The 199,024-nt window shown below is 36.8% G+C and carries 204 protein-coding genes, 3 pseudogenes, 1 riboswitch and 1 other annotated feature; of the genes and pseudogenes, 82 read left to right on the forward strand and 125 right to left on the reverse strand.

Annotated features, from left to right (window positions below):
• The 4 genes from CBM15_RS09030 to CBM15_RS09045 form a co-directional block, all read left to right on the forward strand.
• On the forward strand, positions 1 to 215 hold a 215-nt coding region (locus tag CBM15_RS09030; RefSeq protein ID WP_162287367.1), incomplete at its 5' end, for a GNAT family N-acetyltransferase.
• A gap of 968 nt (positions 216 to 1,183) precedes the next feature.
• Positions 1,184 to 2,491 (forward strand): sensor histidine kinase, encoded by a 1,308-nt coding sequence (locus CBM15_RS09035; RefSeq protein ID WP_087617216.1) that lies wholly within the window; start codon positions 1,184 to 1,186, stop codon positions 2,489 to 2,491.
• A 585-nt stretch (positions 2,492 to 3,076) separates the two neighbouring features.
• The gene (locus tag CBM15_RS09040) at positions 3,077 to 3,592 is read left to right on the forward strand and encodes a GNAT family N-acetyltransferase (protein WP_087617217.1); all 516 of its coding nucleotides are present in this window, start codon (positions 3,077 to 3,079) and stop codon (positions 3,590 to 3,592) included.
• Between the two features lie 614 nt (positions 3,593 to 4,206).
• Entirely contained in the window at positions 4,207 to 4,647 is a 441-nt protein-coding gene (locus CBM15_RS09045) for an NUDIX hydrolase (protein WP_087617218.1), read from the forward strand.
• Positions 4,648 to 4,829: 182 nt separating this feature from the next.
• Here the strand turns inward: CBM15_RS09045 and CBM15_RS09050 are convergent, their stop codons facing one another.
• Positions 4,830 to 5,633, reverse strand: a complete 804-nt coding sequence (locus CBM15_RS09050; protein ID WP_014823843.1) for an enoyl-CoA hydratase/isomerase family protein — start codon at positions 5,631 to 5,633, stop codon at positions 4,830 to 4,832.
• Positions 5,634 to 5,806: 173 nt separating this feature from the next.
• Between CBM15_RS09050 and CBM15_RS09055 the strand changes: the two genes are divergently transcribed.
• Together CBM15_RS09055 and CBM15_RS09060 are read left to right on the forward strand one after the other, a co-directional pair.
• A complete protein-coding gene (locus CBM15_RS09055) occupies positions 5,807 to 6,676 on the forward strand; it encodes a tyrosine-type recombinase/integrase (RefSeq protein WP_087617219.1) in 870 nt (289 codons plus the stop codon).
• A gap of 39 nt (positions 6,677 to 6,715) precedes the next feature.
• On the forward strand, positions 6,716 to 7,120 hold the full coding sequence (locus CBM15_RS09060; RefSeq protein ID WP_087617220.1) for a hypothetical protein: 405 nt from the start codon (positions 6,716 to 6,718) through the stop codon (positions 7,118 to 7,120).
• Between the two features lie 54 nt (positions 7,121 to 7,174).
• Here CBM15_RS09060 and CBM15_RS09065 read toward each other — a convergent pair whose 3' ends face one another.
• Entirely contained in the window at positions 7,175 to 8,596 is a 1,422-nt protein-coding gene (locus CBM15_RS09065; protein WP_087617221.1) for a magnesium transporter CorA family protein, read from the reverse strand.
• Between the two features lie 277 nt (positions 8,597 to 8,873).
• Between CBM15_RS09065 and CBM15_RS09070 the strand changes: the two genes are divergently transcribed.
• Positions 8,874 to 9,818: a tyrosine recombinase XerC gene (locus CBM15_RS09070; RefSeq protein ID WP_087617222.1), complete on the forward strand. Its 945-nt coding sequence runs from the start codon at positions 8,874 to 8,876 to the stop codon at positions 9,816 to 9,818.
• 126 nt (positions 9,819 to 9,944) lie between these two features.
• Here the strand turns inward: CBM15_RS09070 and CBM15_RS09075 are convergent, their stop codons facing one another.
• The gene (locus CBM15_RS09075) at positions 9,945 to 11,204 is read right to left on the reverse strand and encodes a mechanosensitive ion channel family protein (RefSeq protein WP_087617223.1); all 1,260 of its coding nucleotides are present in this window, start codon (positions 11,202 to 11,204) and stop codon (positions 9,945 to 9,947) included.
• 198 nt (positions 11,205 to 11,402) lie between these two features.
• Between CBM15_RS09075 and CBM15_RS09080 the strand changes: the two genes are divergently transcribed.
• Together CBM15_RS09080 and CBM15_RS19355 are read left to right on the forward strand one after the other, a co-directional pair.
• Positions 11,403 to 11,564 (forward strand): transcriptional regulator, encoded by a 162-nt coding sequence (locus CBM15_RS09080; RefSeq protein ID WP_087617224.1) that lies wholly within the window; start codon positions 11,403 to 11,405, stop codon positions 11,562 to 11,564.
• Positions 11,557 to 11,724, forward strand: coding sequence for a hypothetical protein (locus CBM15_RS19355; RefSeq protein WP_193433775.1), 168 nt, complete (start codon positions 11,557 to 11,559; stop codon positions 11,722 to 11,724). The genes CBM15_RS09080 and CBM15_RS19355 overlap by 8 nt, the downstream gene beginning before the upstream one ends.
• 99 nt (positions 11,725 to 11,823) lie before the next feature.
• Here the strand turns inward: CBM15_RS19355 and CBM15_RS09085 are convergent, their stop codons facing one another.
• Entirely contained in the window at positions 11,824 to 13,197 is a 1,374-nt protein-coding gene (locus tag CBM15_RS09085; RefSeq protein WP_087617225.1) for a nucleoside-diphosphate sugar epimerase, read from the reverse strand.
• 501 nt (positions 13,198 to 13,698) lie between these two features.
• Here CBM15_RS09085 and CBM15_RS09090 point away from each other — a divergent pair.
• From CBM15_RS09090 to CBM15_RS09105, 4 genes are all read left to right on the forward strand, one after another.
• Positions 13,699 to 14,073 (forward strand): rRNA methyltransferase, encoded by a 375-nt coding sequence (locus CBM15_RS09090; protein ID WP_087617226.1) that lies wholly within the window; start codon positions 13,699 to 13,701, stop codon positions 14,071 to 14,073.
• Between the two features lie 155 nt (positions 14,074 to 14,228).
• Positions 14,229 to 14,768, forward strand: a complete 540-nt coding sequence (locus tag CBM15_RS09095) for an ATP-dependent exonuclease (RefSeq protein WP_087617227.1) — start codon at positions 14,229 to 14,231, stop codon at positions 14,766 to 14,768.
• Positions 14,769 to 14,899: 131 nt separating this feature from the next.
• The gene (locus CBM15_RS09100) at positions 14,900 to 15,700 is read left to right on the forward strand and encodes a PP2C family serine/threonine-protein phosphatase (protein ID WP_087617228.1); all 801 of its coding nucleotides are present in this window, start codon (positions 14,900 to 14,902) and stop codon (positions 15,698 to 15,700) included.
• A gap of 21 nt (positions 15,701 to 15,721) precedes the next feature.
• Positions 15,722 to 16,366: an alpha/beta hydrolase gene (locus tag CBM15_RS09105; protein ID WP_087617229.1), complete on the forward strand. Its 645-nt coding sequence runs from the start codon at positions 15,722 to 15,724 to the stop codon at positions 16,364 to 16,366.
• A 40-nt stretch (positions 16,367 to 16,406) separates the two neighbouring features.
• Here CBM15_RS09105 and CBM15_RS09110 read toward each other — a convergent pair whose 3' ends face one another.
• Positions 16,407 to 16,916 carry an Ltp family lipoprotein gene (locus tag CBM15_RS09110; protein WP_087617230.1) on the reverse strand — a complete coding sequence of 170 codons (510 nt, stop codon included), beginning with the start codon at positions 16,914 to 16,916 and terminating at the stop codon, positions 16,407 to 16,409.
• A gap of 328 nt (positions 16,917 to 17,244) precedes the next feature.
• Between CBM15_RS09110 and CBM15_RS09115 the strand changes: the two genes are divergently transcribed.
• The 5 genes from CBM15_RS09115 to arsC all read left to right on the forward strand — a co-directional run bounded on the left by CBM15_RS09115 (position 17,245) and on the right by arsC (position 22,062).
• On the forward strand, positions 17,245 to 17,613 hold the full coding sequence (locus CBM15_RS09115) for an ArsR/SmtB family transcription factor (protein WP_087617231.1): 369 nt from the start codon (positions 17,245 to 17,247) through the stop codon (positions 17,611 to 17,613).
• Positions 17,606 to 19,777 (forward strand): heavy metal translocating P-type ATPase, encoded by a 2,172-nt coding sequence (locus CBM15_RS09120; protein ID WP_087617232.1) that lies wholly within the window; start codon positions 17,606 to 17,608, stop codon positions 19,775 to 19,777. Before CBM15_RS09115 ends, CBM15_RS09120 begins: the two co-directional genes overlap by 8 nt.
• Positions 19,778 to 20,006: 229 nt before the next feature.
• Entirely contained in the window at positions 20,007 to 20,321 is a 315-nt protein-coding gene (locus tag CBM15_RS09125) for an ArsR/SmtB family transcription factor (RefSeq protein ID WP_087617233.1), read from the forward strand.
• Between the two features lie 9 nt (positions 20,322 to 20,330).
• Complete coding sequence (locus tag CBM15_RS09130) at positions 20,331 to 21,620, forward strand: arsenic transporter (RefSeq protein ID WP_193433781.1); 1,290 nt, start codon at positions 20,331 to 20,333, stop codon at positions 21,618 to 21,620.
• A gap of 16 nt (positions 21,621 to 21,636) precedes the next feature.
• The gene (arsC, locus tag CBM15_RS09135; protein WP_087617235.1) at positions 21,637 to 22,062 is read left to right on the forward strand and encodes an arsenate reductase (thioredoxin); all 426 of its coding nucleotides are present in this window, start codon (positions 21,637 to 21,639) and stop codon (positions 22,060 to 22,062) included.
• Positions 22,063 to 22,113: 51 nt separating this feature from the next.
• Here the strand turns inward: arsC and CBM15_RS09140 are convergent, their stop codons facing one another.
• Both CBM15_RS09140 and CBM15_RS09145 read right to left on the reverse strand, forming a co-directional pair.
• Positions 22,114 to 23,511, reverse strand: a complete 1,398-nt coding sequence (locus tag CBM15_RS09140; RefSeq protein WP_087617236.1) for an NAD(P)-binding domain-containing protein — start codon at positions 23,509 to 23,511, stop codon at positions 22,114 to 22,116.
• A gap of 69 nt (positions 23,512 to 23,580) precedes the next feature.
• The gene (locus CBM15_RS09145; RefSeq protein WP_087617237.1) at positions 23,581 to 24,027 is read right to left on the reverse strand and encodes a MarR family winged helix-turn-helix transcriptional regulator; all 447 of its coding nucleotides are present in this window, start codon (positions 24,025 to 24,027) and stop codon (positions 23,581 to 23,583) included.
• 93 nt (positions 24,028 to 24,120) lie between these two features.
• Between CBM15_RS09145 and CBM15_RS09150 the strand changes: the two genes are divergently transcribed.
• The 3 genes from CBM15_RS09150 to CBM15_RS09160 all read left to right on the forward strand — a co-directional run bounded on the left by CBM15_RS09150 (position 24,121) and on the right by CBM15_RS09160 (position 27,086).
• On the forward strand, positions 24,121 to 24,609 hold the full coding sequence (locus CBM15_RS09150; RefSeq protein ID WP_087617238.1) for a GNAT family N-acetyltransferase: 489 nt from the start codon (positions 24,121 to 24,123) through the stop codon (positions 24,607 to 24,609).
• 312 nt (positions 24,610 to 24,921) lie between these two features.
• Entirely contained in the window at positions 24,922 to 25,512 is a 591-nt protein-coding gene (locus CBM15_RS09155) for a YitT family protein (RefSeq protein ID WP_087617239.1), read from the forward strand.
• A 275-nt stretch (positions 25,513 to 25,787) separates the two neighbouring features.
• Positions 25,788 to 27,086: an MFS transporter gene (locus CBM15_RS09160; protein WP_087617240.1), complete on the forward strand. Its 1,299-nt coding sequence runs from the start codon at positions 25,788 to 25,790 to the stop codon at positions 27,084 to 27,086.
• A 429-nt stretch (positions 27,087 to 27,515) separates the two neighbouring features.
• Here CBM15_RS09160 and CBM15_RS09165 read toward each other — a convergent pair whose 3' ends face one another.
• Together CBM15_RS09165 and CBM15_RS09170 are read right to left on the reverse strand one after the other, a co-directional pair.
• Positions 27,516 to 28,115, reverse strand: a complete 600-nt coding sequence (locus tag CBM15_RS09165) for a hypothetical protein (protein WP_087617241.1) — start codon at positions 28,113 to 28,115, stop codon at positions 27,516 to 27,518.
• Between the two features lie 74 nt (positions 28,116 to 28,189).
• On the reverse strand, positions 28,190 to 28,525 hold the full coding sequence (locus tag CBM15_RS09170; RefSeq protein WP_140405560.1) for a hypothetical protein: 336 nt from the start codon (positions 28,523 to 28,525) through the stop codon (positions 28,190 to 28,192).
• 450 nt (positions 28,526 to 28,975) lie between these two features.
• On the opposite strand from CBM15_RS09170, the gene CBM15_RS09175 reads away from it, so the two are divergent.
• From CBM15_RS09175 to spoIIP, 5 genes are all read left to right on the forward strand, one after another.
• Entirely contained in the window at positions 28,976 to 29,731 is a 756-nt protein-coding gene (locus CBM15_RS09175) for an SDR family oxidoreductase (protein ID WP_087617243.1), read from the forward strand.
• 159 nt (positions 29,732 to 29,890) lie between these two features.
• Positions 29,891 to 30,505 carry a kinase gene (locus CBM15_RS09180; protein WP_087617244.1) on the forward strand — a complete coding sequence of 205 codons (615 nt, stop codon included), beginning with the start codon at positions 29,891 to 29,893 and terminating at the stop codon, positions 30,503 to 30,505.
• 146 nt (positions 30,506 to 30,651) lie between these two features.
• Positions 30,652 to 30,927 (forward strand): hypothetical protein, encoded by a 276-nt coding sequence (locus CBM15_RS09185; RefSeq protein ID WP_193433776.1) that lies wholly within the window; start codon positions 30,652 to 30,654, stop codon positions 30,925 to 30,927.
• Positions 30,928 to 31,181: 254 nt separating this feature from the next.
• A complete protein-coding gene (locus CBM15_RS09190) occupies positions 31,182 to 31,721 on the forward strand; it encodes an RNA polymerase sigma factor (protein ID WP_087617245.1) in 540 nt (179 codons plus the stop codon).
• Positions 31,711 to 32,601: a stage II sporulation protein P gene (gene spoIIP / locus CBM15_RS09195; protein WP_087617246.1), complete on the forward strand. Its 891-nt coding sequence runs from the start codon at positions 31,711 to 31,713 to the stop codon at positions 32,599 to 32,601. Before CBM15_RS09190 ends, spoIIP begins: the two co-directional genes overlap by 11 nt.
• Before the next feature lie 421 nt (positions 32,602 to 33,022).
• Here the strand turns inward: spoIIP and CBM15_RS19530 are convergent, their stop codons facing one another.
• From CBM15_RS19530 to CBM15_RS09205, 3 genes are read right to left on the reverse strand one after another with little or no spacing between them, the layout of a single operon-like run.
• Positions 33,023 to 33,478 (reverse strand): hypothetical protein, encoded by a 456-nt coding sequence (locus tag CBM15_RS19530; RefSeq protein ID WP_239534663.1) that lies wholly within the window; start codon positions 33,476 to 33,478, stop codon positions 33,023 to 33,025.
• On the reverse strand, positions 33,466 to 34,452 hold the full coding sequence (locus CBM15_RS09200) for a transglutaminase domain-containing protein (RefSeq protein WP_239835830.1): 987 nt from the start codon (positions 34,450 to 34,452) through the stop codon (positions 33,466 to 33,468). The genes CBM15_RS19530 and CBM15_RS09200 overlap by 13 nt, the downstream gene beginning before the upstream one ends.
• An 18-nt stretch (positions 34,453 to 34,470) precedes the next feature.
• On the reverse strand, positions 34,471 to 35,010 hold the full coding sequence (locus CBM15_RS09205) for a GNAT family N-acetyltransferase (protein WP_087617247.1): 540 nt from the start codon (positions 35,008 to 35,010) through the stop codon (positions 34,471 to 34,473).
• A gap of 544 nt (positions 35,011 to 35,554) precedes the next feature.
• Between CBM15_RS09205 and CBM15_RS09210 the strand changes: the two genes are divergently transcribed.
• The 4 genes from CBM15_RS09210 (at position 35,555) to CBM15_RS09225 (ending at position 39,806) form a co-directional block, all read left to right on the forward strand.
• Positions 35,555 to 35,893 carry a DUF485 domain-containing protein gene (locus tag CBM15_RS09210; RefSeq protein WP_008408769.1) on the forward strand — a complete coding sequence of 113 codons (339 nt, stop codon included), beginning with the start codon at positions 35,555 to 35,557 and terminating at the stop codon, positions 35,891 to 35,893.
• A 2-nt stretch (positions 35,894 to 35,895) separates the two neighbouring features.
• A complete protein-coding gene (locus CBM15_RS09215) occupies positions 35,896 to 37,446 on the forward strand; it encodes a solute symporter family protein (RefSeq protein ID WP_087617248.1) in 1,551 nt (516 codons plus the stop codon).
• A gap of 492 nt (positions 37,447 to 37,938) precedes the next feature.
• A complete protein-coding gene (locus tag CBM15_RS09220; protein WP_087617249.1) occupies positions 37,939 to 38,265 on the forward strand; it encodes a DUF485 domain-containing protein in 327 nt (108 codons plus the stop codon).
• Positions 38,262 to 39,806: a solute symporter family protein gene (locus CBM15_RS09225; RefSeq protein WP_087617250.1), complete on the forward strand. Its 1,545-nt coding sequence runs from the start codon at positions 38,262 to 38,264 to the stop codon at positions 39,804 to 39,806. The genes CBM15_RS09220 and CBM15_RS09225 overlap by 4 nt, the downstream gene beginning before the upstream one ends.
• 104 nt (positions 39,807 to 39,910) lie before the next feature.
• Here CBM15_RS09225 and CBM15_RS09230 read toward each other — a convergent pair whose 3' ends face one another.
• The 3 genes from CBM15_RS09230 to CBM15_RS09240 form a co-directional block, all read right to left on the reverse strand.
• Positions 39,911 to 40,414, reverse strand: a complete 504-nt coding sequence (locus CBM15_RS09230) for a 4'-phosphopantetheinyl transferase family protein (protein ID WP_087617251.1) — start codon at positions 40,412 to 40,414, stop codon at positions 39,911 to 39,913.
• A gap of 182 nt (positions 40,415 to 40,596) precedes the next feature.
• Positions 40,597 to 43,548 carry an amino acid adenylation domain-containing protein gene (locus tag CBM15_RS09235; RefSeq protein WP_087617252.1) on the reverse strand — a complete coding sequence of 984 codons (2,952 nt, stop codon included), beginning with the start codon at positions 43,546 to 43,548 and terminating at the stop codon, positions 40,597 to 40,599.
• A 78-nt stretch (positions 43,549 to 43,626) separates the two neighbouring features.
• Positions 43,627 to 45,372 (reverse strand): methyl-accepting chemotaxis protein, encoded by a 1,746-nt coding sequence (locus CBM15_RS09240; protein WP_008408780.1) that lies wholly within the window; start codon positions 45,370 to 45,372, stop codon positions 43,627 to 43,629.
• Between the two features lie 737 nt (positions 45,373 to 46,109).
• Here CBM15_RS09240 and CBM15_RS19265 point away from each other — a divergent pair.
• Positions 46,110 to 46,271, forward strand: coding sequence for a hypothetical protein (locus tag CBM15_RS19265; protein WP_158100200.1), 162 nt, complete (start codon positions 46,110 to 46,112; stop codon positions 46,269 to 46,271).
• A gap of 201 nt (positions 46,272 to 46,472) precedes the next feature.
• Here CBM15_RS19265 and parC read toward each other — a convergent pair whose 3' ends face one another.
• Entirely contained in the window at positions 46,473 to 48,902 is a 2,430-nt protein-coding gene (gene parC / locus CBM15_RS09245; protein WP_087617253.1) for a DNA topoisomerase IV subunit A, read from the reverse strand.
• Positions 48,902 to 50,875: a DNA topoisomerase IV subunit B gene (gene parE, locus CBM15_RS09250; RefSeq protein WP_087617254.1), complete on the reverse strand. Its 1,974-nt coding sequence runs from the start codon at positions 50,873 to 50,875 to the stop codon at positions 48,902 to 48,904. The genes parC and parE overlap by 1 nt, the downstream gene beginning before the upstream one ends.
• 304 nt (positions 50,876 to 51,179) lie before the next feature.
• On the opposite strand from parE, the gene plsY reads away from it, so the two are divergent.
• The 4 genes from plsY (at position 51,180) to CBM15_RS09270 (ending at position 53,860) form a co-directional block, all read left to right on the forward strand.
• Positions 51,180 to 51,782: a glycerol-3-phosphate 1-O-acyltransferase PlsY gene (gene plsY / locus CBM15_RS09255; protein ID WP_087617255.1), complete on the forward strand. Its 603-nt coding sequence runs from the start codon at positions 51,180 to 51,182 to the stop codon at positions 51,780 to 51,782.
• A 121-nt stretch (positions 51,783 to 51,903) separates the two neighbouring features.
• The gene (locus CBM15_RS09260) at positions 51,904 to 52,194 is read left to right on the forward strand and encodes a HesB/YadR/YfhF family protein (protein WP_008408787.1); all 291 of its coding nucleotides are present in this window, start codon (positions 51,904 to 51,906) and stop codon (positions 52,192 to 52,194) included.
• 146 nt (positions 52,195 to 52,340) lie between these two features.
• A complete protein-coding gene (locus CBM15_RS09265; protein ID WP_193433782.1) occupies positions 52,341 to 52,967 on the forward strand; it encodes a DUF6198 family protein in 627 nt (208 codons plus the stop codon).
• 122 nt (positions 52,968 to 53,089) lie between these two features.
• Positions 53,090 to 53,860, forward strand: a complete 771-nt coding sequence (locus CBM15_RS09270) for an ABC transporter ATP-binding protein (RefSeq protein WP_087617257.1) — start codon at positions 53,090 to 53,092, stop codon at positions 53,858 to 53,860.
• 51 nt (positions 53,861 to 53,911) lie between these two features.
• On the opposite strand, the gene metA is transcribed toward CBM15_RS09270, so the two are convergent.
• The 4 genes from metA to CBM15_RS09290 all read right to left on the reverse strand — a co-directional run bounded on the left by metA (position 53,912) and on the right by CBM15_RS09290 (position 60,243).
• Entirely contained in the window at positions 53,912 to 54,853 is a 942-nt protein-coding gene (gene metA / locus CBM15_RS09275) for a homoserine O-acetyltransferase MetA (protein ID WP_087617258.1), read from the reverse strand.
• Between the two features lie 158 nt (positions 54,854 to 55,011).
• Positions 55,012 to 55,119: riboswitch (SAM riboswitch) on the reverse strand.
• Between the two features lie 72 nt (positions 55,120 to 55,191).
• Positions 55,192 to 55,935, reverse strand: coding sequence for a hypothetical protein (locus CBM15_RS09280; RefSeq protein ID WP_008407079.1), 744 nt, complete (start codon positions 55,933 to 55,935; stop codon positions 55,192 to 55,194).
• Between the two features lie 15 nt (positions 55,936 to 55,950).
• Positions 55,951 to 59,697 (reverse strand): AAA domain-containing protein, encoded by a 3,747-nt coding sequence (locus tag CBM15_RS09285; protein ID WP_087617259.1) that lies wholly within the window; start codon positions 59,695 to 59,697, stop codon positions 55,951 to 55,953.
• A 120-nt stretch (positions 59,698 to 59,817) separates the two neighbouring features.
• Positions 59,818 to 60,243: an acyl-CoA thioesterase gene (locus tag CBM15_RS09290; RefSeq protein ID WP_087617260.1), complete on the reverse strand. Its 426-nt coding sequence runs from the start codon at positions 60,241 to 60,243 to the stop codon at positions 59,818 to 59,820.
• A gap of 242 nt (positions 60,244 to 60,485) precedes the next feature.
• Between CBM15_RS09290 and CBM15_RS09295 the strand changes: the two genes are divergently transcribed.
• From CBM15_RS09295 to CBM15_RS09305, 4 genes are all read left to right on the forward strand, one after another.
• Positions 60,486 to 61,379 carry an AraC family transcriptional regulator gene (locus tag CBM15_RS09295; RefSeq protein WP_087617261.1) on the forward strand — a complete coding sequence of 298 codons (894 nt, stop codon included), beginning with the start codon at positions 60,486 to 60,488 and terminating at the stop codon, positions 61,377 to 61,379.
• 242 nt (positions 61,380 to 61,621) lie between these two features.
• On the forward strand, positions 61,622 to 61,957 hold the full coding sequence (locus tag CBM15_RS09300; RefSeq protein WP_087617262.1) for a L,D-transpeptidase: 336 nt from the start codon (positions 61,622 to 61,624) through the stop codon (positions 61,955 to 61,957).
• Between the two features lie 127 nt (positions 61,958 to 62,084).
• Positions 62,085 to 62,258 carry a hypothetical protein gene (locus CBM15_RS19360; RefSeq protein WP_008407084.1) on the forward strand — a complete coding sequence of 58 codons (174 nt, stop codon included), beginning with the start codon at positions 62,085 to 62,087 and terminating at the stop codon, positions 62,256 to 62,258.
• A 133-nt stretch (positions 62,259 to 62,391) separates the two neighbouring features.
• Entirely contained in the window at positions 62,392 to 62,547 is a 156-nt protein-coding gene (locus tag CBM15_RS09305; RefSeq protein WP_014823888.1) for a hypothetical protein, read from the forward strand.
• Between the two features lie 69 nt (positions 62,548 to 62,616).
• Here CBM15_RS09305 and CBM15_RS09310 read toward each other — a convergent pair whose 3' ends face one another.
• Positions 62,617 to 64,458, reverse strand: coding sequence for a DNA ligase D (locus tag CBM15_RS09310; RefSeq protein ID WP_087617263.1), 1,842 nt, complete (start codon positions 64,456 to 64,458; stop codon positions 62,617 to 62,619).
• 103 nt (positions 64,459 to 64,561) lie between these two features.
• Here CBM15_RS09310 and ku point away from each other — a divergent pair, with 103 nt between their 5' ends.
• Entirely contained in the window at positions 64,562 to 65,386 is an 825-nt protein-coding gene (gene ku / locus CBM15_RS09315; protein WP_008407087.1) for a non-homologous end joining protein Ku, read from the forward strand.
• 47 nt (positions 65,387 to 65,433) lie between these two features.
• On the opposite strand, the gene CBM15_RS09320 is transcribed toward ku, so the two are convergent.
• Complete coding sequence (locus tag CBM15_RS09320; protein WP_087617264.1) at positions 65,434 to 65,997, reverse strand: glutathione peroxidase; 564 nt, start codon at positions 65,995 to 65,997, stop codon at positions 65,434 to 65,436.
• 332 nt (positions 65,998 to 66,329) lie between these two features.
• On the opposite strand from CBM15_RS09320, the gene CBM15_RS09325 reads away from it, so the two are divergent.
• The gene (locus CBM15_RS09325) at positions 66,330 to 67,571 is read left to right on the forward strand and encodes an erythromycin esterase family protein (protein ID WP_087617265.1); all 1,242 of its coding nucleotides are present in this window, start codon (positions 66,330 to 66,332) and stop codon (positions 67,569 to 67,571) included.
• Between the two features lie 155 nt (positions 67,572 to 67,726).
• On the opposite strand, the gene CBM15_RS09330 is transcribed toward CBM15_RS09325, so the two are convergent.
• Complete coding sequence (locus CBM15_RS09330) at positions 67,727 to 68,098, reverse strand: VOC family protein (RefSeq protein ID WP_087617266.1); 372 nt, start codon at positions 68,096 to 68,098, stop codon at positions 67,727 to 67,729.
• Between the two features lie 195 nt (positions 68,099 to 68,293).
• On the opposite strand from CBM15_RS09330, the gene aac(6') reads away from it, so the two are divergent.
• Both aac(6') and CBM15_RS09340 read left to right on the forward strand, forming a co-directional pair.
• The gene (aac(6'), locus tag CBM15_RS09335) at positions 68,294 to 68,728 is read left to right on the forward strand and encodes an aminoglycoside 6'-N-acetyltransferase (protein WP_087617267.1); all 435 of its coding nucleotides are present in this window, start codon (positions 68,294 to 68,296) and stop codon (positions 68,726 to 68,728) included.
• A gap of 15 nt (positions 68,729 to 68,743) precedes the next feature.
• Positions 68,744 to 69,184 carry a GNAT family N-acetyltransferase gene (locus CBM15_RS09340; RefSeq protein WP_087617268.1) on the forward strand — a complete coding sequence of 147 codons (441 nt, stop codon included), beginning with the start codon at positions 68,744 to 68,746 and terminating at the stop codon, positions 69,182 to 69,184.
• A gap of 54 nt (positions 69,185 to 69,238) precedes the next feature.
• Here the strand turns inward: CBM15_RS09340 and CBM15_RS09345 are convergent, their stop codons facing one another.
• The 6 genes from CBM15_RS09345 to CBM15_RS09370 form a co-directional block, all read right to left on the reverse strand.
• Positions 69,239 to 69,748, reverse strand: a complete 510-nt coding sequence (locus tag CBM15_RS09345; protein WP_065215985.1) for a YfiT family bacillithiol transferase — start codon at positions 69,746 to 69,748, stop codon at positions 69,239 to 69,241.
• Positions 69,749 to 69,778: 30 nt separating this feature from the next.
• Positions 69,779 to 71,299: a succinate CoA transferase gene (locus CBM15_RS09350; protein ID WP_087617269.1), complete on the reverse strand. Its 1,521-nt coding sequence runs from the start codon at positions 71,297 to 71,299 to the stop codon at positions 69,779 to 69,781.
• 381 nt (positions 71,300 to 71,680) lie between these two features.
• On the reverse strand, positions 71,681 to 72,220 hold the full coding sequence (locus CBM15_RS09355; RefSeq protein WP_087617270.1) for an NADPH-dependent FMN reductase: 540 nt from the start codon (positions 72,218 to 72,220) through the stop codon (positions 71,681 to 71,683).
• 206 nt (positions 72,221 to 72,426) lie between these two features.
• Positions 72,427 to 72,738: an ArsR/SmtB family transcription factor gene (locus CBM15_RS09360; RefSeq protein WP_008407096.1), complete on the reverse strand. Its 312-nt coding sequence runs from the start codon at positions 72,736 to 72,738 to the stop codon at positions 72,427 to 72,429.
• A gap of 42 nt (positions 72,739 to 72,780) precedes the next feature.
• Positions 72,781 to 73,734, reverse strand: coding sequence for a cation diffusion facilitator family transporter (locus CBM15_RS09365; RefSeq protein ID WP_087617271.1), 954 nt, complete (start codon positions 73,732 to 73,734; stop codon positions 72,781 to 72,783).
• A 181-nt stretch (positions 73,735 to 73,915) separates the two neighbouring features.
• A complete protein-coding gene (locus tag CBM15_RS09370) occupies positions 73,916 to 74,452 on the reverse strand; it encodes a TetR/AcrR family transcriptional regulator (RefSeq protein WP_087617272.1) in 537 nt (178 codons plus the stop codon).
• A gap of 170 nt (positions 74,453 to 74,622) precedes the next feature.
• Here CBM15_RS09370 and CBM15_RS09375 point away from each other — a divergent pair, with 170 nt between their 5' ends.
• Positions 74,623 to 76,032 carry an MDR family MFS transporter gene (locus CBM15_RS09375; protein ID WP_087617273.1) on the forward strand — a complete coding sequence of 470 codons (1,410 nt, stop codon included), beginning with the start codon at positions 74,623 to 74,625 and terminating at the stop codon, positions 76,030 to 76,032.
• 39 nt (positions 76,033 to 76,071) lie between these two features.
• On the opposite strand, the gene CBM15_RS09380 is transcribed toward CBM15_RS09375, so the two are convergent.
• Positions 76,072 to 77,250: a M14 family zinc carboxypeptidase gene (locus CBM15_RS09380; RefSeq protein ID WP_087617274.1), complete on the reverse strand. Its 1,179-nt coding sequence runs from the start codon at positions 77,248 to 77,250 to the stop codon at positions 76,072 to 76,074.
• Between the two features lie 100 nt (positions 77,251 to 77,350).
• The gene (locus tag CBM15_RS09385; protein WP_087617275.1) at positions 77,351 to 80,437 is read right to left on the reverse strand and encodes an efflux RND transporter permease subunit; all 3,087 of its coding nucleotides are present in this window, start codon (positions 80,435 to 80,437) and stop codon (positions 77,351 to 77,353) included.
• Between the two features lie 93 nt (positions 80,438 to 80,530).
• On the opposite strand from CBM15_RS09385, the gene CBM15_RS09390 reads away from it, so the two are divergent.
• Positions 80,531 to 81,352 (forward strand): TetR/AcrR family transcriptional regulator, encoded by an 822-nt coding sequence (locus CBM15_RS09390; protein WP_087617276.1) that lies wholly within the window; start codon positions 80,531 to 80,533, stop codon positions 81,350 to 81,352.
• 41 nt (positions 81,353 to 81,393) lie between these two features.
• Here CBM15_RS09390 and CBM15_RS09395 read toward each other — a convergent pair whose 3' ends face one another.
• Positions 81,394 to 82,128: an alpha/beta fold hydrolase gene (locus tag CBM15_RS09395; RefSeq protein WP_014823907.1), complete on the reverse strand. Its 735-nt coding sequence runs from the start codon at positions 82,126 to 82,128 to the stop codon at positions 81,394 to 81,396.
• A 102-nt stretch (positions 82,129 to 82,230) separates the two neighbouring features.
• Positions 82,231 to 83,103 carry a DMT family transporter gene (locus tag CBM15_RS09400; RefSeq protein WP_087617277.1) on the reverse strand — a complete coding sequence of 291 codons (873 nt, stop codon included), beginning with the start codon at positions 83,101 to 83,103 and terminating at the stop codon, positions 82,231 to 82,233.
• Positions 83,104 to 83,558: 455 nt separating this feature from the next.
• On the opposite strand from CBM15_RS09400, the gene CBM15_RS09405 reads away from it, so the two are divergent.
• Entirely contained in the window at positions 83,559 to 83,939 is a 381-nt protein-coding gene (locus CBM15_RS09405; protein ID WP_008407105.1) for a nucleotide excision repair endonuclease, read from the forward strand.
• An 89-nt stretch (positions 83,940 to 84,028) separates the two neighbouring features.
• On the opposite strand, the gene CBM15_RS09410 is transcribed toward CBM15_RS09405, so the two are convergent.
• The 8 genes from CBM15_RS09410 to CBM15_RS09445 all read right to left on the reverse strand — a co-directional run bounded on the left by CBM15_RS09410 (position 84,029) and on the right by CBM15_RS09445 (position 91,318).
• Positions 84,029 to 84,622 carry a transcriptional regulator gene (locus CBM15_RS09410; protein ID WP_087617278.1) on the reverse strand — a complete coding sequence of 198 codons (594 nt, stop codon included), beginning with the start codon at positions 84,620 to 84,622 and terminating at the stop codon, positions 84,029 to 84,031.
• A 141-nt stretch (positions 84,623 to 84,763) separates the two neighbouring features.
• Positions 84,764 to 85,336, reverse strand: coding sequence for a 5' nucleotidase, NT5C type (locus CBM15_RS09415; protein WP_087617279.1), 573 nt, complete (start codon positions 85,334 to 85,336; stop codon positions 84,764 to 84,766).
• Positions 85,337 to 85,345: 9 nt separating this feature from the next.
• Entirely contained in the window at positions 85,346 to 86,422 is a 1,077-nt protein-coding gene (locus CBM15_RS09420; RefSeq protein ID WP_087617280.1) for an FAD-dependent monooxygenase, read from the reverse strand.
• Positions 86,415 to 87,530: a bifunctional diaminohydroxyphosphoribosylaminopyrimidine deaminase/5-amino-6-(5-phosphoribosylamino)uracil reductase RibD gene (ribD, locus tag CBM15_RS09425; RefSeq protein ID WP_087617281.1), complete on the reverse strand. Its 1,116-nt coding sequence runs from the start codon at positions 87,528 to 87,530 to the stop codon at positions 86,415 to 86,417. Before ribD ends, CBM15_RS09420 begins: the two co-directional genes overlap by 8 nt.
• A 12-nt stretch (positions 87,531 to 87,542) precedes the next feature.
• The gene (locus CBM15_RS09430) at positions 87,543 to 88,277 is read right to left on the reverse strand and encodes a GTP cyclohydrolase II (RefSeq protein WP_008407110.1); all 735 of its coding nucleotides are present in this window, start codon (positions 88,275 to 88,277) and stop codon (positions 87,543 to 87,545) included.
• A gap of 135 nt (positions 88,278 to 88,412) precedes the next feature.
• Positions 88,413 to 89,858 (reverse strand): sodium/pantothenate symporter, encoded by a 1,446-nt coding sequence (panF, locus tag CBM15_RS09435; RefSeq protein WP_193433783.1) that lies wholly within the window; start codon positions 89,856 to 89,858, stop codon positions 88,413 to 88,415.
• Positions 89,858 to 90,130: a YhdT family protein gene (locus CBM15_RS09440; RefSeq protein ID WP_193433777.1), complete on the reverse strand. Its 273-nt coding sequence runs from the start codon at positions 90,128 to 90,130 to the stop codon at positions 89,858 to 89,860. The genes panF and CBM15_RS09440 overlap by 1 nt, the downstream gene beginning before the upstream one ends.
• A 204-nt stretch (positions 90,131 to 90,334) precedes the next feature.
• Positions 90,335 to 91,318, reverse strand: coding sequence for a diaminopimelate dehydrogenase (locus tag CBM15_RS09445; protein WP_087617284.1), 984 nt, complete (start codon positions 91,316 to 91,318; stop codon positions 90,335 to 90,337).
• Positions 91,319 to 91,569: 251 nt separating this feature from the next.
• Between CBM15_RS09445 and CBM15_RS09450 the strand changes: the two genes are divergently transcribed.
• Together CBM15_RS09450 and CBM15_RS09455 are read left to right on the forward strand one after the other, a co-directional pair.
• Positions 91,570 to 92,028, forward strand: coding sequence for a hypothetical protein (locus CBM15_RS09450; protein WP_087617285.1), 459 nt, complete (start codon positions 91,570 to 91,572; stop codon positions 92,026 to 92,028).
• Complete coding sequence (locus CBM15_RS09455) at positions 92,016 to 92,309, forward strand: YxcD family protein (RefSeq protein ID WP_087617286.1); 294 nt, start codon at positions 92,016 to 92,018, stop codon at positions 92,307 to 92,309. Before CBM15_RS09450 ends, CBM15_RS09455 begins: the two co-directional genes overlap by 13 nt.
• Positions 92,310 to 92,361: 52 nt before the next feature.
• On the opposite strand, the gene CBM15_RS09460 is transcribed toward CBM15_RS09455, so the two are convergent.
• The 6 genes from CBM15_RS09460 to CBM15_RS09485 form a co-directional block, all read right to left on the reverse strand.
• On the reverse strand, positions 92,362 to 94,668 hold the full coding sequence (locus CBM15_RS09460) for a YhgE/Pip family protein (protein ID WP_087617287.1): 2,307 nt from the start codon (positions 94,666 to 94,668) through the stop codon (positions 92,362 to 92,364).
• Positions 94,669 to 95,006: 338 nt separating this feature from the next.
• The gene (locus tag CBM15_RS09465; protein WP_087617288.1) at positions 95,007 to 97,160 is read right to left on the reverse strand and encodes a 5'-nucleotidase C-terminal domain-containing protein; all 2,154 of its coding nucleotides are present in this window, start codon (positions 97,158 to 97,160) and stop codon (positions 95,007 to 95,009) included.
• A 174-nt stretch (positions 97,161 to 97,334) separates the two neighbouring features.
• Positions 97,335 to 100,031 carry an aconitate hydratase AcnA gene (acnA, locus tag CBM15_RS09470; RefSeq protein ID WP_087617289.1) on the reverse strand — a complete coding sequence of 899 codons (2,697 nt, stop codon included), beginning with the start codon at positions 100,029 to 100,031 and terminating at the stop codon, positions 97,335 to 97,337.
• A 310-nt stretch (positions 100,032 to 100,341) separates the two neighbouring features.
• The gene (locus CBM15_RS09475; RefSeq protein WP_239835832.1) at positions 100,342 to 101,172 is read right to left on the reverse strand and encodes a DUF2785 domain-containing protein; all 831 of its coding nucleotides are present in this window, start codon (positions 101,170 to 101,172) and stop codon (positions 100,342 to 100,344) included.
• A 114-nt stretch (positions 101,173 to 101,286) separates the two neighbouring features.
• Positions 101,287 to 102,669, reverse strand: coding sequence for a VWA domain-containing protein (locus CBM15_RS09480; protein ID WP_087617291.1), 1,383 nt, complete (start codon positions 102,667 to 102,669; stop codon positions 101,287 to 101,289).
• A 24-nt stretch (positions 102,670 to 102,693) separates the two neighbouring features.
• Positions 102,694 to 103,812: an AAA family ATPase gene (locus CBM15_RS09485; RefSeq protein WP_087617292.1), complete on the reverse strand. Its 1,119-nt coding sequence runs from the start codon at positions 103,810 to 103,812 to the stop codon at positions 102,694 to 102,696.
• A 280-nt stretch (positions 103,813 to 104,092) separates the two neighbouring features.
• On the opposite strand from CBM15_RS09485, the gene CBM15_RS09490 reads away from it, so the two are divergent.
• Positions 104,093 to 106,027 (forward strand): right-handed parallel beta-helix repeat-containing protein, encoded by a 1,935-nt coding sequence (locus CBM15_RS09490; RefSeq protein ID WP_087617293.1) that lies wholly within the window; start codon positions 104,093 to 104,095, stop codon positions 106,025 to 106,027.
• A 113-nt stretch (positions 106,028 to 106,140) separates the two neighbouring features.
• Here the strand turns inward: CBM15_RS09490 and yfkAB are convergent, their stop codons facing one another.
• On the reverse strand, positions 106,141 to 107,244 hold the full coding sequence (yfkAB, locus tag CBM15_RS09495; RefSeq protein ID WP_087617294.1) for a radical SAM/CxCxxxxC motif protein YfkAB: 1,104 nt from the start codon (positions 107,242 to 107,244) through the stop codon (positions 106,141 to 106,143).
• 137 nt (positions 107,245 to 107,381) lie between these two features.
• The gene (locus CBM15_RS09500) at positions 107,382 to 109,199 is read right to left on the reverse strand and encodes a dynamin family protein (protein WP_087617295.1); all 1,818 of its coding nucleotides are present in this window, start codon (positions 109,197 to 109,199) and stop codon (positions 107,382 to 107,384) included.
• Positions 109,200 to 109,438: 239 nt separating this feature from the next.
• Between CBM15_RS09500 and CBM15_RS09505 the strand changes: the two genes are divergently transcribed.
• The 4 genes from CBM15_RS09505 to CBM15_RS09520 all read left to right on the forward strand — a co-directional run bounded on the left by CBM15_RS09505 (position 109,439) and on the right by CBM15_RS09520 (position 112,110).
• On the forward strand, positions 109,439 to 110,872 hold the full coding sequence (locus CBM15_RS09505) for a SulP family inorganic anion transporter (protein ID WP_087617296.1): 1,434 nt from the start codon (positions 109,439 to 109,441) through the stop codon (positions 110,870 to 110,872).
• A gap of 10 nt (positions 110,873 to 110,882) precedes the next feature.
• The gene (locus tag CBM15_RS09510) at positions 110,883 to 111,302 is read left to right on the forward strand and encodes a universal stress protein (protein WP_087617297.1); all 420 of its coding nucleotides are present in this window, start codon (positions 110,883 to 110,885) and stop codon (positions 111,300 to 111,302) included.
• Positions 111,303 to 111,425: 123 nt separating this feature from the next.
• Complete coding sequence (locus tag CBM15_RS09515; protein WP_087617298.1) at positions 111,426 to 111,905, forward strand: hypothetical protein; 480 nt, start codon at positions 111,426 to 111,428, stop codon at positions 111,903 to 111,905.
• Between the two features lie 22 nt (positions 111,906 to 111,927).
• Positions 111,928 to 112,110: a hypothetical protein gene (locus CBM15_RS09520; protein WP_087617299.1), complete on the forward strand. Its 183-nt coding sequence runs from the start codon at positions 111,928 to 111,930 to the stop codon at positions 112,108 to 112,110.
• A gap of 594 nt (positions 112,111 to 112,704) precedes the next feature.
• Here the strand turns inward: CBM15_RS09520 and CBM15_RS09530 are convergent.
• Positions 112,705 to 113,262 (reverse strand): DNA-3-methyladenine glycosylase I, encoded by a 558-nt coding sequence (locus CBM15_RS09530; RefSeq protein WP_087617300.1) that lies wholly within the window; start codon positions 113,260 to 113,262, stop codon positions 112,705 to 112,707.
• A 95-nt stretch (positions 113,263 to 113,357) separates the two neighbouring features.
• Here CBM15_RS09530 and CBM15_RS09535 point away from each other — a divergent pair, with 95 nt between their 5' ends.
• From CBM15_RS09535 to CBM15_RS09560, 6 genes are all read left to right on the forward strand, one after another.
• The gene (locus CBM15_RS09535; RefSeq protein WP_087617301.1) at positions 113,358 to 113,918 is read left to right on the forward strand and encodes a TetR/AcrR family transcriptional regulator; all 561 of its coding nucleotides are present in this window, start codon (positions 113,358 to 113,360) and stop codon (positions 113,916 to 113,918) included.
• A 12-nt stretch (positions 113,919 to 113,930) separates the two neighbouring features.
• Complete coding sequence (locus CBM15_RS09540; protein ID WP_087617302.1) at positions 113,931 to 114,269, forward strand: DMT family transporter; 339 nt, start codon at positions 113,931 to 113,933, stop codon at positions 114,267 to 114,269.
• On the forward strand, positions 114,269 to 114,583 hold the full coding sequence (locus tag CBM15_RS09545; RefSeq protein WP_087617303.1) for a DMT family transporter: 315 nt from the start codon (positions 114,269 to 114,271) through the stop codon (positions 114,581 to 114,583). The genes CBM15_RS09540 and CBM15_RS09545 overlap by 1 nt, the downstream gene beginning before the upstream one ends.
• An 83-nt stretch (positions 114,584 to 114,666) precedes the next feature.
• The gene (locus CBM15_RS09550; protein ID WP_087617304.1) at positions 114,667 to 115,638 is read left to right on the forward strand and encodes a TDT family transporter; all 972 of its coding nucleotides are present in this window, start codon (positions 114,667 to 114,669) and stop codon (positions 115,636 to 115,638) included.
• Positions 115,639 to 115,702: 64 nt separating this feature from the next.
• A complete protein-coding gene (locus CBM15_RS09555) occupies positions 115,703 to 116,275 on the forward strand; it encodes a YdcF family protein (protein ID WP_087617305.1) in 573 nt (190 codons plus the stop codon).
• 61 nt (positions 116,276 to 116,336) lie between these two features.
• The gene (locus CBM15_RS09560) at positions 116,337 to 117,332 is read left to right on the forward strand and encodes an LLM class flavin-dependent oxidoreductase (protein ID WP_087617306.1); all 996 of its coding nucleotides are present in this window, start codon (positions 116,337 to 116,339) and stop codon (positions 117,330 to 117,332) included.
• Between the two features lie 180 nt (positions 117,333 to 117,512).
• On the opposite strand, the gene CBM15_RS09565 is transcribed toward CBM15_RS09560, so the two are convergent.
• Complete coding sequence (locus tag CBM15_RS09565; protein ID WP_087617307.1) at positions 117,513 to 119,102, reverse strand: 2-isopropylmalate synthase; 1,590 nt, start codon at positions 119,100 to 119,102, stop codon at positions 117,513 to 117,515.
• A gap of 78 nt (positions 119,103 to 119,180) precedes the next feature.
• Positions 119,181 to 119,414, reverse strand: a binding site (T-box leader).
• 145 nt (positions 119,415 to 119,559) lie between these two features.
• Entirely contained in the window at positions 119,560 to 120,540 is a 981-nt protein-coding gene (gene guaC, locus CBM15_RS09570) for a GMP reductase (protein WP_039967217.1), read from the reverse strand.
• A gap of 358 nt (positions 120,541 to 120,898) precedes the next feature.
• On the opposite strand from guaC, the gene CBM15_RS09575 reads away from it, so the two are divergent.
• Complete coding sequence (locus CBM15_RS09575) at positions 120,899 to 121,699, forward strand: class I SAM-dependent methyltransferase (RefSeq protein WP_087617308.1); 801 nt, start codon at positions 120,899 to 120,901, stop codon at positions 121,697 to 121,699.
• 101 nt (positions 121,700 to 121,800) lie between these two features.
• Here the strand turns inward: CBM15_RS09575 and CBM15_RS09580 are convergent, their stop codons facing one another.
• From CBM15_RS09580 to CBM15_RS09590, 3 genes and pseudogenes are all read right to left on the reverse strand, one after another.
• Positions 121,801 to 122,178: a peptidylprolyl isomerase gene (locus tag CBM15_RS09580; protein ID WP_087617309.1), complete on the reverse strand. Its 378-nt coding sequence runs from the start codon at positions 122,176 to 122,178 to the stop codon at positions 121,801 to 121,803.
• A 97-nt stretch (positions 122,179 to 122,275) separates the two neighbouring features.
• Positions 122,276 to 122,560 (reverse strand): annotated as a pseudogene (locus CBM15_RS09585) (hypothetical protein).
• Positions 122,561 to 122,611: 51 nt separating this feature from the next.
• On the reverse strand, positions 122,612 to 122,902 hold the full coding sequence (locus CBM15_RS09590; RefSeq protein WP_087617310.1) for a hypothetical protein: 291 nt from the start codon (positions 122,900 to 122,902) through the stop codon (positions 122,612 to 122,614).
• 159 nt (positions 122,903 to 123,061) lie between these two features.
• On the opposite strand from CBM15_RS09590, the gene sspO reads away from it, so the two are divergent.
• The 3 genes from sspO to CBM15_RS09610 all read left to right on the forward strand — a co-directional run bounded on the left by sspO (position 123,062) and on the right by CBM15_RS09610 (position 124,807).
• Positions 123,062 to 123,211: a small acid-soluble spore protein O gene (gene sspO, locus CBM15_RS09595; RefSeq protein WP_014823938.1), complete on the forward strand. Its 150-nt coding sequence runs from the start codon at positions 123,062 to 123,064 to the stop codon at positions 123,209 to 123,211.
• A 683-nt stretch (positions 123,212 to 123,894) separates the two neighbouring features.
• Positions 123,895 to 124,218: a PadR family transcriptional regulator gene (locus CBM15_RS09605; protein WP_087617312.1), complete on the forward strand. Its 324-nt coding sequence runs from the start codon at positions 123,895 to 123,897 to the stop codon at positions 124,216 to 124,218.
• Positions 124,205 to 124,807 (forward strand): DUF2812 domain-containing protein, encoded by a 603-nt coding sequence (locus CBM15_RS09610; protein ID WP_158100201.1) that lies wholly within the window; start codon positions 124,205 to 124,207, stop codon positions 124,805 to 124,807. The genes CBM15_RS09605 and CBM15_RS09610 overlap by 14 nt, the downstream gene beginning before the upstream one ends.
• A 114-nt stretch (positions 124,808 to 124,921) precedes the next feature.
• On the opposite strand, the pseudogene CBM15_RS09615 reads toward CBM15_RS09610, so the two are convergent.
• The 3 genes and pseudogenes from CBM15_RS09615 to CBM15_RS09625 all read right to left on the reverse strand — a co-directional run bounded on the left by CBM15_RS09615 (position 124,922) and on the right by CBM15_RS09625 (position 126,991).
• Positions 124,922 to 125,347: pseudogene (locus CBM15_RS09615) on the reverse strand (cytidine deaminase).
• A 277-nt stretch (positions 125,348 to 125,624) separates the two neighbouring features.
• Positions 125,625 to 126,401: a class I SAM-dependent methyltransferase gene (locus CBM15_RS09620; RefSeq protein WP_087617314.1), complete on the reverse strand. Its 777-nt coding sequence runs from the start codon at positions 126,399 to 126,401 to the stop codon at positions 125,625 to 125,627.
• 83 nt (positions 126,402 to 126,484) lie between these two features.
• Positions 126,485 to 126,991: a GNAT family N-acetyltransferase gene (locus tag CBM15_RS09625; protein ID WP_087617315.1), complete on the reverse strand. Its 507-nt coding sequence runs from the start codon at positions 126,989 to 126,991 to the stop codon at positions 126,485 to 126,487.
• Positions 126,992 to 127,190: 199 nt separating this feature from the next.
• On the opposite strand from CBM15_RS09625, the gene CBM15_RS09630 reads away from it, so the two are divergent.
• On the forward strand, positions 127,191 to 127,400 hold the full coding sequence (locus CBM15_RS09630) for a hypothetical protein (protein WP_065216023.1): 210 nt from the start codon (positions 127,191 to 127,193) through the stop codon (positions 127,398 to 127,400).
• An 85-nt stretch (positions 127,401 to 127,485) separates the two neighbouring features.
• Here CBM15_RS09630 and CBM15_RS09635 read toward each other — a convergent pair whose 3' ends face one another.
• The 5 genes from CBM15_RS09635 to CBM15_RS09655 all read right to left on the reverse strand — a co-directional run bounded on the left by CBM15_RS09635 (position 127,486) and on the right by CBM15_RS09655 (position 130,858).
• Complete coding sequence (locus tag CBM15_RS09635) at positions 127,486 to 127,767, reverse strand: hypothetical protein (RefSeq protein ID WP_087617316.1); 282 nt, start codon at positions 127,765 to 127,767, stop codon at positions 127,486 to 127,488.
• A gap of 433 nt (positions 127,768 to 128,200) precedes the next feature.
• Positions 128,201 to 128,995 carry a phosphotransferase family protein gene (locus CBM15_RS09640; protein WP_087617317.1) on the reverse strand — a complete coding sequence of 265 codons (795 nt, stop codon included), beginning with the start codon at positions 128,993 to 128,995 and terminating at the stop codon, positions 128,201 to 128,203.
• Positions 128,996 to 129,110: 115 nt separating this feature from the next.
• Positions 129,111 to 129,632: an AAA family ATPase gene (locus tag CBM15_RS09645; protein ID WP_239534697.1), complete on the reverse strand. Its 522-nt coding sequence runs from the start codon at positions 129,630 to 129,632 to the stop codon at positions 129,111 to 129,113.
• 33 nt (positions 129,633 to 129,665) lie between these two features.
• Entirely contained in the window at positions 129,666 to 130,106 is a 441-nt protein-coding gene (locus CBM15_RS09650) for a hypothetical protein (protein WP_087617319.1), read from the reverse strand.
• A gap of 53 nt (positions 130,107 to 130,159) precedes the next feature.
• Positions 130,160 to 130,858 (reverse strand): class I SAM-dependent methyltransferase, encoded by a 699-nt coding sequence (locus CBM15_RS09655; RefSeq protein ID WP_087617320.1) that lies wholly within the window; start codon positions 130,856 to 130,858, stop codon positions 130,160 to 130,162.
• A gap of 486 nt (positions 130,859 to 131,344) precedes the next feature.
• Here CBM15_RS09655 and CBM15_RS09660 point away from each other — a divergent pair, with 486 nt between their 5' ends.
• Together CBM15_RS09660 and CBM15_RS19690 are read left to right on the forward strand one after the other, a co-directional pair.
• The gene (locus CBM15_RS09660) at positions 131,345 to 131,530 is read left to right on the forward strand and encodes a DUF4017 family protein (RefSeq protein WP_087617321.1); all 186 of its coding nucleotides are present in this window, start codon (positions 131,345 to 131,347) and stop codon (positions 131,528 to 131,530) included.
• A 573-nt stretch (positions 131,531 to 132,103) separates the two neighbouring features.
• Positions 132,104 to 132,214 carry an EAL domain-containing protein gene (locus CBM15_RS19690; RefSeq protein ID WP_087617322.1) on the forward strand — a complete coding sequence of 37 codons (111 nt, stop codon included), beginning with the start codon at positions 132,104 to 132,106 and terminating at the stop codon, positions 132,212 to 132,214.
• 221 nt (positions 132,215 to 132,435) lie between these two features.
• On the opposite strand, the gene CBM15_RS09670 is transcribed toward CBM15_RS19690, so the two are convergent.
• The 5 genes from CBM15_RS09670 to CBM15_RS09690 all read right to left on the reverse strand — a co-directional run bounded on the left by CBM15_RS09670 (position 132,436) and on the right by CBM15_RS09690 (position 137,878).
• On the reverse strand, positions 132,436 to 133,533 hold the full coding sequence (locus tag CBM15_RS09670; RefSeq protein ID WP_087617323.1) for an L-dopachrome tautomerase-related protein: 1,098 nt from the start codon (positions 133,531 to 133,533) through the stop codon (positions 132,436 to 132,438).
• Between the two features lie 106 nt (positions 133,534 to 133,639).
• Complete coding sequence (locus CBM15_RS19715; RefSeq protein ID WP_087617324.1) at positions 133,640 to 133,864, reverse strand: YczF family membrane protein; 225 nt, start codon at positions 133,862 to 133,864, stop codon at positions 133,640 to 133,642.
• A 33-nt stretch (positions 133,865 to 133,897) separates the two neighbouring features.
• Positions 133,898 to 135,010, reverse strand: coding sequence for a GerAB/ArcD/ProY family transporter (locus CBM15_RS09680; RefSeq protein WP_158100202.1), 1,113 nt, complete (start codon positions 135,008 to 135,010; stop codon positions 133,898 to 133,900).
• A 23-nt stretch (positions 135,011 to 135,033) separates the two neighbouring features.
• Positions 135,034 to 136,251, reverse strand: a complete 1,218-nt coding sequence (locus CBM15_RS09685) for a Ger(x)C family spore germination protein (protein WP_087617326.1) — start codon at positions 136,249 to 136,251, stop codon at positions 135,034 to 135,036.
• Position 136,252: 1 nt separating this feature from the next.
• The gene (locus CBM15_RS09690; RefSeq protein WP_087617327.1) at positions 136,253 to 137,878 is read right to left on the reverse strand and encodes a spore germination protein; all 1,626 of its coding nucleotides are present in this window, start codon (positions 137,876 to 137,878) and stop codon (positions 136,253 to 136,255) included.
• A gap of 390 nt (positions 137,879 to 138,268) precedes the next feature.
• Here CBM15_RS09690 and CBM15_RS09695 point away from each other — a divergent pair, with 390 nt between their 5' ends.
• Genes CBM15_RS09695 through CBM15_RS09705 form a run of 3 tightly spaced genes read left to right on the forward strand, consistent with a single transcriptional unit; the run spans position 138,269 to position 140,012 of the window.
• Entirely contained in the window at positions 138,269 to 138,478 is a 210-nt protein-coding gene (locus CBM15_RS09695; protein WP_008407170.1) for a hypothetical protein, read from the forward strand.
• A 12-nt stretch (positions 138,479 to 138,490) separates the two neighbouring features.
• On the forward strand, positions 138,491 to 138,853 hold the full coding sequence (locus CBM15_RS09700) for a spore coat protein (protein ID WP_008407171.1): 363 nt from the start codon (positions 138,491 to 138,493) through the stop codon (positions 138,851 to 138,853).
• Between the two features lie 22 nt (positions 138,854 to 138,875).
• Complete coding sequence (locus CBM15_RS09705; protein ID WP_087617328.1) at positions 138,876 to 140,012, forward strand: zinc-dependent alcohol dehydrogenase; 1,137 nt, start codon at positions 138,876 to 138,878, stop codon at positions 140,010 to 140,012.
• 305 nt (positions 140,013 to 140,317) lie between these two features.
• Here CBM15_RS09705 and CBM15_RS09710 read toward each other — a convergent pair whose 3' ends face one another.
• From CBM15_RS09710 to CBM15_RS09720, 3 genes are all read right to left on the reverse strand, one after another.
• Positions 140,318 to 140,803: an NUDIX hydrolase gene (locus tag CBM15_RS09710; protein ID WP_087617329.1), complete on the reverse strand. Its 486-nt coding sequence runs from the start codon at positions 140,801 to 140,803 to the stop codon at positions 140,318 to 140,320.
• A gap of 226 nt (positions 140,804 to 141,029) precedes the next feature.
• Positions 141,030 to 141,482 carry a GNAT family N-acetyltransferase gene (locus CBM15_RS09715; RefSeq protein WP_087617330.1) on the reverse strand — a complete coding sequence of 151 codons (453 nt, stop codon included), beginning with the start codon at positions 141,480 to 141,482 and terminating at the stop codon, positions 141,030 to 141,032.
• A 183-nt stretch (positions 141,483 to 141,665) separates the two neighbouring features.
• Complete coding sequence (locus CBM15_RS09720; protein WP_087617331.1) at positions 141,666 to 142,649, reverse strand: ABC transporter substrate-binding protein; 984 nt, start codon at positions 142,647 to 142,649, stop codon at positions 141,666 to 141,668.
• A gap of 149 nt (positions 142,650 to 142,798) precedes the next feature.
• On the opposite strand from CBM15_RS09720, the gene CBM15_RS09725 reads away from it, so the two are divergent.
• The 3 genes from CBM15_RS09725 to CBM15_RS09735 are packed head-to-tail and all read left to right on the forward strand — an operon-like array spanning position 142,799 to position 145,636.
• The gene (locus CBM15_RS09725; protein WP_087617332.1) at positions 142,799 to 143,800 is read left to right on the forward strand and encodes a FecCD family ABC transporter permease; all 1,002 of its coding nucleotides are present in this window, start codon (positions 142,799 to 142,801) and stop codon (positions 143,798 to 143,800) included.
• The gene (locus tag CBM15_RS09730) at positions 143,797 to 144,846 is read left to right on the forward strand and encodes a FecCD family ABC transporter permease (RefSeq protein WP_239534661.1); all 1,050 of its coding nucleotides are present in this window, start codon (positions 143,797 to 143,799) and stop codon (positions 144,844 to 144,846) included. Before CBM15_RS09725 ends, CBM15_RS09730 begins: the two co-directional genes overlap by 4 nt.
• 10 nt (positions 144,847 to 144,856) lie before the next feature.
• Positions 144,857 to 145,636 carry an ABC transporter ATP-binding protein gene (locus CBM15_RS09735; RefSeq protein ID WP_087617333.1) on the forward strand — a complete coding sequence of 260 codons (780 nt, stop codon included), beginning with the start codon at positions 144,857 to 144,859 and terminating at the stop codon, positions 145,634 to 145,636.
• Positions 145,637 to 145,893: 257 nt separating this feature from the next.
• On the opposite strand, the gene CBM15_RS09740 is transcribed toward CBM15_RS09735, so the two are convergent.
• The 3 genes from CBM15_RS09740 to CBM15_RS09750 all read right to left on the reverse strand — a co-directional run bounded on the left by CBM15_RS09740 (position 145,894) and on the right by CBM15_RS09750 (position 147,282).
• Complete coding sequence (locus CBM15_RS09740) at positions 145,894 to 146,481, reverse strand: hypothetical protein (protein ID WP_087617334.1); 588 nt, start codon at positions 146,479 to 146,481, stop codon at positions 145,894 to 145,896.
• 85 nt (positions 146,482 to 146,566) lie between these two features.
• Positions 146,567 to 146,989 (reverse strand): RND transporter, encoded by a 423-nt coding sequence (locus CBM15_RS09745; RefSeq protein ID WP_087617391.1) that lies wholly within the window; start codon positions 146,987 to 146,989, stop codon positions 146,567 to 146,569.
• An 86-nt stretch (positions 146,990 to 147,075) separates the two neighbouring features.
• Positions 147,076 to 147,282, reverse strand: coding sequence for a hypothetical protein (locus tag CBM15_RS09750; protein WP_087617335.1), 207 nt, complete (start codon positions 147,280 to 147,282; stop codon positions 147,076 to 147,078).
• Between the two features lie 178 nt (positions 147,283 to 147,460).
• On the opposite strand from CBM15_RS09750, the gene CBM15_RS09755 reads away from it, so the two are divergent.
• Positions 147,461 to 147,949, forward strand: coding sequence for an NUDIX hydrolase (locus CBM15_RS09755; protein ID WP_087617336.1), 489 nt, complete (start codon positions 147,461 to 147,463; stop codon positions 147,947 to 147,949).
• 382 nt (positions 147,950 to 148,331) lie between these two features.
• On the opposite strand, the gene CBM15_RS09760 is transcribed toward CBM15_RS09755, so the two are convergent.
• The 17 genes and pseudogenes from CBM15_RS09760 to CBM15_RS09835 form a co-directional block, all read right to left on the reverse strand.
• On the reverse strand, positions 148,332 to 148,760 hold the full coding sequence (locus CBM15_RS09760; protein ID WP_087617337.1) for an NUDIX hydrolase: 429 nt from the start codon (positions 148,758 to 148,760) through the stop codon (positions 148,332 to 148,334).
• Between the two features lie 294 nt (positions 148,761 to 149,054).
• A complete protein-coding gene (locus CBM15_RS09765) occupies positions 149,055 to 149,600 on the reverse strand; it encodes a hypothetical protein (protein ID WP_087617338.1) in 546 nt (181 codons plus the stop codon).
• A gap of 249 nt (positions 149,601 to 149,849) precedes the next feature.
• Positions 149,850 to 151,034: an FtsW/RodA/SpoVE family cell cycle protein gene (locus CBM15_RS09770; RefSeq protein WP_087617339.1), complete on the reverse strand. Its 1,185-nt coding sequence runs from the start codon at positions 151,032 to 151,034 to the stop codon at positions 149,850 to 149,852.
• Between the two features lie 281 nt (positions 151,035 to 151,315).
• Positions 151,316 to 151,819, reverse strand: coding sequence for a GNAT family N-acetyltransferase (locus CBM15_RS09775; protein ID WP_087617340.1), 504 nt, complete (start codon positions 151,817 to 151,819; stop codon positions 151,316 to 151,318).
• Positions 151,820 to 151,937: 118 nt separating this feature from the next.
• Positions 151,938 to 152,240, reverse strand: a complete 303-nt coding sequence (locus tag CBM15_RS09780; RefSeq protein WP_087617341.1) for a hypothetical protein — start codon at positions 152,238 to 152,240, stop codon at positions 151,938 to 151,940.
• Between the two features lie 324 nt (positions 152,241 to 152,564).
• Positions 152,565 to 153,416, reverse strand: a complete 852-nt coding sequence (locus CBM15_RS09785; protein ID WP_087617342.1) for an alpha/beta fold hydrolase — start codon at positions 153,414 to 153,416, stop codon at positions 152,565 to 152,567.
• Positions 153,417 to 153,540: 124 nt separating this feature from the next.
• Positions 153,541 to 154,065, reverse strand: coding sequence for a GNAT family N-acetyltransferase (locus tag CBM15_RS09790; protein ID WP_420820148.1), 525 nt, complete (start codon positions 154,063 to 154,065; stop codon positions 153,541 to 153,543).
• A 68-nt stretch (positions 154,066 to 154,133) separates the two neighbouring features.
• A pseudogene (locus CBM15_RS19695) lies at positions 154,134 to 154,287 on the reverse strand (protein kinase); the annotation flags it as partial.
• 44 nt (positions 154,288 to 154,331) lie between these two features.
• A complete protein-coding gene (locus CBM15_RS09795) occupies positions 154,332 to 155,117 on the reverse strand; it encodes a GNAT family N-acetyltransferase (RefSeq protein WP_087617344.1) in 786 nt (261 codons plus the stop codon).
• Positions 155,118 to 155,312: 195 nt separating this feature from the next.
• Positions 155,313 to 155,522, reverse strand: a complete 210-nt coding sequence (locus CBM15_RS09800; protein ID WP_087617345.1) for a hypothetical protein — start codon at positions 155,520 to 155,522, stop codon at positions 155,313 to 155,315.
• A 13-nt stretch (positions 155,523 to 155,535) separates the two neighbouring features.
• Positions 155,536 to 156,015, reverse strand: a complete 480-nt coding sequence (locus CBM15_RS09805; protein ID WP_087617346.1) for a YjdJ family protein — start codon at positions 156,013 to 156,015, stop codon at positions 155,536 to 155,538.
• Between the two features lie 42 nt (positions 156,016 to 156,057).
• Positions 156,058 to 156,423: a topoisomerase gene (locus CBM15_RS09810; protein WP_087617347.1), complete on the reverse strand. Its 366-nt coding sequence runs from the start codon at positions 156,421 to 156,423 to the stop codon at positions 156,058 to 156,060.
• A 202-nt stretch (positions 156,424 to 156,625) separates the two neighbouring features.
• Positions 156,626 to 157,405: an alpha/beta fold hydrolase gene (locus CBM15_RS09815; RefSeq protein WP_087617348.1), complete on the reverse strand. Its 780-nt coding sequence runs from the start codon at positions 157,403 to 157,405 to the stop codon at positions 156,626 to 156,628.
• Positions 157,406 to 157,663: 258 nt separating this feature from the next.
• Positions 157,664 to 160,243 carry an AAA family ATPase gene (locus tag CBM15_RS09820; RefSeq protein WP_087617349.1) on the reverse strand — a complete coding sequence of 860 codons (2,580 nt, stop codon included), beginning with the start codon at positions 160,241 to 160,243 and terminating at the stop codon, positions 157,664 to 157,666.
• Positions 160,233 to 161,522: a methyltransferase domain-containing protein gene (locus tag CBM15_RS09825; RefSeq protein WP_087617350.1), complete on the reverse strand. Its 1,290-nt coding sequence runs from the start codon at positions 161,520 to 161,522 to the stop codon at positions 160,233 to 160,235. Before CBM15_RS09825 ends, CBM15_RS09820 begins: the two co-directional genes overlap by 11 nt.
• A 190-nt stretch (positions 161,523 to 161,712) precedes the next feature.
• On the reverse strand, positions 161,713 to 161,934 hold the full coding sequence (locus CBM15_RS09830; RefSeq protein WP_239835834.1) for a GNAT family N-acetyltransferase: 222 nt from the start codon (positions 161,932 to 161,934) through the stop codon (positions 161,713 to 161,715).
• A gap of 267 nt (positions 161,935 to 162,201) precedes the next feature.
• The gene (locus tag CBM15_RS09835; RefSeq protein WP_193433785.1) at positions 162,202 to 162,636 is read right to left on the reverse strand and encodes a GNAT family N-acetyltransferase; all 435 of its coding nucleotides are present in this window, start codon (positions 162,634 to 162,636) and stop codon (positions 162,202 to 162,204) included.
• 599 nt (positions 162,637 to 163,235) lie between these two features.
• On the opposite strand from CBM15_RS09835, the gene CBM15_RS09840 reads away from it, so the two are divergent.
• Both CBM15_RS09840 and CBM15_RS09845 read left to right on the forward strand, forming a co-directional pair.
• Positions 163,236 to 163,820: a Crp/Fnr family transcriptional regulator gene (locus CBM15_RS09840; RefSeq protein WP_087617352.1), complete on the forward strand. Its 585-nt coding sequence runs from the start codon at positions 163,236 to 163,238 to the stop codon at positions 163,818 to 163,820.
• 208 nt (positions 163,821 to 164,028) lie between these two features.
• Entirely contained in the window at positions 164,029 to 164,997 is a 969-nt protein-coding gene (locus tag CBM15_RS09845; protein WP_087617353.1) for an NAD(P)-dependent alcohol dehydrogenase, read from the forward strand.
• Positions 164,998 to 165,201: 204 nt separating this feature from the next.
• Here the strand turns inward: CBM15_RS09845 and CBM15_RS09850 are convergent, their stop codons facing one another.
• Positions 165,202 to 165,777 (reverse strand): hypothetical protein, encoded by a 576-nt coding sequence (locus tag CBM15_RS09850; protein WP_087617354.1) that lies wholly within the window; start codon positions 165,775 to 165,777, stop codon positions 165,202 to 165,204.
• A 306-nt stretch (positions 165,778 to 166,083) separates the two neighbouring features.
• Here CBM15_RS09850 and CBM15_RS09855 point away from each other — a divergent pair, with 306 nt between their 5' ends.
• Together CBM15_RS09855 and CBM15_RS09860 are read left to right on the forward strand one after the other, a co-directional pair.
• The gene (locus CBM15_RS09855) at positions 166,084 to 166,623 is read left to right on the forward strand and encodes a sigma-70 family RNA polymerase sigma factor (RefSeq protein ID WP_087617392.1); all 540 of its coding nucleotides are present in this window, start codon (positions 166,084 to 166,086) and stop codon (positions 166,621 to 166,623) included.
• Positions 166,616 to 168,172, forward strand: coding sequence for a hypothetical protein (locus tag CBM15_RS09860; protein WP_087617355.1), 1,557 nt, complete (start codon positions 166,616 to 166,618; stop codon positions 168,170 to 168,172). The genes CBM15_RS09855 and CBM15_RS09860 overlap by 8 nt, the downstream gene beginning before the upstream one ends.
• 78 nt (positions 168,173 to 168,250) lie before the next feature.
• On the opposite strand, the gene CBM15_RS09865 is transcribed toward CBM15_RS09860, so the two are convergent.
• The 5 genes from CBM15_RS09865 to CBM15_RS09880 all read right to left on the reverse strand — a co-directional run bounded on the left by CBM15_RS09865 (position 168,251) and on the right by CBM15_RS09880 (position 172,094).
• A complete protein-coding gene (locus CBM15_RS09865; RefSeq protein WP_087617356.1) occupies positions 168,251 to 168,673 on the reverse strand; it encodes a PhoU family transcriptional regulator in 423 nt (140 codons plus the stop codon).
• A gap of 239 nt (positions 168,674 to 168,912) precedes the next feature.
• Positions 168,913 to 170,562 carry a catalase gene (locus CBM15_RS09870; protein WP_087617357.1) on the reverse strand — a complete coding sequence of 550 codons (1,650 nt, stop codon included), beginning with the start codon at positions 170,560 to 170,562 and terminating at the stop codon, positions 168,913 to 168,915.
• A 395-nt stretch (positions 170,563 to 170,957) separates the two neighbouring features.
• Positions 170,958 to 171,284 (reverse strand): nucleoside triphosphate pyrophosphohydrolase, encoded by a 327-nt coding sequence (locus tag CBM15_RS09875; RefSeq protein WP_087617358.1) that lies wholly within the window; start codon positions 171,282 to 171,284, stop codon positions 170,958 to 170,960.
• Positions 171,285 to 171,461: 177 nt separating this feature from the next.
• Positions 171,462 to 171,632, reverse strand: coding sequence for a hypothetical protein (locus tag CBM15_RS19365; protein WP_193433779.1), 171 nt, complete (start codon positions 171,630 to 171,632; stop codon positions 171,462 to 171,464).
• Between the two features lie 195 nt (positions 171,633 to 171,827).
• The gene (locus CBM15_RS09880; protein ID WP_140405561.1) at positions 171,828 to 172,094 is read right to left on the reverse strand and encodes a hypothetical protein; all 267 of its coding nucleotides are present in this window, start codon (positions 172,092 to 172,094) and stop codon (positions 171,828 to 171,830) included.
• A 339-nt stretch (positions 172,095 to 172,433) separates the two neighbouring features.
• Here CBM15_RS09880 and CBM15_RS09885 point away from each other — a divergent pair, with 339 nt between their 5' ends.
• Entirely contained in the window at positions 172,434 to 173,288 is an 855-nt protein-coding gene (locus tag CBM15_RS09885; protein WP_087617360.1) for an effector binding domain-containing protein, read from the forward strand.
• Between the two features lie 285 nt (positions 173,289 to 173,573).
• Here CBM15_RS09885 and CBM15_RS09890 read toward each other — a convergent pair whose 3' ends face one another.
• The gene (locus CBM15_RS09890; RefSeq protein ID WP_087617361.1) at positions 173,574 to 174,137 is read right to left on the reverse strand and encodes a DUF6434 domain-containing protein; all 564 of its coding nucleotides are present in this window, start codon (positions 174,135 to 174,137) and stop codon (positions 173,574 to 173,576) included.
• 211 nt (positions 174,138 to 174,348) lie between these two features.
• Positions 174,349 to 174,552, reverse strand: a complete 204-nt coding sequence (locus CBM15_RS09895) for a hypothetical protein (RefSeq protein ID WP_087617362.1) — start codon at positions 174,550 to 174,552, stop codon at positions 174,349 to 174,351.
• Between the two features lie 350 nt (positions 174,553 to 174,902).
• Between CBM15_RS09895 and CBM15_RS09900 the strand changes: the two genes are divergently transcribed.
• Positions 174,903 to 175,085 carry a hypothetical protein gene (locus CBM15_RS09900; protein ID WP_087617363.1) on the forward strand — a complete coding sequence of 61 codons (183 nt, stop codon included), beginning with the start codon at positions 174,903 to 174,905 and terminating at the stop codon, positions 175,083 to 175,085.
• 215 nt (positions 175,086 to 175,300) lie between these two features.
• Here the strand turns inward: CBM15_RS09900 and CBM15_RS09905 are convergent, their stop codons facing one another.
• The 20 genes from CBM15_RS09905 to CBM15_RS10005 form a co-directional block, all read right to left on the reverse strand.
• Positions 175,301 to 175,705 (reverse strand): hypothetical protein, encoded by a 405-nt coding sequence (locus CBM15_RS09905; protein ID WP_239534658.1) that lies wholly within the window; start codon positions 175,703 to 175,705, stop codon positions 175,301 to 175,303.
• 1,095 nt (positions 175,706 to 176,800) lie between these two features.
• A complete protein-coding gene (locus CBM15_RS09920; protein ID WP_087617366.1) occupies positions 176,801 to 178,789 on the reverse strand; it encodes a methyl-accepting chemotaxis protein in 1,989 nt (662 codons plus the stop codon).
• Between the two features lie 792 nt (positions 178,790 to 179,581).
• Positions 179,582 to 179,851 carry a hypothetical protein gene (locus CBM15_RS09925; RefSeq protein ID WP_087617367.1) on the reverse strand — a complete coding sequence of 90 codons (270 nt, stop codon included), beginning with the start codon at positions 179,849 to 179,851 and terminating at the stop codon, positions 179,582 to 179,584.
• A 474-nt stretch (positions 179,852 to 180,325) separates the two neighbouring features.
• Complete coding sequence (locus CBM15_RS09930) at positions 180,326 to 181,036, reverse strand: hypothetical protein (protein ID WP_087617368.1); 711 nt, start codon at positions 181,034 to 181,036, stop codon at positions 180,326 to 180,328.
• A 277-nt stretch (positions 181,037 to 181,313) separates the two neighbouring features.
• Positions 181,314 to 181,889: a recombinase family protein gene (locus tag CBM15_RS09935; protein WP_087617369.1), complete on the reverse strand. Its 576-nt coding sequence runs from the start codon at positions 181,887 to 181,889 to the stop codon at positions 181,314 to 181,316.
• 655 nt (positions 181,890 to 182,544) lie between these two features.
• Positions 182,545 to 182,883, reverse strand: a complete 339-nt coding sequence (locus tag CBM15_RS09940; protein ID WP_087617370.1) for a DUF2577 family protein — start codon at positions 182,881 to 182,883, stop codon at positions 182,545 to 182,547.
• Complete coding sequence (locus CBM15_RS09945) at positions 182,873 to 184,951, reverse strand: phage tail protein (RefSeq protein WP_087617371.1); 2,079 nt, start codon at positions 184,949 to 184,951, stop codon at positions 182,873 to 182,875. The genes CBM15_RS09940 and CBM15_RS09945 overlap by 11 nt, the downstream gene beginning before the upstream one ends.
• Complete coding sequence (locus tag CBM15_RS09950) at positions 184,951 to 185,262, reverse strand: hypothetical protein (RefSeq protein ID WP_087617372.1); 312 nt, start codon at positions 185,260 to 185,262, stop codon at positions 184,951 to 184,953. Before CBM15_RS09950 ends, CBM15_RS09945 begins: the two co-directional genes overlap by 1 nt.
• A 221-nt stretch (positions 185,263 to 185,483) precedes the next feature.
• The gene (locus tag CBM15_RS19270; RefSeq protein ID WP_158100203.1) at positions 185,484 to 185,657 is read right to left on the reverse strand and encodes a hypothetical protein; all 174 of its coding nucleotides are present in this window, start codon (positions 185,655 to 185,657) and stop codon (positions 185,484 to 185,486) included.
• A 12-nt stretch (positions 185,658 to 185,669) separates the two neighbouring features.
• Positions 185,670 to 186,728 (reverse strand): hypothetical protein, encoded by a 1,059-nt coding sequence (locus tag CBM15_RS09955; RefSeq protein ID WP_087617373.1) that lies wholly within the window; start codon positions 186,726 to 186,728, stop codon positions 185,670 to 185,672.
• A 247-nt stretch (positions 186,729 to 186,975) separates the two neighbouring features.
• The gene (locus CBM15_RS09960; protein WP_087617374.1) at positions 186,976 to 187,248 is read right to left on the reverse strand and encodes a hypothetical protein; all 273 of its coding nucleotides are present in this window, start codon (positions 187,246 to 187,248) and stop codon (positions 186,976 to 186,978) included.
• Positions 187,249 to 187,319: 71 nt separating this feature from the next.
• Positions 187,320 to 188,066: a hypothetical protein gene (locus CBM15_RS09965; RefSeq protein WP_087617375.1), complete on the reverse strand. Its 747-nt coding sequence runs from the start codon at positions 188,064 to 188,066 to the stop codon at positions 187,320 to 187,322.
• Between the two features lie 20 nt (positions 188,067 to 188,086).
• Complete coding sequence (locus CBM15_RS09970; RefSeq protein ID WP_087617376.1) at positions 188,087 to 188,320, reverse strand: hypothetical protein; 234 nt, start codon at positions 188,318 to 188,320, stop codon at positions 188,087 to 188,089.
• A gap of 119 nt (positions 188,321 to 188,439) precedes the next feature.
• The gene (locus CBM15_RS09975) at positions 188,440 to 188,670 is read right to left on the reverse strand and encodes a hypothetical protein (protein ID WP_087617377.1); all 231 of its coding nucleotides are present in this window, start codon (positions 188,668 to 188,670) and stop codon (positions 188,440 to 188,442) included.
• A complete protein-coding gene (locus tag CBM15_RS09980; RefSeq protein ID WP_087617378.1) occupies positions 188,660 to 188,887 on the reverse strand; it encodes a helix-turn-helix domain-containing protein in 228 nt (75 codons plus the stop codon). The genes CBM15_RS09975 and CBM15_RS09980 overlap by 11 nt, the downstream gene beginning before the upstream one ends.
• A 100-nt stretch (positions 188,888 to 188,987) precedes the next feature.
• Positions 188,988 to 189,722: a hypothetical protein gene (locus tag CBM15_RS09985; RefSeq protein ID WP_087617379.1), complete on the reverse strand. Its 735-nt coding sequence runs from the start codon at positions 189,720 to 189,722 to the stop codon at positions 188,988 to 188,990.
• 269 nt (positions 189,723 to 189,991) lie between these two features.
• Entirely contained in the window at positions 189,992 to 190,447 is a 456-nt protein-coding gene (locus CBM15_RS09990; RefSeq protein WP_087617380.1) for a helix-turn-helix domain-containing protein, read from the reverse strand.
• Between the two features lie 47 nt (positions 190,448 to 190,494).
• Positions 190,495 to 190,680: a DUF5659 domain-containing protein gene (locus tag CBM15_RS09995; RefSeq protein WP_087617381.1), complete on the reverse strand. Its 186-nt coding sequence runs from the start codon at positions 190,678 to 190,680 to the stop codon at positions 190,495 to 190,497.
• A gap of 998 nt (positions 190,681 to 191,678) precedes the next feature.
• Positions 191,679 to 192,080 carry a hypothetical protein gene (locus tag CBM15_RS10000; RefSeq protein WP_087617382.1) on the reverse strand — a complete coding sequence of 134 codons (402 nt, stop codon included), beginning with the start codon at positions 192,078 to 192,080 and terminating at the stop codon, positions 191,679 to 191,681.
• Positions 192,081 to 192,165: 85 nt separating this feature from the next.
• Positions 192,166 to 192,357, reverse strand: a complete 192-nt coding sequence (locus CBM15_RS10005; protein ID WP_087617383.1) for a hypothetical protein — start codon at positions 192,355 to 192,357, stop codon at positions 192,166 to 192,168.
• 249 nt (positions 192,358 to 192,606) lie between these two features.
• Here CBM15_RS10005 and CBM15_RS10010 point away from each other — a divergent pair, with 249 nt between their 5' ends.
• Positions 192,607 to 192,936 (forward strand): helix-turn-helix domain-containing protein, encoded by a 330-nt coding sequence (locus tag CBM15_RS10010; RefSeq protein ID WP_193433780.1) that lies wholly within the window; start codon positions 192,607 to 192,609, stop codon positions 192,934 to 192,936.
• Positions 192,937 to 192,992: 56 nt separating this feature from the next.
• Here CBM15_RS10010 and CBM15_RS10015 read toward each other — a convergent pair whose 3' ends face one another.
• The 5 genes from CBM15_RS10015 to CBM15_RS10030 form a co-directional block, all read right to left on the reverse strand.
• Positions 192,993 to 193,427, reverse strand: a complete 435-nt coding sequence (locus CBM15_RS10015) for a hypothetical protein (protein WP_087617384.1) — start codon at positions 193,425 to 193,427, stop codon at positions 192,993 to 192,995.
• A gap of 418 nt (positions 193,428 to 193,845) precedes the next feature.
• A complete protein-coding gene (locus CBM15_RS10020; RefSeq protein ID WP_087617385.1) occupies positions 193,846 to 194,253 on the reverse strand; it encodes a hypothetical protein in 408 nt (135 codons plus the stop codon).
• A 108-nt stretch (positions 194,254 to 194,361) separates the two neighbouring features.
• Positions 194,362 to 194,883, reverse strand: a complete 522-nt coding sequence (locus CBM15_RS10025) for a hypothetical protein (RefSeq protein WP_087617386.1) — start codon at positions 194,881 to 194,883, stop codon at positions 194,362 to 194,364.
• A gap of 11 nt (positions 194,884 to 194,894) precedes the next feature.
• Positions 194,895 to 195,062, reverse strand: coding sequence for a hypothetical protein (locus CBM15_RS19275; RefSeq protein WP_158100204.1), 168 nt, complete (start codon positions 195,060 to 195,062; stop codon positions 194,895 to 194,897).
• A 633-nt stretch (positions 195,063 to 195,695) separates the two neighbouring features.
• Positions 195,696 to 196,688, reverse strand: a complete 993-nt coding sequence (locus tag CBM15_RS10030; protein WP_087617387.1) for a tyrosine-type recombinase/integrase — start codon at positions 196,686 to 196,688, stop codon at positions 195,696 to 195,698.
• A 475-nt stretch (positions 196,689 to 197,163) separates the two neighbouring features.
• On the opposite strand from CBM15_RS10030, the gene CBM15_RS10035 reads away from it, so the two are divergent.
• A complete protein-coding gene (locus CBM15_RS10035) occupies positions 197,164 to 197,673 on the forward strand; it encodes a sigma-70 family RNA polymerase sigma factor (RefSeq protein WP_158100205.1) in 510 nt (169 codons plus the stop codon).
• Positions 197,674 to 197,675: 2 nt separating this feature from the next.
• Positions 197,676 to 198,656, forward strand: coding sequence for a DUF5643 domain-containing protein (locus CBM15_RS10040; RefSeq protein ID WP_087617389.1), 981 nt, complete (start codon positions 197,676 to 197,678; stop codon positions 198,654 to 198,656).
• The last annotated feature ends 368 nt before the right edge of the window (positions 198,657 to 199,024 follow it).

Consider the following 199,024-nt stretch of genomic DNA (forward strand, 5'->3'; position numbering starts at 1 on the left):
GACAGACCTCAAAAGCAGACGAAGCAAGTGTATATACTAATGAAGATTATCGTGGAAGAGGTTATGGTGTAGATGTTACAACAGCTTGGGCTGCAGAGGTAAAAAAACAAGGGCGAATTGCACTTTATAGCACTTCATGGGATAATTTTGCATCCCAATCTTTGGCAAGGAATCTAAAATTGGTACAGTATGGAACAGATATTCTACTGAGCTGATGTAACCGTAAAAACAGGATTGCTTATTCCACTAACAGGGGCTTTATTTGAATAACGATCTTCAACAATCAGGCGCGATACTTCAATAAGAAAATCGCGTTTTTCCGTTATAGGGCCATATTGTTGAATAAAACATTTTATGCTGTAAGGTTTCCAAACGACGTTTTAGAATTATATTACTTATGTTATATTTTGATATAGATCATTCTAAGTTTGGTGTGAACTTGTTTTGAAAAGATCTTTTATTAACGTATTATTAATTGTGTTAATTGCAGCTATTGAATTTGGTAAAAGTATGGGAGCTATTGTTTTACCGATTTTGGCTAGTCCTAATTTTATTAACTTGGGGTATTTTTTTGGACAAATACATTTTGGACTTATGAAATGCTGTTAAACCAACAGTTCTTGGATTTTCCTTTAAATATTAATTCATAAAGCTTTTTATCGTTCCTATACTTCAATTACAATGGCTTTAGCTGAAAAACTTTATTGTACAATTGGGCGCTATTATTGTAGATTTTTATTTATGAAAGGTTACTAACCATGTTTGAGGATAAAAATAAGTGAATGCCAGGGGATTTTTCCTTGACTTTATCTATTGTCAAATTAAATAGATTAATTAGCAGTATTCTAAAGAAATTGGATTAACTTTGCGGAAAAAATAAATAATTACATTCTTTGATAATATAAAAGTTTTTTTGGACAAAAGGATTTAGAACATTTATACTGTTTTTTGTTCCTTTATATCGAATTAATATTAATTAGATTTTATAACAGATTACTAATTAAAAGGTAAGGACTTAATGGAATTAAAGTGTTTTTCATTGATACAATGAATAAAGAAATTAAATGAAATAGCCCTTATTTCATCAGTCGGTGGGATGGGCTATTTCATTTTTGGAAAAATAATTTAATTGTTTAATTTGCAGCAAAATTTTTATTTTATAGAAAGGAAGTATTGTTTTGATATGAAACGTTTTAAATTAAAGCTAATTATAGTGTTATCTATCGTATTAGTCACATTCTTTATTGGAATAAGTATCTATACTTCCTATACAAAGATTGAAGATACAGTGGAAGAGGCGATTGCTAACCAAAATCTTGAAGCTGCCAAATCCATCGCAAAGGCCATTGATCTGGAAACGTATGAGCGATTTTTAAAAGAACGGAATCGTGATGAAGATTATTGGACAATACGACATTATTTGAATGATGCCCGAGAAAAACTAGGTGTATTATACGTCTATACTATGGAAATAGACAATCCTACTACATCGAAGGTTTTAATTGTAGGTCATCCTGAAAACAAGGATAATCCAAATGATTTTCTAATAGGTGAAGCTTGTACAGTACCGGAAGCCCAAGTGAAATTAGCGTATGAGGAAGGAAAACAATTTGTAACAGAGATACTAGAAGATACGAAATATGCTCATCATTATATAACGGTTGGGACTCCTATTATGAATGAAAAAGGGGAAATCATTAGCTATCTTAGCATTGATATTAGTACGGATACACTTGACGGGATTAAAGAAACAGTTATTAATAGTAATATTGTTCTATTAGTACTCAGTGGACTTTTTGTTATTATTGTTATTATTTCTTTCTTCCTTTTACAAAAGTGGTATCAAAAAGAAGTTGGAACTACTGAGTCTACATATCAAAAGGAAATTAAAACGTTAATTGCTTCTGTCTCATCATTAAGGCACGATTATATTAATCATATCCAAGTTTTGCATGGATTTCTTCATTTAGGTGAAGTAGATCAAGCGACAAAGTATGTCGATTCTTTGTCTAAAGACATACAGGCAATTGAATCCATTAAATTGAATCTTGATCACCCGGGATTAGCAATACTACTGCAAACAAAAAAAGTAACATGTCAAAACAAACAAATTGATATACAGATAACCGTTGATGATAATCCATATGATAACATAAAAACGATTGATTTAATCAATATACTATCGAACATAATTGATAATGCGATAGAAGCGACAATGGAGTTGCCAGAGGAACAACGTAAAATTACAGTTAGCTGTAAAGCAGACGAGTTATATTATACGTTCTCGATTACGAACGCTGGGCGAAAGCTACCTGACATAAATCGAATTTTTAAACAAGGCTACTCAACGAAAAAAGTAGAGAAAGGAAGAGTTAGAGGACAAGGTTTGTTTATTGTTAAAGAAACAATTAATAAATACAATGGAACGATTACATTTGATACAATAAACGAAAAAGAGACAATAGCGATTGTGAAAATCCCTAATAAGTAAATAGTAAAAGGTTGTGGTACAAATTCAAATGACGTGCCATAGCCTTTTTTAGTGGAAAAGAAAGTATAAACTCTTTAAGCGGTGTCTAGAGCAAGTCGTCCATAAGCCCGAAATATAAAAATAGTGCACTGTTACGGTACGCACGACGAATAGCGTGCTAGCCGAAAATTTTCCGGCTAATTGTATTTTCAGCTGCTTTCGCAATGGTATTTTAACCGAAGGAAGGTGAACGATCAATCCAATCAAAAAATTCATCAATTATCGGTTTTGCCGCAGTCGTATATGTCTCCATTGAGAAGACAAAGTGATTTTATAGTTATTCCATTAAAGGCCACGATATTTCAAAAAGAAGATCGCGTATTTCCGTTATAGGGCCAGATTGTTGAATAATTGTGATTATATTTTTTAAAAATTTACAGGATAATTATGGAATGCTAAACTTAGTTAGCCCTTGATAAAAGAGTGCAACGTTATTGTCTCTTTTTTGAGGAGTATATAAATGGGGGTAGTTGCCATTAAGATATCCTATTTTTATTTTGTTTTAGCCAATTAAATGGCCTTCAAATTATGATAGGAGTGTTGTTTATGCTAGGCATAACCACTGATAGATTAAAGATGATTCCCCTGAAAGCAGAAAACTTGGGATTATTAATTAAAGATCAAAAACAACTGGAATCAAATTTATCATTAAATGAATCGAGTAGTATTCTTAGTCAAGAAATTAAGCAAGCTATGGAAGTTAGACTTTCAAAGGTTTTGACTGATGAGAAAAATTATTTTTGGTGTACCAATTGGATCATTGTTTCGAAAGATATAAACGAGATTATCGGAGGAATAATGATAAAGGGAATTCCTAATGATAATGGTGAAGTAGTGATTGGGTATTACACTCTCTTTGAACATCAAGGAAATGGTTTTATGACTGAAGCTGTTATTAAATTGAAAAATTGGTTGTTAAAACAGGCAAATGTTATTTATATCATTGCTGATACAGAAAAAGATAATATTGCATCGCACAGAGTATTAGAAAAAACCGGTGCCGAAATGTATAAAGAAACTGAAGAATTGTTCTTTTGGAGATTTTCTGCAAGTAAATCCTGATAGTCTCCAATTATAATTAAAGGTTTTTCAATTAAAGGGCGCGATTCTTCAATAAGTAGATCGCGTTTTTCCGTTAAAGGGACATATTGTGGAATAAATAATATTTAGAAAGATTTGTTGAGGAAAATAATCTTTAAAATTCCCCAAAACAACGCTTTGAGAATTTAACTATCTATTTACTATGTTCTTACAAATAGATACACTGATAACAATGGAATTATTTATCTTTTTATAGTGAGGTCTGTGAAATGATAAAACTAAAAAAACTCTTCTGATTATAGGTTTTTTGTTTATGTTGTTATATAGTATCTATGTTTCCGGATATTCAACATCTGCTATTTTTAAATATGCCTTACTTATAGGAGTGTTCTTTTGGTTAGTAGAATTACTCATTCAAATAGTAGAATACTCTGTTTCTTTTGTTAAGAAGATTCAAACGAAAAATAAAATGTAGTACTAAAAATGTAAATACAAAAAACATTCTTAAATGAAAGTTTAGAAACACAGTTAAACGGTTTTCAACAATCGGGCGCATATCTGCAGAAAAAAATACGTCTACGAAATGAAATCGACCAAGTCTTTAAGGATAAAGTATAAATTTTAGGGAGGATTTTATGTTTGTAGTAAATGTAGAAGGGGCAATTCGTCGCAATGAGAAATGGCTTTTAATCCGCAGAAGTGAAAAGGAGGAGCATGCTGGTGGAGGCCTCTCATTAGTAGGAGGAAAGTGTGAAATTGAAGGGGATTCGTCTGATATTCTAGAAAGAACATTAAAACGAGAAGTTTTTGAAGAAGTAGGTAGCGAAATTACAGGCATTAAATATGTAAACAGCTCCTCCTTCGTGACAGAATCAGGAATAAATGTAATTGATATCGTTTTCCTATGTCATCATAAATCTGGAGAACCTTACGCTAAAAGTACTGAAGAAGTGGATGGTGTTATTTGGATGACAACATCAGAGATTCTGGCACATACGGAACTACCTTTATTTCTAAAAGAAAACATTAAACTTGCAGAGAAAAAACTACAAGATAATATGCAGGTGAAATATTAATTTGGTCCCAATAGAATATTCGCATTTATAAAAATAATACTAGATAAATAAAGAACCAACTGTATTAATCTAACTTTGTTTCAAAACAGTTGGCTTCTGTAAAAAATAAGCGTTTACAACTTACTTTTAATCAATCTTTATTAAAAAGCTACAAACTGCCTCCACAAAATGGAGGCAGTTTTTTATTGTTTTGGAAGCTGTCTTGTGAAAACCGGCTGACGTTTTTCTACAAATGCCCGGACACCTTCTGAAAAGTCTGTTTCAGACACAAATGGTGTTGAACCTTCCCATAATACAGGGGCAGAATCGACGCATTCTTTTACGGAGCGTTTTACTGCTACTAACGAATCCGGAGACATGCCGGCAACAAGCTTACCCATACGGATTGCAAAACGGTTCAAATCTTTTTCAGCAACTAAATAATTAAGCATTCCGGCTTTAAACGCTTCTTCTGCTTTATACATGCGTCCTGTAAATACAAAGTCTTTCGTTGCGGATGGTCCGACCAGATCGACTAGACGCTTTGCAAATTTATTATTCAATGTTATGCCGAGCTTACCGACCGGAATCCCCATTTTCGCTTTGTCCGATCCGATACGTATATCACATGCGAGGGCAAGCTCCAGTCCTGCACCCATTGCCGGACCGTTAATAACACCGATTACTGGGATCGGTAAATTTTCTATCGTGGAAATGGTTCTTTCCATATGCACAAAAGCTTCTTCTGCTTTCTCCAACGAAATCGAATTAAATTCTTTAATATCCGAGCCTGCTGTAAAGTTCTCGCCGGAGCCGCGCAACAGCAACACTTTATTTTTTGGATTTTCCAATGTGCGCAATGCAATTTTTGCAAGCTGATCCCACATATTCGCCGTTAATGCATTTTTAAGTTGCGGGCGATGAATTGTAATAATGGCGAGCCCCGCAGTTTCCTGATAAATGATTTTTGCTTCTTCCGCTTCAAGTCTTGTCGTACGTACTTGCATTAAATAGACCCCCTTAACTATATATACCTAGTCATTATAGACGAAAAAATATACAATAACATGCAATCTGGACGGTTCCAGTAAATTTAACGAATTTTCAGCAATTTCCTGTATGAAATCCGTATAACTCTTACCTCTGTGCATGATACAATACAAAGAAAGGGGCGTAAAATATGGAAAAAATCCAACCGTATGTTAAAGCGTTTACTGCTTATTTAAAGTCTTTAAATAAATCTTTTCATACAACGAAACAATATACATTGGATGCAAAGCAATTCGCGGAAATTATCCAGCATGAAAGTAAAATCAATGAAGCATTGCAACTTTATTCAAAAATAATTCAGGAAAAATATCCTTCGTTCAATTCGGTCAACCGCAAATTCGCATCGATTCGCCATTTCCTTACTTTTCTGCAGCTGCGCGGTGTGATTTCTGTATATAATGAAGAAATCATCGCCCCATTGTCAAAACAGGAAACGGAACTGAATGTGCTGAAGGAAAAGCAGTTCAATCGGGCCTTAGCCTATTGGCCGAAGCAATATGAAATTGCCTTGAATGAGGAACATGAATGGCTCGCATTACGCAATACGGTCATCGTTTTTACAGTTGCTGAGCTTGGTATTAAGCCAGCCGAACTTGTGCGCATGGAATGGAAGCATATTAACACCGAAAAAAATGAAATTATTGTACTGGCATCGAAAAGTTACCGTGTTTTACAGTGTTCGAAAAAACTGCTGGAATTGCTCGAGGACTATAAACGCCATACTTTGGAATTCATGCCGCTAACCGAAAATTCCTCATATGTTTGGCTCGGTGTCGGCAATAAAATGGGGGAACCGGTCACCGTCAAAACGATTGAACGGATTTTTAAGGCGATGTCCGAGCAGCTCCAATTTAAAGTGACCGCCACAAATATGCGTTACCACGCCATTCAAAAACTGCTAACAAAAAATGAGGATCCAAAAGTTTTGTACGAGCAATTCGGCTACGCGAGAAAAGGTGTCTTGCTTGAGCGAGAACAGCGCTTCCCGAAAAATAGCTAGTAAATAATATAATTGATGAAAGATTGAGAGGGAGAAATAATGGCGATATCGATGATGGAAGCCTATACGATCGAATTACTGAAAAACCACCCTTATACATTTGAACAAATTAAATACTTTATTGAAAATGATGAACTTCATTTATTAACAAATTCCTATGATATCGATACAGATAGTTTGAGAATTTTATTAAAAGAAAATGCTCAAGAAATGGAACAGGCTTTTGCGGGGAACTATGAAGTGAAATTTGTAACGATGAACGGGTTGAAAAACTTGCTGCGCATGCGTTTTCAAATTTCCGATGACCAATATGAACTGCTGGCGGAGGGGAACGGTCTGCATTTTTTACAAGTCGATTCGATTACCGAGCAACAAATTCGGGGAATGCTTTCTTCAAACTGGAAAGTAGAGCGGAACGGCGAACAGATTACACTATATGTCTAAGGTTAATAAATATGGGGTTATGGGTGCAGTCAGTTGACTATCCCCATAACCCCATTATCTTTGACGTCGCCTATTCACTTTACCGTAGTAGCTAATTGAATATTTATAAACTTGATTCAAAATAAGCAGTGCCAGCGTCAGTAAGCCGAAGACCATCAGTATAAGTGCAATCCATTCGAAAAATGTAAAACTAAAAATTTCGGATATATTAAATGGCTCTGCCAGCATCTCAATGACCAAGTTCATTCCGTATATACCGGAAATCATACTGAAAATTGTCAAAATAAATATCAGTTTATTTAACCTGTCCGTTGAACGGTCTTCCTGTATCCGATATAGTTCTTCGAGCGTTTCCTTTGTCTCGCGGTACAGTCCATCAATACGAAACGCTTTCCGGAAATAGTGCGAAATTTCTTTACCCTCTGAACGTGCCGAAACCTCTGAAAAGTAATACCTGGATGCGAATTTCGTAATCTGTTCAATTAATTCCTCTACAATATCCTTATCTTTCGAAAACTTCAATTCACTATGTTCAAATACGAGTTTCAACAACATCAGCTTATAAAAATAGTGGATAAGCAATGTATAGTAAGAAACAGAATGAAAGCTGTTCAAATATTTCTTCATGCTTTCATCGTTTACGGACAAAAGGTGAATATGGCCTTGCAATGTAGTTATAATATGAAATTTCGGTGCCCATCTTTCGTAGCAATGCTCCTGCACAAAGCGTTCAATATACTCTTCATTTGAACTTGATATATAGGGATCCCCATTCTTGTCACGTCCGTTTAACTGTCCTGCTCGATACAGTAAATGTTCGTCGATTTCAGCGTCTTCTTCCAAATGAAAAAAAGCACTGACATACATCCGCTCATCTTCGAAAAACGGTATTTTACTTATATTTTTATGAATCGATGAATAGTCGACAAAAAACTGTTCTAAAAAAGGTGCAATTTTCTTTAATAATAATTCATCTGTATTATAAAAGACAAAATTGTCGTAAGTAATTTCTGTACCTAGCTCTTCATCAATTTTCGGCTGCAATACTCTAAAAAAATGACCGAATGATAACGCGGCATTTAAATCCACATCGTCTGCCAATTGTATCCTCACCGCTAAAATTCCGATCCCAAATGGACAAAGATTGATATCCGCGCTCAATAATGTAAATGGAATGTCATCAAATGCTGTCTTCATTTTTCCATCACAAAGAATTTTTTTGGAGTAGCGGTTAAAGTTTCGTACGGAAATCTCGTTATTCAATAATTTCTCTTCCATGAAAGGATAAAAGAATTGCTTTAACAATTGGTGGGAAACTTCGATATCCGGACCGTAAAGTGTTTCGTTGAATTCCTCTTCATCGATAGTAAAATGATAAAATTTGTTGCGTTTTAATATTTGCTGTAATTTTACAAAATCGTACTGTCGATAATTGAAAGGATAATAAAAAACATAGTGGGTTTTTAGCGAATTCATCCTTTCACCTCCTGGAACATCTATTCCCAAAATCCGATAAATTTAACCAAAAGCTGAGATGACAAAAAACGCGCTCAGACGATTCGACATGGAATACCATCCACGAATCGACATTTCACTTCGTCTGAGGGCGAAATCACGAAACGAGAACATTTGTTCCTTTATATTGTCGAAAAACCACTTAAATCTTCTAATTTAGCAAAAATGTTCCCAAATATAAATTTGGGAACATTTTTTATGCTATAATTAGAGCTAAATAGAGGGGGATTGGACGAAAATGCAGCTGCCGAAATTTTTACGTGATTTTTTAATATACTTAACAACGATTACGGGAAAGTCGCAAAGAACCCGAAAAGAATATGAATATGATCTTATTTTATTTATGCGTTTCCTTAAAGCGATTGAAGAAGATATTCCGTTAGACCGTTTACATACAATCGACATTTCGACTATTACAATTGACCAAATAAAAGAAGTGTCTCTGGAAGATTTATATTTATTTATGGAATATTGCGAAGTACAGCGAGGTAACTCCTCATCAGCCCGCGCACGCAAAGTCGCAACTTTAAAATCCTTTTTTAAATATTTAAAAGGGAAACGTCGTCTAATTGATGAAAACCCGGCTGAACATTTGGAAACACCAAAAATTGGCCAACGCCAGCCAGTTTACTTAAATTATAATGAGGCAAAGGATTTTATCGGCGCAGTACAGACACAGTCATATTGTGCACGCGATGAATGCATGATGGTTTTTTTCCTGAATCTTGGCATTCGTGTATCCGAGTTATGCTCACTCAATATCGATTCTATTAATGGCCGTATGCTGACGGTAATCGGGAAAGGGAATAAAGAACGTCATGTGTATTTAAATGATGCCTGTATGAATGCATTGGATAAGTATTTACAGGAGCGGCATGCGTATAAAGGGGACGGGAAAGAACCGCTGTTCATTTCCCAAAAAGGGACACGATTTGCGAGACAGTCGATTGCACGAATCGTGAAAGTCATCAATGCAAACAGTCATTCACCGAAAGAGAAGCTGACACCGCATAAACTTCGACATACATCCGCGACAATGATGTATAAATCCGGAGCGGACATTCGGACACTGCAGCATATTCTTGGTCACTCCAGTGTCGCGACAACACAAATCTATACACATATCGAAGACGAACAAATTCAAGAAGTACTTAAAAACAATCCGTTCAATAATTTATTATAATAATATTATGTAAACTAGATGAATATACGAGATATCTAACAGGAAGCGCGATAGGAGCCCGCATGTTTGAGTCAAAAAAATAGCCATTTCTTATGAAAAGAAAATGGCTATTTTTAAAGCGATCAATTAATTTGATTCACCTTCATGATTATTGAATTGTAGGGAACTCATCGCTTTAAAGTCATTGCCCGTCGGATTTTGGAATAGTCGAAGGTCAAATTCTGATGCAATGGCAAAGAGGTGGTCGAAAATATCAGATTGTATAGATTCATATACGGCCCAATTGATATCATTTGAAAAAGCATAAATTTCAATTGGTAAACCATATTCATTCGGAGCCAATTGTCTTACCATCGTTGTCATTTCTTTATGAATGCCTGGATGATTTTTTAAGTAATTACTAATATATGTTCGGAATAAACCGACATTAGTCAGTGCTCTGCCATTTACCTGATTGCTAGTATCGATCCGATGCTTGATATTATATTCAGTAATCTCACGCTGTCTCGTATCAATATAGTCCGTAAGATAATGGATGTTCCGTAACTTCTCGATCTGATCCCTCGAGCAGAACGCAATACTTGTTGTATCAATAAATAAGGAACGTTTGATCCTTCTCCCACCAGTTACTTGCATACCTCTCCAGTTTTTAAAAGAGTCCGAGATTAGTGCATAACTTGGAATCGTCGTAATCGTTTTATCAAAATTCTGTACTTTCACAGTGTTTAACGAAAGGTCAATGACATCCCCATCCGCACCGTATTTCGGCATTTCAATCCAATCACCTACACGCACCATATCGTTTGATGTTAATTGAATCCCTGCAACAAGCCCTAATAAGGAATCTTTAAAAACGAGCAGCAAGACAGCTGACAGTGCACCTAGCCCACTTAGAATAATGAGCGGATTTTTACCAATTAAGTTCGCGATGATCAATATAATCCCCAGGACATAGACAATAATTTTCGCTACTTGAATATAGCCTTTAATCGGCTGAACTTTTGAAATTTCATACGTCATATAAATTTCATGAAAAGCATTCAATAAACTGCCTATTAGACTTATTACGACGATTATGATATACGTAATGGCCCCTTTTTCGATGAGGTCCTGATACGTAAAAGCTTCAGCAAAATGATAAATAATAATCGCCGGAACGATATGAGATAACTTGTGGAATACTTTCTTTTCTAAAAGGATGTTATCCCACGTATATTTGTTATTATTCACAATATGTGTAATAAATCTGATGACAATCTTTTTAGTTATAAAGTTTGCCAATAAACAAAGGAGCACGATAAAAATAATCATGATTCCTACTGAGAGATACTCAGCAACTATTGGATTTACTCCAAAATCGATTAGTTTTTTATAAATAAGTTTCATTAAATTCCTCCCGCCTCCTATGGTAACAAAGATGTCGATGAGATGAAATTATTGTCTACTGCGGTTTCCCGAAAAGAACGGTCGTCGATAATGTTCAAAAGTAAAATAAAATTCAGATAATTCATTGACACTGTTTACAAACTGTTATATATTTAATTTACAAATAAAAACTGTTATATAACAAAGGAGAGAAGACCAATGAGTTATTTTGAAAAAGGGTATCAGATGTATGTAGAGAAATGTGAACAGTTCGGATTGCAGCCGGTTAATTTCCGATATTATGTGAATCAGCTTTCACATCAGCAATTACTTGCTTATAATGGCTATGCAATGGAACAGGAGATGAGACAACATGATTAGTCCTCAAACCGAAACAGTATATTATAAGGATGTAATGCTGATTCATTCGATTGAGCTTGTGAACATTCACTATATCCAGCCTGATCTGACGATGGAAATGTCTTATCTGTCTGCAAATTACGCCATGCTGCATCGAGGTGTTTATGAAATTACAACTTAATCGACTGTATTAAATCAATCTACAAATATATTGTAGGTTGATTTTTGTTTTTAAAACAAAAAAAGCTGCTTCGTAATGGTGATACAAAGCAGCCTTGTATTAATCAAGTAAATAATTTTCAATTCGCAAAAACTCTTCCTCATCAATATTGTCCATATATTTATACAGCAAATCGAGATCAACTTTAATTTCGTCTTTATGCGTTAAATAAAACTGCTCTGTTAAATGAGAAATTATTAACGGAACCGCTTTTTGATGGTTAAACCGGTGCAAATAAGTTGATAAAAAATCAGCGTTAACCGCGATATCCGTATTCTGGCCTAGCGCATTGAAATCGACATAATTAAGATGCGCTGTTAAAAACTGTTCCGTTAAATGCACATTATATTGGCAAATATATGACCAATCCAGCTCATTTCGGTATTTATTTAGCCAGTGCAGCTCCGCGATTGCTGAAAATAACTGCTTTTGTTCTTCATTGTAGGCCTTAAATTTTTTATCCATTTCGGCATTTGTTAAGCGTCTATCCCCATACCGATTATACTTCTGACTGACAAGGGAAGGGATTCCTTTAACTAAGTGCTCACTTCCAGCCCATTTATAAGATCCGCGGTCATATTCAAATAGCTGCAAATCCATATCCGGGATGTCATCGGCTTCCGGTAAATAGATTAGCTCAAAGGAGTTATAAAAGGCATTGCTTTCGATAAAATCATCCAGCTGATCGACAAAATCCGGATTCAGACGCTTTTTGTTGGCCATTAACGTTGTCACTAAATAACGTTTTAAGGACATCGACAACCGCGCAAGTACCGGCTTGTTATACTGGAGCGCTTCCAGATCCACTTCCGGCAAATAATCGATTAGAAACTGCTCTGATAAAAGCGGATTCGCGTAACAAACATACGTAAACGGCAAGTATTGAAAATAAGCTGTTAAGCGGGATGGATGCAACTGGACTGCTTGATTGCACCACTTCCTATAAGCTTCCAAAAATACACGGTCATATGGAAGTTGCTCATAAATGGTCTCATCATTGGTCTCAAGCTTTTTCACAACAGACAAATCGTTAAAATCATCTACTGAAAACTGTGTAGGGAACGGAATTTCCTGAAAAGCCTTATTTAAATGGAAGGCTTCTTTCGGCTTAGTCGAGACAAAACTGTATGTTCCGATGGCTCCGCGTTCTTCCAGTAAAATATAGGCAAGTTCCTGGCGTTCATCCCGTGTTAACTCACAGTCTTTCGGAAACTTTACAGCCGCAAAATACTGCGCTTTTGCCAAGTCATAGAAAAACTTGTAGTCGCCTTCTTTCGTATAAGGTTCCTTTGATTCATTTTGCTGCCAGTAGAGGAGGGCACCTTGTATCGGACTTCTATTTGAAAACGTAATATTGGCGATTGAAAAAATATTTTGCGCTATTGCGTCATCATACAGAACTTTTATAAACTCAATCTTTTTGATTTTTAGCATGTAAGACACCTCCGTTTCTACTATTATATACTTGAACGATAAAAATTCCGAAAAAAAAGTCTGCAAATAAGGTTTAAGGATGTTTTAACGTGGTATATTACTTGTAAGTAAAGTTGCGGTCACTGAAGAGTAGACAGTAAGTTAACCACTAGTTTAGATTGTTTATATGATGATTTCTATTAGCTTCGTTGTATGCGTTTATCAAGCAACATTTACAGTTTATTTTAGGCAATTAATGAACAAAATGCTTTAACGAAGATTTTCGAAAGATGCCAAGCAAAATTAGGCGAGCGAAATGCATACACGAATTGAGATATACCATTGAAAATTTCAGCTCAAACGTTTTATAAAAGTTAAACTAACGTACAAAACATTACAACTTAATATGCAATGCCGACCGCAACTTTACCCCTTTACACTCCTTATGCCATAAGGAGTGTTTTCATTTGCCCGATAATGGCTATATAATATACGTAATGAATTGGTGATAGGAGAATGACGATGTGGAAGATACATAACGGGAAACTGATCCAAACAACGGATGAATCAAGAATCCGGTATAAAACGCGAATGAGCGCGGCGATAATAAACAGCTTAAAACAGCTTGCCGAAAAATATGATACCCATATCGGCTATTTATTGGAAAATGGTTATAGTAATTTAATTGAATCCGGTACCATTGCTTATGATAAAAAAAACCGGCCAAAAGATCGCATCGAATTTCGGACAACATGCGATAAAGAATTACTGGATAGCCTGAAGGAATTTGCAAAACAGCATAACCTGAATTTAAACGATGTCATCGAAGCAAGCGTTGCGTATATCAATTATGAGGATGTAAAGCATACAAATTGGCGTTACCGTGTGGAAGTTTAATAAGACAAATGATAAAGGCAATTGGAAAATCCGATTGCTTTTTTATTATTTGTATAAAATTCATTTCCTTATTTTTTCCAAATTATTGAAAAATGGTCCATTATACATTAAATTTATAGTATAAAGATATTTTTTAAGAGGGGATGAGAACGGCCATGTTTAAAAACTATTCACCGAGACTGATTTTTGGTGTAATGGCGGTTACTTGTATCATTATTTCACCGCTGTTCGCCATATTCGTACCTATGACTGTTCCGGATTTATTTTTGACAGATCGCTCGTATTTTTATATTTATTCATTTAGAACCAATGTGAAAATTATAATCGCAGGATTTGTAATATTGGCCGCAGCTTTTGCATTGCTATGCTGGAAACGTCAAATTGCGACCTATGTGGTTAGTTTACTGCTCCTGATCGGAGGGTTGGTGACGTTGTATAGCTCAACAAGTACGTACACAGCGATTAATGAACAGGTAGTGTTTAAAAGCCAATTAATCGGCTCTCAGAAAATGCAATGGGATTCGATTGAGCGTGTTGCTTTAGAGTTTGTGCCGAATGCATTAGGCAATTATAAATTTATCGATAAATCGGGGAATGAATTAATAATTCAGGAAGATAAATCGATGGCAACGAGTTATATTTATCTAATGGCTAGTAAGAAAAACATAAAATTCGATGAGTATGAAAAGAAATAGTCATTTTCAGTCGAGAAAAAATGCTTAGCTCAATAAAGAGTTAAGCTTTTTCTTTATTTTACAAATTTTACCTTGAAGGTGATATACTATGAAAATCTATAAATTATGTGGCGTAAGGAGGTAGGTAAAAAGTGTTTAAATTCAGTTGGGTAGGGAGCGAAACGCATTTTGTTGATTTACCACATATTCAGCAATTCACCAATCTTGCAATTGGACGGTTTGGCGGTAATTCATCAGCAGGGCAATACAAAAACGAAGATGGTTGTATCGTTTGGTTGAATAAAGAGCAGGACTGGGAATTCGTTATGATTCTTGATGCTCATAACAGTTCGGAAAGTGCCGAACTAGTCGTGGAGACCTTTGTGAATGAAGAATATAACTTGATCACAATTTTAAACAAGTCACTCCCCGATGCTTTTAATGAATTGGATGATTATATCATTCAGATTTTTCAGGATCCGCATTTTTTAGCTCGTTGCCGTAAGGTGCAAGGGGAAACGGCTTGTCTTATCGTTTTTAGGAAAAACAAATATATTTGGTGGTTTTCAGTTGGTGACTGTATTCTTCATCTATTTCATCCTGAACTGGCTAATATGCATCAATATCAGCTAAATCAAAGGAATTTTTACGAGTGGATCGGGAATGTCAATACATTTGAAATGGAAGTACCATGTTACAGTACGGGGCGCAGGGAATTGCGAAAAGGGCTAAATCAGCTTTTTGTGACAACGGACGGGTTAACAGAATGCCCTCATACTTCATTTGATAACCCTCAGGAAATTATGAAGGTGTTTGACCATACCAAATCTCATTCCAATGCTGTGCGCCATCTATTAAAAGAAATTCAGGAAAACGGCGTACGGGACAGTACAACGATTGTTTCATGGAACGTGAATATCGATAAAAATGCGAGTGAACCGAGTAATAAATAAACTATTTAAGGAGGTATGTGTATGTTTAAAGTAAAAATAGGTACTATTACAGGTTATAGAGAAAAGGAAATTCCTTTTACAATATTAAGCACTGATGAGCATGCCTCAAAATTGGCGATTTTACTTCCTGGGGCCGGCTATACCGCTCAAGCACCTCTTCTTCATTATTCAACGAGTGTATTTTTACGGAAGTCTGTAGATGTGCTGCAGGTCAATTATACGTATAACGATAAGTTCTATGATCATTTCAGTATAGAAGAACTCGTTGAAGCGATTAAACATGATGTTGGTGCGGTCATAGATAACGTTTTAAAAGAAAATTCGTATGAGGACTATTATTTTGTCGGAAAATCTCTAGGTACAATTGCTATGGCATCTCTGTTGGAAAGAGAGATTTTTTATAATGCAAAAGCTGTGTGGTTAACACCGCTTCTTAATCGGGATGATGTTTTTGAATCGATGTTAAACAGTCATAACGAAAGTTTATGTTTAATTGGGGATGATGACACGCATTATAATGCGGAAAGATACAGTCAATTCGTCAATAATCCTAAGCTTGTGACAAGACTACTTGCAGGCGCGGATCATAGTTTGCAGTATAAGAGCGATCCTGTCAATTCCATTGATCTTTTAAAGACGGTAATAAAAATAATCGATGAATTTTAACGAAAAAAGCCTTCCACAAATTCGATGGAAGGCTTTCATTTTATTCTAAATTATCAATTGCGTACTGAGCTTCTTCAGGCGTAAATTTTTCACCGTATTCGGAAATCAATTGATCATAAATTGCAGAGTCAGACATTGCCATTGTTTCAGCGTATGATTTTGCTTTTTCTAATGCATTCGCTTTCCAGTCATGCTCCAGGTTATCGATTGCATATTGCGCAGCTTCTTTAGGGAAACCTTCTCCATATTCCGAAATTAACTGATCGTAAATACCTGCTTTAGACATTTGCATTGTTTCAGCATACATTTCCGCTTTTTTCAACGCAGATTTATATTCGCGCGGTACATTATCTTCTTTTGCTTCCTCTTTAGGCTCTTCTTTTACAGCTTCTTTTGGTTCTGCTGCGTTTTCTTTTGGTTCAGTTGTCGCTTCAACTTTTGTATCTGAATCCACTTCAGACGTTTCTCCGTCACTGAACACGGCAATGATTACTACAAGTATAATTAGGGCTAAGAACCCACCACAACCGAGTTTAAATACTTTTTTCAACGCGGTAAATCCTCCTTTTTGATTATAATTATATTTTACTAGTTATTTTAGTATAATAATACTGGTAATATTTATATATATAGCAAATGTTTATTATATTTCTAAATGTTTATTGTATTTCTATTATATAAGTAGAGGGAATTGAAGTTAGGGAAAGGTTTATAGAAAAAGGCACTTTTGCATTAACTTTTTCAAGAGGAAGGCTTTCTATTGGATTATTGTCGAATAAAATTAATACCTCATTCAAATATTCATTTGATTATTTGGGTAAAAAAGCATAATCTAATATATACAGTCAAACATATATTAGAATAAAGGGGTGAATAATTTGCATAAAGCAAATGATGTATGTGAAATCACATGTATAAATGAAGAAAATGTAAAATTGATTCAAAATAAATTATCTATGGAAAACCCAATAGAAGTAGCCAAAATTTTTAAAGCCTTATCAGATGATACAAGAATTAAAATTGCTTACGCCTTGTCACAAAATGAACTGTGTGTTTGTGACGTAGCCAATATTGTAGGAGCAACTACAGCTACAGCTTCACATCATTTACGATTACTTAAAAATCTCGGAATAGCAAAATACCGTAAAGAAGGGAAATTAGTTTATTATTCATTGGATGACGATCATGTAAAACAACTCATTGAAATAGCATTTGCCCATCAAAAGGAAGGTGATCGAGTTGAATAATTCAACTGAATCATTAAAGGATAAAAAAGTATTTAGAGTTGAGGGTTTTTCCTGTGCAAACTGTGCAGGGAAGTTTGAGCGCAATGTAAAAGAAATTACCGGGGTACAAGATGCAAAGGTGAATTTTGGCGCTTCAAAAATTAGCGTGTATGGTGATGCGACAATTGAGGAATTAGAAAAAGCAGGTGCTTTTGAGAATCTGAAAGTGATTCCTGATAAGCCTGTTCGCCATGAAGGAAATTTTAAGAATGAAAGTAATGAGCCTACTGAGGTAAAAGTACCCTTTTATAAAAAGCACAGCACTTTATTGTATGCCGGTCTATTTATTGTCTTTGGCTATCTTTCACAGTTTATAAACGGGGAAGCTAATCTCATCACTTCGTTATTGTTTATCACATCAATTGTTATTGGTGGATACTCTCTTTTTAAAGTCGGATTCCAAAACTTGCGTCGTCTAGATTTTGATATGAAAACTTTAATGACAGTTGCCGTTCTCGGTGCAGCGTTCATTGGTGAATGGGCAGAAGCATCGATTGTTGTGATTCTCTTTGCAATCAGCGAAGCACTTGAGCGTTATTCAATGGATAAAGCAAGACAATCAATTCGCTCATTAATGGATATCGCTCCAAAAGAGGCCCTCGTTAGAAGAAATGGTCAAGAATTAATGATTCATGTAGAAGAAATCACAGTCGGGGACATCATGATTGTAAAACCTGGTCAAAAAATTGCGATGGATGGTGTTGTCGTAAATGGTTATTCTTCTGTAAACCAGGCCGCTATTACGGGTGAATCAGTTCCTGTCGGTAAATCAGTAGATGATGAGGTATTTGCAGGTACATTAAATGAAGAAGGATTACTTGAAGTTAAAATTACAAAATTAGTTGAGGATACAACCATTTCAAAAATTATTGAATTAGTTGAGGAAGCACAAGATGAACGAGCACCATCACAGGCATTCGTAGATAAATTTGCAAAGTATTATACACCCATTATTATGGTGATCGCTGGATTAGTTGCAGTAGTGCCTCCTCTTTTCTTTGATGGTAGTTGGGAAACTTGGGTCTATCAAGGATTATCCGTTTTAGTAGTCGGTTGTCCATGTGCACTCGTAATTTCTACACCAATTTCAATTGTTTCGGCAATTGGAAATGCAGCTAAGAAGGGTGTTCTTATAAAAGGTGGCGTTTATTTAGAAGAAATGGGCACTTTAAAAGCAATCGCATTCGATAAGACAGGGACTTTAACAAAAGGTGCTCCCGTTGTAACAGATTATAAAATCTTTGAAAATAATGTCAATGAAGAAGATTTACTTGCTGTGATTACGGCGTTAGAAACACGTTCCCAACATCCACTTGCAACAGCAATTGTTAAAAAAGCAGAAAATGATTCAATTTCTTTTTCAGATGTCATAGTAGAAGACTTTACTTCAATTACAGGTAAAGGCGTTATGGGTACAATTAATGGAACAACTTATTATATTGGTAGTCCAAAATTATTTAAGGATATGGACTCGATAAATTTCAGTCACCATCTAGAACAGAATGTAACTGATCTTCAAAATCAAGGTAAAACAGTAATGGTAATTGGAACCATGCATTTAATATTAGCAATTATCGCTGTAGCAGATGAAGTCCGTGAATCGAGCAAAGAAGTAATTAATAAATTGCATCTACTTGGCGTTCAAAAAACAATCATGCTTACGGGTGATAATAAAAGAACTGCGAGGGCAATAGGTGACAATGTTGGGGTATCAGAAATACAAGCCGACTTAATGCCTGAAGATAAATTAAGTTTTATTAAAAAATTAAGATCTGAGTACGGAAATGTAGCGATGGTAGGAGACGGTGTCAATGATGCACCAGCGTTAGCAGCTTCTACAGTAGGTATTGCGATGGGTGGTGCCGGTACAGATACCGCTTTAGAAACAGCTGATGTTGCCTTAATGGGCGATGATTTAAAAAAACTTCCATTCACTGTAAAGTTAAGCCGTAAAGCATTAAATATAATTAAGGCTAACATTGCTTTTGCGATAGGTATTAAATTCCTTGCACTGCTTTTAGTAATACCAGGCTGGTTAACACTTTGGATTGCCATTCTTTCTGATATGGGGGCCACACTTTTGGTTTCATTAAATAGTTTACGGCTTATGAGAGTGAAAGAGTAATGATAAGGGCTTTCAAATTATGAAAGCCCTTTTTCATTGAAGAGGTTGAAAGGTGTCGTGTATAAGAAAGATTAATGAATGGCTTTGCTCAAACTTTATTTCAAAGTTACAGCAGTAAATAAAAAATTGAGGTTGCAAAAATAATGATCATAACATAATATAAGCATATTCTTATATATTTTTTTATGTTCTATATAAGTATATTATTATATACCTATGGAGGGTACAAATGGAGCTCGATTTAATGGAAAAACAGTTGAAGGCTGTTGCTGATGCCAATCGTTTACGTATTTTAGCGTGTCTGAAAATAGGGGAAGTATGCGTATGTGATTTTACAGACGTCCTTAATATTTCACAACCCGCTGTGAGCCAGCATTTACGTAAGCTCAAGGAGGCCGGTATTATTACAGAACGCAAAGTAGGTACGTGGAAGCATTATCGAATTCAAGAGAATCAAACTTCGTTAATGCGAAATATACTTGCTTCAATTAACGAAGATTCAACATGTGGATGTAAAATTAATAGTGAATGTGTGGAGGGCTAAAAATTGAATATGTTTGTCATTGCGTTACTCATTTTTATCGTAACGCTGGTTTTTGTAATCTGGCAGCCAAAGGGACTGAATATTGGCTGGTCGGCAATGGTTGGCGCAATCGTCGCATTACTTGTTGGTGTTGTTGATTTTAACGATGTCGGCACAGTCATTGATATTACGTGGAATGCCACATTATCGTTTATTGCGATTATATTAATTTCACTTATATTAGATGAAATTGGCTTGTTCGAATGGGCTGCACTACATATGGCGCGGGCCGCAAAAGGCAATGGTATCAAAATGTTTGTGTATGTTAGTTTGCTAGGAGCTGTCGTTGCTGCATTATTTGCGAATGACGGAGCTGCTTTGATTTTAACACCCATTGTGTTAGCAATGGTGCGTAATTTACAGTTTAGCGAAAAAATGATTTTCCCGTTTATTATGGCAAGTGGCTTTATTGCAGACACGACAAGTTTACCGTTTGTCGTAAGTAACTTAGTCAACATCGTTTCAGCAGATTTCTTCGATATTGGGTTTGTAGAGTATGCTTCGCGTATGATTATTCCGAACTTGTTCTCGCTAGCGGCAACGATTGTCGTGCTGCTGATTTACTTTAACAAGTCGATTCCACGCGAATACAATGAATCGATGTTAAAGGAACCAAACCTTGCGATTAAAGATATGAAAATGTTTAAACTTTCATGGGTTGTGCTAGCAATTTTAGTTGTTGGCTATTTCTCAAGTGAATTTATTGGCGTACCAGTTTCTCTTGTAGCAGGCGTTATTGCAGTTTTCTTCTTAGTCATGGCACGACAAAGTGCTGTCGTTGATACAAAAGCGGTTGTGAATGGTGCACCTTGGAATATCGTCTTCTTTTCAATCGGGATGTATGTTGTTGTTTACGGACTTGGCAATGCAGGTTTAACTCCTATGTTAGCTAGTGTAATTGAATGGACAGCAGAGCAAGGATTGTTCGCAGCTACTGTTGGAATGGGCTTTATCGCGGCTTTTCTATCATCTGTCATGAACAATATGCCAACTGTGATGGTCAATGCTTTAGCGATTGCTGAAACGACGACGAATGGTACGTTACGTGAAGCATTAATTTACGCAAACGTGATCGGGTCAGACTTAGGTCCAAAAATTACACCAATCGGATCACTGGCAACACTGGTTTGGTTATATGTACTATCTCAAAAAGGCGTAAAAATTTCTTGGGGTACGTACTTTAAAACGGGGATTGTGTTAACGGTGCCAATTCTTATCTTTACTTTAATTGGACTATATATTACATTACTAATCTTTTAATAAGGGCGGTTTTCAAATGACAAAAAACACACTATATTTCTTATGTACAGGGAATTCATGTCGTTCACAAATGGCAGATGGATGGGCACAAAAGCTATTACCGGAAGATTGGGAAGTGTATTCAGCTGGAATTGAAACGCATGGTGTCAATCCCAATGCGATTAAGGCAATGAATGAAGTAGGGATCGATATTTCTCACCATACTTCGGATTTAATTAACCAAGATATTTTAAACAAAGCAACATTAGTCGTAACACTTTGCGGAGATGCAGCCGATAAGTGTCCAATGACTCCACCAGGTGTACGCCGTGAGCATTGGGGATTCGAAGACCCGGCAAAAGCTACAGGTACAGAGGAAGAGCAATGGGCAGTGTTCCAGCAAGTACGTGATGCTATCGGTGCACGCATTGAGCAGTTCGTAAACGATGAGTTAAAAAAATAGTATACTGAGTATTAAGAAATCCCCTTGAAATGTTTTCAAGGGGATCCTTTTTTAACAGCAGTTAGATTTGTTATTACTATTTAAATCTAAACTGCAGACACCAGTTTCAGGAAGATCCAGCTCAACTTTACGAGCAGCTTCGAGATCACCTGTTAAGTAAGCGACAATTGATCGAACTTGCTCATAACCAGTTGCCATTAGGAATGTAGGGGCACGTCCATAACTTTTCATACCGACAATATAAAAGCCAGATTCAGGATGACGTAATTCTAACTCACCATGAGGACGGACCGTACCGCAGCTATGCTCATTTGGATCAATGAGTGGTGCTAATGCTTCAACACTTTCGACAGTAGAGTCAATCGATAATCGGATTTCTTTTAAAAATGAGAAGTCTGGTCGGCTTCCTGTATTCCCAATAATTTCATCAACTGCGGGAAGTTGTTGTTCGCCAGTTGGGCCATCACCTTTTATGATAATTCCATCAGATGTTTGTGTAAGCTCTTCGATATAAAATGGAGTAAAGACTTTTATTTTTTCTTCATTAACTAAAGTATGAATGCGACTTCCTAATTCACCTCTAGCAGCAAGCGCATCCTTTTCTTCACCGCCATAAGCTTCTTCTACACGCTTTTTACGTAAAACCCATATAATTTCAACATCTTCAAGTTTTTCTAATTCTAAAATCGTATTAATAGCTGAGTGTCCACCTCCAATAACAGCGACACGCTTGCCTTTATAGCGATCATTTAATGATTTAACATTCGGAATACCATAAAAAATCTTGTCAGCAAGCTTTTGCTCAGCTGAAGTCCAAACATTCGCTGCATGAACAGGATTCGGCGTTGCCCATGTACCCGTAGCATCAATAACAGCACTGGCAAAAATGCGCTCTGTCTTACCGTTTTGTTCTGTATAAAGTACAAATGGTGCAGAATCGCGACTGGCTGATTTCATTTTATCGTGATTCTTTTTACTAATGCCGACAACGGTTGTATTAAATGATATAAATGGTTTGATCTCAGGTAAATTTGCTAATGGCTGTAGATACATCGCGCGGATTTCTTGACCTGTTGGTAAGATGGATTCTTCAGGCATAGTCCAACCAGATTTAAGTAGCAATTGTTTAGCAGCTTTATCTACGTTGTATTGCCATGGTGAAAATAGACGAACATGTTGCCAGGATTTAATGTTTTCAGCAACCTCTGAGCCCTTTTCAAGTAGGATAAATGCTTCACCAGCTAAAGATAGATGGGCAGCAGCAGCTAAGCCAACTGGACCTGCTCCAATAATAGCGACAGGATATGGTTTATTTAGTTTAATAGGTGATTCTTTAGGGAGTGCCTCATTTTGTGTACCTTCCACAGGACCACAGCAAGAATTAGTTGACGCTGATACTGGTGCACAACAGCCTGAATTTTGATTTTTATTTGTTAACGGTATGTTCATTTATAACTTCCTCCTTAAATACTTGTATTTTGCAACTATATACTAAATAAAAAAGCAAGAAATCCTTGCTTAGTATATCGGGGTACAGCATACCGTCGATTTAGACATTGCTTCGTTTAGAAGCTGAATCGAACGAAGTACCGTTTCTTTTTCAAAGTCGTTCATATGCGAGAATACTTCTTCTAAATAGGCATTCATGGATTCATCTATTGTTGTTGCGACAAATTTCCCTTGTGTTGTTAATGATAAAATTGATACACGTTTATCTTGAAGAGAAGGCGTTTTTTTAACCAATTCCATTTTCACTAGTGTTTGAATTTGTCGGCTGAATGTCGTAATATCCATTGCAAGTGTTTCAGCAATTTGTTGCATAGAAGGTGTTTGCTGTTTATCAATTTCGTAAAGAATTTGACTTTGAATTGTAGATATTTCAAAGGATCCAACAGAACAGCAATTTTTGTTTAGTAACCCAAATCTTCGTGTTAGTATGTGAAAAATTTCACGTTTATTCTCCATTCAATCACCTCTAATTAAAGTAAAACAAAAACATTTGCAAAATGCAACTATTTGTTTTATTATTTTAATATTCAGTCACTTGGAGGTTGATATATGACTATTGAAATACGATTTGTTACAAGTGAAGATTGGTTAGACGTAAAGCGAATTTATGAAGCAGGGATCGATACTAAAATGGCTACATTCGAATCGAATGCACCCGATTCTTATAATGAGTGGTTTGGTGAAGCAAATCCAAATTGTTCATTTGTTGCTTTGGAGGAAAATCATATTTTAGGTTGGTGTAAATTAACACCTGTTTCAAAACGTAAGGTGTATAAAGGAGTAGGAGAAGTAAGCATTTATATTGCACCAGATGCGATAGGAAAGGGGATTGGACATTTGTTATTGAATCATATGATTACAGCATCTGAAAAGGAGGGATTTTGGACATTGGAATCCAAAATCTTTAAAGAAAATGTTGCTAGTCTTAATTTACATATTAAAAATGATTTTCGTGTGGTTGGTATCCGCGAAAAGATTGCTCAACTCAATGGAGAGTGGAAAGACAATATTTTAATGGAGAGAAGAAGGAGTATTTAGCCGATTATGTTGGATTCGGTGAATTCACGGTTAGAAGTTAGTGTCCATTTCAGGAAGTGGTTTAAATCCAGCGATTTATTTCAGTGGCAGCAGGAATGTACTGACTCGATTGTTAGTGTATTTGGTGAACAAACTGTTATGTATTGAAGGTTAACCTCATGTTTAGAAGGAATTTTAAAATAATAATATCAAATAGTAAAAATTTTTGGGAGTTCTTCTTTAAACTGAGTAATGAACATATATTTTTAAGTATTTCCTTTACTTGAATTGTACTAAAAGGTGTTCTGAAAAGTATAAATAAGAGGTGGTTCCCTGTACTTTTTTAAAAAAGGTTTGGCGCTAATTACCGGAAGCATTTTTATATCATTGGGTATAAATCTGTTTATAGTGCCACATGAAATATTAGATGGAGGAACAATAGGAATTGGATTAATAGCAAATTACTTATGGGGTTTTAATACAGGATTAATAGTTATAGTAGTTAGTATTCCTATTTTTATTTTTGCTTGGTTTTTTTATAGAAATTATTTCTATAACAGCTTACATGGTCTGATTCTGTATGCCTTTTTTATCGATTTTCTATCCCCACTAAATAATCTAATTGAATTAGAAGCTATATACAGTTCATTACTAGGTGGCATGCTTGTTGGAATTGGAAATGGATTGATGTTAAATTTTCAGACAAGTACGGGAGGCACGGATTTTATTGCTCAGTTTTTATGTGAGAAAACGGGGATAAATGTAGGGATTTATATTTTGTTTATTGATTCCATAATAATAATTATTGGTGGTTTATTATTATCTTCAGAGACGTTTTATCTCTCCGTTATTACTATACTTTCTATTGGTATCACCACAAGTATTATTACAAGTAGAAAAGGACATGCTGTCGCTTTTAAATGAGGTATAAAGCGAGGAAAAGAGCATGGATGTCAGGACAGGCTAAAGTAGTTGCTATCTATGATCGTCCCTTTTGGAGGGAACCAGGACTTTCTGGATACCTAAGGAGTGGGGTTGGTAGTTGGAAATAGTTGTCTGGAAAGGGCAGTAAGGACTTCTGTTTGCGCACCAAATACGTAATATTGTTTGCCATACAATTTTAATATTGTATGGCTTATTTGTGCGTGTTATGATATTCCAAATCTTGTTGGTAGTTTTTTAGAAAGGCAGGTAGGAATATGGTAAAAAAAACTCGTATAGAATCATCATCAGAAGTACAAACCGCTACACTGAAAAGCTACATTCTTTATCCGGAAAAACAAAAAGCGTTATATAAGCGTACATTATTCGTTGTAAGTGTCTCACAAATTTTTGGTGGGGCAGGATTAGCAGCAGGAGTTACGGTGGGGGCGCTTCTTGCACAGGAAATGCTTGGTACAGAAGCCTATGCCGGACTTCCTTCAGCGTTATTTACTTTAGGTTCAGCAGGAGCAGCTTTACTCGTTGGGAGACTTTCGCAAGCGTCTGGACGTCGTATAGGTCTGGCTACAGGTTTTATGATTGGTGGGCTTGGGGCAATCGGGGTCATTATTGCAGCTATTATAAATAGCGTTTTGCTGTTATTTCTATCTTTACTTGTTTATGGTTCAGGAACTGCAACTAATTTACAAGCTCGGTATGCAGGTACGGACTTAGCAAATAATAAACAGAGAGCGACTGCTATTAGTCTTACGATGGTTTTTACAACTTTTGGTGCAGTTGCTGGTCCGAATTTAGTAAATGTAATGGGTGATATTGCTCTTTCTATTGGCGTTCCAGCACTTGCTGGACCCTTCATTTTAGCAGCAGCTGCATATATCTTAGCAGGTATTGTGCTTTTCGTTATGCTTCGGCCAGATCCATTACTAATAGCAAGAACAATAGAAGCGTCCAACAAAGAAAAGCATGAGAAAACACATCCAGCTATTACTGAGCAAGTAGAAAACAGAAGAGGCATAATTGTAGGTGCGACAATTATGGTTCTCACTCAAATTGTAATGGTAGCTATTATGACAATGACACCTGTTCATATGCGGCATCATGGGCATAGCGTAGGGGAAGTTGGTCTTGTTATTGGTTTTCATATAGGTGCCATGTATCTACCTTCTCTGGTTACTGGTATCCTTGTTGACAAATTGGGACGTACTGCTATGGCGATTGCTTCTGGAATTACGTTGCTTCTGGCGGGTTTAACAGCAGCATTTGCACCAGTAGATTCCATGGTTTTCCTGGTGATTGCACTTTCTTTACTCGGATTAGGGTGGAATTTTGGGTTAATAAGCGGGACTGCACTTATTGTTGATTCAACTACAACCTCTACAAGGGCTAAAACACAAGGTACATTGGATGTTTTCGTGGCGTTGTCAGGAGCTGCTGGTGGAGCCTTGTCAGGAGTGATTATGGCAGGTTCAAGTTATCTAACTTTATCATTTATTGGGGGGATTCTCTCTTTATTATTAATTCCGGTTATGATATGGTCTCGTAGTGCCAAAAACTAGAAGGGTTAAATTACTAACACTTTATTTTGGAAATACCTTTGTGAAGTAGATTCCTTTAATTTCATAATTGAGGATTATAAATCATTATACATATTCAATAACATGGCGCTTCAATTGAATATTCCATCCCGAAATAATCTCACTTTTTTTATAAAAACCAGACTATAAATAATGAACCAACTGTTTGGATCAGACTTTATTTGATAGCAGTTGGTTTCGTTCTGTGTAAAATCAGTGATCTAACCAACTCACCAAATGTTCTATATTAAGCGTATAATCATTTTAGTAATAAACATTAAAATGTTCCAAGTCACTGCAAATAATATGGAACTGGTATGCTCCCTTAGCATTCAAATAAAAAAGACAGCAAATCGAAATTTCGACATTTCTACTGTCTGAGGGGACGAATAACTTTCGTCATCTTCGCTATCAACTGCTGGTTACAAACTTTTTGACTTCTGAAGCCTTATCGCCATTCAATATATTCGTTACACCATATACTTCACCCTTTCCCTCATGATTAATGGCAACGTCTAAATCATTCATAATTTGCTTCATGTACTCGAATGCTTTATGTGTGTTTTCATCAGTAGGTGCCCATTGTTCAACTAAATCTGTTGATTCTATCGCTTCACCATTAGGGCCTAAATGTACCGTGCGGGCAGCTTGTTTATTAGATATATAACTAGTTAAAAGGAACAAATTTATATAATCTTCTTTCAATTCTTCATATGCTCTAATTAAATGAACAGGGGATTCATCATTGACTACTTGTGACTTCAAGTAATACTCGAAACCTTCATCGTTACCCGCTTTTATCAATTTTGGGTCGTTCATCGGTTTGGAAAGTAATACGTTCATCTTTGAAACCCATTCTCCGATTTCAGCATGATAAATTTGTGGTTCAAATGCTACTACAAGGTTTTTATTAGTTGATTCATCTTCATCGTTTAAATATATAAAACCCCCACCGAGTGTGGCAATAATTATAACTACAATAGCAGAACCGAATAAAATTTTTGTTTTCATGCACAAACTCCTTTCCTTAATAAATTTAATATAACCAAGAAGGGGGAGATAAACTTTAATTCTTCTTACTTAGACTAATTGCTTTCTTCTGCATTTCTTATTTCTACATGATTATTATAATAGTCGAATTCCACAAACTGAACAGATTGTTCAAAAAATATGCCTATTGATACTTTGTTTTCTTCATCTTTCCAAGTGACATTATATCTTTCCTTAGTGTTAGGTTCCCAAAGAATATCAAGGTCAATTTTTTTAATCTTTCTAGTCTTTCCTTCTTGCTTAAAATAAACCTTTATTGTACCGGAATCTATTATCCAATTTCCCACTTCATTAATAGTTACTTCCTTATTTGCATAAGGGGACTTACTTTCAATTAATAAACTCTCTTCAAAATAGATCCACGAAACCAAAACCCAATACTTTAACGGTCTGTTTTTTTACAGCTCTAATTTCTTCAAAAATTGATTTCTCATTATTTAAGTTATTCATTTAGAACCCCCTTACTTATAAATTTTACCATAAAAATTAATTTGTTTTACAATTTATCCCTTTTTCAAGCACTACATTTAAAAATAATCTGCTACTAGTGAAGGGTACTTTAGTCAAAGTACAACTGTAATTCATAGGATGCCGAAATTATATTCAAGTTGATCAATAATCTGACGCTTTTCTTGAATAGAAAAAAGGGCATTATTTAATTAAAGGGCCATTTAAAGGAATCAAGTTTAAAATGAAATTGGATATTTATGTTAATGTTAAGGTGGGATTTTTTAATAAATGTACTTAAACTAACGGGCAGGTTTGTTTATCAAGAATCGAGAAATAATATTTAAAGTTTTGTTAAACAAGGGGGAGAAACCATGAAATTAGATGGCTCTATAGCAATAGTCACTGGTGCAAGCCATAACAAAGGAATTGGAACCGCTGTTTGTCGTAAGTTAGCAAAAGACGGTGCAGATATATTTTTTACACATTGGGGTTCAAATGTGGATTGGGCAGTAAATTTTCAAAACGAAATAATAGGAGAATACGGAGTTAGATGTGGCAACTTAGAAATAGACTTATCTGAACCAAACTCTCCATTTAAATTACTGGAAATGGTTGCTTACCAATTGGGCATACCGACAATATTAGTTAATAATGCCGCACACTCCACTAGAGATGGATATATGAAATTAGATGCAAAAACACTTGATGATCATTATGCGGTAAATATGAGAGCAACTTTTATACTGAGTGTTGAATTTGCTCGTCGCTTAATGCTACAAAATAAATTGAAAGGCAGAATTATCAATATGACTTCTGGACAAGCACTTGGACCGATGACTGGTGAATTAGCTTATGTTGCAACAAAAGGCGCTATATCAGCTTTCACACTTTCTTTATCGGCGGAATTGGCACCATTAGGCATTACGGTAAACGCAATAAATCCAGGTCCTACCGATACAGGCTGGATGACAGATGAGATAAAAACACATTTAACAAGTAAGTTCTTATCAGGGAGAGTCGGATTACCTGAAGATGCAGCCCGGTTAGTATCTTTCCTTGCCAGTGAAGAGGCACAATGGATTACAGGACAAATAATTAATTCAGAAGGAGGTTTTTTAAGAGCTTAGATTGGGGTAGCCAGTTGAATTAGCGTATTAAATCCAAAACATTGCTAACATCACTCTATTAATTTATCTTGTCTCAATGCAAAATACAAAGGGAATATAATTTTGAGTAAAAAACTTAAATAAAAGAACAAATAAAACAGCGAAGGAAATTTAATTTAAATGAATAAATATGATAACTTGATTCTTCAAATTAAAGAGGGGTACGAAAAACATAATAAAACAAGACCCTATATCATTGCTTTAGATGGCTTATCTGGTGCTGGCAAAACAACACTTGTAAGTCAGCTCAAAGGGATTCTAAAAAATTTGGTAATTATTCATATCGATGACTTTATTGTTGAAAGAGACAAGCGATATGATACAGGTCAGGAACAATGGTTTGAATACTATCAATTACAATGGGATACCGAATATTTAAAAGAACACCTCTATCAAAAAATACAACAAAACGTTTCGCCTTTTAAATTGCCTTTTTATCAAAAGCAAGAGGATACTCATGTCATCAAAACAATTAATTTATCAAGCAATAGCATTGTATTAATTGAAGGCATCTTTCTTTTACGAGACGAATGGAAAAATTTTTATGATTACATCGTTTTCTTAGATTGCCCTAAAGAAATAAGATACGAGCGTGTACTTCTACGTGATACATATATTGGAAATTTAGAAGCAAGGTTAAAGAAATATAACGAACGATATTGGGTAGCAGAAGAATACTATTTGATAAAGCAAAAACCTTTAGAACTAGCTGATTATATTCAAAAATTTATCTAAATTCCTATTCAAAGTTATTCAGCAATTTAGAAAAATAATGGCTGCACTACACGTAAACAAAGTGGCATCATAAAAAAGTAAAAATGAAATAAAATTGACTTTGATTGAAATACTTAGAATTAAAAAGAAATACGTGGTGATGAAACATGGATGTTGTATTAACAGAAGAAATGGTATTAAACAATCTTATAAATACGTGTAATCGTGATTTTGGATTTAAAATATTTGACGCTACACCAATAAAACGGGGTTGGTTAAACTTAAAGTGGAAAATAACAACAGATACTGGTGTCTATTTAATCAAGCAATACAACAAGGAACGATACAAAAAGTATAACCATGATGAATTATTAATAGCTTTCTCACAACAGATGCAATTACATAATAGTTATTGGTACGTATTGGATTGGGAAGGTAAATAGATGTTATCTATTATTGAATAACTTATGGAAAGGGAATCTGTTATTCAAATAACAAAGGCATAAATATAATATTGTCTTCCACAATCGTGCGCTATTCTAAAGAAGAATGGCGTTTTATTTTATATCTTTGCCAGAACTTAGGGAGTACCGTGTAATAACCCTCTTACTACTACTAAATTTTTAAAAATAAATAATTGTAACCTTTTTCCAAGATCAAACGAATAATTAGTGAATATACAATGAGGAGGAAAAGCTTGATTGATTTAAACGACTTAGAGTCCAGTATTGTTGAGGTCTACAATAATTATTATTTAGACGTATTCAGATTTCTAGTTTGCTTTACAGGAAATCAAAATGATGCAGAGGACTTAACACAAGAAGTTTTCATTAGATTATTAAAAAACCTAAATCATTTTAAAAGCGAGTACAATCTAAAAACATGGATATTTTCTATCGCCAAACATGTAGCAGTTGATCATTATCGAAAAAAGAGGTTTTTCTCCGTTTTTAAGGATGGATTCTTCACACAGTTGGAATCAAACGGTAAGAAGCCTGATGAAGAAGTGGAAATTAACGAAATGGAAAATTTTGTACATGAAGCCATTTCTAAGTTGAAACCAAATTTTAGGGCAGTTGTTATACTTCGTGGCATTAATGAATTTTCTGTAAAGGAGACCGCTGACATTTTACAATGTAGCGAATCGAAAGTGAAAGTGGATTACCACAGAGCCTTGAAAGACTTAAAAAGAAAAATGAATATTGGTATTGAGGAGGTATTGCCCAATGCAAAATGATAAAGAACTATTTAACATGATCAAAAAAGCTTATCCTCAAAATCCAAGTAAAGAGTTTATTACAGAAACTGAAAATAAACTTAGGAGGAAGGCTGAAAACATGAAAATAAAAGGGGCAGTGAGAAGAACTTCTGCTATATATAGCGGTGTTTTACTTTTCACATTAGCATTTTCATGGTTATTCTTATTCAGTGGAAAAGAAGTAATTACAAATGTTCTCAGTAATCACGGAGACAAATCTTTATCAACTATTGCTACAAATGAAAATAATCCATTAGTGTTTATTTATCAATCGCATAATCAAGAGGCATATAACGTAAAGGTTCCCAACGAGGCATTTCGTAAGACGGATAATGTTACTATGGTCGGAATGCAATTAAGTAAAGCGTTGGAAGAAAAAAATATTTTCGCTATCCATGATGATACTGATATTTTTGCAGTCTTAGAAGAACGTAACTTAACATTTAAAGATTCTTATAATGTTTCGCGGGAAAATTTGCAGGAAACATTAAAAAAACATACGAGCATAGAAATGGTTTTAGATATTCATAGAGACAGCCAAGAACGAAAGTTTACAACGGTAAATATTGATGGAAAAGACTATGCAAAAATTGGACTTGTTGTATCAAAAATTAGTGATAATTATAAAGAAAACAGAGAGTTTGCGAACCATCTACATCAAAAATTAGAAAAGCTATACCCAGGAATATCTAGAGGAGTAATTGAGAAAGGTGAAAATCCAAGGAACACATATAATCAAGAAATTCAAAAGCAGTCTGTATTATTAAATATTGGTGGAACTGAAAATACAATGGAAGAGGCTTTTAGAGCTACGGATGCTTTAGCTGAAGCTATAAAAGAAATTGTACAGGAGCCATAAAACAACAATCGGGTACGATGGTTGGGCAAAACAGTTAGAAAATGATCAAACTTTTTTTATAAAACGGAAACTTATATATGTAAGAGAAGAATCTATTTTGATCAAAGTTTCTTTCAAAATGCATTCTTCTTTTTTACCGTAAATTACGGATTTGTGAGGCATTTTTGATTAAACCTTAAAAGTCTCGTCCAATTTTTAATCAAACGGTATTACAAAGACAAGAAAGTCTTGTGCATGTACAATGATCGAGGGAAGTCTACAGTGATCCACTTATAGGAATATTAAATAGGGACACGGTCATAATATATATTATAGGAAGCTAAGTCTCGTTTCAAAAGTATACTTATAATAGTGAGACAAAATACGTTTTTTTAATGAAATGACCATAATATAACCGGATTCATATATTATGGTCATTTGCTTACTTTTTTTGTTGGATCGTTACGCTTTTAAACAGCTGTATATAAATAAAATTTTCATCTGCAAAATACTCCAACGCGTTTTGTTTACTTAACTGCTGCTCCAAACCTGGTATTAACGCGGTTGGCATTTTCAATTGTGCCGGCTGATGGAATTCCACATTTTTTCGGTTACTTGTTATTTGTATATGTAAACCTCTATTAATATATATATCTACCGTTAATTGTTTGCAACGATCTTCTACAATCAATTCGATTCCATCCGCGCTTTTAAACACCATTGGCTGACAATCCGCTTGTTGTTCAACTGAAGCTACCCAGCTGTCCCCAAATGTATTTAACGGGACTTCCAAGCGATTTTCATCCGTTTCAACTATTAGTGAATCTTCACTTTCTATATCCGTTGAAAACAACTTCTGAATACTATCTGTCGTTTCATCTGCATTCAAGACTTCCAATGTCGTTGAGAATCATTCCTGAAATATAACAATCCATTTATAGAGAAACAAAATTGAATGTTAACAGGAAGTTTCTGTTTAGCCTGTAATGGATAATTCGCCAAGTTCATTTCATACAAATGGCCATTTCCAGGATGCGGATAATATACACTAGTATTGACGACACAGCCATCATATAAACGATGAAATGCTTCAAATTTAGTACTCGTACAAATCGGATAATGATTTTCATTCCATTCATGATCAAGACGCATTTTCTCATCCGCAACTAAAAAATAGCGATAGCGAACTTCTCTACCTGGACTAGAACCGATATCATCCCAAGTCACGTCAACATGATACCAATGCCCATCAATTTGCACCATATTCCAAGCATGTCCCTCTGTTCCCTCACCCGCCGCTTTTCCGATCACATAATAACAAGGGATTTCCAAAGCTTCCATCATCTTTTCAAACAAAAGCGCATATGCCATACAAACACCGTGTTTTTCGTTCATAAACGTATACACAGCAAACGGCGAACCTTCTGTATGACGTTCATAGCTATACGTTCTGGCAATATAATCATGGACAATTAAAACCTTTTGCAATATCGACATGTCAGCATGAATTCGCTTCTTTAAAATGGCTTGAATTTCATCAACCATCCATTTTTCTTCCTGACGTGACATCCGGTAACGCATCGTAAACTCCACTTTAATCCGGTTTTTCGTTAATTGGCGATATTTATAGCTGCGCTTTTCACAATGCTGAGTATAAAATGGCTGTTCTAAATGACACTGGTCAAAGGCTTCCTTCATTAAAGCATCGATTGGCATAGGCAGCTGGCCGTTAATATGCAGCGTAAATTGCCTGTCCATACGCTCCATATGGGCAATAAGCGCCGGCAGCAATTGTTTCGCTGTAATGGTTGTTGTTTTGATTGAATTTCCTTGCCTTTTATATTGTTCATAGCTTTCAAAATATGTTTTCACAATATGTCGATACTCCTCTTATAACGCTTCCGTTGGGTCTTCTTCAAATGAATTGAGCTTAACATATATTTCAACCTTTTTCCCGTCCATTTCAATTAATTTCTCCAATTGCATTCCGTTTTTTAATGCAATCTTTTTAGATCCTTCATTGCCTACTTGAATCGCTGAAATATAACGGTGCAGCCACATTTCTTCATCTGCATATTTTGCCAATGCCTGAGCTGCTTCAAATCCATAGCCTTGTCCCCAGTAAGCGCGTTTAATCCAGTACCCAAGCTCAATTTCAAATGTATCATCAATAACTTGTGCAACAAGCCCCGCATGACCGATAAAATCTCCCGTTTGACGATGGATTAATTTATGTAACCCATAATCATCAAAATTACGGTACTGTTCCATCATCCGTTCGATTAAACGAATTGCATACTGTTCATCTTTTGTATGTCCATTTCCAATAAATTTCATCATAAATGGGTCCGAAACAAGGTCAATAACATGCGCAAGATCCTTATCTGAATACCGTTCAAAAGTTAATCGTTTCGAATTCAAATTCAACATACTGTCCCTCCATTTTAATATTTTTTTGATTCTTTATTTATAATATACCGGGTTTTTTCTAACACATAGTCAAAATATTAATATTTAACTTTCAATTTTTGTAAATTCCAATCAATTATTTCTACAAATTAAAATCAATAGGTTAAATAAAAATTTTCACATGTTAAGTATATCAAATTTTTATTATCACTTTTGTGTTATAGTACAATTTGCTGGATAGCTTATAAAAATCGAAAACTATAAATATTTTCAGTGACGAAATATAATATTGTGCTTCATGTAATTTAAATTCTATCTAAAATATGTTTTTCTTTACTTTCTTTTTCTTGAATAATAATCTACTGTAAATTTACAATACCACTCCTTCTATTTTATCTCCTTAAAACTTGATAATTCTACTTCATTCCCTTTTTAAACATTCCAAGTTTTCAGAAAAAATGTTATTGCATTATATTCTATCCCCTCTTACAATGAGTACTATTAACGGATCCAAAGCGTAATATGCCGTTTAAAACAGAATAATTTTTCATAAGGAGGAATTCCGTTGAGTCAATTAGATAACAAAATCTCAGCGAAATGCGATGGTATTAACTATGATAAAATCGATCGCATGGAAACATTTAATCAGTTTGTAAAGAAGAAAAACACATTTTTATTCGGAATAACTATAACATTTTTGACATTTTACCTCTTATTACCGATACTGGCATTCACTTCTGTGTTACAACAGAAGGCTGTCGGCAATATTACGTGGGTATGGGTTTACTCGCTTGCCTTATTCATTATGACCATTATTTTATGTACACTCTACGTAAAAATGGCATCAAAATTTGATAAAGCTGCAGCTGCTGTTTTACAAGAATATGAAAAGGCAGGTGCTTGACGATGAATCTTGTTTCAGCAGGTTTCTTTATTGGTATCGTCGGTTTAACCTTGATCGTTACATATATTGCGGCTAGGAGAACTTCTTCAGCAAGTGATTTCTATACAGCTGGCGGTGGTTTAAAAGGTTGGCAAAATGGATTTGCCATTGCCGGTGACTACTTATCGGCAGCTGCATTTCTAGGGGTTTCCGGAGCGATTGCATTAACAGGCTTTGACGGCTTCTTCTTTTCTGTCGGATATGTCGTTGCAAATTTAGTTCTACTATATATAATAGCAGAACCGATGCGTAATTTAGGGCGCTATACTTTGGCTGATATGCTGACAGCGCGTTTTAATGAAAAACGGATTCGCGGTGTAGCTGCTACAGGCACGATCATTATCGTAATTTTGTATATGATAGCCCAATTGGTTGGTGCGGGCGCGTTAATTAAGCTTTTATTCGGTATTGAGTATTGGATGGCTGTTTTAATTGTAGGGGTCATGATGACGACGTATGTACTGTTCGGCGGAATGACGGCAACGAGCTGGGTACAGATTATTAAAGCAGGTCTATTATTGTTCGGTACAACATTATTGGCGTTTTTAGTATTTTCGAAGTTTGATTTTAGTTTAGTGAAAATGTTTGATACGGTTAGCACAAATTACGGTGACGAGTATTTAGTACCTGGTATGAAGTATACATCTACAATCGATTCGGTTTCGATGATGCTTGCATTAGTGCTCGGTACATCAGGTTTACCACATATTTTAATGCGCTTCTTTACGGTAAAAGATGCGAAAACGGCGCGTGCATCGATTTCATGGACAACATGGATTACAGCGATTTTCTTCTCGCTGACAATCTTCTTAGGTTTTGGTGCAATGCACTTCGTAGGGTTTGATAAAATCATCGCAGAAAATGCTGCGGGTAACACGGCTGCCCCGTTGTTGGCAGAGTTTTTAGGCGGCAATATTTTATTATCATTTATTTGTGCGGTTGCGTTTGCTACTATATTAGCGGTTGTATCCGGGTTAGTATTAACAGGTGCATCAGCGATTTCGCATGACATTTACGGTGAGATTCTTAAAGACGGGAAATTAACAGAAAAGCAACAAGTATTAGCAGCTAGAATCGGTTCGATTTCCATTGCAATTGTTTCTATCATTTTGGCATTATTTGCGCAAAGCTTAAACGTTTCATTCCTTGTATCCTTTGCATTTTGTATCGGGGCATCGGCGAACTTACCAGTTATCCTTTACACAATCTATTGGAAGAAATTCAATGCAAACGGCGCGGTTGCAGCAATGGTTACCGGTTTAGTATCTTGTCTTGTATTAGGTGCGCTAGGCCCTAACATTTGGAGTCCTACAGGAAATGCGATTTTCGTAGGCGAACCACTCGTGAACTTAGCAGTACCTGCCATCATTACGATTCCTTTAAGTTTCTTTGCAGGTTATTTAGGTTCTATATTAACAGCACATAAAGTGGAACGTGCAGAGTCAGAACGTGTTTATAAAGAGATCCGCGTCAAGGCACATACAGGAATTTCTGTACAAGATGTTTCTCATTAATTATGATAAGAAAGTAAATTAGATGAATAGATTTGAATGATAGAAAACTGTCTCGAAAATATTTACTATTTTCGGGCAGTTTTTTGCTTTTTTATACCATTTTTTTCATGAATATAACTTTTTGAATATACTGAATTTGTATTTTTGTAAAATAAATTATTTTTTAAATATTACTTTTACTTATAGAAATGAATAATATTTTCTTATAATTAAATTTCTGATTCTTTGTAATATTTTAATATATAGACCTCTTCAAACCCATATAACATATACCTTTCCACCAATTACCCAAAATATAACAATTTAATATTCTCCCCTTAATGTATTATTTTTTCTCTATTAAACTTATTTTTGCAGTAAATTTTTCCACATAATTTATTTAAAAAGTGTTGCAATTTTGTTACAGCTAAAATAGAATGAAAATGTAAAATCCTAAAAGCAGAATTTTACGTACATTAAGCAGTAATAATTATCACAAATGGGGGAATGTTTATGGGGAATAATCAAAGGCCGATTATTGATTATGAGAGAATTGCATCGCAGCAATCTTTCAGGCAACTTGCAAGAAAAAAGAATTCATTTTTATGGTCGATTACCGCAATTTTTTTAGTACTTTATATGTTATTACCAATCTTAACTTCGTTTACAGAAATCTTACATCAAAAAGCGATTGGTGATATTACATGGGTTTGGCTCTATTCTGCAGGTTTATTCATAATGACTTGGGGATTAGCTCACTTCTATGTAGCACGTGCTAATAAATATGACGCAGAAGCGAAAGCAATTATTGCGGAATATGAAGGAGGTAAAAGCAAATGAGTTTTACAGCGATATTCTTCTTCGTAGCAATCGTAGGTTTAACTTTAGTCATTACTTGGTGGGCGTCTAAACGTACATCTAGTGCATCAGACTTCTACACAGCTGGCGGCGGTTTAACGGGCTGGCAAAATGGTCTGGCGATTGCTGGTGACTATCTATCAGCAGCATCATTCTTAGGTATCGCCGGTTCGATTGCATTATTCGGTTTTGATGGATTCTTCTTCTCGATCGGTTACCTTGTAGCCTATTTAGTAGTTTTATATATCGTTGCAGAGCCATTACGTAACTTAGGCCGTTTCACATTAGCGGACATGATTACAGCTCGTTTCGATAAAGCAAAAGTTCGTGGTACGGCAGCATTATCTACGATTACAATTGTATTGTTCTACATGATTGCCCAGCTTGTAGGTGCAGGTGCCCTTATTCAATTACTGTTAGGTATTGAATACTGGATGGCGGTACTTTTAGTTGGTGTCATGATGACAATTTACGTATTATTCGGTGGTATGACGGCAACATCTTGGGTACAGATCATTAAAGCATGTCTATTAATGTTAGGTACTGTTATTATTTCATTCTTAGTGTTAGCAAAATTCGACTTCTCTATCGCTACTATGTTTACTCAAATGACAACGGTAACTGAGCATGGTGAAGCTTACTTAAATCCAGGTTTACGTTATACAAATGGTATTGATACAATTTCAATGCTGTTGGCGTTAGTACTTGGTACAGCAGGTCTTCCACACATCCTAATGCGTTTCTTCACAGTAAAAGACGCACAAACAGCTCGTTCTTCAGTAATTTGGGCTACTTGGATTGTTGGTTTATTCTATGTATTAACGATTTTCCTAGGTTTCGGTGCAGCGGCATTCGTTGGTAAAGACGAAATCATAGCAGCGAACCCGGCAGGTAACATGGCTGCCCCACTTTTAGCACAAGCGCTTGGTGGCGACATTCTATTCTCATTCGTGTGTGCGGTAGCATTCGCGACAATCTTAGCGGTAGTAGCAGGCTTAGTGCTTTCGGGCGCATCTGCCCTATCACATGACATTTACGGTCAAATTATTAAAAAAGGTAAAGTTACTGAAAAAGAAGCGGTTAAAGCAGCTCGTATCGGTTCAATTATTATCTCCATTGTTTCGATACTATTAGCTTTAGGTGCTCAAACATTAAACGTAGCATTCTTAGTATCATTAGCATTCTGTATTGCGGCATCAGCAAACTTACCGGTAATTATCTACACAATCTACTGGAAACGTTTCAACACATCAGGTGCGGTTACAGCAATGTTAACAGGTTTAATTTCTGCATTAATTTTAGTTGCCGTATCTCCAAACGTATGGAATCCGGTGGAAGGTAAAGCAATCTTTGTTGGTGAACCGTTAATTATGTTAACGAACCCGGCATTAATTTCTGTACCTCTTGGCTTCTTAGGTGGATTTATCGGTACATTAATTTCTAAAGAAAGAAATGATCTAAAATACCGTGAAGTTGAAGTAAAAGCTCAAACAGGTATTTCTGTACAAGACATTTCTCACTAAAATAACCTTCCTTACTTTGACGAGTTGAGGATAAACGAATCAGCCTCTAACACTGTTAGAGGCTGATTTCTATATATCTACTATTTACTCCAAATGATTAAGGATTATTGAGCATTCGTATATAATTTCAAAACGTCTGAACAATCTTCATAACACACGCTTATCGAAAGGTTGTTATATGTAAATGAAGAAATATTGTAATCAAGAGCATAGCTATTTAATTCACACATATTTTCATGAATGCCCTCGCCTGTATATTTTAAAATCGCTTCTTTCCTCGTCCAAATCTCTGAAAACAGAGTGCCCGCGTTCAATTTGTTTTTTTCCTGTTCATGTAAAATCCAACCGTATAATGTTTCCTCATAAGGGATCATCAAATGTTCCGCATCGACCCCAATATTCCCGATTGTACTGATAGCAACTACTAAAAACCGTTCTGTATGGCTCCAGTTAATAAATTTTTCTTCACCGATTATATAAGGCTTGCCCCTTTCATCTTTTCTAATTCGAATATTAAATGTACTCTCGATAAGGTTTGACGCCCAATTGCCTTTAGGCTCATCAGTATTCACGTTACTTTTCCAATCTTCAATAATATAAATATTCAAGGATTCGCTTCACTCCAATAAAAAAGTAGGCAATGGCCCCTACAGTATTGTGTATATAAACACTTAAAAGAAATGTTCTCTATTTCAGAACAAAAAAAGCACCGATTTCATGTTAGAAAAGACATAAAAATCGGTGCTCCAATCATTTAGTTATAAGCAGTTGATAGCCCCCACGCCTACATTTAAGCCAGAACTGCTTCTTTAATAAATCCGACTGCAATAGCATGATTGATTAATTTACCGATGTACTCTTTATTCAACACAGGAATGTTTGTAAGCTCGAGTACCTGCATCGTGTTATTGCTGTCATAGACAGCGTTTGAATCATTTGCACCGTCACCGTCAAGTTGAGCAACCGCTAAGTTTTTAACTTCCTCGCTCATTTCGTCACTTAGAATATAGGCGTTGTATTCTTCTTGTTCAATCATTGTAATATCGAAGTCTAATTCATTTAATACCGCGATCAATTCTTCAAAGGTAATTGGGTTTGGATGGCTTACATGATACACACGCTGAGAATTATCCGTTTTAAGTACGGAATTTACGACTACTTCGCTTGCAAAGTCAATTGGTGTGAAATCCACTTTCCATAATACTTGCGGTGCTTTCTTGCCTAGAATCATTAGTTTTAACATACGGTAAAAGGCATTTGCGTCAATATTGCTTTGGAATTTCCCATCACTATAACGACCTACTAAATTTCCCATACGGTAAACAAAAACTTGTTTGTTTTCTTTAGCCTTGTCTAATATCCACTTTTCCGCAATCATCTTAGTATCCGTGTACACACTTTCTACGGATAAACCTTCTGGCATTTCAGTAGTCCCTTCCAATAAACCCCATTTACCTTCTGCCAGTAAATCTTCAACAACACCAACAGTCGAAATATGGTGGAATACGATTGCTGGGTTTACATTTACTAATTCAAAGATATTTTGCGTACCTTGTACATTGATTTTTTCGAAATGCTCTCGATCTCCAAAGTGACGTACATCAGCCGCACTATGAATAATAGCATCAATGCGTGTTGCTAAGTCCTTAAATTCTTCTTCTTTTAATCCTAAATACTTTTCAGTTAAATCACCTTTTAATACAAGGATATTAGAAGAAACTTCTTTGTTGAAGAAATATTTCACTGTATCGCTTACACGCTTAACTGCATCTTCTCCACGTACAAGCAAAATCACTCTTTTTCCTTCCTGTACAAGCTTGTCGGCAATGTGACTGCCAAGGAAGCCGGTAGCACCCGTTACAAGCACAGTTTCAACTTCAGGTAATCTTTCAGTAACTGCCATTTTCGGATATTCAGTAAGCTGTGTAAATTCCTTTTTAAACTCACGAGCACCTAACTTAGCATCGGCTTGCACCTTAGCCGCTAAATTTTCAACTGTTTTTAAATCGAAGAAATCTTTAATAGAAATTGTGCTATATTTTGCTTTTAATTTCGATAAAATCGCAATAATTTTTAAAGAGTGACCACCAATATCAAATAAATCGTCCGTTACACCGATGTTTTCTAATTCCAAAACGGCTTTCCATGCAGCTAAAATATCTGCTTCAATCTCATTTCGCGGTTCTACAATCTCACCTGTTTTAAGTAATACGACTGGATCTGCTTCAAGCTGCTCTAACTTTTTACGGTCTGCTTTACCAGTAGGCGCAAAAGGAATATCCTTGATTTGTTTAAGTTTCGATGGAATCATATAGCTTGGTAAAGTTACTTTTAAATTTTCAACAATAGAATTGAACGATAACTCTTCATCCGATGTGAAGAACCCTTTTAATGTTTTTTCGCCGTCTACAACTTCAACGACGACTACTGCATCATTAATTCCTTCAATTTCATTCATTCGTGTTTCAATTTCAGCGATTTCAATACGATGACCGCGTATTTTGACTTGCGTATCTTTTCGAGAAACAAATTCAATATTACCGTCAGCCAGGCGTTTTACTAAATCGCCTGATTTATATAGCATTCCGCCATAAATATTTTCGTCAAAAGGATTTTTAATAAATGCCTCTTCTGTTTTTTCCTTGTTATTTAAATAGCCTAAAGAAATCCCTTCCGATGCAATCCAAAGCTCTCCTACTTCATCTGTTTCACAGACTTTCCCTTCTTCACTGACTACATAAAGTTTTGTACCCGGTAAATCATCACCAATCGGCACACTAAATACAGACTCAGACAAGTTGTTTGGCACTTCATAACACGTTACAATCGCTGTAGTTTCTGTTGGTCCATATAAATTAAAGAAACGAATTTGTTCCCCGATGCTTGACTTGAACTTTCGAGCTAAATCACCAGTTAATAATTCACCTGCAACACCTACGATTTTTACACCTTTGAAAATGTCTAAATTTCGCTCGTTCACATAGTTTACAATGCGATTAAAGAATACGGTTGGAATCGCCGGGATAATAGAAATGTTCTCACGTTGGATCACTGATAAAAAACCTTCTTCTGACATACGCTCCGCATCGTCAATCAAGTATAATGTGGCACCACTATATAAAGAGGCAAACGTATCTAAAATGGAAGCATCGAAGCTGTATGTAGCAAACTGCATAATAATATCTTCATTTGTAATCGACCATTCTTTTAACATGAAGTCCATTAAATTAATTACACCGCGCTGACGGATTAAAGTTCCTTTCGGGTTGCCGGTCGTTCCGGAAGTATAAATAACGTATGCTAAATCGTCAATATCATCATCTGTGAACTCGATATTTACATTTTCTAAATTTTTAAGGTTCTCCATTAACAAGAAATTCGTATTTTCAGTTACCATCCCTTGGATACTATTTAAAAGATTTTCGCTTGTGATAATGTTCGATGATTTTGTATCGTTAATAATGTACTTGTTACGCTCTACCGGATGTGTAGGATCAAGTGGTACATATACACCGCCCGCTTTAATAATCCCTAAGATTGAGATGACTGTTTCCATACTCCGCTTCAAGTAAATGCTTACAAATTCCCCTTTCTGCAAACCGTTTTCTTTTAAATGATTGGCAATTTTATTTGATTCTTCGTTTAGTTCTTTATATGTAATTGTTTTTTGGCCTTCTTTAATAGCTGCTGAATCGCTGAATCGCGCAACTACACTCTTAAACTCTTTTAAAATGGTATTCATTATGTTTTTCTCTCCTTGACTGCTGTAAAAGTTATTTATTTAGAACAGGGGATTCTTTGAAGAATCCCCTGTTTGTTTTTACTTATTGTATTGGCTAACTATATCTTCCAAGTGCTCAGAGGTATTAATTAACTTCTCTGACATACCGCCGATTGTACCTAGAGCCGTTTGTTGATCTTCAATGTTTTCAACAATACCCTCGTAGCCTTCTAAAATTTCTTTGGCATTAGAAGAAAGAGTAACCATCATAGCGGTTGTTTCTTCTACACCTGCCGATATTTCTTCTGCCGACCCTGAAACCGATTGTAATTTAGCTGAAATATCATTGTTGAAATTAAGGATTTTATTAAACATTTCACTTGTTTCTACAGTTAATTCCTTACCTGCTGAAACTTCCTTTTGAATGCTAGACATAACCGTTTCAGTTTCTCGAACCGATGTGCGTACCCGATTCACTAATTCTCGAATGTCTTCTGTAGATTGCGCGGATTGTTCAGATAGCTGTTTAACTTCTTGAGCGACTACCGCAAACCCTTTACCATGTTCGCCAGCTCTTGCGGCTTCAATACTTGCGTTTAATGCAAGTAAATTTGTATTACTTGAAATTGAATTAATTACAGTTAAAATAGAGCCGATCTCGTCAGATAGTTGTACTAAAGTTTGAATCGTTCTATTCGATTCCTCAACATCCACATTAATGGATTCCATTTGATTTGAAACTTTATCTGTTAACTCCTTGCCGTTTTCAGTAAATGACATTACTTCCTCAGAATATCTATAAACATCAGACACGTTTGTTGCAATATCCTGTACTTGTTTAGACATATCCTCCATAGAAAAGGCTGCTTCTTCAATTGAGGTTTCTTGGCCTTTTAAAGTTACTTGCATGCTGTTTACTGAGTTCGTAATTTTTTCCGATGATTCGTACGTCGCTTTGAACGAACTTTCTAAGTCCATAGCACCTGCTTTCAGGCTGGATGCTGAATCACTTACCCCGCTTACCGTGTTATTCAGGGATCCGATCATGTTGTTGAAGCTCGCGTTGACTGTACCTAATTCATCTGTACCTTCTGGTAAATCTGATTTCAAGTCACCATTGCTTGCTTTATTAATACCAACCAATAGGAATTGCAGTGGCTTTAATTGCTTTTTGATAACAAAATACTGAGCTAAAATAAATAGAACAAGTAATACCGCTAAAACAAGAAGCGACATTTTTAATAAATCCATTTGGCCTTTATTAATACTAGATGCATCTACATCGATTGCATAATAAGCAAACAGCTCATTATTGCTATCAAAGATTGGATACATAAATGTTAACCATGTACCAAAATCATCGCTGTATACTTCAGTAAATTGCGGTTCATTGGATTCCTTTAACTTTTTAAGTCCCTCTACTACTAAGCCCGGTTGTTCATACATATCACCAACGACCATCCCCTCAGAAGAGAAGGCTTCCCATAATTCTGAATCAAAAGAAATTAATGATGTTTCATTACCATTCGCACCGCTTAATTCAGTACCAAAAATATAACCATGTGATACAGAAGGATTGTATTCGCTCATTTTATCGAACATATCTGTATATTCCACATGTGTTTTACTTGTGATATCCGGGTTTTTCGTTAAGTCTGCAATATCCGAGCCTTCCATTTGCTCATACCATGATTCTGAAATGGCTTTTGTTTGGCTTCTTAACTGATCTTTTAAAAGGCTACCTTGGATAAAATAACTGACTCCAATTAAAAAAATGCTAATCAGTATAATCCCTGAAACCGTTGATAGCATGCTCCGTTTAAAGAACGTCATATTTTTGAACATAATAAACTCCTCATTTTTTTATTTTGAGTTGCCTTTAATTTGATACATATGTAAGTTACTATATTAGTAACTTTCTTGCTGATTTCTCACCAAAAAATTAAATTCCCATTTGACCTATAATATCGACTTTAAAACACAACTCAAGATAGTATTTGCAACTTAAAAACTATATCATTAAACCTACTAAAATTCGAGTGTAATAAGTCATTTGAATCAATGTAAATTTATATTGTTTTTATAATCAATAGGTATAAATGCTCATTAAGTAGTCAACCGTTATTATATAGATATAACTTACCGAATATGGTTGCAGCGGTTCTTTTTAATATCGAATAGCACCAATTGACCATGGCTATGTTTTCTGAACAGATCGTAAAGATGTAAATGGAGCTAGCTGAATTGGTGATACATACGGGTTGACACTAGTGGGTGTTCTTAGCTTCCTAAAACGTCCAGCATGTCGTCCAGTTTACATGAAAGAATGTTTTACATTTATAGGTGGGTTTTACGGTCGGTGCGTTAAACCAAAAAAGTATCCTCTTACCAACTACAAAAGTGGACTTATGTAAAAACGCCCGTAATAAAAAAAGCGTTCAAATCCGCAGAATTGTTTGCCGGATTTGGACGCTTTTTTTATGCATTTTTCTATTAAAAACAGTAATATTCTCTTCAATATTTCATGGTACAATAGAAAAGCAGCATCCAGCTGACTCCTTTTGTAAAGGAGGTGTACTACTGTGTCTTATCCATCACGCAAAGAAAAGGCTAAGGCTGTTTCGGAAAAAAAGCGTAACGAAAAACTCGCCATTTTTCGCTATGTGACTGACATTTTTCGTCTAGTCGATACAATTTATCGTTTTTTCCGAATGATGCTGAAAAAATTTATTTTCACCACTTAGACTCGCCATCTAGGTGGTGTTTTTAATTTCAACTATCAAAAAGGGTAAATAAAAAAGCGATTGGGGGCCACCCAACCGCTCTGTACTACTGTAGATCCATCACGCATGAATCTTACTAACTTCATTGTATGAAAGTATGCCTTTCATGTCAATGAATTACTTTTATCTTATGTTTAGATTTCGGCTAATATACATGAATCCTTACTCTGTCTTCTCCACATAGGCGCGGCTAATTGCCCCATCGCCTTCTGTATCAATCCGCAGTGAACCGTTTGAATAACGATCCGCTCTCGTTAAGGATGTCACAGAGATCGTTTCCTGTATGCCTTTTTCTGTCTCAATAGTAAACGTATTTCTAAAGTTGACAACTAAAATTGTAAAAATTCGGTGCGGATTCGATTTTAACTCTTTTAAAATGACGACGCCGCGTTTTGCACGGTTGCCAAGTTCAAGTTCCGATAATAGCATTCGTTTGACGGCACCGCGCTGTGTTACGATAACGAGCTCTTGTTCCTGATCCGGTTTTAACAATGCAACAGCCGCAAGATACTCGCCCTCTTTAACAATAATTCCTTTAACTCCTGCCGTTTTTACCCCTGTTACCGGAAGATCTTCCATAGGGAAACGAATTGTATAGCTCGTGTTCGTAGAAAGCAATACTTCTTCCTGATCTGTAACAAGGCGGGCAAAAATCATCTCGTCCTCACCTTTTAAATTCATTGTCTTAATCGGTTTCGAATAACGAGTGACGATATAATCGGCGAGTGCCGAACGCTTAATTTGCCCCTCTTTTGTAGCGGTAAATACATACACATTCGGCTTATCGAACGTTTCAATACCGATGACTTCGATAATTTCTTCGTTAGAATCGATTGGCACAATACTTGAAATATGCTGTCCGAGATCTTTCCAGCGAATATCAGGCAGCTCATGGACCGGCTGGTAAATGTAGTGCCCTTTACTCGTAAACAGGAGTAAATGATGCTGCGTATTTAAGTTAGCTTCGTACAGCAAGTAATCGGAATCTTTCATCGCAAAATCTTTGCCGTTTGAAGCGCTGTGTGAACGAAGGCTTGTCCGTTTTACATAGCCGTCCTTTGTCACGGTTACGACAACTTCTTCACTCGGCACCAATACATCACGCGTTACTTTAATCTCTTCGATTTCTGCTTCGATTGTTGAAAGACGAGGTACTGTAAAGCGTTTTTTAATGTCGTTCAATTCAGATTTAATGACACGGATCAATTTCTTTTCATCCTCTAAAATGGCTTTCAGTTTCACAACAAGCTCATGTAACTCATCTTGTTCTTTTTGTAGTTGCGTAATATCGGTATTCGTTAACCGGTAAAGTTGAAGGCTGACAATTGCTTCTGCCTGTTCTTCCGAAAAGCCGAATTTCTCGATAATGTTATTTTTCGCATCACGTTTATCTTTTGAAGCACGGATTGTTTCAATCACTTCATCTAAAATAGATAAGGCCTTCATAAGACCTTCAACGATATGTAAGCGATCTTCTGCACGCGTCAAGTCATACTGGGATCTGCGGCGCATAATTTCCTTTTGGTGATCAATGTACGCATCCAACATGAGTGGCAGTGTCATCATCATCGGACGACGGTTATGAATCGCAATCATATTGAAGTTATACGAAACTTGCAAATCTGTTGATTTTAATAGAAAGTTTAAAATCCCTTGTGCAGGTACATCTTTTTTCAGCTCCACAACAATCCGTAAACCATTACGGTCGGATTCATCGCGAATTTCGGAAATACCGTCTAAACGGCGGTCATTTACACGCAACTCATCCATTTTACGAATCATGTTGGCCTTATTTACTTCAAATGGAATTTCTGTAATGATAATTTGCTCTTTATTGCCTTTTAGCTGTTCGATTTCTGTGCGTGAACGGACAATAATTTTCCCTTTTCCTGTTTCGTACGCTTTTTTAATGCCGTCAACACCCTGAATAATACCGCCTGTCGGAAAATCAGGGCCTTTAATAACGGTCATCAGTTCATCGACTGTACAGTTTTTGTTATCCAGACGCATTAAAACCGCATCAAGTGCTTCCTGCAGATTATGTGGCGGAATATCCGTCGCATAACCAGCCGAAATCCCTGTTGCGCCGTTAACTAAAAGATTCGGGAATCGTGATGGCAAGACAGTCGGTTCCATATCCTGATCATCAAAGTTCGGGACAAATTCTACTGTATTTTTGTTAATATCACGTAACAGTTCAGCGGCAATTGCCGATAGACGAGCTTCGGTATAACGCATTGCGGCTGGCGGGTCCCCATCGACAGAACCGTTGTTACCATGCATTTCGACCAGCATATGACGGCTTTTCCAGTCCTGACTCATACGGACCATTGCATCATATACCGAAGAATCTCCGTGCGGGTGATAGTTACCGATTACATTTCCGACTGTTTTAGCAGATTTACGGAACGGTTTGTCAAAAGTATTACCTTCATGGAACATCGCATACAATATACGACGCTGAACAGGTTTTAGCCCGTCTCGTGTATCCGGTAATGCACGGTCTTGAATAATATATTTGGAATAACGACCAAAACGGTCACCCATTACTTCTTCTAATGGCAAATCTTGAAATTTTTCTACAAAACTCATTATTCGTTAACCTCCTCATGCTGGATGAATTCATTTTCTAAAATGCTTGCATCCTCTTCCATGCCGAAGTTGACGTTTGATTCAATCCATTTACGGCGGGGCTCTACTTTATCGCCCATCAATGTCGTTATACGACGTTCTGCACGTGCACCATCTTCAATTTTAACGCGGATTAATGTACGTGTTTCGGGATTCATTGTTGTATCCCAAAGCTGGTCGGCATTCATCTCACCTAACCCTTTATAGCGCTGAATAATATAGCCTTTGCCGATTTTTTTCGTAGCTGCACTCAGCTCCTGTTCTGTCCAAGCATACATAAGCTCCTGCTTTTTGCCGGATCCTTTTGATACTTTATAAAGAGGCGGCAACGCGATATATACTTTTCCTGCTTCGATGAGCGGGCGCATATAACGGTAGAAGAATGTCAGCAATAATACTTGGATGTGGGCACCATCTGTATCGGCATCGGTCATGATGACAACTTTATCGTAAGCGGCATCTTCCACCGAAAAATCAGCTCCGACACCGGCACCGATCGTATGGATAATCGTTGCGATTTCTTCATTTTTCATTATGTCCTGCAGCTTTGCTTTTTCGGTATTGATAACTTTACCGCGCAATGGCAAAATCGCCTGGAACGTCCGATCACGACCTTGCTTAGCCGAACCACCAGCAGAATCACCCTCTACTAGGTATAATTCATTTCTTGAAGCATTTTTCGACTGTGCAGGTGTCAACTTACCAGACAGAAGAGTACTTGATTTTTTCTTTTTCCCATTACGGGCATCATCACGTGCTTTACGTGCTGCTTCACGCACTTGTTGGGCACGAATTGCTTTTCGCACTAAAGAAGCCGACAGCTCGGCATTTTCTTCAAGCACATACATTAATTGTTCTGAAACAACGGTATCAACGGCTGAACGTGCTTCAGATGTACCAAGCTTTCCTTTTGTCTGACCTTCAAATTGCAGCAGATTTTCAGGAATACGTACAGAAACAATTGCTGTCAGGCCTTCACGAATATCGGTACCTTCCAGATTTTTATCTTTTTCTTTCAGTAACCCGATTTTGCGAGCGTATTCATTAAATACACGTGTCAGAGCTGTTTTGGCACCTGTTTCATGTGTACCCCCATCACGAGTACGAACATTGTTGACGAACGATAAAATCGTTTCGGAATAGCCGTCGTTAAATTGCAGTGCGAACTCCACTTCAATTTCTTGAATTGTGCCTTCTACATATTTAACCGGATGTAATACGTCTTTTTCTTCGTTTAAGTATGTGACGAACGCTTCAATCCCGTTTTCATAATAGAAAATTTCATGCTGTCCTTCTCCACGGGCATCGATCAGTTCTATTTTTAATCCTTTTAATAAAAATGCAGATTCACGTAAGCGCTCTGCCAATGTATCATAATTATATTTAACGACAGAAAAAATCGATGGATCCGGCAGGAAATGTACGAGTGTTCCTGTTTCCTTCGTTTTCCCAATCATATCTAGCGATGTCGCCGGTTTCCCGCCTTGCTCAAAGCGCTGGCGATAAATTTGGTTATCACGGTAAATCGTTACTTCCAAAAATGATGATAAGGCGTTTACAACAGATGAACCAACACCATGTAAACCACCACTTGTTTTATAGCCGCCTTGTCCAAACTTTCCGCCTGCATGAAGGACGGTGAAAATAATTTCCGGGGTTGGTTTACCCATTTTATGCATACCTGTTGGCATACCACGACCATGGTCACGCACGCTAATACTGTTATCTTCATGAATCTTCACGATGATATGATTTCCATATCCAGCAAGCGCTTCATCCACTGCATTGTCTACAATTTCATACACTAAGTGGTGAAGACCTCGACTATCTGTAGAACCAATATACATCCCTGGTCTTTTGCGTACGGCTTCTAAACCTTCTAATACTTGAATGGCATCTTCATTATACGAAATACCGGTTTGGTTTTTTACCAAATGTAATCCCCTCCAAAAATACAAACAAACGTTCTATTTACTACCTAATCGTACGCTCAAATATGCATGATGTCAATGTTGAAAGGTACTAATTTAGGCTTTGCAAAGATTAATTGTATCATCAAAAACGAACGTTTAAAAGCATATCCTTTAGTAGCAAACAATAAAATGTAACTTTTTCCCTGTTTTTTTACGATGGACGAAAAAATAATACCTCTTTCCTTCTATTAAAAAACATTGTAAAATATTCGATACATACTATTAGTACCAAGTAGTAATTCTGAATTCGAAAGGAGCACAACACTTGATCAACGCGTTAATTATTATTTGTGCTTATTTAATCGGTTCCATTCCATCAGCTTTGTGGATTGGCAAGATTTTTTACAAAACGGACATTCGACAACAAGGCAGCGGCAATCTAGGAACGACCAATACATTTAGGGTATTAGGTAAAAAACCGGGTATTGCCGTACTGCTTATTGATATATTAAAAGGAACGGCTGCGGTATTGTTACCGTTATTGCCGTTTTTTGCAGACAGCACTGTCCACCCGCTATTCTTGGGTGTGATTGCAGCAGCAGGCCATATGTTTCCGATTTTCGCAAGCTTCCGTGGAGGGAAAGCGGTTGCTACAAGCGGCGGTGTTATTTTAGGCTATAATTTACCGTTATTTTTAATTTTAATCATCGTATTTGTCATCGCCTTAAAGTTAACTAAGATGGTGAGCTTGTCATCTATGATTGTATCCGCTGCGGCCGTTATTTATGTAATTGTTCATTGGATGCTGACAGGTGAATATGCATTACTCATTTTAGTTGTCGTTTTGGCAGGCTTTATTTTTTACCGTCACCGTGAAAATATTAAGCGGATTAAAGCCGGTACTGAACCGAAAATTAAAGGATTTTAAACTGTAGACTGAAGGGGTTTCCTTTCAGTCTTTTTTTGTCTGGACACATCTTTTGAAATTCAGAACGCGAGCTTTGTAAGTTTTTTTTATTTACTGCATAATGACAGTAGAGGTGAAATATATGGAAATCAAACTATCAGAAAAAGCACTCAATTGGTTTAAACAAGAGATGGAAGTAGAAAAAGGCGATTTTATTCGCTTTTATGCACGATATGGAGGTTCTTCACCTTTTCATGAAGGTTTTTCGTTAGGGATGACCCGGGAGCAGCCGCATGAAATAGGTGTTGAAACAGTTGTTGAAGGCATTCATTATTATATCGAAAAATCCGATGAATGGTTTTTTAATGAACATCATTTAGTTGTAGATGTCGACAATTCGTCCGATGAATTGCGCTATTCATATGAAAATTAAATGCCCATATTCCCTATTCTAATCGGGTCTATTTTCAGCTCAAAAAGTTCAAATGTTTCGAATTTATTGTAAATCCATTTTTGCCGATTCAATCGTTATAATGAGTAAGGATTATATCGAGGATTGATGAGGGATTACATGTGAAAGTGAAACAGGAATTTTATTGGCGCTGCGTATTTTTTATTGCAGGCATCATTGTTTTATCATTAGGCGTCGCATTGACGATCAAAGGACAAATACTAGGAGTTGGGTCATGGGATGTCCTTCATATCGGACTACAAAAAAACTTGGGCTTGACGGTCGGTATGTGGTCCATTATTTTAGGCTTGCTTATTCTGGCTGTTGATACGTTTTTCACAAAAAGATTGCCAAAAGCCGGGACTTATTTGGACATGTTCCTGACAGGGATTTTTATTGATATATTTTTAATCGTTTTACCGGATGCAAATACACTATTAGAACAAACATTGGCGTTTGTTGTTGGCGTTGTTCTGCTGGGCTTTGGCTGCGGGATGTATATGGTTGCAAATCTCGGTGTAGGGCCTCGTGATACGTTAATGCTGCTGTTGGTGCATCGCCTCGGCTGGAGTGTCAACCGCGCACGTACAACGATGGAAGTAACGGTTGCTGTATTAGGTTTTGTATTGGGCGGACCTGTTGGAATCGGTACCGTATTTATGGCATTCGGCTTAGGACCTGTCGTACAATGGGCATTAAAATGGAACGGAAAGCTGTTCCACCGCGCAGCAGGTGTCGAAAGTGTTGTTATATAAATAATAGGAGAGCAAGCATTCTACGTTTGCTTTCTTTTTTTCTCTCGAATTGTTACAATTTTCAAAAAATACTTCCGTTCAATTGGAAAAGAGTGCATAGTAGTAAGTGGAGGTGTTTTTAAATGATACATATTGAAAATATCCATTTATATCGCAATGATAAAAAGATTTTAAATGATTTAAGCTGGCATGTACAAAAGGGGCAGCATTGGGCGATTTTAGGGTTAAACGGATCCGGTAAAACAACCTTGCTAAAAGTAATTAACGGCTATATTTGGCCAAATGAAGGAAAAGTCCAGGTGCTTGGTGAAACCTACGGCAAGACGTATATACCGAAGCTTCGAAAGCGGATCGGCTGGGTGAGCAATGCGATGATCGATAACTTCAATTGGCAGGATAATGCGATTGAAATCGTGCTCAGCGGGAAGTTCGGTGCCCTTCGTCTATTCAACGATGTGACAGAAGAAGAAATTGATCATGCCGTTTCTATTATGAAACATTTTCACTGTGACCATTTAGCAAATAAATCATTTGAGCATTTGTCACAAGGTGAACGGCAGCGTGTTCAAATCGCAAGGGCCATTATGGCGGATCCAGAAATTTTAATTCTGGATGAGCCGTGCGGGGGCCTGGACCTGATTGAACGGGAAAACTTGCTGCAAACGATTGAGCAGATTGCAGAAGCGGAAAACGCCCCTACCCTCATTTATGTTACACACCATGTAGAAGAAATTCTCCCTTGTTTTAGCCATGTGCTTCTGATGAAAGACGGAAAAAATGTGGAAGCCAGTGCACGGGAAGTTGTTTTAACGGACGAATTGTTAAGCGATTTCTTCGGGCGGGAAATCAGTTTGCAGATCGAACGCGAACGTGCCTGGGTTGCAATTAAATAAAATTGAACCAGCAGGAGTCCACCTCCTGCTGGTTCAATTCATTTACACAAATTAAATATGATATTCAATATTTTCATCAACGTAATGCCATTCATACGGTGTTTCTTGGTATACGTAATAGTTCAGCCAGTTGTAGAACAACAGATGCGAATGGGCACGCCAAACATTTTTCGGTCTTTGTAGCGGGTCGTTATTCGGGAAATAGTTGACCGGCATTTCCGTATTGTCCGGGTCCTTTTCTCTATCGCGGAAGTACTCATCGGATAGTGTCGTTGCATCATATTCCAGATGCCCGGTAATCATAATATGTTTATTGTTTTTCGATTGAACAATAAACACCCCTGCGTCATCCGAATAGCTTAGTAGACGCAAGTCAGGATGTGCCCGCACTTCATCAATCGAAACCGACGTATGACGTGAATGCGGTGCCACATATTCATCGCTGAAGCCCCGCACTAAATCTACTGTTAAATCCGTAATCACATGGGAATAGACACCGGAGCATTTTTTCGGCAATTCGAACTTTCCAATACCAAAATGGTGGTACAGGGCAGCTTGGGCGCCCCAACATATATACATGATCGAAGTGACATGTTCATTTGCCCAATCCATAACATGCGTGATTTCATTCCAGTAGCCTACCTCTTCAAAATCCATTTTCTCTACTGGCGCACCGGTAATGATCAGTCCATCAAAACGACGGTGCTTTACTTGGTCGAATGTTCGGTAAAATGTATCTAAATGTGATTTGGAAACATTTTTTGATTCGTATGTAGCCGTGTTTAAAAATGTCACATCTACCTGTAACGGTGTATTCCCGAGTAAACGCAGCAATTGCAGCTCGGTTTTTTCTTTTTCAGGCATTAAATTAAACACTAAAATATTTAACGGTCGAATTTGTTGCGTTTTCGCACGGTCTTCCTCCATAACGAAAATCTTCTCTTTTCTAAGCAGCTCTCCCGCCGGTAAATGTTTCGGGATATTAATCGGCATTCCACTTTCCCCCTCATAAACTTTTTCAACAATCTTTTAATAATCTTGTGGTTTTCAGGCAATGCATTGTTTTACGATTGAAACAAACTGTTTCAGAACAATATAAAAAGCCCCTCTCATTCCAGCAAAAACAGAAATGAGAGGGGCCTTTTTACCCGTTCTTATCTGCCAAGGTTCACACCTTGCTGGAAGTAGCACCTTTCTAGTTGAACTAGAGGTTGCTGAAGCATCATAAGGCCAAGTCCCTCCGCTTCTCTTGATAAGACTATTAAATTGTCATTAGTGTATCATGTGCTTTATAATTTTGCAATAATTCTAAAAATATTATTTCACGCTTACTACAGCTGTTCTTTTTCTATATTGAATAACATTGTCTCCAGCTGTTCATCCCATACACGTGTTAATGTATTGTATACCCGCACAAAATGTCTGTTTTCCTTTTGATCGAAAAGCAAAAAACATAGGACCGGTATATCATTAATCTGGATCGATTCCGTCGAAACAACACTTGTAATATAATGCGGTACTTCATCTTCCGCAACCGGTTGTTCGGATAGTTGCTGCTGAATGAATTCAATCAGCACCGCTTCTTCAATTGCTTCGATTTCTTCCGTTTCGATTGTCGGGAAAGGCTCCGGAAACTCCTCCAAATCCGCAAATTCCTCCAGATCACCATCCAGTGGCTGCTCATGGATCGGGCTGTATTGAATAAAATAACTTGTTTCTTCAAGCTCCTCTTCAAAAATGCCCGATTCCAGCTGTGCCTTACCCTTAGCGGTAAGTGCAAATTCCTGTTCCTTCACAATCATACCCAGTCGTAACATTTTATTCGTCAAATCATGAATAAATAACGGTTCCACTAACAAAATTTCGGCTAATAACTCTACATTTTTCAGCTTTGCCTTCTCAAATGAAATGAGCATCATCTTCATTAAAATATCCATCGCATTGCGCATCACCGGATGATATTTTACTTCCAATGTGTGAATCGGAATGGCATATTGCATTTGCTTTTTTATTTCAATGGACGGGTTTTGGATGAGTTCTTTCTGCAGCTGTAAAACTGTATTTTGTAAATCCATTCAATCCCCCTGTTTCTACACAGCATAATAGCCGTCTTGCTCTTTTACTGTCGTTAATACATGGGCATACATATCCCGTGTTTTCGCGCTTTTAGGACGCTTTGTGAACATTTCAGTACTGCCGATCATGATCAGCAGTTCCCTTGCGCGGGATAATGCAACATTAAGGCGGCGGTAATCTTTCGCAAACCCGATTTCTCCGCGCTCATTGTCATGGTTCCGCACCATGCTGACGATAATCACATCCATCTCCATCCCTTGGAATTTATCGACTGATCCTGTACGGATGTGTAAATGCGGTACACTGATTTCCTGTTCGATCAAACGGTTGATGCGTTTTACTTGCTCAGCGTAGAAAGAAATAACGCCAACCGATTTTAATGCGTCCTGCGGAATCAATCCTTGTGCTTTCGCTTGTTCTGTCGCTGCATTCAATTCAAGCAGCTGCTGTTTAATTTGTTCCAGCTCAGCCAAATTGAATAGACTCGAACCTTCCTTCATACGCTCTTCAAAATACGGCTTATCATTCGGAATATCGAGCCATAGTAAATGGTGTTTCCGCGTAATTTTGGATGTTTCAAGGAAATGGTCACGTACAGCATCCGAATCCTCTAACCCGCATTGCAGCTGTTCGGATTCATTTTCGTAAAACGGCGTGATAGTTGACATAATATTTTTATGCATACGATATTGAAGTGCGAGCATTGTTTTGTTTTGTGACGGCAGATTGTTATAAAGACGCTCGAACAACGATTCTTCCAGTAACTTTTCAAGCTCCCGTTTTTCTTCAAATGTTGTACTTTCCTTCACAACTTGCTCCAATGTCTCTTCAAACGTCGCATCCCCGACAAGTGGCGGCAGCTGGTGATGATCCCCAACTAAAATGATTTTGGCACCTTTTAGCATCGGCAGTAACAGTTCAGGTGGTGTTGCTTTCGAAACTTCGTCAATAATGACAACATCAAATGTCGGGTAGTTGTCCATAAACTCTTTATTCGCTGAAGCAACACATGTTGTTCCGATGACATTCGCGTGTTTCACATACAGTTTGCGGATTTCCTCCAAGTCATGGGCATTGGCATTTTTCAATAAGCCGTGCCATTCGTTTTGAAGTTCCGCTGTTACCGGAAGCAAACTAATTTTCACTTCTAGCGTCTCAATCTTCTCTGTGAGCTGTTCGATCTTTTCGTTTACTTCGATGATCGCTAGCTCAGGGTTCTGCTTTGTCAGCTGCTCCAGTTCTGTCCGGCGTTTTTCAAGCTGGATGCCTTCACTGTTGATGCCTTTAAAGCGCACTGTTAACTGTTCGACAGTCTCCGTACCGTGGGCAATCTGTTCATTTAAAACTGCCAGCTCCTCCGCTTTTTTGTTCAGTTGAAGCTCCACTTTTTCCCGGTTTTGGCGCTGTGTTTCGGTTTTCATCTGCTCGAGTTCATTTGTTGCGAGCAGTTCTTCCAGCTCATCCGTTGTATGGGTTAGCGTTATCGATGGATCGATTTTTTCGTTGACCGCATCCATTTGGGATTTTACCGCTGTTGCCTCTTCTTCCAATTGCTGAAGATGCTGTGCCTTCACATCATTTTGCTCTTTAAACTGAAGAATGATTTCTTCTTTCAGCTTTTCGAAAATGAGCACCGTTTCACGGATTGCATCCATATATTTATTGTTCAGCTGCTCGATATATTGCATGCGTAAATGAATGCCCTGAATGGAGCGGGTTCCGTTTTGGGCATTTACTCGACGGTCCCGGAAAGCGATGCTAAGCTTCGTCAAAAACTCCTGAATCTCTTCAAGCGTATAGTGATGGCCCATATCCAGCCTGTCCGGTATTACATGGATGTCTAATGACGTTTCACTGTAATGCAACGCCTTTTCAAGACGTTCCTTCACATCTTTAATCGGCTTATACTGCTCCATTTGCGGCTGAATTCGTTCAAGCGCCGTGAGTAACCGGTCCATTGCATAGTTTCGGCGAATATTGTATTCATTCATGAAATCTTCAATTTCATATACCTTTTTCAGCGATGCGATTTTATCAACGAGCAAATCATACTGTGATGTTACATTCGCCTTTTCGATCTTTGCTTTAACGGCATCAAAGCGTTGCTGAAATTGTTCAAATTGCGCTTTATAGTGACTTTGCGTAAGTTGCTGCTGGAAGTTTTCTCTCGCTTCTTTTAACTGTTGCGCTTGTTCAGTCAGTTGTTCGACAGTCGAGCCGTCTTTTAACTGCTGTTCAAAATTCGCAACGGTTTCTGCTACTGTGCTCTGTGTTGCCTGCAGTTTTTCCAGTTTGCGTTCATTGTCTTCCAATTCTTTTTTGCATTCAGTCAGTTCTTTTTTCAATGCCAGGATCTTATCGGCCAAAACATGCAATTCGGCTTTTGCCGCTTCTTTTTGTTCAATTTGCAGTTCGAGCTCTTTTTGTTTTTGTTCAAGCGCTGCAATTTCATTTTGTGCTTGATTGATCTCATTATTTAAAAGCTGTTCTTTTCTTTCATGCAGCGAAATTTCATGGCCGATTGCTTCAAAAGTCTGCTCCTGCCAATAGGTCGCAACATTTTCTTCAATGAACTTTTTCCCTTCCTCTTCAATACTTTCTGTACGACCGTAGCGTAAAATCCGGATATCTTTGTTTGATAAAAGCCGGCTTAATGCATTGTCGACCGCTAAGTTTGATTGGGAAGCAACAAGTGTTTTCAGTCCTGCTTTTGCATTTTGATAGCAAATTTCCGAAATAACTGTCGTTTTACCAGTACCCGGCGGACCTTGAATGACATACAAATCTTCAGAACTCATCGCCCCTTCGACTGCCTGTTGCTGGTAAGGATTCAGCCGATTATGAAAATGTAGAGGAATCGTTTGTCTGCGTTCGGCAATGACTGGTTTATCTTCAAATAGAATCGTTTCGAGGTTCGCATTTGCGGCCAATCCTTCTTTTAAACGTTCAAACCCTTTTAAAAGGCGTTTTAGCTGTGATTTCGTTGCAGCATTGGAGAATTCGATGTCTTCTGATTGGAACTGAAGCTCATTTCTCCGCGCTAAATTACTGTAATACGGTTTTAACGCAATTTCGACGGTATTCTCGTTACGACGGAATTTGGCAACATCCCCGATTTCCTGGACATAGCCGCGTAAACGCGCACTTAGCCCCTCCAGCTGTTTCCACTGTTTTTTATCAAGGTTATTAATTCGGACGGTCATATGAGAAAAGTCGGCATCAAACGTCACACTTGAAAAACGGGCATGAATATCTTCAATGTCCGCATTTTTGTTCAACACTTTTAAATAGCCTTCCCAGCTGCTGATACGCTTATTGACATAATCAAAGCGTTCCTGTGCAATCGGCAATTCGTCAATTGCCTTTAGAAACGGCTCCTGGTATGTATGGCCGCTAATACGGGAGGCAACGAAGCGGATTTTCATCGTGGCGCGGCGATTTGTGACAACCGGTGTCCCTTTGCCGCGTGTTCGAAAACTTTTCGCCACAAGCCCGTTTTTCCGGTCGAAAACACAGTCCATGATGACGACGCGCTCTTCAAACTTGTTTTTAAGCTTTACATTTTTTTCATTGTCGAAAAAGATGGTCAAATGCGTTTGCTCTTCATCGACTGATACTTTCTCAATCGCGACAATGAAATATTGCTGTAAATTAAAAAAGGCGTGTTCATCTGGAACATGCTCCTTCATCGCTTCACGTGCCGTATTCGTCAATAAAATATGACAGCGGGTTTGAATATTCGCGATTGTTTTTGGTGCCATGAACACACCTCCCTCATAGTTTTTTATATACAGTTCCGTTAGGTCGTATATGATTATAACAATATTCGTCTGTTCGTTAAAGAAAAAATGCCCTGTTATCAATTTAACAGGACATGTCGATTAACTTTGAATTTTCGCAACTTCCGCATATTTGGCATCCCAAGCAGCATCAATCTTTTTCAATGCGACCGGACGGAAGTTTTCCTTTTTCACTAAAATATGTTGAGACTTCGCCGTTACGGCAACGGTGCCGTCTTCATGCAGAATTTCATAGCCATATGTAGTACGAAGCTTCGTATGTTCTTCAATCCATGTGCGAACTGTCGCCGTTTGTCCGTAGCGCATCGCCGCTTTATATTGAATCGAGAAATCCATAACAGGCGATAAAAACCCATCTTCTTCAAGCTTCGCATAATTAAATCCTAAATCCTTCACAATCTGTGTACGCCCGATTTCGCACCAAATGATGTAATTGGCATGATAAACGACACCCATCTGATCTGTCTCGGCATAGCGCACTTCTACTGTTGTTTCTGAAATATACATTCTCTTCACCTCTAGAGGTATTATAGCGCTAAAATGATTGAGTTGTAAGGATAAAGAATCGATATGCTATTTTAAATATGGTAATTGATGAAGTGTTTAAACTAAACCAGTAATCCAATATCATCACGCTTCTTTACTTTTTCTTTCAATTTTCAAATACAGCAATTTTGGAACAGTTTTCCTGCAGTGCTCTGGTATACTGATTTTACTGTACGAATGACTATACAGCTAGGGGGATATAAATGGACACAATAGAAACTTTACAGGGGATTTTAGAGTTTATCGATGAAAATATTACTGAAAATATCAGTCCGGATATTTTGGCTGCACAAGCGGGTTATTCAACTTGGCATTTCAGCCGGGTATTCCAATGGGGTACCGGATATTCGGTGATGACCTATGTCCGGAACCGACGACTTGCATTTGCTGCACATGAACTTTCTTCAGGCAAACGGATTCTCGATATTTCAGTGGAATATGGGTTTGAGACACACTCTGGATTCAGTAAGGCTTTTCGGCGTTATTACGGCTGTTCACCAGGAACTTACCGTTTGCATGCGCATTGTGGCCGTCCATTCCAGCCAAGCCTAACCTGTACGTACAAATACTTTATCGGAGGAATAGTTATGGAACCTAAATTTGTTACACTGCCTGCTATTAAACTTGCTGGATATGCCATTAAAACAACTTCAACTGGCGGAGAAAACTCTACAGCAATCCCAGCTTTTTGGGATGACTATATGAGCGGCGGAAAAATGGAAAAACTTCACTCGGAAAACTTTATTAAAAAGCACGATGAATATGGCGTATGCTTCCCGGAAGACCCGACAACTGGAGAGTTTGAATATGTAATCGGTGTCGAACCAAAAGCTGGGGCAAAAATTGCTGACGAATACCATGTTTGTGAAGTACCTCCCGCAACTTATGCCGTATTTTCTACACCCCCTTCTGATGCTAAAAACTTTGTAGCTGCCATTCAGGGAACATGGAATTATATTTTTAATGAATGGTTTCCTAAGTCGGGATTCGAGTATGCACCAGGTTGTAATGACTTTGAACTATACGATGACCGTTGCATGCTGGATGAAGGGAAAATTTGCGATATCTATATTCCGGTAGTGAAGTCACAAACATAAAATCCGAATAAGCTTCTTCAACGATTTCACCTCTAATCATTCCGAAAAAAATGAACTGGTCTGCGAGTAATTATTTGGGCTTTAGCAGCATATATTAGAATAAAGATTTATCGTTTTATAGACTTGAGTCGTTGCTCAGGTCTTTTTAAATTCGCCAAGAAATAAGATCGACAAAATTGGTTTCCTCGAATTAACTGATATCTATATTGCTTCATACTATTTTAAAATTGGAGTTGATCTTCATGACAATCTGGATCGACATATCCACTTTAAAACATCGATTAAAGCTAATGGATGACAATAAACTTATAAAAGCTTACCCGATTGCAGTTGGCAAAATATTAACCCCAACACCTTCTGGTACATACACGATCATCAATAAACAACTTAATCCTCCTGCACCATTCGGAGTGCTTTGGATGGGATTGTCTAAGCCTCATTATGGTATACACGGAACGAATAACCCGGCTTCAATCGGTAAGAATCGTTCACATGGATGTATTAGAATGTTTAATCACGATGTTCTAGAATTATCATCTAGAGCAACCATTGGTACGAAGGTTTTTATTCATAATTAAATTTGTAAAATCATTGACTTACCTTGAATTTCGAACCTTATTTCTAGCATAAATTTATCTAATATAGTTTAAAACTATTATTATTTTGGGAATAACAAAAATAGAAACTTGAAAAGGGGTAATTATCATGAACATTTCAAAATTATTAGGTGTGCCATATGCTAATTTAAAGACAGCTAAAGTATTTGTTAAACCAGGGCAAGTGGTCGTTACATATAATAAGAAAACATATTTTATTGTAAAAAAGGACGTATTTACAAATATTCTTCATCCATTAAACTATAATGCAATTAATTCTTGAGTCTTGAGAGATATTTTATCTCTCTTTTTTTCTGCCAAATTTACTGAATCGCTATTTTGTACTACATACAACACGGATAAATATAAATTTACTTTTCATACTACATCTATACTGTAATAAGGATGTGATTATTGTGGAAGAAACAAAATTTGCAGAACTGGATTTGAATAAACTCGAGGCAATTAAGCAACTGGAACAAAAATTAAATGTTACGCTGATTGCTTATGACTTATCCCCAAGTCATTCAAACCACCATGAGGATGCTCCTATAGTGATTAATCCTTCTTAATGTATAAAAGAAAAGCCTTCGCATAATTTGCGGAAGGCTTTTTTCTAAGTAGACTGCTGGTGCTACCAACTACACTTGTTTCCCAGTTATTTGATCTAGAGCAGCTCGGAATGGCTGCCGCTCACCCACTTCCCTGAAATTTTTGAAAGGATCCCCCATGCGTTCCAGACGTTTTATTATATTTGGAATCGTGAAAAGATCAGGCGTTAATCCTTCGTTTACTTCTTCCCATAATAATGGAGTGGCGATTAATCCTTTATTATTGCCGCGTGGTGAATATGGTGCCACAATCGTTTTGCCTTCCCGATGCTGGACATAATCCAAATACAGCCTTTTACCCCTGTTTTTCTTCATCCGCTCGATTGTAAACGAATCAGGAAATTGCTGTACGAGAAATCGGCATATAAACTCGGTAAATACACCCGTATCTTCATAAGAAAATGTGTGCAGTGGCAATGGGATATAGATTTGCATGCCCTTTCCGCCTGACGTTTTAATAAAGCTTGTCAGTTTAAAGTAATCCATTATCGTTTTAAACTTTATAGCAGCATCGACCGCCAATCCAAACTCATGAACGGACGGTGGATCCAAATCGAATACAATTTCTGTCGGCTGTTCTGAACTGACCGGCTGAAACGGAATATGAAATTCCAAAGCGAGCTGATTTCCCAACCACAGTAGGGATTCGAGATTATTGCACAAGATAAAATGGGTGTCGTCTACTAACTGAGTTGTGATAAATTCCGGCAAGTTTTCGATATAGTTTTTCTGGTAGAAGCTTTCACCGGGTACTCCGTGCGGATAACGGATGACCGTCAATAACCGGTCCTGCAGAAAAGGCATCATCATGGGCGCTACCGTCTGTAAATAATACAAATAGTCATCCTTTGTAATATGGCTAGCAGGAAAAACCGGTTTGTCCGGATGGGTGACGATGACACTTTCCGGAATCGGGTTTAATTGTCTCTGCATTTGCTGCCAGTTGCACTCGGTAACGTCCAGATGATGTTGGAACGAATGAAAGCGCGGCTCTCTCAATTTACTGCCATCGAAATCAATACAGGCAACGGTTACGCAAATTGAAGGGGGAATCTCGAATATACTTTTCTCCTTCACTGTCCCTTTCGATTTAAAAAAGGTGATCAATGTTTTGCTTTCTTCCTCGGACAAACCATGTTTAAACGAAACCACTTCCATAAGCATGTCTTCTTGATAGATTGCACCATTAAAAAAACCGTTTGATTGATCAAATTTCGTGAGGATGACATTTACATGTTTCCAGTTTTTTATTTTCAGCCAGCTTTTCGTTCTCGTATTTTCCAGCCATTTGCTGTTGCGCTTTTTCGCAATGATTCCTTCCCCATTATGGGACGTTACTTTTTGCCAAAGTAAATGCGGATCTTCAAATACATCTATCGCTTGAAGTCTCCTTGAATCATTATATTGCACAGTGCCAAGTAAATTGAGCCGTTCAAAAAGATCGGATAATAATTGTTTTCTTGTTGTTAACCGGCTATTTCCCTTATCTTTCCCTTTTAGTTTCAGTAAATCAAACACAATATAATGACATGGAAATGTCTTTGCATTCGATTCGATATTTTTTTGGTTCGTCATTTTTCCGCGCTTTTGCACAAACGAGAATTTACTTTGAAAATGATTGATTAAATAAACGATTTCTCCATCAAAAATCAGCGGTAAATATGGTTCGATTTCGGCATAAATACTCTTACAGAAACGAATGATTTCTGGAAATTTTTCATTTAATACATTACCATTTCGACTTTTCAGCTCAGGAATATTTTTGCCTTTTTCCCAAACTAAAATACAGCGATAACCGTCATACTTTGCCTCATACAACCAATCGTCACCTGATGGAATGTCCGGTACATCGGTTAATAGCATAGGTTTCACATATAGGCCAACTTTCGTTTTTATATTTATGCTTTGTTTTTTTTCGCAGACAATACATAAATTAAATTTTTAGTCCCATAGTAAGGAAAAATGAGGTGACAACATGCATACTGTCTGGAAAGGTAGTATTAGTTTTGGCTTAGTAAATATTCCCGTCAAGCTACATGCCGCAACTGAAAATAAAGACGTTAAACTTCGGCAGCTCCATAAGGAATGCCATACACCGATCAGCTACAAAAAGGTGTGTGAAGGATGTCAGGCAGAAGTAAAGGATGAAGATATCGTAAAGGCATACGAGTATACAAAGAACAAATTCGTCGTTTTAGATGAAGAGGATTTGGAAAACTTGCGTAAAGAAAATGAGGACAAATCCGTAGAGATTATAGATTTTGTTAAGCTGGAAGAAATTGATCCGATTTATTTTGAAAAAACATACTATTTATCACCTGATAATACTGGTGGAAAAGCTTATGTCCTATTACGAAAAACGTTGGAGGAATCAGGTAAAATCGGTGTCGCTAAAATTACGATCAGGTCAAAAGAGCAATTGGCCATTGTCCGTGTCTATAAAAATACATTAGTTATGGAGATCATTCATTTCCCGGATGAAGTACGAGATGTCGGGGATGTACCGAATATACCAAGTGTTGAAGCAGTCGTGCAAAAGGAACTGGATACGGCCCTTATGCTTGTTGAACAATTGACAACAGAGTTTGATCCAACCAAATATACGGATGATTACCGTACAGCGCTCATGCAGCTGATCGAGGAAAAGAAAACGGAAAGTACGGTTGTGGCAAACGAAAAACGACCGCTGCCTGATAATGTGACCGATTTAATGTCCGCATTACAAGCATCCCTGGATAAGACGAAGAAGCCGAAAACGAGAAAACGTGCAACCACTACAAGGACGAAAAAGAATGCATAAAATAAAGCCCATTTCCATTGAAGGAATGGGCTTTATTTGTCATGTGATTATTTTACAGCTGCAGTTTCCAAAAGCTGTTCAATCGCATTTTCGATATCCAGGAATGAAGCATCCGGCTCAAAACGCTGGATGACACGGCCGTTTCGGTCTACTAGGAACTTCGTGAAATTCCAGCGAATATTGCGGCCGATTAAATAATCGGGATAGTTTGATTGAATTGTATTGTACAAATGTTTTTGCTGCATTGTATCACGTACAAATTCCGGACAATCAACCTCGTGTTTTAAGTAGTTGAATAGCGGATGAGTCTCTTTGCCATTCACATCGATTTTATCAAATACTGGATATGTAACACCGAACTGTAGTTTGCATTGTCTTGCGGACGTTTCTCCGTCTTCCGGGTTCTGCTCGCCAAATTGGTTGCATGGAAATGATAGTACTGTGAACCCTTTTGCTGCATAGCGTTCATATAACTTTTGCATGTCTTCATATTGAAAAGTAAATCCGCAGTTACTTGCCGTATTCACAATCAACATCACTTGATCACGATAAGTTTCCATTGACAGGATCTCACCGTTCGTTTTTTTCACTAAATAATTATAAATACTCATTAAGTCATTCTCCCTAATTCATTTAGTATAAAACTATCATATTATAAATTCCTATGAAGTACAAAATTACTAACCTGAAAGTTGTAAAAAGATTAAGATTATCTTCAAAAAAATGAGCAAAATTAAAGGCGCATTGGATTCACGAGGAATCATGCGCCAAAATCATTCGATGGCTAACCGACCATCGCTACTAGTATCACCACTTATTTTATGTATATACAAAATAACTTTCTTTTGTTTTTCAAATATGCTTCCGAATAATTTACACGAATGCGGGTATTCATATGAATAGTACGGGAAAGATAACGTTGTATGAAAGGAGCGAAAAAAATATGCCAAGAAAACTGGTAGCTGCAATAAAAGAGCACGCCCTACCCTTTAACGAACACAGTTTAAATAAAATTGTTGATTCGATTGGAAATGCCCAAATTGTGATGATCGGTGAAGCGTCGCACGGTACATCGGAGTTTTATACAGTCCGCGCAGAGTTAACAAAACTTCTGATCAATCAAAAAGGCTTTAATATAATCGCTGTTGAAGGAGACTGGCCATCTGCACAGGCAGTAAACCGCTATGTAAAAGGTTATGAAGATGACAATGCAACTGCCACAACAATTTTAAAGGAATCTTTTAACCGGTGGCCGCAATGGATGTGGGCAAATGAAGAAGTAAAAGAATTCGTAGAGTGGCTAAAGGATAAAAATGACACATTGAGCAATAAAGTCGGGTTTTATGGTATTGATTTATACAGTCTCTTTGAATCGATGGATGAAGTAATACACTTTTTATCTGAAAACCCTAAGTATAAAGCAGATTTTGAGCACGCAAAGAAGGCATTTTCCTGCTTTGAACCTTACAACAGAATGCCCGAACATTATGCCCTTTCCACTGCTCAATTTACGGATGAATGTGTCCGTGAAGTAACAGATTTGCTGAAATCGCTGCGAAATAACAAGGAACAGTACTCGAATAAACATGAGGAAGATTTAAATGTCATGATGAATGCGCTTGTCGCAAAAAATGCTGAAACGTATTACCGAGAAATGATGCAGGATGCAATCTCGTGGAATACACGCGATTCACATATGGTGGAAGCGATCAATGAATTATTGAAGTATCACGGTGATGATGCAAAAATCATTATTTGGGAACATAATACACATATCGGAGATGCATCCGTCACCAGCATGAAAGAAGATCAGATGATCAACGTCGGTCAACTTATTCGTGAACAATATGGAATGGACAATACTTTTGCGATCGGCTTCGGGACGTATGAAGGTACGGTCATTGCTGCTGACAGTTGGGGAGATCCTTTGCAAATAATCCAAGTGCCCTCTTCCAAACTCAACACATGGGAAGGACAGCTCCACGCAGCTGGCGGACAAGATAAAATACTGATTTTTACTGAGGAGAATCGGAAATTATTTAATGATCGGATTGGCCATCGTGCAATTGGTGTTGTCTACCATCCTGAATATGAAGTATACGGAAATTATGTTCCATCCAATATCGGTTCAAGATACGATGCATTTATTTACATTGAGCAGACGAAAGCTTTAAAACCTTTATAAAGCAAGCCTACGTTGATCGTATGGCTTGCTTTTTATTTTTAGGCTCTGTTAAAACGCTGTGACTTAACCTATTAGTGAAAGATAGATTCGCTTCAATATTTTTACCTTTTCACCACTCTTGTTGTGTAATGATATTAGGTAATATATTTCATAATTCACCAGTGAACTTGAAGTTTATTCCCATTTGGGTCATAAAAGTGGAAAAAGGCATGCCCATTATCTTCTTTTATATCTTCTACCGTAACTTGATGATCAATTAAGTGTTGATGAAATTTAAATAGTTCAGGACTCGTGAAGCCAATGCTAAATTCCAGGTTATTATCAATTGTGAAATGTGCAAATGTTTCATCTTCAGTAGGAACTAAGATTAATAAGAAAGGTCCTTCATTTACTTTTAAAATCGCTCTTTCCTCAGTATTATTTAGTAACTGGAACCCTAATACATCACTGTACCATTGTGCAGATACTTCTAAATGCTTTACAGGAATTCGAATATAATGGACTTGTTCAATAAATGACTTACTCAAAGCAATTTCTCCCCTTTATTTAATCAGCTATTTAAAAAAGTTCCCTTTTTAAAAGCCTTTTTCCTTCCAATTATTGCATTAGTTTGTCCTTTAACTGAAAATAAATTTTTGACGATCCAGTGCATAACCACCTATCAACTTCCATTTTATTCTATAATAGTAAACATACTTATTACTAAAAAACAGGAGGAACCTATGATTAAAGAAGCGACACTGGACCAAGCATCTGCAGCAGCTCACCTTGCTTTACTCCTTTGGCCAGGTAATGATATACAAGAATTCGTACAGAACATGGAAGACGTTATTACAAACCAGAACAGTACTATTTTCTTAGCATTTAACGATGAAGAACCAATTGGGTTTGCACAATGTCAGCTCCGGTTTGATTATGTGGAGGGTACACATTCCACACCGGTTGGCTATTTGGAAGGCTTATATGTAGTAGAGGATTCCCGTAGACAGCATTTCGCGCAACAGTTAGTACAAGCATGTGAACATTGGGCTAGAACAAAGAAATGTACAGAGTTTGCAAGCGACTGCGAATTGTCTAATCAGGACAGTATAAACGTTCATCTTAAATTAGGCTTTACAGAAGCGAACCGCATTGTCTGTTTTACGAAAAAACTTTAAAAGGAGCGATTCATAGTGGAATTTAAAAGAATGGAAGAATCCGATTTAGCAACATGTACAGATACATTTATAAAAGTATTTAATGCAGAGCCGTGGAATGACAATTGGAACGATGAAAGTGCGCACCAGTATTTATCCGATTACTACAATACCCCAAACTTTCTAGGTGTAATTGCTATCGAAAATGGTGTACTGCTTGGCTTTATAATGGGCGTGCAACGGAAGTGGTATAGTGGCGATGAATATTTCATCCATGAAATGTGCGTCGATCAAACGTTGCAAAATAAAGGAATTGGTAAAGCGATACTCAACTATTTAGAAATCCAGTTGAAAGAGAAATCAGTTGAATCGATGACACTACTCACAAACCGAAATATTCCAGCAGAACATTTTTATAAAAACAATGGCTTTGATGAAATTGAACGTCTCGTCTTTTTATATAAGGAAATAAAATAGTACACTCACAAAAATGGCTTACCACTATTTGGTAAGCCATTACAATAAAGAGAATTAATTTGATAGGGCGATTTTAATATGAGCGAAATGATGCTCTTCATGCCATGCCAATTTCGCTAATTTTTTGGCAACTGTGATTGGCCCGTTTGTCTCATGTGTAAATTCACGTTTTAGCTGGTCTTCAGTTATACGTTGACCTAACGAAACGATCCGCTCATTAATACCTTCAAGCATTTTAATCGAGCTTTCTACAGGTAAGTCATTGTCTGGCAGTACTGCCCACTTTTCTTGATTAAATCCCGGCACTGTCGGGTTATCGTCCGTTAGTGCCAGCTTCAGTCGCTGATACATGTTTAGTTGTGAATCAGCAATATGATGAACAAGCTGACGAACTGTCCACGCACCTTCGCGGTAAGTTTTGTTTAACTGCTCTTCATTTAATGAATCGACCACTTCTCTTAAACGTGTCGTATATGATTCCGTTTGTTGTAACCATTCCTTTACATTGGCAAGTGTCACCTGTTCAGGTACTTGCAATGGACCAATAGGAAACTTTACATCCATGTTAAAACGCCACCTTTGTCTGTTTATCCATTAGTGTTTAATTTTGTCGTCTTCAAATAACATTGTCCCATTCTCTTTTAAATTGTTATGGAATGAGAATGCTTTTTCGAGGATATGCGGTGTTTGCCCGCCTACTTTTTCTTTTGCCTCTTCGAAATAAGCACGTAACTGTTCTTTATATTTCGGGTGTGCAATTTCAATCAATTTCTCTGCACGTTTCACTGGTGGAAGTCCGCGAAGGTCCGCATAGCCTTGCTCCGTTACGATGACATCGACATCGTGTTCTGTATGGTCGATATGTGAAACGAATGGAACGATTGTTGAAATAGCCCCGTTTTTCGCTAATGAAGATGTTACGAAAATAGTAATGCGTGCATTACGTGCAAAGTCACCCGAACCGCCAATACCATTCATAATCTTTGTGCCGTTAACATGAGTTGAGTTGACGTTACCGTAAATGTCGACTTCAATTGCTGTGTTAAACGAAATAACACCTAAGCGACGAATTACTTCCGGGTTATTCGAAATTTCCTGTGGTCGGAACATAATTTTATCTTTGTACTTCTCCAAGTCTTCCGCTAGTGAGTCTACGCGCTTTTTGGAAAGTGAGAATGCTGTACCTGCAGCAAATTTAACGATACCCGCATCAATCAGGTCAAACACACCATCTTGCAGTACTTCCGAGAATACTTCAAGATCTTTAAATTGAGACTTTTGCATGCCGTTTAATACGGCATTTGCTACCGAACCAACGCCTGATTGTAGCGGCGCTAAAGATTCTGGTAAATTCCCTACTTCCACTTCATTTGCCAAGAATGCTAATAAATTATCGGCAATTTTCTGTGTTTCCTCGTTTGGCTCGAATAATGGTGACGGAATATCCGGCTGCTCCGATAAAACAATCCCTTTTACTTTCGCAGGATCGACTTTAATTCCGATTTCACCAATTCGGTCCCCTGTATTGTAGATAGGGATTTCTTTACGCTCGCCTTGTGCTTTTTGAACATAAATATCATGAAGCCCTTCATATGCTGTTGGGGCTGTTGTGTTAATTTCGATAATCACGTTTTCAGCTTTTTCTACAAAAATCGGTGAGTTCCCTACAGAACCTGTTGGAATTACGAGACCGTCTTCTGTAATTGCTGCTGCTTCAATAATCGCATAATCAATTTTACCTAGTGAACCTTTACGTACTTCTTCCGCTGTATGTGATAAATGCTGATCAATATAGTAAATTTCACCGTTGTTGATTTTACCGCGCATAATCGCATTACCTTGATAAGGCACACGTAAGTTGATGATCCCTGCTTCTGCCATCGATTGGTCGGCAGTTGGACCTAATGATGCCCCTGTATATAGATTTACTTTGAAATTTTCCTGCTCTCCTCGTTTAGAAAGTGCAAGAGGAAATTCTTTAGGCTCTCCGAAAAGTGTAAAACCACTCATTCCCAGATTCATGCCGTCTTCAATCCAAGACGCGGCTTCCTCTGCTGAAACAACTTTGTTTAAAAACGCTTCATTTCTGATGAACTGACTTAAATCTTTTCCCATTAACAATCACCCCAAAATAATATTTTTAGTTCGATGTTACGATGAATTTCTGTAAATCCATATAGCCAATTAAAAAATCCGTTACCTAATTTTTTTAATCGCCTTATCTATATTGTAATGAGAGATTCGTCTTTCGTCCATTAGATACTTCCTATAATTTTGATAGATAAAAACTATAGTAAATAAAAAAGCAGATTTAAGGAGTTTTCTTTCACTTAAAACAATATTTTTTCGTCACACCATTCTATTGACAAAATGCGATATCTTTATCATCTACACTGGACCTTACCGTCGGAGTCTCTTTTGTTGCAGTAACATTTCCAGGAAAACTCGCCTTTATAAAAAACAACACCTCTTCTGAAAAAAGAGGTGCCAGCAATATTAAAACTTCTTCATCCATTCCAGGAAGTTCGCAATCACGCCGTCTAAAAATGCGATTGTCGCTTCATCTGTCAGCTGTCCTAGCGCATCGATTTTTTCATGAACTGCTCCAATATACACTTCGTTACCAGGTAAAACCGGGGAATTTAACCCGATTGCAAATAAAATATCACGCAAATGCATTTGAGCTTTAACAGAACCTAACATTCCCATTGATGACCCCATTATAATGGATGGTTTGCCGTTCATCACTTTATCCACACGGCTTAGCCAGTCGATGGCGTTCCCTAACACACCGGGGATTGTAGCGTTATATTCAGGTGTTATCCAAAGAATAGCATCAGCTTCTTTTACTTTTGCCTTAAAGTTTATAACAGCTTCTGGAGGATCCATTTCAATATCCTGGTTATACATCGGCAGAGGGGTCAAATCCAGAATTTCCAAATCGAACTTATCAGCATATCGTGCCTGAATATTTTTTGCGATTTTTAGATTGTATGATTCTTTACGGATACTTCCTACAATTGCTACAACTTTCATATTGAAAAACCTCCATTATTTTAGAATTCAACAACTTTAAATGATTTGTAAACTTGCTGCTGCCATCATGTAAATGGGCAACGATTTTAGTTTGCGACTTCCGTTTATTGATATACCCTACATTCTTCAATGTCGAAACCAATGAAAAAAACACGTAAGCGTTCATTAAAGAAAACTTTTACGTGTTGTTGACTGTTTCTATTTAATTAATGATGAGCATGATCGATTGCCTGATGGAGCAAATTGATAACATGTTCATCTGCACTTGTATAATACAATGTCGTCCCTTCACGCCTGAATTTTACTAAACGTAAATTCTTCAAAAAACGTAACTGGTGGGAAACCGCCGACTGATTTAAATCGAGCTTTTCTGCAATGTCATTTACCGAATGCTCTTCACAGCATAACATGTTTAAAATACGGATTCGTGTCGGATCGCTTAACGCCTTGAACGTTTGCGAAACGACAAACAATGTTTCTTCATCCAATTCATGTTGGGTTCTTTTTTCCATTGTCATACGATTTAACCCTCTTTTCTCTTATACGCCAGGCGTAATTGATTAATGATGGTGGTGGTGCTGATGGCTTGAATCTTGCTTCGCTGTACAATAAACCGAATGGTCGTGCGGATGCGTAGTTGTTTCAACTTGAATCGTCACGTGATGAATATTTTGATGTAGAAGATCATGTTCAACTTTCTCTAAAAATTGCTCACTTTCCTTAATCGTCAAGTCATCATTTACAACAACGTGACATGACAACGCATTTAATCCACTTGTAATTGTCCAGATGTGCAAGTCGTGAAGAGCTTTTACCTCTTCATATTTCTCAATCGTTTCTATGATTTCATCAACAGTTATATCCTGAGGTGTGCCTTCCATTAAAATATGCAATGAAGCTTTCGTTAAATGATATCCGCTGCGAAGTACAAGCGCAGCTACAAAGACACTGGCCAATGGATCTGCCCATCCCCAATCAAAGAACAGTATAAGCAACGCGGCAACAATGGCACCGATTGAACCGATCATGTCACTGATCACGTGCAAATAGGCGCCTCTCATATTTAAATTTCCCTTCGTATCCGCACCGCGCATCATAATCCATGCCACTAGAATATTTACTGCCAATCCGATACTGCTGATGACGAGCATCCCGGTTGAAGCAACTGCAGGCGGATTCATGAAACGACCGATCGCTTCATAAAAAATAAACAGCGCGATGATGATTAACGTCAGTCCATTTAGTGTGGCAGCCAATATTTCAATACGTTTGTAGCCGAATGTTTTACTGGCATTTGCTACTTTTTGTGCAAATACAATGGCCATTAATGCAATTCCAAGTGAAACGGCGTCGCTTAACATATGTCCTGCATCAGAAAGCAACGCAAGACTGTTCGTCAGCACCCCACCAATCGCTTCGACAATCATAAACCCGGTAATAATTAAAAAGGATATAAACAGTACTTTCTTGTTCGTACTATGTGAATGATGATGGTGATGATGGTGCTCTCCCATTTAAAATGCCCCCTTTTATTTTATATATGAACATATACTCATATATTAATATATTATGAATTCAGAAATTAGTCAATTACATATGCCCAGATTTTATGGCTGCCATTTTTATAAATGAAAAGGATTTGATAATTTCAGGGGTTGTATACAAACTATAGTTTAGCTTTGAAGAACAACTAAACTATGTTCTGTACAAAAGGTGGATTTGATCAGCAATGTATGTCGCATTTAAATACCCGCCATCTTTTAACCACCACGAGATCACACCGACAATGGAAGCCGCTTTTATATGACTGTCGACAAGTGATTTCGACGAAACACGGTCACTGTTCAGCCTTCTCGTATCAATCAATTGTTTTATTAATTGAAATAGCACTTTTTCAAATTGTTCAAACTGGAAAAGTAATCGTAAAGCGTGTTTTTGCGAGGCCAAATAATGGAGCAGCTCAACTAAATGTTCCTTTTCGTTTAACAGGTGAATATGGTTTAAATCTGTTATTTTTTCAGTTACTTCATTGAAAATCTCTTTTGTTAAATCATCCATCAAATGATTGATATCTTCATAATGCAAATAAAATGTTGTTCGGTTTAACGTTGCTTGCTTTGTTACTTTTTGTACAGACAAATGACTAAGCTTTACTCCTTCTTCCAAAAGTTCGAATACCGCTCTCTTTAACATTTCTTTTGTACGGATTGTTCGTGGATCTATTTTCATCATCAGATTTACCATTCCTGTCTATTAAATATTATTAAATCTACATATTCGAACAATTTGTCGATTAGTCTACAAAGTGGTTAATATTGTGTATGTCAAAGGCTCCTGCTCATTGTTAAAATACTTATTAGACAAACTGTCTATAAAGTTATCGTAGCGTAAGGGGTTTTAAAATGCAAAATGAATTATCGGAACAAACAAGAAAAATACTGCTGATCGTCATGATTGCAGGCTGTTTTTTCTCCACTTTAAATCAGACATTACTCAATGTCGCACTAAGTGATTTAATGAACACCTTTTCGGTATCGCCTACAACAATTCAATGGCTCGCAACAGGCTTTATGCTTGTGAACGGAATTTTGGTTCCAATTACGGCATTTTTAATGAAGCGCTTCTCAACACGCCAACTGTTTATTAGTGCGATGCTATTTTTATTAGCCGGTTCTGTTGTCGCAGCATGTGCGATGAACTTTGGCATGCTTTTAACAGGACGTATGATTCAAGCTGTAGGAGCAGGTATTATTTTGCCTTTAATGATGACCGTAATTGTCTACTTGTTCCCTGAAGAAAGAAGGGGCGCTATTATGGGGAAAGTCGGATTTGCAATTATTTTTGCACCTGCCATTGCCCCCACTCTTGCTGGATTTATTATTGATTATTTATCATGGCGCTGGCTGTTCATCAGCTTAATTCCATTTATCGTTATTATTATTGTCTTAGCGTATAAATACTTGATGAATGTAAATGAAGGTGCGAAATCGAAAATCGATTTGATCAGCTTAATATACTCAACATTCGGATTCGGTCTCTTATTGTTCGGGTTTAGTAGTGCCGGAAGCCGCGGATGGGATGATGGAGTTATTTTAACAACGATTGGTGCGGGATTGATCATTATTTTTCTGTTTTGCCAACGTCAATTGTCTTCACAGGATCCTTTACTGAATTTATCGGTATTCAGATATAAAATGTATTCCATGACGACGATTATAAATGTCGCAATTACGATCATCATGTATGCAGACTTGATTTTACTCCCGATGTATTTACAGGATGGCCGTGGTTTTTCTGCATTGGATGCAGGATTACTGCTGCTTCCCGGTGCGATTATCAATGCGTTTTTGTCACCGGTTACAGGGAAACTATTTGATAAGTACGGAGCGAAGCCTTTATTTATATTCGGTTTAGTTTTAGTTGCACTTTCGATGTGGCTCGTTATCGACTTATCTTCTACTACTTCGTATGTATATATTCTAGTACGCACCATTATTTTACGGATTGGGCTGGCATTTATTACAATGCCGTTAAATACGGCTGCCCTTAATGCGATTCCAAGAGAACTGGCCTCACACGGGTCTGCCGTAAACAATACAATCCGTCAACTTGCTGGTGCAATCGGAACGGCTGTCATCGTAACAGTGTATACACTGCAGTTAACGGGTACATCCGTTCAGGTAAACGAAAGTTATGCAAATGCGGCTAGTTCGACGTATTTCTATATGTTCCTATTAGCAATCGTTGCCTTTATTGTCGTACTTTTCGTTCCTAAACATAAACGGACAATGCCCGCTCAAGAAACAAACTAAAAACTGGTGAACCTCCATAATCGGGGTTCACCAGTTTTTTTACCAGTTCCGGGCCTCATTGGCTATATAAAGTCCGACTGTTTTATTTTGCTTCCAAACATTATTCCATCTTTTTAACTGAACGGATGCTTCTCCGGCATATGGCGCGATTTCAACTGTCATTGCAGGGCGGTCTTTTACTTTTGTGAAATAATCTTCAGATGCCGCTATTGGTTCATTTTTCTTTGTTACCGGCATTACTTTATAGCCGGTAATGGACGATACCCCTTTCACCAACTTTTTCGTTCGGCTGAACTTTGATTTCGTTTGGCTCCAGTAAATAAGTTGACCGGAAGAATGATATGAAATATACGCTAAATGATCCCCACGGTCAATCAGTCTTTTGATCGCAAGCGCTTCCGGTTCAGTATTTGGCGCTTTTCCTTTATATTCTTTGAATGAGGGCTTTGTCGTTTTGATTAAATGCCAGTTCACATTAAATTGACGATTCAGATCGACACCGTTTATATTCGCTTTCCAACGATTAAAATTGGTGCTGTTGTTGTTCATTGCTTTAAGCTTTGTCATCGATGTTTTTACTTTGCCTCCTTGCGCCAGTGTTACCCCATCAGGATTCACCATTGGCACAAATACGATGCTCACTTCACTTAAAAGTTTCTTCACATCGTATTTTCCAATTTTCGTTCCGTTCACATATGCTTTTAAATATGTATCAATCATTTCCATCAATACATTTGTCGTCATATGTTCACGTCCATGAAAAGATGCATCCATCAATACTTCCTTTTTACCCGTTCCAACTTTTAATGAATATAAAGAACGTCCCTCAACCGAATTCCCGATCATCTTCAATTTCGTCAGTGATGGATACATTTGAGAAACGAGCTTTAGCTTTGCTGCCACTTCATCGGACGTGATTATTTTCGAACCATCGACTAACTGGATATAGTGAACATCGGTTAAAGGGATGTGGGCTTCTTTGGAAGAATAGTTGATAACTCCGGATGTACCTTTTAATGCTTTCAATAATAACTTCTCACCTTTTGCTACAGTTTTTATGATGGTGCCGTGTTCATCTTTTAGTTCCGTATTCTTTTTCGCAACTACTTGCACCGGGTATTTACCAAGCCCGATTGCGTCTGACGCTGCTTCGGCAGAAATCGAACCAAAACTGAAAATGACTGCAGCTAATAGACTGAACAACAATAGTTTCTTCATAAAATGCCTCCCGCTATGTATATCAAAACTTTTCTTCTATACCCATAACTTTACTATAAAAAACAGCCTGCAAGAAATTACTTCTTACAGGCTGTTCGTATTAATTGTCTTTTACATCTTTACGATTCTTCTTCAGCATTTTTGATAACACTTCATATACAATCGGTACGATGATTAATGTTAATAATGTTGATGATAATAAACCACCAATTACTGTTACAGCAAGGTCTTGAGAAATCAGACCGCCGCCAGCACCGCCGAATGCCATTGGTAACATTGCACCAATAGTTGCAATCGCCGTCATTAAGATTGGACGTAAACGAGTTGCACCGGCTTCCAGAATTGCTTCACGCATGTTCATGCCTTCATGTTCCATACGGATAATGCGGTCAACAAGTACAATCGCGTTCGTGACAACAATACCGATTAACATCAGTAATCCCATCATAACAGAAACCGAAATTGTAAGACCTGTTGCGAACAATCCAATCCATGAACCGATTACTGTAAATGGTAAAGAGAATAAAATCGCAAATGGTGCTAAACCTTCACCGAATGTTACAACTAAGATAAAGTAAACAATCGCAATAGCTGCAATCATCGCAACCCCTAGTTGAGTAAATGTTTCAGCCATATCTGCCGCCACACCACCTACACCAGTTGTAACGCCTTTCGGTAATTCTAGATCAGCAATTTTCTCATCTGCTGCAGATGTTGCTTTTGATATATCTTTGTCTGTGATCGTTGCAGATACAGTCGCAAAGTATTCGCCTTTTTGACGAGATAATGAATTTAAAGTCGTACCTTCTTCAAGTTCAACAATGTCACCAATTGTCATTGTTTGACCAGTTGCCGTTTGAATCGGTGTATCCAATAATTCATCAATATCCGCTGCTGCAGATTTTGCTTCACGTTGAACAACTACATTAATATCAGCGCCGTCACTTTCAACAGTTGTCAGCACTTCTTTTGTATTATTTGTTTGTAAAGCCATTAAAATTTGAGCAGTAGTCAGACCGTATTGTAATACATTTTCCTGATCTACTTTGATTACATTTTCTACATATGGTGCAGAAGCATTAGACTCAACTTCATCAAGTCCTTTAACATCAACTAGAACATCTTCTACTTGAGCAACTGCTTCGTTTAACTTATCTAAATCTTCACTGTATAGTGTATAGCTTACTTCATTCGATGACATACCCATAGCGAAGTTTTGCGTTTTCCACTCGCCGGATTGGCCAATGTTAAAGATATAGTCTTCTACTTCTTTTTTCGCTTTCGGGAAATCTTCCATATCCGGATCGAAAATCGCATAGATTAAACCACCGCCTGCACCACCGCCAGTCATCATTGAAGCAGCATCAGTAGAAGGTTCTGTGTTCACCGATAATTGTAAAATATCGATATCTTCACGTTTCAATAATTCTTTTTCTACTTCTTCAATATTCGCAAGTGTCTCTTCCATCAATTCGCCAGTACCAGGTGTGTATGTTAAATACATTACTTTCTCTTCTTGAGAACCCATGAAACTAAAGCCGATTAATGGTGTTAGCGCTAGTGAACCAACTAATAGAACAATCGCAATAATTGACGAAATCCATTTATGGTTTAAAGATTTTTCCAAGAAATTACGGTATGTTACTGCAAGCTTACCGACTTCTTTATGCTGACTTTCAGACTTTTCACCGTAAATTTTCTTACGGAATAAAGTGTGTGAAAGTGCAGGTACGATTGTAATCGCAACGATTAATGATGCGATTAAAGCAAATGACATTGTTAATGCGAATGGTACGAATAATTCCCCTACCATACCGCCTACAAATACAAGTGGTGCGAATACTGCAATTGTTACTAATGTTGAAGACATGATCGGCTTGAACATTTCAATTGTTGCTTCACGAATTAACGCACGGCCTTGTAATTTTTCTTCTTTTAAATGCATACGACGATAAATATTTTCTACTACTACAATGGAGTCGTCAATTACCCGTCCGATTGCAACCGTAATCGCACCAAGCGTCATAATATTCAGCGTAATATCCAGCCAGTGCAATGCCATTAAAGCCATGAATACTGACACTGGAATTGAAATAATCGAGATAATAGTTGATTTAAAGTCACGCAGGAATAATAGGATAATTAATACTGCGATTAAACCACCAAATACCGCTTTTTCAACCATTGTAAAGACGGAATCTTCAATTGGTTTCCCTTGGTCTAAAGAAATATCGATTTTAAGACCTGAAATTGCTTCCTGCTCTTCTTCGATTAAATCTTTAACTGCATTTGCTACAGTCACCGTATTGGCATCCTGGCCTTTTACGATTTGAATCGCAATCGCATCTTTACCATTTGTTCGAGATACTGATTGCACTTTACCTACTTTTTCGATTTCAGCAATATCCCCCAGTTTTACGAAAGGAACCGGGTTGGTTTCAGAAGGTGTTACAGGAATCAGCATTTCTTTTAACTGTTCTTCTGTTTTGAACTTGCCGTCAACTGCAACAGCTTGCTCGCCATCTTCAAACTCGTATAATCCTAACGAGACTGCAAGGTCACTTGCCTGAATCATTTGCTTAACAGATTCTTCCGTTAAACCTAATTGTTCCATCTTTTCTTCATCATATGTGAAGGCAACTTCTTCAAGATGTTGACCTGTAACTGTCGCAGATGCAACACCGTCAATTTTGTTCAGTTTCGGCAAAATTATTTTCTCTACTGTCGACGTCAGTTCAACAATATCTTCATCCGAACTACTTACTGATAATGCAATAACAGGCATCATGTTCATACTGATTGCCATGATTGAAGGTTCTTGTGCACCTTCAGGAAGCTCAATATTATCTAAAGCAGCTTCTAACTGACGTTTCTTTTCATCCATATCCACGCCATATTCATATTCCACTTGAACTTGTGAAACATTTGATGAAGATGTAGAATATACAGCCTTTACATCTTCTAAACTTTCAACTGCCTTTTCATAAGGAATTGAAAGATCATCCATTACTTGCTCTGGTGTTGCCCCAGGATAAACACCCATAACGATTAGGTACGGGATCGAAATATCTGGAATCGACTCCATTTTCATACGTGTGGATGAATAAATACCGGAAAACACGATAATGATTGTTAGTAACCATACTGCAAGCTTATTCTTTAATACGAAATTAACCAAGCCCCTCACAGTTCCACCTTACCTTTCTTGACTATATGTAACCACCATTCTATAATAATGACTAGTCGGTCACGTGTCAATTGAAAGGGGCTTGAAAATATTATGACAAGAAAACAATTGATAATCGATTCAGCACTACATTTATTTGCCGAAAAAGGGATAGAAGCTACGTCAGTACAGCAAATTACCGATCATTGCGGCATTTCTAAAGGTGCTTTTTATTTATCATTTAAATCCAAAGACGAGCTCGTCTTTTCTATTATTGAACATTTTATGAACAATATAATTCGCGAAGTTGACCAAGCAGTCAGTGAAGGTAATACCCCTTCAGAAAAGCTCCATATCTACTTTGTTCATACTATGAAAGTATTGTCACACTATGCTGGATTTGCGGATATTTTGATGAAGGAAAACGTTTCTGCCATCAATAAGGCATTAATTGAACGGATTCATTATTATGTAGAGCTTTCCAATAAAAATTTGGAAAAGCTGCTATTTGAAGTATTTGGCGAACAAATCGAGGGACGACAATATGATTTAGTCGTTATTGTAAATGGGATGGTTCAATCGTATATGCAGTATATTTTCGACTCGTGCCAGACATTTGATGCGGTGAGGTTTGCAGATTCGCTTGTTGAGAAGACAACTTTATTAGCGACAAAAAGTAAAATAGCGCTGTTGCAAAATACTTCACAGTTTTACAGACGGATCGAAAATTATTCGATTGATCATATAGTGGAGGAACTGATGTTGCTTCAACAGCAGACGACGAACAATTTGGAACTCGATTCCCTCCAATTATTAATAGAAGAACTAAAAAGTGAAAATCCAAGAAATGCGATCATTATTGGTCTCATCTCCAATTTAGAGAAAAACGAATGCTTTAATTGGATTACGTTATATTTGAAAAAGGAATACAGTTAAAAAGAGAGGGACCCAAAAGATGGGTCCCTCTCTTTTTAGTTTTAGCTGTTCAGGAAACGAATGATTTCTCTTGCTACCGTTTGAGAATCTTCCACCATACCAAGATGTCCTGTATTAGTTTTTACTTTCTCCACATTCGGGTTGGATGTCGTAATCGGTGTGACAGCTTTGTCCTGTTCTCCTTCAATGACGAGAATTGGAATTGATATTGTATCGACAAGATCTCGTTGGTTTGGACGTGATTTCATGGCACCGAGTGCTGCAACAAGGCCTTCTTCTTTTCCTTCATAGGCAACTTCTTTTGCAAACAGCACATCTTCCGTTTTCGCATCGGGCGCAAGGAAGTTATGAATCACTCCGTCTACGAACGAGCCTGTTCCATGTTCCTGAATCTCTTCTTGTTGTTTCGTTCTTTTATCGATTGCTTCCGGTGTATCCGATGAGTCGGATGAATACAATAAGACGGCCTTTTCGATTTTAGAATATTGTTTCTCGATTGCCGCCAATGTAATATAGCCACCCATCGAATGCCCAATCCAATAAGCCTTTTCAACTTTTTCCGTCACTAATACATCGATTATATCCTCGGCATAGCGATAAACTGTATATTCCCCTTCCGGCATTTCACTTTTTCCATGCCCTGGTAAATCGATTGCAATGACATCAAATTGCTTTGTTAAAGGTTCCATAATTTTTTCGAATATTGCTGTACTCCCTAAAAATCCATGTACTAATACTACAACTTCCCCGGAACCATTTCGCGTATAATTTAACATATAACCAGTCCTCCCCTGAATTCATCTCTTATCCTTTTCCGTATTTCTATAATAATAAACAAAATCAGCCATTTTAAACGGATTGCTTAAAATGGCTGTTCATTATATATAGGATTTCTTACGTCTAAAGGTCGGTTTGACTTCTGCAAACAAAATCGCAAAGAAGATAAGAACACAACCAACAAGCATACGCCCAGTTAAAATTTCATTTAAAATAAGGACGGAGAACATCGTACCGAACAATGATTCCGTTGATAAAATAATGGCAGATTTCGTAGGGTTTGCATATTGCATGCCGATATTTTGGCATACATACGCCACAGCAGTACAAAATATTGCCAAGTACACAATGATGCCCAACCCTTCTGAAGTATAAGTCGTCGGCACTTCCCCTAGCATGACAACACTAACTACACTCAGGACAGTCGCCGTATAAAACTGGACAATTGTCAGCGCTAAAGCATCTTCAGTTTTAACAAATACATTTGTATAAAAAATATCGAAAGCGAATCCGACCGCACAAAGAATCGACAGGAAATCGCCAAAATTAATCGTCATCGAATCCTGCAATGATAAAAATCCAATTCCGACAACTGCTACACCAGCTGCGATAAATTCAAACCGGTCAATTCTTCTTTTGTATATGACATAAGCGATAATTGGAACGATAATGACATTTATCGCTGTCAAGAATGCATTTTTAGATGGGGTTGTATATTCCAAGCCCATGGTCTGTAGGGCAAAGGCGATAAACAAGATTGCGCCTAGAATCGCACCTTTCCATATCACAGCTTTTGAAATGAGTTTTAATTTTTTATAGAAAATGAAACTTAAAATAATGGAAGCTAATAAAAATCTCCCGGCCATCAATTGAAAAACGGTCCAATGTTCAAGCCCTTTCGCCATTCCTACAAAACCGCTCCCCCACATGACGGCGGTGATGAGCATGAGCAGCTCACCTTTATATTTTTGCATACGATTCCTTCTCTCTTTTTAAACTGATGTTTATGTATAACTGTTTTTAGCTGAACAAACTACTATTACAATAGATAAACTTCGAGGAAAAAGAAAGCGAAAATTCAAAAATTATCTTAACTAGCAGTAAAGTTAGAATTTTTTGCTTGACTGGGTTTGTTAGAAGCAGTTTTTTATTAGCTTAAAAGTATGTAAATTATGGTATTGATTTAGTCTTGTTCGGAGTGATTGACAAAATAAAATTAATTATATAGCGTCGGATAATATGTATACACTTCGTATAGTTAATTAAGGAAATTTCTTTAATATTGTCGGAAATATCCATAGTTTTGAAAATAACGGTAAAAAATCCGCTTATTTTATTATTCGCCAATGCCTGGCCTACTATATCAATAGCATTTTATCGTATTATCGTGTAAAATAAACTTTTAGAATAATTTAGGGACGTGAACAGTTTGATTAAAATTGAAATGCCAAAACCAGATTTAGTAATTCGTCAACGCGAACAAGTGTTAAAACCAGGGGATGTTGAAATTACACCATACTTCGGATTTATTGATTTCCATAAAATTACGCGTGATAAAGGCGGTATCTTCTTCTTCTATAATGAAAAGAACGAGCTTTTATTCGTAGGTAAAGCACGTAAAATCCGTCAACGTATCAAAAAGCATTTTGAAGACAATGTTTCACCAATGAAAAACCACCGTGCTGAAATTCACAAAATTGAAGTATATGAAATTGAAGATCCAATGGAACGTGAAATTTACGAAACATTTGCAATCAATCAATTCCAGTCAAAATACAATATCGATAAAGTATTTTTCGAACGGGCATAAGCTTATTAACCATAAAAGCCATTCTTTCTCTGAGAGAAAAAATGGCTTTTTTCTATATTTGAAATTAACCGTTTTGATAATGGACTTAATTACTCCGCTTTAAAATCAAGCATTTCATTGATTTTCGACAGGTCTTCCATTATGCCTTTTTTCTGGATGGCAATGCCGTCGTACCATTTGTTTAAAATGTCCTGCATGCCCTTCTCGATTTCTTTTCCTTCCGATACGAGCTGTACCATCACGTCGATTACTTTTGTACGTTCTTCGTAAAACTTGACGCGTGCCGGAAAATCTTTGCCGATGTTTTGTTTAAAAATATAGCCGAGTTTAATAATTCCATTATTCATCAGCTGCTCCGAGTAAAGTGTCGATCCGACAACTGCTAAACGCTCTTTAAAATCCGGCTCTTCTTTAATATAGTTTTGCATCAGGAGGGCAACCTGATCTGCGAAAGATTTGAGTTTGTTGCGCTGGCCTTCCATCAAATCTTTAGATTCCTCGAAAATATTAAGCATCAGTTCTGTATGTTCAAGCATATTTTTCACTTTATTTAATGGTTCTTCACTTGCTCCATTCAGACGTACTTGAATTGTACGATATACATATTGACGTTGTAAGTAGGCCGACAGTAATATAATCCCGTTGTAATGAACGCTTGCTTCGTAATGTTGTTGTGTTATCATAGTAAAATCCTCCAACCAGTATGTCTATACACTGTTAACAATACCACATATTCTTTCTCTTGAAAGGAAAAAATTCAAACTATTTTAACTTTTATATAAAAAAGAAAGTCCCGGAATGGCTCCGTGACTTTCCCATATCGATTACACCGATGCGTAACCGACCAGTTTATTGAATTCATCCCAACTTGTAAGACGTGTATATTCCACAGTCTGATTATATGACTGGTTTTTCACGATTACTTTCGTAGTGCTACCAGCCAATGTGTTTAAAACAGCTGGTTTATCATCTACATATACATCAAGTTCCAGGTTTTTGATAATATCGATTTTCTCATGGTCTGCCATACCGCAGTAAAAACGCTCATCCACAACCGGAAACCCTTGTGCTTTTACCCATGCGCGGGTCTGTTCACAATACCCTTTCGGACGGGATGTAATATAGTAAATTTCATGCCCTTCTTCTGCTAAAGCGTTCAATACTTCTTTTGCGCCTTCAAAGCTTGGACAATCCGTGAAATAGATTTCTTCCATTGAGTCTTTCCACATTTGGCTGCCTTCTTCATTTGTTAACCCAAATGGTTCATGGATTTCGACAGTTCCAATTGTATCAAACACATCTTCGCCAATCGTTTTGTTCAATTTTTTATTATATAAATGAAACGCATGTCGACGTAAATCGATTAACGTATCATCAATGTCAAATCCGAATTTCATATCCCTCACCTAACTTAATACGAGAAAAGCTTCATAAAACTTTTGCTCTTTTTCTATTTGAATTGCCTGGATTTTTTCAATCTGTTGTTTTCGTGCTGTTGCGCAGCTGACAAAATCAAATTTCTCATTTTCCAGCAGCATTTGTGCCAGCACATGGGCATCCATTAACGAACTATTTAATCCGTACGCGCCGGTCGGAGTCATCGTATGCACAGCATCCCCGATCAATGCAACGCCTTCTTTTCCCCATTGCTCCGTTGTACTGCTGAATACATCAAGCAGCACAAAGTCTTTCCATGACTGGATATGTTCCTGTACAACAGGGGCCAATTGTGGAAATGCTTTTACGAGTTTTTCAATAAACGGCATAAAAGGCTGTTTGCGTAATTCCGGATAGCTTCCTTTATTAATATTCCAGCCGATTTGTACAAATCCTTTTGCCTGTGTAAACAAGGAAATTTGCATGCCATCAACAAGGGCCATTTTAATGGAAGGTGTCCAATTTGCAGGTGCCGGTATTCTTGCCCAGAGCAGATCATAGCCATGTTCGCGGATCGTTACATCCAAATTCGCCAATTTTCTAACTGTTGAATAGCGCCCATCCGCACCGATGATAAGCTGTGCCTCAATTGTCATATCGTTTTCACCTTGTTTGGCGCGAACTGCTGTATATTGTCCGTGCTCATTTTGAACAAGCTCTTTAACCGTTGTATTCAATAAATAGTTAAACGTTGGATAGCCTTGTGCCTGCTCGATAATTGCTTGAAGCAAATGAGCTTGCGGAACATGGATGCCTAAATGCCCTACAGCCGGATCCGGTTCAATTGTTTTAAACTTTTCACCGCTCATCCAATATTCCAATGTTTCCATACGCAGCAAACCGAGCTGTTCAATTCGTTCGAATAGCTCATACTGTTTTAAAATCCGCTCGCCTTCTTCATTTAAATGTTCCCCGCGGAATGCCTTTGCAAAGCCATTTGTCCGTTCAATTAAAAGAACAGACACATTATTTTTCGCCAATATATTGGCAAGAAGCGCACCTCCTGGACCACCGCCAACAATGCATACATCCACTTTTTTAATCATGTAAACCAGCCTTCTTTGGATAGGCAATAATACGCAAATCTTCCCCGACGTGAGTGACTTCACCGAATTCAAGCTGATTTGCCAAATCGATTGTTTCTACATCAGTTCCTGTAAACGGTGTAATGGAGTTTTTCCCGCCCAATACTTTCGGTGCGATATACACGATATACTGGTCAATGAAGCCGCCTCGTAAAAATGATGCGTTCACATTGCCCCCACCTTCAACAAGCAGATGCGTAATACCCTTATTATATAATGCTTTCAACATATCCTCTATGTGCAAGCCTGTTATTTCTTTTTCTACTCGAATAATTTCAACACCATTACGCTCCAATTGCTGTGCCTTTTCTTCATCAGAATCGAGTGAAGTGACAATGATTGTACGAGCTTCCGTTGTGTCCGCAATATGTGCATCAACCGGTGTTTTCAAAGTACTATCCAACACGACACGAATCGGGTTACGACCTTGTCGATCAGCGTTAAGACGAGTCGTCAGCTTTGGATTATCATTTAAAACCGTTTGAACACCGACTAATATCCCGTCCACTTCATGACGCAATTCATGCACATCCGCGCGTGCTTCTTCCCCTGTAATCCATTGTGAATGACCATTATATGTCGCAATTTTGCCGTCAAGTGTCATGGCGAATTTCGCAACTACAAACGGACGCTCTGTCAGCATATTATGAATAAAGCGTTCATTCAGCTTTTGTGCTTCCTCTTGAAGCACACCGACTTCCACTTCGATTCCCGCATCCCGTAAAAGACGAATACCGCGCCCTGCTACTTCAGGATTCGGATCTTCCGTGGCAACGACGACGCGTTTAAATCCGCTTTCTTTCAACAGCTTCGCACAAGGTGGTGTTTTGCCGTAGTGTGAACATGGTTCCAGTGTGACATAAATTGTCGCATCTTTTGTATGCTCACCTGCCATATTCACCGCATGTACTTCTGCATGGGGTTCCCCTGCTTTTCGATGAAGTCCTGTACCGACAATGACACCATCTTTTACGATAACGGCTCCAACTAGCGGATTTGGATTTGTATTCCCTCTGGCACTTGCTGCCAATTCAAGCGCAAGCTGCATATAGTCCTGATCAGTTTTCATTTGAAATTCTCCTTACACAGTTAACTTTTCAACAATTCCGATATGTCCAGACTTTTCTACTTTAGTTTTCAAGTACTGTTCATTCGTTTCCGTCAGGCCGCCCCATAATGGAATATGGCCATCCGCAAGTAAACCGTTTTCCTGCAGTGCTGCAAGTTTTTTCGGATTGTTCGTAATGAGCGTTACCGGTTTTGCCCGCAGGACTTGCAATACTCGGATTGCATCATCATATGAGCGGACATCATCTTCAAAACCAAGTGCATGATTCGCTTCCACCGTATCAAACGCTTCTTCCTGCAATAAGTAAGCAAGTGATTTTGAAAACAGACCAATACCGCGACCTTCATGATCTGCCAAATAAAAGATAGCGCCACAGCCGTGTTCAACAATCATCTTCATGGATTCATGTAGTTGATAGCCACAGTCACAACGCTGTGAACCAAAAATATCACCTGTATGACAAATGCTGTGCATACGGATCAATGCATCATCCTGATTGGCAAAATCACCATACACAAGTACAGATGACTGCTGGCCAAAAGCTAAATGCATCGATGATACAGAGTCTACTACCTGTTCTTTCGTCTGGTTTTTTTCAACAGTTGTCCATGAGTACCACTGGAATGTTGCTTCTAGATTTTCTTGTTTTATAGGTAGCTTAACCGGTCCGACAACTGCAATATTTTGCAGATCATCACGACGTACAAGCTGAATTTTATCTTCTAAAATAGCCATTATTTTTTTCATCTTATCACCTTTATTTTTTATTAAGTTACTTTATGTAACCTAGTTTACAATAATAAGCGTTTAACGTCAAATAAACCAGAACTATCAATTGATAGTTCTGGTTTCTATCATACAGAGCCAAAACGATTCTGGCTATTAAAAATGGTAATCTTCTATTTTTTTCACCTTTTGCGCAATCATACTTACTGCTACAAATGTGATAAGAGAAGCTATGATCGGAATTGTTACAGAATGCATGCCATAAATATTTTCCGCAAAACGGTAGATGACAATATATAATGTCAGGCCGACAATCATCGAACTGATGGCCCCGTATTTATTTGCTTTCTTCCAGTACAGGCCAAATACAACACTCCATAAAAAGGCCGATTCCAGTCCGCCGAACGCAAACAAATTCAGCATGATTAACAGCTCAGGCGGTTTAACGGCAAAAATAACTACCGCGCCCCCGATAATGCTTGTCACCCAGAAACTGCGATTTTTAATTTGTGCATCGCTTGCTTTCGGGTTGATATAGTTTAAATAAATATCTTTTACAACCGTAGAACTAACTAATATCAGCAGTGCATTAACCGTCGACATAATGGCCGCCATCGGAGCTGCGAGTACGATTCCTGCCAGAACCGGCGGCAGCACTTCCAATGTCAGCAGCGGCATGACTTTATCGCCGACTTCAATTCCCGGCATGACCGGACGTGCAAATACACCGATTAAATGCATGCCAAACATAATTGTCCCGATTCCGATTGTCCCGATTAAAATGGCTTTATGTAGGCTTTTCGAGTCTTTGTAGCTCATCGCACGAACCGCGATTTGTGGCAAACCAATAACACCAAGTCCAATTAAAATCCAAAATGTTGAAACATACAATGGTGTCAGGTTTTGTTCCGCACCAAATGGCGTCACAAAATTCGGATTTTCTGCAACCAATCCTTGCATAATTGTGTCAACACCACCACCGGCAATGACTGTAGCAATAAGAAGGATGACCGTACCTACAATCATAATCGATCCTTGCAATGCATCTGTTAACGCAACAGCCCGGAAACCACCGATAATTACATACGCCAATACGGCTACCGCAAAAATGAGCAATGCATTTGTATAAGAAAGCCCTGTCAACGATTCAATCAGACGTGCCCCACCTACCCATTGCGCTGTCATGGAAGCAAAAAGGAAAATGATGATGCTGATTGCCGATAAAATAACTATGGTATGGCTGTCATAGCGTTTCTTTAAAAAGTCGATTAATGTAATCGCTTCAATTCGGCGAGCCACAATCGCAAATTTTTTGCCGAGCACCATTAAAACAAAATAACCTGCAGGCAGCTGTGCCATTGCCAACAGAACCCATCCAAGACCTGTATTATAGGCAACTCCTGGTCCCCCTATAAAACTTGAGGCACTGCCATATGTCGCCATCATCGTCATTGCCAGGATAAAACCGCCCATTTCTCGACCGCCTAAAAAATATTCCTGTAAAAACGAATTAGATGTACGGACTTGGCGATTTGCCCAAATACCGATGCCAAAAATGATGATTAAAAATATGAGTAATGGAATAATCACAGACCAATGTATCATTTTTGTTCGTCCTCCTCTTCAAGTGAAATATCTTTGAAGAAAAGCTTCATTGCAAGCCAGATGGCAATAATCATGAAAATGGTTCCTGCGATACAGCTATAGAAAAACCATGCCGGGAATCCGAATACATAGTCATACTCAAGCGGGTCACCAGAACCAAGCCCATACGCAAATCCGAACCAGATTGCAAAGTTGATGATGACAAGCACGACACCGATCAGTGCTTCTTTATGTGCGATTTTAAAACGCTTATCCTGCACATTAAACATCCTTTCTGTTTACCATTTAAATCTGCTGTAATTTCAGATTCATTAGGGAATTAACTCGCTCTAAAGTGGACAACCGTCATTTTAGAGACTTAACCTCTCTATTCTACGTTGCCAAACCTTGAATGAAAAGACTTTGTCGACGATTTGTCTAGCAAAAATAAAAAAGCGTCGCCTAGATTTACTAGACGACGCCCCATTTGGAAATTACAGTAACTCTTTGCGCAAATCGGCCGGTGATTTTGGGGATAATAAACCGTATGGAATGTCGAACACCGTTTTTGCCCCTTTGTCTCCCTTTGCGTGCAATTTGTATGCAGCGCGGGCATAGGCAACGAGAACACTTGATGTAAACATCGGATTCGATTCAAGCGTTAATGAAAACTCCATAATTTGTTTGTCAGATTCGCCGGATTGACCAGAACGGATAACAAATCCGCCATGTGGCATACCTTGATGATTTTCTTTAAATTCAGCTTCCGTAATATAGTTCACAGTCGTATCATAATCCGCAAAATAATTTGGCATTTCTTTAATTTCTTTTTCGATCGTTGCTGCATCTGCACCTTCTGCCAATACAACAAAGCATTCACGGGCATGTTTTTCACGTGTTGTCAGCTCCGGATTTTCACCATTGCGCACACGGTTAACCGCTTCTTTAATCGGCAATGTATATTGCACTGCATTTTTTACGCCTTCAATACGACGCACTGCATCTGAGTGACCTTGGCTTAAGCCGTCTCCCCAGAATGTATATGTATTTCCTTCAGGCAGTACTGTTTCACCTAATAGACGATTCAATGAAAACAGACCCGGGTCCCAGCCAACCGAAATAATTGAAACTGTGTCACTTTTTTGCGCCACTGCTTCGACTGCATCAAAAAACTCCGGAATTTTTGCATGCGTATCATAGCTGTCGATCGTGTTGAACCATTGCGCAAAATGAGGAACTTGCTCAGGTAAATCCTTTGCCGAACCACCACATAAAATCATAACATCAATTTGTTCTTTGTAATTCGGTGCATCTTCCACTAAATAAACCGGTACGTTCCGTGATTGGATTGAAACTGTAGCAGGATCACGTCGCGTAAATACAGCTACCAATTCCATGTCAGCATTTTGTCCGATTGCTGCTTCTACACCACGACCTAAATTCCCGTAACCTACAATGCCAATGCGAATTTTACTCATTATTCATTCCCCCAAGTTAATTATTCGACGATTGCTCATTTACATCATGATGTAAATTCAGAATTTTCGTCTAAATTATATTTCATCATACAGTTTCATTTTTATGAATACAATATTTTTTGTTATTTTCACAAGAAATGTTATCTTTCGCGCGATGCTTGTATTATTTACATAAAAGTGTTTTCATTTTCTATTTAGGTGAATTTTTGATATACTGATAAAGTAAAAAATAGACTAATTGGGGGAAAAACATGAAAAAGTTATCAGCGATTTTATTAGCATTCACACTTGTATTTTCAAGTGTAGGGACTACGATTTTATTTGCTAATGATGCACAGTCAGTTGAAGCAAAAGGTTACAAATCTGGGAAAAAAGGCTTCAACAGCAACAATAACAATTCTAATATTCAGAAAAACAACAACGATGCAACAAACCCGACAACAACAAAACAAAATAACAATACAACGAAAAAGAATGATTCAAATACAGCTTCATCAAACAAAGGCGGTTTAATGAAAGGCTTAATGCTTGGTGGTTTAGCTGGTTTATTATTCGGTAGCATGTTTGCCGGCATGGGTATGTTAGGTAACATTTTAGGTCTGTTAATCAACGTAGCAGCAATTGCGGCAATTGTCTTCTTCCTAGTGAAGATTTACCAGTTGATCAAACGCAAAAAAGATAAAGAGGTTACGGATTCGTGGAAAAACTAACATTACTTGAACAAGATTTAATTAATGCCGTTTGTCTATTCCATGCAAAATTTAAAAACACAGCACCTGAAGATGTGGAAGTGGAGCTGATGTATGATGATATTGCGGGTTATTCAGCGGAAGCTTTCTACAATGGACAGCTAGACGTTTACAACTCTGTAAATTTCATTATGGCACTTCGTCTGTATATTGACGAGCAGCTTGGCCGAGATTCAATGTCAGCCCGTATTTCACTTGCTATTGATGATGAAGAAGGCATGATTGCTCACGTAGAATTTTAATATAACAGTAAGACCCGTCTCCTCTCTGATTTGAGAGAAGACGGGTCTTATTTTATGCAGTCGGCTGTACTTCCGGCGTATACTTCGTCGTAAGTGATTTGTAGCTTACGATAAACGCGATCAGTGCCAATACAGAAGCAGCGACTAAATAAATGACAAGGACTAAAGCATTCGATGATAACATTGATAGATCACCCAATGAAATAACCGATTTGAATCCTGAAATTGAATACGTAAACGGTAAATACGCACTTACAGCCTGTAAATTTTCAGGCAGCATTGGAATCGGTAAATTCGAACCTGTAATCGATAATTGTGCAACAGCAAGTACAAGTGCGATAAATCGGCCGATATTGCCTGCAACCGATACAAGGAAGAAAATAATTGACATGAACACAATGCTGACAAAAATCCCGAATAAAATAAACTGGACTACATGATCTACCGATAGCTGTAATACGACTAATGTAAATCCTGTAACCAATACCGCCTGAATTGTAGCAAACAGTGCTAATTGCAACCATTTACTGACAAACCAGCTTACAGCAGACTTTGGCAATACAGCCGGCTTTTTAAAGTCCACAAACATGGACAACACAAGCATACCTACAAATAATGCCAACGATAAAATATACGGAGCTGTTGAATCGCGGTAATATTCATAAGCATTAACCTTCTCCCCTGCCAACGTGACCGGTGAAGAGAACATTGCAATATTTTCATCGGTAATTCGTAATGCCGCCACTTGCTCACGACCACCTTCCAAACCAGTCACCAATTCCGATGAACCTGCCTGAAGACGATTGACACCATCATTTAATGAAGTAACACCTTCTGTCATTGTTTTCCAGCCGACTGCAACGGTTTCATTACCAGTGCTGATTTGTGTCAACCCGCTTTTCAGGCTGGAAACACCTGCGCCTAATTTGTTCCATGAACTTGTTAGCGATGCGTTACCATTTGCTACTTGGGAAGCACCACCCGCTAAAGTAGATGCACCTGAAACGACCGCTGTCTGTCCTGCAACGAGCGCATCGATTCCTTTTACTGCCTGCCCTTGTCCAGCTGTTAATGAACTAATACCGGATACAATCGTTTTCTGACCGGCAATTGCGTTTTCAATTCCGGCTGTCAATGCAGGCATTGATTGTGCCATCTGGTTGGCACCATTGCTTAATGCATTAGCACTTTGAACGGCAACCGGATAAACGGTACCAAGCTCTCCTAAACCTGCACTTAAAGCAAGTAAATTTTCACGGTATGCTTCCATGCCAGGTGCTTGCGCCAATGTTTGCAGTAATGCTGCACCTTGTGCCATTTGTTCGATATCCGCCTGTTTTGACTGCAATACGGTCGCCAGCTGGTTTAAGCCTTTTGCCAACCCTGGATTCCCCTGCGTGCCGTCCCCTAGAGCGATGCCAGCATAAAACCGATTTGCTCCTGCTGAAAGCTGCTGCAATCCATTCAGAAGATTTTCAGAACCGGGCTGCAATTTCTGTAAGCCTGTATAAATTTCCGTTGAACCGCCTTTTAATGAATTAAGACCCGCTAACACTTGCTGTGAGCCGCCCTTTAACTGTGTCGCACCAGATGCCACTTGACGTGATCCGGACGCTAGCTTATTAATATCGCCTGTTCCACCATTGATCGCGGAAAGAAGCTGACCTGCCCCCGCATCAGCCGTTTTCGCACCGGCAGCAAGTTTGTTAATGTCTGCCGATTTTTCCGTCAACGATGTTAACAATGTGTTCGTCCCGTCCGCCAGCTGCTCTGTACCATCTGCAATTTGCTTCGAACCATCCGCTCCACTAGCAAATCCTGTTTCGATATCCGTAAATCTGGAGAATACTGTTCTGGCATAGGTCGCTGTAATTTTGTCCCCTAATTGTTCGCGAAGTTTTTCTACAGCACTGTTCGTGACTTGCGCACCCATGAAGTTTAATCCTTCATTTTGAATGTAACGCAATTCCGGCACTTGCGGATTTGCATCAAGAACCGTTGTCACCTTTTGCGAAAAGTCTTCCGGCACTTCTACCACTAAGTAAAATTCCTGCTTATCCAGCCCTTCCATCGCTTCTTCTTCCGTCACAAAATGCCAGCCCAATGAGTTACTTTCTTTCAATGTTTCCATTAAATCATTGCCGACATTGATCGCTTGACCACCTGAAACCCCTCCGGCATCCTTATTGACGAATGCAACCGGTAAGTTATCCAGATTGTCGTACGGCCCCCATGTAGCAGACAGAAGAACTGCTACATAAACAATCGGAATGAGCATGACACCGATCAATGCAATGAGTAAACCTTTGCGATTTTTCAGTGACTGCAATTCCTTCCCAAACAACTGAAACGACCCCATAAAAACCCCCCTTTTTTATGAAAATAATCCTATACGAATGAATAAAGACTCATTGCGTATATACAATAATATATTCTAAGTTTTTACATATTTCTACTAGAAAATGTAAATATTTTCTTGTTAGTACGTGAATTTTGTTCATATTAATATTCAAAAAATAGGACAAAATAATCGCTAAATAATTTTCTATTTTAGGACTCCCTTTATTTATCTGAATATTCTAATTTAAATTGTTATTAGTAATCAAAATAATAATTCAGTTTCCATAATGTTTTTTGCAAAAAAATAAATAAAAAAACCACTAAATGGTTGCCCAATTTAGTGGTTTAATTATGGAATTATTTTTCTTGTGGTGCAGCTGTATCAACAATGCGGCCTTCAGTAGTAAACTTAATTTCTTTCATTGATAGTAATTGTTCTTTTAAGTTTTCCCAATCTGATAAACCTAAGTCTGTTACACGGCCTTCGCCATATGCTTTTTCAAACGAGCTGAAGCCGTCTCCGCCTTTAGCTGTGAAGGCATTTGTTGCTACTGTGTATGTTTCGTTGTCCGCTACATCTACGTATGCTTTTGTTGCTTCATCATAGTATTTCAATGAAACGACACGAGAGCCCGCTTCTTTAGAAGAATCGTATTCTAGTTTAGCACCTGAGATATGCAGGAATCCGCCATTTTCCTCTGGAGCACTTTTTACAGAGTGTTCAAATGCAGCTTTTAATTCAGCACCTGTAACATCCATTAATGCCAGTGTATTACCAAACGGCAATACTGTAATAACCTGTCCAGTCGTAATATTCCCTGCCGGAATCGCAGCACGAATACCACCGCCATTTTGTAATGCCATCACTACTTTTTTATCCGTATACTGTTTCGCTTTTGCCAGCATGCCGTCTGTAATGATGTTTCCTAATACTGTTTCGCTGTTACGCACACTTACTGCACTTGTATCGGATTTACGAGGACTCACTAAATCTTCTGTCAACTTAACCCCGATTTCTGCTTTAGAGACAGCATCCACTTTTTCTTTAAATGGTGCAAGCATTTTTAAACCTTCTGCATCATCAGCCAGTTTACCAATCTCAACTAATTGACCGTCATGTTTAACAACGACACCATTTTCGTCAAATTCTACATTCAATGTTCCTAGGAAACCAGCATACTCTTTCGCTTGTACGATTAACGTTACGTCTTTTTTCTCGCCGACTGTGTTCGTATCCACTACGAATGGCTCTTTAAGCTCTGTATGCGAGTGACCGCCTACGATAATATCAATTCCAGGGACTGATTTTGCTAGAATTTGATCATTATCATATGCAGGGTTATCGTCAAATCCAATATGAGTTAATGCAATAATTTTATCGACACCTTTATCTTCAAACGCTTTTACCGCTTTTTTCGCTTCGTCAATATAATTTTCAAATGCGACACTGCCTGGAGAAGCGATGTCTTTTGTTTCAGCTGTTGTTAAACCGAAGATCCCGACTTTCTCACCGTTTACTTCTTTAATCATACCTGCATAAATTTTGCCGTTTTCAGGCTCGCTTGATACTAAATCAGAGAACATACCTGTAAACAGGCTGTCTTTTGTAAAGTCAACATTCGCTGTTAGAACCGGGAATTGTGCAGCTTTAATGAATTCTGCCAATGCTTTATGTCCTTCTGGTGAAGAACCTAAGTCAAATTCATGGTTTCCTAATGTGATCGCATCAAATTTCAATGCATTTAAAAATGGAAGATCTGCTTGTCCTTCAAATTCGTTGAAGTATAAAGTTCCGCTGAAAACGTCACCTGCATGCAATAATAGCGCATCCGGTGTTTTCGCACGCTGTTCATTGACAGCCGTCATTAATTTTGGAAGCGCCTCTACACGAGAATGTGTATCGTTTACATGCATGATCGATAATTTATAATTATTTGTTTCCGGTTCCGGTTGTGGTGCTGGAGCAGCTGCAGCCATCATAGTTGCCAATACACTTGATAGTTCGCCACGTGTAAGTTGTTTAGTAGAATTGAATACTACTTTAGCCTCTGTTAATAAAGTCTTTGCATCAATCGGGTATACCGCTGATACATTCGTTAAAATTTTAGCCAATTGACCATGTGTAATTTTATCCGCTGTACGGAATGTACCGTCTTCATAACCGTTTACAAAACCAGTCGCCACTAATGCTGCTATTTGACTATAATACTGGTTAGACGTTTTAATATCTTTAAGGTTAGGATTTTTCACATTTGTTGTATCTAGTTTAAGAGCGCCAGCAATCATTTTCGCAGCTTGTCCGCGTGTAACCGTTGCATCCGGTTTAAATGTACCGTCTCCAAATCCTTTTACGATACCTGCAGATGTTAAAGAATTGATCCCTTCTGCATATGGATGGCTAGCACTAACATCCGTAAAAATTGTCTCTTCTGCCATAACACCTGTTGCGCCTACAGCTACTGCCGTAAATGCTGCTAAAGCTGTTGCTGAATACATTCTCTTTTTCTTCATCAAAAGACCCCCTACAAAATTTTAACCTACCTTTTGATAGTAACGAAATATTATAAAAATTTCCACATATTCCGGAAAATTTTACTTCTAATTAACAAAAAATTTCATACTAAAGGCACAAAAAAAGACAAAGCCAATAAAAATTGACTTTGTCTTTAAAGTTATCGAATGGAATTATTGTTGTGCAGCTTTAGCACGTAATACCATTTGTAGGATACCGCCGTGACGGTAGTAATCTACTTCTACTTCAGAGTCGAAACGAGCTAACGCTTTGAACTCAGTTACTTTTCCTTCTGGAGAAGTTGCAGTAACAGTTAGGATATCACGTGGTTTAACATTGTCAGTTAAGTTAACGTCGATTGTTTCGTCACCTTTTAATCCTAAAGTTTCAGCTGATTCGCCAGCCATGAATTGTAATGGTAATACGCCCATCATTACTAAGTTAGAACGGTGAATACGCTCGTAAGATTGTGCGATTACAGTTTTAACGCCTAGTAAGAATGTACCTTTAGCAGCCCAGTCACGAGATGAACCCATACCGTAGTCGTTACCAGCTAATACTACTAAGCCAGTACCTGCTTCTTTGTACTTCATACAAGCATCGTAAATGTACTCAACTTCGCCTGTTGGCCAGTAAGTAGTGAAACCACCTTCTGTACCTGGAGCGATTTGGTTACGGATACGGATGTTTGCGAATGTACCGCGCATCATTACTTCGTGGTTACCACGACGAGAACCGTAAGAGTTGAAGTCACGGATTGCAACACCGTTTTCGATTAAGTACTTACCAGCTGGTGTATCTTTACCGATTGCACCTGCAGGAGAGATGTGGTCAGTAGTGATAGAGTCACCGAACTTAGCCATTACACGCATTCCAGCTAATGTTTGGATAGCACCTGGCTCTTTAGAAAGACCAGTGAAGAATGGTGGGTTTTGGATGTAAGTTGATTTTTCATCGAAAGTATATAAGTTTTCAGTTGAAGTTTCGATTGCATTCCAAGCTTCGTTAGCAGTGAATACTGTTTCGTATTCTTTTTGGAATAATTCACGAGTTACAACTTTATTTAATACTTCGTTAACTTCTTCAGTTGATGGCCAGATATCAGCGAAGAATACTTCTTTGCCTTCTGGAGTTACAGCGATTGCGTCTTTTTGTAGATCGATATCTACAGTACCCGCTAAAGCGTAAGCAACAACTAATGGTGGTGAAGCTAAGAAGTTAGCTTTTACTAATGGGTGTACACGACCTTCGAAGTTACGGTTACCTGATAATACAGAAGTTACGAATAAATCGTTTGATTTGATTGCATCTTCGATTTCTGGTAATAACGGACCAGAGTTACCGATACATGTTGTACAACCGTAACCAACTGTGTTGAAACCGATTTGGTCGAAGTAGTCTTGTAAACCTGATTCTTCTAAGTAACCAGTTACTACTTTAGAACCTGGAGCTAATGAAGTTTTAACCCATTTAGCAGGTTTAATGCCTAACTCAACCGCTTTTTTAGCAACTAAACCAGCAGCTAATAATACGTATGGGTTAGATGTGTTTGTACAAGAAGTGATGGCAGCGATTGCTACAGCACCTGCAGGAATTTCTACGTCACCTTCTGCAAATTTAGCAGTTGATGTTTTAGAGAATTCTTCTTCTGTTAAACCGAAACCTTGAGTACCTTGTGGAGCTACTACTGATTCACGGTAAACACGTTTCATTTCAGTTAAAGGAATTAAATCTTGTGGACGCTTAGGACCAGAAAGGTTTGCTTCGATGTCCGCTAAGTTAATTTCTAAAACGTCAGTGTAAACAGGCTCTAAGTCCGGGTTGAAGAACATGTCGTTAGCTTTTAAGTAAGCTTCAACAACAGCAATGTGCTCTTCGTCACGGCCAGTTAAGCGCATGTAGTTTAATGATTCTTCGTCAACTGCGAAGAAACCACAAGTAGCACCGTATTCTGGAGCCATGTTTGAGATTGTAGCACGGTCCGCTAGTGGTAAACCAGGTACGCCAGGTCCGAAGAACTCAACGAATTTGTTTACTACACCACGAGCACGTAATACTTGAGTTACTTTTAATGCTAAGTCAGTAGCTGTTGTACCGTTTGGTAATTCGCCTACTAGTTTAACACCGATAACATCAGGAATTGGGAAGTAAGATGGTTGACCTAACATACCAGCTTCAGCTTCGATACCACCAACACCCCAACCTAGAACACCGATACCGTTGATCATAGTTGTGTGAGAGTCAGTACCTACTACTGAGTCAGGGAATGCTACTAAACCTTCTTCTGTTTCGTTCACGTGAACGATTGGAGCTAAATACTCTAAGTTAACTTGGTGTACGATACCAGTTGCTGGTGGTACAGCGCGGAAGTTATCATAAGCAGTTTGAGCCCATTTTAAGAAGTTATAACGTTCAGCGTTACGCTCAAACTCTAAATCCATGTTGGCTTGTAATGCTGCTGAGTTACCGTATTTGTCTACTTGTACTGAGTGGTCAATTACAAGGTCAACTGGAATTGCAGGGTTGATTTTAGCTGGGTCTCCACCCATTTCTTTCATTGCAGAACGTAATGAAGCTAAGTCAACTACTACTGGAACACCAGTGAAGTCTTGTAATACTACACGAGAAGGCTTGAATGGTACTTCAGCATCTGCATTGTGATTACCGAAGTTAGCTAATTCATTAACATGCTCGTCTTTAATTACGTAGTTATCATATTGACGTAATACTGATTCTAATAATACTTTAATTGAATAAGGTAGGCGTGATACTTTTGCGATACCAGCTTCTTCAATTGCAGCTAAACGGAAATAGTTATAAGTTTTACCGTTAACTTCAAAAGTAGAACGACTGTTGTGTAAGTTTGCCATGTTGTGTTCCCCCTAGTTTTTCTTAATTGAAAAGGTTGTAAAGCTCTTTTCTCCACAGTCAATAATAACGCACATTCACACATAAGTAAATTGCATTATTATTATCTTTTGCGATAAGTTAAAATTATGACCTATCGGAAATACCATTTTCTTCTGCAATACATTTAGAAATCCTACTTTGTCAGAAAGTTCTTCTCACACTGTATTCCTCCACAAATTTCTAATGCATTGTAAATTGCATTTTTATTAGTACAAATCTGAACAAAATTTTGAATAAAAATTATTTTATTATTGTACTAAAATAAAATGATTAGTTTAATTTGAGCCAGCGCTGAATGAATGATGATACGATACTGCGCAGTTTTTCATTCCGATTGGCAAATTTCAGATAAAAATAGATCGTTTTTGCCAAGTTCAGCTGGTTTGTTCTTGCTTTAAACCACAATGCATCATAGCCACGCTCATAGGCGACCATTTCCAGCTGGTCAAACAGCTGTTCAAACCATTCAATGAAAAGTGCTTCGTCAATATTTTTGGCTAACAATGCCTGAATGATATTGCAGAAACGTTCTTCCTCGTCATCGATAAAAACATAGCCCTTCCAAATATTCGCGCGTATTGCCTGCAATATTTGAGCCGTAAAGCGAATCGGATAAAGCGGATGTGCAATAATTGCGCTAATTAACTCCGTTGTATTCGTAATGCTATGTGCCCAGCCAGACTTTGTATCGACAAAGCTTCGCAAATCCTGCTCCTTCGCTAACAGGGCCACTGCATTTTGCGCAAGCAACTCCAACTGCTCACTCGTCAAAATGTTAAGCTGTCGATCGGCATTCACGATTGCGGCTAAATAAAGAGCCGCATAGGAACGCTGAAAAACAGAACTTGTCCCATTCTCACCGATATTAAAAAGTAAACCGTCAGTTGAAGAAAGTTTGCTCACAAATTCGGTAATAACGGTTTCGCCGAGTACATTCTCCGATAACAGCATGATGAACAGGCGATAGTTCAGCTGGTCACGGATTGCTGCTTCTTCATGACCGATTGTTCCCAGTAAATCATTCAACATCGACGGGTGCTCCTGAATCGATTGTTTTCGCTCTTCCGTCGTCATTTCAAAAAACTTCTCATAATCTTCCACTACCAAAAAGACGCCTCCTTACCAAATGCATAACATCATTGTAAGAGACGTGCCAACATTTGACTAGGTAAAAGCTCTTCTAATAGACGCACACCTTCTGAATATACCCGTTTTTTATAAAACAAATGCATCTTCTGCTTCAAATAATTCATTTACTTCAATAACACGATCTGAAAACCGATCCACAACATTCAGATCGACCGTATTAATTAAATTTGTTAATACAATCGAAGTACATTCAAACTGTTTCTGCTTTTTTATTTGCGCAAATTCCTCAATAAAACGTGACGGTAAAAAGCTGGATCCGTCCGTTACGAACAACAAATCCGCTTTTTTAAATTCACTTTTCTTTAAAAGTTTTAATGCTTCACGCAATGGCAGCTCATAATTCGTCCCGCCACCGATGAAACTGTCACTAAACTGAATGAGCTCCTGCGTCTTTGCCTGACCTTTTCTGAAAAATTTAATTTCCCCAACATTTGTTGCAAAAGGAATAATCGCAAAATCTCTTCTCTGCTTTTTGGCGATGTTCAGCAACGCAATACAAAACGCCTTACTTTGGGCTTTAATTGATGTCATAGAACTGCTTTCATCCATGCATACAATAATCGGCCCCTTTCCTTGACGCTCTTTTCCCTTCTTATTAAAAACGAGTGTTTGCTGCTCGCTTAATCGCTTCAAAAAATCAAGTTTGCTGTGTCCAAGCATATAGTTGGCCAATTCTGCCGGGAGTAGTCGGGACAGTTCATGCCCAAAAGAAACCGAGTGATGCTGAATTGTCTGTGCTTGTTTTGCTTTCTGCTTTTTTATCGCGATTTTTTTAAAACGGCCGACTAATTCGGCAATTTTATGCAATTCCTTTCGCTCGCTAATCATTTTTGCCAGTTTAAACTGATCGCTTAAAGGAACTTGCTCCAATTTTTTTCCATCCATCGTCCCTACTTTCATGACCGCAGTTTTTGTTTGATGGATGTTCTTTTTATTTTCCTGAAGCATCATGCCGATGGATGTTTTGGATAACTGTTTTAAATACTCTCTTTTTTGCGGTAAATCATCTGCCTCACTGGGTATTTGTTGCTGCTTTTGAAAGGCTTCCAGTTGCTCGATCTGAAATGGGTTTTTTTGCTCCTCATAATATTGGAAGCTTTTAAGAAGCTGTTCGGCAATGCTGACGGAAGTAAGGACACTCAACAGCTCGTCGCCTTTTGTCAGTGCATGCCATTGGTTGTATTCTTCATTTTTCAGCAGCTCTTTCATAAAATCATATTGCACTTTGTCCAGTTGCTTTGCATTTTCATTTATTACAGGCGCTTTATAATAGAAAGCATGCCAGCAATCTCCGATGATATTCGTAAAGCCGGATACAATTTTTTCACCTGCGATGCAGCTGTCATTCAATAAAGTGGCCATTTTCAACAATTCGTTGAACCGGGCCTTTTGCTCAGTGCTGCTCTCAAAAACTGTTCGGCTGTAGATTACATGTATGTTCTCACTCATGAAGCATCCCACCTTCTTTATTCTTTAAAATCCGATGACATCTGAAGTAATTCGAAGCAATTGTTTATGCATTTCCGTTTTTAAACTGTGCAATTCCGGACGGCTCGGGATTTGACGGCTCATATTTTGTACTTCTACAAATAATGTTTTTCCCTGCAGGAGCAGTTGACTCAGTTCCGATTTAGCAAGCGGGGATTTTTGAAGCATCGCATTTCTTGCTGTTAAAATAATCATTTCAAACTCGTTCGATGTCCTGTGAATAAACGCTTCTACTGTATCAAAGGCAACTTCATTAATGATTTGTTCTGTTAACGGTTTTTGTTCGATTGTTTCCCACAAAATATTCGTCAAAATCGACAAGTCTTCCCGAATCACCTCTGTACGTCCGTCTAAATACGCCTTCGCTTTCAAAATCGACAATGACTGTTTAAAACGGCGATCGGACGGTCGAATCCCTTCATCATGAAGCGCCTGCCTTATTTTAGCGATCACTTTAAAAATCGTATCAGAAATGGCAACCTTATCTGTCCTTTGCTGATGTTCGGTCAGCTCGTCCAATGTTATTTTCGAGATTTCCTTTTTTCTTTCATCTTTTAACATCGCAATAAAGGCTTCTTCTTCACGGATATAATTCACTTCATAGCGCAGCAAAAATCGGTCGAATAATGCTTCTAGTCCTTCCCCTTCTTCGATGTATTCATTGGAGGAACCGACCATCGTCAAAAGGGGTGAAGCAATGGGAACCCCGTTGTTATAATAAATCCGCTCATTGATGAGTGTGAGCAGTGAATTCAGAATCGCAGAGTTTGCTTTAAAGATTTCATCAATAAATGCAAAATGGGCTTCCGGGAGCATATTTGTCACATTTCGTTTATAAATCCCCTGTTCCAAATCTTTCAAAGACAGCACACCAAACAATTCTTCCGGTGTACTGAATGGTGTCAATAAATGCTGAAAACAATGACTTCCCTCGACAATCGAACCAAGCATGGACGACAGCACACTTTTTCCTGTCCCCGCCGGTCCGATAAATAAAAGGTGCTGCCGTGATAATAAGGCAATTAATAATGCTTCAATCTCTTCTTCCCGATCATAAAAACGTTCATTCAGTTGCTGACGGATGGTTTGCAGCTGTTGACACATTGATTGACCACCTTTCCCTCTTTTTTTCGTAAATCCGTATACCCGCACGTTTATGTAATACTCTACTTATAACGTTACACTTCCTGTACGGTTTTTAAACCTTTGCTTGTCTTAATTCTTCCTGTAAAGAACTAGGAATATTTCAGGCGACTTTGCACTATTTTAGTAAGAGCATAGGAAAAAATTTTTTCATGTTTCCACACAATTTTAGTTACAAATGATTAATTTTGTTATTTTACGTGAACATATTACATATAGCATGTTTTGTAGGAGGAATCGTATGGCGTTAGTAAGAGTGTCATCTTCAATTTTTTCACGCATTAAAACAATTCAAAAAGCGGTGCATCGAACAATCAACCATGATGATATTATCGTTGCATCCGGGACATATAATGAAACTTTAACTTTTGAGGAAAACAGAACGATTACCGCACAAAATGATGCAACGGTCTGTATAAAAGGAACGATCGTGATTGCTGAATGTGCGACCGTCACATTTGAGAACATGACAATTCAACCTACAACGCAAATTTACGTCGAAGGTAAAATTATATTAAAAAACTGCGTTATTCAAGGTGGACGTACAAATGTTCTGTTGGCACTGAACGGCGGGACATTACAATGCAAAAATACAACATTCATAGGTGCAGCGGATGCGGCAGTCACGTTGGTATACAATAGTGAGGCCCATTTGGAAAATTGTCATTTTGAAAATAATAGAAAAGTCCATATATTAGCGGAAAATTCAACAATTCATTTAACAGATTGTACACTCTCAAAAGCAAACCAGGCGCTTTGGGTGAAATCTCATGCAAAGGCTTATTTGACCCATGTAAAAGTCCAGCATCATTCCGGCACACAGCTCATTATTCAAGACCATGCCTTATTGGAAATGAACGACTGCGAAATAATGCACGGCGAAGGTAATGGTATATATGCATCAGACGATTCAAACATTCATTTAATAAAAACAGCTATACAGCACCATCACCTTCCCCAAATCTGGATGCAAAAAAGTTCCCTAAACGTAACAGATTGCAAAATTCAATACGGCAACGAATCCGGTATTATTTTACGGGATGGTTCGGAAGCAATGATCGAAAATTCATTGATTGCTTTCCATAAAATCGCAAATGTCCAGTTATTGCTTGAATCTTTACTCAATATGACGAACTGTGAAGTGTACAGTTGCCAAGGGGTCGGCATTCATATAAAGGAAAAATCGATTGCAAACTTCAACAGTACGGTGTTTGCGTATAATGTGCTGCCGCAGCTTTTCATTACCGAAAACTCCATCTGTACAATAAAAGATGCGACGATTCAGGAAGGCAAACAGATTGGGGTCTATACGGAAAAAGGGGCTTCATGTTCGATTGTTTCCAGTACGATTACAGGACATAAAAACGCAGCGCTAACGGTGATGGAGGCAGAATTATTCCTTTTAAACACAACAGTGCATCATAATAAAGGGAATGGCATTTTAGCGGTCAATCATTCAAAGGCTTCTGTGGACAATTGCCATTTCAATCACAATGAATTGGCGCATATTGCAGGGAAAAATAACAGTACTGTGACGATTTACCAAAGTGAATTAGTCGGCGGTAAAAGTATATTTGTCATGGATCAATGTGAACTGGAAGTAACCGAATCGGTTGTTAAAGATGGTACAGGAATTCAAATTGAAATGGTCGGCAATACAAATGCCACGATTCAACAAACCCAAATTAGCGGCGGTGAGACAAATGGGATTGTGGCGATGAAAGATACATCGGTCCATATTATCGATAGCCAAATATCTTGTCATAAAATGCCGCAAATCATCGTCAATGACAGCTCTCTAGTATTAAAGAACAGCGAGTTGATGGAAGGTGAACGAAATGGTTTAATTATTGAAAACCATGCAGAAGCATTAATTCAAGATTCATTCATTTCCAATCATATGTATTCTCAGTTATGGATTGACTCCGAATCTTCTGCGGAGGTCAACGCCACACAAATTATCGAAGGCCATGAATCCGATATTTTTGTACAAAATAAATCGGTTCTCCATGCTTCGAAATGCATTATCCAAAATGCGAAATTTGATTTCAATATCCAAGCGGTCAACTTCTCGAAAATCTATCTGTCCGAAACAATGGTCGACAATTCGTTCGGTTCAAAGTTTTACAGTGAAAATAACAGCGAAATTTCATCGAATTTGGATGAAATCAGTTAGATGCATTACTACCTGTAACTTTTTTCAGTTGCAGGTAGTTTTTTTTGCGGACAATAAAAATCAGTTTACCGTCCATTCCATGTTGGATTGAAGGGTAAACTGATTTTTGAGGTTTATTTAATACTCCCACTGACAAATTCTGTCTCAGGGTAATACATATTTTTAACAATAACATTCGCCCCAAGGCATTTAACCGCAGGACAATGACAGTTGATCGATTTAGAAATATTTGAATCTAGCCATCTCTTGTAAATCTGAGTCAATGATTCATTTTTAATGTTGCCGAACGCCTGACCGTCATCCGAGAAATCGGTAACCGAAATATCACCGGAGAAAATATTGAGATTCATTCTTGAACGACCATCTACATCGTTTCTCATTGTCGTATTTGATGCGTTATTGATTCGGTTGATTAATGCTAGATCACGCTCATCACGGCTGCACGGATAGAATGGCAATGTTCCGAATAATACCCAAATATCTTTATTTCGGTAATCGAGAATTTCATTGATCACTTTTCTGTATTCATCCAAACCGATTGTTTCTAAACTTTCAGCAAAATCGCTGGCGTACATCGGATGAATCTCATGACGCTTACATAGCATTTCATTTGCCACTTCATGATGAATTTTCTCCATAAATGGCACTGTGTTACGATTTAGCATTGTTTCGGCGGATACAAACATACCGCCTTTTGACAGTTCTCTTGCGTTGTCAAAAATATTACGATATAAGTTTCCTCTATATTCAACTGACGGCGTTTTTTCCATCATAGCGAATCCTGTTTCAACAAATTCTTTTTCATCACACCAGTTGTGCGATATGTGCATGACATCTAAATAAGGAGCAACCAGCTCATAATGTGACATCGGCAAAGTGAGGTTGGAGTTGATCTGTGTCTTGATCCCCCTGCTTTTCGCATATTTCAATAATGGTAACAGATTATCTTTAATTCCCTTTTTCGTCAATAAAGGTTCCCCGCCTGTAAAGCTCATCGTGCGTAATGTTTCAACTTCATCCAATTTACGGATGATTTCGTCTGCCGGAATGGCCGGTAACTCTTTCGTTAGTAATGTATAGCCTACTGCACAATGCGAGCATCTCATATTACATAAGTTCGTTGTTGTAAACTCAATATTTGATAAAGTTAATTTACCATGTTGATCGATATCAATATATGGTTCCCATTCATCATGCGGTTTAAAAATTGTATTCATTTAAATACTTCCTTTCTGCGAGTACAATTTTCTCATAAAACAGTTGTATTGGAAAGGCTATTGTTTGTAAGGAAACCGTAGAGGGGGTATCACATGGAAATAGCTGCGCGGGATGAATTTCCCGCGCAGCCATTTTTTTAGATTTCGATTATTCCCGGTAATTCCGGAATGTCCGATACAATATCTTCTTCGGATAACCGCAACTCAAACAGGGGGTATTTCTCTTTCAAATTCAGCTGTGCCAGCATTTCACCCGAGTCTGCTACTGCTGGGGCTTCATATGAAAAATCTACCGTCATAATATGATCAATCGTCTGTCGGATGTACGCTTCTTCCTGCTTTTTAATCGGCAGCACTCTTTCCAATAAAAGGGGCTCTATCGCATCTTTCAAAAAGCTTTGTGCTTCCGCCATACAGCTGAATTCCGCCAGTTTATTCGCATACGATATCATTTTGGACTGTTTGCGAATTTGTTGGGCTTCCAGTTCTTTCACCTGATTGCGTATTGTTGTCAGTTGCTTTTTTGTCAGATCGTTCAGACGGATTTGGACTGAATCCAGTTTTTCCAGGATAAATTGTTCGTATTTTTTAATAGACATCAATTTCTGTTCACATTCTGTCCGGATTCTATTCAACGTTTGAATTTGCTCGGACACTATCGACGAAAGTTCACTCTCTTCCAATGGAAATGCAAGCGACATCCCGGTTTGCTTTTTGAATAGCTTTTCCAGTTGCCCATATTCCATCATGTAATCTACATGCAATTTTCGGTAATCACGTACATTTTTTTGATAAAGCGCTGCCTTTTCCTCATACATGTCCACGACGGGATCATGTAGATAGGAATAGCTTTCCAGTGTCTGCAACAGTTGAAAAAGCGTTTGTACTTCTTTGAATACTTTACTGACCGTTTCATATTGTTTTTCAAAGGAAGTAATAAGCGCTTTATCCTGTTGTAATTGAGCGGCATCAATATGAAGATCGACTTGATGCTGTACGATATATTCAAACGCCGATACATACGGTTCTCTTGCCGGAATTGTATTCATTTCCACTCGCATTCGTTCAAGCCATTGTAAAAACCGCTCCGTCGTATGGCGTGTCTTCTTCTGTTTGTTATCAATTAACTGGAACATGAGTTGTGACAGCTGTGTTATTCGGGAATCAATGAGCAGCTGTGTACTATTCGTCTTACGGGCTTCTTGTGCCTGTAAAGCAGAAACTGGTACATCCTCCCCAATATAGTAGCCGTATCGTTCTTTCTCCACTTCAAGAAAGGCTTCCACTTCCCCATCTACCCGATCAATCCCGTTTACAACTAAATGAGCCGTTATCCCCGTCTTGTTCAGTTTTTCGATAAAATTCACTTCTGCTTCTGTTGCAGGTGAACCCGCTTGTAACACCCAGAATACTTCATCACAACGCTGTAATAATGCCGGTGAAAAGTAGGCGGTATTGTTTGCGCCTGTTTCCAGCGCTACCGAGTCGACAATGGTCACTTTCTTTAATAACTCACACGTTATATACACTTCCAAATAATCCAGATGCTTACGAATTATTTGCGCACTTTCTGAATTTGAAATAGTAAATAGCGAGAGGTTGGCAATATCAAATATTACTTCCATACCATTCAGAAAAACAGCTTTTATATATTCCTCATCACCGTATTTCAAAAATGTATTTGTCCTCGTTGGTTCTGAAGGGCGGTCTTCCAGCAGATTTCTGCCGATTAAACTGTTGATTACTGTCGTTTTCCCAACCCGCTCTTTTCCGATAAAGAGGACGATTGGCTGACTGTCCGCATCATCAATGATCCTTTTTAAACGGGTAGTCGTATCTTTTACATAACTATTTTGAGACAGAATACTATGCAAAGGTTTTAGCCGTTCAATTAATTGTTCCAACGGATTTTGTTCATCAAAGTTGTTTAGCTGTTCGCTGAATCGCTCAGTCATACGGGTCACTCCTTTACAAACATTGTTATTCTATTATAAACGCAGTGATTTCAACACGGACAAGTAATTACGAAAAACGAAATAATTGGTTCCTCATACTTAATCGACAAAACGATGACTAGGTATTAACACATGGAAATTATCTTGAGTAAATTAAATTTCATCATAATGTTGCTATTGCTCGACATTGTTTGCATGCTATTATAGTAGAAGAATATTTAAAAGGAGCTACACAATATATGTACAATATCCGTGAGCAATGGTTTGGGAATGTACGCTCAGATGTGCTGGCAGGACTTGTTGTCGCACTGGCCCTCATCCCTGAAGCAATTGCTTTTTCTATTTTAGCCGGTGTAGATCCGATGGTCGGTCTCTATGCCTCATTTGTCATCGCTGTAACAATCAGCTTTGTCGGTGGTCGACCTGCGATGATTTCCGCTGCAACAGGAGCGATGGCACTTGTGATCGTCTCACTTGTAAAAGACCATGGATTGCAGTATTTACTCGCTGCAACAATTTTAACTGGTATCATTCAAATCATATTTGGGATGCTGAAAATTGCACGCCTGATGAAGTTTATTCCGAATGCGGTCATGATCGGCTTTGTTAACTCATTGGCAATTTTGGTATTCATCGCCCAAACACCGCACTTTATCGGCGGCGATATCGTCACATGGGCGTTTCTTTTAGCGACAATTGCTCTTATTTACGCAATTCCTTTTGTCATTAAAGGTATCCCTGCCCCTCTTATTGCCGTCGTAATTTTATCGGCAGTAGCCATTTATTCAGGCTTCAATTTAAATACGGTCGGAGATATGGGCACGATTACACAATCGCTGCCATCATTTTTAATACCAGATATACCGTTTAATTTAGAAACGTTGATGATTATTCTGCCGTATTCACTTGCTTTGGCTGTTGTCGGACTAGTCGAATCATTACTGACCGCTTCTATTTTGGATGATATGACGGCTTCTGAGAGCGATAAAAACAAAGAAGCACGCGGACAAGGAATCGCCAATGTGATTAACGGATTGTTCGGTGGTATGGCCGGCTGTGCAATGATCGGCCAGTCTGTCATTAACGTAAAATCCGGTGCACGCGGCCGACTTTCCACTTTTGTAGCCGGTGTATTTTTAATGTTTTTAATTCTCGTTTTAGGTGATTATGTTGTACAAATTCCTATGCCGGTGCTGGCCGGTGTAATGGTTGTTGTATGTATTACCCAATTTGACTGGCAATCATTCAAATACGCTGTGACAGCACCGAAAAAAGATGTGTTTGTTATGCTTCTGACAATCGCGGTTGTCCTGTATACACATAACTTAGCGTTAGGTGTTGTAGCCGGTATTATTGTCAGTGCGCTGTTTTTCGTCAACGAAATTTCACGGGTAAGTATTTCACAACAAGGGAAAACATACTTTGTCAAAGGGCAACTATTCTTCGCTTCTACGGAAGGCTTTATCGACTATTTCAAATCGGTTCAAAATGATCATTCTTCCATCGAAATCGACTTTTCACAATGTAAAGTGTGGGATGATTCGGCAATCGGTGCTTTAATGAAGGTAAAGGACCAGCTGAAAGCGAAAAATATAGAAATAACCTACTTGAATATTGATGAATCAAGTAAACAGCTGTTGAAGAAGTTAACCGGTACGACATTAATCGATTAGGAGGTGGCGTATGTATCAACATATTTTACTTGCCGCTGATGGTTCGCAAAACTCGATACGTGCTGCAAAAGAAGCTTTAAAAATAGCACTAATACATGCAGAAACATTGGTGACGATCATTTTTATTATTGATATGGAAAAAGCAAAGACGGACGTACTGCATTCAAGTTCCAATGAAAGTCTATACATGGAACGCCGTCGAAAGCTTGTGCCAATCGAGGAACTGTTCAACGAGCATCAAGTTCGCTATAAAGTGGAAATCATTCATGGCTCACCAGGACCTGAAATCATCAAATATGCCAACACACAAAATGTGGATTTGGTTGTAATCGGCAGCCGCGGGTTAAACAGTCTGCAGGAAATGGTATTAGGCAGCGTGTCGCATAAAGTGATGAAGCGCGTTCAATGCCCTGCGATGCTTGTGAAATAAGAATTTAGACAAAACATATTTCGGTAACGAATATGTTTTGTCTTTTTTATATGGTATAACTTATATAAATTAAGTAGAAAAAATACAGGTTTACAGTGTTAGAGGGAATATGAGGTGAGAATAGTGTTTTTCTTAAAACCTAAATTAATAAAAAATGATTTGAAATATATGGCGGAATTATTATCTAAAGATGTTTCACCCGATCAATGGGATCAACATAATTTAACGAAAGCTAATTTGGACTATTCATTGGATAGTGTTCGTCTCGTTAATGAATATGCTGACAGATTAATACAAACAGAATTTGGACAGCAGCTTTTAAAAGAGCATGCTGATAATTTTACAACACGTATTGGTGTTTATTTAGGCGAGGTAATTAAAAATCACAAAGCCGGGAAATATCGCTGGTTTGATTTTAACTCGATAAAAAAAAATACCGTACATTTAAATCACTATGTACTGAGTGTAAAAGATGAATCGGTTCTTTATTCTAAAAAAATGGATACCGTATTATGTCCAATCTATGAAGTGAAGCAATACTTTGAGGGCAATTCCAACTATGATAATTTTATGGCATATGTAGAAGAGGCGATTGAAAACTAGACTTCCTATGGAGGAAATAATTATGACCAATGAGGCATTAACAGTATTAGCCATAATTTCGATGGTGATATGGATTGCTGTATCTAAAGAAGCTGTAAAACCTTTAAATGAGGTTAACCGACGAAAAATGATAGCTTTAACATCCGCAGGAACTTTATCAGCAATTGTAATAACTACTATCCTTTTTCAAAATTTGTTATTTTAACTTGAATGAGTAGATTATAAGGAGGAAATTTTGAAAAAACTACTTTAATTACTTACTATTCCTATCATAGTTTCGTTTGGTTGCAGCAATACCATCGTTGCAGAGTTTGCAATTGTTAAGGAAATCAAAGAGAATTCGATTGTCATTGAAGATTGGGGAGGAGAAACAAAGGAAATAGTTGTTCCTGAAACTAATGATTATACTTTCCAAATAAATAAAGAGTATTTGTTTAATTACGAGGTTAAGAAAAGTAACAAGGTTGTTTTAATTTCAGCGGAATTGAATACTCCTTAAATTTTCTGCTCTACCTTATATCGTACTGAATTTCAATAAAGTTTCGGTCATATTGCATCGGTGCAAAATATAATCCTCAATTTTTACTGCATAATCCTCAATCTGAGCTATAAAATCCTCACTTTCTCTTGCTTAATCCTCAATTCATAGTTGTTAATCCTCACTGGCAAGCAATTAATCCTCAAATCTACTTTTAATCCTCAGTTTTCCTATATAATCCTCAATTCGGGGCAGATCATCCTCAAATGTGCGCTGACGCTTTCCGCGAGCCCAGCTGGAGACTGCCCCATAAAAAAGGTATTACCTTTTGAAACAGTGGCAATTCGCTGTATGGTCATTCACCATACCGACCGCCTGCATATAGGAATAGCAGATCGTGCTGCCGACGAATTTAAAGCCATCTTTTTTCAGTTGCTTGCTCATCCGGTCGCTTATTTCTGTTGTAACGGGGACTTGTCCGAATGATTCCCACGAATTGATCATTGGCTTGCCGTCGACAAATGACCAAATATAGTTTGAAAAGGACCCGTATTGTTTTTGAATGGCCAAGAAGCTTTCCGCATTCGTCACAACACTTTTAATTTTCAACCGATTGCGGATAATGCGTTCGTCATTTCTTAATGCTTCAAGTTTTTCTTCATCATATTGTACTATCTTTTTTGCATCGAACTGATCAAAAGCCGCCAAATAGCCTTCTCTTCTTTTTAAAATAGTCAGCCAGCTTAAGCCTGCCTGCGCCCCTTCCAGACAGAGCATTTCAAACAGCTTCCGGTCATCATAAACGGGTACGCCCCACTCTTCGTCATGATATTTCACATAGATAGGTTCATCCAGCTTCACCCAACTGCAACGATCCATGTCCTCACCTCTTTTAATCCACTGTAATCCAACTCGTTTGCAATCGCAAATAATTTTTGTTATCCTTACCTTACGAACGTCAGGAAGGTGATAATGTGACAAAAGAAAAAATCATTCAGGCCGCCTTGCACAATTTCAGTGAACATGGCTATAGTGGCGGATCGTTGGCTCAAATCGCAGAAGAAGTAGGAATACGGAAGCAATCAATTTATACGTATTTTAAAAGTAAAGATGCCCTTTACTTAACGATTTCGAAACAAGCAATGGAGGCTGAGCTGTTGTTTGCAAAAGAATTTATCGCACAACACCAACAACTTCCTGTCGAGAAAGTATTGCTGCCATTTCTGCAGTCTTTTCAGCAGCGCTTTGAAACTATAGCGGAAACTAAATTTTTCATGCGCTCGATTTTCTTAATGCCCCAGCATCTGGAGCAACAGTTAAGTGAGCAAACGTATATTTATTTGGACGAATTGGAAAGGCTTTTCACGGATTATTTAAAAACACAAACACTTTCCGTTTCGGCGAACGATGCAGCAATCGGTTTTTTGGCATTACTTGATAGCCTGTATGTCGAAATGCTTTATGGTGGCAGTGAACGTTGCGAAAAGCGGCTGCAGGCGGGATGGACAATATTTTACAGAGGAATTAAAAGCTGAGGTGTACACATCATGACAAAATACTGGATACTCGTCCTATTGGCAGGCATCATTGAGATTGTTTGGGCAATGGGACTGAAATATGCAAACACATTGTGGCTGTGGGTCGGTGTTGCCGCATTGATCGTTTTATCGTTTTATATTTTAATCATCGCAACGGAGAAATTGCCGGTTGCTACCGTTTATGCGGTCTTTACCGGGATCGGTACTGCCGGTACGGTCATTGCGGAAACGGTCATTTTCAACGAGCCGTTCAGCTTAACGAAAATCGGCTTTATTGGATTATTATTAATCGGTGTCATTGGACTGAAATTGATTTCAAATGAACCGGAAGAAACGAGGGATGCATAATGGCTTGGGTCTATTTAATTTTTGCCGGAATTTTTGAAGTCGGTGGCGTCATCGGGATGAACAAAGTTGCCCAGAAAAAGTCACTTGGCTCCTATGCGTTTCTAATCGGCTCCTTTATTATTAGTTTTTCGCTCCTTTCAATGGCGATGAAAGAATTGCCGATGGGGGTTGCCTATGCTGTATGGACAGGAATTGGTACGGTTGGCGGTACCCTTGTCGGAATGTTCCTCTATAATGAATCAAAAGACTGGAAACGAATTCTGTTTATTTCGTTTATTATTATTGCGGTTGTCGGATTAAAAATTACGCAGTAGAATAGAGGTACTAGAGGCAATGTGTACATTTTATGAATATTTTCATAGATTGTGCACATTGTTGTTATATTTTGGAGGCCATTATGAGAAATTTATTTCAAGTCGTCCCAATTCCAATCAGTGGGCTGATGCTCGGATTGGTTTCATTGGGAAATTTATTTTTAAGTATGGGCCAAACCGCTTTCGGTCATGTCTGTTTTTTTATAGGAATCTTTTTATTTCTATTAATCATTGGCAAACTAATCTTTGCGTTTTCCAGTATCCTTACAGAAATGCAAAACCCGATCATTGCATCGGTATCCCCTACTTTTACGATGGGAACTTTATCAATAAGCAGCGGGTTGCACTATTACAATGTACATGAGTTCGTTATACATATGATCTGGATTTTGGCTGCGACGACTCAAGTGTTTATTATTTTTTATTTTGTTCGAACATTTATTTGGAAAAAACGGATCGCGATTTCCGATATTTATCCAAGCTGGCTAATCATGTTTGTCGGGACAGCTGTTATGCCACTAACGGCGAGTGATCTTTCAGGGATCTTCACAAAAGCCATCGTCATTTTTGCGGTATGTGCCTTAATTGTTTTAGTGCCGATTCTTATTTTGCGCGGTTTTGTAAGAAAGGATTTACCGGAGCCGACGATCCCAATGCTAACGATTTTAGCCGCGCCCGCTTCGATTAGTTTAGCCGCTTACTTCCAGCAGTTTGAAAGTCGATTCGGTATTGTTTTGATATTATTCATCGTCGCGCAAATCTTGTATCTTTTAGTACTGTCGAAATTACCAGGCGCATTGCAGCTTCCCTTTTATCCGAGCTATGCGGCCTTTACATTCCCATTAGTCATTTCTGCTACAGCAACTAATGGTGTTATTCATTATTTTGAACAAAATGAGTTGTCGACAAGTTGGCTGGAAACGTATTTTTATTTTCAGTTAACATTCTCGGCAATTATTGTATTTTACGTTTTAATCCGCTATATCAATTACTTATCTATACAAGTGCGACAACAGCGCAGAGTCATTCGAAAAGAAAAAGAGGCAATTTCATAATTGTTCCGCAATAGCGAAACATTCCCCCTTTATGCACCGTATACTATATAAAGGGGGGATTTTTTTGAAAAGAATTATTTTTGCACTATTATTTATTCTAATTATACTCGTGTTAATTTTCTACTGGCTCGACCATGAAATGAATGCTGTGTTAAAAAATGAGGCAGATGGTTCAAATGAATATGTTGTCATTTTAGGAGCAAAAGTGAAACCAGGCGGCATCCCTTCCCTGTCATTAAAAAACCGTTTAGATGCGGCAGTGGATTATTTGAAAAAATATCCCACTGTAAAAGCGATTGTTACAGGTGGCCAGGGTGCTGATGAGGATCGAACGGAAGCGTCGGTCATGGCAGACTATCTAGTCAAACATGGGATTGCTGAAAATAGAATCTTACTGGAAGATCAGTCTACAACGACTTATGAAAATCTGTTATTCGCAAAAAAACTATTGCCCGATACTACCGCGAGCATCACGATTATTTCAAATGATTTTCACTTGAAACGTGCAACAATCCTCGCCCGAAAGCTCGGTTTAAAGGCGGATGTCGTAGCAGCCCCTACCCCGAAAGTCATCAATACAAAATCCCGTATTCGCGAACGTCTTGCGATCATTAAAGCCTATACGAGAGGCCAATAATTTTACATTTCGGGTCCAATTCGTTATCGTAAACTGTAACGAACAGTTGAGGTGAATTTCAATGAAACTTAGTATATTAGATCAAGTACCCATTTCAAAAGGCATGACATCAACCGAAGCACTAGCTAATGCAGTGAAGCTTGCGCAACTTGGTGATGAGCAAGGTTATGAACGAATCTGGTTTGCAGAACACCATAACACGACTTCCCTTGCCAGCTCTGCGCCTGAAGTAACAGCTGCTTATATAGCTGCGAAAACAGAACGCATCCGTGTCGGAACGGGCGGCATTATGATGATGCATTATTCTCCATTTAAAGTGGCAGAAGTATTTAAAACATTGGCAGCACTGGCACCAGGACGTATTGATTTCGGTGCAGGCCGTGCTCCTGGCGGGGATATGCCGGCAATGACCGCACTTGCCAGTGGACGCAGACCGGATCTGACAGAACAATATGATAAACTTGAAGTCATTTTACGTTTAATGAATGAACAGCGTACTGGTGAAGCTGTTTATGATAATGTCGTAGCAGTTCCATTTAAAGTTCAGCTGCCGCAAAGCTGGCTGCTTGGATCAAGCGGACAAAGCGCGAAAAAAGCCGGTGAAGCCGGAGTTGGCTATTCATTTGCCCAGTTCTTCAATGGACAAATGTCAAAAGGAATTTTTGATGCGTACCGTAACAGTTTCCAGCCATCATACTATATGGAACAACCGCAAATTATTACAACTTATGCTATCAGTGTAGCTGAGACGGCGGAAGAAGCGGAATACTTATCGATGCCGATGCAAATTACCCGTCTGAACTTAATGCGCGGTAAGCTCCTAAGCGTACTTTCTCCTGAAGAAGCAAATGACTATCCGCTAACTGAGATGGATAAAATGATTTTGGAACAAAACCGTCCGCTAATGCTTATCGGTTCTGCTGAGGATGTTGCGAATCAGATTCGAGAAGAACAGGCATATTATGGCTTTGATGAAGCAATGATCAACTGTAACTTATATACGATCGATCAACGACTGAACAGCTACCGTCTTTTAATGGAACAGTTTAATAAATAATAATAATTTAATAAGGTAGTGCCATTTGAATTTCAAGTGGCACTACCTTTTTCTTTTACATATAGTCCGTTGGTATTGCAGTCTAAGAACAACAATGACAAGCAACTAAAAAGCAGTCCAAACTTTACTTGCCGTAAAATTTGAACTGCCGTAATTTATATGTTTTTCAATTCAAACTGTTTACACTGTAGCTGTCGTCGTAACAGGTTGCGGGGCGATTTTTGCTACGATGACGCTGTTTACCGCATTAATATAAGCCATTGCAGAAGCTTTTAAAATATCAGTATCTGCTGCTTTTGCGATATAGTTTTCCCCGCCGTATTCGATAATGATTTTAACTTTCCCTAATGCTTCTTGGCCGCGTGATACGGAGCTGATATTGTACTCGACAAGCTTTACCTTGATTCCAGTAACATCCGCAATAGCTGAGTAAAGGGCATCGATCGGGCCGGAGCCGACCGCACTTGATTTGAAAACATCTTCTCCGCGGCGGATTTTTACGCTGGCAGACGGGAAGGCAGCGTTTGAAATAATCTGTAAGTCTTCAATATCATAAAACTGATCAGAGTAGGATTCTTTATTCGGATTATTCTTTTCTGTTTTTTCATAGTAGTTTTCTACGATGACATATAAATCATGATTGTAAACTTCTTTTTTTGAATCAGCCAGTTTTAGGAAGCTTTCAAAAATCCCTTCAAACTCTTCTTCCGCAAAATCATCAAAGCCTAATTTAGACAGTGCATTTTTTACTGCATGACGACCAGAACGTGCTGTTAATACAAGTTCCATATCATCAAGGCCTACATCTTCCGGATGAACGATTTCGTAAGCATCACGTGATTTCAGTAAGCCATCCTGGTGAATACCTGATGAATGGGCGAAAGCATTGTCCCCTGTAATCGCTTTGTTTACTTGGACATCCAGTCCCATAAAGCTCGACACTAAGCGAGAAGTATTCATTATTTCCTTTGTATTAATATCTGTGAACACATCGTAAACGTCACCACGTGTTTTAATCGCCATAACCACTTCTTCTAATGCCGCGTTTCCGGCACGTTCGCCAATACCGTTCATTGTCACTTCTACTTTATCTGCACCGTTTTTGATCGCTGCTAATGTATTGGCAGTAGCCATCCCTAAATCGTTGTGGCAGTGAACTGAAAGCAGCACAGAATCATCCAGGTTTTTCATTCGGTCGTTCAGCTTGGCAATCATTTCACCCCACTGTTCCGGCTCTGCGTACCCGACTGTATCCGGTACGTTGATCATCGTAGCCCCAGCCTTCATAACCGCTTCAATCGTTTTCCAAAGGTATTCAAAATCAGAGCGGGATGCATCCTCTGTTGAATATTGTACTTGCGGCAGTAACGTTTTCGCATATTTCACTGCGTCTACTCCGATTTGCAGAATTTGATCCTTCGATTTACTAAACTTTTTCTCCACATGAATATCGGATGTCCCTAGAACCATATGAATCATCGGATTATTTGCATATTTGACTGCATTATAAACAGAATCAATGTCATCTTTTACAGCACGAGCAAGTGCCGTAATCATCATATTCGAATTATGGCCGACCTTTTGCGCCACAGCTTTTACCGCATCAAAATCACCTTGTGAAGACGCTGGGAATCCGGCTTCAATAATATCAACACCAAGCTTTTTTAACTGCTGGGCAATTTCCACTTTTTCATATAAATTCAGTTTAGCCCCAGGCACTTGCTCACCATCACGTAATGTTGTATCAAAAACCCAAATTTTTCTGCTCATTTTCATTTCCCCTTTTCTTCTCAAATTGATTTTTAAACAGTAAATAAAAATAAAAAAACTCGCCTCTATGAAAAATTCCATAGAGACGAGGTTAAACTCGCGGTACCACTCTAAATTGAATGTCCATTGCTGAAACATTCCACTTAACGACAAATCATTTGCCAGTCTTTTAACGGAGACTTCCGACTTCCCTACTCTAATTTCAGGTCGTAGCTCATGGACGAGTTCAACAGTTGTATCTGCCAGTTTGCACCACCCACTGGCTCTCTAAAAGTATACAAGCTATTTACTGCTTCCAATCATTGCCTAGATATTACCTTGAAATGAAGTTTACCGGCAATGAAATAAAATGTCAACCCTTATTATCAGAAAATTTAAAAATTACACACTAATTTATTGGCATCACGATTCGGCTTTGCGCTCGCACAACTAACTTCATTTAGCGCACTGAAGAAAGTTAAATTTTATCACCATTGAAAATTGAATTTTTAACAATTGCATAATCTACATTACGAATCGCCGATAGCGTTTTGCCGCCAGCATATGAGATTGATGACTGTAGATCTTGTTCCATTTCAGTTAACGTATCGAAAATCGAACCTTTTGAGTCAACGTACATTTTTTTGCCTTCTACGTTTTTGCGCTCACCTTTTTGGAATTCTGATGCAGAACCAAAGTATTCTTTCACTTGTTTGCCATCAATTTCCACTGTTTGGCCTGGTGATTCTTCATGTCCTGCAAATAGTGACCCGATCATCACCATTGATGCACCGAAGCGCACTGATTTTGCAATGTCGCCATGTGTACGAATACCGCCGTCCGCGATAATCGGTTTTGAAGCCGCTTTTGCACACCAGCGAAGTGCTGCTAACTGCCAGCCACCTGTACCAAAGCCAGTTTTAATTTTCGTAATACATACTTTACCTGGACCAATCCCAACTTTTGTCGCATCAGCTCCAGCATTTTCAAGGTCACGTACTGCTTCTGGTGTACCGACATTTCCTGCAATCACAAAGCTGTTTGGTAAATGTTTTTTAATATGGCCGATCATTTCGATGACTTGGTTTGAATGACCATGTGCGATATCGATCGTAATATAGTCCGGTACAAGCTGAGCATCTTTCAGTTCTTCGATAAATGTATATTCCTCATCTTTTACACCAACAGAAATCGATGCAATGTAGCCTTTACTTTGCATATCGCGAATAAATTGCGCACGCTTTTCAGGCTGGAAACGGTGCATAATATAGAAATAGCCTTGTGCAGCTAATTTTTCTGCTAATTGCTCATCAATAATTGTTTGCATATTTGCCGGAACTACCGGAAGTTTAAATGTATGATTTCCCAAAGTAACGGTTGCATCGCATTCTGTACGACTTTTCACTATGCACTTTGCAGGGATTAATTGAATATCTTCATAATCAAAAACTGTATCTATCATTTCACTACACTCCTAAATACGAACATTTTTCGTCTTTTTTATAATAATCATTCGACATCTGTTACTTTACAAAACAATGAAAACGTTGTCAACCATAAAACGAATAATTTATATAAATTTAATATAAACGTTCGGTTTTTTAAGAGATTTCATTAAAATCCTCCGTTGTAAACCCCTTAAATTTTAATTATGCCCTTATTTCTAAATAACTATTGTCCACTGTCTCGTCACAATGTTTTAATAGGAGTATAGAAAAGGAGTCGATGAATTGATGTTAGAGAAATGGTTGAACGTTCAGAAATAATATTGAGCTGAAAAAAGGCTCAATAATCAATCATTATTGGAGCTGAAAACATTGGAACATTTATTAAAATGCATGAAAATGATCGGAGACGATACAATCCAACGTACACAATTAACACATCGTATTGAACTGGTAAAATCCTTTCAACTAAAAAAAGGCATGAAGGTACTGGAAATCGGGTGCGGTCAGGGTGATACTACAGTAGTACTGGCGGATGCCGTCGGAGAAACAGGACATATTGTTGCAATCGATATCGCATCTCCTGAATACGGTGCACCAATCACATTAGGCGAAGCAGCGGAAACTATTTCACAATCCCATTTAGGACAGCGAATCGACTTCCACTTTGAAACGGACTTTTTGCAAATGCCGTTCGGCGAAAAATTTGATATCGTCGTTCTATCCCATTGCTCATGGTATTTCGAAAGTATCGAACTGTTAAAGAATTATTTGCAAAAAATTAAGCAAGTCGCAGAACGGATCTGTTTTGCTGAGTGGGACATCGATTATACATTGGAGTCCCAGCGTGCCCATTTTTGCGCAGCCAATATTGCGTTGCTTTATACAGCTTTTACAGAAAATGATGGGAATATCCAGAATCTCTTTCATAAAACGCAAATAAAGGAACTTATGCATAGTGAAGGCTTTTCAATCAATTTTGAACAAACCGTCGATGCCAGCTATTTGCAGGACGGGCTTTGGGAAATCGACTACAGCAATTATTTGCTAAATGAATTCCCGGAGGTTCCGACAAAAATTCAGTCATTGATTCATAGTTATGCCTATTTAATGAATGAGCAATCAAAGCCTCCCCTTTCGCTGAATAGTTTTGTACTGTGTGCTGATTTGTAAAATTAATTAAATTAAAACTCAAAAAACAGTTTTCCTTTGATAATAGGAAAACTGTTTTTTCAATGCTATAGATCTTAAGCAAAAAATTTAAAAATAAATTTTTATAAAATCGTCATACCACCATCAAAAGGCGCATTTTCTTCGTTAACTAGCGCATTAATTGCATCATGTTCCGAATTTCCACGATGTAATTGATAAACATACTGTTTCAACTCAGTATTACCACGATTGGTTGTATTAAATTTTATATTTAATATATTCTCTGTCACTTCAAGCTCAACTGAAACTTCTTCTGTTGAGTGGAAAACAATGTAGGTGTTCTTTTCTCCACTAGTAATCATTTGCAGGGTAGAACCAGAGTTGATGACATCTTGTACTTTGCTAGGAACACTTTCCAATTCACTAATGCTCAACTGTGAAGAATTACAAGCTGCTAAAATGATGATAGCAACTAACATTAAAGAAGATAACCTTTTCAAATACTTTCCCTCGTTTCTTAGTAAACTCCAATTAATTTAACCATCTGGCTGCAAGAGCGCGCTAAATCTCATAAAAGCAACATGCAACAATAAGTAATTATTTCTTAAGCTTTCGTTCTATTAGGATAGGTGCAATATTGAGAAAGATCGAAACAATCGTCAAAAACTATAATGCCCTTTCCATAGTGGGTACTACATCTTCTAACGCTGCCAAATCTTTCACTTCCACCCAATCCGCTACAAGACTGTATTCTGCACAAAGTGTTAATGCTGTAAATGATAACCCTATTGCCATCGCAAGTTTGTAATCTTTACCTGTCATAAACATATACAGATTTATAAAAGTTGCTACTATTGCAATAATTCCTATTGCTAACCACATCATGATGCCTCCGTCACTCAGGATAGTTATTATCTCTCCAATTTAACATTACTATGGTTCGCTAATTCCCATGGCTAATAATAAAAGAAATGCAAAAGCTAAAACGGCCAGATTTGCGATGATCCCCATCAGCCCGATTAATAATTTGCTCATGCGTAATTTCGAAATCCATGACGATAATCCAGCAGTTATAAGACCAAAAAATGATAAAATGGTTAAGACTATAATGGTACGGTAAATATCAGTTTCCGGTCCTCGTACAGAAAAGAAATAAATAATACTTACGATTACAGGTAAAAGAGAGACAACCCCTAGAATTAACCCAACTTTTCCTTTATTCAAGTAAATTCCCCCTACTATGGCTAGATCTGTTTGTTAAACAATTTCACGAAGACTATTATTTTTAAATTTTTAAATATATAATGCTGCGTTATTGTACGTTTAACTAAAATGCATACTCATGACACCACGTGGCAAACTAACATCATGGAGGTGTATATAGTGAGTAATAACAATAAAAGCACTCGCAGCACTAGTGATGAGCAAGCAGTACGAAAGAATTTATCAAAGGAGCTTGATCACGAACTTGCCAACGAACCTTTGACAGCTGCAGAGAGACTGAACAATAAGAAAACGAAGAAGCGCCAATAACAGCATAACAGCATGCCCCCATCTAAAATAAGTTGGGGGCAAATTGATGTTTACAATAAAAAAGTAATAATACACACGTCATTCGCCACGACTTACATCTATACTATCCCTCTTCTTTATATCACAAAAATATTTCCAAAGATGGTATGTAGACCAAAATAATGTCGGAAAAATAAGAATTGAAAGTGTTGAAACATACGATTTTTCAAGAACATTCTTAGGGGTAAAATAAACGTATAAGACCATAGTGATTAGGAATGGCATCAATAGGATCCAGTAACGTTTGTCTTTAAAAGTATTAAAACTCCCCATATTCCCCCTCCTTCCTCAACATGTGATGATTCAATTAACCTGCCCGTTAGGTTTAACATTAGGTATCTCTTATAATTTCTCATCTTGCGTTTACCAAAATAATACCATATTTTTTGTAGAATTCCTTTAGATACCAGATGTTTCAATGAAAAGGATGCTATTCTCCCCATTCTTTTCCTGTCCAGATTACGGTTCTTTTCGCAAACTTTAAATCTTAACTACAACTACCTTTCACCAGTTCCGGTACTATGCTTGTTCATTGAAGAACATGCACTCCCTTAATTTATCCATATATACAGTTGAAATGTATAGTTCGACTGTATATAATGACATTAAGTTTAACTGTATATATGTTTGCAAGGAGCGCTGTAATGAAAAGACATAAGCTATTACCATTAACAGAAACAATGCACTATATATTACTTGCGTTGAGAAGTCCATTGCATGGATACGCAATTATGCAAGAAGTCGAAACGATGAGTAATGGAGAAGTACGGATCGCTGCCGGTACTCTGTATGGTGCAATTGAAAATTTATTGAAGTACAACTGGATTATTCTCGTTCCTTCAGACGACCCGCGAAGAAAAGTTTATCGTATTACAGATGAAGGCTTAGAGATTTTAGAAATTGAAAAAAGACGTTTCATGCATATTCTTTCACTTTACGAGGGAGGGTTCAATGATGAGAAGGCTTAAATTATTTTCGAATGCCCAAAAAGAAGAACAGTGGTTAAACAGGATGCTTCAAAAAGGCTGGCAATTAAAACGTGTAAATGCCTTTAAACTATACACATTTGAGAAAACATCAAACAAAGAACAAATTTTACGATTAGATTGCCAATCATTCGCATCTGAACAAAAATTTCAGAATTACAAAACATTTTTTGAGGACTTTGGCTGGGTGCATGTAGGAGGCTCACGGTTCTCGACTTTACAGTATTGGTTAAACCCAACAAATAAAGACGATTCCCTCTCTTCCGATCATTCCTCAATAAAGTATTATTTTCAGCGTCTTAGCAAAATCTACGGTGCATACGCATGTTTCGCCCTTTTTATTACATTTTGCGTATTCCAAAATTCAGCGCAATTTATCAATCTTAAAGATGCTTATTATACACCAGGGTTGTGGGATAAAAATGGCTTTGACTTCTGGAGTGCCTTCTTTTTCGAGACACCGTTCGCCATTACAAGATTCGGCTCGCCATGGCTAATGCTAATTTTCGGCTTAGTTTCTTTAAATATGTACTTTAAATACAAAAAGGAAATCGCTAAATCGATTGGATAGGACATTAGAAAATGTTTCATTGTAGCTACTAACTGCAAAACGATGTAAAGAGGAAATCCAACGCGTGGGCTTCCTCTAACTTTTTATACTTGATTCACAAAAACAGTTATATAACTATCCTTTTTGCCAATGATCGACCATTTCATCATAATATGTATCTGTCCAATGGTAAGGTTGCAGTTCCTCTAATGTTTTAAAAATAATGGCTTCAGTATCATTTGAAATCGCGCATTGTACTTGAGGTCCCCAGTAAAACAAGCGTTCTTGACAGATTCCACACGGCGAAAGTACTTTTAACGGTGAATATTCATCTTCCCGTGCAAAACAAATACTATGTGTTACTTTTTTATTGAATTTGTGTACTTCTAAAATAGCGCCCGTTTCCATACAAAGAGCTGTTGCATCATTAATCACTTCCGGTGCCACACTTGTATAAATCGTACCGTCTTATACACGAACGGCTGCTGCACCACCCCAACCTTTCGGGTATCTTACTTCCACTAAATTTCTAACAGCATTATATAATTCTATCTCGATCACTTTTCCCACACCCCTAAAATAAATTCAGTATCTTCAACATTATTTTAGCAAAGATTTAACATCCTTTTTGGTCCTTTTTCACAAAAAGATTAGCTACTCTTTCTTTTGAAGAGCTTAGACTTCAAGTAATGCAAGTTCGTGTATGATTGGATGTAACGGATGGTTTAAGGTTAAGCTGATTTACTTTAGGAAAAACAATAACAGAGCGTACATCTTTATAGATTAACGCTCTGTAAGTTTAAGTACTTTTTCAATAACCTTCATTCATTTCGCAAAATTATTTTACAGCTTTCCAAATTGTCCATCGATCTCTTTCCACTATATTTTCTTCATTCGTAATGGCTTTATCTATATAAGTAATCAATGCACTTAATTCGTCATCATCTAATTCGTGCAAAATACTTCTTCCTGTTCTCTCAGCCAAGTCGTTTAATAATTCCTCTTTATTTTTATGAACTTTTCTTGTTTCCCAAAGCTTAACTTCTTGAATCTCTTTAAACCCAACATCCGAAAGTGTTTTTAATACAAATCCGCTATCGTATCTGCGCTTTGTCTCTTTCTCGATCAATTGTGGAAATCGCTCAAAGAAATATCCTCTAATATGATGTTCACTCCCTTTTAATAAGCAGTCTTCAGGTGTACGATCTTGAACAATATAGATTCCTTTGTTTTCTAATAGTCGATAGGTCTCTTCAAAACAGTTCTGCAAATCATTGATATAGTGTATTAACGCTCTTTCAAGAATTAGATTGTAATCATTACTTTCTAAGCCTGTATTCAGCGCATTACCTTGCTTAAATGATATATTCGGATATTCTTTGCAGTTCTCCTTCGCACCTTTAAGTATTTCTTCGGAAAAATCAACCCCTGTGACAGAAGCTACTCCCATTTCAGCTAATGCCTTTGAATAAATACCCCCACCACATCCTATATCCAACGCCTTAGAGGTATTATCCAACTGTACCAAATCCGTTATTACATCAACCCACGAATCATCAGCATTTCGAGTTGTATAAGTATTACGGCTTTTTTCATTATGAAAATCAATCCCCATAGTAGATCCTCCCCGTACTAACCTAAATTTACTTAATTTTATAATGTACGTTTTTTCAATAACCGAATTAATAGAAAATATTCTTATTTTTTTATCAATTTCTGATATTTACTATGTCCATCCGTAACACCAATAAATTCAAATCCATTGCATTTATAAAAATTATTTAATTTAACATTAGCCGCAACACAATCTAACTTAAGTAATTCTTTATCGCTCACATATTCTTGTATCCAAATCAAAATACTTTTACCAATACCTTTTTTCATATAAGCAGGAATTATTGCAAGTCTATGCAAATAAAGTGATGTTAAAGTATTGTCACTCCCCCATAATTGTCTATCCCATTCACTTTGTTTAGATGATAATGAAAAAGTTGCGATTATCTCCTTATCCTTCAATACGATGTATGTTTCTTGATTTACTATAGCTTGCTTGATCTCTTCATCATCACCCCCATCCAATAAATACTGCCATTGATTTATTTCATGCTCCTTCATCCATTGAGCTAACTGCTTTAACATTTTTATTATTACGCTACTATCTTCAATTGCTGCAATTTTGACTTCGAAACCCTCACCGTTAACCATGCCTTTTTTAACTCCTCACAAATAATTTTTTTGACAATATTAAATTCTACAAAACACTACTATTAACCTGCTATACCGGTCTCCTCAACGTAATACTTCGCTAGGTTTGTTCCAAAACCCGTATACAGGATTAATTACTCTTATTTAATAATTCACTTGAAAATGTTAAAATTGAATTATAAGAAAGGAGAAGTGGTCCTTGAATAAAAATAAATTTAATATGGCTATTGCAATAGTTGGATGCACTCTTATTCTAACTATTGGCGGTGTACTGTTTAACCAAATTTATAAGAATCATCAGGCAAATGAGCTTATTATTGAGAAGTGCTTTGAAAACTTCGATAAAGTAGATGAAGTGGTAATAAAGAAGGATGGATTTTGGTCTCCGGTTATTTGCGTAAAAAAATAGCATAAAAAGAAATTATTTAAAATCTTTTTATGCAATCCATTACATATTTTCTAATTGGTCTTTAAATAGTGGAAAACGCTGTTTGCTACTGTTTCCTTTTTCGCTCTAAAAATATCGGTGCTATATTTAGTAATATAGAAACAATTGTTAAAAACCATAGCACCTTTTCAAAATTGGGCACTTCCCATAAAGCTGGCCAATTTTCGTTTTTTACCCACTCGGAAACTAGACTGTATTCTGCACAAAGGGTCAACGCTGTAAATGATAACCCCATTGCCATCGCAAGTTTGTAATCTTTACCTTTTATAAACCTATACAGATTTATAAAAGTTGCTACGATTGCAATAAGGCCAATTAATAACCACATCGTGATGCCTCCAAACCATTATACTTCCATTTCTAGTATAGACATAAATTGTAAGTGTATGGTTCCCTTTTATTCCTTAATTAATATCCTGTTAATTGAAAGAGTTAGAAAACAATAGATGTGGATATGATTATAAATAAAGTTAAACAAGCACTCCAAACACAGCCCAATATTTTTTGATTATGTATATTTTTCCCTTGATATAATTTTTCTAATAGCTGAACCAAATTAATAAACCATAAAATCGAGAATAATAAAGCCCCTACAAGAAAAAAATTTCCACATTAACACCATCCTTTACGATAGAATAACTTAGCGCTTATCCTGAAAAAAATCTCATATTTGAATCGACTTTTCGACAATTTTACCATCATCATTCTTTTGCCTCAAGATGATTAACTATGCCTGTTTTTGAATAACAAAGACTCCGTAATTAAAAGAACTCATATAACCCATTTACAAAATATTTGTACTCATTATCATCAATGATTTTGTCCCCATACCCTTCAAAGAATATTTGTTTATCTATTTCATCCTCAAAGGCATTGGGTTTAGGGCGAATAGCTAATGCTACGTCATATCTTGGGTCTCCGTATGCACCCCCACCCCAGTCTATTACGCCTGTAATTATTCCGTTCTTGACTAAAACATTATCGATCGTAAAATCTCCGTGTATGAATGTTTGAGGGTATTCTTTCGGTTTAAAAGATTTAATTTTTCCCAATAATTCTCCAGTACCATCCACATGATATTTTTTAAAATTAAGTTCTGCCTGGCATAGCTTCTCATCTAGCCAAGGATGTTCACTTATTAGTTCAGAAGGACAAGGTGTGGAATGAATTTGCCGCAAAATATTACCAAAGTTATATATTATTTCGTGTCGTTTTCCCTTACTTTTTTCGTTATATAAAGTGGCTCTAACAGTTTCCCCTTCTAGAAACTCAATAAGAGCCCAAGATTCCTTTTCGGATACTTGTTCAACGAAACTCTTCACCTTTGGGATAGGTAATTTTGTTTTTTGAGTCAAACAGTTAAGTACTGTCACCTCTCGATTTAGTAAAGCACAATTTAACTCTCCCATTGTCCTCTTGAGTGCATAGATCTCTTGATTATTTTCAATTAAACCAACATTGGAACTATGTCCTTGTCGAGGGAAACTTATGGAATTAATCTTGTTAAGGTATTCCTGTATTTCTCTTGGAATCTCTTCAATTCGAATTGGCAGCAATAGTACACCTCCTCTAGTAATCTCTTAAAAGCCGATTTCCACCCACTTGACCTTAAATGAAAAATACGCATTTCTTATTAAAAAATGCGCTCAATAATTGTAGATATACTTTAGTTTAAAGAAGATTTAACTTTCCTTTTATATGTTGAATAATTTCATCGATACTATTTTTTTCAGTATCTATATACTCTCCAAAATCGTATTGATTGTAGGCAGCTAAACATTTATCGGTTTGTTGAAAACACCAGTTGCCTTCTTCCTCTCCACGTTCTCTTAACCTTTCGTATATTGTCTCTTTACTTGCATTGAGACAAAAATGATAGGTTTTTTCTTCAATACTTTTAAACCCTTTGTAAATATAGTGAAAGTATTCTATTTTCCTGATCGTCATTGGCACGATTAAATTGATTTCATATTTAGTAATCAACTTCTTTCCCATATCAACCGTTAACTCTTTCCATAAATCTAAATCTTGAAAGTCTCCTGTAGCGGATTCTGTCCTTTTTATATCATTCGGAATAACATTTCTTAACAGATAGCCTATTTCTTCAGGATCATATATCATACTATTTTCAATTTCGTTCAGGAGCCTATTTGCAATTGTAGTTTTGCCTACACCAAAGGCTCCATTTATCATTATAATCAAAATACCATCTCTCCTGTTGTCCAATTAACCTTCGACAAGACTATCCAATGCTTCTTGTATTTCTTTTTCGAAGAGTACATTATCTGGATTTAAATTTCCCCCATGTAAATAAAATATTAAGATATTTTGTTTTTCAAATTGACTGTACGAAACTAAATTCATAGAAGCCGTCTTTTCAACAAATACTCTCTTACCATTCTCACGATCAGCTGCTGTGTCGAATTCATAAATAAAAACCAACTTTTCTTTTAACTGATATGCCCCTGGCTTCACCCCTTTTAATTTAGAACCAAATATGTCTTCTTCTTCTTCTTCTGGGGTATGTATTTCAACTAAATTCATTTTATTTCTTTGAAACGCCTCTACTACTTCTGCTTCAACAATATAAGCACTACTAGTTGCAGATTGACACGCTGCTAAGAAGAACACTAAACATAAACTTTTTATTTTCTTCAGTTCATTCACCCACCCTAAACCGATTGTAGGTCGCTTCTATAAACACGCAATTTAATCTGGAGTTATACTTTTTTAAAAGTGCATACAATAAAATCCTCAAGACCAAATTCATCGTGATTTAAATTATTGTGCTGCATATCACGTATCTCAATTTCTTGGAATTCCGAAAAAAGGATCTGTAACTTTTCTTTGGAATATCCCAAACCACCGTATAAAGTTCGATCCATATAATATTGTTTATCGGATAGCGATGACCCACCGTACTTTCCATTTTCTTTAAATGCACTAATTGAAAAATAACCATCATTCTTTAAATATTTGTTGATAAATTGAATGTAAGAAACTCTTCGATGTGGTGATAGGTGATGAAAACAACCGGAATCATATATGTAATCAAACTCTTGTAATTCCAGATTTAAATTAAAGATATTCTCACAAACAAATTGAATGTTTACATTATTGACCTCTGCTTGCTCTTTTGCCCAATCAATTGCTCGTTGTGATAAATCTACAGCGGTTACAGTACAACCTTTTTGAGCTAGATAAATAGCGTTTCGCCCATTCCCACAGCCAATTTCAAGTACCTTACGAGGCTTAATAATTTGTCTTTCCATATATTTAACCAAATGTTCGTCAGGTTTATCACAAAAAAATGGGACATTTTTTTCTTTATCTTTATAGAATGTATTCCAAAATTCTGTTGGCTCTCTTAACAAAGAATCTAGTAATTCATATAAATCCTCATTATTTTTAACTAACATCTAACCCCTCCTTATTTAATATTAATTGTAATATAAAGGAATTAATTCGTTATTACATTATATTTAAATTACCATTAAATTTCTTAATCTATTGTTGGGGAAAGTTCCTAAATCATTGTATTAAATGGGCCTAGTATTCCTCTAAAATGAATAAAACGGTTAGGAGATAGTAACACAATTTAGTAATGGATAAAAAATGCTTATAAAGCAATTAAAGAATGTTTAATTTAGGGGATAAAAATAATATTATTACATACATTACAAATATTACATAAATGAATCATTCCTAAACCTTTGTATGATTACTTTCCTTGAAGGTATGGTCTGCTCACTTTCGCGCTGTTTCGTATGTAAGCCAGCCATTTGTAAATGTAAGATTACTTTTTCGGTATTAAAAAAGATAAAGGGTACTCGCGTAGTAGAATTACTTTGATAATTTTTGTAAAATAAGTATATAACAAATGTATAAAGGAGTTGAATGAATAAATGAAAAAAATAATAGTTCCATTATTAGTTTATTTAATTGTTTGTATAATCGCTGTTATGCTACCTGCTTCTGATGGATACAATACGATAGGTTGGAAATTGCTAATCGGCCAAATATACGCAATTCCCGTTTTAATCATTGCCTTTTTAATCTCTTTCTTTCTGCATAGGAGACTTTCACATTAATATGAAAAATAAATGAACAGTGAATTGCTGTTCATTTTTTGATGCATCGCTACATTTTTATTTCAATGCAGTTTCTTGTTTCTTTGTTACGTGTACATGCCTAATACTTTTCCCTTTCCCCCTATATTCTTATATAAAGAAATGTGCGAATAAAAATCCAATTGGGATAGTTATCCAAAGTAATAGGTTATTAAATATAATTTTAAAATTAGAAGTATTTTCTAACTTTGATTTAGCGAATATATTCCATATCAATAGTGCTCCAATTGCCCACATAAGTAAGATTAAAAAGAATTCTGGTGTTTACCTATAACTAATGAACCTTTTATTTTATCTAACATCTTCAACAACTCCTACTACCATTTATATAATTAATGAATTCACTTAATTTTATAAAAATATACGATGATTTGTATATTAGATGCTACCAAAACGTCGTTTGTTAACTTAACTTAACAGATTGTTATAAAACAATATGGCCCTATAATTGAATAAGGCATTTTTCTATTTAAGAAGGTACTGCACCCGATTGATAAAGGTCGATATTCAACTAATACCCCCATTAAGATAAATATGTACGTTGTTCTTGAGGGAATAGAGACGAAGGAAGAATTTCAAATTGCTAAAGAAATGGGAGTACCTTACTTACAGGGTTATTATATATTGAAACCTCATCGACTATAACTTCTTCAAAAACAGAATTAAGTGACATTCAAAAGAAAGAAGGACGTGGGTAAATTGTTGAAGTGGTTTAAGATTAAAGACTTTTATCAGATTGATTAATACATTTCTTGTAATCAGTATCCTTCCTGGGGCTATGGAAATTTACTTTTAATTAATTGCTTCTTCTTTACTTTAAAATGGTAGTTCACTGTAAAACGATGGCCTACCTTCGTTTAAAACCGTTATGAAAAGGTAGGAGCAGGGAATTCATCAATTCTCATACGAAGTAAACTATATGGTTTTTTCCTGAGGTCTCTTCCATAATGAAATCTTGCCTGCCGGTGTAATTGGTTCACAATGACATATAAATACTGATCGGGGCCAATCGAAAAAGTATCCGGCCATAAAATTCTAGGGTCATGTGCGATAGTTTCCATTTCACCATTCGGTAATAATTTCCGGATACTATTATTTTCATAATCTCCCGCATAAACTGTTCCTTTTTCACTGGTGATCATTCCGTCAGACGCACCTTTTTCGCCCCAATACTGTACATATTGGGATAAATTCATGTCCAGTATACTTCTGTCTCTTAGTGCTTCTGTTGAGATCGAGAACAATTGACGGCTAGTTAGTGGAGCATAAAATAACACCTTTCCATCAGGAGAAATCGCTAAACTATCGGAAGCCAATCTAAAGGGGAAAGTAGTGCCGTCCGGATTTCGATTCATCAATATTTCACCTTCTACTTTTGGTAAAAAATAGGGATCAGGAGAAGTTGATATTGCCCCATTTAACCTTCTAAACGCATTCCCATTATCTAAATCTAGAACGATAATAGCCCCTGGCCCTCTTGAAGAAGAATCCGTTATATAGGCATACCCTCCTCTTCCAACTCGAAAATCCAAACGAACATCATTCAGGTAAGTTGTTGGTAAGACAACATCCTCTGTAAAAAGATATATTCTCTTTATTGTATTCGTACTTAAATCAACAGCTACTAATTTTGCCCCCCCTAGAATAGGTTCAGAAAAATTGGGTGCCCCTGTATCTAGTACCCAAAGTGTCCCTCTTCCATCAGCAACTATACTTTGGACACTTACGAAAGACATTGCACTATTACCTGTATTATTCATATTGGTTTCTAAATTGGGATAGGGCATCAATACGCCGTCCACAATTTCCCCCACAGTAAATTGAACTTCATCTCCCCATTTCGGAAAGCAAACAAAAATACGACCGGTTTCGGAAATACTGACACCTGTAGGCATTGCCCCATAAAAAGCATGCACCAGTTCAAACTGTCCAAAATATTTTTCCATAGGTAACATAGGTTGCATGATATCCTCCTCACTTATTCAAACGGATATCAACTATATATGATGAAAAAATTTTATTGTGCGCGGTGGCACCATATTACACAAAATCCTAAATTGGAATTTTTGATTATTGTTTCTTACTTCTTTTTATAAGAAATAAACGAATTGAACAATAAACCCAAATAATGATAAGGAAATAAAAAATAATAATTTCAGTTACCTCCATCACCAAAAAAGGATTTACGGCATTCTTAAATGAAGTTTTTAAGTCAAACCCTAAAAGACTGTCCATACCAATAGAAATGCCAGATAATAATAAGAACATCAAAATGGAAATACCGAGGATTTTCAATCTTTATCACACTCCAAAAGCGAAAATTACCATTTAATTACGAATACGTTTGCGTTGCTTATTCCTGTTTTTAAAAAAAGCAATAATAAGAAGAAGAACAGGAATAATCACTTGAAAAGGAAGATGCACATACAATGGGACAATCTGTAATCCTTCATAAACATGTTCAGAAAAATTGCTGGCAATGGTTATAGATAAAACTAACAGGAGCAACCCCAATGGATACGCCAACTGAGCTGAATTTTTTATATTGAATAAATTTGCAGTGCCTACCATCGAAGCATAGAAATACATACTGATTTTAAAGAAACCTCCGATTACCGTCGATAGCATAAATGTAATATCTAGCCGTTGTAAAAAACCTGCAAATTCAATGGTTTGTATGGTTGAAAGTAGGGGGAAATGTGATCGTGAAATGAGGTTTACACCGAGTACACTGATGTTCATAGCCATAATTAGCGCTATGATCAATCCACTCAGACCTAGGCCAAGTAAACCGGTTTTCATCGCCTTTGATTTTTGGTTCAAATAGGGCAAAACCATGGCAAATACAATGACTTCACCAAAAGGGAAAAATAGGGTTTGAGTAAATGCCGTTTTTATGACAGGCTTTATTCCTTCTTCGAGCATTGGTTCTAGGTTAGATATTTCAATAATGCCAGAAATAATAATTAAAACGGTGCCACTTATGCCAATCAACATCATGATTATAAATAGTAGTTCTCCTGTTCGCGCAATAACCTCAATTCCTTTACTAATTGTATACACAACCACTAATACCATCAGTACATTCATGATAAACAATGGTGTTTGCGGATAGAAGACAATGATTAGCATTTCTCCAAAATCCCTTAGGACTCTCGCTGCAATATACATAAAATAAAGAACATAAAAAAAGGCCAAAACCTTTCCTAAAAAACTCCCTAATATTTGCTGTATATATTCAGTAAGCGGAATTTCCGGATAATATGAATAAAGGCTATGATAAATCCAAAATAAACAACAGCCTCCTGCCAGCCCAATCAAAACTGCCAGCCAAGCATCCTGTTTCGCTTCAATAGCAAGAGGGACTAAAATGGCACTGCCAATTTCAAGTAAGAAAATGAGCACGAAAAGCTGATACGTGCTAATTTTTGCCTTTTCCAATAAATCCCCCTCCATTTCAGTGCTTAATCTTTCAAATTCGATAAAATTGAATTTGATCTTAGGCCACTACGCCTAACAAAAGCTTCAACTTTTACTTGTATGTTTAGTTCTGGAAAGTAAGTGTTGTTCCAATCATTTTTCAGTTTCTTCCACTTTTTAGGGTCGGTACGATGAACTTCTTCGCCAAACCCAAAAATATCGGTTTTATTTTGTTGTGTACGTTTAATCGTATCAACTAACTGTGTCTTGATTTTTTCTTCCAGTTCTTTTTCTAATTCCAATAAAACTTTTGGATCCTTCAGGTTAATGGGTTCCCTTACTTCGCGAACATCACCTTCAGCACGTACATGAATTGTAATGGTAGGAATGTCTTTTGTTGTGTCTGCAGAAACCTTTGTTTTTTGCCGAAGAACATGGTAAACGATGACGTTTTTCTTTTCATCCCTGTCCAGTTCTACATCAGTTTCTTTGATTTTATCCAGTATCCATATTACCCCTTTGGCCATTTCATCTTGATACCAGTCAATCAACTTTCCTTCTTTGAATATGGCCACTCCATCTGCTTCCAGAGTAGTATCGAGTTCTGATTTCTGGACATTCTCCATACTTTTCCCAAGCTCAATATCTCCATTCATACTAAAACCACTGATTACCGGTTCTTTCCCTTCGGAGGTAAGTGCCTTCATAACATCCTGAAGAGTCACTTCCAAATTTACACCCCTAGATTGTTCAGTAACTTCCAAAGTTCCGTTCACTTTATCAGCTGGAATTTTATCAACGGCTGTCAAAGATTTAAGCAAATCGCCAGCTTTTGTATTATGAGCAATCACAACCCTGGCTGTTGATCGGATTTCCGGATCCCGTTCGAAGGCATCTAAAACATTTTCTAGTCCATCCTCTCGTACAACATCTTCACTCAATACAATTAAATTTGCATGAGAATGGTACAGCTTTCGAGAGATTTTGGCTGATGCGTTGAAATGGGCTTCAAGTACACTATCTCCTGTTGCAGAGTAAACGGTAACAGCAGGACTTTGCCCACCACCTCCACCCTGTAGCCCCCCTGCTACATTTGATGGATTGATCAGTTGAATGGTCTTAATGTATTGCCCCTCTTCATTTTTATCAATAGACGTGGCAGAAATGATTGCCAGTTCATTTAACTCTTTTTGACTCCAACAACCCGAAAGGAATGAGACACTTGCTATTAGTAAGTAAAGAGAAATCGGTTTACGATTCATTTCATTCTCCTTTCTCATAGTCAGAATTATTCATGGTACGAGGTTCTGGAGGGTGTGGTTTCTGATTTTCCCCTTGCCGGACTTTATTTCTGCCACTGATTAACTTTGGTCTTTTCTTGTAATCCCAAAGTTGTCTTCGGACAATGGTATCCCCAACTTCTTCTTTAATGAATGGTGCAAGGGGTGTCATATATGGAACACCAAATGAACGTAAGCTGGATAAGTGGACGACAAGGATGATAAACGCCAGAATCATTCCGTAAAAACCGAACGTTGCTGCGCTGACCATAAACATAAATCTAACCAAACGTGCAGATATTGCAACCGCATAGGAAGGAGTTGCAAAACTGGCAATCGCAGTAATAGAGACGACAATGACCATAACTGGTGAAACAATACCTGCCTGAATCGCTGCTTGCCCAATGACAAGCGCACCTACAATGGAAATCGTAGAACCTATCGCTTTTGGCATTCTTAAACCTGCTTCTCTTAAAATTTCAAATGTAATTTCCATGATGAGTGCCTCGACAAATGCAGGAAAAGGAACAGATTCTCGCTGAGCGGCAACAATGACGGCTAGTTTTGTTGGAATCATCTCCTGGTGAAAGGTAGTCGCAGCGATGTAAACTGCAGGCCCAACTAAGGATATAAAGAAGATGATGGTACGCAATAAACGAATGGCTGTTGAGATGTCAAAACGTTCATAGTAATCCTCAACCGATTGAAAAAAGTCAATAAATAAGGCTGGTACCATCAGCACAAAAGGAGTCCCATTTACAAAAATGGCAATCCTCCCTTCAAGAAGATTACCTGCCACTCCATCTGGCCTATCTGTATGATGTATAGTTGGGAATGTGGTCTTTGTCTGATCTTCAATCAGCTGTTCTATAAATCCGGATTCCAGAACGCCATCGATGTCAATTCTTTTTAAACGTTTACGTACTTCTTCGACGATTTCATTTTTTGCTATGCCATTTATATACATGATGGAAACATCTGTTTTCGTCATTTTGCCAATTTTCATAGTTTCAATCCACAAATCTGGCGTATTGATAATCCGACGTACCAGAGCGATATTAGTCTCAATTGATTCATTAAACGCTTCTTTCGACCCACGAATAGAGACATTGGTAGTCGATTCTTGAATGGAACGTCTTTCCCCACCTTGAGTACTGACACTTAGAGCTGCGTTATTGCCCTCGATAAATATAATTGTATTTCCTGACATCAATTCTGTGAATAGTTCGTCCCAGTCCCTTGATTTTTTTATCTCACCGACAGCTACAACATCTTCGGCAATCATATCGATTACCTCCTGTTGAGTATTCTGTTCTTGGGATGCAGGAATATCTATCATCGCTTCTATTAAAAAATCGTTAACAGTTTGATTATCTACCAGCCCTTTAATATACACAATTTTCGTTTTAACCTTAGGGAATTTCCCCAGTTTAACCGGTCTGATTACAATATCTGAACTATTACCTGTTCTTTTTTTAATGATTTCCACATTCATGGACAATGAGGTATCGATGTTATTCGACGATTTATGAGTAGATTCAGTAGGGCTATTTCCCTGCTGATTTTTAATATTCTTCATTTCCCTTTTCCCTTTAAAAAATGAAAACATGGCACCGATACCTTTCTTTGCTTTTCTACAGTTATTTCAATCATACCGCCCTTTTATACAAAATTTTCTATCAATCCATATAGATTTAGGAATACTGAGGTGCATTTTATGTAGGATTTGAAGATAAGTATCCAAATATCACATTAATACTTTAATGGATGGTGAAGTACTAATTATCTGCTCATCCTATATTCAATAACAAAGAAGCAATCCTTTTATAAGTAACTCCTACTCTAACCAAGGATGGTAAGTTAAAAGCTTTTGATGTGGATATTATTTTTCTTTAGTATCTTCATTTCTAATCCAAAACCTAAATGTATATATAGACTTCTACAGGGTAGACTTTCATCATGGTAACTTTTTAAAGGAAAATCTGGAGGTGTGCTAAACGTGTTAGAAAAAAAATTAGCACTTCATGAAACAATGGAATTTCATGAAGTCATAAACTTTATGACAACGAGTTTACTCAAATCGAAGCTGAGTCAAGGGGTTGTCTTTGATGATGATTTAAGAGCCTTATTAGACAAAAATGTTAAATTATCTACCCCAGCACTCACTGCCATGGTTAAGCTTTACTCTAAATCAGAATTAGAATATTAGGAGGACAATGATATGCAAGACTATTTAGATCCTATAAATTCAGTTGGAATGCCTGAATTAACTGATTCGGGAGTTGCGCTTGAGTTTTTACTTACTACCAAAACGGGTATTCGAAATCTTTCAATCGCCTTAACTGAAACTGCTTCCCCTGCACTTCAAAAAATCATGAGAACTCAGCTAGATGTCATGATTGATTTATATTTTGAGATTTCTGATCTAATGCAAAAAAAAGAATGGCTGAAGCCCTTTAATCTTGAAGGTCAAAAAGAACTGGATATTAAATCAGCAGAAAATGCGATTAGTATTGCACAGTTGGAATTATTCCCTAAGAGCATGAATCGTAAAGGAATGTTCCCTACCCCACCAAAAAATTAACTAAAAAAAGAGGGATTTTTTAATGAAAGCTGTTACTTATCAAGGTGTTAAAAATGTTGAGGTTAAAGAAGTACAAGACCCTAAAATAAAAAAAGCCGATGATATTATTGTCCGCCTAACAACAACGGCCATTTGCGGGTCAGACTTGCATTTGATTCATGGAATGATTCCAAATCTTGGACAAGATTATGTTATTGGCCATGAACCGATGGGAATTGTAGAAGAAGTCGGCAAGGATGTGACGAAGGTAAAAAAGGGTGATCGGGTTATTATTCCTTTTAATATTGCCTGTGGTCAATGCTGGTACTGCAATCACGAGCTGGAAAGCCAATGTGATAATTCCAATGACAATGGTGAAATGGGTGCCTACTTTGGCTATTCAGACACTACAGGCGGTTTTCCGGGAGGACAGGCAGAGTATATGCGCGTTCCCTATGGCAATTTTCTCCCTTTCAAAATTCCGGAAAAATCAGAAGTTCCTGATGAAAGTCTTGTTCTCCTTGCCGATGCTGCCTCTACTGCTTTTTGGAGTGTAGAGAATGCCGGTGTAAAAAAAGGAGATACGGTTGTTATTCTTGGCTGCGGACCAGTTGGGCTATTGGCGCAAAAATTTACTTGGTTAAAAGGTGCGGAAAGAGTAATCGCAGTTGACTACATCGGATATCGTCTCAAACATGCAAAGAAGACAAATAAAGTGGAAATCGTTAATTTTGAAGACCATGAAAATTGTGGTGAATATTTGAAAGAGATTACAAAAGGCGGCGCAGACGTTGTCATTGATTGTGTCGGGATGAGCGGAAAAATGACGCCTCTAGAGTTTCTGGCAAGTGGCGTAAAACTGCAAAGTGGCGCAATGGGAGCGATAGTCACAGCCAGTCAAGCTGTACGTAAAGGTGGAACAATCCAAATTACCGGTGTTTATGGTGGGCGATATAATGCCTTCCCACTCGGTGATATTTTCCAACGCAATGTAGCGATACGTACTGGACAAGCACCAGTTGTTCATCTTATGCCTCATGTCTATAATTTAATTGCTGATGGTAAAGTGAATGCAGGTGATATCATCACACATGTCCTCCCTCTTGAAAAAGCAAAACATGGCTATGAAATATTCGATACAAAACAAGAAGATTGCATTAAAGTGGTTTTAAAACCTTAAATTTAGTGTGTAGGTACTTTTGTCTCTGTTATTTCAAAAGTACCTTTTCATTATTGGAAGAGCTAATCTAATGTAAAAACTGCCTTTAATTATTACATATTATTACCCCAACCAATCTTCAAATCTATTCCTAAAATGAAGATGAGCGCTTATCCTTATTTATTTCAAAGATAACATCCGATTGTAGGAGTTATAAATTAAAGCATAACTAAAATGTTATAAGACCGTTGTGTATTTCCTTGCGTAAAATCATTTTTCTGTGTCCTTAGTTATGAACGGTATATGTATAAAATTTCATACGGCATTTATTGTATAGCACAGTCCATTATTTCCTGATAAAGCCCATTCCATTTTGAATAATAGTCGGAAATACCGTTAGGGTTTATAAAAATACGTCGGGTCGATTCATATTTACCTTCAAATGGTAACAATTTTGTGATATTCATTTTGTAGAAAACCTGATAACCAATTTTAGGATATTGACTCCCTTCTATCCACATTGGATTCTCGCCATGGTCTACAATTATATGTCCCAATAACTCACATTCCCCTTCAATATAGCCCTCTTCCAAAGCTTCCCGTTTAAAGCATTCCTCTGGAGTTTCCTCTGGTTCGATATGTCCTCCCGGAAAATCCCACCCTCGATCCTTTAAGTCGACTAGTAACAGTTGATCTTCTTTAAAACAAAAACCGTGTACACTTGTAATCAAATTAGATTGAGGAAGTAAAGTATTTTTTTCCCAAGTTAGTTTAACTCTTGATTTTCCCCAATTAACATAAGTTGTAGTCATTTTTCTCCTCCATTTAAAAAGTCTAATTTTCCACTATGAACTTTATAAATTTAAATACATCGAAACCGTCATTTGGAAACATATCTTAAAAGATTGGTTTGGCAAAGACAAGCGCGATCCTATCCAAGAATTGCGCCTATTAAGTAAATTATAAACTTTACTTATTATCTCTACTAATACTGCCCCAAATAAGTTTACTTGCCCACTTCTATCTGAAGAAAAGGTTTTAACGGTGTCCATCTTTCCTAGCTTGTATATAGCCATAATATACACAAGTACCATGGGTTGATACGTCTTTAACTTCCAATCCGCAGCTCTCGTAAAATTTAAAATTGTTTGCTGAAGTGTGCGCAAACCAATCCCCATGCGGAAGTTTTTGAATACATAACTCAACAAGTTTTTTCCCTAACCCTTTGCCTCTATATTCTGTTAAAACGACTAAATCCATTATATTTGCTGCCATGATTTGATCGGATATCACTCTCACCATTGCAATCATTCTCTCATTATCCCAAACAGTAAATGCCCAAGTGGAATTTTTAAAGATGAGTGAGTATTTTTCTTTTTGCCACGATGGAATATTTTTTGCCCATCCAGCGTCTTTAAACAAGGACTCAACAAAGTCTGCTGGAACATCAGTACCTTCTCTAATTACGAAACCATTAAAATATTGATACATTTGCGCTACTCCTTCCAGTGATAGGTATTACATAATGATTAGATAAGAAGGCGGTATTTCCCTCTAATTTGTTTGTAATTATTTTCGAATAGCTTCACCATGCATTTTTACCTTCATTCTAAACAAAAAAACAGACGTTTTAGAATTGCAATTTAACCAATTCTAAACGTCTGCTCTTTCAAATTAAGGAGCTAATAATTCTTGAATTTCTTCAAGCATTTTTCGAGCTGCTAAAATACCACCTGCTGTATTCCAAACAGCATCATTCACGCTAATAGCTTTGCCATTTTTTACTGCATTAAGATTTTGCCATAATGGATCAGCTGTCCATTCAGCTTCTGTTGCAGATGCTGAATCATCTCCTGTTGGTAGATAAGTAAAGTAGAATAGCAAATCCCCATCCATTTGTGGAATTAATTCTTTACCGACTTCTACTGCCATTTGATTATCTTTAGTAAATAAATCCGCTTGCTGTCCTACGCGATTAAAGCCTAATTCTTTTAAAATAACACCTGAAAATGAGTCAGTGTAATAAATTCTAGAAGTGCCTGATAAAAAACGAACGACAGATACAGATTGATTAGTTACATCACCTAAAGATTCTTTTGTTTCTTGAATCTTAGCATCATAATTCGCCAATACTTCTTCGCCTTTATCTACAGCATTAACTGCTTCTGCATATAATGAGAAATTATCTTTCCATTGTCCTGTTAATGTTTCAGCAAAAACAGTCGGCGCAATTTTACTTAAGTTTTCATAATCAGCTTCTTGACGGATTTTATTACCGATAATTAAATCTGGCTTTAACTTAGCAATCGCTTCTAAATCGATAGCTGTTTCTTGCCCTACAACTTCTACTCCATCCATTTGTTCTGCAATATGTTCATACCAAGGTTCACCTGACCATGAAGATACCGCGCCAACCGGTTTAATTCCTAAAGCAAGTAATGCTTCTGTTCCTTCATTTGTTAGTACGACAATTTTTTCAGGTGTTGATGTAATATTTGTAGAACCCATCGCATGCTCTACTGTATATGATGTAGATTTTTCCTCTGTCGGCTCAGCACTGCTTGCCTCTTGGGTTTCCCCTGAATCGTTACACGCAGCCAGAACACAAACCGTTAACAATAATAAAATTCCTAAGATCTTACTCAATGACATTTTCATACTTTTCTTCCTCCGATATGTGTGTTAGTATTATTGTGCTAATACATAATTGATAATGATTATCATTTTCCGACAGTTTAAATCATATTTGACTAGGAATCTTCTGTCAACATATTTTTTAAATATTCATTCTAATCAAAGGAATTCATATGATGAAAAGTAACTTATCGAAAGTAATTCTATTATTATTTGGTTTTATTATGATGATAATAGGGATCGTGCTAAGTATTACATATGGCTATGCTAATACTAATCTACATACAACTTGGGAGGCATTTTTTCATTTTAACAAAAGTAATGAACATATCATTATTCTTAAGCATCGTTTACCTAGGGCGCTTATTGCCACTTTTGTTGGAGCTTCCCTTGCAATAGCAGGCGCTTTACTTCAAACAATGACAAGAAATCCTTTAGCTTCTCCAGGTATATTAGGAATAAATGCTGGTGCCGGCTTATTTGTAGTACTTGCTATAAGTATTTTACAAATGACAAGTCTCTTTAGTTTTACATTAGTCGCATTTTTAGGTGCGGCTATTTCGGCCCTTAGTATTTTAGCGATTAGTTCTATTGGTCATGGAGAAATGATGCCTATGAACTTGACTTTAGCCGGGACTGCTCTAGGTGCGTTGTTTTATTCCATCACTCAAGGCTTGTTAGCGATCAATGAAGCACAGCTCGATCAGGTATTATTTTGGCTTGCGGGATCTGTACAAGGAAGGGATCTCCAAATGCTATGGGTAGTACTGCCTTTTTTTGCTATAGGCTGGCTTATTACTGCGATTATGGCGAAACAATTGAATTTGTTGTCTTTAGGTGAGGATGTCGCAAAAGGGCTAGGATTGAATGTTCTAAGAACCAAGTTATTAATTGTACTCATTGTTGTGCTACTAGCTGGAGGATCAGTTGCAATCGCTGGACCAATAAGCTTTATCGGTTTGATCATTCCGCATATTGCACGCAAAATAATTGGTACGGAACATCAATGGTATATTCCGTTAGCTGCACTTCTTGGAGCGATATTATTACTATTTGCAGATTTAGGTGCACGCTATATCATCATGCCACAAGAAGTACCCGTGGGCGTCATGACTGCCATAATTGGTACGCCAATCTTTGTATATATAGCTAGAAAGGGATTTAATAAAGGATGAAAAAGTTAATAAACTTACAATCAAATTATTTTTCACAATTAGTAGATTTAAGCGCTGTAAAAAAGCTATTCATATTACTGCTTATAGTTGTTTTAACGTTTATTTTGAGTTTATCGATTGGTGATTCCTTTATTGCTCCGCTTAAAGTTATTTCGATACTCTTTGGTAATGGTTCCGCATTTGACACACTAATCGTTCAAGAATTTCGAATGCCACGAATTTTTATCTCATTATTTGCTGGTATGGGTTTAGCAATTTCAGGTGCAATTTTACAAGGAATTATACGTAACCCTTTAGCTTCACCAGATGTAATCGGTATTTCAACTGGTGCAGGCACAGCCGTTGTTGCGTTTTTGGCAATATTTAGCGATGCTAACTCTTCACTAACTGTTAGTATTGAATGGATGCCGTTTGCAGCATTTATCGGTGCTTTAGCTACGGCACTACTCGTCTACAGTTTAGCTTGGAAAAATGGCGTCTCTGCTACACGACTCGTAATGATCGGCGTTGGTATTGCTTCATTTATGCAGGCAGTCACAACCGTATTGATGCTCGTTGGCCCGATTTATCAGGCAAGCAAAGCAAATGTATGGATTACCGGAAGTGTGAATAGTGCGACATGGCAACAAGTGAAAATTATTATTCCCGTAGTCACTTGCTTATTCATCATTACCTTGCTCGTTACTCGTTATTTAAATTTACAGCAATTTGGTGATGATGTGGCAACTAGCCTAGGACAGCATGTTCAAAAGACGAGACTGGCATTGTTACTTTTATGTACCGCTCTTGTAGGGAGTGCCGTCTCATTTGCGGGTACAATTGGGTTTGTAGGATTAATGGCTCCACATATTGCTCGAAAATTAGTCGGATCATCCTTTGGTTCGCTAATTCCTGCTTCAGCTTGTATCGGTGGAATTTTAGTTGTACTTGCTGATACGATCGGACGGAGCTTATTCGGTTCTATTGTTGTTCCCGCAGGGGTATTTACTGCCGCAATAGGGGCACCTTACTTTATTTATTTGTTAATAAAAATGCAAAAAAGGTAGGCTGATAAGAATGATTGAAACAAAGCAGTTACAGTTAAATTACGGTGAAAAAATTATTATCGAGCCTTTAGATTTAGTTGTGCCTAAAGGAGAAATAACCGTATTAATAGGCGCAAATGGTTGCGGGAAATCTACACTTCTAAGATCCATTGCTCGATTATTGAAACCCCAAAGTGGATCTATCCTATTAAATAACGAGGATATTACGAAATTGTCCGCAAAAGATACTGCTAAGAGACTAGCCATTTTACCACAACAACCAATGGCACCAGAAGGTTTAACCGTCCTACAATTAGTGAAACAAGGACGATTTCCGTATCAAAATTGGCGCAAACAATGGTCTAATGAGGATCAACTCATTGTTGAACATGCGATTGCTGCCACAGGTTTAATAGAGTTTAAGGATATGGAAGTTGAAAATCTTTCAGGTGGACAAAGACAACGGGCATGGATTGCGATGACTTTGGCGCAACAAACAGATATTATTTTACTTGATGAACCAACAACCTATTTAGATGTCACACATCAAATTGAAGTATTAGATTTATTGTACAAGTTAAACCAAGAAAAAAATCGTACAATTGTAATGGTACTGCATGACATCAATTTGGCTTGCCGCTATGCTACCAATATTATCGCCCTTGTTAATAAAGGAATATATGCGCAAGGAAAGCCAAAGGATATTTTGTCAATAAAGCTCGTTCAAGATGTTTTCCAACTAAATTGTGAAATTATAGAAGATCCAATATACGGAACACCTATGTGTATTCCTTATGGAAATAAAAGATAGCCAAGGCATTGTCTTGGTTATTTTTGTTTACTCATATACTCATTTTCGTGAACGTTGTATTAAATAAATTTGGCCCTTAAAATGCAAAAAGAGCCTTTCCTTATTCAGGGAAAACGCCCGATTAATGAATATCATTTTTTTCTAAAGTGGAGAGGCTAACACTAACTTGGACTATAAAATAAGGGTTTGTAAACTTAGACTGTCAATCAAAGGACAATCCATTTACATACCTCATTTGTATTCCTTAATCACTCCCCCTATTTCCTCCCCCATTTATGCATAATAAGATTGGAGAGTGTAATTTCTATAATAGGATCTTCTGAAATATTTACATTTACCTCTGTATCATGCGGGATTAAATACAATCCAAAGGAATCGCCATCTTTATAATTTATTCCAGATGTACCAGACTCGTATATTTTAAAATTGCTGCCACGATAATTTGCCCTTGCAGTTGCTAAAAAATCGAAAGAAAACCCACCCTGTACCCGTTTATGTTCGATACCTGATACTAACGTTGCACCATGTAAATTATATTTGCCACTTGTTCGAAAAAACACTTCGTAATTTGCTTCATTTAGAGTAATTACATCAGATACGTAAATCTGATGTTCACCATCATCAAAAAGAACTTTTCCTTCGTTACTTTCAGGATCACTTAAATCAATCAAGACGGTATACGTACCATCGATGGGTTCGAGCTCAAGGTAGTAATCCTTTACGTTATTCGCAATATCACCCATTCCATAAAACCACAAGTTTATAGTACCTGTAATCCAAAGAAGGCATACAACAATTGGAAGGCCTATTAACATCGCTTTTAATAGTAATCGTTTTCGGTTCATGTCATCACCGCTTAAATTATTATATTAATGAAGAATAGCGCATGATGATTCAGGAGTCGTGATATCCGTATGACATAATTACAATTTAGGTCTGATTAGCTTTACGAATTTCAAGAAACTTGAAAACCAAGTAAAAAATGATCAATATTACGCCAACCATGAATGCGATAAGGAAGCCAAATGTCCCTACAAAACCGACCCATCCAATTGTAAATGTAAAGAAAAATAGTTGATAGCATAAACCAGCTATTATGATTGCAATAGGTACATTAAAGGGGAATAGTCGTTTCCAACCAAAACATAATAAGGAAGTTGACAGGAAAACTGTAATTAAAATAATTTTGTGTATTATGCCCCATCGGAATCCCGCACGAGACTGAGATTCTTCACCAAACGTAATCTGAGTATTTAAATCATACAGCGTCAATGCTGCTGTAGAAATACCTACCAATAAAATAATAGTGAATGTGACCCAGTTAATCGTTAAATAAACTTTTTTACTTTTCATTTTACCTCCTAATTTTTCACTTTTCTCCAAACGAAAAAAGCCGCTCACATAGCCTTGTTTGCTGCCTGATTGTTGAAGAATGTTTTTCAAATAATGACTGCATTTAATTCAAGATTTGACATAGCAAAAAAGCTGTTTAATCTTTTAACAATACTTTCACGGACTTCGACTTCCTTTTCAGCATTAATCGCTTCAGGATATGCAAAAACAATTCCCATCGTACCCTCATCTGGTGGATTTAACATAACCCCTTTGCCTGTAACAATAGCATTTGAATCCCCCTTATATAACAAAACATCCCCATCATCTTACCATTTTTACAACTATTAACCAACAACACCCTAATATGATCTTATAATATAAATTGATAACTTATAATTTTTCAAGATCTAAATTTAACAGGTAAAGAAAAATTAAAATATATATTGTATAATATTACCAAATATATTTTAGTAAAGGAGTCAATGTATCGTGGAGGAAACCAAAAATTATCACCGAGCCTTTGGCGTATATGGGATTTATTCAGAAAATGAAAAGCTATTAGTAATAAATAAAAATGGTGGGCCTTATAAAAACCGTTATGACCTCCCTGGTGGTAGCCTAGAATCTGGGGAAAGTTTATCAATTGCAATGAAAAGAGAATTTCTAGAAGAAACAGGCGTTGAAATTGAAATTCTAAAAAATATTGGTGTTATTGATTTTCAACTCCCTAACAATTGGAATGGGTTCACAGACTTACATCATATAGCTGTTTATTATTTAGTTAATAAAATAGGTGGAGAATTGAGTGAACCCCTACAATTTGATGGACAAGATTCACTTGGAGCTGTTTGGGTTTCAGAGCAAGATGTATCAGTAGATAACGCTTCACCTTTAGTCCTTAAAGCATTTGAATGGCTAAAAACAAACACACTAGGTATTGATACAGAATGTTATAAAGAATGGGAAGTTTATAAATAAAATATTTATTCTTAGTGAAATCAAGCGCTGATTCTTGTTACCGAATTACGCCCTGTATAGGTATCCCCTTCAAACAAAACTTAAGATTATCCTATTACTGATGTTAGTTAACTTTAAAATCTAAAGATTTTATGCAAGTCGCTGAAACGTTACTAAAGTAGCTTTTATACTTGCTGAGCGTATTCTTTAATTTGCATAAAAACTTTTATAGCAAATCTTTTATCGTTATAAATCTGTATCTTTTCTGTCACTTCCCAGGAAAAAATGTTGCTCCACAATATGGCATCTTGTTAGTAAGCCCCGGTACGTAACTTTCCACATATCCAAACAATATGCTTCTACGATTCTGTGATTCTGTGATTCTGTGATTCTGTGATTCTGTTTAAATCAAATCTAAAAGGCCTTCAGGAACAAGTCGCAATTCACCGTTTTGAAATTTACTTATAGGTATTCGCATAATTTTAAATATTTTCCCATCATCTTCTTTACCTTCACACAATTCCTCGGTATAAAAAGAGGTATCAACAAAGGCTGCATCATATACTTGTACAATCTCATGTCCTACTTCACCGCTAAAAGTAAAGATATTTTCAACAGTTCCCAAATATTTGAGATTAATAATATCAGCTTCAATTTCCTCTCTTACCTCTCTTATTAATGCTTCTGCACTTTTTTCTCCGTATTCAATTCCACCTCCAATAGGACGGTAATAATATTCATCTTTTACTGGATCATAGCCCTCTGCAACAAGGATAGATTCGTCATTTCGAAAAATACAGATAACCAGTGGTCGTATTATTCCTTTTTTCATTGAAATCCCCCGAATCATTAATCAATTACCTTTAGTGGTTTATATTCACTTACAAATATACCCTTCTTTTATTCCAGACATTTGATGAAAACCAAGCGCTTTTACTCCAGAATCGCGTCCGATTTGTTGAAGATTATTATTGAAATATAGCCCTTCAAGACCTTGTTTATTCGTATTGTTCATTTGCTATAAGTAGAACTTTAAAATAAGTTAAAAAGTTATCCGAAGTTGATAATTGTTAACATAGGTAGGATATTATTTATACAATTCTAGTACGTAACGGGGATAAAATAATTATATAGTGACCTCTTCAATTTTATTGAATATTTCAGAATATAACTTTTTCAATTCATTCGGTTCATTCAATTGGAAAAACCAAACACTTTCCTTTTCTGTCTCAATATCATATAAAAATATAGTTGAATGTGTCTGTTCAATACCATCCAAAGAATTTGGAATATTATTTAGAGAAACTTCATTTTCATTTAGATAGTTAACTTTGTTATTTACAAAGGGATAGTGTGCTTTACTAGAATTCCAAAATACAACCGGTATTTCTACATTATGATATGCCTCTGAATATTGATCTTGTGAAGCATCCACAAACATACTTGGGGTAATCATAATAGCATTAAATTCACTAGATAAAATGTTAACTTTATTATTTAACTCATCTAAAGAAAGGTGTTCGAATGTAATATTTTTATTTTGAATATCTGGAGTATCACCTATAATTGCAATTTTTAATTCTTGTCTTTCATAAGGTATTTCTAATGTTTGTATGTTTTTACATCCTGTAATGCAAATAAGTAAAACAAATGCAATAAGCCATTTCTTCATAGTTACTTTCTCCTTTTTAACAGAACTAATATTTCAAGAAATCTACTGTACATCAGAAATTTTAAAATTGTACGTATCTTTCCAGTTGTTCTATTTCCTATATTCATTTTAATATACAATTCCTTTTATTAACAGAACAACAAAAAGTTGTTCTACATTATGGCCCTTAGCTGAAGAAGGCGCAATTCCTTTTTCAAGAAATGCGCCAGATTGTGGAACAAATTAAGTTTAGTTACTTCAAATTAAAAATTAATCATCCTCATTAACATCAAACAAATAGGAACGATGATGATAATGCATACTAAAAATAAAGCCGAGCGCAAGTGCATTACCCATTAATGAACTTCCTCCATAACTAATAAACGGTAATGGAATACCTGTAATCGGTAATAATTGAATCGTCATACCTATATTTTCAAAGACATGGAATGTAATCATTGCGATAATCCCTGTGCAAATATATGTGCTGTATGGGTCTTTAATTTTCATTGCAATTTTAATCATTTGGTACATTAACAGAAAGTACATACAAATGACAAAGCTTGCGCCAATAAACCCCCACTCTTCACCAATAACTGTAAAAATGAAATCTGTATGATTTTCAACTACATATACTTCACGATTTAAATAACCTTTACCTAATATTTCACCTGATCCAATCGAATTCAGTGAGGAAATTAGTTGAAACCCTTCATCGGAAGCGTAGGTGTAAGGATCAAACCATGAAAATATACGACCCAATTTATATGGCTCAATCCCAAAATTATTCTTCAAAAAATCTTGCATATTAAATACCATCCATATAACAAAACTTCCTGCTGCTACTCCTATAGTTAATAATGGCGTTATTATCAACCATGAAATTCCGGAAACGAGTATTAGAGCAATCGTAATAGCGATGAAAACAAGTGCTGAACCTAAATCAGGTTGATTAAACACAAGTAAGAATGGCACAACCAGTAAGCCCAAAATTTTAATCAATAGATAAAAATCAGTTTTTAATGTATGTAAATAATGTTTTTCATTATGCGAACTGATTGTTTTGGCACAAGCCAATATGTAAAAAGTTTTCATGAATTCAGAAGGTTGAATATTTCCTAAAGGGGTATGATACCAACTTTTTGCTCCATTGATTATTTCTCCAATTTGTCCTTTTCCTTCTGGCATAAATATTAATAGGACGAGTAATAGAATACCAAAGCCATATAAATACCAAGTAATTTTTTTATATTGTTCAATATCGAAATACATGACACAGAGTATGATGAACCCTAAAATCCCATAATAAATTACTTGCCTGGGTATAAAATTGCTACCAGTATAACTGGTTGTTTGTGCAGAAGAAATAGCTAATAAACTAATACAAAAAAAGGTAAATAAAATAGCAACTAATATCCAATCAATTTTCTTTATGTTGTGGCTTTTTTCATTCACAAGTTTACGTTCCTTTCTGTCTTAATCTGTATTATACCTAACGAACAAGTTTTCAAGAAAGTTCCTAACGTTATTTAATTAACCCAAATATACCAAAATATAGTAAATAAAATAATAATACGATTAATCAACTTTTAATAGAAGGTTATTCAACAATATGGTCTATAACGGAAAAACGCGATCTCCTTATTGAAGAATCGCGCCCAATTGTTGCATAATATGTGTTTGTGTTTACATCTAAGCATCTGTAAAATTAATGTAACATCCCCTATGTAATTCTGTTAATTTTCCTTTAAATTTTTAACCGCCAACATCGAATTATCCTGAATGATGCCTGTATCTACAAAACCAAATGAAGTGTATAATGTTTTCGCTATGACATTATTTTTATGATAGAAGAGGGCAATATATTCTGCTTCACCATTAGGCATAGTTTCAATATCCAACAGCATTTTTTCAAAAGCCAGTTTACCAAAACCTTTTCCTTGGTGATTTTTATCAATCATATTATGCCAAATAAAATACGCCTTTTTGCCATAAAAAGCTTCACTTTCAAATGATTCATGATCCAACGTATCGTAGATATACATCAAAAACCCAACCATAGTATCATCAGCATAAATAGCAAGCGGGGTAGCTGGTATACCATCTGCGTTCAACATATGTGCGTCTGCAAAGCATCTGAGGTTGGTAGTTTCTAATATCAATTCTTTCTGTTTTTCTCCAACATCAAGTGCTGTTACTTCATCTATGTTATCCCCAGATATTTTTTGTAATTCAATCACTTTTATTTCCCCTCCCTAATATCCATTGAAATTTAACATATAAACCTGAAGGCGTAATTCCTTTTTCAAGAATTGCGCCCTATTGTTGAATAATGTATTGAAAAGTTGGGACAAACCTCTATTCACCAATATGCTTTACAACTTGCCATGTTTCATCGAGATTATCATTATCTGCTTTTTTCCATATTTGACCACTCATTGAATTATATAAATATAACCACCCATCAATAACTACTAACTCATAATTTTCAGATGTTCCATTTCCATTTCCATTTATTGAGTTAGCCATATGAAAATTCGCATTGGTAATATTATTCCCTGCATATTCTATACTATTTGATATATTAATTGAGCCAAAAATTAAAGTACCACCAATTATAATACTTGATAAAACGAGTGCTATACTGAGCTTTTTTCCCATTTGAATCTCCCCTTTAAAAGATTTTTCCTGTAAGCTTATTAAAATACTTTGTACGGTTTCAATACTATAAAATATATAGATGGTATAAAAGGTAAATATGTAATAAAAGTGAAACACTGTTATCCTAACTCATGATAGCGTTAACCCTTTCAACTTAATTTAAAGTGAGCTACTTTTTATCAAAAGGACCATACTCGAGTTAAATACTATATCAACTTATACTTGGACAGGCGATTACAGCAAAGTATTAATCGGCATATTTTTTGAACAATCTTGAAGATTATTTTTGCGTTAACTATAATTTGGTAACTTTTAGTTTATATACTAAACATGCTTAAGTGTCTTGGTTGTTTCTTTAACAAAATCTCTAAATGCTTTTTCTTCTTCAACAAATGGATTGTGATTAGATTGTTCGAAGATTGTTAGTTCAGACGTAGGAATGAGATCAGCAATCTCATAACTGTATTCAATTGGACATTGCGCGTCATATTTCCCGCCAAATACATAGGTATCTATATGAATTGTCGGTAACTCTTTACGTAAATCGAATGACTTTACTGCTACTTTTCTAAAGTACTCAAGCGCTCGACCAACAGTACGCCCACTATTCGGTATTGTCAGGGCATTTTTTAATTTTTCTTCACTAGTAAATGACATCATTGCCCATTCAAAATCTAATTCTTTTCGTATTACTTGTGGCGTGTTCGGATTATTTAAACTTTCCATGATTTCGATAATACGATTAAAATTTCTATTTTCAGTACAGTAAATACTATTTGGATGACTTGCGTATGCTTTACTTGCTGCACTGCAACCACAGATGCATTTTAATAGAGATGTTTGCTTTAATACGGCATATTTTAATGCAATCATGCCGCCAATTGAATGGCCTGCAAAAGCCCATTTGGGGAAATTTAATGCTTCACGAATGGCTTCTAAATCTAAAATAATTTCTTCTAAATCCATTTGTTCATCCGCTTCAATGGCATCTGAATTACCTGCGCCTCGGACATTAATTAAAAAGACTTGATAGTGCTCTGTAAAAGGATTAGCAAACCAATTTCCTTTTTCATTAAAAGCCATGGAAAAATGTGTAATAGCAAGTGGTTTACCGTTTCCCTTTACAAAATATTCGAAAGTTCCTCTTGGTGTTTCAATTAATTTTTGTTCCCACATCTTTTACACGTCCTCTTTGTAATATATTGTAATAATTCCAAATAACATATACTTATTTGAAGATCATTCAAAGAATTTGAGGTGCCTATTTAAAAATACAAAATTACAGCTTTAAAGTTGATATTTATTTGGCTATTTCTTTATACATGTTGATACCTGCAACATGGAATCCCAAATTATTATATAAATTTATTGCATGTTCATTGTTTCCGAAAACATGTAGTCTAAAAAAGGCGATTTTTCGATTTGCCAAATGGGATTCAAGTTCAATCATCACCTTTTTTCCAATTCCTTTAGAACGAAACTCTTCCTTGAGATAGATCTCATATAAAAAAGCACTCTTTTTTTCTTCTACTATCTTTACCCATACATAGCCTACGACTTTTTCATTTTCTATAATATTATAGAATTCATGACTTTTTGTGTTAAATCCATTTGGCAAATACCCTGTTATCGCTTTTTTCGCTCGAACAAAAGCGGTTTCATTTATTATTTCAAAAGTATTTTCTTCAAGTGTAAGAGCATACCTTTCCGTTTTATCTTTTACGTAGGTATCGTATTCATTTTCTATCATAGGTATTAATAGTATCACTGCTATAACCAGCTCCAATCTGAATTCACTTAATTTAAAACCATAAATACCAAACATTTCTAAAGTGTTATTTAGCTTTCTAATTGCCTCTAAGATTGCAAATGAACAAACAAAAATAACAATTTGTGCAACATCTCTAATCGTAGACTCTTCCTCAGGAATATATTTTAGAAAAGCATATTCTTCATTTTGAAACCAATCATTGATATATCTAGTCGGATTCATCTCTTCAAATGTTCTAGAGAGACGATGTAATTTACCTATTTGCCTACCTAATTCTGCAATATTCAATTAAATGGCCCGATTGTTGAGGTTTGGACTAATTAATTTTTGTAAACGAAAATTGAATATTCAACAGGTTCAACAAACCCTAGCTTCCCTGCTAAGTTTATAGAAGACTCATTTGTTACATCACAATCCCATTTAGGCACGATACTACTTTTCAAACAATACTCTATAAATGAAGTTGCGATTATATTTGCTAATCCTTTTCCTCTATAATCTTTGTGAGTAAAAATATCAATCTCTGCAAATTCTTGTGAAGAAAAAATTGAAGAACATTCACTAATTACTCTTTCATTATGTAGTATGCTGAATCCAAAACCATTTTTAAGAAAGTTTGAAGTGGAACCCCAATATTCATTATAGTAAGCCTCATTAAATTCCAAGCTATTCTTTATTATTTCTGCGTTTATTTTTTTTATAGAATATTCACTAGATTGTAATATTGTTTTGTCTATTTCCTTATCAAAATTATAATTAAAAGAAAATCTGCTCCTTGGTTTAATTTCCTCTTTTAACTGACTCATTATTGCACAATTCCATTTACTCGATGAAGAGAATAAAGTGAATCTTGACTTATTATTTTTCCTATACCTATATAGCTCAAAGAGGAAATTATTGAAATCTAAGTTATCTACCTCTCCCCCCACAAAATAAATACCTGATTTAGTCCCAATCAGAACTGAATTATGAGAACTAGAGTCAACATAAACTGTTCCTTGTATATAGCCATCTAAAACTGAATATACGAAAGTTGGACAAGTTATATTATTTTTGTTCAATGTTCTTTTTAAATTTTTAAATTCAATCTGATTAAGTGATATCATAAGAACACACCTTTCTATTGCATACCAACTAATGTAAATAACATATTAACCACAATTCAAAGCATGTCATCTATTTACTTATTAAAGCCCATAAATTGAGGAATGCGTATTCTTTATTAAAGAATCACGCCTAATTGAATATTGAGATAGGCTTACTCTTTCTCGCCATGAATTAAATTTAATTGTACGATTCAGTTATAGGATGATTTCATATATTTTTTGATATCCAAAAGGTAAAATTGAAACAATACAAATTCCTACTATTATAAAAGAAGTTGTTAAAATTCTATATTGTAAAATCGAAATATCTTTTCTTTTATAGGCTATATTTAATACTCTAATCATTGAAAAAACTGTCATAAAAATTATGAAAGCGGAAAAAACACTTGTTAGAATTACCGGCATTTTTTTAACCTCCTTAACTATTTAACTCACCTTTTGGCGTACTATGTAATTTATATAGTAATACTGCAACTGTTATAAAGAAAAATCCGCTAAATGAAGAAAACGAGAAAAAAATACTTCTTCCTAAAGTCGAGGAATTAAAAATCGATCTACTAAATATTAACAGTATTACACCTACTAATCCCCAGTAACCAATTCCCCATTTAGATTTACTTTTGATTAGATATAAGCCGGTTACACTTAGAATATAGAGGACACTTACGATCATAATTGTGGGGAAAAAGGGTTGAAATTTAGCTGCATAAACGAAATAATCGAGTTGGCTAATATCATGCCCATTTGTAATCTCTGTATTAAACAAATTGGTAAATGGCGTTGTGTGCTTCCATTCGAATGGTTTTTCTATAATTGCGCTTCCTTCATACCATGCAATAAAAGTTGATATTATGAAAGTTAATATCCCAACAATAATTTGCATTACATACTTAAACATCTCCACTCTCCTCTAACTTTTTTTGCGTCCATTAGGGATCTGTTAGTATTTCTCGATTTTAATAGTTATTTTTAATTCTTCACTTGTTGTTTCGGTTTCTGATTCAGAAATATTCTTAATCGAATCTTCAACTATTTGTTGAATCAACGTAGCTTCAATATTTGATTTCTTTGGAAAACTCACTGCAACGGTTGATTCGCCAGCTCCGCCATCTAACATTATTGCGAGTGCATCACTTTCAAGTTCTGTTAACTTTGTAATCGATCCTAATATTTCTGTTTGTAATTCAGCAAATAAGGCTTTATGAGAAACTGCTACTTCGTGCTCACTTTCTAATACCTCAACTTTATTACATCCACCTAACCAGATTGAACAAAATACAATACCTGAAATTATAGTTTTTTTCAATTTTCTGCACCCTTTCATACTGTTTCAAGAATTAATAGATATAGTTACTTAACGAACGCACTTGAAATAAGTTCCTCTTAAGGCTAAATATGTAGATGATAATACGGATAATTAATGTTAATATTTACATAAAAATTAAAGGAAACCTATTATATAAGGTTTCCTTTATGTACTAAGTCCAATTAGTAGAATAAACAATTTATTATTTTATTGTTACCACGCCTTGTGGTAGAGAAAAGTCCTGTATCCAATTTTCTATCATTTGGTTAAAGAAATTAGGATTCATCAATGATATTCCGTGACCAACATTAGGTATAATTATCCCGGTACAATTTGAATTACTTGCAACTATATCTCTTGCAGACTTTTTCATAATTGCTTTTTCTTTTTCACCCACAGTAACTAATATATTGCTTTCTGCATTATTAAAGCCGTTAGGAATTTTAAATGACATATTTTCTTCTAATATTCTTATAAGGGTAGCAGATTTCATTTGAGAACTTTCATCGTAATATGTTTCAAGGAATTCTTCATCAATATAAAGTGTTTTGGCTTGAAGTTTTGAAAAAGTTTTATTTTTAACTAATGGAAAAAATAGCTTTATAGATGGTTTTATCATTTTTCTAATAAATGAATTAGGCCTTACTAATGCGCTGTTTACGATTGCATAATTAATTAAATTTGAATTATTACTTAACATTTGAATAGTTACCTGTGCCCCTAATGAGAAGCCAATAACAATAATTTTTTTACCATCAGCTATCTTTTCTATTAACCTATTTACTTTTTCTGCACTTAATTGAATTGAAAAATTTTCGGTATTTCTACTTGCCCCTTGTTCTGGCAAATCTATTGTAATGCAATGATAATTACTGAAGTATTGAATTTGTTTATCCCACATCCAACTACTTACTCCACCACCGTGTAAAAATACCATTAATGGAGCGTTCTTATCCCCATACTCTCGATAACTTAAATCCAAACAATTCACCTCTTTCATATTAATTAATTCTGTTCCATAAATCTTTCAGAAATTCTTTAAAATGGTGTTTCGTGCTTGCAACTAAACTATCTAATGAAAATATGATTGTTACGGATGCTTAAAGGGCCTATAAAACCTATGCAAACTCTTCCTTGAAACGAGGTTCTCTCATTTTATTTATTAAAGAGGAAGAAGGGTCAACATAAACCATAAATAGAGCTGTTTCTTTTAGGTATGCGGTAATTTGTAAATATTATTTTATAATCGCGGATCGGTTGTATCGCTTTCTAATGCAAGCGTTGCAAGTGCACATTCATGTACACGATTGCTGCTTTCCAAACTTACAAAACGTGAAATTCCCTCTAAGCCTAACTTAAATTCCAATAAAGCGTTCTTCATTTTTCGAGAAGGGTTCCGCTGTTTTAACTTTTTCATAATTGCTTCATCTGTATAGTCCATGCCATATATGATGCGTAAATATTCCCGTCCGCGTACTTTAATTGCCGGCTGCAGTAATTTCCCTTTATGATAAGCGAGGAAATCGAATGGCTTAATAACAATGCCTTCATGACCATTTTCCGTCATGTCCTGCCACCAATTTATTACTTCCTGTTTATCCAGTTCGCTTTCGATTACACGATATTCTGTCGCTATAAATAACGAACTATTTTCAGCCAAATGCGCATTCATTTGCATATGCCAGCTATGAGACTGATGGAAGTTAGTTGATGAACTATGGGCAAGAATATGAAATGGTGCGATTTGTATACCGGATAGTTCATTTGTTGGCCAGCAATAGTTTTTGAATACCGCATCAAAGCGTGCAGCATTTTTATATTTATCTGTGTATTCCTCCAGCCAGCTTGTAACATCCACATGTTTAGTAGCCTTCAACTTTTCGATGAGTTTATAGCGATCCATTAATGCATTTTCAGCGACCGTTTCATATTGTTGATCGATTAAGCGGTGTGCTTTTAAATTCCATGGTAAAATTTCGGCGTCCATTAAGACGAAGCTTGTATTAAATCGCTCGAAGTAATTTTTAGCCATTAGCTCAGCATGGATTTTTCCCACCATCTGTTGCTGCTGTAATTTTTCAAAGAAGGCACGACCTGTACGTGTTGTAATGTAGCCTAAGCTGTCACTGTTAATGAGCTTCTTTGCAACTTCTCTATTTTTTGCAATAAAGATGACCGCACGGCTGCCCATATGCTTTTTCTCGGCAATCATTTTTTGAATACCGTTTTTCTTATAGTAATTAAACGCTTCTGCAGGGTGTTCCAAATAGTCCGGTAATGCAGCTGTTTGTGGTGTTGGACTCATTGTTGGCGGAATGTAGATAACCTGCTCCAAAGGCAATGTGTAGTGAGAGAATGTATCCATTGCTGCCATAGCATTTTCTTTCGGAATTGCTATTTGCTCCCCACTAGTTGTATGAACCGCATAGCCATTTAAAAATTGGGCCGCATTCGGTGGGCTGAATCGCTTATTTTCCGCCTCTAAAATAGGGTTGTCCTCTGTGCCGGCATAGTTTGCGAATGCTTTCACACTTCTTAATGTTTGCTCAGGATATTGAAATGCCGTAAGCTCCCCGCCAAATACAACTCCTTGGTCAATATTTATTGTTCGATTTGCTTTAAATGGCTGCACTTTCACATCATGCCCCCAAATAATCAGCTCGCTTGTTTTATGCTGCGAGAACCAATCACCGCGTACAGGCTTACTGGAGCTGTCCGTTTGCTGAATATCACCGTATCGACAAAAATCAGATATGCGTTTAGATTCCTTGCCGATGTAATGGTCCTTTATCCCTGCATGTGTAACTACAGCTTTTGTAATCTTATTTTTCGTTAAAATATAATGTGAAGGTGCCTTTAGAAGCATGCTTGCAAAACGTTCTTTTAGTGCCTCAGCAGCCTCTTCGCCATGCTCCTTTTCATACTCGGTAAATTCTTGCTGGACAAGCTCATCCCCGTGGTTGAGCGAAACGTTTTTTCCGTCTAACCAACGCGCTATTTTCCAGCCATGATTGCTGTCTGTCATAAAGCTTAATCCCGCTTCAATCTGATTCAACCAAAATTGCATCGTTTCAATTGATTTTGGTCCGCGGCTCATAATATCGCCTACAGAAATTAACCGTCGCCCAGCTGGGTGAATATATACATCGCCGCGCTGCTCATATCCAAGATCCTTCAAGAGCACAAGCATCTCATCATAGCAGCCATGAATATCCCCGATAATATCAAAACCACTTTCGATTTCTAAATAAAGCTTATTCGGTTCACGGACAATCTCGACACTTTCATCATCTACTTTATAAATTTTGGCAAATGGCTCTTTCTTTATTGCTTTTAACTCATATTTCAGCGTATTGAATTGCTGCAGCACGCGTTTACGACCTCGAGGATTACCGCGCAACACATCACGGGCCAACAGCTGCTCTTTTGGTATGTTTAAAATAAGAGCCAGAACGGGTACGTGGTTGCGCTTAGCTATTTCAAAATATTTGGCGCGTTCAAAAGCGCGTAAGTTTGTTGCATCAATAATTGATACTCTATTTAACTTCGCACGGGCTTCCACAATCGTATGAAGAGCGTGGAATGCCTGCTCTGAAATGCGCTGATACTCTTCGTAAATAATATCCTCGTCATTTTTTGATACTGACGAAAGGTCGATAAAATCGATATCCGCCACAAGCCGACGATAGTAGTCAGAGCTAATTATTTCGCTTTCGATGAGCTGATCCGAATCAACTAATGATCGCAGTAATGTGGTTTTCCCACTATTCGATGGCCCGATTAAAAGTACAATGGCCCCGTTTGGAAGTTTAAATTGCATGTGAATCTCTCCTTGTCATGATACACATTTGAGTGGGAGCACCGTATTGCTCATCTACTGAACCGATCCCTTCAAAATGTAGGTCATAGTTTGGCGCTACAGCTTTACACCACGCCTCGAACTGATTACGGTCCCATTCAAAGCGATGATCATCATGGCGCATTTCCGTAAGCTCGTAAACTGTATTATACTCCGCGTTTGGAGTCGTAATAATTAAGTGCTGAGGCATATAATTTTGCGTAATGAGCTGCATAATCTGAGGCAGTCTTTCCTCATCTATATGCTCAATCACCTCGCATAAAACAAATACATCCGCCCCTGCAAACTCTTGATCCTCATAATAAAGTGAGCCCCATTTTATAATAGGTGTCGTGGCAAACTGATGATCAGCAAACCGCTTTTCCATTTTAGCAAGTGCATGATTACTTGGATCTACACTATACAGTTTTGTAATCGAATCGATTTGCGCTAGAAGTATCGATAACTTCCCTTCTCCTGCCCCCATATCGATAACCGTTTTAGGTTTTAAAGCGGTAACTGTTCGGGCAATGGTCTCATAGCGACGCGTATTTAAAGATGGCTTGTCAACTTTTTGCTCATTCTCTTCATTTAATAAGAGTTGCTTAAAGCGCAATGCTTTTTTATAAATAAACTCACGCATTGGATGAGTCTCAAGCCAGCCCTCACCGTAGTTTTCCAATCGTTCACGCTCTGCTTCATCAATATAATAATGTTTATAGTCATCCATGACTGGGATTATAATAAAAATTTGTTGTAAGGCTTTCTTTAAACTGATGGTGTTGAAAAGCGTTAAGAAGCGTGCACGTCTAGCGTCCGCCATTGTATCAATTGTCACGTCATAGCCTAGCGGTTCCCATAAACCACGAATTTCCTCATCTGAAAGGCTCGATGAAATTGGGCCAAACTCAAATGTAAACGGAAAGTCCATCGCTGCATATTGTATATATTCTTCCTTAGGTTTTCCATTCAGCGCAGTACCTAAAGCCGAACGTATAAGCGATAAGAAAATGGTACTTACAGCAAATTCCCGGTCATTAATATAATGGGTAATATCATACGCTTCATTATCTTTTACAAGTGCCAACGAATCAGGTGTAACAAAGATGGAAGCGTATAATTCGTCATCTGTCATTTTATGATAAGCAAATCGAACCGCGTGCCCTTTTACTTTGCGCTCATATACGGTTGCCGGGTTTTTCGCCAGTAAATGCGATATTGCTCTTGCATGCGGATTTTTTGTGTAAATAGATAGTTGCATAAAGTTAATTTTCTCCTTTAAGGGATTATTACTAGTGTCTATTATAAATGAGTGGAAGCCGAAATGTTTGTAAATTTGCAGTTGGTGTTTCAGGCCTCCACTACAAAAAGAAAAAAGCCTGCATTTTCGTTATTTAGAATGAAATACTTTAATCAAACTATAAGTATAGGAGGATATACATGAGATATGTTCAGATATCTTCAAAAACATAGAGGGATAATACAGAAAGGAGCATAGGTGGGATTAAATCATATTCACAAAACAAGCTAATTACATCAATTTGAGATAGTTCTTCTAACAAAATTGACACAAGTTTCGTACCTGTACCTAATTTTTGAAATTCTTTATGTATTGCAACGTCTTCAATATAGGCTCTGAATTTACCGTCTGAAACAGCTCTTGCAAAACCTATAAGGACATCATTTTTCCAAGCACCAACCGGAACTTCTTTTTTTTAGCATTTTATCTATATCTTGTTCTTTTCTCTTCCCACCAACCTACATTGTGATAAAGATTCATAAGCTCCTTAACTTTTATTGGTCTTCTGATATAACTCCGAATCTCTACAGTCAAATTCTATTTCAATAATAATGAACGTTAATCCTTTTTGGATCAACGCCCCCAGTAGTTGAAAAATAACTCTAACTTTTTTTATCACTAAAATAACTGATTACATCATTTATTGGAATATCCATTCATATTGAATATCAGGTAAATTTTCTTCATTTTCATGACCTCTACCTATAACTTTAAATCCATGTTTTTCATAAAATCTTTGTGCCTTTTCATTTACTTCAAATGTGTACAATGTTAATCTTCCACTTGATTGCGCTTTAACTTTATCTAGTAATTTTTTACCTATTCCGATTCCTTGATAATCTACATGAATATATAGTTGGCTTATTTCCCGTTCATTATATGCAATCACTCCAACTACCTTTTCATCAATTAACGCTAAATCTATTTGAAACTGTTCAGGTAATATATGATTTAAAAAGTAAACGTGATTTTCAAAACTATGAATTTCTTTTTGACCAATAGCCTGTTCCTTACTATCCCGCCACATATCCACTGTTTGTTCAGCGTATTTGGAGTTATACTGAGTTATTTTCATTTTGTTTTGGTACACTACAATACCTCCCCAAGTTTTGTTTACTGCTCTATATGTTATTTTCTTGTTATATATTCGATGAATACTACCTATTGCAAGTGTTTTAACTTTTAAAAAGTTTCTTCTTATTCACCTTCAATAACCTGGTGTGTAAGTACAATAAAAGTTAAAAAAGAGCGTTAACTCCTCTTCAATCAACGTCCTCCGATAGCTCATTGAGGAATATCCACCATTAATTCAATTAAGTAATCATTTAAGTTCGCTAACATTGTCCTATCATAGTCATGAATTTTCTTAGTTAATTTTATTAGATTTCTAGATAGGAATTAGATTTCCCTTCTTCCACTAACCCGCCCCGGTAGTTTAAGTACAATTCTTCACAATCTTACTTCAATATTACTATAAGTATCCATTTTCTTTAAATCTGTTCTTCCACAATCTGGCCCTATAATTGAATAAAGCATATTCTTATTCAAGAAAAGCGCCCGATTGTTGAATGTTGAACCCGAAAAGAATAGCTTTTTCTTATGAAGGGGTAATGGATAAAAGTGTTGAATAGATTAAGATACATTTAATTGTTTCAATAGAAAGGGAGAGAATATATGATTGATATACTCAAAAAATATATGTCTGATTTTACTTCGATGAGCGAAGATGAACAGCGTGCAATTGCTGAAAGTTTACAGATTGGGAAATATAAAAAAGGAAAATACCTTCTTATGCAAGGAAATCTTTCAGATATTAAATGTTATTTCGTATTAATGGGGTGTGTAAGGCAGTTTTTTATAGATGAATCAGGTAAAGAGGTAACATCAAATTTTTTTACTGAAGAACAAGCTATACCAATAATCAACGAAAAGACTCAAGGAGAGCTGTCAAAGTATTCATTAGTCTGTGTTGAAGATAGTATATTAGTTGTTGGTGATGTTACTTCAGAAAGTACGATGTTTAACAAATACCCACAACTTGAAATGATGATACGAAAAATGATGGAAATAAACCTTGGTGAAATCCAAGATCAATTAGGTGAATTTATCAGCTCTTCTCCAGAAGAACGATACAAAACCATTTTAAGACAACGCCCTCAGTTAATTGAACGTGTACCACAACATCAATTAGCCAGTTATCTTGGAATTACACCTGAATCATTAAGTAGAATTAAACAGCGAATGAAAAACAGTTATTAAAAATGATATTCTCTTCCTTTCTTAATCATCTCATCTCTTTATTAGCAATAAATTACTGAAGACTATCTAGCCAACTAATATGAACCAAATCCCACCTATCCCTTGGAAAATTTATAAAATCCTTTGCAAATTAACTTAAGTCAATGAACGGTATTTACCCCTTTGTTATTATTTAGTTACCAAAAAGACGAATGTGGAGGGGATTTTTATGAAAGCGATCGTATGTAATAAATATGGTTCACCTGATGTCCTTGAATTAAAAGAGGTTGAAAAGCCTTACCCTACTGAGAATCAAGTATTGGTTAAGATTCATTCAGCATCCTTAAACTTTGGGAACTTAGTTCTTTTGAAAGGCAAACCCTTCTTAGCCCGATTTGCCTTCGGATTAACGAAACCAAAATACTCAATTCCAGGTGGTGACATAGCTGGTACAGTTAAAGCTGTAGGGAAAGAGGTTAGGCTATTCAAAGTAGGTGACGAAGTATTTGGAGACCTATCTGGTTGTGGATGGGGAGGTTTTGCTGAATATGTAGCCGTACCCGAAATTGCCCTAGCCTTTAAGCCAACTAATATCTCCTTTGAGGAAGCAGCTGCTGCACCTATGGCTGGTGTAACTGCCTTACAGGGACTACGTGATAAAGGTAAACTTAAATTGGGACATAAAGTATTAATCTATGGTGCCTCTGGTGGCGTTGGAACTTTTGCGGTACAAATTGCTAAAGCATTCGGTGCTGAAGTAACGGGTGTATGTAGTACAAGAAACGTAGAAATATTACGTTCGGTAGGAGCTGATCATATCATTGACTATTCAAAAGAGCATTTCATTCAACATCAGGGGTACTTTGATTTGGTCCTTGGCGTGAATGGTTCGAATTCCCTTTCAGATTATACACGAGTATTAAAAAAAGACGGGAATTTTGTTCACGTAGGAGGTTCCGAGTCTCAACTTTATCAAACATTATTTCTTGGTCCTTTTATTTCAATGGCTGGAAGCAAAAAATTAAGTAGCCTGTTGCAAAGAGCAAATCAAAAAGACTTAAATGATTTAAAAGAATTACTTGAGACTAATAAAGTAAAACCAATAATTGATAAGCGGTTTGATTTAGTTGAAATAGCTGAGGCATTCAAATATTTTCAGGAAGGTCATGCACAAGGTAAAGTGGTGATTACTATATAAGAGCATAATTACTTTGCCTTTTACTAACTCTAACCAAGCGATTTCTACACAGTGTGTCGTCTGTATGTAGGTTGCATTTCTGCTAGTGGGTTTATTTTATTGGCTCGATTCTATATGTGGAATCGAGCCTGCTTTATCTACTTATTATAGTCAGTTGTACATTTGTACACCTGAAAGCTAATTTCCCTTCTACACCCTCCTCCCTTAACAATCTTTTAAATCCGTCGTGAGCAATTTCATTTCATAGTCGATACTTGTCATTGTTTTAAGAGTACCATTTTTTCCATCAACAAATGGAAAAGCTGTTTTGTGAATAGCGTAATGCTTTAACTTTAAATAGGCGACCACTGGAAAATCTGAATCAACCCATATTGCCCGATAACCTACTAAGCCAAATTTTTGCATCAGACGGTCCAAACTTTCTACTACTGAATATACAAGTTCATCATAATTGCACGCAAATGCTGATGTAGTCTCTGGATCACCTTTTTCAGTATTGTCTACATACTGGTTGATTTTAAAGTGTAGGTTTTCTCCGTTACTTTTTATATCAAACGCTTTGATATGCCACTCTGTTAATCCTGGTTCTTGATACCAACTAAAATTCGTTTCATCGCCATAAAATTCTGTATTCATATCAGAATTCAACGACAATAAAGCATTTAACAAATCGCCTAAAGCATCAGAAAGATAACTCGCTCTAAATGTAAACGTTTCATTTGCTGTCTGTAGTTCGCATATCGCCCAACCTGTACCGATAATTTTATAATTAAATTTCAAGTTACTCACCTTTAGCATTTTTATTTTTTATATTGCCAATTTAACTACCTATTTTTATAATTCTTTCACATTATTTTTGATGAGATGAGTTACCTAATTTAATTTTATATAAAGCATATTATTCAAATTCCAAACTGAACTTTTAATAAGCGAAATTTCTCCCTCTATTTTAACGCGCTTCTGTATTCCGCCCCCTACCCTCAGAGAGGTCAATATGTTTTAATATTTCACAACAGTAATTTTTTTACAACCAAATTAGATTTGCTACGTCTAATAATTGAAAGGGTGAGGAGGATGCTTGAACGAGTGCTAGAACAAGTAGAAGTAAGTGAGTTAAATAAAGAGGAGAGAATTGAATGGTTGATGAATGAATACGGCCAAAATATAGCTCGTTTAGCATTTACTTATACTAAGCAGAAGCAACTATCAGAAGATATTGCGCAAGAAGTATTTATTAAGTGCTACGAGAACTTAGACAACTTTAGGAATGAATCTACCTATAAAACATGGTTATACCGTATTACGGTGAACCTATGTAAAGATAAGTTAAGGAGCTGGTCTATTAAAAATATCGTACTTACTGAATTTTTCACAAAAATAAAGAGTACAAATAAATCACCTGAAATGGAATTAGTCGGTCTAGAGGAAAGGCGATTAGTTGCAGAAAAAATACTTTCCTTACCCGTGAAGTATCGAGAAGTAATTATTTTATATTACTATGAAGAAATGTCATATAACCAAATATCAGATTTATTAAATTTGAGTATACAAACGATAAAGTCTCGATTACATAGGGCGCGCCTCTTGTTAAAAAAGTTACTAGAAGGGAGCATCAAACATGGATGACATGTTTAAACAAATCGTAGAGACTATGAACAAAACTGTGTTAAAGGACATTCACTTCGATGCGAAACAGAAAGAAAACGTAAGGCAGGTTATATACAAAAGAAAAAAGAAGCGCCATATCAAGCCAACGTTGAATTATCTATTACTAATAGCTGTAGCGTGTCTGTTTTTTATAGGCACAAGCTATTATGTTACTACGGAAATGGAAATTTTCTCACGTGAGGAGCAGACGGCAGGTTTAAATACCAACAAGGGAGATGTTCCACCTGGCCCCAAAGTTGAAACCAACATCTATACACCTCCTGCCCAAGAGGAATCATACGAAGAGATGACAAAAGAAGATGTGGTTAGCAAGCTCTTAAATACGGTGGATTATTTTTACACAGCAACCGGAAAATTCGAAGATTATTCAATATATTATGACGACTCAGATAGTAAGTCAGTGACTGAGTATAAACTAAGTATAAAAAATGTAATTGGTGGCTATCAGAAAAGTACCTCTCAATTTGACGAAAAGTTAATGGGGTATGGGGAAATGATAAACGAAATTATTTATAATGAAGAAAAGGTCTGGCTTAAAGAAAGTGTAAATAAAACATATCTAGTTCATGACTATCAATCAACACCCACACGAGACCCGATAACGCCTGAGGAAGCGTTTAATTTAGAATTGAAAGACATTTATTCAGATATGGCCCCATTTAGAGAAAGACCGGAAATTTCCGCTGGCGGCATGTCTTTGTTTCCCTATGAAATCACAGCTAGTTACTTAAGAAATACAGAGCTTTGGGAGATAGAAAAACAAAATGAAGAATTGTTAGGTCATAATACCATTGTTTTATATGGAAAAATGGATGAACAAGTAATAAATAGATTCAAAATGAAAGAAACTACCGATACGTTTCGCTTTTGGGTAGATAAAGATACTGGAATCTTAGTTAAATATGAAACGTATGATACGGACGGTCAACTTACTAGTTATCTCCATCCAGAAAGTTTGGAAGTGAATATACCCATTGAACCACAAGATTTTGTACCAAGCTTGGATGGATATAAACCTTTTGTTCCACACGGAAAAAAGCCCGAGCTTGATTCAAGAGAAGAAGAAATAGAAACTGTAGATTCTGCAGACACCAATAAAGAAGATACGGAGGCTATAGTAGATTTAATGCGAAAGGACTTGCCTTTCCTGTATGAATTCACGCATCCCGATCTTGAAATATCTTCAGCTTACTATATGGAATTTGAAGAAAAATTCAGCCACGCTTACCTTACGTATATTCCCAAAAATGAAGCGGGAATAGTATACGTAACCGCTTATCACCAGGATTCCTTTATGCGTCCTTCGAATAATTTCGATGTGATTACAGGAAAACAACTTGAACTGTTCACGTTAAACGGCATTGAATGGAAAAGCTATGAATTAAAAGATGTTTTAGGCGCCAAGTTTATAGGCATGAAAGATGATTATATATATGAGGTCGTGAGTCAAAAAATATCCCTCGAAGAAATGAAGGCTTTATTAGAATCTTTTCATCCAGTAAATTAGGGATGAGTAATAGCCATATAAAAAGAAGTAAAAGCGCTCAGAAAAAATTTGAGCGCTTTTATGCGTATTTCATCATCGCTACATTTTTTTATCTTGTCTCGTTCCATCTGGATTTACTTGATACTGCCAAAGTTCCCCATCTTCCCCTCTGTAAATGTACAGATACATAAATACTTCATCCTCAACAAAATTTATATATAACTGATAATCCACATTTCCTTCTCTAATTGCATCAAAGGGGACTCTTTGTATACTTTTTTCATACTCGAAATCGTTGTTCACTTTATCGTAAACCCATACTTCATTGGTCTCGAATTCGCCTTCTCCAGCGAAATATTCTGTTCCGAATATTTCTTCTACTTCATCTTTAGTTTGACCTATTTTTGCATTTGCTTCTATAAACTCTTTATCTAATATGGGACTCGAATCTGATTCACTATATACATCTGAACAACCAACTAATAAAAAACTTAATAATACAGTCAGTAGTATCCTTTTCATGCTATTCCCCCATTGTTTGATTGCTACGTGTAAATTTTATTTCAGAACACTTTCAAACTCTGCAATCATTTTGCTAAATTTCGATTCATATAGCTTCCACTGCCAACCGCCATAAAATTAAAAGACCTAAGCCTGGTGTAATACCAAACCTAAGTCTTTTAATTTCGCCAATTACATCTATCTAAATTTAACTTTAGAATTAAATCAAAGTCATTCATCCAGGTGTTCTTTTTTAATCATTAATATGGGTCTGCCTCATGGCTTTTCTTCACTGCATCTTTTGTTGCCTCATTCGCAGCGATCGTACCCTGACCATACTTAGAAATCCCTGACTCTCGACCCGGTAATTTACCTTCCTGAGCCAACTTTTCGATTTCTTTCATTTTCATTTCAATGCCTTCCTTCACACGGCGACCGTAATCTTCATCAGCCTGTGTAAAGTGATGAATCATCGCTTCCTGAATGCGCTCGTCACAGATTGCCAGAGCATCCGATAAGTTATTTATGAGCTCATCACGTTCCCAGTCTTCAAAACTGCGGTATGTTTCACCTGCTTGACCATAGTTATTCGGGCGATCAATCGGCTCACTCATTAATGCCGCATTATAAGATGGCTGATGTGGTGGATATGCTTTATCCCCTGCATCACGGTAGCCACCAATCATTGACGGCTCATAATTAATATGTGGGTTTTCACCGGATTCTTTAGGATCACGAGTATCCATCTGACCACGCTGCTGATTTGTCCGAACCGGTACCTTTGGTGCGTTGACTGGCAGTTTTAAATAGTTCGAGCCTACACGGTAACGCTGTGTATCTGAATAAGAGAATGTACGCCCCTGTAGCATTTTATCATCCGAAAAATCCATACCGTCTACCAGGACACCAGTGCCGAATGCAGCCTGCTCGATTTCTGCGTGAAAGTCCTCCGGATTACGGTTAAGCACCATACGACCTACAGGCAGCCAAGGGAACTTATCTTCCGGCCATAGTTTTGTGTCATCAAGTGGATCAAAATCCAGTTCTGGATGATAGTCGTCCTCCATAATCTGGACGAACAGCTCCCACTCTGGATACTCTCCACGTTCAATTGATTCATATAAGTCCTGTGTAGCATGTCCTACGTTTGTAGCCTGAATGGAGTTTGCCTCTTCTTGTGTCAAATTGCGGATACCCTGTTTTGGTTCCCAGTGATACTTCACAAGTACAGCTTCACCTTTTTCATTAACCCATTTATATGTGTTAACTCCTGAACCCTGCATATGGCGGTATGTCGCTGGGATACCCCAAGGTGAAAATAGGAACGTAATCATATGTGTCGCTTCCGGTGAACGTGAAACAAAATCAAACATACGCTGTGGATTCGGTACGTTGGAAGCCGGATCTGCTTTAAATGCATGAATCATATCAGGGAATTTCATGGCATCACGAATAAAGAAAATCTTTAAATTATTACCTACAAGATCCCAGTTACCATCTTCCGTATACATTTTCACTGCAAAGCCGCGTGGATCGCGTGCTGTTTCAGGTGAATCCTTTGCACCTGCCACTGTAGAAAAACGCACCATAAGTGGCGTTTGTTTACCGGCACCAGAAAAGACTTTTGCGCGGGTATATTTTTCTACAGGCTCATCTCCAACTTTGCCGTAAGTTTCAAAATAACCGAAAGCACCTGAACCACGTGCATGTACTACACGTTCAGGAACCTCTTCACGATCGAAGTGTGAAATTTTTTCAATAAAATGGTAATTTTCCAAAGTTGCCGGACCACGGTTACCCACTGTACGGATATTCTGGTTGTCCCTTACAGGATGTCCTTGACGAGTAGTTAGAATTTCACGTTCCCCATCCTCTTTTTTTGCAACATGTTTGTCTTTGTTCTCTGCCAAAATAAAACCTCCCCTTTAATCAATTACTAAAATACATTGCTTATAAGCATGATAATAAAAAACACTTTGCTACTATATCTTTATACCCTAATTTATCTGTTTATAATCAAAAGAAATTAACTTTGTCCTGTCCCACACTATATGAATACAGGATTGGAATTCTATTTAATGATACTGTGATATTTAACTAATGAAGGGTCAAAAACCTTATTTCCGTAATTTAGTTTTCATCTAATGTAGCTTTGAAATAAAGTTTGAGCAAAATGGATTCTTTTTAGCATCTTTACGTTTGGTTTTTATAAAAAAGTTTGAGCATTTTCTACTTGCATTACTCCACAAACGCGCCCGATTGTTGTATAAGGCGGTTCATCCATTTGAAGAAGATCACCGATTACCTACCTATCCTCTGTATCAACCAAGTAAATAGCTTTTTCAAAACCACCACGTTTCACCTTTTTTTGCAACCGTACTTCATTTAGCTCTTCATAAGTCACACCCAATGTAGTAAGAGCTGTATGTATTAATTCTAATACATCTGCTAATTCTTCTATGCTTTCATTAGAAGTTTCTGAAGCATGAAACTCTTTAGCTTCTTCAATCATTTTCGCCTTAACTTCCTTTAATAGCTCACTTGAATCAAGTATTCGAGCATTATACGCTAATCCATCTGATTCGATAATCTCTAAAATTTTATCTCTTACCAATTTATTATAGACAGGCATAACTTTCAGCTCCTATATGTATATTCCTTCTTTTTTTAAATTGTATTCGGTAAGAATTTAATATCAAATTTTATTAACTCTTTTATATTCCCCTAATAAGTCTCCAGTTGCTCCTCGTGCAGGAAAAGCGCCCGATTATCCATTACTGTACTAACACCTCTTTTAGTACAGTAAGAATTATTTTTCGCATTTAAAAAAGCACCCACCTATTGAAATCAATAACCCTAAAAAAGAAATTCCAAATCCTATTTTTGTTCCACTTGAATATCCAAGTCCCGTTGAACTATACGCCGATATAATGGCAATACCAAAAAGTATAATTGCTATTCCTAATAAAACAATTTTCATATGTTACCTCCTCGTTCTTGTTCAAAAAACCAGAACGATAGTTTTAGTGTAATCTTTCAAAATCTTAAATACATTATATATAATTTGATTTATTTACCTCAACAAATGAAAGCGAGCGCTGATTCTTGTTACTGAATTGCGCCCGCTTGTTGAACATCGTTATTCAGCTAAAGCACTCCGTTAGTAAAAAACTCACTAAAAAAAGGACTTGTCAAAATACTCCATTACTAAGATTGCTAGCCCCAAAACTGACAACAACAATCCTACAACAAATGGGAAGCCTAGGAATAAACTTTGAACAACTTCATTTCCATATTGCTTTCCCCCAAAAATTGCATACCACAACTGTGAACCAGACCAACTAGTCATGCTGGGAATATATATTGATGCCACCACAATTTTAGTTAATGTAGTAAATAATCCCCCTAACATTATAAAACCTCCAATTACTGTCCTTTTCATTCTTTCGTCCCCAATCTACATATTTTTCCCTTATCTTCATCGCCTTCTTTTCTATCCTATTTCCCCAAGCATTTAGATTTCCCTTGTTCAACTAACTTACTCTGATAGTTTTAGTACATTATTTAACAATCTCACTCGTAAGTATTGCCCACCAGTCAAAAGCTAGTAGATTATTTTTACACATTGCTTAAAAAATTAATTTCAATATAACTTTTATGATTTATTTTGGTGAATTAAACGATAAAATTATTTATAGAAATATATCCTGACAGAACAGAGCATTTATTGACAGGTATTTAAAGTGAAAAAATTTTACTATTTAATTAAGGAGGAAAAAGCATGTCAGCTTGGTTAGAATCTTTACAAAAAGCAATTAATTATATCGAAGAAAATTTATTAAAAGATCTTTCGATAGTGGACATTGCAAATGAAGCAAACTCTTCTGCATTCAATTTTCAACGAACATTTGGATTATTAACAGAGATTTCAGTAGGTGAATATATTCGGCGAAGAAGATTGACTTTGGCAGCAGACGAGTTAAAAAGAACAGACAGTAAGATTATAGACCTTGCATTTAAGTACGGCTATGACACTCCCGAGGCTTTTTCAAAAGCCTTTAGGCGTCAGCATGAGGTTTCACCAAGTGACGTCAGGAAAAATATTGGAAAGATCAAATCATATAACCGCCTTGTAATAGAGGTGAGATTGAGAGGGGCAGAACCAATGAAATATCAAATCGTAGAACGTGAAGGCTTCCAAGCAATAGGTATAAAAAAAGAATTTTTACTTGAGAATAATGGCAATTTAATCGGAATTCCTAAAATGTGGGATGAATTAAATGGTGATGGTACTACTGACAAGCTAGCACAAATTAATAATGGACAAATTAAAGGAGTTCTTGGTATATGTGTAGCAAAACCTAATGAGAAAATTGACTATTGGGTTGCTACAGACTATACAGGTGACGTTAAAGAAGGATTTGAATTAATCGAACTTCCAGCTTCTAAATGGGGTGTTTTTGAAGTACATGGTCCAATGCCTGATGCAATGACAAAAGTTTGGAAACAAATTTTTTCTGAATGGTTCCCTGCTAACGGATATCAACATGCAGGTACACCAGAGTTCGAAATGTATACAGAAGATGATCCATTCAGTCCAGATTGCTATTCAGAAATTTGGGTTCCATTAAAATAATTTATAAGAGATGTCCCATTAATCGATGCCAAAACGACTGGTGGGATTTTTGAAAAGAGGCTTAAAGAGTTCAAACATATTTTATATATCAAATATGTTTGAACTCTTTAAGTTGTTGCTTTGTAAAGAAAATTGATTAAGATGGTGCTGCAAACATGATTTAATGACAGCACAAAAGCATCATTTTGAAAAACATTGATCAAGTTGAAAGCTTTTAAGATAAAGTTGCTACTTCAACAAACGCGCCCGATTGCTGAATAGATCTATCATAACAACATATGTAATTTAGCCTTTGTATTTGTTGCTACCTGGTAGTTTTTTTATTACATACCAAGCTTTAATTGCATCTTCTCGATGATTACCTTTGTTTTTTGGATCTGCGAAATAGTCTCTTATAAACTGATTGTATTCAAATTGTGAGCCTATCTGTTTCTTATACGACGGGTCTTTTTTTCTTTCCTGCTCTTCATACCATGCATTTACAACATCACGATATGTTTTTCCTACATTTTCTCTAAAATAATTTTGAATATAAGTAGAAAAATGAAATTTAGGAATTTCTAACTTGAAGAAGACCCTTACAGTTTGACTACAACGGTGATTTTCCGTTATTACTGTATCTAAATTTAGATCTGTTAATATTGCTTCATTTGTAGGAGACTTTCTTTTTTTCAGTGGCTTTTGTATTTCTCCTGTTTGAAGAAATTCTGCTATTCTATCCGTAATATCAATTTTAGAACCAGAGGCACTCAACCCGTTCTCTCTACAAAAAGTTTGTAATTCCTCTTTTAACCAATAAAAACTACGGAAATCTTGTATATCCAATTCCCTTTTTAGTTCAGGCCTCAAATATTACACCTCCAGTTCTTGTTACTACTATTATAAAACATACGATCTTCGTTTTGTCGATCTTTTTGACAATATTGACATTCTTCTTGTTCGATTAATGTCATATACAAAAGACGCGTTTCTCAATAAACGCGCCAGATTGTTGAATACCATTATTTATCTAAAGCACCCCATTAGTGAAAAGACTCACAATTTTATTAGGTCAATAAATTTATAAGAACACAGCAATTGAATAAAGAATTATTGCAATTATTATTACCACAATCATTACACTTGTGCTATTTCTCACTTTATTTCTAATCATTTCTTCATTTTGTTCCGTCTTTATTATTTTACCTAGCCGAATGTTTGATAATAAAGCAATGAGGGAAAGTAATGCTGCTATAAAATATAATGAAAATTTAATCCATTTCAATATTTCCCCATCCTTCTTCTGTACAGTTTTGTAAGTTAAAGTGTACTTCTTTACAATACTATTTTACAGGATTACTTAAGAGCCTTCCTCAACAATCTGGCCCTTTAACTGAAAAACGCGATCTTCTTATTGAAGAATAGCGCCCGATTGTTGAATAAGGGTAATCAGATTTATACATTTACAAAGTTAAACAAAGATGTTATCAAATGATGGTTTGGTAAGGTTATACTTTACTTAACACCGCTTTGAGCACATTTAAAGGAATACAGGAAAGTCTTCTAGAAATATTATTTTAGCGACAATAACACTGTTAAATCAGTATAAATTAGTAATTAAAGGAGGAGAAATGATTGAGCAAAATTAAACAGGATAAAATTCAAATGCAAAGAAAAGTGCAAGGTTTATATAGGGAAATAAAACAACAGCGTAAGGAAGAAAAAAATAATAACAAAATTGGTATAGTCATTGTTGATATTTGTGTTGTATTAGGAATTTTAATTCTTTTACTGAACGCCTTTATTAAAGAGTTCTAACATACTTTTTTAAACCTGTTGAACTTGCTGCCTAAACTCCCCCGTGAAAACTAAACATTGTTGCACAAACAACTAAAATTGCAGTAATTAATAAATTTAACACATTAAAACGCTTCACACTTTTTCCTCCCTGTAATAAATAATTTTTTTTAAAGAATTAAAAAGTGCTATGTGTAATAATAGTATTGATTTACACGATAGCACTTTTCAAAAACTTATGGATTATCTGCTGGATCATAATAAAATGTTCCTATAATCGTTTTGCCATCATGCAAAAATAATGGAGCTGATTTCGGGGGTGTGTATTCTAATGCCTCACTTAGAGACGATGCGCCCTTTTCACGATAGACATATCCTCTTACACCCTTAGCCCCTTCAGCCAACTGTAAATCTGGTCCAGGTTCCAGTCCATATTCAGGACCGTATGTTTGCCCACTCTCATTTATTGGGTAGCCGTTTCTTAAAACATCTTCCTTAGTTGGTATAATCAAATCCGAGGTATCCATCTTTTTGTCGTTATCATTTATGGCAACAGATTTACCACTTGATAATGTTGTAAAAATCATTATTGAAGATAATACCAGAGTAATTGTAAACACCTTTGTAATTTTATTATTCATCAATATGAGACCTCCTTAATTAACTTCACCAAGAAAATTTTACCACTTTTTATAACGCACCGAAAGCATCGTTAGGTAACATTTTTTAATAGATTGTTATTCAACAATATGGCCCTTTAACTGAAAAACGCGATTTTCTTATTGAAGAATCGCGCCCGATTGTTGGATAAGGGGGTTCACCCCTTTATGAAGTTTAACGACTTTATTTTTGTGTCTGAACTGTACCTCCAATTATTAAGTGTATTAACAATTGGAGTGCAGTTTATGTTTTTAGTTGTTTTTCACAATAAGTGCGGTGCCTTATTATTTTTGTTGAATATCTACAATAATATCCTCAAGCTCTATTATTTCCTTTATAGAATGGTATTATCTCTAAAAATTTTAACGCCATTTTCATCAATTTCGTCAGCCTCCATCAATTGGAAGAATGGGGTGAATATTAAAGTTTCAGCATCCGGATGCAGTTTTTCAAAGGTAAAGACAAATTCCTTATGTTCAAAGTCGTGACCTGTACCACCGGTTAACGCTGATGTATACGTATTACCTAAATTAAATTCTCGTTTTTCATTGTTTCTCTGTAATTGACGATAAAGGAAATCGGTGTGTATATGATTTCATTTAGTTTAATACCTAGTTATCGACATTTTTTCGAGTGTGACAAATTGAGCGCCCTCAACAGCCTCTTGTAATAAGAGGGCTGTATGGATGTCCTCTGGAGAACTAGCATGAGCAGTAAATACAATGTTTGGGAATGAGTTCTATTGATTTGTACGGACAGCGAGATTTACCGCTTTATCTAAATATTGCTTCATGCCCTCATTTGGGTCACGATAACCGAAATGATCGCAAGCAGCGCCATTTACAAGATAGAACTCGTCAATATAAGCGGGTATATCAGCATTGATTCCAATGTACTTGTATGAATTACCGTATGGGAATATATCTAAGCTTGCTATAACTGACGGAACGGGCAATGTCTTTAATTGCAAGAAATCGATTGTTTCCTTTGGATACCCCATGTCAATGAATTAAATTTCATTAAAAAACATCGGGTATTAAAGAAACACCCGATGCTTTTTATATTACCAAAATTTTCTAAGCTTTAAAACGGTTAACGGCAACCGCTAAATCAGCGCTTAACTGATTTAATTCCTGAGACGCCTCAGCTACCGATTGAATAGCGTGTAATTGATCATCTGTAGCCGCGCTAACTTCTTCGCATGCTGCAGCCGAATTTTGAGAGTTCATAGACATTTCCTCAATTGTTTCAATTACACGGTCTTTGTATCTATCAACACTTTCAATTTCAGAGTGAACCGAAATAAATGATTCATTCACATGATCAATTAATTCCGTGAGCTGTGCGAACATTTCGCTCGTTTTATTAACCACTTCATTTGATTCATTAAATGATTCTTTCATTTTATTCATGGGTACAATTACTTGATTCGAATAATTTTGAAGCTCAGTAATCGTCATTTTCACGGTTTCCGTAGCATTAGCTGATTGTTCGGCCAACTTACGGACTTCTTCTGCTACTACTGCAAATCCTTTACCATGTTCCCCAGCACGCGCGGCTTCAATGGAAGCATTTAAAGCTAATAAATTCGTTTGAGCGGAAATAGATGAAATTGTATCCATAATGGAACTAATAGAAATCGTCTGGGCTTCAAGCTTGGAAAGGACATGCGTCATTTCTTCTAGTTCTAGCTGGTTTCCTGAGAAGCTTTGTAATAAATCGTCCATGTGCTTGCGTCCTTCTTGATTAAGGGTAGCAGCCTCACTAGTAGATTCTTCAACCTTGCTGGATAAAGATTTCATATTTTCAATTTTATCGCCTAGGCTTGCTGATTGTTCTGTTACAATATCGGCTTGTTCAGAGGTACTAACTGTGCTTATAGCAATTTCTCCGACTGATTTCGAAACTTGTAAAGAAGAAGCACTCGTTTCTTCTGCCATTGCACTTAAATGTTGTGAACGTTCATCAACTTGATCAGCTGAAGTTTTCACAACACCAATAATTTTTTTCATTTCGCCAATCATCGAATTAAAATGGTGCGCCAATCGACCAATTTCATCCTTTGCCTTGACATCAATATGAACCGTTAAGTCCCCTTCTGCTACATTCCCCATTAGTGTACCAAGTATATAAAGAGGCTTGATAACACGTGAAATAAAGATGAATAGCACAATAAAAGTAATGGCTAAAATCGCAATCGTAATTAAGATAATTATATCTCTTATTTCATTGGCTGTTTTATTCAGATTTGACTGTTCATACTGTGCTGCCACGGTCCAATCAACACCCGGTATATGATTGGATATAATAATTGAATCAACACCATTGATGGATTCATTTAAAATCATAGGGTCTTTCTTATGTAACAACTTCTCAATATAACTATTTTCCGATAAATCTTCACCAGCTAAATCCGGATGAGCAATTGCCAATCCCTTACTATCAAATATCATGCCAAATCCATTATAACCAAGATCCATAGCAGCAACCATTTGTGTTAAGTCCGTTAGCAAAATATCCGATGCCAGAACACCAACAACCTCATTGCCGACTTTAATACCCGTTACACCTGTAATCGTGAATTCTCCTGTTGCAGCATCTAGATATGGCTCGGTCCAACTGACAACATCAGGATTCTCCATGCCAAGTGTATACCAAGGCCTTGTCGTCGCATTAATATCTTTCACCTCATCAAAGTGTGGCTCATACATGACCCCTTCTGCGTCTGCTGTATAAATACCCGATGTATTAGAAAATGTACCTAAATACGTTTGAAAATCTTTTCGTAATTGAGAATCCGCATCATCAAATAAGGCGGTATTGTTTTCATAATAGTTTTCGATTTCATCCGATTGGGCAATCATTTGTAATGACCGTCCGAAATTGTCGAGAACGGTTTGTACATTTGTCGAAAGTTGTTGGACGATGGTTTCACTCTGATTTATTACAGTTTCCTCTGTCTTACTGGAAATGATGACGGTACTCACCGTTGCTAATGTACCAAAACCTAAAATAGCGATGACAATAACAATTCCAATAATCTTCCACTTCACTGATAAATTCATTTTTTACTCCTTAATAAATTTAATTACTGACATAATTAATCTGAAAATTTTATAATTATATTAGTTTTAAATACTTTAACTGATATTTATATAGATTGCGATAGTTTTTTTAATAAAACAAAAATTTTGAAATTACTCCCTATGCTTTATTTAGGACCCATATGAAAAAATATGTTACACGACTTGGGCTCTAAATTCTAAGAGACTTAAGAAAGAAAAGAAGGCCTTTAATTAATTAGTCGAAAAAGATTCCTTTTCACTTAATTCTTTAATAGCAAAATAATGATTTTGCACGCAAGCGTTTATAATGACATAGAAACATTCTTCTATATTCGTTTGGAAAATATTGTCAACTATTAGCTGGTTTTGTTGAATAAATAAATACCCAAATAAATTCGTATTGCTGGTGTTGTAACAATCACACTAGACTTTTTTATTATCGTAGCTAGAATTAAAAGTTACTGCATTGCTTTAAATTAATGTTTAATACATAACAAAATACCGCATTCTGCAAACCATTCTTGTGTAGAAAATGTGTAGAAACTTTTCATTCCTATCGGTTTCTAACGGTTTCTCAGAAAAAGGAAAAGCGCTCCAAACCCTTGATACATAGGATTTGAAGCGCTTTTCAGTTGGTTCAAACTTATTCTTTCTGAACCTTGATACGTCCCAGTAGGAATTCGAACCCCCGACCGTTAAGTAGTCGGAGTTAATCAACATTCAATTTGCGTAGCCTAGAACGGTCATTGATTACGTATAGATGACCGCCTTCATAACTACTAGTTGTTCCGATTATAACCGATGATTTGAGCGTTTGCAATCGATACCATAAAATAAATCGATATTTCGAATAAACGATTCATCCTCGGTTAATTTCTTATTAAACGTCACAACCGATAATATAAACGCTAATTCCCGGAAATTAAATCGCCATGCTCGATCCACTTTATCGCCAAAATTAACGATATATTTTGAAGCACGTCCCGCTATTTTCTTACTCGTAGATTCTGAAACGCCATATTCGTCCTTTAACATTTTAGTAGTGTAGTATACGTCACACATATCGTTTCACCTCGCCTTCTTATCCGCTATTTTAGCGAAGTTATAGCGGTCTAGAAATCCGACGATACTCGCAAATTCAAATAATAAATATAAGGAATTGCGTACCTTGTTTTTAAACGGTAAAATTAAAGAATAATTGAGTTTCTACTTATTATATGCGTTAATTATGCGTCATCCCAAACACTATAATTGACCAATTAACCGCTTTGCCTAAACTCGAAGCTTCTCAGATCGATTCTGCAAAAGACTATCCAGCTAGCTAGTTTTGAAAAATTGTAGCGGAAATTTTGTTAAGGCTACGTCAGTTTTACGTTAGGGTACTTCCTGGGTAAACGTCATAAAGACCACCTCGAATGAGATCAAAGCTATTTAACTTAAGCGTCCGATTGTTGAAAATTAATTAATCTATTATCATTATACTCAACAAATAACTAATCACTCTGATTGAGTGATAGATATTTAATTTAAAACATTTTAGTACTCCACTGAATGAGTATTAAAATACTTTTCAAATGTTGTCCCTTTTGAAGTTGTAAAGCTGAGTTTATATGTATTTTCATTTTTTAAATCAGTTGAATATAAATTATTAGTATTTTTTTCAACTTTATTACCAAATAAGTCTGTATTTTTACTGAGAAGAGTTTCCTGTATCCTATTAAAATTAATCGACTCACCTTCTTTAAATTCCTCTTTTAATATATTATAAACAAAATCTTTAACCTGAATTCCTAATTTAATTGTTATTTTTCTACTTTTTCCTGGTTCTATAGTTATTGGTAATTCTAATAATTCGTTCTTTTCATAAAGCCCATTATTTAAGTATGAAAATTGAATAGGTTTTTGATTGTCTAATTGCCATAAATCATATGAAAAAATTGAAACAGTATTCTCTCCATTATTTGCTAGCATTATTTCATAATTTACTGGCAAAATCCCTAGTATTTCTCCGTCATATTCAAAGTTAGGTATTTTTGTTGAGATTAAATGAGTATCAAAATCACCATTATAGTTTGAATTTATTGCAAAATAAATATTTTCTCTTGATCTTTCAACATCTTTATATATTGTATAACTAATAGAAATAATTGAGCTTAATAGTGAAACACATGATATTACTATTGCCCATTTTGAATATCTATTTTCTTTTCTTCGATACATTACTTCATTCCGATTTGGGTTATTCACGGTATTATTCTCCTCCTAACAAAATTATTTTAAACAAAAAGTATTCAATTCTTTTTGTTAATTAATATACACATTTTTACATAAGGTAGTCCTATATTCAATCTATTCTTCGTGGTATAAAGGAAAAACAGCGCAAATTTCCCCTATAACTATTACCCTTTCTTATTTTCTAACCCTCCTGAGTGAAAATTTAGTGCGTAAATTTATTCGGCAGCAGGCGAGCGAGTTCGAGGAGGTAGGCTTGGGGGGGAACGAAAAAAAGCGACCACCAACGATGTTACTCGCTGATGATCGCGTTAGCTTTACGTTTTGCACTTTCACGTTTAAGCGTTGCAATTGGTATGTTAGTTAACGCCACAACTTGCGTGAAGCTATGAGTTTCCTTTAGTTTCATCGCATGGTCTAACTGCGCCTTAGTATACTTTGGCTTACGTCCTTCTCGATAACCTTCACGCTGCTTTGCTATCGCTTTACCTTCGTTTAATCGTTCTACAATCATATCGCGTTCAAATTCGGCAAAGCCAGCAAGCACCGTCAGTAATAGCTTACCTGTCGCAGTATTATCGACCATTCCCATGTTGAGTATATGCACACGGACACCCTGCGTATGTAGCTGCTTAATGACGTGTATAGCGTCCTCGGCGCTACGAGCAAAGCGGTCTAGCTTAGTCACTACTAACGTATCACCCGACTGTACTATGTCTAATACCGCCTTAAATTCCGGTCGATCCTTCGTTGTACCCGTAAACTTTTCACTATAGATAACTTCGCAGCCTTCCGCCTTTAACGTCTCAACTTGCGCCTTTAAATCCTGCCCTTGCGTTGATACCCGAGCATAACCGTATTTAGTCATATTTACCGCCCCTTAATGATACCGAATATTGATACCATTGTAACATGCGGTAATACGGTAGTCAACGAATCGGTACGAAACTTTTAAGTTTTGATACCGTTTTTAAAGTTTATCCGCGACAATCCGATTACTGACCCCCTGAGTTTTAGACTGTCGTCTCCGCCAAGCATCGCGTGCCGCTGTATAGCGTAGAGTACCCGTATATGTATTACTTTACATTACCGCCAATAACGCCATCTAAACCGTAATAATTACGACTTCCTTCTATTATATGCAAACGTAATGCCCTACGTAGATAGCTGCGTAATGTAACGTAATGTAAAGTCTCAAAGCGTTTGAGGCACGCACGTATTTAGGACGTCTAGCCGTTAATTCTGCCGAACTATGAAGGATGCAACGCTCTAAAATCGGACGAAATCGGAAATCCAATCGATGAGAAATTCGCTCATATACTTACCTCTACTAACGCTGTTAAATCGCTCTCAAACCGCTAGAAATCGCTAGCATATTCCGGTGCCTAAATCGGAGTTTCTTCTATATAGTGTCCGCTAGATTCGTACATTAGCGGTTAGCCGAAAATAGGCATAAAAAAGGCGGACGATCCATGTAAGGAACGCCCGTTTCTTCGTTATTATTCTAATGTCCGGTCTTTTCGTCATTCTGCCATTGTTAATACGTAAACTAACTGCCCGTGTTCCGGATCAAATACGAACACTTTAGCGCCTTTAACTAACTTGTTCGGATATTCAATCGTGCTAGTTCTTCCGTCAAACTTGACCGTTTCTGTATGCTGAAATAAGTCCGGATTGCAGATTAAGCCTTCGTCGGGAATCTCGCCAATATCTCCGAGTAATCGAATCCTAAACTCCGGGTACTCGCTAGTTACTTCCGCAATATCTAATTTGCCGCCAGGATTATAACCTACTGTCCTCATAATTGATAATACACGACCCGCTCCGCTGCCTTCTTTATCATGTGTCGGTTTAAATACCAAGTCCAAACATCTCCGTTTCAAGTCGTAGAGCCAATTGGTGAGCGATTTTATCTATATCTGAGTCGCTATTAATCGTTACACCGCTGACATTGACTGTGATACCTCCGGCATTTATACCGCCTTTGCCCGAGTATTCCTTATTTTCCTGAGCCGTTAATACGCGCTCGCCTTTGTGTAAACGTGCATTGTACCCGTCATAAGGAACGTTATCTAGCCCGTGATAATGCGATTTAGCAGTACCGGCGCCGATCGCATTACCTACCGTAGTGACAACTGTACTAATGCCACTCGTTACCCAATCCGGTAACTTAATTCCGGCAATAACGCTTGCGAAATCGCTCAGGTAGCCTTTAGCCGTATTAGCCCAACGTCCTAACGTATCGAACCAACCGGCTGCTATTTCAAGCACTCCGCTAAGGTTATTAAACGCATTCGAAAATGCAGTAGTAACGAACTCCATTAACGGAGCTAAAATATTCTTCCAAACTACCGTAACGACTGCGCCTAGTACCTCGAATAGTCCGCCAATCATCGTTAAAATCGGCTTAGCAAGCGCCCAAAGCGTTGAAAATAGCTGAATTACGAAATTAATCGCCGGTGCGATGATGTTGTTAAATGCGATAGAGGCATAGTCGCCAACGACTTTTAACATCGACAATAATCCGGATAAAATCGGCTGTATAAGCGTCCAGGCTTTCGAAAATATATCGGAAATAACGGTCCACCCATTGGCAAGCGCCGTTTTCACGATTGAGAATCCGCCTTGCAACTCGCCGAACTTCGTCTTAACTTTATCAACGATACCGGCAACCTTCTCCGCCATTCCATCGCCAAACAGACTATTGAGCAATCCACCGGCTCCGCCAGTTTTAAAGGCGCTCCATAGTTCCATTGCTTTCGTTTTTATGCCATCAATAACGCCTCTAAACGATTCGCTGTTATCGTATAAGGCTTTGAAGCCAACGGCAGCTCCGGCAATACCGGCAGTAATTAACGCTAACGGATTTGCAAGCAACGATAAGGCTCCGATAATCATAAAAGCGCTCGCTGCCGCTGTTACTCCGCCTACGATGTAAGCAACCGGTTCGCGCCATTTCCAAAGCCATTTAACGACGTCGATTGCCTTTTCCGTAATGGAATCGAGTACGCCTCCGAGTTTATCTGCCAGCGCATTTACCTTCATTTTGGATATACGGTCGTTTAATTTCTTTAGGTAATCGCCTAAGCGCGAGTTAGGAGCTTCTCCAATATCACGTAAAACGGTGCTTACTCGCTCATTTAAACTGTTCCACTGGCCGAGTGTCGTGTTGCCCATGTCCCGCACAACTTTCTCAGTAATGTTCATTTTGGCAAGTAACTTATCAAGACCTTTGATTTGATCCGCAAACGACATTCCTTTGAGTGGATTAACGTCGGCACGGTTTAAATCGAAACGATCCACGATACTCTCAACGTCCCCGGATTGCAACGCCTTTAAGGAGTAGACCGCACCCTCGACACCTTGCAATGGATTGACGGCGTTTAATTTCTCGATAGTATTCCACGCCTTTTGCAGCTGAGATAAATCGTTAGTCATCGTCAATAAGCCTTTACTTCCAGCTGTCATATCGGAGCTGTTTAATAGCGGACTATCAATCGCAATATCGTCGATCATTTTTAAATACTTTTGGTACTTATCCGCGTCATTCATCATAGCGGAAATAATCGTACTTGATTGCTCGTATTGAGCCGCTGAGCCGATCGTAGCATCAAACGCTGATTTAGCGCCATGGAATGATAAGTAAGCGCCGACCACGCCTAATAAAGCCGATTGCATACCGCTTAACGAAGCTGAGGCTCCGCTTGCACCGACACGAACGCCACTTAACGACGTTGAAAATCGTTTGTTCGCATTTGTAGTACGGTCCATAACGCTACCCAATCGGCTTTGGGCGCTGCGATAATTGTCCGATGCCCTAGTTACCTGTTGCGTTGAACGCGATAGCTTGTCCGTCTGTTGCATAATCTTACGGAGTTTAGATGTTCCGTTATCCTGGACACGAAAGACGGCTTTTAAATCGATTGCCATTAACCCTCACCCGCCTTTGTGCGCTCCAGCACTTTCCTAGCACGCATACACTCACGTTTGGCATTACGTTTTGTCTTACGATTGTCTGCGATTAAAAACGCCTGTGACGCATAAATCGCTTGTAATACGGCTCCGTTTAACTTCGATAGTGATTTATCGTTAATCTGCTTTGCTGCATGTTCAAAACGCTTTAATAAATCGAGATAATGCGCTCGCTGCTCTGCTGTCAACTCGGCATTCGAAACGGCAGCACTCGTTAATAAGCCGTGATTTAATACGTCATAATCTGTCTTAATTCCATCGAATTGCATATCGTTCATTCCTTCCGTCGTATAATCTGCTTTCTTTGCAATAAAAAAGGCGCTATTTATATCCCGCTGCGCCTAGCGGTTGTCTGAACGCTTTTCACACGTACAAACTTGGAGGATTTTACTCTGATGTCATAACAAAACTATTCGTTGGTGCGGATTTCTCCGCATAATAAAAGACACCCTCGGTTGAGGATGCCTTGTATCTTGATTTTTTGTTAATTTTAATAAAATCTTGACTCTAAATTAATTGCACGATTTAAATACTCTAATGAAGTATCCAAAGGTATAAACTCTTCAAAGTCAATTGTTATTTCCTTTAATACACACTCAATAATACAAGAGGCTTCTTTTAATCTCTCACGTTGTTCACATTTAATAAAGGTTTGCTCATTCACAAACACACCTCCTTATTTAATTTGTTTTGAATACTCGACAACATATCTATAAAAATTATCATAAAGATAATTATATGGAGTTACTTTAAACCATTTCGGTTCGTCTTTCATAACTCGATTATATTCGTCTCTTTCGATATCACTAACATTCCCAATAATACCAATGCCGTATGGATGTTTTAATTCAATTTGATAATTTTTCAAGACATAGTCACGGTGTTCCTTTTCTTCAAAATATTCAATGTAATCTCTAAGTTGATACCTTAAATCATGGACCTCGGATTTTAATCCAGTACGAACTTTACCGACATTTTTCATAATGGTTCTTTTGGCTTTCTTATAATCCACTATAGTCCAATTTTTTTCATTTAAATCAAAAGCAATTAAATCTGGTTTAAGATCATGTTCATATTTACCCAAAACATTTTTCAGTTGAACTTGATGTTTAAATTTTATTAGATTAAGTGCTTTTTCTAATATTATTGGATTATTTTCTAAGAACTTATCTATGTTTAATTCAGGAGTAGACTCATTGCTGATTAACCTTTTCATTTCATTAGCGATTTTCACAAGGCTTCCATAATACTCTACCTTTTCGGATTTTTCTTTATATTTATTATTATCAATTCCATTTCTTACGATTTCTATTGCAAGTTCTTTAATATTAGATATCCTATTTTTAAATGCAGCTTGATTTATTAATATGGAGTAATCTATTGAAATCTCATTATATTCATTTTGTAAAGTTAAATTTATTAAAGTAGACTCGCGAGGTTCACTACTCACTCCAATACCGAATATGGGAATAGGCATAGGCTCACCTGTTACATATTGGAACTTTATTTTATTTTCACCTTTTCCCAAGGAAAAATTAATAAAATACGATTGATTATTTATTGAGTAATAAATATCTGTATTAATATATTGAGTGTTAAATGGTTTTGGAATAATTTTTTGAACATCCATCCCTATTTTATTTAATGTAATTTTTAAATCTTTAATTTCTTTCAATAATTCTTCAACGAAATAATTTGCTATTGCATCCACATATCTATAATTAATTTGTCTCATGCTAATTCTCCTTCCGATAATCTACTAATTTCGACAAAAGGAAGATTGTACCTTTAATAATTTTTTGCTCATATAAAATTTAGTATGGTTACTTTTTTGAATTATATTTCTTTGCACATCTCGAAGCGTATCTTGCCTATTCATCTTTTGATAAGCCACGGTTAATTGACCTCTTGTATTTTAATCGGAAACTCCGTAACAGCTGGCGTATTACTACCGTTGGCCGTCCATAAGCATCAAGCTCTTTTCACAGCTCCATCATTTCTAGGAATTTCTCTCGTAAAGTTACGTATCTCTTGGCTTCTAAATACTCGACTAGCACTCGCTCTCCGTCAACTTCCTCGTAAATTGGGGTATATTCCGCCTTGTTATATAACGTGTATAACGAATGTGCGTTTACTGACACATCGGTAATTTCAAGTATAGGACCTACCTTACTTGTTCCTAATTGCGCCTTCTCTAACAATGCCTCGTCGCCTGTGATTGTTGGACCTGTTTCGTGGTAGTGTATTTTTAACATAAATAATCGTCTCCTTTTAGTTTTTGTTTTTTAATTAAAAAAGGCAGCACAATGGCTGCCGTGATTTCGGTTTATTCTGTTGGCTGCTCTGTTTGCCCGTTCTTTTCAAGCCATTCAGTCGTTTTATCGAGGTAATCGGCATTACGAGCGCCAATAATCTGCGAAATAGCGTTATGCTGAGCTAATCCAGGTAAGAAGAAAGTCGGCTCACCGTTACCGAATGCCTCTAATGTCTCGGCTGCGAACGCTTGCTCCTCCGATGTTGCCTTTGATTCCACTCGCTCTAGCACTTTCGATAAGGCGTGTCGATTCTGCATACTCGATTCGATTGAAAGAACGTTCTGCGATAACTGGCCGAAGTTTTGCTTAATCACTGATGCGAAATATGGGTCGTCATATTTACCGATAAATGCGTTAATCGCCTCCATACTACGAGCTGCGTTCGTTCCGAGCATAGTAGCTGTTTTTAACGAATCAAGCTCCTGCTCGAAAAGTTTAACGGCTACTGCGTCAGGCTTTGTATGATCGGACGCTTGAATCGTTTTAGATAGCTTTGTAGCCTCGTCAAACACTTTTTTATACTCCGCTTTCTGCTCTGCGATTAACTTGAATAACTGCTTATTATATTCTGCGCGTAGCTTGTCCTCACGCTTAACACGACCTCCGACGCCTAAGTCTTTGTATTCCTCGCTCGCCTTTAGTTTTTGCATATCCTCGTAAAACGACTGCTTAAACTCGATGGCAATTTTCGAAGGATTTGTTTTTGATAACTCATATGCTTTTTCGCGTAATTCCGTTAATTTTCTAATGTTTGTCATTTGTCATTTCCCCTTTAATTTTAATAGTTTGATACGGCAATATAGCCGTTTTCATCTAAATAGCTTCTTATTTCTTTTCGCATCTCGACAATTTCTTCGTCGTAATCTTCTGGCTTAAAATGAAACGTCTTAAATACTGTTGCATCTCCTTGTTTATGGAGCTTGAACGTGTACTCCTTATGCGGATAGGATTCTGACTCTCTTTCCCATAAAACTATTACAACAGGCGTCATCTTGTTCATCTTCTTTGTCAACTGTCGGTACCCCCTTCATTTTTCAAGCCACATACGTACATAACTCCGCTGTTTTATCGTACATTTAGCTGTTTAAAATTAATCCGAGTATTATTTATCACGGCATAATAAAAACGCCTCTAAACGCTCAATTCCTCGGAATCATGTACACGTTTTAGAAGGCGTCTGCCTTTGCGATAATCGCTATTAGGTAATCGATATTGAATTGCCAGTAATTTATCGTTCTTTCGATATGTTGCCATCTCGTCCCAATCTTTTGAACGTTTAATGCTACGATGGATTGCCTCGTGCTCCATATCGCAATAGAACGCCCAATTTTCATCATCTATCCGCCACATTTCAACCGCCATTAAAGTCACCTCGTTTAATTTCCATTAAAAAACGGTCAAACGCATCGGTTCGGGGGAACTCGCGCAAGACCGCTGTTTTAAATTTATCACTTGCATTTACTCGCTTCCGTTCAATATCGCTGATATAACCGACTGAGTAGCCGACTCGTTTGCCAAATTCACTAAGTGTTAAGTCGTAGAAATATCTCGTTTGTCTAATATATTCGCTGTACTCCATTGTCCAGTCTCCTTTCAATAAGTAGCGTTTTTTACGCTAGATAGTTAAATAAAATAGCTGGGATAACCCCGCCTTCTACTTATAGTCGAAGTGTCCGCACCTAAATTCGCTTAGTCTCACGGGCATGATCGAATGCTCGTTTACGCATTTTAGCGAGATGCTTTTCTCCATAACGTTCGATTAAATCCGCCTCAATATCGGTTGCACTACGTTTAACTATTTCCACACCACCAGCAGTAGGCTTAGTATTGCCGAAATACTGTTTCGATGGCTTGTACTCGGCATTGCTCCAATTCTTTTCATACAGATTAAAATCCGTTGTTACTCGCTTTTTACCGCCCATTTGTGCACGTTTTACTGCTGTTGCGATTACTGCTTCGAGGTTGTCGCCCTGAGCGTAAATACCATGCTTGCGATCATATTCGAACATAGCCTCGTCGTTACACCAAAACGAGTATTCCCCACCATAATAACGGCCGTCTTTGTAAGTTTTGCGAGCTGTTCCGGCTTGTTCTTTTTTAGCACGGCGAGTAAGCGTCTTTAATACTGCATCTTTTGATGCCTTACATTCGATTGAGCAAGTCGTAGAGCTATTGTTTTTTGTCTTATCGCGATAATAAAACCCGCAGCATTGACAACGTTTAACCTTTTTATCGTGAAACTCGACGAAATTTCCGTCAATTACTTCTGCCATAATTTCAAGCATCTCGTCATATTCATGTCCTGGACCGATATAACGGCGAGCAAATTCAATCGCGCCTGCACCTGGATTTTTGAACGCTGTTGCTTTTAATACTTCACCTTGTTTGATTTTTGGAATTGTATTAGTTGTCATTTGCTGATTCCCCCCTTAATTTGAGAAAGTCGGAAAAGTCGACTTTGGCTTTCTTCTTTCTTGTTCATGTTTTAATACCTACAACAAAGATATGTCATAACGCTAATACTTGTATGGTGCATTTATGCGCCATAGGGGATATGCGTTAGCATAGACCCGGAATGTTTTTAAGTTTTTATAACCTCGGTCTTTATACGTTAAGTCTTTATACATACTAATAAGTAGACTAGCCTTAGTCGGAAAAGTCGACTTGAGTAAGTCGGGAATTTCTACTCGAGTGGAATTAAAGTTTCGCGCTCCGCCTTTTCCGCCTCAATCGCAGCTCTAACTGTACGGCGTCGCTCTAAATTCTTCATAGCTTCGGGATATTCTTCTGCAAAATGTTCTTCGGAATCAATGAGTGGGTTAAACGTATATACATGGCTGGCGCGATATGCTCCACCCCGGCGATTAACATTTATCATCTTTAATTTTCGTAACGTAGCAATAGAATCAGAAACTACGTCGCGAGAAATATTTAGCTGCAACGTCATATCATCATAGGACGGGAAACTATAACCTTTATGTCTGTTAAAATTCTTTAACAAGTACATATAAACTAACAACGTATTCCCTCTAAACTCCGGATGTAATGTATAAATCGTCAATGCTGCATTTTGTACTGCTACCCATCCGTCACCATATTCGTAAGGTAAAGCCTTTTGTTTTGCTTGATTCTCCATCATAAAATCGTCTCCTTTAGCTGTTTAATAGATTGGCTGTATATGAACGCCTAGTTGCAGGCGGTATTTTTACGATTGCTGTCCGTCAATACCCGTTGTAATTCCGGGGTATCTTCGAAAATGAATACCGTATAACCAGGCGAATTGACACTAGGTTCTACGTTTAAAATCTTTTGTCCACTTGCTGCGAGAATGTTCGCTAAACGGAGCGAACGTATTGCTTTAACCTTTTTCATTTGATAACCTCCCATAATCCTCTTAGTAACTTATCCCGAGTTTTTTGCCTATCACTTAGACGTTCCTATAAAATTGACAAAAATAGTTTATATTTATCAATCTTTTACTCTGTCTTTATAATTCTAAAATTGACTCTTACTTTATTACGCGGTAATACAACTCAAGATTGTCACACGTTCCTAAAAATTTGATAAAAATAGCAGATATTTATAAAGTGATTCCTAAATTTATTTATCCTCCTACTTACTGATATACTCAAAAAGAGCGTTCCGCACAGTTTCGCAAAAAACTTAACAAGAATTTCCTGCAAATAGCATAAATATATTGATTTTTATACCTAATAAATCGCCATCTACTATATAGCGTCCTAAAATCTGAAAGCAGCGACATAAATACGGTAACTTTTTTCACCTCTACTTATATAAGCATTGTAAAACCTCAAAATTTAGGACATATTTTCTCTATTACTAATAAGAAGCACACCGAAATGTACCGAGATGGGCCGCACTACAGGAAAATTAATGTAATTAGCGGATATTTACTAATCATAATATTGTGGAGTCTTTATCCCTATTTACTACGCACACTAGAATGTTAAAGTTATGACACGTTTATCGAAAATTAATAAAAATAGCGGATATTCGCCAAAATACCCGCCATAACTATTCCGATCAATGTTGCCGCATTGACTGCTAATACAATAGGTAACACCTGCAAACGCTACCTCTCGCCACTAATCCGCCAATATTAGCGACTTCCTTATGCCTGCAAACATAAGTTTAACGTTGAAACGTACCGCCAATTACGCTCCTTTAAATCCGATCAATTGCGCATACGAACCATAGATTGCGTGTAATTTCGTAATATGTCGCTACACATACCGATGATTTACGTCTGTATTAAACTCCGTATAAATACCGCTAATTTACAGTCAAATTTAACGTGTATATCCGACTGGATACCACCAATCCGGTAATTTGAGCGAAATTTAACGTTATTAGCTCCACCGATAGCCAGCCATCTCGACCGCTTTCTTGATTAGGACAAGCGTTAATTGTCGCTGATTAATATTCGCCTTAGCTTGTAATAATCGGAAGTGATCGTATAGCTCTCCGTTGAGCCTTCCGTTCACCTGGATTCCATCTGCCTCACGTAAATATCGCTTAGCTGCAACTAAATCGGCTTTTATAATTGTGAGATGGATTCCGTTTGCTACTGCATCCGTTACAAAGTCGACAATCGTTCCATAACCTTGCTGATACATTACCTCGTTTACAAGCAACTTTTCCTGCTTCGATAATAACGCCTGAATAGTATGCTTTTTATCACTGCGTTGTTTCTTTGTGCGCTTAACGTTCACTTCGTAGCCTTTATAACTTACTATTTTAAGATAATCCAACTACTCTCCCCTTCCGTTATAAACCTCCCCCGGCCGCATTATTCTATAAGCGAGTAAATGCGTAAGGGTATAAGGGTAAACTCACCTACCAATAACGATATAGCAGAATACTGTTACGACAATCGAATGTACCGCTGCCATAAAAGTAAGGGCGTATTTCCGATTCATCATCAGTACGATCCTCTGCATTTCCGAACAGCATTTCATCTACCGCTTTTGGTGCGCTTGCTGCTACGGTTAAAAGTTTCATAAACGATTTGCGCGTGGCTTGTCTCATACCACCATGCCAAACTCTTGCCCGTCGATAATAATTGCTGCATAAAAGTCGTTAATAATGATATACGTGTTCTCGTCAATTTTTACTGTCATTAATATCCCTCCCTAAATTCTGAAATTACGTTATTTCGTAACTTGTAACTTAGTATAATTCCGATATATCGTAATGTCAACACATAAATTACTAAAAATCGGAATTTGTTTACGAAATAGCGGAATTTCTGTATACTTTAATTAAGAGGTGATTATTATGTATTCAACTGGCGAAGATGCTTTAAAGGCTCTGTACACTAAATCAAGCCAAGAAGAAAAACACGACCAACTGCGAATTTATATTAAATTAAAAGAAATACTACACGAACGTAAATTATCCCAAAAAGAACTTTCAAAAATGACTGGTATTAGACCTGCTGCTATATCTGAAATTGCTAATAACCAGCGATCAACAATTAATAAAGATCAGATCGAAAAAATAGCCGAAGTTTTAAACATATCAAATTTGAGTGATTTAATCGTATTTGAATTAGAAAGCGAACTAGCTTCAATGTCCCATCCTTACAATCAACTAAAAGATAAATAAAAAAAACGCCAGGCTTATTAGCCTGGCGTTTTAAGTAAAACTTCAATAGGTTCTTCTTATGCTCTAAGATATAAAAAGCTTTTCAAGTAATTATCATGAGCTCTATGAGTAAATGTATCTAAAATTTCAAAAAGAGTCTTGCTTGTTAGAATTTTTTTATTTTCACTCTTTAGAGTATCAATACTATAATATTCAACCATTTCTTCTTGTCTATCCGGTTTAAATGCCTTAATAGCAAAAACATCATTCATACCTTCGAACTTAATAGATAAATTATGATCCAAGAATGTCACTTTTATTTGATACTGATCGGGATAGTATTCATAATCTAGAATAGTACTTCCTTTAAATCTTTTCTCATGAAAATATTCCTTAATCCATTCGTGAAATATTTCCAACATTGCATAGGGACCGTCATTATTATGAACCACTTTTAATTTGTGTAAATCCTCTGCAAAACGTATTACATCATCATTCCAATTTTTCTCCATATAGTCACTCCCTTTGTATAACAATTATAACATAAATATTACAAAATATTGAATTAAATACCTCCAATATTCTATTAACCAACTATATTAATTTCAAAAAGCATTTCATATATATATAAATTAGTTAGTGCCTTACCGCATTATATTTAATCTAATAAATTTTACTTTATTTATCGTAAACCTTGTTGACTTTAGACTCCCACTTTGGCTGACGTAAGACCAAACGCTATGTATGTCGCGGTAATGTTGATGGCCTGTCTATCTAAGATTTAGAAAATATAAGTGATGCTCTCGAATTGGGAAGTATTAACGAATTAAACGAATTAGAAAAAGAAAAAAAGACGCCTAACCGCTATCCGGTCAAGTGTCTATTTTTAAATACTGTACAGTGCGTAATATCTTTGTCAGCAAATGTTTATTATTTATTTTCATTTTCTTGTAATAAAGCTATCCAAAATGTTAATACTCCTCCAAATAACATAGGTCCTATATTACTTCCCGATGTTGTGATTAGCGATACTATGTATAAAATAATAAGTAATGTAGATATTTTACCTAAACTTTTATAATTTTTATAATTTCTTTCTTTAAAGAATTCTGTAAGTTTCTCTATAAGTAAAGCTGCTAATATTGTCCCCGATGCAATTATTCCGATTAAACTATACAAAAGGTAATTATGATTTTTAATAAATACCTCTACAAAGCTAGCAAAAGTTTTTTCGATATTTCCTGAAAAATCTATGTCCTTAACCGTAATAAATAAACATAAAATAAAGAGTATAATAAGTATAATAATTAATTTTTTTCTAATTTCAATCGCCTCCAAAGATACCTATTTAATTATAACAAAATACTTTAAAAATATTTCTGATACTATTTAGGTGTAAGGTATCAAACAAAATAGATAAAGACATAGCATTAATGCTATGTCTTTTCAATATAAACCCTTTTCCTTGCATGTTTTTAGTAATTCTTCAAATTCTTCTACAGTTAAAACTTCTTTAAGTAATACAAATGTATTCCTTAAATTCTTCCTACTTGTTGAATTCGAGCCTGTAATCAAATATTCTCTGAATCTTCTTTCCTCTATAAATTCAAATAATATTAATAGATTATTTACTATTTCCAATAAGCTATAACTAGATTCTCCTTGAAATTCTTTAAATGCTTTTGTTTTATATAGCTTTTGATTTATTATCTTTGATGAGAAATATTCAATACTATTTACAAAAGACGAAAATTCTGACGAAAACTTATTGAAATAAAATAATGTTTGGTTCTCTATTAAATCACTAAGTTTATCTTCTAAATGATTTTTTGCGTTAGATAAACCTTCCAAGTATTCGTACACTTTATCGGTATCTCTTTTTCTAGATTGATCAACACCAATATAAGCTATAATCGTAGCTAAAATTAGTGATCCTATATTAGCAAATCCAGCAATATTACTTAACACGAATTCTAACCTTATCTCTCTTCAGTACTATTATTTTTTTTCGTAGTGATATTTGAATTAATTGGTTTAATTTGACTAACTAAATTTAAAAGGCTACTGTTATCTTGTTCATTTAAACTATGAAGTAAATCTCCATTTGTTTTCTCGATTGCTTTAATTAAATCATTTTTCTTTTTCATTAAATCACCTCATCATTACAGTTCTTAAGCATATTTTACCATAAATTATATCTATTTTACTATATCAGTTTGACAAAATAAATTTAAACTAGCAGAATGGCGCTTGCTCTAGGAAATCGGCTGAACGTAGTTACCTTATATCACGTAACAAAAATTAATTCATTAAGCGACATAAAGTAAATACGCAATTTCTAGCGTCATGTGACGTCTGAGGTTTCTCGTTGTCCCGTTCGTATCGGAATTTCTTCCGCTGCAATCTCACATAATTATCGTCCTATGTGTGCGCAATTAAGCGCGCGATCGTAGTTACCCTCACCGTAATGAGCCGATAAACCTACCGCACCATAAAGCCGTGCTCGCTATTCGTCGCTAGCCAACGGGAAGGCTATTTGTGCGATATATTCCGTAGTTTGCGGTGTGACGGACGGCACTGACCAGGTTTATTTAACGACGAATTATTGGGCAGCCTCGTCGGATTACCTAAAAAAGACAATAGCAAACTAGACCTTAGCGAGTTGATTTTTTTTCGCAAAGGCGCTACAATATCCGTAGAAGATGTTCGAATATCGATTTTTGGTAATCAATATTCAACTGTAAAGCCGTCCACTGTTACCGCAGCGGGCGGTTTTTCTTTTATCTAAATTCACGTAACTTATCCGCAACTTCTTCCGGATCAATATGCAAATAACGTGTTGTGACAGCAAAGTCGGAATGTCCTAGCGCCTTCGAAACCAACGCTATATCTCCTTTACTGCGGTTATAAATATCACGAGCAAATCCACGTCTTATTGCGTGAGGATTAATATTCTCTATTCCATACTTGCGTTTGTAGTAATTCAAACGTTTGGCTATTGTATTTGATTTTGGAGACGCCTCGTTAACGATTCCTTTTCCTTGATGCGAAATGAAAACGAAATTATTTTCGATAGACTTTTCTTCACGGACTATTCGATTTTGTTCAAATAACACTTCGAATAATTTTTGCAATCGACCATCGAACGGCAATAATATCGTTTTGCGATTTTTCAATATAGCGCCATCTAATCGTAATATCTGATTTTCTAAATCAACATGACGTTCTTCTAGCGCTGATAATGTCGCCAGGCGTATTCCCGTCTGATACATTGTAAGAATTGCCGCAGCATCTCTTAACTCTATAAAATTCGTTAAATCTAACTGACGTAATATATTGAAAATGTCATCCTCAGTAGCGCCAACCTTGATCGGCTCGTCTACTCGAATTGTAATATTACGCCAAAACATATCGGATAGCCATCCGTTATTAAAGCACTTACCTAAAAACGCGCAGAAGCACTTTAAACGAATGCGCTTAGTCGTATCTTTGACCTTCATTTGCGATAGCCAGTCGTATATCGAATCGGCATCTATCGCTAGTAAAAAATCGATGTCTGTTTTCCGTATAAAGTCGAATACATACGTTTCGTAATCGTGGATCGTCCGCTCACGCATACCACTGGCGCGCATTTGCTTAACAACGATTTCTAACGCTTTCTCTATAGTTAGCGCTGACTTTCGATTAAAAACGTTCGGGTTCGCGTCTACCTCCCCGTTAAATATTCCGATTAAATCCGTTTGAACGATTAGTCCGTTTCTTTTCTTAGACAACGCAAAAAAACCTCCTAACGTTTAGTTAGAAGGCGCTTCAATTTCCGTAGCATAGACCGCTACATTGACCGCTTCTTAGACTACGCTAGAAGGTTGATTTGACGCGGTTTATACCGCAATTAATACGTCCCAGGAGGGATTCGAACCCCCGACCGGAGCCTTGATCTTGTAAGGTCCCTGTATTGGTACATATGACAGACTTATTAAATCAGTTGATTAATTTTAATTACTAGAAATCTATAAAATCTTTACCCTAGCAACAATCCTATTAGGGGCTAGTGAGGATTTGTTCTTACTACTGCTCATATCAACGATGCCGCGATTGTGCTTTTCCATTTAGAATTAAGCTGTTACATTCGAAGTGGAAGAAGCAATACATCTAATAGTTAAAAAATTTTTGATAGGTTTTTAAATTCAAAACGAATGATAGAGTGAACGGATTTTTCGCGAAAAACGTTTTGAAATGAGGTGTCATATGGACGAGAAAATAATTCCATTAATTAAATCCAAACAAGAAAAAGGCATTAAATTGTTACTTGAACAATACGGAGGACTCATGAAAGCTATTGCGCTCAAATATCTGGCTAGTAGACCTCAAGAATTAGAGGAAACAATGGCAGATATAACGATTGCTATTTGGTATCATATCGACGACTTTGATTCGAGGAAAAACACATTCAAAAATTGGGTAGCAGCCATTGCGAAATTTAAAGCAATCGATGCTTTACGAAAATTAGAGCGACAAGTTCCCACAGCAGAGATAAAAGATAATTTACCATTGCTAGAGTCTAAACAAATCGACTGGCAAATAGTGCTGAATAGTTTACCTATTGAAGAACGCCAAATTTTTGAAAGCTACTATTTTAAAGGGAAATCAACGACAGAAATAGCAGAGCAATTTCAAAAGAAACCATCCTGGGTCCACAATAAATTATCACGAACTAGAAAAAAACTAAAAGATCAATTTTTAAAAGGGCGGGTGTAAAGATGAGCATTTATAAAGAGTTAAATGAAGTCGCTATTGATTTAAGTGAATTTGACGTGTCACCGCTTACCAATTATGAGAAAAAGCGTGTACAAAAACTCGTGAAAAAGAAGTTGAAATTAGTGAAGTCCCATAAAGGGATGGGCGTTGCAGCAGCTACTCTGGCAATCGGCTTATTAGCTATGAATCATCAAACGATTGCCAATATGCCGTTCATAGCAGCATTGCTAGAAGATTGGCAAGTAACTGAGCAAGTGGATTGGTCACCTTACAAAACAGTGATTGGTGAAACGCGTACGACAGAAATGGGCGATTTAACATTAAATGAAGTGCTTGTTAATTACGATAAAATAATGATCAGTGCAACGTTTGATAAAAATGAAGATACCGTTTTTTCTTATCGTCATCAATTAAGGCCTACTGTCATCATTAATGGTGAAAAAGTTGAAACGAAAGGTACATCAGCACAATCGATTGCACAAAACAGTTCAAAGTATGCAATTTATAATGAAATTACACTAGCTGAGCCAGTAGCTGATGCTAATTTTGATGTACAAATTATTTATGACCGAATGCATAAAGCAAAGACCGAAACAATTGAAGGGGAACAGTTGCAACAGCCGTGGATATTTGATATTAAGGCTTTTCAAATTGCGGTACAAAACGAAACGACTGTTCATGATTTACATCAAACAATCCAATTACAAAATGGTGACCACTTTTTCATTAATCGCATCGTAACAACGCCGATTTCTACAACCATTTATTATAGTGGTTTTTCATCTGATCACTCACCGAATATCAATCTTTTTGATGCGGAGGGGAACCGTTATCACTGGAATTCTGCATACGGAAATGATGATGGTACGGGAGAAATTAATTATACAGGTGCATCCTTTGTAGAGAGTGAGCTTTTCATCCAAGTTTTCTCTACTTCCACAGAAGATGATGCAATAAGTGGAAAAATAAAGATTTTAAATTAATTTTTGATTTATCAGTACCAGGTATCCACACAAATTTAAAGAGGCGTCCGAAAAGTCATTTTGGGACGCCCCTTTTAGTCAATGAAACGTTACTAGAGCAGATTTTATACTTGCTGGTCTTTTATCGGATAAATCAGCATCTTCTCTAAGATTCCCCCAAGAAAAAAAATGTTGCTCCACAATATGGCCCTATAATTAAATAATGCACTTTTCTTATTCTGAACTGCACCCCAAATGTTAGACACAAATCTATCATTTGGAGGTGCTTTTTATATGACAAGGATTACTTTTGAACAAAAATTGGATACGATTTTTCGTGTTGAAAAAGGTGATGAAGGCATTACTTCAATTGCTAGATCACTTAATTT

It is taken from the genome of Solibacillus kalamii, assembly GCF_002174535.1.
Classification (GTDB): domain Bacteria; phylum Bacillota; class Bacilli; order Bacillales_A; family Planococcaceae; genus Solibacillus; species Solibacillus silvestris.

Coding starts and splice junctions, on each gene's coding strand:
- CBM15_RS09035 (WP_087617216.1), top strand. CDS start 1,184: ATGAAACGTTTTAAATTAAAGCTAATTATAGTGTTATCTATCGTATTA.
- CBM15_RS09040 (WP_087617217.1), top strand. CDS start 3,077: ATGCTAGGCATAACCACTGATAGATTAAAGATGATTCCCCTGAAAGCA.
- CBM15_RS09045 (WP_087617218.1), top strand. CDS start 4,207: ATGTTTGTAGTAAATGTAGAAGGGGCAATTCGTCGCAATGAGAAATGG.
- CBM15_RS09050 (WP_014823843.1), bottom strand. CDS start 5,633: ATGCAAGTACGTACGACAAGACTTGAAGCGGAAGAAGCAAAAATCATT.
- CBM15_RS09055 (WP_087617219.1), top strand. CDS start 5,807: ATGGAAAAAATCCAACCGTATGTTAAAGCGTTTACTGCTTATTTAAAG.
- CBM15_RS09060 (WP_087617220.1), top strand. CDS start 6,716: ATGGCGATATCGATGATGGAAGCCTATACGATCGAATTACTGAAAAAC.
- CBM15_RS09065 (WP_087617221.1), bottom strand. CDS start 8,596: ATGAATTCGCTAAAAACCCACTATGTTTTTTATTATCCTTTCAATTAT.
- CBM15_RS09070 (WP_087617222.1), top strand. CDS start 8,874: ATGCAGCTGCCGAAATTTTTACGTGATTTTTTAATATACTTAACAACG.
- CBM15_RS09075 (WP_087617223.1), bottom strand. CDS start 11,204: ATGAAACTTATTTATAAAAAACTAATCGATTTTGGAGTAAATCCAATA.
- CBM15_RS09080 (WP_087617224.1), top strand. CDS start 11,403: ATGAGTTATTTTGAAAAAGGGTATCAGATGTATGTAGAGAAATGTGAA.
- CBM15_RS19355 (WP_193433775.1), top strand. CDS start 11,557: ATGATTAGTCCTCAAACCGAAACAGTATATTATAAGGATGTAATGCTG.
- CBM15_RS09085 (WP_087617225.1), bottom strand. CDS start 13,197: ATGCTAAAAATCAAAAAGATTGAGTTTATAAAAGTTCTGTATGATGAC.
- CBM15_RS09090 (WP_087617226.1), top strand. CDS start 13,699: ATGTGGAAGATACATAACGGGAAACTGATCCAAACAACGGATGAATCA.
- CBM15_RS09095 (WP_087617227.1), top strand. CDS start 14,229: ATGTTTAAAAACTATTCACCGAGACTGATTTTTGGTGTAATGGCGGTT.
- CBM15_RS09105 (WP_087617229.1), top strand. CDS start 15,722: ATGTTTAAAGTAAAAATAGGTACTATTACAGGTTATAGAGAAAAGGAA.
- CBM15_RS09125 (WP_087617233.1), top strand. CDS start 20,007: ATGGAGCTCGATTTAATGGAAAAACAGTTGAAGGCTGTTGCTGATGCC.
- CBM15_RS09130 (WP_193433781.1), top strand. CDS start 20,331: ATGTTTGTCATTGCGTTACTCATTTTTATCGTAACGCTGGTTTTTGTA.
- arsC (WP_087617235.1), top strand. CDS start 21,637: ATGACAAAAAACACACTATATTTCTTATGTACAGGGAATTCATGTCGT.
- CBM15_RS09140 (WP_087617236.1), bottom strand. CDS start 23,511: ATGAACATACCGTTAACAAATAAAAATCAAAATTCAGGCTGTTGTGCA.
- CBM15_RS09145 (WP_087617237.1), bottom strand. CDS start 24,027: ATGGAGAATAAACGTGAAATTTTTCACATACTAACACGAAGATTTGGG.
- CBM15_RS09150 (WP_087617238.1), top strand. CDS start 24,121: ATGACTATTGAAATACGATTTGTTACAAGTGAAGATTGGTTAGACGTA.
- CBM15_RS09160 (WP_087617240.1), top strand. CDS start 25,788: ATGGTAAAAAAAACTCGTATAGAATCATCATCAGAAGTACAAACCGCT.
- CBM15_RS09165 (WP_087617241.1), bottom strand. CDS start 28,115: ATGAAAACAAAAATTTTATTCGGTTCTGCTATTGTAGTTATAATTATT.
- CBM15_RS09175 (WP_087617243.1), top strand. CDS start 28,976: ATGAAATTAGATGGCTCTATAGCAATAGTCACTGGTGCAAGCCATAAC.
- CBM15_RS09180 (WP_087617244.1), top strand. CDS start 29,891: ATGAATAAATATGATAACTTGATTCTTCAAATTAAAGAGGGGTACGAA.
- CBM15_RS09185 (WP_193433776.1), top strand. CDS start 30,652: ATGGATGTTGTATTAACAGAAGAAATGGTATTAAACAATCTTATAAAT.
- spoIIP (WP_087617246.1), top strand. CDS start 31,711: ATGCAAAATGATAAAGAACTATTTAACATGATCAAAAAAGCTTATCCT.
- CBM15_RS09205 (WP_087617247.1), bottom strand. CDS start 35,010: ATGTTGAATTTGAATTCGAAACGATTAACTTTTGAACGGTATTCAGAT.
- CBM15_RS09215 (WP_087617248.1), top strand. CDS start 35,896: ATGAATCTTGTTTCAGCAGGTTTCTTTATTGGTATCGTCGGTTTAACC.
- CBM15_RS09220 (WP_087617249.1), top strand. CDS start 37,939: ATGGGGAATAATCAAAGGCCGATTATTGATTATGAGAGAATTGCATCG.
- CBM15_RS09225 (WP_087617250.1), top strand. CDS start 38,262: ATGAGTTTTACAGCGATATTCTTCTTCGTAGCAATCGTAGGTTTAACT.
- CBM15_RS09235 (WP_087617252.1), bottom strand. CDS start 43,548: ATGAATACCATTTTAAAAGAGTTTAAGAGTGTAGTTGCGCGATTCAGC.
- CBM15_RS09240 (WP_008408780.1), bottom strand. CDS start 45,372: ATGTTCAAAAATATGACGTTCTTTAAACGGAGCATGCTATCAACGGTT.
- parC (WP_087617253.1), bottom strand. CDS start 48,902: ATGAGTTTTGTAGAAAAATTTCAAGATTTGCCATTAGAAGAAGTAATG.
- CBM15_RS09260 (WP_008408787.1), top strand. CDS start 51,904: ATGGAAATCAAACTATCAGAAAAAGCACTCAATTGGTTTAAACAAGAG.
- CBM15_RS09270 (WP_087617257.1), top strand. CDS start 53,090: ATGATACATATTGAAAATATCCATTTATATCGCAATGATAAAAAGATT.
- metA (WP_087617258.1), bottom strand. CDS start 54,853: ATGCCGATTAATATCCCGAAACATTTACCGGCGGGAGAGCTGCTTAGA.
- CBM15_RS09280 (WP_008407079.1), bottom strand. CDS start 55,935: ATGGATTTACAAAATACAGTTTTACAGCTGCAGAAAGAACTCATCCAA.
- CBM15_RS09285 (WP_087617259.1), bottom strand. CDS start 59,697: ATGGCACCAAAAACAATCGCGAATATTCAAACCCGCTGTCATATTTTA.
- CBM15_RS09290 (WP_087617260.1), bottom strand. CDS start 60,243: ATGTATATTTCAGAAACAACAGTAGAAGTGCGCTATGCCGAGACAGAT.
- CBM15_RS09295 (WP_087617261.1), top strand. CDS start 60,486: ATGGACACAATAGAAACTTTACAGGGGATTTTAGAGTTTATCGATGAA.
- CBM15_RS09300 (WP_087617262.1), top strand. CDS start 61,622: ATGACAATCTGGATCGACATATCCACTTTAAAACATCGATTAAAGCTA.
- CBM15_RS19360 (WP_008407084.1), top strand. CDS start 62,085: ATGAACATTTCAAAATTATTAGGTGTGCCATATGCTAATTTAAAGACA.
- ku (WP_008407087.1), top strand. CDS start 64,562: ATGCATACTGTCTGGAAAGGTAGTATTAGTTTTGGCTTAGTAAATATT.
- CBM15_RS09320 (WP_087617264.1), bottom strand. CDS start 65,997: ATGAGTATTTATAATTATTTAGTGAAAAAAACGAACGGTGAGATCCTG.
- CBM15_RS09325 (WP_087617265.1), top strand. CDS start 66,330: ATGCCAAGAAAACTGGTAGCTGCAATAAAAGAGCACGCCCTACCCTTT.
- CBM15_RS09345 (WP_065215985.1), bottom strand. CDS start 69,748: ATGGATGTAAAGTTTCCTATTGGTCCATTGCAAGTACCTGAACAGGTG.
- CBM15_RS09350 (WP_087617269.1), bottom strand. CDS start 71,299: ATGGGAAAAGATTTAAGTCAGTTCATCAGAAATGAAGCGTTTTTAAAC.
- CBM15_RS09355 (WP_087617270.1), bottom strand. CDS start 72,220: ATGAAAGTTGTAGCAATTGTAGGAAGTATCCGTAAAGAATCATACAAT.
- CBM15_RS09360 (WP_008407096.1), bottom strand. CDS start 72,738: ATGACAATGGAAAAAAGAACCCAACATGAATTGGATGAAGAAACATTG.
- CBM15_RS09365 (WP_087617271.1), bottom strand. CDS start 73,734: ATGGGAGAGCACCATCATCACCATCATCATTCACATAGTACGAACAAG.
- CBM15_RS09370 (WP_087617272.1), bottom strand. CDS start 74,452: ATGATGAAAATAGATCCACGAACAATCCGTACAAAAGAAATGTTAAAG.
- CBM15_RS09375 (WP_087617273.1), top strand. CDS start 74,623: ATGCAAAATGAATTATCGGAACAAACAAGAAAAATACTGCTGATCGTC.
- CBM15_RS09380 (WP_087617274.1), bottom strand. CDS start 77,250: ATGAAGAAACTATTGTTGTTCAGTCTATTAGCTGCAGTCATTTTCAGT.
- CBM15_RS09390 (WP_087617276.1), top strand. CDS start 80,531: ATGACAAGAAAACAATTGATAATCGATTCAGCACTACATTTATTTGCC.
- CBM15_RS09395 (WP_014823907.1), bottom strand. CDS start 82,128: ATGTTAAATTATACGCGAAATGGTTCCGGGGAAGTTGTAGTATTAGTA.
- CBM15_RS09400 (WP_087617277.1), bottom strand. CDS start 83,103: ATGCAAAAATATAAAGGTGAGCTGCTCATGCTCATCACCGCCGTCATG.
- CBM15_RS09410 (WP_087617278.1), bottom strand. CDS start 84,622: ATGATAACACAACAACATTACGAAGCAAGCGTTCATTACAACGGGATT.
- CBM15_RS09415 (WP_087617279.1), bottom strand. CDS start 85,336: ATGAAATTCGGATTTGACATTGATGATACGTTAATCGATTTACGTCGA.
- CBM15_RS09420 (WP_087617280.1), bottom strand. CDS start 86,422: ATGATTAAAAAAGTGGATGTATGCATTGTTGGCGGTGGTCCAGGAGGT.
- ribD (WP_087617281.1), bottom strand. CDS start 87,530: ATGAAAACTGATCAGGACTATATGCAGCTTGCGCTTGAATTGGCAGCA.
- CBM15_RS09430 (WP_008407110.1), bottom strand. CDS start 88,277: ATGAAAAAAATAATGGCTATTTTAGAAGATAAAATTCAGCTTGTACGT.
- CBM15_RS09440 (WP_193433777.1), bottom strand. CDS start 90,130: ATGTTTAATGTGCAGGATAAGCGTTTTAAAATCGCACATAAAGAAGCA.
- CBM15_RS09445 (WP_087617284.1), bottom strand. CDS start 91,318: ATGAGTAAAATTCGCATTGGCATTGTAGGTTACGGGAATTTAGGTCGT.
- CBM15_RS09450 (WP_087617285.1), top strand. CDS start 91,570: ATGAAAAAGTTATCAGCGATTTTATTAGCATTCACACTTGTATTTTCA.
- CBM15_RS09460 (WP_087617287.1), bottom strand. CDS start 94,668: ATGGGGTCGTTTCAGTTGTTTGGGAAGGAATTGCAGTCACTGAAAAAT.
- CBM15_RS09465 (WP_087617288.1), bottom strand. CDS start 97,160: ATGAAGAAAAAGAGAATGTATTCAGCAACAGCTTTAGCAGCATTTACG.
- acnA (WP_087617289.1), bottom strand. CDS start 100,031: ATGGCAAACTTACACAACAGTCGTTCTACTTTTGAAGTTAACGGTAAA.
- CBM15_RS09480 (WP_087617291.1), bottom strand. CDS start 102,669: ATGAGTGAGAACATACATGTAATCTACAGCCGAACAGTTTTTGAGAGC.
- CBM15_RS09485 (WP_087617292.1), bottom strand. CDS start 103,812: ATGTGTCAACAGCTGCAAACCATCCGTCAGCAACTGAATGAACGTTTT.
- CBM15_RS09490 (WP_087617293.1), top strand. CDS start 104,093: ATGGCGTTAGTAAGAGTGTCATCTTCAATTTTTTCACGCATTAAAACA.
- yfkAB (WP_087617294.1), bottom strand. CDS start 107,244: ATGAATACAATTTTTAAACCGCATGATGAATGGGAACCATATATTGAT.
- CBM15_RS09500 (WP_087617295.1), bottom strand. CDS start 109,199: ATGACTGAGCGATTCAGCGAACAGCTAAACAACTTTGATGAACAAAAT.
- CBM15_RS09505 (WP_087617296.1), top strand. CDS start 109,439: ATGTACAATATCCGTGAGCAATGGTTTGGGAATGTACGCTCAGATGTG.
- CBM15_RS09510 (WP_087617297.1), top strand. CDS start 110,883: ATGTATCAACATATTTTACTTGCCGCTGATGGTTCGCAAAACTCGATA.
- CBM15_RS09520 (WP_087617299.1), top strand. CDS start 111,928: ATGACCAATGAGGCATTAACAGTATTAGCCATAATTTCGATGGTGATA.
- CBM15_RS09530 (WP_087617300.1), bottom strand. CDS start 113,262: ATGGATCGTTGCAGTTGGGTGAAGCTGGATGAACCTATCTATGTGAAA.
- CBM15_RS09540 (WP_087617302.1), top strand. CDS start 113,931: ATGACAAAATACTGGATACTCGTCCTATTGGCAGGCATCATTGAGATT.
- CBM15_RS09545 (WP_087617303.1), top strand. CDS start 114,269: ATGGCTTGGGTCTATTTAATTTTTGCCGGAATTTTTGAAGTCGGTGGC.
- CBM15_RS09550 (WP_087617304.1), top strand. CDS start 114,667: ATGAGAAATTTATTTCAAGTCGTCCCAATTCCAATCAGTGGGCTGATG.
- CBM15_RS09560 (WP_087617306.1), top strand. CDS start 116,337: ATGAAACTTAGTATATTAGATCAAGTACCCATTTCAAAAGGCATGACA.
- CBM15_RS09565 (WP_087617307.1), bottom strand. CDS start 119,102: ATGAGCAGAAAAATTTGGGTTTTTGATACAACATTACGTGATGGTGAG.
- CBM15_RS09605 (WP_087617312.1), top strand. CDS start 123,895: ATGAAAAGACATAAGCTATTACCATTAACAGAAACAATGCACTATATA.
- CBM15_RS09610 (WP_158100201.1), top strand. CDS start 124,205: ATGAGAAGGCTTAAATTATTTTCGAATGCCCAAAAAGAAGAACAGTGG.
- CBM15_RS09620 (WP_087617314.1), bottom strand. CDS start 126,401: ATGGGGATTGATTTTCATAATGAAAAAAGCCGTAATACTTATACAACT.
- CBM15_RS09625 (WP_087617315.1), bottom strand. CDS start 126,991: ATGGTTAACGGTGAGGGTTTCGAAGTCAAAATTGCAGCAATTGAAGAT.
- CBM15_RS09635 (WP_087617316.1), bottom strand. CDS start 127,767: ATGTGGTTATTAATTGGCCTTATTGCAATCGTAGCAACTTTTATAAAT.
- CBM15_RS09645 (WP_239534697.1), bottom strand. CDS start 129,632: ATGATAAATGGAGCCTTTGGTGTAGGCAAAACTACAATTGCAAATAGG.
- CBM15_RS09655 (WP_087617320.1), bottom strand. CDS start 130,858: ATGTTAGTTAAAAATAATGAGGATTTATATGAATTACTAGATTCTTTG.
- CBM15_RS09660 (WP_087617321.1), top strand. CDS start 131,345: ATGAAAAAAATAATAGTTCCATTATTAGTTTATTTAATTGTTTGTATA.
- CBM15_RS19690 (WP_087617322.1), top strand. CDS start 132,104: ATGTACGTTGTTCTTGAGGGAATAGAGACGAAGGAAGAATTTCAAATT.
- CBM15_RS09670 (WP_087617323.1), bottom strand. CDS start 133,533: ATGCAACCTATGTTACCTATGGAAAAATATTTTGGACAGTTTGAACTG.
- CBM15_RS09685 (WP_087617326.1), bottom strand. CDS start 136,251: ATGAATCGTAAACCGATTTCTCTTTACTTACTAATAGCAAGTGTCTCA.
- CBM15_RS09690 (WP_087617327.1), bottom strand. CDS start 137,878: ATGTTTTCATTTTTTAAAGGGAAAAGGGAAATGAAGAATATTAAAAAT.
- CBM15_RS09700 (WP_008407171.1), top strand. CDS start 138,491: ATGCAAGACTATTTAGATCCTATAAATTCAGTTGGAATGCCTGAATTA.
- CBM15_RS09705 (WP_087617328.1), top strand. CDS start 138,876: ATGAAAGCTGTTACTTATCAAGGTGTTAAAAATGTTGAGGTTAAAGAA.
- CBM15_RS09710 (WP_087617329.1), bottom strand. CDS start 140,803: ATGACTACAACTTATGTTAATTGGGGAAAATCAAGAGTTAAACTAACT.
- CBM15_RS09715 (WP_087617330.1), bottom strand. CDS start 141,482: ATGTATCAATATTTTAATGGTTTCGTAATTAGAGAAGGTACTGATGTT.
- CBM15_RS09720 (WP_087617331.1), bottom strand. CDS start 142,649: ATGAAAATGTCATTGAGTAAGATCTTAGGAATTTTATTATTGTTAACG.
- CBM15_RS09725 (WP_087617332.1), top strand. CDS start 142,799: ATGATGAAAAGTAACTTATCGAAAGTAATTCTATTATTATTTGGTTTT.
- CBM15_RS09730 (WP_239534661.1), top strand. CDS start 143,797: ATGAAAAAGTTAATAAACTTACAATCAAATTATTTTTCACAATTAGTA.
- CBM15_RS09735 (WP_087617333.1), top strand. CDS start 144,857: ATGATTGAAACAAAGCAGTTACAGTTAAATTACGGTGAAAAAATTATT.
- CBM15_RS09740 (WP_087617334.1), bottom strand. CDS start 146,481: ATGAACCGAAAACGATTACTATTAAAAGCGATGTTAATAGGCCTTCCA.
- CBM15_RS09745 (WP_087617391.1), bottom strand. CDS start 146,989: ATGAAAAGTAAAAAAGTTTATTTAACGATTAACTGGGTCACATTCACT.
- CBM15_RS09760 (WP_087617337.1), bottom strand. CDS start 148,760: ATGAAAAAAGGAATAATACGACCACTGGTTATCTGTATTTTTCGAAAT.
- CBM15_RS09765 (WP_087617338.1), bottom strand. CDS start 149,600: ATGAAGAAATGGCTTATTGCATTTGTTTTACTTATTTGCATTACAGGA.
- CBM15_RS09780 (WP_087617341.1), bottom strand. CDS start 152,240: ATGGGAAAAAAGCTCAGTATAGCACTCGTTTTATCAAGTATTATAATT.
- CBM15_RS09785 (WP_087617342.1), bottom strand. CDS start 153,416: ATGTGGGAACAAAAATTAATTGAAACACCAAGAGGAACTTTCGAATAT.
- CBM15_RS09790 (WP_420820148.1), bottom strand. CDS start 154,065: ATGTTTGGTATTTATGGTTTTAAATTAAGTGAATTCAGATTGGAGCTG.
- CBM15_RS09795 (WP_087617344.1), bottom strand. CDS start 155,117: ATGATATCACTTAATCAGATTGAATTTAAAAATTTAAAAAGAACATTG.
- CBM15_RS09800 (WP_087617345.1), bottom strand. CDS start 155,522: ATGCCGGTAATTCTAACAAGTGTTTTTTCCGCTTTCATAATTTTTATG.
- CBM15_RS09805 (WP_087617346.1), bottom strand. CDS start 156,015: ATGTTTAAGTATGTAATGCAAATTATTGTTGGGATATTAACTTTCATA.
- CBM15_RS09820 (WP_087617349.1), bottom strand. CDS start 160,243: ATGCAATTTAAACTTCCAAACGGGGCCATTGTACTTTTAATCGGGCCA.
- CBM15_RS09825 (WP_087617350.1), bottom strand. CDS start 161,522: ATGCAACTATCTATTTACACAAAAAATCCGCATGCAAGAGCAATATCG.
- CBM15_RS09835 (WP_193433785.1), bottom strand. CDS start 162,636: ATGAAAATAACTCAGTATAACTCCAAATACGCTGAACAAACAGTGGAT.
- CBM15_RS09840 (WP_087617352.1), top strand. CDS start 163,236: ATGATTGATATACTCAAAAAATATATGTCTGATTTTACTTCGATGAGC.
- CBM15_RS09845 (WP_087617353.1), top strand. CDS start 164,029: ATGAAAGCGATCGTATGTAATAAATATGGTTCACCTGATGTCCTTGAA.
- CBM15_RS09860 (WP_087617355.1), top strand. CDS start 166,616: ATGGATGACATGTTTAAACAAATCGTAGAGACTATGAACAAAACTGTG.
- CBM15_RS09865 (WP_087617356.1), bottom strand. CDS start 168,673: ATGAAAAGGATACTACTGACTGTATTATTAAGTTTTTTATTAGTTGGT.
- CBM15_RS09875 (WP_087617358.1), bottom strand. CDS start 171,284: ATGCCTGTCTATAATAAATTGGTAAGAGATAAAATTTTAGAGATTATC.
- CBM15_RS19365 (WP_193433779.1), bottom strand. CDS start 171,632: ATGAAAATTGTTTTATTAGGAATAGCAATTATACTTTTTGGTATTGCC.
- CBM15_RS09880 (WP_140405561.1), bottom strand. CDS start 172,094: ATGAAAAGGACAGTAATTGGAGGTTTTATAATGTTAGGGGGATTATTT.
- CBM15_RS09885 (WP_087617360.1), top strand. CDS start 172,434: ATGTCAGCTTGGTTAGAATCTTTACAAAAAGCAATTAATTATATCGAA.
- CBM15_RS09905 (WP_239534658.1), bottom strand. CDS start 175,705: ATGAATAATAAAATTACAAAGGTGTTTACAATTACTCTGGTATTATCT.
- CBM15_RS09920 (WP_087617366.1), bottom strand. CDS start 178,789: ATGAATTTATCAGTGAAGTGGAAGATTATTGGAATTGTTATTGTCATC.
- CBM15_RS09925 (WP_087617367.1), bottom strand. CDS start 179,851: ATGTGTGACGTATACTACACTACTAAAATGTTAAAGGACGAATATGGC.
- CBM15_RS09935 (WP_087617369.1), bottom strand. CDS start 181,889: ATGACTAAATACGGTTATGCTCGGGTATCAACGCAAGGGCAGGATTTA.
- CBM15_RS09945 (WP_087617371.1), bottom strand. CDS start 184,951: ATGGCAATCGATTTAAAAGCCGTCTTTCGTGTCCAGGATAACGGAACA.
- CBM15_RS09950 (WP_087617372.1), bottom strand. CDS start 185,262: ATGCAATTCGATGGAATTAAGACAGATTATGACGTATTAAATCACGGC.
- CBM15_RS09955 (WP_087617373.1), bottom strand. CDS start 186,728: ATGAGACAAATTAATTATAGATATGTGGATGCAATAGCAAATTATTTC.
- CBM15_RS09960 (WP_087617374.1), bottom strand. CDS start 187,248: ATGTTAAAAATACACTACCACGAAACAGGTCCAACAATCACAGGCGAC.
- CBM15_RS09965 (WP_087617375.1), bottom strand. CDS start 188,066: ATGACAAACATTAGAAAATTAACGGAATTACGCGAAAAAGCATATGAG.
- CBM15_RS09975 (WP_087617377.1), bottom strand. CDS start 188,670: ATGGCGGTTGAAATGTGGCGGATAGATGATGAAAATTGGGCGTTCTAT.
- CBM15_RS09980 (WP_087617378.1), bottom strand. CDS start 188,887: ATGGAGTACAGCGAATATATTAGACAAACGAGATATTTCTACGACTTA.
- CBM15_RS09985 (WP_087617379.1), bottom strand. CDS start 189,722: ATGACAACTAATACAATTCCAAAAATCAAACAAGGTGAAGTATTAAAA.
- CBM15_RS09990 (WP_087617380.1), bottom strand. CDS start 190,447: ATGATGGAGAATCAAGCAAAACAAAAGGCTTTACCTTACGAATATGGT.
- CBM15_RS09995 (WP_087617381.1), bottom strand. CDS start 190,680: ATGAAAAAGGTTAAAGCAATACGTTCGCTCCGTTTAGCGAACATTCTC.
- CBM15_RS10005 (WP_087617383.1), bottom strand. CDS start 192,357: ATGAGACAAGCCACGCGCAAATCGTTTATGAAACTTTTAACCGTAGCA.
- CBM15_RS10010 (WP_193433780.1), top strand. CDS start 192,607: ATGTATTCAACTGGCGAAGATGCTTTAAAGGCTCTGTACACTAAATCA.
- CBM15_RS10015 (WP_087617384.1), bottom strand. CDS start 193,427: ATGGAGAAAAATTGGAATGATGATGTAATACGTTTTGCAGAGGATTTA.
- CBM15_RS19275 (WP_158100204.1), bottom strand. CDS start 195,062: ATGAAAAAGAAAAATGATTTAATTAAAGCAATCGAGAAAACAAATGGA.
- CBM15_RS10035 (WP_158100205.1), top strand. CDS start 197,164: ATGGACGAGAAAATAATTCCATTAATTAAATCCAAACAAGAAAAAGGC.
- CBM15_RS10040 (WP_087617389.1), top strand. CDS start 197,676: ATGAGCATTTATAAAGAGTTAAATGAAGTCGCTATTGATTTAAGTGAA.